This window comes from Bradyrhizobium sp. Ash2021 (assembly GCF_031202265.1).
GTDB lineage: Bacteria > Pseudomonadota > Alphaproteobacteria > Rhizobiales > Xanthobacteraceae > Bradyrhizobium.
This window is the reverse complement of the sequence record NZ_CP100604.1, coordinates 509,297-739,982: the sequence shown is the minus strand read 5'-3', so window position 1 is coordinate 739,982 and position 230,686 is coordinate 509,297. Positions and strand designations below refer to the sequence as shown.

The 230,686-nt window shown below is 61.6% G+C and carries 178 protein-coding genes, 1 tRNA gene and 9 pseudogenes (2 of these 188 cut by a window edge); 109 read left to right on the top strand and 79 right to left on the bottom strand.

The genetic code is table 11. The features are described from left to right. Both NL528_RS03475 and NL528_RS03470 read right to left on the bottom strand, forming a co-directional pair. A protein-coding gene (locus NL528_RS03475) for a tannase/feruloyl esterase family alpha/beta hydrolase (protein ID WP_309181326.1) crosses the window boundary here: on the bottom strand, positions 1 to 1,709 show its 5' portion. The gene continues 133 nt to the left of window position 1, outside the view; the window shows 1,709 of its 1,842 coding nt (coding positions 1-1,709); it begins with the start codon at positions 1,707 to 1,709; the stop codon falls past the left edge of the window. A gap of 189 nt (positions 1,710 to 1,898) precedes the next feature. Continuing rightward, positions 1,899 to 2,243, bottom strand: a complete 345-nt coding sequence (locus tag NL528_RS03470) for a hypothetical protein (protein WP_309181325.1) — start codon at positions 2,241 to 2,243, stop codon at positions 1,899 to 1,901. Between the two features lie 15 nt (positions 2,244 to 2,258). Between NL528_RS03470 and NL528_RS03465 the strand changes: the two genes are divergently transcribed. Then, positions 2,259 to 2,810 (top strand): MarR family transcriptional regulator, encoded by a 552-nt coding sequence (locus NL528_RS03465; protein WP_309185330.1) that lies wholly within the window; start codon positions 2,259 to 2,261, stop codon positions 2,808 to 2,810. A gap of 362 nt (positions 2,811 to 3,172) precedes the next feature. Here NL528_RS03465 and NL528_RS03460 read toward each other — a convergent pair whose 3' ends face one another. From NL528_RS03460 to NL528_RS03450, 3 genes are all read right to left on the bottom strand, one after another. Next, a complete protein-coding gene (locus NL528_RS03460; protein WP_309181324.1) occupies positions 3,173 to 3,889 on the bottom strand; it encodes a DUF1614 domain-containing protein in 717 nt (238 codons plus the stop codon). A gap of 677 nt (positions 3,890 to 4,566) precedes the next feature. Next, a complete protein-coding gene (locus NL528_RS03455; RefSeq protein ID WP_309181323.1) occupies positions 4,567 to 4,869 on the bottom strand; it encodes a hypothetical protein in 303 nt (100 codons plus the stop codon). A 794-nt stretch (positions 4,870 to 5,663) separates the two neighbouring features. Then, positions 5,664 to 6,626, bottom strand: coding sequence for a helix-turn-helix domain-containing protein (locus NL528_RS03450; RefSeq protein WP_309181322.1), 963 nt, complete (start codon positions 6,624 to 6,626; stop codon positions 5,664 to 5,666). A gap of 588 nt (positions 6,627 to 7,214) precedes the next feature. Here NL528_RS03450 and NL528_RS03445 point away from each other — a divergent pair. Then, complete coding sequence (locus tag NL528_RS03445; protein WP_309181321.1) at positions 7,215 to 8,066, top strand: DUF3050 domain-containing protein; 852 nt, start codon at positions 7,215 to 7,217, stop codon at positions 8,064 to 8,066. Between the two features lie 304 nt (positions 8,067 to 8,370). Here the strand turns inward: NL528_RS03445 and NL528_RS03440 are convergent, their stop codons facing one another. Beyond that, positions 8,371 to 9,111 carry a 3-oxoacyl-ACP reductase family protein gene (locus tag NL528_RS03440; protein WP_309181320.1) on the bottom strand — a complete coding sequence of 247 codons (741 nt, stop codon included), beginning with the start codon at positions 9,109 to 9,111 and terminating at the stop codon, positions 8,371 to 8,373. Positions 9,112 to 9,180: 69 nt separating this feature from the next. Continuing rightward, positions 9,181 to 9,765, bottom strand: a complete 585-nt coding sequence (locus NL528_RS03435) for a TetR/AcrR family transcriptional regulator (protein WP_309181319.1) — start codon at positions 9,763 to 9,765, stop codon at positions 9,181 to 9,183. A gap of 103 nt (positions 9,766 to 9,868) precedes the next feature. Here NL528_RS03435 and NL528_RS03430 point away from each other — a divergent pair, with 103 nt between their 5' ends. Together NL528_RS03430 and NL528_RS03425 are read left to right on the top strand one after the other, a co-directional pair. Then, a complete protein-coding gene (locus NL528_RS03430; protein ID WP_309181318.1) occupies positions 9,869 to 10,054 on the top strand; it encodes a hypothetical protein in 186 nt (61 codons plus the stop codon). 273 nt (positions 10,055 to 10,327) lie between these two features. Next, positions 10,328 to 12,025, top strand: a pseudogene (locus tag NL528_RS03425) (methanol/ethanol family PQQ-dependent dehydrogenase); the annotation flags it as partial. 36 nt (positions 12,026 to 12,061) lie between these two features. Here NL528_RS03425 and NL528_RS03420 read toward each other — a convergent pair. Next, positions 12,062 to 13,345, bottom strand: coding sequence for an IS256 family transposase (locus NL528_RS03420; protein WP_309176722.1), 1,284 nt, complete (start codon positions 13,343 to 13,345; stop codon positions 12,062 to 12,064). 534 nt (positions 13,346 to 13,879) lie between these two features. On the opposite strand from NL528_RS03420, the gene NL528_RS03415 reads away from it, so the two are divergent. The 4 genes from NL528_RS03415 (at position 13,880) to NL528_RS03400 (ending at position 18,871) form a co-directional block, all read left to right on the top strand. After that, positions 13,880 to 14,233, top strand: a complete 354-nt coding sequence (locus NL528_RS03415) for a hypothetical protein (protein WP_309181317.1) — start codon at positions 13,880 to 13,882, stop codon at positions 14,231 to 14,233. Positions 14,234 to 14,432: 199 nt separating this feature from the next. Beyond that, positions 14,433 to 15,074: a TerC family protein gene (locus NL528_RS03410; RefSeq protein ID WP_309181316.1), complete on the top strand. Its 642-nt coding sequence runs from the start codon at positions 14,433 to 14,435 to the stop codon at positions 15,072 to 15,074. Between the two features lie 957 nt (positions 15,075 to 16,031). Further along, complete coding sequence (locus NL528_RS03405; protein ID WP_309181315.1) at positions 16,032 to 17,582, top strand: long-chain fatty acid--CoA ligase; 1,551 nt, start codon at positions 16,032 to 16,034, stop codon at positions 17,580 to 17,582. Positions 17,583 to 17,650: 68 nt separating this feature from the next. Further along, a complete protein-coding gene (locus tag NL528_RS03400) occupies positions 17,651 to 18,871 on the top strand; it encodes an ABC transporter substrate-binding protein (protein WP_309181314.1) in 1,221 nt (406 codons plus the stop codon). 43 nt (positions 18,872 to 18,914) lie between these two features. Here the strand turns inward: NL528_RS03400 and NL528_RS03395 are convergent, their stop codons facing one another. From NL528_RS03395 to NL528_RS03385, 3 genes are all read right to left on the bottom strand, one after another. Further along, entirely contained in the window at positions 18,915 to 19,121 is a 207-nt protein-coding gene (locus NL528_RS03395; RefSeq protein ID WP_309181313.1) for a hypothetical protein, read from the bottom strand. Between the two features lie 136 nt (positions 19,122 to 19,257). Beyond that, complete coding sequence (locus NL528_RS03390; RefSeq protein WP_074271649.1) at positions 19,258 to 19,467, bottom strand: cold-shock protein; 210 nt, start codon at positions 19,465 to 19,467, stop codon at positions 19,258 to 19,260. Between the two features lie 188 nt (positions 19,468 to 19,655). After that, the gene (locus NL528_RS03385) at positions 19,656 to 20,420 is read right to left on the bottom strand and encodes a helix-turn-helix transcriptional regulator (RefSeq protein WP_309181312.1); all 765 of its coding nucleotides are present in this window, start codon (positions 20,418 to 20,420) and stop codon (positions 19,656 to 19,658) included. A 241-nt stretch (positions 20,421 to 20,661) separates the two neighbouring features. Between NL528_RS03385 and NL528_RS03380 the strand changes: the two genes are divergently transcribed. The 3 genes from NL528_RS03380 to NL528_RS03370 all read left to right on the top strand — a co-directional run bounded on the left by NL528_RS03380 (position 20,662) and on the right by NL528_RS03370 (position 26,257). Further along, positions 20,662 to 22,884 carry a marine proteobacterial sortase target protein gene (locus tag NL528_RS03380; protein WP_375144122.1) on the top strand — a complete coding sequence of 741 codons (2,223 nt, stop codon included), beginning with the start codon at positions 20,662 to 20,664 and terminating at the stop codon, positions 22,882 to 22,884. Between the two features lie 183 nt (positions 22,885 to 23,067). Continuing rightward, positions 23,068 to 23,631, top strand: coding sequence for a class GN sortase (locus NL528_RS03375; RefSeq protein WP_309181310.1), 564 nt, complete (start codon positions 23,068 to 23,070; stop codon positions 23,629 to 23,631). A gap of 403 nt (positions 23,632 to 24,034) precedes the next feature. Continuing rightward, a complete protein-coding gene (locus NL528_RS03370) occupies positions 24,035 to 26,257 on the top strand; it encodes an acetate--CoA ligase family protein (protein WP_309181309.1) in 2,223 nt (740 codons plus the stop codon). 105 nt (positions 26,258 to 26,362) lie between these two features. Here NL528_RS03370 and NL528_RS03365 read toward each other — a convergent pair whose 3' ends face one another. Continuing rightward, positions 26,363 to 27,121 carry a trypsin-like serine protease gene (locus NL528_RS03365; RefSeq protein WP_309181308.1) on the bottom strand — a complete coding sequence of 253 codons (759 nt, stop codon included), beginning with the start codon at positions 27,119 to 27,121 and terminating at the stop codon, positions 26,363 to 26,365. A gap of 112 nt (positions 27,122 to 27,233) precedes the next feature. On the opposite strand from NL528_RS03365, the gene NL528_RS03360 reads away from it, so the two are divergent. The 4 genes from NL528_RS03360 (at position 27,234) to NL528_RS03345 (ending at position 30,737) form a co-directional block, all read left to right on the top strand. Next, complete coding sequence (locus NL528_RS03360) at positions 27,234 to 27,866, top strand: HAD-IA family hydrolase (protein WP_309181307.1); 633 nt, start codon at positions 27,234 to 27,236, stop codon at positions 27,864 to 27,866. Between the two features lie 67 nt (positions 27,867 to 27,933). Beyond that, positions 27,934 to 28,236: a hypothetical protein gene (locus NL528_RS03355; RefSeq protein ID WP_309181306.1), complete on the top strand. Its 303-nt coding sequence runs from the start codon at positions 27,934 to 27,936 to the stop codon at positions 28,234 to 28,236. A gap of 173 nt (positions 28,237 to 28,409) precedes the next feature. Then, complete coding sequence (locus tag NL528_RS03350; RefSeq protein ID WP_309181305.1) at positions 28,410 to 29,357, top strand: MoxR family ATPase; 948 nt, start codon at positions 28,410 to 28,412, stop codon at positions 29,355 to 29,357. A 6-nt stretch (positions 29,358 to 29,363) separates the two neighbouring features. Further along, complete coding sequence (locus NL528_RS03345; RefSeq protein WP_309181304.1) at positions 29,364 to 30,737, top strand: VWA domain-containing protein; 1,374 nt, start codon at positions 29,364 to 29,366, stop codon at positions 30,735 to 30,737. 6 nt (positions 30,738 to 30,743) lie between these two features. On the opposite strand, the gene NL528_RS03340 is transcribed toward NL528_RS03345, so the two are convergent. The 4 genes from NL528_RS03340 to NL528_RS03325 all read right to left on the bottom strand — a co-directional run bounded on the left by NL528_RS03340 (position 30,744) and on the right by NL528_RS03325 (position 36,655). Further along, entirely contained in the window at positions 30,744 to 32,975 is a 2,232-nt protein-coding gene (locus tag NL528_RS03340) for a molybdopterin cofactor-binding domain-containing protein (protein ID WP_309181303.1), read from the bottom strand. Then, positions 32,972 to 33,466 (bottom strand): 2Fe-2S iron-sulfur cluster-binding protein, encoded by a 495-nt coding sequence (locus NL528_RS03335; protein WP_309181302.1) that lies wholly within the window; start codon positions 33,464 to 33,466, stop codon positions 32,972 to 32,974. The genes NL528_RS03340 and NL528_RS03335 overlap by 4 nt, the downstream gene beginning before the upstream one ends. After that, on the bottom strand, positions 33,463 to 34,827 hold the full coding sequence (locus NL528_RS03330) for a cytochrome c (RefSeq protein ID WP_309181301.1): 1,365 nt from the start codon (positions 34,825 to 34,827) through the stop codon (positions 33,463 to 33,465). Before NL528_RS03330 ends, NL528_RS03335 begins: the two co-directional genes overlap by 4 nt. Before the next feature lie 157 nt (positions 34,828 to 34,984). Next, entirely contained in the window at positions 34,985 to 36,655 is a 1,671-nt protein-coding gene (locus NL528_RS03325) for a carboxypeptidase regulatory-like domain-containing protein (RefSeq protein WP_309181300.1), read from the bottom strand. A gap of 245 nt (positions 36,656 to 36,900) precedes the next feature. Here NL528_RS03325 and recQ point away from each other — a divergent pair, with 245 nt between their 5' ends. Then, positions 36,901 to 38,778 (top strand): DNA helicase RecQ, encoded by a 1,878-nt coding sequence (recQ, locus tag NL528_RS03320; RefSeq protein WP_309181299.1) that lies wholly within the window; start codon positions 36,901 to 36,903, stop codon positions 38,776 to 38,778. 23 nt (positions 38,779 to 38,801) lie between these two features. On the opposite strand, the gene NL528_RS03315 is transcribed toward recQ, so the two are convergent. From NL528_RS03315 to NL528_RS03300, 4 genes are read right to left on the bottom strand one after another with little or no spacing between them, the layout of a single operon-like run. Then, positions 38,802 to 39,674 carry an aldose 1-epimerase family protein gene (locus NL528_RS03315; protein ID WP_309181298.1) on the bottom strand — a complete coding sequence of 291 codons (873 nt, stop codon included), beginning with the start codon at positions 39,672 to 39,674 and terminating at the stop codon, positions 38,802 to 38,804. 25 nt (positions 39,675 to 39,699) lie between these two features. Next, positions 39,700 to 40,710, bottom strand: a complete 1,011-nt coding sequence (locus NL528_RS03310; protein ID WP_309181297.1) for an amino acid ABC transporter substrate-binding protein — start codon at positions 40,708 to 40,710, stop codon at positions 39,700 to 39,702. A 13-nt stretch (positions 40,711 to 40,723) separates the two neighbouring features. Then, positions 40,724 to 42,073, bottom strand: a complete 1,350-nt coding sequence (locus NL528_RS03305; protein ID WP_309181296.1) for an aspartate aminotransferase family protein — start codon at positions 42,071 to 42,073, stop codon at positions 40,724 to 40,726. Position 42,074: 1 nt separating this feature from the next. Beyond that, positions 42,075 to 42,950: a MurR/RpiR family transcriptional regulator gene (locus NL528_RS03300; protein WP_309181295.1), complete on the bottom strand. Its 876-nt coding sequence runs from the start codon at positions 42,948 to 42,950 to the stop codon at positions 42,075 to 42,077. A 99-nt stretch (positions 42,951 to 43,049) separates the two neighbouring features. On the opposite strand from NL528_RS03300, the gene NL528_RS03295 reads away from it, so the two are divergent. Further along, on the top strand, positions 43,050 to 44,237 hold the full coding sequence (locus NL528_RS03295) for an amino acid ABC transporter permease (protein WP_309181294.1): 1,188 nt from the start codon (positions 43,050 to 43,052) through the stop codon (positions 44,235 to 44,237). Positions 44,238 to 44,240: 3 nt separating this feature from the next. Beyond that, positions 44,241 to 45,368 (top strand): amino acid ABC transporter permease, encoded by a 1,128-nt coding sequence (locus NL528_RS03290; protein WP_309181293.1) that lies wholly within the window; start codon positions 44,241 to 44,243, stop codon positions 45,366 to 45,368. Positions 45,369 to 45,419: 51 nt separating this feature from the next. Here the strand turns inward: NL528_RS03290 and NL528_RS03285 are convergent, their stop codons facing one another. The 3 genes from NL528_RS03285 to NL528_RS03275 all read right to left on the bottom strand — a co-directional run bounded on the left by NL528_RS03285 (position 45,420) and on the right by NL528_RS03275 (position 48,771). Next, on the bottom strand, positions 45,420 to 45,800 hold the full coding sequence (locus tag NL528_RS03285; RefSeq protein ID WP_309181292.1) for a hypothetical protein: 381 nt from the start codon (positions 45,798 to 45,800) through the stop codon (positions 45,420 to 45,422). A 73-nt stretch (positions 45,801 to 45,873) separates the two neighbouring features. Next, a complete protein-coding gene (locus tag NL528_RS03280; RefSeq protein ID WP_309181291.1) occupies positions 45,874 to 47,631 on the bottom strand; it encodes a DUF6880 family protein in 1,758 nt (585 codons plus the stop codon). A 126-nt stretch (positions 47,632 to 47,757) separates the two neighbouring features. Beyond that, positions 47,758 to 48,771 carry a 1-aminocyclopropane-1-carboxylate deaminase gene (locus NL528_RS03275; RefSeq protein ID WP_309181290.1) on the bottom strand — a complete coding sequence of 338 codons (1,014 nt, stop codon included), beginning with the start codon at positions 48,769 to 48,771 and terminating at the stop codon, positions 47,758 to 47,760. Positions 48,772 to 48,932: 161 nt separating this feature from the next. Between NL528_RS03275 and NL528_RS03270 the strand changes: the two genes are divergently transcribed. After that, complete coding sequence (locus NL528_RS03270) at positions 48,933 to 49,397, top strand: Lrp/AsnC family transcriptional regulator (protein ID WP_309181289.1); 465 nt, start codon at positions 48,933 to 48,935, stop codon at positions 49,395 to 49,397. 37 nt (positions 49,398 to 49,434) lie between these two features. Here NL528_RS03270 and NL528_RS03265 read toward each other — a convergent pair whose 3' ends face one another. Continuing rightward, a complete protein-coding gene (locus NL528_RS03265; RefSeq protein WP_309181288.1) occupies positions 49,435 to 50,700 on the bottom strand; it encodes a trypsin-like peptidase domain-containing protein in 1,266 nt (421 codons plus the stop codon). Between the two features lie 220 nt (positions 50,701 to 50,920). Next, positions 50,921 to 51,424, bottom strand: coding sequence for a hypothetical protein (locus NL528_RS03260; protein ID WP_309181287.1), 504 nt, complete (start codon positions 51,422 to 51,424; stop codon positions 50,921 to 50,923). Positions 51,425 to 51,742: 318 nt separating this feature from the next. Between NL528_RS03260 and NL528_RS03255 the strand changes: the two genes are divergently transcribed. The 6 genes from NL528_RS03255 to NL528_RS03230 all read left to right on the top strand — a co-directional run bounded on the left by NL528_RS03255 (position 51,743) and on the right by NL528_RS03230 (position 59,542). Then, positions 51,743 to 53,011 carry an NHLP bacteriocin system secretion protein gene (locus NL528_RS03255; RefSeq protein ID WP_309181286.1) on the top strand — a complete coding sequence of 423 codons (1,269 nt, stop codon included), beginning with the start codon at positions 51,743 to 51,745 and terminating at the stop codon, positions 53,009 to 53,011. Then, entirely contained in the window at positions 53,004 to 55,226 is a 2,223-nt protein-coding gene (locus NL528_RS03250; RefSeq protein ID WP_309181285.1) for an NHLP family bacteriocin export ABC transporter peptidase/permease/ATPase subunit, read from the top strand. Before NL528_RS03255 ends, NL528_RS03250 begins: the two co-directional genes overlap by 8 nt. Continuing rightward, positions 55,223 to 58,129 (top strand): NHLP bacteriocin export ABC transporter permease/ATPase subunit, encoded by a 2,907-nt coding sequence (locus NL528_RS03245; protein WP_309181284.1) that lies wholly within the window; start codon positions 55,223 to 55,225, stop codon positions 58,127 to 58,129. The genes NL528_RS03250 and NL528_RS03245 overlap by 4 nt, the downstream gene beginning before the upstream one ends. 15 nt (positions 58,130 to 58,144) lie before the next feature. Then, positions 58,145 to 58,690: a cyclic nucleotide-binding domain-containing protein gene (locus NL528_RS03240; protein ID WP_309181283.1), complete on the top strand. Its 546-nt coding sequence runs from the start codon at positions 58,145 to 58,147 to the stop codon at positions 58,688 to 58,690. A gap of 197 nt (positions 58,691 to 58,887) precedes the next feature. Continuing rightward, the gene (locus tag NL528_RS03235; protein ID WP_309181282.1) at positions 58,888 to 59,115 is read left to right on the top strand and encodes a hypothetical protein; all 228 of its coding nucleotides are present in this window, start codon (positions 58,888 to 58,890) and stop codon (positions 59,113 to 59,115) included. A 235-nt stretch (positions 59,116 to 59,350) separates the two neighbouring features. Beyond that, positions 59,351 to 59,542, top strand: coding sequence for a hypothetical protein (locus NL528_RS03230; protein ID WP_309181281.1), 192 nt, complete (start codon positions 59,351 to 59,353; stop codon positions 59,540 to 59,542). Positions 59,543 to 60,325: 783 nt separating this feature from the next. Here NL528_RS03230 and NL528_RS03225 read toward each other — a convergent pair. Then, positions 60,326 to 60,952: an NYN domain-containing protein gene (locus tag NL528_RS03225; RefSeq protein ID WP_309181280.1), complete on the bottom strand. Its 627-nt coding sequence runs from the start codon at positions 60,950 to 60,952 to the stop codon at positions 60,326 to 60,328. Positions 60,953 to 62,502: 1,550 nt separating this feature from the next. On the opposite strand from NL528_RS03225, the gene NL528_RS03220 reads away from it, so the two are divergent. Together NL528_RS03220 and NL528_RS03215 are read left to right on the top strand one after the other, a co-directional pair. Beyond that, entirely contained in the window at positions 62,503 to 63,024 is a 522-nt protein-coding gene (locus tag NL528_RS03220) for a septal ring lytic transglycosylase RlpA family protein (protein WP_309181279.1), read from the top strand. Positions 63,025 to 63,492: 468 nt separating this feature from the next. Then, the gene (locus tag NL528_RS03215; protein ID WP_309181278.1) at positions 63,493 to 64,686 is read left to right on the top strand and encodes an aspartate kinase; all 1,194 of its coding nucleotides are present in this window, start codon (positions 63,493 to 63,495) and stop codon (positions 64,684 to 64,686) included. Between the two features lie 115 nt (positions 64,687 to 64,801). On the opposite strand, the gene NL528_RS03210 is transcribed toward NL528_RS03215, so the two are convergent. Continuing rightward, positions 64,802 to 65,638 carry a glycosyltransferase family 2 protein gene (locus tag NL528_RS03210; RefSeq protein ID WP_309181277.1) on the bottom strand — a complete coding sequence of 279 codons (837 nt, stop codon included), beginning with the start codon at positions 65,636 to 65,638 and terminating at the stop codon, positions 64,802 to 64,804. A 249-nt stretch (positions 65,639 to 65,887) separates the two neighbouring features. Here NL528_RS03210 and NL528_RS03205 point away from each other — a divergent pair, with 249 nt between their 5' ends. Both NL528_RS03205 and NL528_RS03200 read left to right on the top strand, forming a co-directional pair. After that, a complete protein-coding gene (locus NL528_RS03205; RefSeq protein WP_309181276.1) occupies positions 65,888 to 66,082 on the top strand; it encodes a hypothetical protein in 195 nt (64 codons plus the stop codon). A gap of 224 nt (positions 66,083 to 66,306) precedes the next feature. Then, the gene (locus tag NL528_RS03200) at positions 66,307 to 66,483 is read left to right on the top strand and encodes a hypothetical protein (protein WP_309181275.1); all 177 of its coding nucleotides are present in this window, start codon (positions 66,307 to 66,309) and stop codon (positions 66,481 to 66,483) included. A gap of 870 nt (positions 66,484 to 67,353) precedes the next feature. Here the strand turns inward: NL528_RS03200 and NL528_RS03195 are convergent. From NL528_RS03195 to NL528_RS03185, 3 genes are all read right to left on the bottom strand, one after another. Then, positions 67,354 to 67,782 carry a hypothetical protein gene (locus tag NL528_RS03195; RefSeq protein ID WP_309181274.1) on the bottom strand — a complete coding sequence of 143 codons (429 nt, stop codon included), beginning with the start codon at positions 67,780 to 67,782 and terminating at the stop codon, positions 67,354 to 67,356. A 623-nt stretch (positions 67,783 to 68,405) separates the two neighbouring features. Further along, the gene (locus tag NL528_RS03190) at positions 68,406 to 81,095 is read right to left on the bottom strand and encodes a VCBS domain-containing protein (RefSeq protein ID WP_309181273.1); all 12,690 of its coding nucleotides are present in this window, start codon (positions 81,093 to 81,095) and stop codon (positions 68,406 to 68,408) included. A 687-nt stretch (positions 81,096 to 81,782) separates the two neighbouring features. Then, on the bottom strand, positions 81,783 to 82,235 hold the full coding sequence (locus NL528_RS03185) for a hypothetical protein (RefSeq protein ID WP_309181272.1): 453 nt from the start codon (positions 82,233 to 82,235) through the stop codon (positions 81,783 to 81,785). Positions 82,236 to 82,358: 123 nt separating this feature from the next. Between NL528_RS03185 and NL528_RS03180 the strand changes: the two genes are divergently transcribed. After that, entirely contained in the window at positions 82,359 to 82,898 is a 540-nt protein-coding gene (locus NL528_RS03180) for a helix-turn-helix transcriptional regulator (RefSeq protein ID WP_309181271.1), read from the top strand. A 114-nt stretch (positions 82,899 to 83,012) separates the two neighbouring features. Here NL528_RS03180 and NL528_RS03175 read toward each other — a convergent pair whose 3' ends face one another. The 3 genes from NL528_RS03175 to NL528_RS03165 all read right to left on the bottom strand — a co-directional run bounded on the left by NL528_RS03175 (position 83,013) and on the right by NL528_RS03165 (position 84,621). Next, positions 83,013 to 83,285: a hypothetical protein gene (locus NL528_RS03175; RefSeq protein WP_309181270.1), complete on the bottom strand. Its 273-nt coding sequence runs from the start codon at positions 83,283 to 83,285 to the stop codon at positions 83,013 to 83,015. Positions 83,286 to 83,370: 85 nt separating this feature from the next. After that, positions 83,371 to 84,297 carry an SDR family NAD(P)-dependent oxidoreductase gene (locus NL528_RS03170; protein ID WP_309181269.1) on the bottom strand — a complete coding sequence of 309 codons (927 nt, stop codon included), beginning with the start codon at positions 84,295 to 84,297 and terminating at the stop codon, positions 83,371 to 83,373. A gap of 81 nt (positions 84,298 to 84,378) precedes the next feature. Then, on the bottom strand, positions 84,379 to 84,621 hold the full coding sequence (locus tag NL528_RS03165; protein ID WP_309181268.1) for a DUF2798 domain-containing protein: 243 nt from the start codon (positions 84,619 to 84,621) through the stop codon (positions 84,379 to 84,381). Positions 84,622 to 84,693: 72 nt separating this feature from the next. On the opposite strand from NL528_RS03165, the gene NL528_RS03160 reads away from it, so the two are divergent. After that, positions 84,694 to 85,245, top strand: coding sequence for a helix-turn-helix domain-containing protein (locus NL528_RS03160; RefSeq protein WP_309181267.1), 552 nt, complete (start codon positions 84,694 to 84,696; stop codon positions 85,243 to 85,245). A 196-nt stretch (positions 85,246 to 85,441) separates the two neighbouring features. Here the strand turns inward: NL528_RS03160 and NL528_RS03155 are convergent, their stop codons facing one another. Continuing rightward, positions 85,442 to 86,029 (bottom strand): TetR/AcrR family transcriptional regulator, encoded by a 588-nt coding sequence (locus NL528_RS03155; protein ID WP_309181266.1) that lies wholly within the window; start codon positions 86,027 to 86,029, stop codon positions 85,442 to 85,444. A 79-nt stretch (positions 86,030 to 86,108) separates the two neighbouring features. Here NL528_RS03155 and NL528_RS03150 point away from each other — a divergent pair, with 79 nt between their 5' ends. The 10 genes and pseudogenes from NL528_RS03150 (at position 86,109) to NL528_RS03115 (ending at position 95,377) form a co-directional block, all read left to right on the top strand. Continuing rightward, the gene (locus NL528_RS03150) at positions 86,109 to 87,062 is read left to right on the top strand and encodes an NAD(P)H-binding protein (RefSeq protein ID WP_309181265.1); all 954 of its coding nucleotides are present in this window, start codon (positions 86,109 to 86,111) and stop codon (positions 87,060 to 87,062) included. Between the two features lie 108 nt (positions 87,063 to 87,170). Beyond that, positions 87,171 to 87,638, top strand: coding sequence for a hypothetical protein (locus NL528_RS03145; RefSeq protein WP_309181264.1), 468 nt, complete (start codon positions 87,171 to 87,173; stop codon positions 87,636 to 87,638). Between the two features lie 170 nt (positions 87,639 to 87,808). Continuing rightward, positions 87,809 to 87,973: pseudogene (locus NL528_RS46925) on the top strand (DUF1330 domain-containing protein); the annotation flags it as partial. A gap of 734 nt (positions 87,974 to 88,707) precedes the next feature. Beyond that, positions 88,708 to 89,895: an integrase arm-type DNA-binding domain-containing protein gene (locus NL528_RS03140; protein WP_309181263.1), complete on the top strand. Its 1,188-nt coding sequence runs from the start codon at positions 88,708 to 88,710 to the stop codon at positions 89,893 to 89,895. Further along, the gene (locus NL528_RS03135) at positions 89,892 to 90,674 is read left to right on the top strand and encodes a hypothetical protein (protein ID WP_309181262.1); all 783 of its coding nucleotides are present in this window, start codon (positions 89,892 to 89,894) and stop codon (positions 90,672 to 90,674) included. Before NL528_RS03140 ends, NL528_RS03135 begins: the two co-directional genes overlap by 4 nt. Before the next feature lie 123 nt (positions 90,675 to 90,797). Next, a complete protein-coding gene (locus NL528_RS46920) occupies positions 90,798 to 91,016 on the top strand; it encodes a helix-turn-helix domain-containing protein (protein WP_375143982.1) in 219 nt (72 codons plus the stop codon). Continuing rightward, positions 91,013 to 91,765 carry a DUF3102 domain-containing protein gene (locus tag NL528_RS03130; RefSeq protein WP_309181261.1) on the top strand — a complete coding sequence of 251 codons (753 nt, stop codon included), beginning with the start codon at positions 91,013 to 91,015 and terminating at the stop codon, positions 91,763 to 91,765. The genes NL528_RS46920 and NL528_RS03130 overlap by 4 nt, the downstream gene beginning before the upstream one ends. A 28-nt stretch (positions 91,766 to 91,793) precedes the next feature. Then, the gene (locus tag NL528_RS03125) at positions 91,794 to 94,214 is read left to right on the top strand and encodes an AAA family ATPase (RefSeq protein WP_309181260.1); all 2,421 of its coding nucleotides are present in this window, start codon (positions 91,794 to 91,796) and stop codon (positions 94,212 to 94,214) included. A gap of 279 nt (positions 94,215 to 94,493) precedes the next feature. Next, positions 94,494 to 94,841 carry a hypothetical protein gene (locus NL528_RS03120; protein ID WP_309181259.1) on the top strand — a complete coding sequence of 116 codons (348 nt, stop codon included), beginning with the start codon at positions 94,494 to 94,496 and terminating at the stop codon, positions 94,839 to 94,841. After that, positions 94,838 to 95,377, top strand: a complete 540-nt coding sequence (locus NL528_RS03115; RefSeq protein WP_309181258.1) for a hypothetical protein — start codon at positions 94,838 to 94,840, stop codon at positions 95,375 to 95,377. The genes NL528_RS03120 and NL528_RS03115 overlap by 4 nt, the downstream gene beginning before the upstream one ends. A gap of 587 nt (positions 95,378 to 95,964) precedes the next feature. Here the strand turns inward: NL528_RS03115 and NL528_RS03110 are convergent. From NL528_RS03110 to NL528_RS03080, 7 genes are all read right to left on the bottom strand, one after another. Next, complete coding sequence (locus tag NL528_RS03110; protein ID WP_309181257.1) at positions 95,965 to 96,945, bottom strand: ABC transporter substrate-binding protein; 981 nt, start codon at positions 96,943 to 96,945, stop codon at positions 95,965 to 95,967. Positions 96,946 to 97,268: 323 nt separating this feature from the next. Further along, a complete protein-coding gene (locus NL528_RS03105) occupies positions 97,269 to 97,445 on the bottom strand; it encodes a hypothetical protein (RefSeq protein WP_309185364.1) in 177 nt (58 codons plus the stop codon). A 247-nt stretch (positions 97,446 to 97,692) separates the two neighbouring features. After that, entirely contained in the window at positions 97,693 to 99,084 is a 1,392-nt protein-coding gene (locus tag NL528_RS03100; RefSeq protein WP_309181256.1) for a carbohydrate porin, read from the bottom strand. Between the two features lie 235 nt (positions 99,085 to 99,319). After that, positions 99,320 to 100,714: a multicopper oxidase domain-containing protein gene (locus tag NL528_RS03095; RefSeq protein ID WP_309181255.1), complete on the bottom strand. Its 1,395-nt coding sequence runs from the start codon at positions 100,712 to 100,714 to the stop codon at positions 99,320 to 99,322. Positions 100,715 to 101,021: 307 nt separating this feature from the next. Next, positions 101,022 to 101,267 (bottom strand): hypothetical protein, encoded by a 246-nt coding sequence (locus NL528_RS46915; RefSeq protein ID WP_375143981.1) that lies wholly within the window; start codon positions 101,265 to 101,267, stop codon positions 101,022 to 101,024. A gap of 480 nt (positions 101,268 to 101,747) precedes the next feature. Next, positions 101,748 to 103,112 (bottom strand): PQQ-dependent sugar dehydrogenase, encoded by a 1,365-nt coding sequence (locus NL528_RS03085; protein WP_375143980.1) that lies wholly within the window; start codon positions 103,110 to 103,112, stop codon positions 101,748 to 101,750. Positions 103,113 to 103,140: 28 nt separating this feature from the next. Then, positions 103,141 to 103,575: a DUF2231 domain-containing protein gene (locus NL528_RS03080; protein WP_309181254.1), complete on the bottom strand. Its 435-nt coding sequence runs from the start codon at positions 103,573 to 103,575 to the stop codon at positions 103,141 to 103,143. 409 nt (positions 103,576 to 103,984) lie between these two features. Here NL528_RS03080 and NL528_RS03075 point away from each other — a divergent pair, with 409 nt between their 5' ends. From NL528_RS03075 to NL528_RS03070, 3 genes and pseudogenes are all read left to right on the top strand, one after another. Next, the gene (locus NL528_RS03075; protein ID WP_309181253.1) at positions 103,985 to 105,448 is read left to right on the top strand and encodes a carbohydrate porin; all 1,464 of its coding nucleotides are present in this window, start codon (positions 103,985 to 103,987) and stop codon (positions 105,446 to 105,448) included. 166 nt (positions 105,449 to 105,614) lie between these two features. Beyond that, positions 105,615 to 105,791: pseudogene (locus tag NL528_RS46910) on the top strand (ISL3 family transposase); the annotation flags it as partial. Positions 105,792 to 105,915: 124 nt separating this feature from the next. Beyond that, a pseudogene (locus NL528_RS03070) lies at positions 105,916 to 106,139 on the top strand (IS3 family transposase); the annotation flags it as partial. 338 nt (positions 106,140 to 106,477) lie between these two features. Here the strand turns inward: NL528_RS03070 and NL528_RS03065 are convergent. Next, positions 106,478 to 107,563: an IS5 family transposase gene (locus tag NL528_RS03065; RefSeq protein ID WP_309181252.1), complete on the bottom strand. Its 1,086-nt coding sequence runs from the start codon at positions 107,561 to 107,563 to the stop codon at positions 106,478 to 106,480. Between the two features lie 757 nt (positions 107,564 to 108,320). Between NL528_RS03065 and NL528_RS03060 the strand changes: the two genes are divergently transcribed. Beyond that, a complete protein-coding gene (locus NL528_RS03060; RefSeq protein ID WP_309181251.1) occupies positions 108,321 to 109,355 on the top strand; it encodes a radical SAM protein in 1,035 nt (344 codons plus the stop codon). Between the two features lie 6 nt (positions 109,356 to 109,361). On the opposite strand, the gene NL528_RS03055 is transcribed toward NL528_RS03060, so the two are convergent. After that, positions 109,362 to 110,201 carry a PhnD/SsuA/transferrin family substrate-binding protein gene (locus NL528_RS03055; RefSeq protein WP_309181250.1) on the bottom strand — a complete coding sequence of 280 codons (840 nt, stop codon included), beginning with the start codon at positions 110,199 to 110,201 and terminating at the stop codon, positions 109,362 to 109,364. An 80-nt stretch (positions 110,202 to 110,281) separates the two neighbouring features. Beyond that, complete coding sequence (locus NL528_RS03050; RefSeq protein WP_309181249.1) at positions 110,282 to 111,427, bottom strand: acyl-CoA dehydrogenase family protein; 1,146 nt, start codon at positions 111,425 to 111,427, stop codon at positions 110,282 to 110,284. Between the two features lie 294 nt (positions 111,428 to 111,721). Here NL528_RS03050 and NL528_RS03045 point away from each other — a divergent pair, with 294 nt between their 5' ends. The 8 genes from NL528_RS03045 (at position 111,722) to NL528_RS03005 (ending at position 118,478) form a co-directional block, all read left to right on the top strand. Further along, the gene (locus NL528_RS03045; protein WP_309181248.1) at positions 111,722 to 112,501 is read left to right on the top strand and encodes a nucleoside phosphorylase; all 780 of its coding nucleotides are present in this window, start codon (positions 111,722 to 111,724) and stop codon (positions 112,499 to 112,501) included. 93 nt (positions 112,502 to 112,594) lie between these two features. Beyond that, entirely contained in the window at positions 112,595 to 113,299 is a 705-nt protein-coding gene (locus tag NL528_RS03040) for a TIGR04282 family arsenosugar biosynthesis glycosyltransferase (RefSeq protein WP_309181247.1), read from the top strand. 20 nt (positions 113,300 to 113,319) lie between these two features. After that, complete coding sequence (locus tag NL528_RS03035) at positions 113,320 to 114,426, top strand: hypothetical protein (protein ID WP_309181246.1); 1,107 nt, start codon at positions 113,320 to 113,322, stop codon at positions 114,424 to 114,426. A 202-nt stretch (positions 114,427 to 114,628) separates the two neighbouring features. Beyond that, positions 114,629 to 115,708 carry a radical SAM protein gene (locus NL528_RS03030; protein WP_309181245.1) on the top strand — a complete coding sequence of 360 codons (1,080 nt, stop codon included), beginning with the start codon at positions 114,629 to 114,631 and terminating at the stop codon, positions 115,706 to 115,708. Then, on the top strand, positions 115,705 to 116,541 hold the full coding sequence (locus NL528_RS03025; RefSeq protein WP_309181244.1) for a glycosyltransferase family 2 protein: 837 nt from the start codon (positions 115,705 to 115,707) through the stop codon (positions 116,539 to 116,541). The genes NL528_RS03030 and NL528_RS03025 overlap by 4 nt, the downstream gene beginning before the upstream one ends. Positions 116,542 to 116,696: 155 nt before the next feature. Then, the gene (locus tag NL528_RS03015; protein WP_309185362.1) at positions 116,697 to 117,065 is read left to right on the top strand and encodes a hypothetical protein; all 369 of its coding nucleotides are present in this window, start codon (positions 116,697 to 116,699) and stop codon (positions 117,063 to 117,065) included. 1 nt (position 117,066) lies between these two features. Next, complete coding sequence (locus NL528_RS03010) at positions 117,067 to 117,303, top strand: hypothetical protein (protein ID WP_309181243.1); 237 nt, start codon at positions 117,067 to 117,069, stop codon at positions 117,301 to 117,303. Positions 117,304 to 117,788: 485 nt separating this feature from the next. Further along, positions 117,789 to 118,478, top strand: a complete 690-nt coding sequence (locus tag NL528_RS03005; protein WP_309181242.1) for a hypothetical protein — start codon at positions 117,789 to 117,791, stop codon at positions 118,476 to 118,478. A gap of 206 nt (positions 118,479 to 118,684) precedes the next feature. On the opposite strand, the pseudogene NL528_RS03000 reads toward NL528_RS03005, so the two are convergent. After that, positions 118,685 to 118,945: pseudogene (locus NL528_RS03000) on the bottom strand (cyclohexanone monooxygenase); the annotation flags it as partial. Positions 118,946 to 118,972: 27 nt separating this feature from the next. Here NL528_RS03000 and NL528_RS02995 point away from each other — a divergent pair. From NL528_RS02995 to NL528_RS02980, 4 genes and pseudogenes are all read left to right on the top strand, one after another. Next, positions 118,973 to 119,107 (top strand): annotated as a pseudogene (locus NL528_RS02995) (1,4-butanediol diacrylate esterase); the annotation flags it as partial. A 646-nt stretch (positions 119,108 to 119,753) separates the two neighbouring features. Then, the gene (locus NL528_RS02990; protein WP_309181241.1) at positions 119,754 to 120,062 is read left to right on the top strand and encodes a hypothetical protein; all 309 of its coding nucleotides are present in this window, start codon (positions 119,754 to 119,756) and stop codon (positions 120,060 to 120,062) included. Between the two features lie 10 nt (positions 120,063 to 120,072). Continuing rightward, positions 120,073 to 123,399, top strand: coding sequence for an AAA family ATPase (locus NL528_RS02985; protein ID WP_309181240.1), 3,327 nt, complete (start codon positions 120,073 to 120,075; stop codon positions 123,397 to 123,399). A gap of 93 nt (positions 123,400 to 123,492) precedes the next feature. After that, the gene (locus tag NL528_RS02980; protein WP_309181239.1) at positions 123,493 to 123,777 is read left to right on the top strand and encodes a hypothetical protein; all 285 of its coding nucleotides are present in this window, start codon (positions 123,493 to 123,495) and stop codon (positions 123,775 to 123,777) included. 892 nt (positions 123,778 to 124,669) lie between these two features. Here the strand turns inward: NL528_RS02980 and NL528_RS02975 are convergent. Continuing rightward, positions 124,670 to 126,082 (bottom strand): enoyl-CoA hydratase/isomerase family protein, encoded by a 1,413-nt coding sequence (locus NL528_RS02975; RefSeq protein ID WP_309181238.1) that lies wholly within the window; start codon positions 126,080 to 126,082, stop codon positions 124,670 to 124,672. 394 nt (positions 126,083 to 126,476) lie between these two features. Between NL528_RS02975 and NL528_RS02970 the strand changes: the two genes are divergently transcribed. Together NL528_RS02970 and NL528_RS02965 are read left to right on the top strand one after the other, a co-directional pair. Further along, positions 126,477 to 127,457: an ABC transporter substrate-binding protein gene (locus tag NL528_RS02970; protein WP_309181237.1), complete on the top strand. Its 981-nt coding sequence runs from the start codon at positions 126,477 to 126,479 to the stop codon at positions 127,455 to 127,457. A 190-nt stretch (positions 127,458 to 127,647) separates the two neighbouring features. After that, a pseudogene (locus NL528_RS02965) lies at positions 127,648 to 127,929 on the top strand (transposase); the annotation flags it as partial. Here the strand turns inward: NL528_RS02965 and NL528_RS46905 are convergent. Further along, a complete protein-coding gene (locus NL528_RS46905) occupies positions 127,863 to 128,195 on the bottom strand; it encodes a DUF4118 domain-containing protein (protein ID WP_375143979.1) in 333 nt (110 codons plus the stop codon). The pseudogene NL528_RS02965 and the gene NL528_RS46905 overlap by 67 nt on opposite strands. 414 nt (positions 128,196 to 128,609) lie before the next feature. After that, on the bottom strand, positions 128,610 to 129,089 hold the full coding sequence (locus NL528_RS02960; protein WP_309181236.1) for a cupin domain-containing protein: 480 nt from the start codon (positions 129,087 to 129,089) through the stop codon (positions 128,610 to 128,612). Between the two features lie 228 nt (positions 129,090 to 129,317). Between NL528_RS02960 and NL528_RS02955 the strand changes: the two genes are divergently transcribed. Next, the gene (locus tag NL528_RS02955) at positions 129,318 to 129,608 is read left to right on the top strand and encodes a GYD domain-containing protein (protein WP_309181235.1); all 291 of its coding nucleotides are present in this window, start codon (positions 129,318 to 129,320) and stop codon (positions 129,606 to 129,608) included. 190 nt (positions 129,609 to 129,798) lie between these two features. Here the strand turns inward: NL528_RS02955 and NL528_RS02950 are convergent. After that, a pseudogene (locus tag NL528_RS02950) lies at positions 129,799 to 130,060 on the bottom strand (antibiotic biosynthesis monooxygenase family protein). On the opposite strand from NL528_RS02950, the gene NL528_RS02945 reads away from it, so the two are divergent. The 13 genes from NL528_RS02945 (at position 130,056) to NL528_RS02885 (ending at position 147,058) form a co-directional block, all read left to right on the top strand. Continuing rightward, positions 130,056 to 130,244, top strand: coding sequence for a hypothetical protein (locus tag NL528_RS02945; protein ID WP_309185360.1), 189 nt, complete (start codon positions 130,056 to 130,058; stop codon positions 130,242 to 130,244). The pseudogene NL528_RS02950 and the gene NL528_RS02945 overlap by 5 nt on opposite strands. Positions 130,245 to 130,345: 101 nt before the next feature. Continuing rightward, the gene (locus NL528_RS02940; protein WP_309181234.1) at positions 130,346 to 130,525 is read left to right on the top strand and encodes a hypothetical protein; all 180 of its coding nucleotides are present in this window, start codon (positions 130,346 to 130,348) and stop codon (positions 130,523 to 130,525) included. Positions 130,526 to 130,685: 160 nt separating this feature from the next. Then, on the top strand, positions 130,686 to 131,438 hold the full coding sequence (locus tag NL528_RS02935; protein WP_309181233.1) for a hypothetical protein: 753 nt from the start codon (positions 130,686 to 130,688) through the stop codon (positions 131,436 to 131,438). After that, entirely contained in the window at positions 131,428 to 131,970 is a 543-nt protein-coding gene (locus tag NL528_RS02930; protein WP_309181232.1) for a hypothetical protein, read from the top strand. Before NL528_RS02935 ends, NL528_RS02930 begins: the two co-directional genes overlap by 11 nt. A gap of 8 nt (positions 131,971 to 131,978) precedes the next feature. After that, a complete protein-coding gene (gene brxC, locus NL528_RS02925) occupies positions 131,979 to 135,419 on the top strand; it encodes a BREX system P-loop protein BrxC (protein WP_309181231.1) in 3,441 nt (1,146 codons plus the stop codon). Positions 135,420 to 135,422: 3 nt separating this feature from the next. Continuing rightward, a complete protein-coding gene (locus NL528_RS02920) occupies positions 135,423 to 136,052 on the top strand; it encodes a hypothetical protein (protein ID WP_309181230.1) in 630 nt (209 codons plus the stop codon). Next, the gene (locus tag NL528_RS02915; RefSeq protein WP_309181229.1) at positions 136,049 to 138,760 is read left to right on the top strand and encodes an N-6 DNA methylase; all 2,712 of its coding nucleotides are present in this window, start codon (positions 136,049 to 136,051) and stop codon (positions 138,758 to 138,760) included. Before NL528_RS02920 ends, NL528_RS02915 begins: the two co-directional genes overlap by 4 nt. Next, positions 138,757 to 139,872: a hypothetical protein gene (locus tag NL528_RS02910; protein WP_309181228.1), complete on the top strand. Its 1,116-nt coding sequence runs from the start codon at positions 138,757 to 138,759 to the stop codon at positions 139,870 to 139,872. The genes NL528_RS02915 and NL528_RS02910 overlap by 4 nt, the downstream gene beginning before the upstream one ends. Continuing rightward, entirely contained in the window at positions 139,869 to 142,151 is a 2,283-nt protein-coding gene (gene pglZ / locus NL528_RS02905) for a BREX-1 system phosphatase PglZ type B (RefSeq protein WP_309181227.1), read from the top strand. Before NL528_RS02910 ends, pglZ begins: the two co-directional genes overlap by 4 nt. 6 nt (positions 142,152 to 142,157) lie before the next feature. Next, entirely contained in the window at positions 142,158 to 144,206 is a 2,049-nt protein-coding gene (brxL, locus tag NL528_RS02900; RefSeq protein WP_309181226.1) for a BREX system Lon protease-like protein BrxL, read from the top strand. A 271-nt stretch (positions 144,207 to 144,477) separates the two neighbouring features. Next, positions 144,478 to 145,416: a patatin-like phospholipase family protein gene (locus tag NL528_RS02895; protein ID WP_309181225.1), complete on the top strand. Its 939-nt coding sequence runs from the start codon at positions 144,478 to 144,480 to the stop codon at positions 145,414 to 145,416. Between the two features lie 14 nt (positions 145,417 to 145,430). After that, a complete protein-coding gene (locus NL528_RS02890) occupies positions 145,431 to 146,318 on the top strand; it encodes a nucleotidyltransferase (protein WP_309181224.1) in 888 nt (295 codons plus the stop codon). Positions 146,319 to 146,851: 533 nt separating this feature from the next. Beyond that, the gene (locus NL528_RS02885) at positions 146,852 to 147,058 is read left to right on the top strand and encodes a hypothetical protein (RefSeq protein WP_309181223.1); all 207 of its coding nucleotides are present in this window, start codon (positions 146,852 to 146,854) and stop codon (positions 147,056 to 147,058) included. A 316-nt stretch (positions 147,059 to 147,374) separates the two neighbouring features. On the opposite strand, the gene NL528_RS02880 is transcribed toward NL528_RS02885, so the two are convergent. Together NL528_RS02880 and NL528_RS02875 are read right to left on the bottom strand one after the other, a co-directional pair. Then, the gene (locus NL528_RS02880) at positions 147,375 to 147,530 is read right to left on the bottom strand and encodes a hypothetical protein (RefSeq protein ID WP_309181222.1); all 156 of its coding nucleotides are present in this window, start codon (positions 147,528 to 147,530) and stop codon (positions 147,375 to 147,377) included. Between the two features lie 321 nt (positions 147,531 to 147,851). Beyond that, the gene (locus NL528_RS02875; protein WP_309181221.1) at positions 147,852 to 148,076 is read right to left on the bottom strand and encodes a hypothetical protein; all 225 of its coding nucleotides are present in this window, start codon (positions 148,074 to 148,076) and stop codon (positions 147,852 to 147,854) included. A gap of 273 nt (positions 148,077 to 148,349) precedes the next feature. On the opposite strand from NL528_RS02875, the gene NL528_RS02870 reads away from it, so the two are divergent. Beyond that, complete coding sequence (locus NL528_RS02870) at positions 148,350 to 149,231, top strand: zincin-like metallopeptidase domain-containing protein (protein WP_309181220.1); 882 nt, start codon at positions 148,350 to 148,352, stop codon at positions 149,229 to 149,231. A gap of 485 nt (positions 149,232 to 149,716) precedes the next feature. On the opposite strand, the gene NL528_RS02865 is transcribed toward NL528_RS02870, so the two are convergent. Next, positions 149,717 to 149,806, bottom strand: a tRNA-Ser gene (locus tag NL528_RS02865). A gap of 198 nt (positions 149,807 to 150,004) precedes the next feature. On the opposite strand from NL528_RS02865, the gene NL528_RS02860 reads away from it, so the two are divergent. After that, positions 150,005 to 150,349, top strand: a complete 345-nt coding sequence (locus NL528_RS02860; RefSeq protein ID WP_375143978.1) for a hypothetical protein — start codon at positions 150,005 to 150,007, stop codon at positions 150,347 to 150,349. Positions 150,350 to 150,622: 273 nt separating this feature from the next. On the opposite strand, the gene NL528_RS02855 is transcribed toward NL528_RS02860, so the two are convergent. The 3 genes from NL528_RS02855 to NL528_RS02845 form a co-directional block, all read right to left on the bottom strand. Beyond that, positions 150,623 to 152,083 (bottom strand): trehalose-6-phosphate synthase, encoded by a 1,461-nt coding sequence (locus NL528_RS02855; protein ID WP_309181219.1) that lies wholly within the window; start codon positions 152,081 to 152,083, stop codon positions 150,623 to 150,625. A 204-nt stretch (positions 152,084 to 152,287) separates the two neighbouring features. Continuing rightward, a complete protein-coding gene (otsB, locus tag NL528_RS02850; RefSeq protein ID WP_309181218.1) occupies positions 152,288 to 153,124 on the bottom strand; it encodes a trehalose-phosphatase in 837 nt (278 codons plus the stop codon). A gap of 6 nt (positions 153,125 to 153,130) precedes the next feature. Further along, positions 153,131 to 154,618, bottom strand: a complete 1,488-nt coding sequence (locus NL528_RS02845) for an MFS transporter (protein ID WP_309181217.1) — start codon at positions 154,616 to 154,618, stop codon at positions 153,131 to 153,133. 183 nt (positions 154,619 to 154,801) lie between these two features. Here NL528_RS02845 and NL528_RS02840 point away from each other — a divergent pair, with 183 nt between their 5' ends. Then, entirely contained in the window at positions 154,802 to 155,131 is a 330-nt protein-coding gene (locus NL528_RS02840) for a DUF3175 domain-containing protein (protein ID WP_309181216.1), read from the top strand. Positions 155,132 to 155,273: 142 nt separating this feature from the next. Here NL528_RS02840 and NL528_RS02835 read toward each other — a convergent pair whose 3' ends face one another. Continuing rightward, complete coding sequence (locus NL528_RS02835) at positions 155,274 to 157,307, bottom strand: HAMP domain-containing methyl-accepting chemotaxis protein (protein WP_309181215.1); 2,034 nt, start codon at positions 157,305 to 157,307, stop codon at positions 155,274 to 155,276. Between the two features lie 334 nt (positions 157,308 to 157,641). Between NL528_RS02835 and NL528_RS02830 the strand changes: the two genes are divergently transcribed. The 5 genes from NL528_RS02830 to NL528_RS02810 all read left to right on the top strand — a co-directional run bounded on the left by NL528_RS02830 (position 157,642) and on the right by NL528_RS02810 (position 164,071). Beyond that, the gene (locus tag NL528_RS02830) at positions 157,642 to 158,127 is read left to right on the top strand and encodes a 2Fe-2S iron-sulfur cluster-binding protein (protein WP_309181214.1); all 486 of its coding nucleotides are present in this window, start codon (positions 157,642 to 157,644) and stop codon (positions 158,125 to 158,127) included. An 87-nt stretch (positions 158,128 to 158,214) separates the two neighbouring features. Then, positions 158,215 to 160,554, top strand: a complete 2,340-nt coding sequence (locus NL528_RS02825; protein WP_309181213.1) for a xanthine dehydrogenase family protein molybdopterin-binding subunit — start codon at positions 158,215 to 158,217, stop codon at positions 160,552 to 160,554. Between the two features lie 14 nt (positions 160,555 to 160,568). Continuing rightward, positions 160,569 to 161,369: a xanthine dehydrogenase family protein subunit M gene (locus tag NL528_RS02820; RefSeq protein WP_309181212.1), complete on the top strand. Its 801-nt coding sequence runs from the start codon at positions 160,569 to 160,571 to the stop codon at positions 161,367 to 161,369. 247 nt (positions 161,370 to 161,616) lie between these two features. After that, on the top strand, positions 161,617 to 162,933 hold the full coding sequence (locus tag NL528_RS02815) for an LLM class flavin-dependent oxidoreductase (protein ID WP_309181211.1): 1,317 nt from the start codon (positions 161,617 to 161,619) through the stop codon (positions 162,931 to 162,933). 25 nt (positions 162,934 to 162,958) lie between these two features. Beyond that, complete coding sequence (locus tag NL528_RS02810; protein WP_309181210.1) at positions 162,959 to 164,071, top strand: CaiB/BaiF CoA-transferase family protein; 1,113 nt, start codon at positions 162,959 to 162,961, stop codon at positions 164,069 to 164,071. 122 nt (positions 164,072 to 164,193) lie between these two features. On the opposite strand, the gene hppD is transcribed toward NL528_RS02810, so the two are convergent. Next, positions 164,194 to 165,312, bottom strand: coding sequence for a 4-hydroxyphenylpyruvate dioxygenase (gene hppD, locus NL528_RS02805; protein WP_309181209.1), 1,119 nt, complete (start codon positions 165,310 to 165,312; stop codon positions 164,194 to 164,196). Positions 165,313 to 165,433: 121 nt separating this feature from the next. On the opposite strand from hppD, the gene NL528_RS02800 reads away from it, so the two are divergent. After that, entirely contained in the window at positions 165,434 to 165,910 is a 477-nt protein-coding gene (locus NL528_RS02800) for an Lrp/AsnC family transcriptional regulator (RefSeq protein ID WP_309181208.1), read from the top strand. A 94-nt stretch (positions 165,911 to 166,004) separates the two neighbouring features. Beyond that, the gene (locus NL528_RS02795; protein ID WP_309181207.1) at positions 166,005 to 166,316 is read left to right on the top strand and encodes a DUF1272 domain-containing protein; all 312 of its coding nucleotides are present in this window, start codon (positions 166,005 to 166,007) and stop codon (positions 166,314 to 166,316) included. 103 nt (positions 166,317 to 166,419) lie between these two features. On the opposite strand, the gene fahA is transcribed toward NL528_RS02795, so the two are convergent. The 5 genes from fahA to NL528_RS02770 form a co-directional block, all read right to left on the bottom strand. Beyond that, positions 166,420 to 167,691, bottom strand: coding sequence for a fumarylacetoacetase (gene fahA / locus NL528_RS02790; protein WP_309181206.1), 1,272 nt, complete (start codon positions 167,689 to 167,691; stop codon positions 166,420 to 166,422). Between the two features lie 151 nt (positions 167,692 to 167,842). Then, the gene (gene hmgA, locus NL528_RS02785; protein ID WP_309181205.1) at positions 167,843 to 169,189 is read right to left on the bottom strand and encodes a homogentisate 1,2-dioxygenase; all 1,347 of its coding nucleotides are present in this window, start codon (positions 169,187 to 169,189) and stop codon (positions 167,843 to 167,845) included. Between the two features lie 2 nt (positions 169,190 to 169,191). Continuing rightward, a complete protein-coding gene (locus tag NL528_RS02780; RefSeq protein ID WP_309181204.1) occupies positions 169,192 to 170,160 on the bottom strand; it encodes an MBL fold metallo-hydrolase in 969 nt (322 codons plus the stop codon). A 34-nt stretch (positions 170,161 to 170,194) separates the two neighbouring features. Continuing rightward, positions 170,195 to 170,422 carry a DUF2783 domain-containing protein gene (locus NL528_RS02775; protein ID WP_074271788.1) on the bottom strand — a complete coding sequence of 76 codons (228 nt, stop codon included), beginning with the start codon at positions 170,420 to 170,422 and terminating at the stop codon, positions 170,195 to 170,197. Between the two features lie 9 nt (positions 170,423 to 170,431). Further along, on the bottom strand, positions 170,432 to 172,045 hold the full coding sequence (locus NL528_RS02770) for an FAD-dependent oxidoreductase (protein ID WP_309181203.1): 1,614 nt from the start codon (positions 172,043 to 172,045) through the stop codon (positions 170,432 to 170,434). A gap of 135 nt (positions 172,046 to 172,180) precedes the next feature. Here NL528_RS02770 and NL528_RS02765 point away from each other — a divergent pair, with 135 nt between their 5' ends. Continuing rightward, positions 172,181 to 172,714: a MarR family transcriptional regulator gene (locus NL528_RS02765; RefSeq protein ID WP_309181202.1), complete on the top strand. Its 534-nt coding sequence runs from the start codon at positions 172,181 to 172,183 to the stop codon at positions 172,712 to 172,714. Positions 172,715 to 172,906: 192 nt separating this feature from the next. Here NL528_RS02765 and NL528_RS02760 read toward each other — a convergent pair whose 3' ends face one another. Together NL528_RS02760 and NL528_RS02755 are read right to left on the bottom strand one after the other, a co-directional pair. Beyond that, complete coding sequence (locus NL528_RS02760; RefSeq protein ID WP_309181201.1) at positions 172,907 to 173,788, bottom strand: NAD(P)-dependent oxidoreductase; 882 nt, start codon at positions 173,786 to 173,788, stop codon at positions 172,907 to 172,909. A 12-nt stretch (positions 173,789 to 173,800) separates the two neighbouring features. Continuing rightward, the gene (locus tag NL528_RS02755) at positions 173,801 to 174,607 is read right to left on the bottom strand and encodes an N-acyl homoserine lactonase family protein (RefSeq protein WP_074271791.1); all 807 of its coding nucleotides are present in this window, start codon (positions 174,605 to 174,607) and stop codon (positions 173,801 to 173,803) included. 377 nt (positions 174,608 to 174,984) lie between these two features. On the opposite strand from NL528_RS02755, the gene NL528_RS02750 reads away from it, so the two are divergent. From NL528_RS02750 to NL528_RS02735, 4 genes are all read left to right on the top strand, one after another. Then, positions 174,985 to 176,421, top strand: a complete 1,437-nt coding sequence (locus tag NL528_RS02750; RefSeq protein WP_309181200.1) for a caspase family protein — start codon at positions 174,985 to 174,987, stop codon at positions 176,419 to 176,421. Positions 176,422 to 176,570: 149 nt separating this feature from the next. Next, on the top strand, positions 176,571 to 177,242 hold the full coding sequence (locus tag NL528_RS02745) for an OmpA family protein (RefSeq protein ID WP_309181199.1): 672 nt from the start codon (positions 176,571 to 176,573) through the stop codon (positions 177,240 to 177,242). Positions 177,243 to 177,404: 162 nt separating this feature from the next. Then, positions 177,405 to 178,325 carry an efflux RND transporter periplasmic adaptor subunit gene (locus NL528_RS02740; RefSeq protein WP_309181198.1) on the top strand — a complete coding sequence of 307 codons (921 nt, stop codon included), beginning with the start codon at positions 177,405 to 177,407 and terminating at the stop codon, positions 178,323 to 178,325. Further along, a complete protein-coding gene (locus NL528_RS02735; protein ID WP_309181197.1) occupies positions 178,325 to 181,492 on the top strand; it encodes an efflux RND transporter permease subunit in 3,168 nt (1,055 codons plus the stop codon). The genes NL528_RS02740 and NL528_RS02735 overlap by 1 nt, the downstream gene beginning before the upstream one ends. A gap of 110 nt (positions 181,493 to 181,602) precedes the next feature. Here the strand turns inward: NL528_RS02735 and NL528_RS02730 are convergent, their stop codons facing one another. From NL528_RS02730 to NL528_RS02720, 3 genes are read right to left on the bottom strand one after another with little or no spacing between them, the layout of a single operon-like run. Continuing rightward, entirely contained in the window at positions 181,603 to 181,926 is a 324-nt protein-coding gene (locus NL528_RS02730) for a DUF5615 family PIN-like protein (RefSeq protein ID WP_309181196.1), read from the bottom strand. Next, positions 181,923 to 182,135 carry a DUF433 domain-containing protein gene (locus NL528_RS02725; protein ID WP_309181195.1) on the bottom strand — a complete coding sequence of 71 codons (213 nt, stop codon included), beginning with the start codon at positions 182,133 to 182,135 and terminating at the stop codon, positions 181,923 to 181,925. Before NL528_RS02725 ends, NL528_RS02730 begins: the two co-directional genes overlap by 4 nt. A 55-nt stretch (positions 182,136 to 182,190) precedes the next feature. Continuing rightward, the gene (locus NL528_RS02720; protein ID WP_074271797.1) at positions 182,191 to 182,865 is read right to left on the bottom strand and encodes a Crp/Fnr family transcriptional regulator; all 675 of its coding nucleotides are present in this window, start codon (positions 182,863 to 182,865) and stop codon (positions 182,191 to 182,193) included. Positions 182,866 to 183,088: 223 nt separating this feature from the next. Here NL528_RS02720 and NL528_RS02715 point away from each other — a divergent pair, with 223 nt between their 5' ends. Then, entirely contained in the window at positions 183,089 to 185,155 is a 2,067-nt protein-coding gene (locus NL528_RS02715) for an AsmA family protein (protein WP_309181194.1), read from the top strand. 176 nt (positions 185,156 to 185,331) lie between these two features. After that, positions 185,332 to 187,788 (top strand): adenylate/guanylate cyclase domain-containing protein, encoded by a 2,457-nt coding sequence (locus NL528_RS02710; RefSeq protein WP_309181193.1) that lies wholly within the window; start codon positions 185,332 to 185,334, stop codon positions 187,786 to 187,788. 14 nt (positions 187,789 to 187,802) lie between these two features. On the opposite strand, the gene NL528_RS02705 is transcribed toward NL528_RS02710, so the two are convergent. Next, positions 187,803 to 189,368: a winged helix-turn-helix domain-containing protein gene (locus tag NL528_RS02705; RefSeq protein WP_309181192.1), complete on the bottom strand. Its 1,566-nt coding sequence runs from the start codon at positions 189,366 to 189,368 to the stop codon at positions 187,803 to 187,805. A 252-nt stretch (positions 189,369 to 189,620) separates the two neighbouring features. Here NL528_RS02705 and NL528_RS02700 point away from each other — a divergent pair, with 252 nt between their 5' ends. Then, complete coding sequence (locus tag NL528_RS02700; RefSeq protein ID WP_309181191.1) at positions 189,621 to 190,475, top strand: class I SAM-dependent methyltransferase; 855 nt, start codon at positions 189,621 to 189,623, stop codon at positions 190,473 to 190,475. A gap of 84 nt (positions 190,476 to 190,559) precedes the next feature. Then, on the top strand, positions 190,560 to 191,393 hold the full coding sequence (locus tag NL528_RS02695) for an alpha/beta fold hydrolase (RefSeq protein WP_309181190.1): 834 nt from the start codon (positions 190,560 to 190,562) through the stop codon (positions 191,391 to 191,393). Between the two features lie 1,066 nt (positions 191,394 to 192,459). On the opposite strand, the gene NL528_RS02690 is transcribed toward NL528_RS02695, so the two are convergent. Both NL528_RS02690 and NL528_RS02685 read right to left on the bottom strand, forming a co-directional pair. Continuing rightward, positions 192,460 to 192,864 (bottom strand): PIN domain-containing protein, encoded by a 405-nt coding sequence (locus NL528_RS02690; RefSeq protein ID WP_309181189.1) that lies wholly within the window; start codon positions 192,862 to 192,864, stop codon positions 192,460 to 192,462. Then, complete coding sequence (locus NL528_RS02685; protein WP_309181188.1) at positions 192,861 to 193,094, bottom strand: AbrB/MazE/SpoVT family DNA-binding domain-containing protein; 234 nt, start codon at positions 193,092 to 193,094, stop codon at positions 192,861 to 192,863. Before NL528_RS02685 ends, NL528_RS02690 begins: the two co-directional genes overlap by 4 nt. 236 nt (positions 193,095 to 193,330) lie before the next feature. Between NL528_RS02685 and hsdR the strand changes: the two genes are divergently transcribed. The 6 genes and pseudogenes from hsdR to NL528_RS02655 all read left to right on the top strand — a co-directional run. Beyond that, the gene (gene hsdR / locus NL528_RS02680) at positions 193,331 to 196,714 is read left to right on the top strand and encodes a type I restriction-modification system endonuclease (protein ID WP_309181187.1); all 3,384 of its coding nucleotides are present in this window, start codon (positions 193,331 to 193,333) and stop codon (positions 196,712 to 196,714) included. 13 nt (positions 196,715 to 196,727) lie between these two features. After that, on the top strand, positions 196,728 to 198,209 hold the full coding sequence (locus NL528_RS02675) for an N-6 DNA methylase (RefSeq protein ID WP_309181186.1): 1,482 nt from the start codon (positions 196,728 to 196,730) through the stop codon (positions 198,207 to 198,209). 453 nt (positions 198,210 to 198,662) lie between these two features. Further along, positions 198,663 to 199,816, top strand: a protein-coding gene (locus tag NL528_RS02670; RefSeq protein WP_309177055.1) for an IS3 family transposase whose coding sequence is annotated in 2 segments (ribosomal slippage) — positions 198,663 to 198,921 and positions 198,921 to 199,816 — 1,155 coding nt in all. Because the reading frame shifts where the segments join, the coding sequence is not laid out codon by codon here. 20 nt (positions 199,817 to 199,836) lie between these two features. After that, positions 199,837 to 200,922 (top strand): restriction endonuclease subunit S, encoded by a 1,086-nt coding sequence (locus NL528_RS02665; protein WP_309181185.1) that lies wholly within the window; start codon positions 199,837 to 199,839, stop codon positions 200,920 to 200,922. A gap of 86 nt (positions 200,923 to 201,008) precedes the next feature. Beyond that, complete coding sequence (locus tag NL528_RS02660) at positions 201,009 to 201,914, top strand: HlyD family efflux transporter periplasmic adaptor subunit (protein ID WP_309181184.1); 906 nt, start codon at positions 201,009 to 201,011, stop codon at positions 201,912 to 201,914. 239 nt (positions 201,915 to 202,153) lie between these two features. Beyond that, positions 202,154 to 203,269: pseudogene (locus tag NL528_RS02655) on the top strand (integrase core domain-containing protein); the annotation flags it as partial. Between the two features lie 401 nt (positions 203,270 to 203,670). On the opposite strand, the gene NL528_RS02650 reads toward NL528_RS02655, so the two are convergent. After that, on the bottom strand, positions 203,671 to 204,510 hold the full coding sequence (locus NL528_RS02650) for a caspase family protein (protein ID WP_309181183.1): 840 nt from the start codon (positions 204,508 to 204,510) through the stop codon (positions 203,671 to 203,673). 410 nt (positions 204,511 to 204,920) lie between these two features. On the opposite strand from NL528_RS02650, the gene NL528_RS02645 reads away from it, so the two are divergent. The 7 genes from NL528_RS02645 (at position 204,921) to NL528_RS02615 (ending at position 214,329) form a co-directional block, all read left to right on the top strand. Then, positions 204,921 to 206,657 (top strand): hypothetical protein, encoded by a 1,737-nt coding sequence (locus tag NL528_RS02645; protein ID WP_309181182.1) that lies wholly within the window; start codon positions 204,921 to 204,923, stop codon positions 206,655 to 206,657. 159 nt (positions 206,658 to 206,816) lie between these two features. Further along, entirely contained in the window at positions 206,817 to 207,545 is a 729-nt protein-coding gene (locus NL528_RS02640) for a thermonuclease family protein (protein ID WP_309181181.1), read from the top strand. Between the two features lie 163 nt (positions 207,546 to 207,708). Further along, complete coding sequence (locus tag NL528_RS02635; protein WP_309181180.1) at positions 207,709 to 208,548, top strand: LssY C-terminal domain-containing protein; 840 nt, start codon at positions 207,709 to 207,711, stop codon at positions 208,546 to 208,548. 194 nt (positions 208,549 to 208,742) lie between these two features. Next, the gene (locus NL528_RS02630) at positions 208,743 to 209,927 is read left to right on the top strand and encodes an aminotransferase class V-fold PLP-dependent enzyme (protein ID WP_309181179.1); all 1,185 of its coding nucleotides are present in this window, start codon (positions 208,743 to 208,745) and stop codon (positions 209,925 to 209,927) included. A gap of 310 nt (positions 209,928 to 210,237) precedes the next feature. Further along, positions 210,238 to 211,299 carry an ABC transporter ATP-binding protein gene (locus NL528_RS02625; protein ID WP_309181178.1) on the top strand — a complete coding sequence of 354 codons (1,062 nt, stop codon included), beginning with the start codon at positions 210,238 to 210,240 and terminating at the stop codon, positions 211,297 to 211,299. Positions 211,300 to 211,321: 22 nt separating this feature from the next. Then, positions 211,322 to 212,389: a substrate-binding domain-containing protein gene (locus NL528_RS02620; protein ID WP_309181177.1), complete on the top strand. Its 1,068-nt coding sequence runs from the start codon at positions 211,322 to 211,324 to the stop codon at positions 212,387 to 212,389. 221 nt (positions 212,390 to 212,610) lie between these two features. Further along, positions 212,611 to 214,329: an iron ABC transporter permease gene (locus tag NL528_RS02615; protein ID WP_309181176.1), complete on the top strand. Its 1,719-nt coding sequence runs from the start codon at positions 212,611 to 212,613 to the stop codon at positions 214,327 to 214,329. A gap of 144 nt (positions 214,330 to 214,473) precedes the next feature. Here NL528_RS02615 and NL528_RS02610 read toward each other — a convergent pair whose 3' ends face one another. Next, the gene (locus NL528_RS02610; RefSeq protein WP_309181175.1) at positions 214,474 to 215,583 is read right to left on the bottom strand and encodes a hypothetical protein; all 1,110 of its coding nucleotides are present in this window, start codon (positions 215,581 to 215,583) and stop codon (positions 214,474 to 214,476) included. Further along, positions 215,583 to 217,019: an MBOAT family protein gene (locus NL528_RS02605; RefSeq protein WP_309181174.1), complete on the bottom strand. Its 1,437-nt coding sequence runs from the start codon at positions 217,017 to 217,019 to the stop codon at positions 215,583 to 215,585. The genes NL528_RS02610 and NL528_RS02605 overlap by 1 nt, the downstream gene beginning before the upstream one ends. Positions 217,020 to 217,366: 347 nt before the next feature. On the opposite strand from NL528_RS02605, the gene NL528_RS02600 reads away from it, so the two are divergent. After that, entirely contained in the window at positions 217,367 to 219,484 is a 2,118-nt protein-coding gene (locus NL528_RS02600; RefSeq protein WP_309181173.1) for a S9 family peptidase, read from the top strand. Between the two features lie 60 nt (positions 219,485 to 219,544). Here the strand turns inward: NL528_RS02600 and NL528_RS02595 are convergent, their stop codons facing one another. The 6 genes from NL528_RS02595 to NL528_RS02570 all read right to left on the bottom strand — a co-directional run bounded on the left by NL528_RS02595 (position 219,545) and on the right by NL528_RS02570 (position 226,251). Beyond that, complete coding sequence (locus tag NL528_RS02595) at positions 219,545 to 220,987, bottom strand: aldehyde dehydrogenase family protein (RefSeq protein ID WP_309181172.1); 1,443 nt, start codon at positions 220,985 to 220,987, stop codon at positions 219,545 to 219,547. A gap of 56 nt (positions 220,988 to 221,043) precedes the next feature. Then, on the bottom strand, positions 221,044 to 221,763 hold the full coding sequence (locus tag NL528_RS02590; protein WP_309181171.1) for a ribonuclease activity regulator RraA: 720 nt from the start codon (positions 221,761 to 221,763) through the stop codon (positions 221,044 to 221,046). A 103-nt stretch (positions 221,764 to 221,866) separates the two neighbouring features. Next, positions 221,867 to 223,606, bottom strand: a complete 1,740-nt coding sequence (araD, locus tag NL528_RS02585) for an L-arabinonate dehydratase (RefSeq protein WP_309181170.1) — start codon at positions 223,604 to 223,606, stop codon at positions 221,867 to 221,869. Next, complete coding sequence (locus NL528_RS02580; protein ID WP_309181169.1) at positions 223,603 to 224,463, bottom strand: ABC transporter permease; 861 nt, start codon at positions 224,461 to 224,463, stop codon at positions 223,603 to 223,605. Before NL528_RS02580 ends, araD begins: the two co-directional genes overlap by 4 nt. A gap of 10 nt (positions 224,464 to 224,473) precedes the next feature. Further along, entirely contained in the window at positions 224,474 to 225,238 is a 765-nt protein-coding gene (locus NL528_RS02575; RefSeq protein WP_309181168.1) for an ABC transporter ATP-binding protein, read from the bottom strand. A gap of 5 nt (positions 225,239 to 225,243) precedes the next feature. After that, entirely contained in the window at positions 225,244 to 226,251 is a 1,008-nt protein-coding gene (locus NL528_RS02570) for an ABC transporter substrate-binding protein (protein ID WP_375144121.1), read from the bottom strand. A gap of 114 nt (positions 226,252 to 226,365) precedes the next feature. Here NL528_RS02570 and NL528_RS02565 point away from each other — a divergent pair, with 114 nt between their 5' ends. The 3 genes from NL528_RS02565 to NL528_RS02555 form a co-directional block, all read left to right on the top strand. Beyond that, positions 226,366 to 227,085, top strand: coding sequence for a GntR family transcriptional regulator (locus NL528_RS02565; protein WP_309181166.1), 720 nt, complete (start codon positions 226,366 to 226,368; stop codon positions 227,083 to 227,085). Between the two features lie 252 nt (positions 227,086 to 227,337). Then, entirely contained in the window at positions 227,338 to 227,766 is a 429-nt protein-coding gene (locus NL528_RS02560) for a response regulator (RefSeq protein WP_309181165.1), read from the top strand. A gap of 69 nt (positions 227,767 to 227,835) precedes the next feature. Further along, positions 227,836 to 230,686, top strand: partial view of a PAS domain S-box protein gene (locus NL528_RS02555; RefSeq protein ID WP_309181164.1) — the 5' portion only. The gene runs 1,406 nt beyond the window's last position; only the first 2,851 of its 4,257 coding nucleotides appear in the window; it begins with the start codon at positions 227,836 to 227,838; the stop codon falls past the right edge of the window.

Sequence of the window (230,686 nt, the reverse complement as noted above, 5' to 3'; positions counted from 1 at the left end):
TAGGGACACAGCGGACGGGTTCCTCCGGTCGGAAAATTCCTTGCGACCTGCGGATCAAACAGTCCGCCAGGTGGGTACGGCGAGCTGGTGTTCCTGTTAGCCGCCACGATGCGCTTGGGCGCGACGCCATTTTCGACCCAGGCCGTGATGGCGTTGAGTTCGTTCTCGGCAAAGCTGTCGGTGGCTGCGCCGCCGCCGCAGTGAGCCATATTGGGCACCATGAAGAGCCTGGCGAAATCGCTGGCGTCGCCATTCATGCGCCGGTTCATTTTCCGATACCAGCGAGCGATGGCAGATCCCGAGAAGATGCCGTCATTCACAGAGGAGGAAATGATCAGCTTGCCGCCATGGCGCTTGAATGGGCTGAGATCGGTCGACACCGCGGCCATGAAGTCCATCGAGCTTTCGGGGTAGGCCTTGGTCTCGGTGAAGATGTTCGGCGCGTCGGTATCGAAATTGAAGTGGAACACATAGGCTTCCTGCCCGGCAGGTCCTCCGACCGGCGTCACAACAGGAGGCGTCTGGAAGATCATCGGCAATGCTCCCGCCCCCAGCGTGAGATTGATCGCCGTGTTCACACCCGGGACAGGTGCCGTGACGACATTCCAGGCGCCCCAGCCCGCACCGCCGGCGGTGGGTGGCGTCCAAATTCCGGCATCCCAAAACCAGTTTGAGTAGAGCCGTTCGCCATCCGAGTTGACCGGTCCGGCGTAGATCTTCTTCAGCGCGCCGACCTGGGCCGAGGTCAGGCAGGTGCCACCATGGGGCGTGCTGCCATGCGGTCCAATCCCGCAGGTGTAGTTTGCCAGCGCCGGGAACACCCTCTTGTTGGTGCAGGCATGGTAGTTGTCGATGATGCCGTCCACCAACCCGTCCAGCGCATCGCAAGCACTCAGGATAGCGGCGGAGGCGACCTGGAGGTCCTGGGGCGGAAAGGTATCGGGAATAAAGGGTTGCCCGTCGGCGTCCTTGCTGGTTGCCAGAGTACCGAGCACCTGCTCGTTCCAGGCCTCAGCCAGGCCTGCTTGCGGCAGGTTGAAGCCGGGGTTCTGTGAAATGACGCCGTCGAACAGAAATGGGAATTTCTGCGAGGCGACCATGGCATCGCGACCGCCGTTCGAGCAGCCCATGATGTAGGAGAAACCCGCCTCGAGGCCATAATACTGGGCGATGATCTGCTTCGAAATCGTCGCCGTCTTTTCAATGCCGTTGTAGCCGTAGTCGCTGCGGGCCTGCGCGTCGATTGCGAAATGTGCCGAGCCTCCGGCATTGGCGTCGTCGTCCTGATATGAACCGAGCAGGCTGTCCGGGCTGTCTTCGTGGCCGCCGTCATCGGCTGCTACGGCCCAGCCCTGGGCGAGTTCGACGCCCGCGGCGCCCATTGGATCACTGCGCAGGCTGCCGTCGGTGCCGCCGCCGCCCATCATCTCGAAACGCCCATGCCAGGTGTTGGGAAGGTTGAGTGCAAAGCCGATACCGTAGGTGAAATGATCGGGATCCTGCGTGCTGGTCCGCTTGTTGATGATGCCGATGACGTTGCAATAACCCGACTTTTGGGTCGCGCTCAGGATCTGGGCGTTCGGCAGCGTGAGTCCCGTAAGACCCGCGCAGGACGCGCGCGGGGCTACACCCGATGCCGGTAGCGCGCCGGCCACGCCGAGCGACGCCCAGCTTGCTGCAATTGTCGATGCCAAGAGTAGTCGCTTCATAGACACCTCCCTCACTTCGTTATGCTTGATCAGAACCGGTAACCACTCGATGCCGCAGTCGCCTTTCGCAAGACGGTCGGCGGGATCAATGAAAATGTCATCGCAGGTTGAGGGCCTCGACGCGCGGCCTTGCAACGTCGCGCGGAATTCGATTCCTGCATTGTGGTGGAGGGGCGCGCGCGATCGAGGTCATTTCGCGACAATGCCGCGAAATGTTGCACGGGGCAGCGCCCACTGATCGTGGAGGGCATGGACGTTCTCTCCCATCGAGCTGCTCTTTTGGGGCGGCAGCGCTTCGCGGTCATTGACCTGCTGGCTATCAACGTAGCGAATGCCATGTAGCCTTGTCAACATCGGCGCCTGATTATTGGACGGTTGGGGCGCGCCGCGAACGAAGTCTTGCAGTGCCCCGTGAGACGGAGGCTCGATCCCGGCAACCGTAAACCCCGACGCCGCATTCGCTTTTCGATCGGAGGGGGCTGCGATAGACTGAAACGAATCTCGGGCCTTCGGCTCGGTGAGGCAGACTTGCATGAAGGTCGTTTGACGATGGAGCCGGAAAACCCGCCCGCCCGGGCGCGGACTGCCAAGCGGCCGCGCCGGGTTGGCATCAAAGCGAAGCCTTCAAGACCGAAGCTTCGAACGCCGCAGCCGCGAAAGCCGTTGCGCGTGAAGCCGGTCGCCTTGGGTAGCTTGTCGCAGTCGCTCGGTTATCGAATCCGCCGGGCTCAATTGTGGGTCTTCAAGCAGGTCAGCCGAAAATTGGCCGCGCTTGACATCAGCCCTGCGCAATACTCCGTTCTATGCGTCATCGATGCCAATCCCGGGGTCAATCAGCTCGCCATCGCGCAGGTCCTGTCCATCGAACGCGCGGGTTTGGGGAGACTGGTGGACCACCTCGAGCAGCGCGGCCTGGTGGGGCGCACCGCCTCCGCGATCAACCGACGCTACTACGTGTTGCACCTGACGGACGCGGGCACGAATTTGCTTGCCCGACTCCAGTCGGGCGTCGCCGAAGCCGAAGCCGATCTGGCCAAGAAAGTCGGAGCACGCGCCTATCGGCAATTGCAGCAGGCGCTGTCGATCTTCTTGAATGATTAGTTGTGATCTGCTCTGAGGCGACAGCCGAGCCCAAAACGCCGCCAAGCGATCAGCTTTCCCGAAGGCGCGATTCTGAGCGACGCTGCCCCATTATTGCGGAGAAATAGCTGGAGCGGGCGAAGGGAATCGAACTTTCGTATGCACTTTCGGAAGTTACATACGATGCGGCTCAGCGATGCGGAAAGACAATCGCGATGGCTGCTCATGGCGCGAAGCGGCCGTTCATGGGTAGTCAGAGTTCGCAACCGTTGGAGCAGCGGCCGTCGCCAGTGCGCGCGGCGCGGCCAAGGCTCGCCAATACAGCGGGCATCGAGCAACGCGCCTGTGTCTGCGTTGAGCTGCCATTTTCACGCCCCGTTCGCCTACGACGCCGGCCGCAGCCGCGATGGCGAGGCAAGGCCTGCGAGCAGCACCGCCAAAATGCCGGTCAGGAATATGCCGTCAAACGTCCCTGCGCCACCGATGGAAGCGATCGGCGCGCCAAGGCTGCCGATCTTGTCGAGATTGAAAATATCGGCGCCGATCAGCGTTCCCATGGATCCGCCTATATAAGCCAGCGGCGCTGCATATTCGCGGGAGAGGACGAGGGCAAGGATCGCCGTGGCCACGACCGGCACAAAGACCGGCACGGCAATGCCAATACCGGCTACTGGCGTCGCCGTGGAATGAACAATGAAGGCGATTACGGCGACAGCGATCGCTGCCCTGGGCCAGAGTTGATAGCGAAGCACGAGATAGGCGGACATCAATGTCGGAATCACCGCACCGCCGACATTCACAGCCAAAATGGTGCTGGGCGAAACCACGAATGGCACCACATAGCGCATGCCGAAGAAGTCGACGATTTGCCCCGATCTGACCGGCGGACCGGGCAGCACGGTGATCGGAAGATTGAAGTAGCTTCCGATCAATGAGCCGAATAGGAGAAGGAGTGCGACCCCCGGACCTACCCCGAGCCGCATATAGGCATATCTAAGGATACGGAGTTGGATCAGGATGACCAGCGCCAATGCCAAAAAAACCAGGATCGAAAAAAATCCCGGAGTTAGCGGCAAATAGTGAACCTGGGGATCATCCATGAGATCGACGGCTTGGTTTGGTTCGGGCAGAGACGGCGCTAGGTGGCCGCTACAACATCACACCAAGCCAGCACGGGGGCAAGGTGGGTGACCGGGCAATGACGCTGTAGGGCCATTGCTTAGGTAGGATCGCCGCGCGCTCTGTCGCCTCACAATATTTTGCGTTGGGATTGATCGCGGGCAACACCCAGGGCCCAGGCACGTGCACTAACGCGCACCATTCTCGCGGCCGTCATTCAAACCGCGCCGGTTTTCGACCTCGTTTGCGCCGGTCGCGGCTCTATGTAGACCTGCTACCCACGCTCAAGTCGAAAACCATTTTGCTGCCGGACGCGGTTGGTAAATCAAACTCGCTTCGCTGGAGCGGCGTACGTCACGCGGTGGCAAGGAAACGATCGACCATAGCCCGGGCGCTCATGACGACGTGGCGAACGTGGTGGCCGGCGTCGCCGCTGCGCGGTCAATCGGCATACGGTCAAGGTGACGGAGCCGAGGCTTTAGCTGCACTGGCGATTTTCTCGATTGCACACCGCTTCATTGACCTTCGCCACTTGGGTGTAAGCGTCGACCGCGTGAGCTACAAAGATACCAGCGCTAAACAGGGCTAGAAATGCCGCGACTGCTTCAATCAATTTGAGGTTCCTTAAGGTCAGTGGCAACGCCCCAGCCCAGAAGCATCAACATCCCCGGCAGATCGAATTTATCATTTTGTCGATATTCGCGTCTTCAGGGTCGATAGCGGGCTTGATATCAAGCAGGGGGCGGCCCCCGCCATCCGAGGAAAGCGCTGTGCCCGACGAGTTGGTGCCGGGCGCGGCAGCGGTGGTGCCGAAGGCGCCGCCCATCATGGACATATGAGACGATCCCATGCCGTGTGCTCCTCCCATGCCGTGCGCTCCTCCCATGCCGCCGCGGGCAAACGCCGCGGTGGTTGAAAGGCCAACGCAAAGGGCGATGCCAAGAACGGAAAGCTTTTTCATGCCGAGACTCCTCGTTGGCGCCGGCCGGCGGGCGGCTCTGAAGGGATTTCGATTGCGCCGACCCTCGACACCGCCGCGGAAGTGATCATCCTCGCTTTGTCGCTATCCTGCGAATCGTTGCCTGGGCGCAAGTCGTTGAGGATACCAGCCGTACCCGCGACTGCGACGATTACAGCCACAATCACGGGTATTAAGTCATCGCGTCGGTTTTTTGTTTGAGCGTGGACGTTCATGTTCTGCGCTATTCGTTGCTCGATGTGCGTGAAGCTGATGTAGGTTCGCAATCCGCCGACACCATTAAATTGAATTTTAATCCGTGCGTTTTGAGGGGCACAGGAGCCCGGTATCGAAGGTATTCGACTTATCGTGAAGTCGTTTCAGCTTGGGGAGGTGGCCGCGCGTGCGCACATATCGGCGTGATTATCGGTGATACCTGAGCAAATACGATGCGAGCGGTTCTGGCCGTAGGCCTTTTGATCACTTTGTGTGCTTCTGCCAACGCCGCGCCGGTGCATCGCTTCCAACCGCGCGAGGGTCACTTACGCCCGGTCCAACGTGTTACCGCTCCTGCGCCGCGATTCGCGGTTCCCGGATGGACCGACGAAGAGACCCGACAGTGGCTGTACAACGGCAGCGCCGGCTCTGGCTTGGGCTGATAGTCGCCAATCCCGCCCGATATTGACTATTCGCCCGGGCGCCCACTACGGCGTCGCGAACGTGGTGGCCGGCGTCGCGATGGGGGCGAACTTAGATCGCAAGGGGGTTTGGAGCGTGATGAGCCAATGACGACGTTCCTACCCACAGGCATTCAATGCACCATCACGGTCGCAGCTTTCGCCTGCAAAGTGTGCGCCTGGCGCGTGACCAAAACGCTGACGAAATCTTCTCGCGAAATGGCTGTAATCGTGAAAACCCGATGCGTACGCAATCTCCCTGAGCGCCTGATTTGCGCCAAGGGCGGATTGGCGCTGTAGAAGATGCGCGGCGTAATCTAGACGGAATGAATAGATGAATTCACTGCACGTAGAGCCGCGCTCCGTAAACAGTTTCTGGAGATAACGCAATGAAATCCCCGTTCTTGTCGCCACCTCGGAAGGATCGAGATCGGGATCGACGAAGCCGTCCTTGATGACGCCACGCACGCGCATGAACAGCTTGTCCGAGTGACGCGCTGGCGCCGGATCACTCGGCGCAAAAAGGGCGCCCACAAGATCATGGACCGCGAGCCGCATGTAGCATTCAGTACGCGAGGGGGGTACTTCTTCTTCCCCGGCATTGCGGATCAAATCAAGGAGAAGGCGGCCGACAACCTTTCCGTTGCGCCGGTAGAGCCCACCCCGCGGCTCGAATCCGAGATGCGATACCAGGGCCTGGCGCGGCAAAAGAAGAGCCATGGTATTCCAGGACTCGCCCGCGTTGCCGGCAAAAAATGTGGTCGGCCGACCCACATCCACGAGTACAACATCGCCGACACCGAAGCGCACGGCATCTTCGTTGTGGGTCATTGCTGAGCGGCCCGCGAGTTGAAAGAGCACGACATAGTGGTCTGCGCCATCGACGCGAACATCCCGGTGCGTGCGCTCGACCACATAGGCATTGCAACCGACCTCAGCCGCAATGAGCCCGTAGGCACTAATGGGACGCACCCAGCCGGCAAACGCTTTGGGGTCGACCACCTGCGGGTCGAACCGCCCGCCCATCTTTCGGATCTGCTCTTTCCACGCCTCGAAATGCAAATGTGGTGGAGCAGGGATCATGGGAGCCTCCACTTCTCAAACAACACCCGGCTCGTGGCTGCCGATAGGAACGGTGGGCGCCACACGGAGTGCAGGTTGGCGACTGCGCTTCTCTCAAACGGGCAGCTGCCTGCTCCTCCGCTGAGGTGAGCAAAGTCTCGGAGGTTCATTGGCCAAAATGAGGACAGCCGAGATCACGTCTTATCAAATTATGTCGGGGCGAGCGAACCCTGTTTACCCTCCACCCCGCAGCTCCGATGAAAACTGCAAGCCGTGTTGCGGTTGATGCCGTGAAAGCAGATGGAACATAAGACAGCATGATCGAGACGATACCAACTCGTCTAAATCCTTCACTAGCGCGTGATGAATGCGGCGGTTTCTTTTTGGGAGGCCGCGGTGATCTGTGACGTTCAACCCTGCAACTCGTGTCGCCGCGGCAATTCTGCATCTCATTGATGAGTGATCGCCGGAATTTGTGCCTGCGACGCCCTTTGATGGGTATGGACGCGCACTAACACTTGCATCACCAATCAAACGGAATAGGTCGCCGAAGCCGGGCTCACACTTCCACCCGGAGCTAAGGTCAAACACACTGAAATAGAGGTTAACATGCAGAAACAGAACCGTTACTGCCTCTCCAATCTTCGCTCGCAGTTGCTGGATCATCCCGTTTACGCGGAAGTCGCTTCTGTCGAGGATCTGAGGCGGTTCATGCAAGATCATGTCTTCGCCGTCTGGGATTTCATGTCGCTCCTGAAGCGGTTGCAGCAAGACTTGACGTGTACAAACGTGCCGTGGTTCCCGGCAGGAAACGCAAAAGCTGCGCGCCTGATCAACGACATCGTTATCGGCGAGGAAACGGATGTCGATCCGGACGGCTCTTATGTCAGCCACCTCGATTTATACCTGCGCGCCATGGAGGACGTCGGCGCCAGCACACACCAATTCGACACGTTCCGTTCACTGGCAAGGGCCGGTACATCGATCGAAGCGGCTATGGTGCAGACCGAAGTGCCGCCACATGTGCAAGCTTTTGTCGCGCATACGATGATGCTGGCCCAATCAGGAACGACGGAAGAAGTGTTGGCAGCGTTCTTCTACGGCCGTGAGGACATCATCCCGGAGATGTTCAGCAGGCTGCGAAAGATCCTTCCTGGTGCAAGGAAGTCCAACGATCCCTTGCGGCATTTTGTCTACTATATCGAGCGGCACATTGAGCTCGATGGTGACAGTCACGGGCCAATGGGGCGGGAGCTGCTCGATGGATTGGTTGCGGATTCGCCGCAGAAGGACGAGCGGGCGCTGCACGCAGCGTGCAACAGCATCAAGGCTCGGATCGAGCTTTGGGATGGCACATTAAGCATACTTCGTGACATGCGCACGAAGAAGGCTACGCCCCTTATCCAAGCTGGCGGGCGGCAGATGGGCGAAGTCCGGGCGATCTCGGGACGAGCGCACTGACAAGGCAAGACACAGACCCGCCGCTTCTAGGCGGCGGGCCCGTGTCTTGCGGCGAAAGTAGCGGTCGCCCGGGCATTGTCCCGTTGTCTTCCGGCGTCCGTTGCGTCGCAGTTGCAATGATGCATCAAACTCGCGGCGACGACGCGCTCCAGTCCAACGCAGTGCGCGTTCGCATAATATTTATGGAACGACCGCTCTTGGCGCGAAGCGGCCGTCGACGCTCGATCGCGCGTGTAACTCAAGGTAGCTATTTCCCGATCGAATCAGAGCGTCGCGGAGATTGTCGGTACCTGGACAGGGTGCGTCATGCGACATAACCACCGTCTATCGTCTGGCTGGAGCCGGTAATGAATCCGGCCTCGGGGCTTGCGAGATAGGCCACCAGCCCCGCAATCTCTTCAGGCTTGCCCAGGCGTCCGAGGGGCACAAGTGGCTTCACCATCTCGGCGTGAGCAGCTGTCATCTCTGTTTCGGTGGGTCCGGGCTGGACATTATTGACGGTAATCCCGCGCGGCGCGAGGTCGATAGCGATGCCGCGCACCAGCGAGGCAACCGCGCCCTTCGTCATTGAGTAAACACTTGCTCCCGGGAATGCAGTTCGAATGGCTGTATTGCTGCCGATGGTGATAATCCGTCCGCCTTCCCTGAGGTGGGGGGACGATGCCTGGATCGCGACGAAGACGCCGCGCAGATTCGTCGCCACCATACGATCGAAGTCGGCAAGATCATACTTGTCCACCGTGCCGCGTATTAGGATCCCGGCATTGACGACCAGAATGTCCAGATGGCCGAAGCGTGCGATCGTCTGTGCCACCGCATCCACGACGGCTCTGGGATCGGCGCTGTCGGCTTTGATCGCGATCACCGGCTGGCCATGAGCTTCCGCCGCGCGGGCGGTTTTGGCCGCCTTCTCCGCCGAGTTGGCATAGGTCAGCGCGACCGACGCGCCGTTCGCTGCAAGTCGCCTCACGATCGCCGCGCCAATACCCCGGGAGCCCCCCAAAACAAGCGCGACTTTATCGATTAGCGTAGGTTCGTTATACATACATTCTCTCCGTTATTGACTAATAAGTCCAAAATTGTCCAGGCCGATGCTCGCAGCACTGCCGCGAAACTACTGATTTCTCAAACTTGCGATCGCAAAGGCGGCCGTGTCGCGCAGAGATTGAAGAGAAGCTCCTGCCTTTGCTGCGACCTGGAGTCCGAACATCGTTGTTTCCACGAAGCGCGCGGCACGCTCGATATCGACATTCGCTCCGATTTCGTTTGCCGCTTGTGCGTGCCGCAGACGCTCGATCAGAGCCCTGTGTTGCTCGCCGCCGCTCCTGGCGCGCAGTGTTACCAGGTCGGTGTCGGTGTTTCCGAATTCGCAGATAGAGCCAACACCCATGCAGCCCTTCTCGCGCACGGATTTATCGGAAGCAATGATGCCGATAACAAACGCTTCAATTCCGGCCAGTGGCGAAGCGGTCGATCGCAGCCGCCTGATGTTCTCGGCAACGCTCTCTCGCTGATATTTCTCAAGCGCTTCCAGATAAAGCCGGTGTTTGTCGCCGAACGTGTCGTACATGCTCTGCCGGCCGATATTCATCGCACGCAGCAGATCGTCCGTAGAAGTTGTGGCATAACCCTTTCGCCAGAAAACGGACATCGCCCGTTGCACGGCTGCATCGCGATCAAATTCTCTTGGCCTGGCCATGGCCGTGATTAGCTATTTTGGACCGATCTGTCAATAACGGCGCATCCGGCAATGGAAGCATTCTTAATGGCCGTTGTGGGCGCCAGAAGCGGACCTTCCTCAAATGCAGCTTTTGACAACCCGCAGCCGGCTCTCGACGATTGAAGCGCGTAGGGCGGAAGGCGTCATCCGCCGCTCGGCTGGCTCTGATCGGCGGATTACGCCCACCGGGCCGCGCCTCGGCGCGGACCCGTTGTGCTCCAATCCGTCCTACGTGCTGCTCTATCTCGCCGGTGAGCGAGAACAGTGATCCGTGGCCGCAACTGTCGAGCAAGCGGCTCCTTTGGCGCTCACGGCTCGGATCGGCCCTACCGACCAAGCAGAGGCCGATATCGACAGGACAGACACTCTCGAGCAGCAATTTGCGCGAAATCGTCGCGCGACAAACGTGCAACTGTCGAAGCACCAAAGGCAGCAGTAGAGTTGACCGAAATGATGTCAGCACCACCGGACGTCAGCGCGTTGCAGGAGCGGCGACGTCTGCACCAGTTGCTGCGCGACAAGTGCAACAGGGAGAACTCTGATGCGCCATTCCTTTCCAAAAATCTGCTTCAGCGCTGCCGCCGTGCTTGCCGCGGGTGCGGCCAATGCGAACGAGGAACTGATCAAGATGTCGCAAAACCCGAAAGACTGGGTGATGCCAACGGGTAACTACGCGAACCATCGCTATTCGCAGCTCAATCAGATCACCTCGGAGAATGCCGCCAAGTTGCAGGTGACCTGGACGTTTTCGACCGGCGTTCTGCGCGGACACGAAGGCGGCCCATTAGTGATCGGCAATGTCATGTATGTCCACGGCCCGTTTCCGAATCCCGTCTTTGCTCTTGATCTGAATAACGACGGCAAGATCCTTTGGAAATACGATCCCAAGCAGGATCCCAATGTGATCCCCGTCATGTGCTGCGATACAGTCAATCGTGGCTTGGCCTACGGCGACGGCAAGGTCTTCCTGCATCAAGCTGACACGACGCTGGTCGCTCTCGATGCCAAGACCGGCAAGGTGTCCTGGTCAGCCAAGAACGGCGATCCGTCGAAGGGCGAGACCGGAACTTCGGCTCCAATGGTGATCAAGGACAAGGTCTTCGTCGGCATCTCCGGTGGCGAGTTTGCGGTTCGCGGTTCGATGACGGCGTACGACATGAAAACCGGCAAGCAGGCATGGCGCGCATATTCGGTCGGTCCGGACAATGAAATGCTGATTGATCCGCAGAAGACGACGGAACTCGGCAAGCCGGTCGGCGGTGACTCGAGCCTCAAGACCTGGCAAGGCGACCAGTGGAAGATTGGCGGGTCTACGACTTGGGGATGGTACTCCTACGATCCCGAACTCAACCTGGTCTATTACGGCTCCGCCAATCCCGGAACCTGGAATCCGAGCCAACGGCCGGGCGACAACAAATGGTCGATGACCATCTTCGCGCGTGATGTCGATACCGGAATCGCCAGATGGGTGTACCAGATGACGCCACACGACGAATGGGACTACGACGGCGTCAATGAAATGATCCTGGTCGACCAGACCATCGGCGGGACGCCGCGGAAGCTCCTCGTTCACTTCGATCGAAATGGCTTCGCTTACACACTTGATCGAACCAACGGCGAGCTCATCGTCGCTGAAAAGTACGATCCCGCGGTCAACTGGGCCACCAAGGTCGAGATGGATAAAGCCTCGCAGACCTATGGTCGTCCCATCGTCGACCCGAAGTACTCTACCCGGCGAGAGGACGCCAACGTGAAGGGGATCTGCCCGGCTGCGCTTGGAACCAAGGATCAACAGCCTGCCGCATTCTCACCTGGTACTGGCCTGTTCTACGTGCCGACCAACCACGTCTGCATGGATTACGAGCCGTTCAAGGTGAACTATACGGCTGGGCAGCCTTATGTTGGGGCAACCTTGTCGATGTACCCGCCTCCTGGCGAGAGCCACATGGGCAACTTCATTGCCTGGGACGCCCGCACCGGCAAGATCGTCTGGTCGACGAAAGAGCAATTCTCGGTTTGGTCGGGTGCGTTAGCAACCGCCGGCAATGTTGTGTTCTACGGAACGCTCGAGGGTTACCTGAAGGCTGCCGATGCCAAGACCGGCAAGGAACTCTTCAAGTTCAAAACACCTTCCGGCATCATCGGAAACATGACGACTTACGAGCATAACGGGAAGCAGTACATTGCCGTTCTGTCCGGAGTGGGCGGTTGGGCCGGCATTGGCCTGGCTGCCGGCTTGAGAGCTATCGCCAATTTTTGGTGACGGCCTGATCAGTCAGGCGGCGGCGGTTGCGGGCTGAGGGGCGGCCAGCTTGGCGGTGACCTCGATCCCGTCGGTGAATTTCACACCGAGAATGATCTTTGGCAAGTGTGCATGTCCGTCGAGCCGTCGCCAGGATCGTTGCGCCCCTTCGACCAGCTTGAATACCATGGCGAGAGCGGTCTTGTTTGAGAGGCAGCCTTTCGATCGGATCGTGCGGTGGCGGACGGTCGCGAAAGTGCTTTCAATCGGGTTGGTGGTGCGCAGGTGCTTCCAATGCTCGGCCGGGAAGTCGTAGAAGGCGAGCAGCAGGTCGCGATCCTTCGTCAGACAATCGACGGCCTTCTGGTATTTCGGCGTGTAGCTTTCGATGAAGGCGTCGAAGGCGACTTCGGCATTGGCCTTGGTCTCGGCCATCCAGATTTCCTGCAGCGCCCGCTTGGCCTTTGGTTGCACACTCTTGGGTAATTTGCCCAGCACGTTCGCCGTCTTGTGCACCCAACAGCGCTGCTCGCGTGCTTTCGGCCAGACCTCGCCGGCCGCTTTCCAGAAGCCGAGCGCGCCGTCGGCGATCATCAGCTCGGGCCGGGCATCGAGCCCGCATCGCTTCAGATCCAGCAGCAGATCGCGCCAATCCTGCGCACTTTCCCGAGCGCCATCGGTGAACCCGACGAGCTCTTTCTTGCCCTCGGGCGTCGCGCCGATCAGCACCAGGATGCACTGCTTTTCATCTTCCAGCCGCGCCTCGAGGTGGATGCCGTCCGCCCAGACGTACACGTAGCGCTTGCCCGACAAATCACGCTTGCGCCACTGGGCATGATCATCCTGCCAGCCGTCCTTCAGGCGGCCGATGGCGCTGGCCGAGAGGCCGGGCGCATCCTTGCCGAGCAAGGCCGCCAGAGCGTCCGAGAAATCGCCGGTCGAGATGCCCTTCAGGTAGAGGATCGGTAGCAGCGTCTCGATCGACTTCGAGCGGCGCATATAGGGCGGCAAGATCGATGGCGAGAAGCGGATGCGGCGGGGATCGCCGGCTGCGGCCTCGCGATCGCGCACGCGGGGCTGGCGCACCGGGACCGCGCCGATGCCCGTCATCACCTCGCGCTCGGGCAGATGACCGTGGCGCACCACGCGTTGGTGGCCATCCTCGGTCTTCAAATCGGCATGCTTGGAAAGAAACCCGGCGACCTCGGCCTCCACCGCCTGGGCGAGAAGGGCACGCGCCCCATCGCGCAAAATGTCGGTGAGTTGGTCGCTGAAAGTTCCTGGCTGAATCAGTTTTACGACGGTATCCTTAGACACGGCATATCGCTCCTTTGGTGGAGAAGTGGAGGCGTTGAACACCCCCACGATATGCCGCCTTCCCGATTCACGCCGTCACCAACTTTGGGCCATAGCTCCCGGCTTGACGGAGCCCACCGCTGGATTGGGCGCCGTCGGAGGCTATGTCGGCTTGCACGATTACACAGCGCTGGGTGGCCAGCTCACTGTGTTCTCGCTGCCCGACAGCTAACGCAACTCGAAGGAGACTCTTGGCGTGTTGCTGGACGTGACACGTTGTAGCGACGTACGCCGGCCGCGCGATATAGCTGCCGGCCACGCCAGCAGTCCGACAGGCGGGCCAAATGGAATGATCGCGCCACGGCCGACCAACAGACCGGTCGTGAGCGGCAAAGGATGCCCTGGCCGCGTATCTGTGGGATCAAGCGCCGGACCCCAGAAACCGAACCCCGGTCACAAATTTTGCGGGCTGTAGGGGCGGCGATCGAATATTGATGTGGAAGAGGCATCTTAGTAACGCTGCTGCCGCTGTGACCTTTGGCCAAGGGAAACAAAATGGTTGCTCCTTATGCAAACTGGATAACGCGAAAGGCTCCTTGGCTGGAACCCTTCGGCATACTGGCGCTGTTGAGCGTGCTGATTGCGGTCCCCGCATTCTTGATGATCCGCGTGCTGGAGCCCGGACTTGTCCTGCCTGCGCTCAGCATTCTGCTTTTCGCGGAAGCAGCGATCGCCGCCATCGTAGCCCGCTCAATCCACGTTCACAGAAATTCGGATAATCTAACGGTATGGAATATTGCCGGCGCATTCGCCATGATGGGTTGCGCAGCGGCGATTTTTAGCGAACCGGATCAAGTGGCGCTTTTTTTCGAACAACCGGTCGAGCAACATCCGGATGCGCCGCCATAGGAGACAGTCACCAGGCCGGGCCCCTCTGGCAGCCAGCAGGCTGCGATGTCGGACTGGAGTTAAGTTGGAGTGCCCCCGTTTTGATATTGCGGCACGGGATTTCCGGCACGTATCGGTGAACCCTGTTACGCACCTACGCATTGCAAAAACCTCGCGTCGAATGAGGGGCCATTCTCCCGGCAAGAAGGGGGCGTGACCGGTGTTTGAATTTCTCGGCACAGATGCCCTGACCGCACTTTTAGAGGTCGTTCTGATCGACCTTGTGCTCGCTGGCGACAACGCCATTGTCATCGGCCTCGCTGCCGCGGGCCTGCCTGAGGCGCAACGAGGCAAGGCGATTCTGATCGGCATCGTCGCCGCGACGATGCTGCGCACTCTGTTTGCCGGGTTGGCGACGCAAATTCTGCAGATCGTCGGCCTCCTGTTCGCGGGCGGGATTCTGTTGTTGTGGGTATGCTGGAAAATGTGGCGAGAGCTGCGCGCCTCCTCTGCAGAGCCGATCAAAGCGACGGAGGCTGCCGGAGCAGTTGCAGGAACAAATCCCGAAGGCAGGCCCCGGAAAACGCTCGTCCAAGCGACCTCGCAGATCATCGTGGCTGACGTTTCCATGTCGCTCGACAACGTCTTGGCCGTCGCAGGGGCGGCACGCGAACATCCAGTGGTTCTGATTTTCGGCCTGATACTTTCGGTTGCAATGATGGGTGCGGCCGCTTCGTTCATTGCGCGCCTTCTGCAAGATCATCGCTGGATTGCTTACGCCGGACTAATCGTCATTCTCTACGTCGCCGTCGACATGACCTATCGCGGAACCCTGGATATCATGAAGGTTGCGTCAATATGACATGACGCACTGCCGCGTCGTTTCTTCCCGATGCGATCCATCAGAGCGTCAATTGCCGTAAGGATAAGTCGGCAGCCATAGCGTCATGCCGGGCCAGAGATACATGAATATCATGCAGACGTTGACGACCAGCATGTAGCTCGTAGGGCGGATTGGAGCCCAACGGGTCCGCGCAAGGCGCGGCCCGATGACAGGCTCCGGCGTAATCCGCCGCTCGGTTGGCTCTGATCGGCGGACCGCCCAGACCTGGCGCAGCCTCCGGCATGACGGAGGGTTTGAGCATGATGTACGAATACTGCCCGACGGGCAAATCAGCGAATTGTTGTCAAGCCCGACTTGCGAAAATATTCCTCTTGTCCCGTCGGGCAAATCAGTGATTTGACTCCGCCCGTCTCACCCGACAAGAGGGGCGGCTCGCGATCGTCACGAAACGCGCGGTGGGATGCGGTGGACGCGGATGCGCCTTTGACGAACGGTGCCGACGCGGACGGCGAAGTCGTGTGGTCCTGACGCCCCGACGCTGGCGTCAAGTTCTTGAGAAGCAAACGCTTCGCAGGGGCGACGGTGGCAAGAAAGCCCGTTCACCGGGGAGAGCGCGAAGTAAACCGTAAAACCATTGCGCAGGGAAGGCCGGATGTTCTCCGCTGAACCTGTATGCTCGTGTGCGTGTTCTTGTGCACAGTGCACGCGAGACCGCGGGTGCAGCGCGCACCCGGCTTTCCCTGCGCCCTCTGTTTGGAGAGGGCGGGAAGTTTAAAGGAAAACCTCGCGCAAATCATGCGGCGAGATCGCGAATTTGTGTTTGTAAGCAACAGTGCCGCTAGTTCGTGGCCTGGATCACCGGGCAGCCACTCAACGCAAGACAGTATCCCGCTACGGCCGCTCCACTACGCGAAATGGCATAATATCAAGCCAGGATCAGGCGGCGCCAAGACCGCAAAACCTTCGGAGGAGACTTTGCCGGTTCGCCATTACGACTGGATCGCCCATTTCGGCCGCCGGACGCCGGACAAGATCGCGGCCGTCGATCTCGCCAGCCAGCGCCGTCTCAGTTACGCGCAATTCGATGCGCGGATTTCGCGCCTCGCCACCCATTTGCGCGACGGGCTGAAAGTCGTGCGCGGCGACCGGGTCGCGGTGCTGGCGCTGAACACGACCGATACGCTGGAAGTGCAGTTCGCCTGCGGCCGGATCGGCGCCGTGTTCCTGCCGCTCAACACCCGCCTCACCGTACCCGAGTTGCAGTTCATCGTCGGCGATGCGTCGCCGAAGGTGATGATCCACGACGGCGATCTGGCCGAGATCGCGCTGACGGTCGCAAAACTCTGCAATGTTTCCTCGGTGCTGCTGCTCGGGCCCGGCGGTTCCTATGAAGCGGCGATCGCATCAGCACAGCCGCTCGATAAGGCCTGCGACGTCACGCTCGATGACATCTCCACCATCATGTACACCTCGGGCACCACGGGCCAGCCGAAGGGCGCGATCATCACCCACGGCATGACGTTCTGGAATTGCGTCAATCTCGGCGGCCCCGCCTACATCTCGCCGTCGTCCGTGCTGCTGACCGTGCTGCCGCTGTTCCACACCGGCGGGCTGAACTGCTACACCAATCCGGTGCTGCATGCCGGCGGCACGGTGCTGATCATGCGCGCGTTCGATCCGGGCGCGGCGTTGCAACTGATCAGCGATCCCGCGCAGGGCATCAACGTGTTCTTCGGCGTGCCCGCGATCTACCAGTTCATGGCGCAGCACCCCGCTTTTGCGACCTCCGATTTCAGCCGGCTGGTGATCGGCGGCGTCGGCGGCGCCCCGATGCCGGTGCCGCTGCTGAAGACCTGGGGACAACGCGGCGTCGCGCTGCAGCAGGGCTACGGCATGACCGAGACCTCGCCGGCGGTGCTGACGCTCGACCGCGAGGATGCCGTGCGCAAGGCCGGCTCCTCCGGCAAGCCGGTGCTGCATACGGAAGTGCGGATCGTTCGCCCCGACGGGTCAGACGCAGCTGTCGGCGAGCTCGGCGAACTCTGGGTCAAGGGGCCGAACGTCACGCCGGGCTATTGGAACAGGCCGGACGCCAACGCGTCCTCCTTCACCGACGGCTGGCTGCACACCGGCGATGCCACGCGGATCGACGAGGAAGGGTTTTACACCATCGTCGACCGCTGGAAGGACATGTACATCTCCGGCGGCGAGAACGTCTATCCGGCCGAGGTCGAGAGCGTGCTGCATCAGCTTCCGGCCATCGCCGAAGCCGCCGTCATCGGCATCCCCAACGAGCAATGGGGCGAAGTCGGCATGGCGATCGTGGCGGTCAAGCCCGGCCATACGCTTGCTCCTGAGGAAATTCATGCGCATTGTGCCGCCAATCTGGCGCGGTTCAAATGCCCGCGCCTGATTGAATTCGTCGACACGCTGCCGCGCAACGCGACCGGGAAGATTCACAAACCGACTTTACGAAAGACGTTCAGCACGCCGAAAGCCACCGATAGCAACGCCGCTGCCTCGTAACCGCCTGCCGGGACCGGCTACGATTTTTCCAACTGTCCCCAACCAAAAGAACCCGAGGATACGCCTTCATGAACAACAAAAAACTGTCGCTGCTTGCCGCCGCCGCAGCCCTCTCCCTGCTCTCCACCCAGTCCCTGGCGCAGAAGAAATACGACACCGGCGCCTCCGACACCGAAATCAAGATCGGCAATGTCGAGGCCTATTCGGGACCTGCTTCCGCCTACGGCGTCATCGGCAAGACCGAGGAAGCCTATTTCAAGATGGTCAACGATGCCGGCGGCATCAACGGCCGCAAGATCAACTGGATCTCCTATGACGACGGCTACAGCCCGCCGAAGACGGTCGAGCAGATCCGCAAGCTGATCGAGAGCGACGAGGTATTTCTGGTGTTCAACGCGCTGGGCACGCCGACCCAGACCGCGGTTCAGAAATATCATAATGCCAAGAAGGTGCCGCAGCTGTTCCTCGCCACCGGCGCCAGCAAGTGGAACGATCCGAAGGATTTTCCCTGGACCATGGGCTTCCAGCCGAGCTACCGCGTCGAAGCCCGGATCTTTGCGAAATACATCCTGAAGAACAAGCCCGACGCAAAGGTCGCGGTGTTCTATGCCAATGACGATTTCGGCAAGGATTACGTCGCCGGCCTGAAGGAAGTGTTCGGCGACAAGGCCTCCTCGATCCTGATCGCGGAAGAGAGCTACGAGACCACCGAGCCCTCGATCGATTCCCACATCGTCAAGCTGAAGGGCACCGGCGCCGACGTGTTCGTCAATATCTCGACGCCGAAATTCGCAGCCCAAGCGATCAAGAAGATCGCGGAGCTGGAATGGAAGCCGATGCACGTCATGACCGACGTTTCGATTTCGATCGGCGCGGTGATGAAGCCGGCCGGTCTCGACGCGTCCGAAGGCGTGCTGTCGGCCGGCTACCTCAAGGACGCCTCCGATCCGCAGTGGAAGGACGATGAAGGCATGAAGAAGTTCATGGCGTTCGTCGACAAGTACATGCCGGGCGCCAACATCTCCGACGCCAATCTGGTCTATGGCTACGCCGCGGCGCAGACCATGGCGCAGGTGCTGAAGCAGTCCGGCGATAATCTGACCCGGGAAAACGTCATGAAGCAGGCCGCCAGCCTGAAGGACTTTGCGCCGGATACCCTGATCCCCGGCATCAAGGTCAACACGTCTGCGAATGACTTCGCTCCGATCGAACAGCTCAAGATGATGCGGTTCAAGAACGGCCAGTGGGAACTGTTCGGCGACATCATCAGCGCCGAAACGGGCGGTTAAAAAGAATGGCGCCGATGTCGAACGTTAGATATCGGCGCCCGTTCTACGCCGGCAGCAGTGAAGCAATCGCCAGTTCACCGCTGATCGCGCGGTCGATCGAATCGATCAACCCCTGCGTCTCGACGAATTTGTTGCGCGCGCGCTCCGCCTTGTCGCGGTCGAACGGCGCAGCAAGCACCTTGGCATGCGCATCGCGCTCTTCCACCATTCGATCCCGCGCCTTTTTCAGGGTGTCCAGCCGTTCAGTCATTTCCGGCCTCCTTTGGGCTGATGATTTCAGATGCATCACAAACAAAAAGCCCGCTGGTTCATCACCAGCGGGCCCTGATATTCAAAAGCCGATCAGAGGATTCCAGTACATCCGTGGAAATCCCAAATCGACGATTTTAGCTTACGCGAAGGTTCTCGGCGCTGGTCTTGCCGCGCATAGAGTCGGTCTTCGCTTCGAACGAGAGCTTCTGGCCCTCATTGAGCGAGCTCAGACCAGCGCGTTCGACGGCGCTGATGTGAACGAAAACGTCATTTCCGCCGTCGTCGGGCTGAATGAAGCCGAAGCCTTTGGTCGCGTTAAACCACTTAACTGTTCCGGTAGCCATGTAACTATCTCCAAGATGCGCAGATGCGCTTTGCCCGCACGACCTCCGCGCGGGTTCGATCCGATTTTTAACGATGTCTTGGGGAAAGGAGCCGGTTTCGGCGCGGTCAACAAGGCAGAGCGGTAATTCGAATGGGGCTCATATAGACCCTTTCACAGGAAATACAAGCCCTGCAGCAGAGATCGCTTCTAGCCAGGCAAAAACATGGCAAACGGCTCGTCGATGGTACGGCGCAAATGCTGGCGATAAGCCGCGTAATTGGCGTCGTTTGGTGAAATGCGGCCGAGGGTAGGACCAGGAACCAGCTTGATCGGCAGATACGCAATCGGGGCCGCGATCGGTGTCAACAGCGAGCCGCGGCCCGCCAACAGCGTCGTGATGATGCCGTACATCTCGCCTGAAATGGTCGGACGCGCCACGGTGATCAGACGATGCTGACCGTGGCGGTTGGTGACGAGATAAATGTGGCCCGACTGGTTGGGCACCGCCACTTCACCGTATTGGGTGTAGGCCGCATCCTGCCGCTCGCTCTCGTGGAACACGAGCGACGACGCGGCGGCATCCCAGGCAATCTCGGTGCGGTAGGCGAAGATCGCTTCCTTGTCGCCGAACGACGGCCGTATCGTCACATAGGTCCCTTCGATCCAGGCGACCGCGCGGCGCGAATAGGCCCCCAACCCATCCGGCGCGACGTCGCCGTTGGCAGGCGGTGCAGCTACCGGAAGGTCCGGCGTCTTGCGCAAGGATACGCCGAGCGCCTGCTCGAGCCGCACCGTGGTCGCAAGCGTGAACGGGCGGCGGCCGCCGAGCACTTTTTCGAGCGTCGAAAGGCTGAGCTTGGCCTGTTCGGCCAGCGATTGCCGGGAGATGCGGCGGCGCGCGATTTCCTCGCGTATGGTCTCGGCCACCTGCCGGCTTTGCTCGGCGGAAAGCTGCGTGTCCGGCGTCGGCATCGTCACCCCTGCTTTGTCCCGGCCATTCTAGCAGACGCACAATGGCGCACAAAGCCGCACAAACCCGTCCCGGCCACGGCGCGCCTCGCCGGGGGGCGGCTGAACAATGCCGATCATTCTGCTCGCGCAAAAACACGCGTTCCCCAACACTTCCCGGCAGCGAAACATTCGCTCGGGAGTGACGAAAATGACGATTTGCGCTGAAATCCAGACCGGCAGGCGCGCGGGCCTGTCGCGCAAGATGCGAATATTGCTGTTCTTCGTGGTGGAAGGCGTCGCCGCACTCGCAGTCGGGTTTGCGGCATTATTTTTGAGTTTTGAGCCGGTGTGGTCGGCGGAAAATCCGCAGGCCGCCGTGCTCCGGCCGGCCGAGGCGCGGTCCGGCTCGCTGCTCATGAAAACCGACGACGGCTATGCCGAAGCAACGCGGCTCGGCATCGATGTCGACCTCACCGTCTCCGGCCCAACCATCCGCGCTCGCGTCACCCAGATTTTCCGGAACCCGACGCAAAACTGGGTCGAGGCCACTTACGTCTACCCGCTGCCGCCGGGCGGCGCGGTGGATACGCTGAAGATGGTGGTCGGCGATCGCGTCGTGGTCGGCGACATCAAGGAGCGGCGGCAGGCCCGCGTCATCTATGAGCAGGCGGCGCGGAACGGACAGAAGGCGGCGCTGACCGAACAGGAACGGCCGAACATCTTTACCAATTCGGTCGCCAATATCGGCCCGGGCGAGACCGTGCTGGTGCAGATCGAATATCAGGAGCCGGTTCAGCAATCCGGCAACGAGTTTTCGTTGCGGGTGCCGATGGTGGTCGGCCCGCGCTACAATCCCGCACCCGTGGTGCAGAGCGTCGACTTCCGGCCCGACGGCGGCGGCTGGGGCGCGACCAAATCCGATTCCGTCCCTGATCGCGACCGCATCTCGCCGCCGGTGCTCGACCCTGCACAGAACGCACCGGTCAACCCGACCAGCATCACGGTGCGCCTCCAGGCCGGCTTCCCCCTTGGCGAAGTGAAGAGTCACCATCACGCGATCAAGACCGAAAGCCCCGACGGCAATACGCGTATCATCAGGCTCGCCGAAGGCCCGGTGCCGGCGGATCGCGATTTCGAGCTGACCTGGAAACCGGCGGCCGAAAAGGCGCCGTCGGTCGGACTGTTCCGCGAGCATGTCGGCAATGCCGACTATCTGCTGGCCTTCGTGACGCCGCCCTCGGTCGAACAGACCGAGAAAAAGCCGCTGCCGCGCGAGGTGATCTTCGTCATCGACAATTCCGGCTCGATGGGCGGCACCTCGATCGCGCAGGCCAAGGCGAGTCTGATCTACGCGCTCGGGCGCCTGCAGCCCAGCGACCGCTTCAACGTGATCCGTTTCGATCACACCATGGACGTGCTGTTCTCGGCGTCAGTGCCGGCCGACGCCGGACATCTCGGCAGGGCGACCGCGTTCGTCAACGCGCTGGAAGCCAATGGCGGCACCGAAATGGTGCCGGCGATGCGCGCGGCGCTGACCGATGATTCCGGCGACGGCGCCAACAATGTCCGCCAGGTCGTGTTCCTGACCGACGGCGCGATCGGCAACGAGCAGCAATTGTTCGAAACCATAACGGCGATGCGCGGCCGCTCGCGCGTGTTCATGGTCGGCATCGGCTCGGCGCCGAACACCTATCTGATGACGCGCGCCGCCGAACTCGGGCGCGGCGCCTTCACCCATATCGGCTCGGTCGAACAGGTCGAGGAGCGGATGCGCTCCCTGTTTGCCAAGCTGGAGAATCCCGCGGTGACCGGTCTCACCGCAAAATTCTCAGGTGCCTCAGCCGACATCACGCCGGCTGCGATCCCCGACCTCTATCGCGACGAGCCGCTGGTTCTGGCCGCCAAACTCGACAAGCTCGCGGGCTCGGTCGAGATCAAGGGCCGCATCGGCGATCGTCCCTGGGTGGTGACCCTTCCGCTTGCGAATGCGGCCGAAGGCAAGGGCCTGTCAAAGCTGTGGGCGCGCCGCAAGATCAGCGATGCCGAGGTGGCGCGTACCACGCGGCAAGCTGCACCTGAAGACGCCGACAAGACCATCCTGGCGCTGGAGCTGGAGCATCAACTCGTCACCCGGCTGACCAGCCTGGTCGCGGTCGACAAGACGCCGAGCCGTCCCGAGGGCGAACCGCTCAAGGTCGGCGAGTTGCCGATCAACCTGCCCGCGGGTTGGGATTTCGCAAAAGTGTTCGGCGAGCGCCCGCAATTGCCGGTCGTGCCCAGGGAGAGGCGTGCCGATGCCGGCGACGGCAAAGTTCAGGTCGCGGCCTCGAAGCGTCCGCTGCCCGTGGCCGCGCCGATGCCGGACACTATCAAGCTGCCGAAGACCGCGACCGACTCGGAGCTGAAGATGATCGCGGGTTCCATCCTGCTCGCACTCAGCCTGATCCTGTTGGTGTTCAACCGGCGTCAGATGTTCGTGCGCTGACGCCGCCAGATGGAGGAGGCGCCCCAACCTCCTCCTTGAGAGCGCGCGCGGCCTACCCGTCCCCCAGGGCCGCGCGCGCGACTTTTTCAAGTACCGTCGTTGCGAGCGAAGCGCAGCAATCCATCTCGCCGCGACAAGAAGGAATGGATTGCTTCGCTTCGCTCGCAATGACGGAAATGACAAATGCCCCGCTTCGTCGCTCCCCTCCTGCTCGCGCTCGGCGGCCTCATTCTGTTCGGCCAGGGCGCCTACATCCACGCCAAGGCGCGGCTGGCGCAAATCCTGCTCGAGCGAGCCTTCAGCGAAACCATCGCCACCGGCCATCCGACAAAACCATGGTCATGGGCGGACACATGGCCGGTCGCGCGCATCGAGGTGAAGCGGATCCATGCCAGCACCATCGTGCTGGCCGGAAGCAGCGGCCAGGCGCTGGCCTTCGGTCCCGGCCATCTCGAACGGACGCCCGATGCCGGCGAGCGCGGTGTCGCCGTCTACTCCGCGCACCGCGATACGCATTTCTCTTTCCTCAGAGATGTCGCGATCGGCGACGAGATCGATATTGTCAGAAGCGATGGCCGCAAATTCCGTTATCGGGCCGATGCCACCTCCGTGGTGCGCTTCGATGCCTCGGGGATCGATCCCCTGACGGGTGGATATGAACTGGTGCTATCGACTTGCTGGCCCTTCGATGCGCTGACGCCGGGGCCGGATCGCTATCTCCTTCATGCCACCATGATCGAGCCATAATCGGCCCAGAACAGCGCCACTGGAATGCGCCGAAATGCACGTCACACTCTTGCCACGCGGTGGAAGACCAATAGCTGAACAGATGATTGGAAGCGCGAGAACCATTCCAGGCTGAACCAAAATCATGGATTCGATGGAATATTCCTCACCGGAATCCTCGCGGTCCTGCTCGCCGGTATCGCCTCTCCTTCGCGTCCGCGACCCGCCTGGTAGCAGCGGACCTCGCGGCGGCCCGTCCCGTTCCGCGCGCCGGGATATCGTGCGCAAAAACAATGGTCTGCATCCACCTCACGCGAGTTGCCACCCTGCTCAAGTCTCAATAAAAAGAAATGAAAAATCATGGCCGGTGGCGGCTGCGCTCGATCGTCACGGCCAAAGGAAACAACGGGTAAGGGTAAACTCCATGGAAGCTCCGGCAAGCACCGCGTCTCACTCGGCCGAAAAATGGTCGCCATCGTCCGACGCCAGCGACATCGTCAAGCGCATCCATGCGATGCTGCACCCGCGCAACATCGTGCTGGTCGGTGCAACCGACAAGCCCGGCAACTATGCCGAGCGCATCTGGAACAACCTGATCAAATACCAATACGCGGGCGGCCTCTATCCCGTTAACGCCAAGCGCGAAACAATCTGGGGCGTGCCCTGCTACAAGGATTTCGCCAGCCTGCCGGACAAGCCCGATCACGTGCTGGTGCTGGTGCCGGCGCGTTTCGCCGTGCAGGTGATCCGCGATGCTGCCGCTGCGGGGGCCCGCTCCGCCACCATCGTCACCTCGGGTTTCAGCGAATTGCAGGATGAGGAAAGCCAGCGGCTGGCGGTCGAATTGCAGCGGGCGGTGCGCGAGACCGGCCTTGCCGTGACTGGCCCGAACTGCCTCGGCAATTTGAGCGCGGGCGAAAAGCTGTTCACCAATATCGACGACCGCATCGTCACCATGGAAGCCGGGCCGGTAGCGATCGCCGGACAATCCGGCGCGATCGTGATGGCGATCCGCCAGGCGCTGGAGGATCGCGGCGTCGGCGTCGGCTATATGGTCACGACTGGCAACGAGACCGGGCTGGAGACGCCGGACCTGATGGCTTATTTCGCGGCCGATCCCTCGGTCCGCGTCATCGTGGTCTATCTCGAAGGCGTGCGGAACACGAAGGTGTTTCGCGAGGCCTGCAAGGCCGCACGGGCGGCGGGCAAACCCGTCATCGCACTGAAACTCGGCGCCTCCGAGGGCGGCCGCGCCGCCGCGATGGCGCATACCGGCGCGCTCGCCGGCTCGATCGAAACTTTTGACGCGATCTCGACGCGCGAAGGCGTGGTCCGCGTGCGCGGACTGGATGAGCTGATCGAGACCACCGAATGTTTCGTTCACGCCGATCCGCCGAAGAGCAACCGGCTCGCCGCGGTATCGCTGTCGGGCGGCAAGCGCGGCCTTCTGATCGACGCCTTCCATTCGGCCGGCCTGAACTTTGCGCCGCTGAGCGCCAGCGCTACCGAAAAGCTGGCAAAGATGCTCGGCCCCGGCAGCATCGTCGGCAATCCGCTCGACGCCGGCTTTGCCGCCGTCGTCGATCCCTCCGTCTACATGCAGTCGATCAAGGTCATGATCGACGATCCCGACACCGACATCGTCATCATCGACGCGGAACTGCCGAAGGCGCCGCATGAACTGCGCGAACGCAATTTGCGCATCGTCAACGACATGGCCGGCGCGGCCTCCAAGCCCGTGGTATACATCAGCACGATGTCGATCGGCTTTACCGAATTCACCAAGGGCTTGCGCAAGTCGTTGCCGAACATCGCGGTCATGCAGGGGCTCGATCGCGCGGTGGGCGCGATCAAGTCGCTGATCGACTATGCTTCGCTGCGCAAGGTAGTACCGGAGATCGCGTCGAGTTCGAAGGCTCCCGCGCGGGCCATGCTGGAGAAGATGCTCAAGAGCGCCAATGGCGCGGCGGCGCTCGACGAGGTCGCCTCGAAAAAGCTGCTCAAGGCTTATGGCATTCCGGTTTCAAAGGAAGAGATCGCGCAGACCGCCGCGGAAGCGGTGAAGATCGCCAAGAAAATCGGCTTTCCCGTGGTGGCAAAAGTGGTCAGCGCCGAGATCCTGCACAAGTCGGACATCGGCGGCGTGGTGCTGAACATCAACAGCGCCGCTGACGTGAAGAAGGCGTTCAACGACATCACCGCGCGGGTGAAAAAACTCAAGAACAAGCCGAAACTCGAAGGCATCTTGATCGCGCAGCAGGTCAAGGCCGATCTCGAACTGGTGGTCGGCGCCTCGCTCGATGCCGAAATGGGCCCCGTGGTGCTGTTCGGCACCGGCGGCGTCGATATCGAGCTGATGAAGGATGTTGCACTGGCAGGCGCACCGCTCGACGCCGACGAGGCGAAACAACTGATCCAGAAGACCAAGGCCGGCGTGAAGATCAAGGGATATCGCGGCAAGCCGGCGCTGCACGAGGCGTCCGCCGTCAAGGCGCTGGTCGGCCTGTCCAATCTGATGGCCGACGCGGGAAACCGGATTGCGTCGATCGACGTCAATCCGTTCCTGATCAACAGCAAGCTCGGCGTAGCCGTGGATGGGTTGATCGTGCTCAACAATGCCGCGGCGAACAAGGCGGCGGGGCATTAGCCTCATCTCGTCATGCGCGGGCTTGACCCGCGCATCCATCCAAAAAGAGTCTTTCGAAGAAGATGGATTGCCGGGTCACGCCTGGTCACGCCCGGCAATGACGGTCTAAAGCCCCGCGCCCCACTGCCGCGCGGTCTGCAAAATCCAGTCACGGTACAGCGTCAGCGGCGTGACCCCCGTCATGCCGCCGCAGCCGGCTGAACCGTTCGGCCCGGTCGACCAGCTGATGACTCCGATGATGGCAGGGCCGGCCTGCTTGTCCTCGAACACCGGTCCGCCGGAATCGCCGGTGCAGGCGCCCATCCCGTCGCGCAGGCCCTGCCCCACCGGATCGACCAGGCGAATCTGCAGCGTTCCCGGCTTGCCGATCGCGACAAGCCCCGCCACGCGGATGGTGCCGCCGCTCTTGCCGTCGCCACGAACGGTCACACCGATGCCGGCGATCGTAAAGCGGCCACCGATCACGATGGGAATGTTGGGCATGCCGAGCGCCGACGGGGTCTTCCCTTTGGCGGGTTCAGCCAGTTGCAGCAGCGCGACGTCGGCAGTGGCGCGGTGAGCCAGCATCGCCTGGATGTTGAAGGCGGGGTGAACCGCGACGGTCCTGACGTCCTGCAATTGCGGCGGCCTGTCCGCGGCATATTCGACGATCTTGTAATCGGCGCCGGGCTGCACGCAATGCGCCGCTGTCAGCACCAGTTTCGGCGCAATGAGCGCGCCGGTGCAGAAATTACCGCGTGAGCCGACGATGGTGACGACGGAACGGCCGACGCCCTCGGCCGACGGCGCGCCGCCGCCGACGATGGCGTGGGCAGGCGCTGCGGCCAGCAGCAGGCTCGCCATCACTGGAATCGAGAATTTCATCGCGCAGAGATAGCCGTTGCGGCAGGCCGCGCCAAGCCGCGGTTCAGACTGGTCCCGATCAGCATTCCGTGTTAGCCGCTCCCGGGCGCGTACAGGCCATGGGTGGGTAAGCATGATCGAGGCGGTGATCTGGGATTTCGGCGGCGTGTTGACGACCTCGCCATTCGAGGCGTTTGCGCAGTTCGAGACCGAGCGCGGACTGCCCGCCGACATCATCCGCCGCACCAATGCCGCCAATCATCTGGAAAATGCCTGGGCCAAGTTCGAGCGCGCCGAGGTCGATATCGAGGCGTTCGACGCCTTGTTCGCAACCGAATCGCGGGCGCTGGGCGCGGAGGTTCGCGGCAAGGATGTGTTGCCGCTGCTGTCGGGCGATCTGCGGCCCGAAATGGTCGAAGCGCTCAAGCGCGTGAAGGCCAAATTCAAGACCGGCTGCATCACCAACAATCTTCCCGCCAACGCCATCGGCAGCCGGAGCGGCCGATCGCTCTATGTCGCCGAAGTCATGGTGCTGTTCGATCATGTGATCGAATCCGCAAAGATCGGCCTGCGCAAGCCCGACCCGCGCATCTATCGGATGATGGTCGAGACGCTGAAGGTGAACCCGAAGCGTTGCGTCTATCTCGACGACCTCGGCGTCAATCTGAAGCCGGCGCGCGATATGGGCATGACCACGATCAAGGTGCTCAACGCCGCGCAGGCCATCGGCGAGCTCGAAGCCGCGACCGGGCTGGTGCTGACCTAAGTTTGGTTCCATGCAGGTATTCACGGCCCATTCAGACAGCAAAGCCTAGATCCAACAGGAGGCCTTCATGAAACTTCCCGTCATCGCCATTGTTTCCGCCGGCTCGATCGTATTTTCGGTCGCGGCATTTGCGCAGTCAGCTCCAACACCGGCTGCTCCGGCACAAACCAATTCCGCAGCCGCGGTGCCGGTACCCAGCGGGAAACGAATGGCATGCCAAACCGCGTCCCAGGCGCTGAAAGGGCAGGACCGTCAGGACCAGATACAGCTCTGCATGGCGCAGGCACGTCTCAAGTGCCTCAAACAGGCAATCGACCAGAAGATCGTGGGCCCGCAGCGCAAGGATTTCATGCAGACCTGCGCGAACTAACGGGTCGATTTTCCAACAGCCGCTTCCCCGGGCCCGGCAAGCGCACCGGGCCGGTATTGCGCTCTGCGGAAAATGCCGGAACCCTGTCGCTCCGACAGCTGAAACTTGGCTTGTTCTTTGCCGGGAACGCAGGCAGAACATGGCTGAATTCTGCAACATCCGGAGTTGAACTCGTGGCTGAACATCGGCCTTCGGCCTCGATCGAGGCAGTGGAAAGCGGCCTCGCGGCGCAAGGCTACATTGCGAGCCGGCAGATCGCGACCGCGGTCTATCTCGCGCAGCAGATCGAGAAGCCGATCCTGGTCGAAGGCCCCGCGGGCGTCGGCAAGACCGAGCTTGCAAAAGCGATCGCGGCCTGGCGCGGGCTGAAGATGATCCGCCTGCAATGCTATGAGGGGCTGGACGAGGCCAAGGCGCTCTACGAGTGGAAATACGCCAAGCAGCTTTTGTACACCCAGATCCTTAAAGACAAGCTCGGCGAAGTGCTCGGTGGCGCCGCGACGCTGCATGCCGCATTGGATCAACTGCACGATTTCGGCGACGTGTTCTTCTCCAAGGAATTCGTCGAACCGCGGCCGCTGCTGCAGGCGCTGGAACAGACCGCCGGCTGCGTGCTCCTGATCGACGAAATCGACAAGTCGGATGCCGAGTTCGAATCGCTGCTGCTGGAGATCCTCAGCGATTTCCAGGTCACCATTCCCGAACTTGGAACGATTGTCGCAGTCGCCGCACCGACCGTGATCCTGACCTCGAACAGCGAGCGCGATCTGGGCGACGCGCTGAAGCGGCGCTGCCTCCACCTCCACATCGGTTTCCCCGAGCAGAAGCTCGAGGAGCGCATCGTCGAAAGCCGCGTTCCCGGCATTTCCCAGACGCTGCGCAAGCAGATGGTCGGGTTCATCCACGAGATCCGCACGCTGGACCTGAAGAAGCTACCGTCGGTGAGCGAGACCATCGACTGGGCGCGCGTGCTGGTGCTGCTGCAGGCGACCGAACTTGGCCACGAGATGGTCAAGGACACGCTGAACGTACTGTTGAAATACGAGGCGGACATCGAGGCCGCACAGCCTCAGGTCAGCACGTTCATTGCCAAGGCCTCGCGCCAGGGCGTCTTCGGATAGCAGAAGATGAGAGAGAACCTGCATCACTTCTTTCGTGCGGCGCGGGGGGCGGGCGTACGGCTCTCGCCGGCCGAAAGCATCGATGCGATGCGGGCGGTGGCGAAGGTCGGCTTTTCCGATCGCACGATCCTGCGCGATACCTTTCTGCTGACGCTCGCCAAGAGCCAGGACGAGAAGAAAGCGCTGGGCGATTGCTTCGACCTGTTCTTCAATCAGCCGGAGCCGTCGCAGGCCGCGCCCGACGACGGCGATGCAGACGATTCGGAATCCGGCGCCGAAACAACCGAATCCGGTTCGGACAGCGACGCCGGCAGCGATGCGGCACAGGATCTCGGCCCGCTCGCGCAGATGCTGCTGTCGCAGGATCGCAACGAGATTGCCGCCGCGATCGCGAACGCATCGAGCGCGGCCTCCCTGTCCGACATCCGCTACTTCACCCAGCGCGGGATATTTTCGGGCCGCATTCTCGATGCGATGGGCATCCAGCGGCTTCGCGACGACCTCGATGATCTGACCGCGACAAACCCGGCCCTGGCGGAACGGCTGGCCGCGGCCCTCGACGGGTTGCGCGACACCGTTCGCGAGGCCGTCTCGCAGGCGCTGATGCTGTACGGACGCGAGGAAGCCGAGAATTTGCGCAACGAGATCCTGCGCAACGCGCCGCTTTCCCGGATCGAGCCGCGGCAAGTCGAGCAGATGCGGCATCTGATTCGCCAGATCGCACGCCGCCTGCGCGAGCGCTACAGCAAGCCGCGCAAGCGCCAGCGCCGCGGCCATCTCGATGTGCGCCGGACCTTGCGCCGTAACGCCGCGTGGGGCAGCGTTCCTTTCCTCACCGCCTGGAAACGCAAGCATCGCGACAAACCGAAGATCGTTGCCCTCTGCGACGTCTCGGGTTCGGTGGCGCGGGTTTCCGATTTCTTCCTGCTGCTGATCCACAGCCTGCATGAGGTCGTTTCCGACGTTCGCTCGTTCGCTTTTTCCGGGCACCTGATCGAGGTCAGCGACATCCTGGAGGCCAAATCGCCGGAAGAGGCGATGGCCGAGATCATGGCCAAAGTCGGGTTCGGCTCATCCGACTACGGCGGCTCGCTCGCCGACTTCGAAAAGCAATGGATGAGCGCGGTGACGCCGCAGACCACCGTGATCGTGCTCGGCGACGCCCGCAGCAACAATCTCGATCCGCGCGCGGATATTCTGCGCCGCATCGGCGAACGGTCGAAGCGGCTGGTATGGCTCAACCCCGAAGGCCGTATGGCCTGGGGTTGGGGCGATTCCGAAATGCCGCGCTATTCGACCTTCTGTACCGTCGTGCGCCAATGCGCCACTGCGCAGCAGCTCGAGCGCGCGGTGTCGGACATCGTCGCGACCTATCAGTAGAGCGTCTCACGCATCGATCGCATCCTTGATGCGTTTTCGCGTCAGCGGCAGGTCGCGCAGCCTTTTTCCGGTGACATTGGTGATGGCGTTGGCGATCGATGCCGCCGCCGGCCCCTGCCCGGTCTCGCCACTGCCGAGGAAGGGCTGGCCGGGCCGGTTGATGATGTGGACCTCGATACTGTCCGGCACGGCATTGAAACGCAGGATTGGATAGGTCTGCCAGTCGATGCTGGTGATCCGCGTCGCGTCGAAGGTCACGCTTTCATACAGCGTCCAGCTCATCGACTGCACGATCGCGCCTTCGATCTGGTTGATCAGGCCGTCCGGATTGATCACCTGGCCGCTATCGACGGCGGCCACCGCCCGCACCAGCCGTGGACGGCCGGTTTCGCGGTTGACTTCGACCTCGGAGGCGATGGCGCAATAGGCCGCATGGTTCTTGTAGCGCGCAAAGGCAAAGCCGTAGCCGCGATCGAGCGGCGGCGTCTGACCGGCCTTCCATCCAAAACTCTGCGCGGCCTTCTCGATCACGTCACGGCCACGCTGGTCGTCGAGATGTTTTAGCCTGAACTCGACCGGGTCGGCGCCGGCGAGCGCGGCGAGTTCGTCCATAAAGCTCTCGATCGAAAATACGTTGTGATAAGCGCCGAGCGCGCGCATCGCCGAAATCCGCAACGGCATCTCGGGAATGAAGTGATGCACGACGCGCGCATTCGGAAAAGTGTAGAACGGGATAGCGTTGCGGTCGCCGCCGCCGTCCGGCAATGGGAGCGGTTTCGGCTCCGGCACCGCAAAGGGCTGCGACATATGCTGCGCGGCGAGCATCGATCCGGCGCCGCCGGGCCGCATCGAATGGGTGTTGCTGAACACTTCGAAATTCCAGTCGGCGATCTTGCCGTTGCCGTCGAGCGAGGCCTTCAATTTCGTCACCATCGCCGGGCCATAGGGTTCCCAGCCATGCTCCTGCTCGCGCATCCACTGCACACGGACGGGACGGCCCGGCAACGCACGCGCGATCAGCGCCGCATCCGCCGCGGCGTCGTCGGCGCCGTTGTGGCCGTAACAGCCGGAGCCCTCGACGTGGATCAGGCGGACGCTGGCCGGCGGCATGCGCAGCATTTCCGCAATGCCCTGGCGATCGGGGAAAACGCCCTGGGTATGCGTCCACACCGTCATCGCACCATCCGCGAATTGCGCGACCGCGCAGGACGGCCCGATCGACCCATGTGACTGATAGGGCCGCGTGTAGGTGGCCTCGATCGTCTTCTGGCCGGTGACGGCGGGATTGCTGTGCTCGAAGATGGTGGAATCCTGCGACCGCGGGCTGGTCAGGACCTTGAGCAGATCGTCCTGCTTCGGCAGGCTTGCCGTCTCCTTCCATTTCGCCGCGGCCGAGAGCGCGTTCATCGCCTTGATCGACTGGAATTCCTTTTCGGCAACGACGGCGAGGAAATTGCCGTCGCGCACGACTTTGACGACGCCGGGCAGTTTTTCGACCGCCGCCGTATCGCACTCCGTCAGTTGCGCGCCATAGCTCGGCGGCCGCACGACACGGGCATGCAGCATGCCCGGCAGCCGCATGTCCTGCACATAGGCCGCGCCACCAGTGACCTTTGCCGGGATATCGACGCGCGGTATGGATTGGCCCATCACCTTGAACGTCGCAGAATCCTTCAGCTTCGATTTCGGCTGCGCCTGCACATGCAGCATGTCGGCGGCGACCAGTTCGCCATAGGTGAGACGCTTGCCATTCGCCGAGATCACCGCGCCGTTCTCGGTCCGCAGCCCTTCGGCCGGTTGGCCCAGCCGCCTGGCGGCCTCCACAACCAGAAGCTCGCGCACCTGCGCGGCGGCATTCTGGATCGCTGTGCCGCTGTCCTTCATGGAGTTGCTGCCGGCAGTGTAGCCTTCGTTGGCGGTGAGTTTTGTATCGGCAGTCACGACCTTCAGCGATTCGAACGAGACATCGAGTTCTTCGGCGGCGATCTGTTGAATTGCCGTCTTGACGCCCTGGCCAAGTTCGGCCTTGCCGGTGAATACCGTGATGCTGCCGTCGGCGTCGATCCGGATCCAGGAATCCAGATACGGCGTCGCTGCAAGACTGCGGGGAGGCTTTGGCGCCGGCGCAGCGCCCGGCGCCTGATCCTGCGCAAAGGCGCTCGTGAGCGAGAAGCTGACGATCAGCGCGCCGCCGCCCGCGAGCACGCGGCGGCGATCGAGAATCACGGGGGCGTTCATGGCGCGCTCCTCCCGGTTGAAGCAGCATCTGCCGTGTCCATCAGCCGGGCGGCGCGATGCACCGCGCGCAGGATGCGCATATGGGTGCCGCACCGGCACAGATGCGGCTCCAGTTCGGCGCGGATCTGCTCATCGGTCGGCTTGGAATTCCGCTGCAACAGCGCCTGCGCCCGCATCATCATGCCGGCGATGCAGTAGCCGCATTGCGCTGCCTGCTCCTCCATGAAAGCGCGCTGGATCGGCGCCGGCGCGCCAATGGTCCCGAGGCCCTCGAGCGTCGTCACCTGCTTGCCTTCCAACAGAATCAGCGGCGTCACGCAGGAGAGCACGGCCTTGCCGTCCACGATCACCGTGCATGCGCCGCACTGGCCAAGCCCGCAACCAAATTTGGCGGCATTGAGCTTGATGTCGTCGCGCAGCACATAGAGCAGCGGCGTATCCGGATCCGCATCGACCTGATGATCGTGCCCGTTGACCTTCAATGTCATCATGGCTTGTCTCGCTGCGTGGGATCGGCGGGCGCGTTGCGCGGACCTGCCGAGGTCTGGAGAAGGACGGTTTCGGTGCGGCGCGCGTCGGCAATGGTCTTTTCAACACCGGTCCATGCCGGCTGGTTGCTGAACCGCGCCCGCAGATAGTTCAGCAAGCCCGCCATCTGCGTATCGTTCATGCTGGCGGCAAAGCCCGGCATGATCGGACTACGTTCGCCCTCCACGGCGCGAACGCCCGACAGCAGGATATTGACGAGATTGCGCGGATCGGGAGCGGAGATCGCGGTCGAGAGCCCCAGATTGACCCCGCCATAGGGCAGCGGCCTTCCTGTCTCATGGCACGCGGCGCAGGCCGCGGCATAGATCGACGCCCCGGCGGGGCTGGCTTGCGAAGCCTGCGCGGGAGGTGATTTGGCTTGTGCCAGCGCGGCCTCGCCCTGGCGCTTGCGATCCGGCGTCGGCGCGCCGGAAACCTCGGCCATATAGACCGCGATGGCGCGGACATCGCTGTCCGCGACCTGCGACAGGTTGGCGACGACCTCCGCCATCGGGCCGCGCGCCGTGCCGTGATCGGGATGCCAGCCGTTGCGCAAATAGGCATAGAGGGCATCGGCGTCCCACGGCACCGGCGAACGGGATTTGTCGTTGATCGCATAGGCGTGCCAATTGTCGACGTCGCCGCCTGCAAATTGCGCGCTCACGCGTTCTGCGCCCAGCGCATTGCGCGGCGTGTGGCAGGCGCCGCAATGCGCCAATCCCGCGACGAGGTACGCGCCGCGATTCCATTCGGCGCTCTTTGTGCTATCCGGCTGAAAAGTGTCGCGGCGCAGAAACAGCAATTTCCAACCGGCAATGACCGGCCGCTGGTCGAGCGGGAAGGAAAGCTGGTTCGCGCGCGCCGGCGCATGCACCGGTTGCCGCGTCATCAGGAAGGCGTAGATCGCCCGGTCATCCTCGTCGGAAACATTGGTGAAATGATCATAGGGGAATGTCGGGTAGAGATGCTGGCCCTCGCGATTGACGCCGGAACGCATGGCGCGGCGGAAAGCTGTTTCCGACCATCGCCCGATCCCGGTCTGGGCATCCGGTGTGATGTTGGAAGAGAAGATGGTGCCGAACGGCGTCGGCACCGGCAGCCCGCCGACGAAATTCCTGGCCCCGCGGACCGTGTGGCAATCGCTGCAATTGCCGATCGCGGCCAGGTCGCGGCCCCGCTTCACAAGCGCGGCGTCAAATGCCTGCGGCGCCGGAGGATCGATCGCCGCAATTGCCGGCCGCCAGGCAATCGCAAACGCCGCCACCGCGCCGGCGACCAGCGCGATCACGATGACGCTAGCGATGATCCGCGACGGCCCCGTCATGCGCTTCCGCTGGTCTTCGTTGTCGTTGGATGATGCTTTAACACAAACCTTCTGCCGTCGTTCGCCCGCAAGACGCAGATCACCCCATATTGAGGTTCCATTTTATTGCACGCGCGAAGAACGGCGGCCGAGAGCCGGGCTCGAATCTGAGACTCCCTCATTCCAGCGGCTCGACCTTGACGATCGATGCGCCGTGGTTGCTGCCGGCCCAGAACGTGACCGGTGTGGTGGAATTGTCGACATACACCCGCCTGATATTGGTGCTGCGCGGCAACAGATAGTTGATCGCTTCGCCGGTCCTGGTGTTGAGCCGCGTGACCTGGTCGCTCAGCATCGAGCCGGTCCAGAGCTCTTCGTTCTTGTCGGTGATGACGTCATAGGGCGACGACCAGCGCGGCGCGACCGGCCACTCTCTGAATTGTCCAGTCTTGGTGTCGAGCATGCCGATGCGGTCGCCGCGATATTCGCCGAACCACAGCCGGTCCTGCGCATCCATCGTGCCACGGCGCGGCGCCGAATTCGGCGTCGGGATCTCGTACAGCTTGACCTCACCGGTTTTGGCGTCGATCCGCCCGATATGGCGCTGGCGGAAGTCGGTGAAGAACACGTTGTTTTTGGAATCCGGAATCACGTCGTAGATATTGTGCGGGCCCGGCACGCCCTTGAACGGTTCCCAGGTCTCGAATTCTCCGGTCGCGATGTCGAGCCGGTGAACGCCGGCAAAGCCGTTGTTCTGGGTCCAGACCTTACCATCGACGCCGGAGCTTTGCGGGCTGACCATGTTGATTTGGGCGGCGTCGATATTTTCATCGCCCTGCAGCGGCCAGAATTTGAACGCCTCGGTTTTGCGATCGAACTTCACGATGGTCGCCTGGTACATATTGCCGAGCCACAGATTGCCGTCGCGGTCGCTGCGCAGGCCAAGCAGGCCGGTCGGGAAGCCCGGCTTGTGCTCTGGAATCGGAAACTCCGTAACCTTGCCGGTCTTGGGATCGAGCCTGCCCAGATTCTGCTCGCCAAAGCTGGAATACCAAACCATGCCGCTGCCATCGACGATCACGTCATGCGGCGAGATGGTCTCGCGGGGCAGATCGTATTCGGTGTAGATGACGCGGGTGGCGGCCCCTCGCGGGCGCGGCAGCGTCTTTAGTTCGAAATTCCATTGCGGATTCGAACTGAGATTGATGCTGGCGAGAAATTCGGCCGCGCCCCGGTAGACCTGCACACGCTGATCGCCGCGCTCCTCCATCAACCGCTCGGCGCGCCGCAATTGCGGGTGCTGCGGAATGCTCTGGTTCACATAGCCCTGCATGCGCGGCAGGATCATCGTCATGAAGTCATCGGCGCTGTATTTCGAGCGCAACGGGCGCTCCAGCGTGTGGCAGCCGACGCAATTGAGCAATTGCCCCTTCTGCGCATCGGTGCCCGGCATGCTCGCGAGCCATTCGGCGTTGGTCAGCTGCGAAGCGATATCGGCGGTCTTGTGCAGGGTGAGATCGGAAGTCGCGGTCTTGTCGGCGGCGACCTCGACCGGAGCCACGTTGCCGAGTTCGTAGCCGGCGGCGCGAATGCGCAGCGAATACTGGCCGGGCTCGAGCCTCGCCGCAGGGAAACTGTAGCGGCCGTCCTTGTCGCTGACGACCGTGACGGTGATGGTCGATCCGTTTCTTTTGGCGCTGACCAGAACGCCTTCCAGCGCGTCCTGCCCGGCCGTGACCTTGCCTGATAACGCCGGCGAACCGGTCTGCGCCGGCAATTTGCCCGTTCCCGCCAGCCACGAGAAAATCACCAGAAAACTGACGCCCGTAATCAGCGAACGACGTGGCATAGCCGCCTCCCCAAGGATTATTCTTGTTTTTCGAACGGTGGAGCGATTGTAGGAGCCTGATACCGCGCAGGCTAGGGGGATGGAGGCCGCGGCTGGAGCACATTTGCGGGAGCCCCGGCCGTGAATAGGTGGCGCCCGAATCAGAAACAGACCTGTTATGTCTGGCCTGCCGTGATATCCCTTGATCCGGGATACCGGCATCGAGGGCTGGCCCTCCAAGCGCTTAATTGGACAACCAAATTCGCATGTCTGCTCCCGCCAATGCCTCCGCCTCCAGACGTCCGTCCGAAGGTGCTCCCGACGCGCTGTCCGTGCTGAATTCGGTGTTCGGCCTGCCCGCCTTTCGCGGCGCACAGGAAGAGATTGTCCGGCATGTCACCGACGGCGGCAACTGCCTGGTGCTGATGCCGACCGGCGGCGGCAAGTCGCTGTGCTACCAACTGCCGGCGCTGTTGCGCGAGGGCTGTGGCATCGTGGTCTCACCGCTGATCGCCTTGATGCGCGACCAGGTCGCGGGCCTGCTCGAGGCCGGCGTCAACGCGGCGGTGCTGAATTCCACCTTGTCTTTCGCGGAGGCCTCCGAGGTCGAGCGGCGGCTGCTCGCGGGCGACCTCGACCTGCTCTATGTCGCGCCGGAGCGGCTGTTGACGCCGCGCTGCCTTAGCCTGCTCGGCCAGGCCAAAATTTCACTGTTTGCGATCGACGAGGCGCATTGCGTGTCGCAATGGGGCCACGACTTCCGCCCGGAATATATCGGCCTGTCGGTCATCGCCGAACGCTTCCCCCGCGTGCCGCGCATCGCGCTGACGGCGACCGCCGACGATCTGACGCGCCAGGAGATCGCTGACCGGCTCGGGCTCGCGGACGCGCCGCGCTTTGTCGCGAGTTTTGACCGTCCGAACATCCGCTATGAAATCGTCGACAAGCAAAACGCGCAAACACAGCTCAAGAGTTTCATCAGCGAGCGCCACGCCGGTGATGCCGGCATCGTCTACTGCCTCTCCCGCGCCAAGGTCGAGGATACCGCGGCCGCACTGACCAAGGCAGGCGTGCCGGCACTGCCCTATCATGCCGGCCTCGATGCCGGTCAGCGCGCCCGCAACCAGGATCGCTTCATCAACGAGGACGGCGTCGTGATCGTCGCCACCATTGCGTTCGGCATGGGCATCGACAAGCCCGACGTACGCTTTGTCGCGCATCTCGACTTGCCCAAAAGTATCGAGGCCTATTACCAGGAAACCGGGCGCGCCGGGCGCGACGGCAAAGCATCCAGCGCCTGGATGGCGTATGGCCTGTCCGACATCGTGCAGCAGCGCCGCATGATCGACGAATCCACCGGCTCGGACGCGTTCAAGCGCGTGTCGATCGGCAAGCTCGACGCGCTGGTCGGCCTGGCCGAAACCGCCGGCTGCCGGCGCAGCCGCCTGCTCGGCTATTTCGGCGAAGCCGTCAGCGGCACCAATTGCGGCAATTGCGACAACTGCCTGTCGCCGCCGGTGGTGCGCGACGGCAAGGTGGTTGCGCAAAAGCTGTTGTCCTGCGCCTATCGCACCGGGCAGCGTTTCGGCGCCATGCATCTGATTGACGTTCTGGTCGGCCGCATCACCGAACGCGTCACGCAGTTCGGGCATGACAAATTGTCCGTGTTCGGCATCGGCCGCGAACTCAATGAAAAACAATGGCGCGCCGTGATGCGCCAGCTGGTGGCCATGGGCCATCTGCGCGCCGACAGCGAAGCGTTTGGCGCATTGAAGCTGACAGATTCAGCCCGCGGCGTCCTGAAGGGCGAGACCGAGGTGATGCTGCGCGAGCAGCCCGCAGGCTCACGCAACCGCGCCATCCGGGACAAATCAAGACGCGGCGATCTGGCGCCCGCCTCCGTCGGCCAGGGCAAGTCCGCCGATCCTGCTTTGCACGCCGCGCTCAAGGCATGGCGTTCCGAGATCGCACGCAAGCGCGGCGTGCCGGCCTATGTCGTGCTGCACGACTCCACGATCGACGGCATTGCGGCTTCCCACCCGACGACGCTGACCGAACTTCGCGGCATTGCCGGCATCGGCGACAAGAAGCTCGAGCATTACGGGGACGAACTGATCGCGCTGGTGAAGGCTAGTCGCGATTAACTTGAGCGAGGGCGGACTGCGTCTCAGCCGACACGAACCCGATATCTCAGAATTCGTTTTTCGCCCGGTGCGAGGTGCAAAAGCCCGGGCTTGTCGGCAAATTCGCCGTCGAAATCCGACGGACTGGCGGTGCCGTGCCACGGTTCGATGCAGACGAACGGCGCGCCATCGGGCTTTGACCAGACCCCGAGTTCAGGGAAGCCTTCCCAAGACATTTCGATCGATGGCCCGCGGTCGGCGGCATAGCGCAGGGAAGCGCTGGCAACGCTGTCCAGAATGACCGCATCGTCGTCGAACAGCCGTTCGGACAGAGCGAGCGTCCTGCCGTGCACCGGCGTTGGCTCCGGCGCTGATCGCAGCAGACCGTCCTTCAACCGCCGCACCGGCGCCGGCTCCTCGTTGGAGAAAGTGAGGGCGTAGGCCTGCTTGTCCAATCCGGACAGCAGCGGCCAATTGAACGCCGGGTGCGCGCCGATCGACGCCGGCAAGATCTCCTCGCCGGTGTTGGTGATTTCGAGCGTCACGTCCAGATCGGCGTGTTGCAGCGCATAGGTGACCACAAGCCGGAACGCGAAGGGATAGCGCTCGCGCGTGACGGCGCTATCAGTCAGCACCAGCGTGCAGCGATCGGGCTCACGTTCGATCCATTCAAACCGATGATCGCGCGCAAAGCCGTGCTGCGTCATCCGATAGGTCTTGCCCCGATGGCGCAATTCGTCGTTCTTGAGTTTACCGACGATCGGAAACAGCAACGGCGCGTGACGCCGCCATTGCGGCCCGGCTTGCCAAAGCAGCTCGCACCCCTGCCCATTTTTCAGCGAGCATAATTCGGCGCCATGCGCCAGGACGGCTGCGGTGGCCCCGTCGCTGCGCAGCGTGTGGCTATCGTTGCTCATGCTGCGTCTCGCTGCGGTACACCTGCTACTTGAACGGAATCGCGTACATCAGGCCGCCTTTGGTCCAGGTCGCGTTGAGGCCGCGATCGAGCTTGAGCGGGCTCGCCTTGCCGACATTGCGCTCAAAGATCTCGGAATAATTGCCGACCGCCTTGATGGCCTGCAGCATCCATTTGTTGTCGAGGCCAAGCCGCGAGCCGAGATCGCCTGATGTGCCGAGCAGGCGCTGGACTGCCGGCGTCGTGGATTTTGCCATGTCGTCGGCATTGGCGGCGGTGACGCCGAGCTCCTCAGCCTCGATCAGGCCGTAGTGCAGCCAGGTGATGATATCGCTCCACACTTCGTCGCCATTGCGCGTGAACGGTCCGAGCGGCTCCTTGCTGATGGTTTGCGGCAGAACGGTGTAGTCGGCCGGATTCGGCGCCGCCGTCGTAACCGAGCCGGCCAGCGCGGAGGCGTCCTGGGTCATGGCATCGCAGCGCCCGCCGAAGAAGGTCTGCAACATCGTGTCGGTGCGATCGAACACCAGCGGCTTCCACTCGATCCCGTTGGCGCGCCCGTAGTCGCCGAGCGTCACTTCATGGGTGGTGCCCTGCGCAACGCAGACCGTGGCGCCATTGAGGCCCTTCAAATCCTTCACGCCCGAGTCGCTTTTGACGACAAAGCCCTGCCCGTCATAGAAGTTGATCGGCCCCTGCCGCAGGCCGAGCGTCACGCCGCGCAGATAGGTCTCGGTCGAATTGCGATAGAGCACGTCGATCTCGCCCGATTGCAGGGCCGTGAAACGGTTCTGCGCCGTGAGCGCGACGTAGCGCACCTTGTTGGCGTCGCCGAGCACGCCTGCCGCCATCGCACGACAATAGTCGACGTCGAGTCCCTTGTAATTGCCCTGGGAATCCGGCGCGGAAAATCCGGCAAAGCCTGCGCTGACGCCGCACACCAGCGTGCCGCGCTGCTTGACGGTATCGAGCGTTCCGGCGGTTGCGGCCGAAAACGACGCGGCGAGCAAGCCTGTAGCAACGAGTACTCTCTTCATTCTGCGCCTCCTGTTAATGACCAATACTTTTCAATGCACTATCCACGGCAGAACCGAGCCGGTCGACGATCACATCGATATCGTCCGATGTGGCGATATAGGGCGGCGCCAGCATCACGTGATCGCCGCGGCGGCCATCGGCGGTGCCGCCGCCCGGGTAACAGCCAAGGCCATTCTCGAACGCCGCCGCCTTGATCTTCTGGTTCAGCTTGAGGCCGGGATCGAAGGATTCGCGGCTGCTGCGATCGGCAACCAATTCGATCGCCCAAAACAGGCCGCGCCCGCGGATATCGCCGACATGCCGGTGATTGCCGAAGCGCTCGGTCAGGCGTCGTTCGAGATGACCGCCGAGCGTCCTTACGTTGTCGAGCAATTTCTCTTCCGCAATGATTCGCTGCACTTCCAGCGCCGCCGCGCAGGCGAGCGGATGCGCGAGATAAGTATGTCCATGCTGGAAAGCGCCCGAACCCTGGCGAATGGTATCGATGATGCCTGTGCTCGCGAGCATCGCGCCGATCGGCTGGTAGCCGCCGCCTAGTCCCTTGGCGATGGCCTGGATATCCGGGGCGATGCCCTCCTGCTCCCAGGCGTGCAGCGTCCCGGTACGCCCCATGCCGCACATGACTTCGTCGAGGATCAGCAGCGCGCCGTGGCGATTGCAGATATCGCGCACGCTGCGGAAATAGCCTTCCGGCGCCGTCACGCATCCGGCGGTGGCGCCCACCACCGGCTCGGCGATGAACGCCGCCACGGTGCCGGGGCCAAGGCGCTGGAATTCCGCTTCCAGTTCTGCGGCCAGCCGCGCCGCGAAATCCGCCTCGGATTCAGCGTCGCGCTGTTCATGATAGGCGAATGCCGGCGTCACATGACTGAACGCCTGCGACAGCAGCGGCGCATAAGGTTCGCGGCGCCAGGCGTTGCCGCCCGCCGCCAACGCGCCCAGCGTATTGCCGTGATAGCTCTGGCGGCGGGCGATGAAGTTCTGCCGCTGCGGCTGACCGATCTCGATGAAATACTGCCGCGCCAGCTTGATGCTGGCCTCGACCGCTTCCGATCCACCACTGACGAAGTACGCGTAGCCAAGTCCGCCGGGCTCGTGGCCGACAAGCTGTTCGGCCAGCGCTTCGGCGGGTTCCGACGAGAAGAAGCCGGTGTGGGCGTAGGCGAGTTTTGACGCTTGCCGCGATAGCGCCTCGAGCACGCGCGGATGCTGGTGCCCGAGACAGGAAACGGCCGCACCGCCGGAAGCGTCGAGGATCCGGCGGCCGTCCTCCGCAATGAGCCATACGCCATCGCCGCCGACGGCCTTAGGGGGTGTTTCGCGCAAACTCCGGTGCAGCACACGGCTGGTTCGAATACTCATGTCAGTCTCTCTCGGCAACATATTGTGAGCTGGCAGCGAGGCGGGCTTCGGTTTCCTCCAGCCGCCGCTTGGCCGCCGGACCGCCCAGGGTGAAGGTCGCCGCCGCCAACGACTGCGCGATCGCAATCGCGCCGGTCAGGCTCGGGAAGAATCCCGGCGATGAAGCGGCCTCGAACAGCAGCAGGTGCTCGGCCCCCTCCGCCATTGGCGCGGCAACCCTGTCCGCAATCGCGATCAGGGTAGCGCCGGAATGATGCGCCGCGCGCGCCGACACTACGCTCGCCGTGGAATATGGCGCGAAGCCGATGACGACGACCGCGTCGCCGCGCCGGAACGCGCCGAGATCGAGATCCTCGGGGCCGGAGCCGCCAACCAATTGCACCGCGTCGGGCCGGAACAGCCGGAGTTGGTAGTTGAGCAGTTCGGCCACGCTGCGGCAGCTTCGAAAGCCCGCGATCCAGATTCGTCGCGCCGCGTGCACCGCCTTTGCGGCGCCGGCCACTGCGGCGGGCGAGATACGGGTAAGGCCCGCCGCTTCAGCCTCAAACTTGTCGGAGACCAGCGAAATTTCGGGGTTGGGCCCCTGGCGCCGGCCCCTGGCCCGGCCTGAGAACGGCGACGCTTCCGTGGGTCGGCGCGCCTCGGTCAGGGCCGAGCGCAGTTCGTCCCAGCCCGAATAGCCCAGGGCCTTCGCCAGTCGCGTGAACGCCGCCGGATCGGCGCCGGCGACGGTCGCGAGATCACGCATCGAGCGCGTGGTGGCGTCATAGTCGTTGGCGGCAACGAACCGGCCGACTTCCCGCAGCCGCAGCGGCAGGGAGGGCAGCGCGCTGCAGAGTTCGTTCAGGGGTGAGGGTTTTGCCGGATGCCCGCTCATGAAACATTTGTTTCATATATTGCGATGGATTGCAACGTATGGAATACTAGCGCCAGCCAGCGCGTAGCCGATCATCGCCGCCATGAGGAATCTTGTGCCGTGACGACATCGAACCCCGCTCCGCCGCCGCCCCGGCGGATAGGAATCTCGCTGAAGGACCGGCAGTTCGCCGGACTGTTCTGGCAGATCGTGGTGGTGGGGATCACGGTGGCGATCGTCGCATGGCTCTGGTCGAACACGGTTCATAATCTGTCGGTGCGCCGCATCTCGACCGGCTTCGCCTTTCTCGGCCGCGAGGCGGGGATGCCGATCGCCGACACCTGGATTCCGTACAGTCCGAAGGACCCTTATTTGCGCGCCTTCATCGTCGGGCTCGCCAATACGCTCCGCGTCGCCGTGATCGGCATTGTGCTGGCGACCGTGCTCGGGACCATTATCGGCGTCGCGCGCCTGTCATCGAACTGGCTGTTGTCGCGGCTTGCCGCCGTCTATGTGGAGGTGCTTCGCGATATTCCCCTGCTGTTGCAGCTATTGTTCTGGTACGTGCTGATGCAGGGACTTCCGGCGGCGCGCGCGGCCTGGAAGCCGATCGAGGGTGTCTTCCTTTCCAATCGAGGCATGATACTTCCGTCTGTCCCGATCGAGGCGGGTCAGCTCTGGGTGATCGGCGCGGCCGTGATCGGGCTGATCGCGTTCCATGTGGTGCGCAAACAGCTGACGGCCCGGCAGCTGCTGGATGGCCAGCCGCGGCGGATCTGGCCGTATGCGCTGGCGCTGGTGATCGGGCTGCCGATGCTCACCTCGCTGGCGCTCGGCGTGTCCTGGACCATCACCAAGCCGGAACTGCGCGGCTTCAATTTCGTCGGCGGGCTGACGCTGGCGCCGGAATATTTTGCGCTGCTGATCGCGCTTGTGACCTACACATCGGCGTTCATCGCCGAGATCGTGCGCAGCGGCATCCAATCCGTTCACAGGGGCCAGTGGGATGCCGCGATGGCGCTCGGGCTGCGCCGTGGTTTCGTGCTGCAACACATCGTCATGCCGCAGGCACTGCGCGTCATCATTCCGCCGATGACCAGCCAGTATCTGAACCTGACAAAAAATTCCTCGCTGGCAGTTGCGGTCGGCTACCAGGACATCGTGTCGATTGCCAACACGACGCTGAACCAGACCGGCCAGGCCATCGAGGCGATCGCAATCATCATGCTGGTGTTCCTGACCATCAGCCTCGGCATCAGTCTGTTCATGAACTGGTACAATGCGCGGATCGCGCTGGTGGAGCGCTGAGCCATGACCTCGGTGACGGACGCTCCGGGAACTCCGCTCCCATTCAGCCGGTCACGATCAGGCCGGACCATCGTCGGCCGCGCCATCGGATGGCTGCGCGTCAATCTGTTTGCGTCGATTTCCTCGACGATCGTGACGCTGCTGTTGCTGTTCGGGCTGGCGAAGGCCGCCGCCGGACTCGTGCAGTGGGCATTTTGGAACGCGGTGTGGAGCGTTCCCGGCAGCGACACGAGTGCCTGCCGGGCGGTTCACGGACTCGGCGCCTGCTGGGCCGTCATCCCCGAAAAACTTCGTTTCATACTGTTCGGCACCTATCCGTTCGATCAGCAATGGCGGCCGGCGCTGGCGATGCTCGCCTTCATGGCCCTGTTCTGTGTGTCGAGCCGGCGTAAATGGTGGCGCAAGGAACTGGTGCTGGTGTGGGCCGCGGCGCTTACCCTGATTGGCCTCTTGATGTGGGGCGGCATTTTTGGAATGCCCTTTGTTTCCCAGGACCGCTGGGGTGGGCTGCCGGTGACACTCATTCTCGCGACCTTCGGTCTCGCCCTCGGATTCCCGCTCGGGATTGTCGTCGCCCTTGGCCGACGTTCAAAGCTCCCCGCGATCCGATCGTTATCGGTGCTCTATGTCGAGTTGATCCGTGGCGTCCCGCTGATCAGCCTGCTGTTCATGGCGAGCGTGATGTTTCCGCTGTTCATGCCTGACGGCGTCAACGTCGATAAGCTGCTGCGGGCGCAGGTCGCGTTCGTGCTGTTCGCGGGCGCCTATCTCGCAGAGGTCATTCGCGGCGGCCTGCAGGCCGTTCCCCGCGGGCAGCACGACGCCGCCGATGCGCTCGGCCTGTCGTACTGGAAGAAGAACGGCCTGATCATTCTGCCGCAGGCGATCCGCCACGTGATCCCGCCGCTGGTGAACACCTTCATCGCGTTCTTCAAGGATACCAGTCTGGTCCTGATCATCGGTATCTTTGACCTCTTGACGACCGCCAAGACCGCGATCATCGATCCGGCCTGGCAATCGTTCAGTGTCGAAGTCTACCTCTTCGTCGCGCTGATCTATTTCGCCTTCTGCTTTGCGATGTCCCGCTACAGCGCCCGTCTTGAGGCGCGGGACGGGCCGAAAGCGCGATGAGCCGTTCGATCATGAAGATTCGCAGCGTATCGGAAAATCGCGCCAACGAAGTTAGCCACCCGCAAACGGGCGGGCACGACCAGCCCAGAACGGGCATTCAGGACAAACCTCGCCTTCCGGATAGTCGATGCCTTCCTCATGCGGACACCCCATCATCTCCTCGACCATCGCTACAGAGTGCACCTCATGGCTGCGAAGAAAGATGGCAATTTCCTCGAATATCGTCGCGTCATTTCGCACGTCGCCGCTCTCGGCAAACCATCTCCGCAATTCGATCGGTTCGCTATCCGGCGCGACGATGACTGAGACAGCCACCTTGCTGGCACGCTGGGCGTCCGGTCCATAGAAGGCGATGGTGCCGACCGGATAGCCGCGAAAACCCAATTTGCTCTTTTTGTCCAGCCACTTGCGTGGCTTCCAGCCCAGCTTCATCGAGAATCCTCACCATCCATACCGGCCAACGGCCGGGTCTTTGCCGTCGGCGAACAATACACCTACCGTCCCGTCAGGAATGACCTGCCGTCAACAGCTTCATGAAATTGCGCTTTGCCTTGTGACGGCTCGTCAAATCATCGAGATAGGCGGCATGCTGCGCAGTCTCGCCAAGACTTTCCCGAACCTGCCGCATCCGTCTGAGTAGGCGGCAGGCATCTTCATAATTACCTTGGCCGCCAAGACGGACCATTCGTTCGACGCGAGCGGCGTAGACCTTCAATGCCTCCGCGGGGTGGCTGCGTTCGCTCGCTTCGGCAAGCTCCTTGAGAAGAGATTCGCTGCAGCCGTGTCCGTTGACGGCAATCCATGCGTCCGACAGCAGCCCTTCCGCCATTGTCAACCGAATGAGAAGTTCGGCCGGCGCCGACCATTGCGCAACCGCCCGCCCCTGTGGTTTTCCGAGCTGGGACCGCAGCCAGCCGAAGGCCCTGTCGCGAGCCGTATCGGCCTGCATCCGATCGGCGCCCGCCGCGGATTTGAGACGCTCGTAGAGCGCGACACTCGGACGCTCCTCGAACATGCGCCAAAGCAATTTGTCGGCCTTCTCCTTGCGCCCGATCCGACTGTAAAGATCGGAGGCAAAGAAGGTCAGGCGCTCATCGGGGTTGTCCTCGAACTTCCACAGCCCTTCTTCGGCCCATTTCAGCGCCTCCGCCTCGCGCCCGTGATCAAGGCATATCTGTGCAATTCCGAGATAGTCATACGCGGTCGACAGGTCCTTCGACCGGATGGCGATGACGCCATCGACATCACCCTCCCGTTCGGCAAAGCTTTCAAGAATGGCTCCGAGCGCATATCGCGTACCGAATTGATCGTCCTGTCCGGTCGTTCGCGACGGCTTTATTTTCTGCCAAGCTTCGCTCGCAAGCCTGCGATATTCAGCGAGCCCGGCGTCTCCCAGGATATCCTCGTAGGTCTCGCTCGCGCCGTGGAAAAACTCCCATTCCGAATCGACCTCACGCGCGAACAGCGCCCGTGCAAGTATGACCGGATCAGGTTTTTCCCGGCGGCACGCCGCGAGATGAATTTCGCAGGCCTTGGCGTATACGCCTCCGCCGCCACCGTCGGAGTCGTCTATGCTCCCGAACGCTTCATCCATCCGCGCAAAAAAATGATCGAGCAGCCGCAAAACCAATGCCGCCCGGCCGTTCTCAATCAAGCCCGCGATCCGGTCGAGCACGCTCTCGATTCCCTTCACCCATTCCCGCATCTCACCATATTCGATATAGCCGCCGGTGCGGGTGGCCTCGGTAATTGCTTTCCTGAATTGTGCAAACAGGGTCTTGTCGTCGGCCGTGGCCGCGGCAGCAGAAAACTCCAGTTCCTGCAGCAACGAGGGATCGCGTTCGGCAAAGCCGACGACCATCTCGACAAGCCGCTCGACGCCCTTGGTGCGGAGATGCTCACGGATTTTGGCGAAGCGGCTGGGAGCCGGCTCCAGAGCCTCGGGCCCGAGGCTATTTGCGGCAAGGGCGGTTGCCACCAGGTGCTTGCAAAAACCCCAATCCGCAAATGCGCGGCAAGAGCACTCCCCGGAGAAGTTCTTCCCCGTCCCGACCAGTTCGCAGCGGTAGACCTCGGAGCCGATGACTCGGGCCAGCACGCGGGCCATATCAAACGTAATAATCTCGACGTTTCCGTCTTCATGATAGGTAACACCGCGCGCGAAGACCTTCTCGCCGGCAACATCGCGCAATGCGTCGATGCCGAACCGGTGCCGGCCGGCGGTTGTCTCGATCCCGTTCGCGGTGCGCTTCGGCTTTCTCATCAACGGCGTGGACTTTGAGAATTCCTGACCTGTCATTCAGAGAGGATGAATGTACCCATTCTGTTCGAGGAAGGGTCGAACGTCCAGCAACGAAACCGGCTGACCCGCCGTCGCTGCTTCGGCGCCTTAGCCATTGCGGAACGTGTAGGCATAGCCGTTGATCGCCGGCGCGCCGCCGAGATGGGCGTACAGGACCTTTGATCCCCTGGGGAAATAGCCCTTGTTGACGAGGTCGATCATGCCCTGCATGGATTTCCCCTCGTAGACGGGATCGGTGATCATGCCTTCGAGGCGCCCGCACAGCCGGATCGCTGCTTTCGTCTCCTCGGACGGAACGCCGTAGGCCGGATAGGCATAGTCCTCGATCAGGACCACGTCGTCCTCGACGATCTCTTTCCCCAACTCGACCAGGCCTGCGGTGCTGCGGGCGATCTCGAGCACCTGCGCCTTGGTCTGTGCCGGGGTGAAGGAGGCGTCGATGCCGATCACCTTGCGTTCGCGGCCGTCCTTGGCGAAGCCAACCAGCATGCCGGCATGGGTTGAACCGGTGACGGTGCAGACCACGATGTAATCGAAGGCGAAGCCGAGTTCTTTTTCCTGTACCCTCACCTCTTCGGCGAAGCCGACATAGCCGAGCCCGCCATATTTATGCACGGAAGCGCCGGCCGGGATCGCATAGGGCTTGCCGCCCTTGGCCTTGACGTCGGCGATCGCCTCCTCCCAGCTCTGGCGAATGCCGATGTCGAAACCTTCATCCACCATCTGGACGTCGGCACCCATGACGCGGCTGAGCAGGATATTGCCGACGCGGTCATAGACGGCGTCTTCATGCGGCACCCAGCTTTCCTGCACCAGACGGCACTTCATGCCGATCTTTGCCGCGACCGCCGCGACCATGCGGGTGTGATTGGATTGCACGCCGCCGATCGAGACCAGCGTATCGGCGTTGGACGCGATCGCGTCGGGAATGATGTATTCGAGCTTGCGCAGCTTGTTGCCGCCGAAGGCCAGCCCCGAATTGCAGTCTTCGCGCTTGGCGTAGAGGTCGACCTTGCCGCCGAGATGCTGCGTCAGCCGCTCCAGCTTCTCGATATGGGTCGGTCCGAATGTGAGCGGATAGCGCTCGAACTTTTCCAGCATGCCGTCATCCCCGTTGATGTCTGATCTCGGGGAAACGCCTAGCACCGGACCCGGGAAAGGTGCTCTCTAATTTGATCCGTATTTTTTGCCGTTTCATTGCCATTATAGCCCGAGATGTTAGTTTTCATCCATTCATATCCATAATAGTGGAAGAATCTTCCATGAGCAGCCGGCTCGACCGCGTCGACCTTAAGATGTTGCGATTGCTGCAGAATAGCGGCCGGCTGAGCAACGCCGAACTGGCCGAAATGGTCGGGGTCAGTCCCGCCACCTGCCATCGCCGGACCCAACGCCTGTTCGACGAAGGGTTTGTTGGCCCGGTCCGCGCGATGGTGGCGCCACGCAAGGTCGGCAAGGGCACGCTGGTCATGGTCGGCGTCGTGCTCGACCGCTCCACGCCCGAGAGTTTTGCCTCGTTCGAGCAAGCGGTCGCGAAACTGAAATGCGTACTCGACTGTCATCTGGTGGCCGGCGATTTCGATTACTTCCTGAAGATCCGCGCCGGAGACGTCGACGATTTCAAGCGCATCCATGGCGAGCAGCTGATTGCGCTGCCCGGCGTGCGCCAGACGCGGACGTTCTTCGTCATGAAGGAAGTGGTCGACAACGCGCCGCTGGAGTTTTGAGCGGGCCCGCAACTGCAGGACCGCTGCGCCCTAATTCTTAGCACTCTCGGCCAGCATTTTTGCCTTGCAGGAAATCAGGAAGGTAAACGCCCGCGCGTTGCGAGCGATCTCTGTCGTCATCAGCTCCGTTTTGGAATCGGAGGTTTGGTACGACACCACGCTGTTGTCCAGAAAATCCCGCAGCGCGCCGGTCTTGATAGCGAAATTGATGTTCTCGGGAATGTTGCCGGTCGCCCTGACGAACTTCAACGCATTCAATTTCGCCGCAACCACGCCGACAACCTCGCCGCTGGCCGACAACCTCGCCGCTGGAGGACAGCAGCGGCCCGCCGCTGTTGCCGGGTTGAACGGCCGCGCTGATCTGCAAAAAGCGCGTGTTGTTCATGACGCCGCTGAGCGAACTTACGATTCCAGTCGTTACCGTGAAGTCGGACGTGAGCAGTCCGTGAAAGGGATAGCCGATCGCCACGACGCTGGCGCCGGACTGGATCGCCTTGTCCTTGATGACGGCCACATCCCTGAACGAACCGGGGGCCTGAAGCAGGGCAAGGTCATTGGTTTCATCGCTTGAAACGAGGCGCAGCGTAACGGGTGCTTCCCCGGTCAGATTGCCCGAGATATCCCCAACGCATCCCTCGACGACGTGCTGATTGGTAACGACATGCCCGTTGGGGCTGACCAGAAAGCCGGTCCCCGATTGAGTGCCGGTCTTTTCGGGCTTGGTCGCACCGGGCGGTGCAGCCGCGGCCGCCGCCACCGGCTTTGGAAGGCTCACGGAAAAATCCCCAGCCGCGGCGACGCCAAATTGCTTCGTCTTGGCCACGCAATTCGCCAACGTCGGCAACAACTGCGCGGTCTGGTCGAGCTTGAACTCGAAAAGCTGGCCTTGCGTATAGGCCGTCATGCCCCTCGCTCTTCGGAATTGGGCGATCAGCGAGGAGTTATCCGGCATCGGCACGCGGACCAATTTATCGGCGACCGGGACACCGTGAACGTTAAATGGTGTCTGACCATCGAAGGTCAGGGTAATCGGGAAGGCTTGCCCGGTCTTGAGCGCCCAGTTTTCATGGGCGAATCCCAGGCTCCACCCGCCCTTGTCGTCGATCATGACCACAAAATAGATGCCACTGAGATATTGCGTGCCTGCCGAGCAATGCGAGAACGCACCGGTCTGATCGTTGGTGTACGCCCCGCCCTTCCAGTTTCCGACATTGATGGACCCGTAGGGCCCGCGAGCTTCGGCACTCGAACCGGCTAAAATCGCACCCAGCAAAATTACGATTGCAGTAACGTAGTATTTCATCACCATGCCCCCTGGATCGGAGCGAGCATATTGAGGCTTGCAACCGGAGTCCAAGGGTTCGTCATGGATAAAACGGACGACGGCAACCGTCTCCCTACTCCTGACGGGGCTTCGGTAGACACCCTTGCCCTGTGGTCTCCGGGACGCCTACCGCCACGGATGGCGGAGGAGAGGAACTGGCGTCGAAAGCTTGAGTGCCGCGGCCGGCGATTATTCTTGCTTACAGGCGAACCTGAATCGAATTGAGAATATTGGTCGTGGTGTCGATGAATTGCAGCGCCTGCTGGGTTTTGCCGAACGACAAGGGAGAACGCGCGCACTGGTCCGACAGCTGAGCCAGCCGTTTTCGTTCGCTGGCCAAAATGGTGTTGGATTTTTCGACCGCAAATTTGACGATGTCCCGCATCGGGTTGTTGTCGCCAAAATCAGTCATCTCCTTCTCGATCGTGATCAAATATTCGTAGCTCGAAAGCTCCTCGGAGATCTGTAGAAGCTCCCGGATGGTTGACTTGATGCAATCGGCGTCGCCGCTGGAAATGTCCGGTCGCTTGGAGGTTTGAACGAGATCAGCCATCAAATTCTGAAACAGCGGCTTGATGTCCTCGACTTTCCTGAAGTCGTTCTCGCTGAGGACGCCGCCATTGGACGCATTCGGTGCGAACAAAGTAATCGCCAACGCGAGGCCTAACGACGTCATCCATCCACGCGCGCGGCTGGCAAACATGAGCGCTGAATTCCTGACGCCGGTCGCGACCATTTCAGATCAACCTCGGAAAGATGCCGGATCGAGCATAGGCCCGACCGTGTCGTTTCGCTAGGGCAGACGGGGAAGCCGCGCCTTTTCGGCGGGCACGGACCTCAATCCCGAAGCGCCCCCTCCCCGATCGGCCTCGATCAACCCTCCGGTTTGGTTGTCCGGCATTCGCTTTGGTGTAATATCCAGCGGCGAGCAGGGGGAAGCTGTGTACATTCGGCTTAATCCACCGTTTGACGCACCCGATATGCCGATCCGCGGATCGAGCGTAAACCGGAGGACGGCAGTGTGACGGAGCGGTCGCAACTGGCATTCCGTGCGGTGGCGCTGCAGCGAGCCGCGTCGCCCGAACAGCTTGACCACCTGGTCGGCATTACCAAACCGTTCGACTGGATTCTGACGTTCGTGGTTTGCCTGGCTCTGGCGGCCGCGCTGACATGGGGCGTCATCGGGCGAATTCCTACCCGCGCGGCCGGTGAAGGAATTTTGATCAGCGGTGGCGGTCGCGTCGTCGATGCCGTCTCCGCTGCCGCCGGACGGCTTTCGTCGGTCAACGTTGCGGTGGGCGATCACGTCCTGCAGGGTCAGGCGGTCGCCCAGATCGCACAAACCGATATCCAGCAGCGCCACACCAGCGCTATCGAGGTCTTTCGCGAACGCGAGCGTGAGCATGCCGACCTGACCTCGAAGGTTACCAGCGAACTCGCGTCAAAGGGCCAGAACTTTGCGAAACTCGAGGCCGCCTTCAATCAGGTCGTGAAGGCGACTGACCAGCGCATCGAATATCTGACGGCCGATCTCAAGAATCTCGAGGACTTGCTGGCCAAGGGATACACGACCCGACGCAACGTCGAGGATCGCCGGCGCGATCTGACCGATGCGCAGCAGCGAAAGGAAGATACAAGGAACGAAATTCTGAAGTTGCGATCGCAAAAGACGGATCTGGAGACGCAACGCGCGCGCGAAATCCAGCAATCGGAATTCACCCTCAATGACGCGCGTCGGCAGATGGACGGTATTGCTGGAATGCTGAACCAGAACACTCAGGTCATCAGCCCGATCGAAGGACGTGTCCTCGAGGTCAAGGTCTCCGCGGGCTCGGTGCTCGCGGTCGGCACACCGGTCATCGCGATCGAAAGCGAGGGTACCGAGCTCGAGGCGCTGGTCTACATTCCGGCGGAGCGCGGCAAGAATGTGAAACCGGGAATGCAGGTCAGCATCGAGCCGAGCACGGTGAAACGGGAGGAGTTCGGAACCATGGTCGGCACCATCGTGACGGTTTCCGATTTTCCCATCACGCCCCAGGGCATGGCTGCGGTGCTCCACAACGACAGTCTCGTCAGCCGCTTTTCGCACGATGGCGCGCCCTATGCAGCGACGGTCAGCCTGGAACAGGACCCTGCAACCGTCAGCGGCTATCGCTGGGCGGTTGGAAAGGGGCCACCCATTCGTCTCACCAGCGGAACGCTGACGCGCGCGGAAGTCACCACGCGAAATCAACGCCCGCTCGACCTGGTGCTACCTCTCATCAAGCGGCTGACGGGAATTGATGGATAACGCCCCTTTGCCCCAGCCAACGCCGGACGAGGTGCGTCCGCTTCCACGGCACGCCCGCAAACTGTTCTGGCGCAAAGCGGTGAAGCGGACGCCGACAATCCTGCAAATGGAGGCTGTCGAATGCGGGGCTGCGGCCCTGGCCATGGTGCTTGCGTACCATGGCGCCTGGATCCCGCTGGAGCAGCTCCGCGTCGCCTGCGGCGTCTCGCGCGACGGCAGCAAGGCAAGCAACATCGTCAGGGCGGCGCGCCGTTTCGGCCTCGCCGCCAAGGGTTTTCGCAAGGAGCCCTCGACACTGCATGAATTGCCGATGCCCTGCATCATTCACTGGAACTTCAATCATTTCGTGGTGCTGGAGGGCATCGTTGGCGATCGCGTCTATATCAACGATCCGGCGATCGGACGGCGGCGGATCGACATGGCGGAACTGGATCTTGCGTTCACCGGTGTCGTGCTCGCCATGGAGCGAACCGAGGCATTCAAGCCGTTGGGCCGCAAACCGCAGGGCTTGCGTTTGCTGCTGCGCGAATTGCGCGGCTCGAAGACGGCCGTCGGCCTGCTGGTGATCGTCAGCTTCGCGCTCATTGTGCCCAGCATTGTCGCTGCGGGATTTTCGAAAATCTTCGTCGACGACATCCTGATCCGGCACAGCACCAGCTGGCTCGTCCCGCTGCTGATCGGCATGGCCGTGACCGCGGTGTTGCGCGCAATCCTGACAGTGCTGCGCCAGTCACTGCTGTTGAGGCTGCAAACCAAGCTTGCGGTGGTCATGATCAGCCGCTTTCTCTGGCACATCATGGCGCTACCGGTCGAGTTCTTCACCCAGCGCCATGCCGGGGATATTGCAAGCCGCGTGGCCGCCAACGAGCAGATTGCCCGCCTGCTCTCGAGCGGCATAGCCGCCAACGCGCTCAACTTGACATCGATCGTGTTCTTCGCCGCCGCGATGGCGATTTACGACGCCCCGCTCGCTGCGATCGGCGTCAGCATGTCACTTCTGAACGTGCTGGCATTGCGATTCATTGGCGCGCGCCGGCAGGATCTCAGCCGCAGCCTCGCGCTCGAACAGGGCAAGCTTGTTGCCGCGACGGTGAGCACCGTGCGTACCATCGAAACCCTCAAGGCGAGCGGACTGGAGGACGAGGCATTCGGTCAATGGGCCGGGGTTCAGGCAAAAGCCTTGAACGCCGAGCAGGAACTCGGGGTGTCCTCCATCTTTCTTGACATGCTGCCGACGCTGTTCTCCGGACTGACGGTTGCGGCGATACTTGGCATCGGCGGCCTGCGGGTGATCGAGGGCTCCCTCACGCTTGGAAGCCTGGTGGCCTTCCAGTCGCTGATGGCAAGCTTTTCGGCGCCCGTCACGGACCTGGTCAATTATGCGGGTAGCTTCCAGACCATCAAGGGTGCGTTCGAGCGCCTCGAGGATGTATATAATTATCCGCTCGACAGTTCCGGCAAGAACATCGTCGCGGCGGATCGCTTCGCTCCGAAGCTGACAGGCAGGATCGAAATCAGCAACATTCAGTTCGGCTACTCAGTTCTGGAGCCACCGCTGCTGACCGACCTCTCCATCAGCATCCAGCCGGGCTCGAGGGTGGCGCTCGTCGGCGCCTCCGGCAGCGGAAAATCCACCCTCGGCAAGCTGATTTGCGGACTTTACAAGCCGTGGTCCGGCGAAATCCGCATCGACGGATGGACCTTGCCGGAAATCCCTCCGCAGGTGTTCGCAAACTCGATCGCCTACGTCGATCAGGACATCTTCCTGTTCGAGGGAACCGCGCGTGACAACCTGACCCTGTGGGACCCGACCGTAACAGAAGAGGATCTGTCGCAGGCGTTGAAGGATGCAGTCATCCACGAGGACATTGCGACGCGGGCGGGAAACTACGACTGCTATATCAACGAAGGCGGCACGAATTTCAGCGGCGGTCAGCGCCAACGTATCGAGATCGCGCGGGCGCTGGTTTCCAACCCGTCGGCGATCGTGCTCGACGAGGCAACCGGCGCGCTCGATCCGATCACCGAAAAAGTCATCGACGATAATCTGCGACGCCGGGGCTGCACGTGCATCATCATCGCGCATCGTCTGAGCACGATCCGCGACTGTGACGAGATCATCGTGCTGCAGCAGGGCAAAATTGCCGAGCGAGGAACTCATGAGCAGCTGATCGTGCTTCAGGGAGTGTACGCGAAACTCGTGGCTCAGGAATGACCGAACCTGTCGTCCAGCGGGCACAAGTAACGGCCGGTCAAGCGGCGGCCGGCTATCTGCCGACCCGCATCGTACTCGATGGCCGGCACCCGAAACTTCTCGACCATCGGGGGCACGTGCTGCAGGTCGTGACAGGGTATGCCGATGTCTTCGCCGTCAACTTGGTCGAAGGCGGCACCGACGGGGCTCGACACCATCTGTTTCGGGTCGAGAGCGACGAGGTCATTCTCGACCTTCCGGAAGCCGTCGATAGCTCCGGCACGCGCATCCAGGTGATCGCAGTCGGCGGTCCCGGCACCGAAGCATTAGTCGTGCCGCGCGCGGAGTTTTCATCCGTCGATTCGATTACCGCCTGGGTCACGCGGCTCGCCAGGATGATCTCCGGTCCAAACCCGAGCTGGGAAATGCTCGAGGTAGCGAGCGATGGCGCCGCCGAGATTCCGCCCGGTGAGCGGCGGCGTGGTCCGGTGCGCAGCATCGTGTGGGTCGCCCTGGAGGCCGGTGCGGTGAAGCTGATGGGGCTCGATCCGGCTTTTTCCGCCGGCGGCCCGCCCTTGCCGCTGACATCGGGGATGTGGATCGAGGCCGGCCCGTCCGCATGCATCGCTGTCGGCAGCGTCGCCACGCCGGATGCGGATGTGCTGTGGCGCGCCGTCGATCAATTCCATCTTGGCGTCGTTGCCAGTATTCGGGATCGACAGGCGCGCGACGTTGGCCGGGAGACGCAACGCCTCGTTCTTCGCAGCGATCTCACGACAGCGCAGACGTTCGAAACCTTCGAACGCCTCTCCGCGGTCGTCGTGCAGCGCTCCAACCGCGCAAAGATTGAAGCCGACCCGTCGGATCCCTTGCTCGCCGCCTGCCGGATGGTCGCGGAAGCGATTCGAGCGCCGTTTATCGTTCCTGCCCGAGCCGCCTCGGCTCGGCAGGAATTTGCCGACGTTGTCGAGATCGCCCGAACCGCACGACTGCGCGTTCGCCAGACGCTGTTGCGGGGCAAATGGTGGCAGCAGGACGTGGGCCCGTTGGTGGGTTGGCACGGTGAGGAGCGCAATCCGGTCGCGCTGATCCGCGGCCCGAGACATCGTTACACCATGATCGAGCCGGGAACCGGGACGCACCGCCCGGTCGACCGTTCGCTTGCAATGGAGCTGGCCCCGGACGCCGTGACGTTCTATCCCGCGTTGCCGTCGCGCCCGGTTCGATTTCGGGATCTGCTCACATTCTCGATTCGCCATTCCAGCGGCAATGTCGGTCGCATCGCACTCGCCGTCGTTGCGATAGGCCTGCTGTCATTGGTCGCCCCGCTCATTACTAATCTTCTCATCAGTTCGGTCATACCCCGCACCGAGCTCGACCAGCTCGCGTTTTGCGCCCTCGCGCTCGCCGTGACGGCCGTCGCCATGGCCAGTGTCCAGGCGATGGAAGGACTCGCGATGCTCAGGCTCGAAGGCCTGATCGATTGGAAGCTGCAGGCGGCGGTGATCGACCGTCTGCTCAGGCTGCCCGCGTCCCTGTTTCGCGAGTACACCGTTGGCGACTTTGTCGATCGCTCGATGGGAATCGATGCTGCACGTCGGATATTCACCGGACGCGCACTGCGCGGGATGATGGCCGGTTTGTTCTGCTGGTTCAGCATAGGTCTGATGTTTTACTACGATCTCAGGCTGGGGCTGGTCGCGTTTGTGCTGACGATGGTCAGGGCGATCCTGATCATCGCCACCAGCGCGATACGTCTCTATCACGAGAACGACCACTTCAACCTGCAGGGCAAGATCGGCGGCTTCGTGCTGCAGCTCATCTCCGGAATCAGCAAGCTCCGCGTCGCAGCCGCAACCTTTCGCGCGCTCGCGGTGTGGTCGAGACAGTTCGCGATCCAGAAACAGTATTTCATGGCCTCCCAGCGGACCGCCAACGCCCTCGGTGTTTTCGAGACTTCGTTTCCAACTATCGCCACGCTCATCATTTTCGCAGCGGCGTCGTTTACAAACAGCAAGCTGCTAATCGATATCGGCGGCTTCTTCGCATTCTTCACTGCCTTCGGCCAATCGATGGCATCGGTCGGTGCGTGGGCGTCGGGCGTGAGTGAATCGCTGATCGCAATCCCTCATCTCACCCGCCTTCGACCGCTGATCTCGGCGGTGGTCGAGGTTTCCGAGGATCGCAAGCCTCCGGGTGAACTGTCCGGAGCGGTTGAGCTCTCCCGCTTGACCTTCCGCTACCTGCCGAGCGGCCCGCCCGTCCTCGACAACGTCACTCTGCGGATCGCGCAAGGCGAATATGTCGCGATTGTGGGCCCGTCAGGTAGCGGAAAATCCTCGCTGTTCCGATTATTGCTGGGCTTCGAACGGCCGGAGTCCGGCGCCGTGTTCCTCGATGGAAAGGCGCTCGATACGCTCGACATCAGCGCGGTACGGCGGCAGCTTGGCGTGGTATTGCAGAATGGAAAACTGGCGACAGGTAGCCTCTACGACAATATTTGCGGCGGCGTCCAACTGCCGCTCGAGCACGCGTGGGAGGCCGCGCGGCTTGCCGGTCTCGATGCCGACATCGAGCGCATGCCGATGGGCATGCATACCGTGATCGCAGAGGGCGTGAACACGCTGTCCGGCGGACAGCGACAGCGAATCATGATTGCCCGCGCGATCGCCCGCCGGCCCCGTATTCTGCTGTTTGACGAGGCGACGAGTTCACTGGACAACCAGTCGCAGGCGATTGTAAGCGCATCGCTCGGTAACCTCAACGTAACACGGATCGTCATCGCGCATCGGCTGAGCACCGTGCGCGAGGCCGATCGCATTATCGTGCTCGTCGATGGCAAGGTCGTGCAAACCGGGAGCTATGCGGAGCTCAGCAAGACGCCCGGAATGTTCGCCGCCTTCGCGCAGCGGCAGTTGCTTTAGCCGAAGAGGACAATCATGCGAAAAGTCCTGTACATCTTTGGAATACTCAGCGATGCCGACGTCGCGTGGATGGCGCAGACGGGAGTTCGGCGGCGTCTAGGCGATGGCGACGTCATCATCCGGGAGGGCGAGAGCACCGATTTCCTGATCTTTATGCTCGAAGGGGAATTGCTGGTGACAACCCGGCGGCTGGGACAAATCGCGCGGCTGGGTGTCGGCGAGGTCGTCGGCGAAATATCGCTGGTGGATTCGGCGCCGCCGTCGGCCACGATCACGGCCAGCGGAAACGGCCTGGCACTCTTCCTCGACAAGACAAAGCTGATGCATAAGCTCGACAATGATGCCGGCTTTGGCAGCCGGTTCTACCGGGCCCTCGCGGTGTTTCTTGCCGACCGACTTCGAGAGGCGCGCGGAAGCTCGGCTGGAAATTCCGCCATCTCGGACGAGATGGGTATCTCGGAAGACGAACTCGACGTCGGTATCCTTGATCGTGTATCGGCTGCCGGAGAGCGATTCAGCCGAATGTTGAGGACCTTGAGCAACAACAGGATTTCCAGCTAGGAACTCTGTCCTCACCTCTGGATCGCGGGTTTGCGCCGTCATCCCAACCAGGCCGACCGCGACTTGGCGCGCCTTTCTGGTCCGTGCCGGTGGTTTTTTCTGTGTGATTCCGCGCACGGTCGTATTTCGAAACGACGGCTAGCTTGCGGTCATGACGGGCGATGGCCGCTCGTCCTCAGATCAAACGGAGAAGTGCCATGACCAACTTCAGCAATGAACTGAACCTCAATGACCTCGAAGCTGTCAGCGGCGGAATGCGCAACCTCGCCAACGATCCGGGCTACCATGGGCCGACCATCAGCAAGGGCGGCACCGTCGGCGGCGGCGATACGATCGACGGAATCCCGTGGGGCGGCGCGCCTGGAGACGGTTCATGGGGTGTCGTGAATGGCAACCTTCCCGGCGCGGGAAATTGGGGCAACTGAGTTCGGAATATCAAGTGCCTGCACGGAACGCGCCGGTTCACGCCGGCGCGTTTCGCAATGCGCGAAGGTGAAAACGCGTCCGCCGGCTTGGCGATGTCAATCCTCGTCTTTCGCGCGAGACCGATCGACTCAACCACACTGAGGCCCGTGTGATCTTGCGCACTTTCTAGGAATTGCTGAAAGTGATATCAATGCTGCTGCAAAGAGGAGAACACACCAAAGAGAAGCACCCACCATGGACAACAGAAAAGTCGAATTGGCAAAAACAGAAAAGCCCGCCGAAGGCGCACTCAATGATACCAACATCGAACTGAGCGAAGAAGAATTGTCCCGAGTGTCTGGCGGCAAGCCGGGATCAGGTAGCAGCGGCAAATTGCTCGAGGCGTGCGCGACGGGACAGCATTTTAAGGAAGCCAAGATCATCTAAGCCCACCTGTTGAAACGCGATAGCTTTACAGCCCGCTGACGTCTCGGCAGGTCGACGAAATCCTGGCCGACTTTCCCCAAGGGGTCTTTTTTGCGCATATCTGGCCACACGCAAAAAGCCGCCAAGGTCTCCCTCGACGGCTCGTGCCGTTGCGTTTGCGTAGAGGTACTGTGTCGAGCGGTGCTCGAACGCAGCCCGTGCTCGCTCTTATTTGGACGCACGCGACCTTCAATGAGGCGGTGGGTGCGTTGCCAGTGTGTCGAGCCAACGATCCCCGATCCTTGTGACATGTGACTGGCGGCGATGCTCTTCAAGCCAGCACGGCTGTCCCATTCGATGAATTGGCAAAGCGGGTTTTCAATTGAGCGCCCCGCGATCATCATCAGCGATCAAGATCAGCAGCCGATCTGCCACGGCCTGGACGCGACCCTTGAATACCTTGTCTGACCTGGCATCGCCGCGCTCGACGGCCATTGCCAGGTCGCCGACAAGCCGCTCGATCTGACGCGGGGGACTGACAAGGAAGATCGGGCGGCAGGCTAAAACGCCCGTCATGCTCTTCGGGCCTGAATTATATTTCGGCTAGGCGGTCCCGGCGAATGATGGTTAGAATGTCGCTCCGGGGCTGAGAGTTCTGGGTTGTTTCGGAAACTATTTTGAGCCCGGTCGGGCCGCTGGCCATACTGTCGGCGGCCCTTTTCATGGCCGCACATCGACGGGCAAAGCTGCTTCATTTTAAAATCGGCCGAAAACAATACCGCGCGGCGACAGCGTCGGCCTCTGTCATTCGTTGAAATCGTCGTCATCCCTCGGCGCCGTCGTGGTCGCACGATGCAGGAATTGCAGCGTGTGATGGCGCGGTTCGCGCGGGGCCGGGCGCTCGGACGGATCGCGGGCGATCTTCGACTGTAATTCCGCGAGGTCGGTGAAGACATCGGCCTGGCGCCGCAGTTCGTCGGCAATCATCGGCGGCTGGCTGGAAATGGTCGAGACCACGGTGACGTGGACGCCGCGGCGCTGCATCGCCTCTACCAGCGAGCGGAAGTTGCCGTCGCCGGAGAACAGCACCATCTGGTCGATGTGTTCGGCGAGTTCCATGGCGTCGACCGCAAGCTCGATGTCCATGTTACCCTTCACCTTGCGCCGGCCGCTGGCGTCGAAGAATTCCTTGGTCGCCTTGGTGACGACGGTGTAGCGGTTGTAGTCCAGCCAGTCGATCAAGGGGCGGATCGACGAGAATTCCTGATCTTCGATGATTGCTGTGTAGTAGAACGCGCGCAACAGCGTTCCGCAACTTTGGAATTCCTTGAGCAGACGCTTGTAATCGATGTCGAAACCGAGCGCCTTAGATGTCGCGTAGAGATTGGCGCCATCGATGAACAACGCAATCTTGTTGGAGGAAGATGGCATACTGACCTTTTACAAGTAGATACGCGGACAAGCCCTGCTAATCTGCTTGGATATTGGGAGAGACAAGAAAGTCGCGATTGAGGCGGTCTCTCAAGTGATGCTCGACAATCAAATCGCAAGTGAAGATTAAAGCATCGCAAATACGAACGAGTGAAGGCAAAAGCGCTCAGGCCCATTCTTCCGGGGTAACTCCAATTTGACCCCAGACCCGGTTTCAAGATTCGAATCGGTCTACATCTAGATATTTTAAGTTTCAATTAGTCGTTGTATAAAGAAAAAGAGATGCTTGTATCTCGACGTCCATCAATACAGTTTCATCTGGTATATTTTGGCGCGCTTGCCGGTGCGATCCTGCCACCGCCGGATGGTGACGATTGCCACCAGCGCCGACCTTTCGATCGATACGGGGCGGACATCAGCAGTAGGAAGAGTGCCCTGTCAGCTTTGTATTTGGCAGCGGCTCGGCTGCTTTCCGAACCCAGCATGACGACATCCCCTTCGGTTGTGCACACGCGCCAGTTCCATGTTCGGCCGCGCCGCTTCAACACCACTTCAAAGGCTGGAAATTGGTCAGACATCGCGATCGTGACTTCCGAAGCACTTACAAGGGCGTCTCGGTCGGGTCGTTTGGGACCCGAGTGATGCGGATGAAAGCAACATGTACTCTATAAAAGTTGCATGACGGCGATCTTGATGTAGCGCAAGCGGCCCTGCTCCCGTCCTGCCTTCCGGCCCTGTGGCTTGTCCCGGCCCAAAGCCGTCCCAGTCGCCGAGAGCTGGCCGTCCGGAGCTGTTGGCCGGGCAAGGGGTCTTGTGACACGGGCCGGATCGGGGTTTGTCCGGGGGACTATACCAAATAACTAAATAATATCAATCATTTGTTGCAGGGAGAGGAACTGGGATCGAACCTGCTCCGTGTAGCACAGATTGGTCTATGGAGTCCGGACCCCACAGCCGGCAGTGCCGGGCGGCGGCCTAGAGGGATCCAATTTCCCAATGCCTGACTGCCTGCCCAAATCGCAGGCAGTCTAAAGCCCGCACGAAGCCGTTCACAACTCACGCTTCGCGAGCCACTGAACGAAACGGTGATGCCCGACATGATTGGCGGAACAACGAAACACCACACCCCGAACCGGGTATAAAGCCGGGCCGCGGCCGCGCAGCCGCCAGCATAGGCGGACCGTAGCCGGCAACCTCGACGGCCGTCTTGGCGGTGGGCAGCTTGTCCTCTGGGAACGATTTGGTCAGAACTGTCGACGTCGGTGTCACCTCAGGGTTCCTGAAGTCAGTCCGCGCTGCGATTCAAATGCCGGATACAGTCGCTAGCCGGGCCACTCTTGAACGGCGTTGCGATGCACAGGGTTCCACCCTGTCCAATTTCCGGCACGATTGCCGATCAACAAAGCTACGATTGCTTGTGGGCTCGAGGGATCATCGACCTTTCTCGACGCCTTTTTTTGCGCTGGTCCGTCCGTAGGACGTCCGGATTAGACTTAGCGGCAGCTTGAAGCCGTCGCGGCCGCCTCTTTCGCAACACCCGAGGATCCAGCATGAAACGGATTGTCGCGACCGCCATCGTCGTTCTCTCGCTCTCCTCCGTGGCCGAGGCGCACCGTCTCTCCGGGACTGCCACCTACTACGGCGGGAGCGACCGCCTGTGCGGACGTCGCACGGCTTCCGGGGCGGCATTTAACTGCGGCGCATTGACGGCCGCACACCCGACGCTGCCTTTCGGCACGGTACTGACGGTCCAGAGCGGCGGCCGGTCGATCCAGGTCACGGTGACTGATCGCGGTCCCTTCACCGGCGCGTTCCTGGATCTATCGCCGGCGGCCGCGAGCGCGCTCGGCTGCCGCTGCACCCATCGCGACGTGACCGCGACGGTCGTGCAAATGGGATCCGGCGAGACCGCCGTCGCCAGTCGAGGCCGTCAACGCTCCGTCGCTGCGGCAGCCATGCCGCTGTTCTTCCAGCCGACGGAGGACGTCATGCGTCCGTTGGCAATGTTCGGATCCTCAATGGCCATGGCTCCTGCCCCACGCCACCACCTTCGCCACAGTGGTCGCCACTAGGACCGATCCTTCTACCCGAACGAACGAGCATCCAACCGCTCACAGGTCCGCAACACAGTGCTGGGCTTTCCGTCCGACGGGCATGTCCTTACAGGGAGGGGCACGTGCGCCGGCGGGTTTATTGCAGGACTCAGCATCACTGCGATATGGCCGCTCGCGTGGCGCGCGCAGAGGCAAATTGCGGCCCGTCAAGTCGGACGCCGACGGCTCGATTCTTGAACTCGCAATAGCAGTCGACTGAGTAGGCGCATGAAGCTCTCTGGCTTTCGTTCTTGGCACTTTTGCCAGATGGCAGCCGGCACCGAGTACGTCCGATTATTGGGGTAGGCCGGAAGTGAAGGCCGACTGTCAGAGTGGCGCTTTTGGACCCAAAGCGGACTGTCTTCCTGATACGGGCGCGCAGCCGCGCGTGTCGCGGTTTGTTCGTGCTGGCGCGCAGGGCTCGCTCGGGGTATTTCTGTAAGTAGAATGCGCAACAATCCCATCATCGTGCAAAAATACGGCGGCACCTGTCTTGAAACGCCGGCAAAAATCCGCGCGGTCGCGAGCAGTCTCGCCGACCTGCACAAGCGTGGTCATCGGGTCGTAGCGATCGTTTCAGCGATGGGTAAGACCACCGACGAACTCGTTAAAATGGCTTATCAAGTAAGCTCGCATCCCAATCGCCGCGAACTCGATATGTTGCTAACCACCGGTGAGCGCATCAGTATGTCTCTAATGAGCATGGCGCTGTCCGATTTCGGCGTGCCGGCGATTAGTTTTACCGGCAGTCAAGCCGGAGTGATGACCGACGAATCCCACTCTTCCGCACGCATTTTGGATGTGCGGCCCATTCGCGTGCGCGAAGAACTCGACCGCGGACGCATCGTGGTTTTGGCCGGCTTTCAGGGCGTGAACCCGGCGACCAAAGAAATCACCACGCTGGGCCGAGGTGGCAGCGATACCACTGCGGTCGCCATGGCGGCGGCGCTAAAAGCCGAGTGCTGTGAGATCATCAAAGAGGTCGACGGAGTTTGCTCGGCCGATCCGCGCATCGTGGCCGATTCAAAACCCTTGCGTCAGCTGGATTTTACATCGCTATCCGAAATGTGTTTTTGGGGCGCCAAGGTCTTGCATTTTCGCAGCGTTGAGCTGGCACAAAGCCAAAACGTTCCTTTGGTTCTGAAAAAATTGGGCGGCGCTGGACACAGCACGCAAGTGATAAGAGAGGTGATGGGGATGGAAAGCGGAAAAGTTTTGGCCGTTAACTCAATGGCTCGCATTGAGCATGTGGAGATCGATTCGGCGGATCTCAATCAGGGCTTTGAGAAATTCGCGCAGCATCTTAAACAAAGCGGCCTATCCTGGCCGCAGCTCCTCGCCTCGGCTTTTACCGGCGGAAAAACGCGCATTATGATGACTTCCGATTCGGAGTCGCTCGACGCTTTGCTGCGCACGCTGGAAAGCAGCAAAGACTTGCGTCAACAGCGTGAGGCTTTAAGTTCGGTGAGCCTCACTTGCTTCGGCGGCGTTTCTTCGGACTTGCCGTTCAAGGCGATTCAGATTCTGCAACGCCAGGGGATTATCGCCGACAAATATGTTTTGTCGCCGCATTCGATGAATTTATTTGTTCCTGTCGAGAGCCGCGAGGCCGCGGTCAGGGCTTTGCATTCGCTGATCTAGTTGACCGTTTTGCCCAAAAATATTCCGGCACTCTGCGTGAGAAACTCGGCGTGAGCCTGTCAGCCAAGCGGCCACATTGGCACCGGGCGGAAGGCGCGCTCGATTTTCGGACAAGTCACATCTTGACCGCATTCGCGAAGAGCGTGTCACCCCACTCGTACAAGGGCCGCATGAAGTCAGATTGGGTGTGGATTGCCCGACCTTTGCGATCGCGCCATTTTCGCCCGTAGGTATCGAACGGAAAGTGTCGCATGTAGTATTCGCAAGTCTCTTCCCAATGTTCGACCGACAACGACTTACCATAGTGTTGGCAATACAGACCGGTCGCCACGCGTTCTACGCCGGCCGGCTCTCGCCCATGGTACTTTGCGAAGATGACCTCAGGCCGATTTCGCCACAACATCAGAATGTCTCGCCGTTCCGGGCCGAAGAAACGACGAAAGCCCAATAGTTCGCAATCGGCTTGATAGGGTGCATGATCGCCAGGAGTCATATAGGCGTCGAACAGTTGAACCCGCACGCCGTCGTAATCGCCAGAACGAGTTCCTTCCAGGTATCCGCGTAGATCTCCGGTAACGCGCTCGTCCGCATCGAAGCAAAACATCCAGTCGAACTGCAAGTGTTCGCGCGCCGTCTGCAGCAAAAGTCCGCGATGTCGACCCTCGGCAATCCGTCGCGCCTCGATGTCCGCTTCCCACGACCGATTTGTCACAATCAGAGCGACTTTTGGGTGCCCGCCAAGAATCTCCAGCGTTCGATCCGTACTCGCGTCATCATAGGCGACTATCGCATCTACGTGCTTGCCGACGTAGTCCAGTGTATCTCGGAGAATAAGTGCTTCATTGCGAATGCGGGTGATTCCGATCAAAAAGTGCCTATGACCCAAGAGGCTTCTGTTGCAAGCAATGATTTGTTCACCGTCGCGGAGCTGCCAACTACTCGTGCCCAGCATGATTACCACCTGGCTGCGATAAAGAATTGGCACCAATGATGGTGGGCGGGCGCAGTAACCGCAAGGGTCAAGAATCGTGGGGCTAATGTTGCCGGTAGTACGCCGCTAACGAGAGATTGCGGAAAACTAACCCCGCGGCGCGTTGGGCGAGGCGTCCGAACGGTCGAATTGTATTTGCCTAACCCCAGGAAATCTGGGCGATATTGCCCCAAACAATGCGATAGCTTTGCTCAATATTGGAGAGACATCATGTCAGCCGATGCACTAGAACTTTTGATCACGAACGCAATTCACACCGCCTTCATCAAATATCCCGAGGGCGACGGCGGCCCAAACCTCGACTATGAGTGGATTGCGCCGGACCAAAGCACCCACATCGCCAAGGCCATCCTTCTGGATCTGGCGGCTAACGGATATCAGATCGTGAAGAAGGGCGGCACCTAAGTCGCTCGAAATCTATTGCGCTGACTACAGCGGTCCTGGTTCGGAACACCGTGCTCGCGAATTCGTAAACCATCAGCCTGGGTCAGCTTTGATTTACCAGCCCCCTTAAGCTTTCACGGCCGGGCCCATGACATGGTGGCTTCCAGATCGGGGACGAACCTCGACAGGGAACGCGTCAGGGTCAGGCCGCCAAGCGGCCTGACCCGCCATCTCCGGGGAATGCAATGGGTGCGAAGACAAGACCACAAACGGCGAAACGCAAAAAATCAAAGACCAGCCCGGCGCCGGCCCGCGCAGCATCAATGGCATCGGTGGCAACGCAAAACCTGATCAATATGGTCGCGGTCAGTACAACCTCGGGCGCGGTACTGCTCGCCCTTCTGGCCGGCAGGCATTTTTAAGCCCGGCGTGTCGCCGCCGTTTAGAGAAGTCACGATTTGCGCCGATACTGTTGAAAAAGTCAAAAATCGAGCGGCTCCGAAATTCTCGCGAACGCCAATTTCCAAGTAACTCTGCCGCTGCACGGCTCTATAGCCTTCGAACGCGACTTAACAGCGTAATAATCTGTTTGCGACTGCGGTGCGTCAGCGGCCCTTACGCAATTCCAGCAGTAACCACGTTGCAAGATCGTTCAAGGAACCGCGCCGCGGTTACGAACTATCAGGAATTACGGCATTTGCTCGTCACGTCAGTATTGCGGCGAGAGATGGTTATGCCTATCGGACGGTACATAGCCTGGGTTGGCGCATCGCTTCTTGCGTTACTGTTTGCAGCAGATTGGTTCCTGCCCAAATCTTTGCCCGAAACAGCGGGTGACCCAATCAACAGGCCGGTCATTCGGATAGCTTCGGTTCAGCAGCCCCCCGAACGTGTTGTCATTGACACCAGCCAGCCCACCATCGTCCCGCCACCAGCGCTGGTCGGGCTCGCAATGACAGGCGAACCATCCCCACCGCAGTCGTACGCGTCAGCGCTTCCGCCTCCGCCAGTAGTCGACGTTGATAAAAAAAGGCGGAAGGTCATTAAACGGCAGGGTCCTCAGGTTGCGGCTAACCAACCGCCATTGGCGAGCACGCCTGCGGTCGCGAGCCGCAGCTCAGCGACGACCATTCCGCCGACCAGATTATCCTTCGCGGATATCATTTCCGGGCAGCTGGTGAGAAACCTATTCAACCTGCATTGAAGCCTCGCCTTGTCGACCAGTTGTCGGTGGGCAGGACAATCGCACGACTATCGCAGTTGTGATTAAAGGGGGCGCCGACCAAAGCCAACTACGTGTCGCATCCTGCCGAGAGGTTCAATGCCCTTAACAACCCCGCAAAGCCCTCCGGGCGCCGACAGGCCCTGAGATCGACGGTTGCTTTCCCATGGTCGACATTCTTACTCTTCTTCGGCTCTTGAACCTTGATGCGTCGGCCGAGAGACACGGCTGCGGACTTCTTGGCGTTGGGATCGTGCCAATGCCGGCTCACAATCTTGGGCGTCGCTGTTGGGCTAGGACGTTGTGGTACAGGCTCGTCAGGCGCCTTCGCAACCAGCATGGCTGGCTCCACGGCGACGGCGTCACCAACGTATGCAATTTCCAACTTGTCTGCCTTGGTCAACGTATCCTGTGAAAAGGTTTTGCCGACGGTCGCTTGCTCCGGTGAAGCTCCCACGGTCGGCGGAGGCGTCGAAGTTCCGGCGCCAATAGCGACCATTGCACCTACGCCACTCGAACAAAGAACCGCAAGCCACAGTGTCCTGATCACGGCCAACCCCGCATGATCCGAGTATGCGAATTGACTCTGAGCTTAGGACTGAATCAGGCACTTAAGGGGCAGCCGCGCAGGAATTTCATCGCATAGTAGAAAAGTTTCGCACCAGAGTTAACGAGCGGACGGGTGGACGAACATACTTCTTTGGTTACACCATGCATCGGGCGCCGTAGTGAGAGGACATGCCAAACTATGCCCGGCACATTAGTCCTTTCGACGCGAGCTGACGAATGGCGGCAACACGTCAGACGGGATTTCCCGAACCTCGCTATCAGCCGAGCACCGGACACTGAAAATCGCGCGTTAGGCGCTATGGAACATCGCCGCAAGCTCTGACAAGGCCTCAACTCTATGCTCGATCATTCACCGGCTCGGACGGTCTGAGCGCGCACAAATGTCCGCTTTGCGCCCGCCAGAACCCGACGTCGGTCGAGTGGACCGAGACTGTTCGAATCAACTGAGGTTTTCCGATCAGCCTTTCGTCGCTGCACAGAGGATGGACGGATGCACTATCCTCCAGGGGCTCGATCATCACGCGCGTGACGAAAGATTTGTCGCGGACCTGCTTAAATCACCAGGAAGTTCGAGTCGTGCAGTGTTCCAGTGTAGTTGGTCAGGTGTATTTCGATATCGTTTGCACCCATCACGCCGTCGCCGTTGACGTCGATCTGAAGCGTCGCGTTTCCTCCCACCACCGCATCCAACCGCGCCGAGGAGTGCGGCGATCCCACCGATCCGTCGAACGCGGCCGTGTCCACGAAGTGTATCGGTCCGGTGAAGCCGTTCGATCCCGACATGCCCGTGAAAGTGAAGGTGTCGCTGTCGGCGTTGAAGTTGAGGATGGTGTCGCCGTTCCCGGTCTGGGACTGGGCGGCGGCAGTGAAGTTGAAATTGACCGGAGTGGAACCGGCGACCACGGTATCCGCCCCAAGACCTCCGGTTATCGTCGTGCTCCCCGACGTGTTTCCGATGGTGATGAAGTCGTTGCCGTCGCTGCCGTTCACCGTCTCGGCGTTGACCACGGTGACGCCGTTGGCCTGCGCACCGAAGTTGATGACGTCGTTTCCTGCGCCCATGTCGAAGACCGTGGCGAAGGACTGCTGAGTCACGGTCAGTGCGTCGTCCGACGAACTTCCGTTCAGATGGTTGATGTTGAAGAGGTTGTCGAGCGAGTTGGTCCCCGCCGCTAGATTCAGCGTGTTACTGCCGTCTGCGAGGTCGACGGAAACCCCGGAGACGTCGGAGAGCAGCGTCAGGGTGTCATCCGACGGCGCGGTGCCGCCGGTGAAGTCGCTGCTGCTGATGCTCTCGACGTTCGTGACTGAGACCGAGTTGACGCCGTCAGCGAGGCTGAGATGGTCGTTGCCGGTCCCGAGGTCGATCGCGACGTTGCTGACGTCGTTGTTGAGCGTCAGATTGTTGTCCGCGGCGCTGCCGTTGATGTGCTCGATATTGAGCGCGGTCAGCGACACGCCCTGGGCGCCGAAGTTCAGCGTATTGTCGCCCGGTCCGAGGTCGATGACAGGGTTGTTGTCCGGGGTGAAGGCGCCGTCGGTCAGGGTCAGGACGTCGTCGGAGGCGGTTCCGTTGATGTGCTGGACGTTGAAGATGTCCCCGAACGTGTTGGTTCCGGCGGCGAGATTGAGCGTGTTGTCGCCCTGTTGCAGGTTGACGTTGACGCCCGAGACGTCGTTGAGGAGGGTCAGCGTGTCGTTGGACGGCGCCCCGTTGAAGTCGTTGGCCTGAATGTTTTCGACGTTGGTGACGGCGATCGAATTGACCCCACCCGCCAGGGTGAGGTTGTCGTTGCCGACGCCGAGGTCGACGGTCAAGCCGCTTACATCGTTGGTCAGCGTGTAGAAGTCATCCGCCCCACTGCCGACCAGGTGCTCGACGTTGTGGAGCGCTACGGTAAGGAACTGCGATCCGAAACTGAGCGTGTCGTTTCCGGCACCCAAGTCGATCGAGAGGTCGTTGGCGCTGGTGAAAAGTCCGTTGCCGATCGTGAGCGTGTCGTCGGATGCGGTGCCGTTGATGGTGTCGACGTTGAACACGTTGGTGAACGAGTTGACCCCGCCGGTCAGGTTCAGGGTGTTGATGCCATTGCCGAGGTTGACCGACAGGCCGTTGACGTCATTCAGAAGCGTCAGCGTATCGTTGGAGACGCTACCGGCGGCGAAATCGCTACCGCTGAGGATCTCGACGCCGGTCACGCTCACCGAATTCGAGCCGTTAGCGAGGCTGATGCTGTCGTTGCCGCCGCCCATGTCGATGGTGAGGCCGTTGACGTTGCTGACCAGGCTGACGGAGTCGTTGCCGCCGGTGCCAACCAGGTGCTCGACGTTGGCGAGATTCAGATTGTACCCTCCGGTCACGCCGAGGATGACGGTATCGTTGCTGCCCGCGCCGAGGTCGATCTGGTGTCCCGACAGGCTCGGGCTGATCTTGATGAAATCGTCGGCAGATCCCGTCAACGTCGTGAAGGAACTCGTCGTCGGACCGAAGAAGAGCCTGTTGTCGGAAAGGTCGACCGGACTTCCGGAACTCCCGGAAGCGATCAGGACATTGGTGTCGCTGAACTGCAGCACCTCGACATTCGTGAGCGTGTCGGTTCCGTCGCGGCCTGCAACGGAGTCCGCAACCGTGGTCTGGCCGGCCACGGTCGAGATCGCGTAATTCGCGCGCGCCCCGGAATAGATCGCGATGTCGCCGGCGCCGCCGCCGTCGATGGTGTCGTTGCCGCCGCCACCGACAAAGGTGTTGCTGTTGCCGTCTCCGGTCAGCGCATCCCCGAAGGCCGAGCCGGTGATGCTGTTGACGCCCCCGATGATGGTGTCGGTTCCGATGGCGGCCGCGTCTCCGGCGGCGGTGCCGTGCGCCGTCCCGAGCGACAGGTCGACCGTGACTGCAGCCGCCGCATTGGCGTAGATGACGCGCGTGTTACCGTTGCCGGTGATGGTGTCGTTTCCGCCGAGGCCCTCGAACTGGTTAAAGAGGCCGTTGTTACCAACGTTGAGGGCGCCGGCCGAGCCGTATCCGGTCGCGTCGTAGGTGTCGGCGTTGACGGTGCCCTGGATGCCCTCGATCGAGCGCAGCGTATCGGTACCGATCGAAGAATCTCCTGTCACGATGCCTGCGGCAAGATGGACCGTGATGCTGCCCGTCGAAAGATAGATGTTGTTGTAGCTGGCAACATCAAAGCCGCCGCGTCCGTCGATGTAATCGTCGCCGCCGTTGCCGGTGAAGGTGTTGTTGTTCGCGTCTCCGAGCATGGTGTCGGCGAACATCGACCCCTGGACCGCGTTGACGCCGGTGAAGGTGTCGTTACCGACCGATGCATCACCGCTGTCAGTGCCGGCAGCGATGTCGACCGTGACCCCCGCGGTCGCGTTGTTGAAGCTGATACGGGTATTGCCGTTGCCGATGATGGTGTCGTTGCCGCCGCCGCCGGTGAATTCGTTGAACGTACCGAGCGATCCGGCGTTGGTGCTGGTGCCGCTGAAGCCGACGGCGTTGTAGGTGTCGGCGAAGGCCGTTCCGCGCACGGCTTCGACGGAAATCAGCGTATCGTTGCCCGCAACGGAACTGCCGGTGACCGTTCCGGCAGCGAGATTGACGGTGATGCCCGTCGTCTCGGTCAGGTCGTTGATATAATCGGCACGGTCAAAGCCACCGCCGCCGTTGATGATGTCGTTGCCGCCGCGGCCTTCGAACACCTCGACCGTGCCGAACGGGTTGTTGCTGCCGATCAGGGTGTCGGCGAAGCTCGAGCCGAGAACGTTCGAGATCGTGGTGGTGAAGGTGTCGTGTCCGACGGACGCGTCGCCATCAGCGGTCCTGGTGGTGAGATTGACGGTGACGCCTGCGGTCGCATCGAGATAGGAGACGCGGGTGAGCGCGGCGCCCTGGCTGTTGATGAGGCCGGTGATGACGTCGTCGCCGCCCATGCCCTCAAATTCGTTGAAGCCGACCGGGGTGCCGGGAACACCCGTGCTGCCGGTGAATCCGGTGGCATCGAAGGTATCGGCGAAGTTGGTGCCGATGAGGCCCTCGATGCCCGTCAGGGTGTCGGTACCAACGCCCGCGCCGGTGACCGTGCCGGAGGCGAGATTGAAGGCGATGCCGACGGTCGCATCCGTGTAGATGGCGCGGTCGAACCCGAGCCCGCCATTGATGGTGTCGTTGCCCGCAAAACCCTGGAACCGGTCGTTACCGGGCGTCCCGTTGAGGACGTTGTCGCCGCTGTCGCCGGCGAAGGTGTTGCCCGGGATGCCGGTCACGGTGAGCGCCAGCACCTTGTCGAAGGTCAGACCTCCGGCGTCGGTGTCGCGTACGGTGACATTCTGGGTTGCTACCGTGACGCCGGCGAGGCTGCCGGCCACGACCAAATTGCCGCCGGAGACCGCGAACAGGCCGCCGTCGTTGTCCAGGAGGGTGAACGTCGCGGTGTCGCCGGCATCGGGATCCACTCCCGACAAGGCGCCGACGACGGTTCCGATGGCGCTCGTCGCCGCGATCGTCGAACCCGAGATCGAAATGGCGGTCGGGGCCTCGTTGACGTTGGTGGTAGCGATCGTAAAGGTCGTGTCGTGGGTGAGCCCGCCCGAATCGGTCGCCCGCACCGTCACCTGGTGCGAAGCCGCCTGCTCGAAGTCGAGCGGACCGGTGGTGACGAGATTGCCGCCGGAGATCGTGAACAGCCCGCCGGCATCATTCGTCAGCGTGAAGGTCGCGGTGTCGCCCGCGTCCGGATCGACCGCTGACAGCGCGCCGACCACGGTGTTTGCGGGGCTGTTTTCGGCGATCGATGCATTGGACAACAGGACCGCCGTCGGCGCCTCATTGACGTTGGTGGTGGCGATGGTCAACGTCTTGTCGAAGGTGAGGCCGCCGCTGTCGGTGACGCGTACCGTGATCTGGTGCGAAGTCGCCTGCTCGTAGTCGAGCGGACCAGCCACGACGACCTGGTTGCCGATCAGGCTGAACAGACCTCCGGCGTCGTTGGTCAGCGAGAAGGTCGCGGTGTCTCCGGCGTCCGGATCAACCGCGGCAAGGTTGCCGATGACGATGCCGTTCGGGGTGTTCTCCGGGACCGATGCGTTGGACAGGGTGATGTCGGTCGGCGCCTCGTTGACGTTGGTGACACCGATCTGGATGTTCTTGCTGAAGGTGGCGCCGGCCGAATCCGTCACCTGCACGGTGACCTGATGGGAAGCCGCCTGCTCGAAATCGAGCGGTGCGGTCGTGACGATATTACCCCCCGAGATTGCGAACAGGCCTCCGGCGTCGTTGGTCAGTACGTAGCTTGCGGTATCGCCAGCGTCAGGGTCGGTGTCCGATAAAGTCCCGACGACGGTGTTCGCTGGGCTATTTTCCGCAACCGTCGCGTTCGACAGCCCGATGTCGGTCGGCGCGTGGTTGGCGGTGACGACCGAAAAATTGGCGTCGCTGAGGGTGCCGACGAGGTTGTTCAGGACGACGGTGATGTCGCCCGCGCCGATCACGCCGTCACCGTTGACGTCGATCTGGAGTTGCTCCTGCCCGCCGGAATTGACGAGAATGGCTTCGGCATGCGGCGTTGCCGGCGACCCATCGAGTACACCGGAGGCCATGAAGTGCACGGAGCCGGCAAGGCCGGCGACGCCGTCGAGCAGGAACTGGTCGTGCGCGGCGTCGAAGTTGGTGACTGTGTCTTCCCCCGTGGCCGCGGAAGATTCTGACGCATCCGTGTAACCGATGATGTCGCTCGCGGCGCTGGCGGTGATGAAATCCGCGCCCCCGCCGCCGGTGACGGTGGTGGTTCCGGTGGTGTTGGCGATGGTGATGAAGTCGGTCGCGGCGCTGCCGTTGACGTGTTCGACGTTGGCGACCGTGACGCCTCCCGTAAATCCGGTAAGATTTAAGGTGTCGTTGCCGGCGCCGAGGTCGATGGTGTCGCCACCGGCGTCGTTGAGCATGGTCAGCACGTCGTCGGAAGCACTGCCGTTGATGTGCTCGACGTTGTAGGCGGTGATGGAATTGGTGCCTGCCGCGAGATTCAGCGTGTTGTCGCCCTGCTGCAGGTTGACCGTCACGCCGGTGACGTCGTCGAGCAGCGTCAGCGTGTCGTCCGACGATGGGGTTCCTCCAACGTAATCGTTGGTACCGATGCTCTGGACGTTGGTCAGGCTCAGCGTGTTGGCGCCGGCCGCTATCTGCAGGTTATTGTTTCCTGCGCCAAGGTCGACGGTCAAACCGTTCTGGTCGTTTGTCAGCGAGTAGAAGTCGTCGCCGGCGCTTCCAACCAGGTGCTCGACATTGTGGAGCGCGGCGCTGAGGAACTGCCCGCCGAACTGGAGTGTATCGTCGCCGCCGCCGAGGTCGATCGAGAGGTCGTTGGTGGTCGTGAAAAGCCCGCCGCCGATGCTGAGGGTGTCGTCGGAAGTGGTGCCGTTGATGGTGTCGACGTTGAAGACATTGCCGAGCGAATTGACACCAGCTGCGAGGTTCAGCGTGTTGATACCTTGCTGCATGTTGACGTTGACGCCCGAGACGTCGTTGAGGAGGGTCAGCGTGTCGTCGGAGGGCGCTCCGTTGAAGTCGTTGGTCTGGATACTTTCTACGTTTGACACGCTGACCGAGTTGGTGCCGTTGGCAAGGGTGAGGTTGTCGTTGCCGGCACCGAGGTCGACGCTCAGTCCGGTGACGTCGTTGGTCAGCGTGTAGAAATCGTCGCCACCGCTGCCGACCAGGTGCTCGACGTTATGGAGCGCGGCATTGAGAAACGTCGAGCCGATCTGTAGCGTGTCGTTGCCGGCGCCAAGGTCGATCGAGAGGTCGTTGGTGTTGGTGAAAAGGCCGTTGCCGACCGAGAGGGTATCGTCGGATGCGGTGCCGTTGATGGTGTCGACGTTGAATACGTTGGAGAACGAGTTGACGCCGGCCGCGAGGTTCAGGGTGTTGATGCCGTTGCCGAGGTTGACTGACAGACCGCTCACGTCATTCAGAAGCGTCAACATGTCGTTGGAGACGCTTCCGGCGGCGAAGTCGCTGCTGTTGAGGTTCTCGACATTCGTCACGCTTACCGAGTTCGAGCCGTTAGCGAGGTTGACGGTGTCGTTGCCCCCGCCCATGTCGATCGACATGCCGTTGACGTTGGAGAGCAAGCCCACGAAGTCGTTGCCGGCCGTGCCGACGAGGTGTTCGACGTTTGCGAGGTTGAGATTGTAGCCGCCGGTGACGCCGAGCATGACGGTATCGTTGGCGCCGCCGCCGAGGTCGACCAGATGGTTCGAAAGCGACTGGTTGATCTTGATGAAATCGTCCGCCGATCCGGTCAGCGAGGTGAACGGGTTGGAGGCGGCATTGAAGAAGAGCCGGTTGTCGGAAAGGTCGACCGGATTCGCCGAGCTTCCGGAGGCGATCAGGACGTTGGCGTTGGTGAACTGCAGCACCTCGACGTTGGTGAGGGTGTCGGTGCCGTCGCGTCCCGCCACGGTGTCCGTGACCGTCGTCTGGCCGGCGCCGTTGGTCGAAATCGTGTACTGGCCCCTTGTTCCCGAGAAGATTGCTATGTCGCCGCCGGCGCCGCCGTCGATGGTGTCGTTGCCGCCGCCGCCGACGAACATGTTGCTGTTTCCGTCGCCGATCAGCGTGTCGCCGAAAGCCGAGCCGGTGATGCTGAAAACACCTCCAGTGAAGGTGTCGGTGCCGACACCCGCTGCGTCTCCTGCTGCGGTTCCGTGGGCGGTTCCGAGCGACAAGTCGACCGTGACCGCGGCCGCGGCGTTGGCGTAGATGACGCGGGTATTGCCGTTACCGGTGATGGTGTCGTTGCCGCCCATGCCCTCGAACTGGTTGAAGGTACCGTTGTTGCCGACGTTGAGGGCGCCCGCCACGCCGTATCCGGTCGCCACATAGGTATCGTCGAAGATCGTACCCTGGACGCCTTCGATCGATCGCAGCGTATCGGTGCCTGTCGAGGCGTCCCCAATCACGGTGCCCGAGGCCATGTCGACGCTGATCGCGCCGGTGGTGTAAGTGAGGTTGCTGTACTGGGCGACGTCAAAACCGCCCCGGCCGTCAATGTAGTCGTTCCCGGCAAGGCCCATGAAGGTTTCATTGCCGTTGCTTCCCAGCAGGGTGTCGTCGAACATCGAGCCCATCACGGCGTTGACGCCCGAGAAGGTATCGGTGCCGACGTTGGCGACGTCGCCTGCTGCCGTGCCGTGCGCGGTGCCGGCGGCGATGTCGACGGTCACGGCGGCCAATGACTGCGAATACTGGATTCGCGTGTTGCCGTTGCCGATGATGGTGTCGTTGCCGCCTTCGCCGTCGAAGTTGTTGAAGGTGCCCAACGAGCCGGCGTTGGCGCTGGCCCCGCTAAAGCCGGTCGCGTCATAGGTGTCGGCGAAGTTGGTGCCGCGGACAGCCTCGACCGAAAGCAGCGTATCGGTGCCGATCGTCGCATCGCCGGTAACGGTGCCCGCCGCCAGATGGACCGTGATTCCCGACGTCGTAGCCGGGTCGTTGTTGTAGACCGCGAAGTCGTAGCCGCCGCGTCCGTTGATCAGGTCGTTGCCGCCGCGGCCGTCGTACTGCTCGAACGTACCATTTGGATTGTTGCTGCCCAGCAGGACGTCGTCATAGGCCGACCCGACGATGGAGTTGACGTTGGTGAAGGTGTCGTTGCCGACGTTGGCGACGTCGCCGGCGGCGGTGCCATGCCCCGTGCCGGCCGCGATATCGACCGTGACTCCGGCGGACGCGCTGACATAGGAGATGCGGGTGAGGATTTCACCGGACGCATTGACCGTGCCGATGATGGTGTCGTCGCCGCCGCCGCCCTCGAATTCGTTGAACCCGGCCGGCCTGCCGGGCAGACCCGTCGATCCGGTAAATCCCGCGGCGTTGTAGCTGTCGGCAAAGGCGCTGCCGGTCACCGCTTCGATCGACACCAGGGTGTCGTTGCCGACATTGGCAACGTCGTTTGCCGCGGTGCCGTGCACCGTGCCTGCCGTCAGGTCGATGGTGACTCCGGCAGCCGCGTCCGCATAGCTTGCGCGGTCGTAGCCCGCGCCGCCGTCGAGACGGTCGTCTCCGGCGCCACCGATCAGGGTGTCGTTGCCGTTGTTGCCGTAGAGAAGGTCGTTGCCGGCGCCGCCATTGATCGTGTCGTTACCGTCCAGGCCATCGATAGCATCGTTACCGGCACCTCCCGTCAGGACATCGGCGCCAAGCGTTCCGAGCAGAGCAAGACCGGTGACTCCGACCACAGCAGCGGAAACCTGCGCGCCGAGATCGGTGACATAAGTGTCATGTAGTGCCGTCAGCTGAGCCATGTCGGTGAAGTTGGTGTTAGCCAATTGGGTCGTCGCGGCGCCCTGGGCCACGACGGCCGCCTGCGCCAGCGCGGTCAAATCGGCGCCCGCCGACTGGATGCTGGCGTTCGCCGCGGATACCACGTCGGTCACCGCCGAGGCGGCAACGGCGCTGACGTGCGAGTTCGAAACGATGTTCTGGACGGTGGAATGCGCGCTGAGGTCAACCGTGGTGGAATTGGTGACGCTGGTCGTCACGGTGTTGGCGATCGCGGCGAAAACCGCGCCGGAAGAGCCGCCGACGGCCGATACCTGAGCCACCGTGCTCTGCACCTGGATGCCCGCCGAAAGAATTGCCGATCCGATCGCCGATTCGGCGGCATTGCCCGAAATGGCGGCCAAAACCGGGTCGAAGGTCGTAAGGACCGTGCCCGGATCCAGGCCGAAGGCCGCAGCAACCTGACTTGCGGCGTCGGTGGCGGAAATAGGATGGTCCACCGTGCCCGTCGCCACAATCGCGGCAATCAGTGTCGTCAACGGCGTTACGACGGTCGACCCTTCCGGCGCCGACAGTACGCCGGTGAAGCACAGATTGGTTGAAATATCGGTGCCGCCGAACATGACAAGCGGCCCGCTCCCGCCGCTGAGGGTGAAACTGCCGTCAGCATTGGTGGTCGTGTGGGCTTCGCCGGGATCGAGAATGCCATTGTGGTTGGCGTCGGCGAAGACCGTGGCGCCGGCGATGTATCCGTCTTCGGCCAGGCCGCTCATTTCGCTCGGATTTGCGGACACCGTGACGGCAATATGCGCGCTGGTCGATGCGGTGTGCGTGCCGTCGCCCGAGGACGCGACCACGTGGAGATTGAAGTTTCCTGCCTGGGCAAGCCCACCGACGGGGACGAGCGCCAATGTGCCGAGTTCTGCGGGCGCGACGGTCCAGGTCGACCCGTCATCGGATATCGTCCCATGGGTCAACGTGTAGCCCGATGGCACGCCACTGATCGAGACAGCCAGGGTGTTGCTGGTATCGATCAGACCGACCGCGATGGACAAAGATATATTGGCATTGTCCAAGCCGGACGCCGTGGATCCGACCGTCAGCGTGGGAGCATCTTGCGCGCCGTGAATTGCGAAGCTCACCTGCTGGGTGGTGCCATCGAGCGCCGTCACCGTGAAGGTATCGGTCTTGGTATCGCTGGCGCCGAGATACTGGGTGGCGCTGTCGGGGACCGTATAGATGTAGGCACCGTTCGCCGACAGCGTCAGCGAGCCGAGATTTCCGATCGCTCCGGTCACGCCGGTTTGGAACGAGGCCTGGCCTTGATCGGCATCGGAAATCGAGATCGTGCCCGACGCCGTCAGATTGCCGTTCGAGACATTGGAATCTTCGGTGACATCGTGAACGGTCGGCGTTCCGATCACCGCGGCGTCGTTGACGCCCTGGATCGTGAAAGAGATGACCTTGGTGGTGCCGTCGAGCGCCGTGACGGTGAAGGTGTCTACCTTGGTGTCGGCGGCACCTAGGAACTGGGTGGCGGAATTGGCGACCGAATAGGTGTAGGTGCCGTCGGCGGCGAGCGTCAGGGCGCCGAGATTGCTGGCGTCGGCAACGCTGCCCGGATGGAACGAACTCTGGTTCTGATCGACGTCGGAAATCGTCAGCTTGCCGGTCGCCGTGAGCGTAGCCCCGCCGGAATCTTCCGTAACGGTGTGGGCGACGGGATCACCGATCACGGCTGCGTCGTTGGCGCCCTGGATCGTAAAGGAGACGACTTTGGAGGTGCCGTCGACCGATTTAATGGTGAAGGTATCCACCCTGGTGTCGCCGAGGCCAAGGTACTGTACCGCACTGTCGGCGACCGAATAGGTGTAGCTGCCGTTGCTCTGCAGAACCAGGGTGCCGAGGTTATCGGCACCCGGCGTCGTCGTGGTCTGGAAGGCGGCTTGGCCGGCGTCCGGATCCGTGACCGAAATCGTTCCCGATGCGGTCAGCGTCGCGCCGCCGACGTCTTCGGTAACGACGGCGTTGGTCGGATCGCCGATCACGGCCGGGTTGTTCGCACCGCTGCCGCCGTGGATGGTGAAGGAGACCGCCTTGGTCGTGCCGTCGAGCGCGGTGACCGTGAAGGTGTCGACCTTGACGTCGGCCGCGCCGAGCGATTGGGTGGCGCTGTTGGCCACCGAATAGGTGTAGGCGCCATTGGCTGCGATGGTCAGATTCCCAAGGTTGCCGACGGCCGAGATTACGGATGTCTGGAACGAGGACTGGTTCTGGTCAACGTCCGAGATCGAGATCGTACCGACCGCTGTCAGCGTCACCGGCGAGGCGTTCTTGGTCACGTCATGGATCGTGGGATCGCCGATGACCGCGGCGTCGTTGGCGCCGTGGATGGTGAAGGAAACCTGCTTCTGCGTTCCGTCGAAGGCGGTGACGGTGAAGGTTTCGATCTTGGTGTCGGTGGCGCCGAGATACTGCACCAGGTTGTCGGCGACGGTGTAGGAATAGGCGCCGTTCGAGGCGATGGTCAGGTGGCCGAGGGTGCCTGGAGCGGCCATCACCGAGGTCTGGAACGACGACTGGTTCTGGTCCGCGTCCGCGATCGAGATCGTGCCGGCCGCGGTCAGGTTTCCGGTCGACGAGACGTTGACGTCCTCGGTGACCTCGTGGACGGTGGGCGTGCCAATGACGGCGGCATCGTTGGTCCCGTGAATGGTAAATGTGACTTGTTTGGTGGTGCCATCGAGCGCGGTCAGCGTGAAGGTGTCGACCCTGGTGTCGCCCGCGCCGAGATACTGCACCGCACTGTCGGCGACGGTGTAGATGTAGGCGCCGTTGCTGCCGATGGCGAGCACACCAAGGTTGCCGTTTCCGGCCAGCAGCGCCGGCTGGAACGCGGCCTGGCCCTGGTCGGCGTCGGTGATCGACACCGTGCCGATCGCATACAGAAGCGGATTGGTGGCGTCCTCGGTGACGTCGTGGACCGTCGGGGTGCCGATCACCGCGGCATCATTGACACCGTGGATGGTGAAGGTGACCTGCTTGGTGGTGCCGTCGAGAGACGTCACCGTGAAGGTATCGACCTTGGTCTGTCCGGCCCCGAGATACTGCACCGCGCTGTCGGCGACCGAATAGGTGTAGGTGCCGTTGGCCGCTATGACGAGATTTCCGAGATTGCCGGAAGCCGAAATTACCGACGTCTTGAACGCCGCCTGACCCAGGTCCGCATCGGAAATCGAAATGGACCCCACCGCCGTCAACGTCGGACTGGTGGCATCTTCGGTGACGTCGTGGACGGTCGGCGTTCCGATCACGGCCGCATCGTTGGTGCCGTGGATGTTGAAGGATATCTGCTTGGTGGTGCCGTCGAGCGCTGTGACCGTGAAGGTGTCGGTCTTGACCTGGCCGGCTCCGAGGAATTGTACGGCGCTGTCGGCGACCGAATAGGTGTAGCTGCCATTGCTATGCAGCACCAGAGTGCCGAGGTCGCCGGCGGCGGGTGTGACGGTGGTCTTGAACGCGGCCTGGTTCTGGTCGACGTCGGAGATCGAGATCGATCCGGTCGCTTTCAGCGTCGGGTTGGTGGCGTCCTCGGTGACGTCAACCACCGTCGGTGTTCCGATCACGGCAGCGTCGTTGACGCCGATGATGGTGAATGACACCTGCTTGGTGGTGCCGTCGAGCGATGTAATCGTGAATGTGTCGACCTTGGTGTCGCCGGCACCGAGATATTGCACCTTGCTGTCGGCGACGGAGTAGACGTAAGCGCCGTTGGCGGCGATGGTGAGGGAGCCGAGATCGCCGGAAGCGGCTTTGACCGTCGTCTTAAAAGCCGCCTGGCCTGCATTCGCGTCTGAAATCGAAATCGATCCAGCCGCAACCAGCGTCTGCAAGTTGTTAGTGTCCTCGGTTATGGTCGAAACCGTGGGCGTACCTATAATAGCGGCTGAATTAGACATACTGGTCCCCTCTCCCAAAATTTATTGGTCCGTCGATCGCGGTTAGTTCGGTTTTGCTGATGATCGGCGCTGAAATTTTTGCGCCAGATGGATCGAGTTAATAACGGATGGTGATTTCGAAATTTTCGATAATCTTCATGAGCAAACCAATCGCGTCAAGGCCAAAACAAACAACTGTTGGAATTCCGCTCACCGAAACTTATTAACGCGCATCGCATTGCGCCATTCGAACGAGTAAATAGAGCTCCTTGGTTGATCCATTCAAAAAACTGAAGATTTGCTCCTGAATCGTTGGTTGCAGAAATTTTGAATGTGGGAGGATACGGCCGCTGTGAACGGCGAGCCTATTCCGGCATGATCACCAAAACCTAGGTTTGGGCCAACTACGTTTACGCCACCTCCGTCATGGACGCCTGGGCCTATATCGGTGAAGATAGTGGTTGCATCTGCTGAACTTGCCAAGCCAATGAAACCGGCAAGCGCAACCGCAGAAGCACGGCTAATCGAGACAAAGCGATATTTATTCCAATTTACGAAAGGCATTTTCCAACCCTCAAATATATGAAATTTCGGCTCGGATGATACCTGCGGCCATTGCGAAGTCTTCACCCGTTTGGGTTAAGGAGGGGGCCGCAATTTCGAGATGGTTTATTGCCAACCAGTCGACTCAAGGGTATTTCTGGGAGGCTACGGATTCACGCTCGTTGTACGGGAGATCCCTTGCCCGCTTGGAATTTTGAGCCCGCCGAGCGGGAATTCGTCGAGGCAGGGCTTGACCCCATGCGCTGGGTGAAGGCGCTCGATTCCGTTGCTTTCGCCACCGGGAGCCGCGGCGCGCTCATGATGCCCATCACGGGCGGAGTACTTCGGAACGTCCCGTTTACCGAAACGATTTCCGGAGCGATGGACGAGTATTTTCGGGACGGATGGCATCTGCGGGATGAGCGAATGCGCGCCATTCCGATCATTACGAAGCGCGGGGTCGCGGATGACTTCGACGGCCATAGCGCAGATGCGATAGCCAAACATCCATTCTACCAGGAATTCCTCGCGCCACATCGCCTGCGCTGGTACGCCGGCGTCAAGGTCGCTTGCGGCGATGATCTGTGGGCTGTGGCAATCCAGCGAACGATCGATCAAGGACCGTTTTCGGCAGAGGAGAAGGACGAGTTGGCGCGATTATCAAGCCGGCTTTCGACCGGCGCCGCAATTGCTCGCGCACTGGGCGCTTCCGCCGCCGCCGGTGCCTTGGAAGCTTTTGAGATGAGCGGCACTGCGGTGGTTCTGGTCAACCGCCATGGCAACGTCTTCAAGGCCAATCGGTCGGCTGAACTCCTCCTGGTCGATGATGTCCAGATTGTAAGGGGCAAGCTGGTTGCAAAAGACACGCGGGCGACGACGGCCTTGAACCGTGCCATTCAGGGGCTGTTGTGGCGTTCGGCAGGCGGGCTTTCCGCTCCGATCATGTTGCCTCGTGCGTCACGCCGACCGCTGCTTGCGTACCCGGCGAGACTTTCGAATTCGACTGCCAATGCGCTGGCCGATTGCCAGGCCATGGTGATCCTGATCGATCCCGATACCAGACCTCGAACGCCTGAAATGACCCTGCGGTCGGCATTTCGCCTGACCGAGGCGGAAGCCCGGCTTGCGACTCAACTGGCTTTCGGCGAGTCCCTGGAAAAAGTCGCCGATCAATTGGGGATCGCAAAGGAAACCGCGCGGAGCCAGCTCAAGAGCATTTTTGCCAAGACCGGCGCGCATCGGCAGGCAGAACTGGTCGCGGTGCTGGCAAAGCTGCTGTGAGGCCGTATGCCGGAAACGGGGGATTCGGTTTTCCTCGGAATGTCCGCAACGGGTCTTGGCCGTGTAAAAACACTTTCCCCGGGAGCGCGGTGAGAAGCCGGGACCCGTTCGGTCTCAGGCCGCGATCGCTATCTTTTGCACCTCACCATCGACGCGCGCTCTTAAAGTCACGGTGTTGTAGGCCTGGACAGTGCCTAATCCTACGCGCGAAATCGCGAATTCCTGATCCTTCACCACACCGGTCGTCACAGGCACGGGGCGGGCGGCGGGATTATTCGCGGCTGGCTTCATGACGCTCGTCGGCATGCCCTCGAGCCACAGATAGCTGCCGGATACCGCCAGCACGGCCGCAGATAGGCCCGCAATCCATAATTTGGGAGCGTTCATCTCGGTGATCCTGTCATGGAAGCGGCTGACCTGGTCGATAGAGGATATTTTTCGTCTGTCCGGTGGCGCTTTTCTAGGAACGGCATTACTCAGGCGTGCCCCGCTGCTCGAACTCGGCGGCATGGAGCTTCACGAAATCGCGCATGTTCGTCGGCGCTTTGCCGGTGAGCTTGTAGAAGGTGTCCGTCAAGCGGTCGTAACGCCCCTGCCTGTTCAACTCGGTCATGGCCGAGAGATGGTTGACGACGTGTTCGGGAAACCGCATCCGCCGAAGGCCTTCGCTCCACGCCGCGAGCGGGACATCGCGATATCGGATGGGCCTGCCGAGCGCCTCTGAGAAAGCGCGCGCATAGTGGTCCAGATCGGCCGATTCGGGTCCCGTCAGATCGTAGATTTGTCCGATATGCGGTGCCGGGTCGTCGAGGATTGCTGCAACCGCAAGGGCCACATCGACTGCCGATATGGGCGACGTCTTGCCGTCGCCCATCGGGAGCGCCAACTCGTCGGAAGCCCGCACGCCGCCGGCGAGCGTAAGAAAAAAGCCCTCGAGGAAGACGGTGGGCCGCATCGTTACGACCGGCAGCCCCGACCAGGACAGAGCCTGCTCCGCCAGCCAGTGCAGCTTGTGCTGCGGACTGTCGGTGGTCTCGCTGATACTCATCTGCGAGACCGTCATCTGCGACATGTTCACGAAAGCCTCGACGCCGTGGTCGCGCGCCACCGCGGCGGTGTTGATCGTGGCTTCCAGGTAAGCCGCCGACACAGACATTCCGAAATAGATGCGCTTGCAACCTTCGACGGCGCGGTGCATCGAGGCGAGGTCAGTCAGATCGCCCTGTACGACGTCTGCGCCGAGCTGCCGTAGGGCTTCGGCGCGCTTGTCCTCACGCCGAACCAAGGCGCGCACCTTGTGTCCCCTTGCGAGCAGGAATTCGGTGAGGTTGCGGCCGATGCCGCCCACAGCGCCGGCTGCACCGGTCACTAGAATGGGGTTGTCATGCTTTTGTTTCATCGTCATATCGCTGACCTCGGGTTATTTCAAAAGACAAGTTGCGGTTTCGGCCTGCGCCGGTGTTTCTTGCCGTGCGGCGAGCTAACCTTGGCGCGGCTGCAACCCGGCCTGCCGCATGACGAAGCGCTGGATCCGCGGGATGACGATCACCAACATCGGCACGACCAGGACGTAGCTCGTTGCCGCGGCCCTCAGCCAGCGCACCGCGAAATCGGCCTGGAAGCCATAGTTCATCGCGAGACCAACGAACGACATGCTGGTCGAGGTAATCAGGCCAGTGATCATTGAGATAACAGGTCCGATCAGTTTCGGCGGAAGGGCCATTTGCTTGCTCCTGGAAACGGGATATTATTTAGACGACGTATAACTTATACAACGTAAAAGCAAAGGGGCTCGATGCCGCGAACCGCCGATCCCGAACTGCCTCACAGGATCTTGAAGGCCGCCGACGCTCTGTGGCAGTCGGGCGGCGAGGAGGCCGTCACGATCCGCGGCGTGGCGGCGGAAGCGGGCACGACGACGCCGACGGTCTATAGTTACTACGCGGATCGGGAGGCGTTGCTGGCGGCCCTGCGCACTCTCGCCTTTCAGCGTTTCTCGGCTTACCTCGCAAAATCGCGAGATTTCCGGGACGCTTGTGCGCGACATCTCGAGTTCGGCACCTGCCACCCCAGAGATTACGAATTGCTGTACGGGCGCGGCTGGATGGAGCGAGTCACAAAGGATGCGCAGGGGAGCGAAATCGAACGATACACCGCTCATATCGTGCGCGCTGGAGTGGATGAAGGCAGGGCCGCGCAGGTCGCCTACCCGGTCATGATGATGCTGCACGGAGTGGTGATGCATCGGCTGTTGAACAAGAAGCCGAGTCCGCTTGGACGCGCGATCGCCGCAGCCTGTCTCGAGGCCTGCATGACGCTGCTCGAAAGCGCGCGGCAGGGGAAATAGCCTCCGAAGTGGACTATGCACCCTTGGAACAAAGGCCTCGGCTCCAATCCGATCGTGGGATGTCGCCCTTGTCCTTTTCGGAAATCACGTTTCGCCGAATGCCCGCGTCGCGCCGAAAGGTCCCCTCCCCGCCCGTTCGCTTTTGACCCCGTCCGAGATTTGCAAGCAGACCGGAGGTGAATCCGTGATCTTCAGGTCAGGAGTCGCTGAGAGGAGTGCCAGGCCAAACCGACATTGCGGCGTCGATCATACGATCGAGCATGCTCGGATCAGCACCCGCTTGCGGGAAGTTCAGTACGGCCTGCAGCACACCCAGATAATACCACGCCATCGCATCGATATCGGTTTCTTCGGCCAACTCGCCCGCCGCCACGCCTTCACGCAGAAGGCCTGCCAAAATTTCACGCTGACGTGCCGCTGCTGCCAGCGTGGCGGCCTGTCCTTCTTTGGATAGCGCCGAGATCTCGGCACAACTTCGCCCGATCAGGCAGCCAGCGGGCCGGGATCTGTCCGGCAAGAACGCACGCAGCAACGCCTTTAATCGCCCGCGCGCGGTATCAGCCTTGGCCGAATTCATGCGCCGCAAGACACGCTGCGTATAAGCTTCAAGGGCTTCCTGGAACAAGCCGTCTTTGTCGTGGAATCGCCGGTAGAGGCTGGAACGCGACAAACCCGTAGCCTCCGTCAGATCGCTGACAGCAGCGGCCGCATAACCACTGCGCCAGAAAACCTCGATTGCCGCAGCGATCACGGCAACTTCATCGAATTGCGGCTTGCCGCTCATAAACACCTCCTTGACATCTTGGAACGATCATTCCACATATGTTGGACTGATCGTTCCAAGATACAAGGGTAGCTTTGACATGTCCAGGAAAATCCAATCGACACCGCGCAAGCCGCGCCTCGCCATAGCGGGTGCAACGGGGCGCGTCGGCTCGGCGCTGACCGGCCTCCTTGCTCCCGATCCGGTCGATATCGTCGTGCTGACCCGGCGGCCTGACGCGGCTCAACTGCCCGCAAGTATCAGCATCGCCGCGATCGATTTCGATCAGCCGCATTCGCTTCAGGAGGCACTTCGTGGTGCCGATCGGCTGTTCGTTTCGCATGGCACGTCGCCACAGCAAGTGGCCAACGAGATCGCGTTGATCGACGCCGCCGTCGCTGCCGGCGTCCGCCATATTGTCAAACTCTCCGCCTTGGGGCCGGCATCTCGCCTCAATCCCTTTGCCTGGCATATGCAGATCGAGGCACATTTGGCTCAGCAGCCGGTGGCGTCGACCGTCTTGCGGCCCTCGGCATACGTCGACATCCTCAAACGTTCGGCAGGCCAAATCGCCGCCGGCTCCTGGGCGGGCGCGGCTGGCGAGGGGCGCGTGAACTTTATCGATACGCGCGACATTGCCGACGTAGCGCGCGTGGCGTTGCTCGAGGAATTCAGCCCGGAGTCGCAGCGCGCCTATCATCTGACTGGGCCACGGGCTTGGACCATGCTGCAGGTTGCTGAGCAACTGTCGAGCCTGCTTGGCCACCCGGTCATCTACAACCATCGATCGACCGAGGAACAGCGAGCCGCGCTGTTAGCTGACGGCCTCCCGCCACTAGTCGCCGATTTGTTGGTCGGGTTGGACCAGATGTTCCGCGAATCCGCTCTTGGAGAGACCACGTCGACTGTCGAGGCATTGACCGGCAAGTCTCCAAGAACGCTGCCGCAATGGCTTGCCGAAAATATCGAGATCTTTCGGAACTCAACCCCGCAGCGGGCGGGGGCTGCGCTGGTAGCGCGCAAGGCTCCCGAACCTCTTGTCCCCAACCCTTAGCACGAGCCGAGCGCTTTCTTTGGTTCTTCAAGTCGCCGCGAGGGGCATCAGAAAGCTGTCAACAAGGAGCAACACATGTCTACAATTCACCTCCATCAGAGAAGCACATTGACGCCCGAGCAATACGTCCAAGGGCTCACCGATTTCGGACCAGGACGTTCGAAACTTTTTGGCAATAGCGCCGACGAGTACCTCAAGGTGCATCGCAGGAGTCACACGGGAGCCGACGTCACGGAGGGCTCTGGCGGGATTTGGGAACGCCTGCACTACGATTGGTCTGATCTCAACCGCGTCGTCCTAACGACGACCGACTCCAATGTCTGGGGCGGGGCGTCGAGCCACACCTACACCTTCACACGTCAGCCAAATGGCACGACCGATATTGACGTAGTCGTCATTCGGGAGGGCAAGAACTTGAAGGGACGAATGCTGGGTTTCGTGCTCGGAACAATCGGAAGGCGCGTGCTGGAGAGGGCCTTCGAAAACTCGGTCAAGGCTATCGAAGCGCGGAACGCCGCGGGGCAACATACGCAGAGCGCGGTCACTTATGCGGCGAGTATGCGCGTCGCACGTTGAGCGTTTGCTTGGCAACTAGTTGAGTATTAGGAGGAGTCTCAGTTGAAAGCCTACCTGATAGTAACGTTGACGGTTCACGATGAAGCGATGTTTACAGAGTATCGAAAGCAAGTAGGGTAGGGGACACGGCCAAACCGTTTGGAGGTCAGTTTCTCGCTGCTGGTGGTAAGGCGACAGTGCTCGAAGGTCAGTGGGAGCATCCCGGCACCGTGATCGTTGAATTCCCGTCACGAGAATCCGCAGAATGCTGGTATGAATCGCCCGCCTACCAAAAGATAATTGGTCTTAGACTCAATAGCACGAGCGGCAGCCTGGTTATTCTGGACGGAATTTGACAAAATACCTGCGTGCGACTGATGGCGCCGCAATCCCGCTTGACCGCTCGCCTTGACACGTCGATCGCCGTTGGAGGCCGGCTTCTGGCCCATCTGCGATTTACAACTCGCGCCGGACATCCGCTTTGCGCGCCAAAAGCTGTCGATCGTCAGATCTGGCCGCAGCCAAGCGCAATACGCGGGGATTGCGCAGACCGTTAAGACCGGGAGTACCAAATCGTCGGAGATCGTAAGCCAGCGTAGGAAATTGTGGGAAAGCGTAGCGGGGGAGCGACTCGAGCCCCCGACCCGAATATTCCGGCTCTGCAGCCAGCTGACGCCGCGCGTGTCAATGACCTAGCCGGTCCGCCAACAAACTAAGCACAAACCACCGTGGCGTCTCCTCAGAGAGTCCGTTTTGCTCGCCCTGATATCCTATTTTACGACGCGCATCGGATCGACCTGTATCAATTGATCTGCGCGCTGTATCTCATGGCGTGAAGATAAAAAACAAAGAAGATGGCACGCATTTGAGGGCTAATCCTAAGTCAAAAATATTATTAGAATCAATGGGAGCTGGCGGAGAGAGTGTCCGACTAACTATTGCTTCTGGACGTTCGCCGACAGTCGCCGCTGATTAGAATAGCCGAGTGAATATAGGACTTTCTTTCACTACCGCTCGCCATCGTCCGTTTCAATTCGTCCCGAGCCGTGCTATTTTTGGGGACCGGTTTGGGGACTAACGGAGCGAGGCAATGGCTGGCAATCTCACGGCGCGCAAGGTTCAAACTGCAAAGCCGGGCAAATACAGCGACGGCGGCAACCTCTATTTGATTGTCTCGCCCACCAGCTCCCGCAAATGGGTCCTGCGCTTCACATGGCGCGGCAAAGCCAAGGAGATGGGCCTTGGCAGCGCGACGGCCGTGGACCTTGCAGATGCGCGCGATCGGGCCGCCGCCGCCCGTCGGAAAGTGGCTAAAGGCATCAATCCCATTGATGACCGCAAGCGGGACGGTGGCATTCCGACTTTCGGGGCAATCGCGGATAGCGTTCGCGAATCTTTATCTGCTGGTTTCCGAAACGAGAAGCATAAAGCCCAATGGAAAACGACGCTGGAGACTTATGCCGCGCCCTTGCGCGCCAAGCCAGTGGACAGCATCGCGACCGATGATGTGCTGGCGGTCCTCAAGCCGATCTGGACAGAAAAGGCCGAAACGGCTTCTCGGCTTCGCGGGCGGATTGAAAAGGTTCTGGACGCTGCGAAGGCCAAGGGCTTCCGGGCCGGCGAGAACCCGGCTCGGTGGCGGGGCCATCTCGACCATCTACTACCAAAGCCTTCCAAGCTGGCGCGCGGTCATCACGCCGCAATGCCATATGAGGATGTTGCAGCCTTCGTTGGCCAATTGCGGGAGCGGGAAGCCACTGCTGCACTCGCCCTGGAGTTTTGCATTCTGACGGCGGCACGATCCGGCGAGGTATTGGGTGCGCGGTGGCCGGAAATCGATCTGGACAAGAAAATCTGGACGGTGCCTGCCAATCGGATGAAAGCCGGTCGCGAGCATCGTGTGCCTTTGTCCCCCCGCGCCGTTTCGATCCTCAAGCAATTGGCCAAGGTCAAAACGGGGGATTTTGTGTTTCCCGGGCAGAATCGCAGCAAGCCGCTATCAAACATGGCGATGGAAATGATATTGCGGCGGATGAAGATTGAGAACGCCACCGTCCACGGCTTCCGCTCCAGCTTCCGCGATTGGGCGGGAAACGTATCTAGCTTCCCACGTGAGGTCACCGAGACGGCGCTGGCTCACGTCATCGGGGACAAGGCGGAGCAGGCTTACCGTCGAAGTGACGCCCTAGAGAAGCGTCGGAAGCTAATGGATGCTTGGGCTGACTATTGCTCGCCTTCAAAAACCGATAGGATCATTCTGTTCCGACGGAAGCAATGAAAACAATTGAAGAATGTTCCATCCATGCATGGCGGTCGATGCCTGCGCTTCCCACCAGCGTCGGCTTCGCAGCAAGCGTTAAGCTACGGTTGACTGGTCGCATGTCGAAGAAGAAAGCGCCTTCGACAAAGGCATTGCCAGTTCCGGATGCAGTACTTCGACGGCTGGCTAAGATGGCTCACGTGCCGGCAGAACAGTACCAGTTCTTTTTCGATAGTGTCTGTATGGACGTGCAGACTGCGCACGATCGGAATGGATTGGCTAACGGGGGACTGGCAAATAAGAGAGGCGCAACGCTGCTGCGTGCTGCTCTGGACGTCCATTACGCACTCGACGAGCTGACTCCTAAGGAACGTCAGCTAATAGAGAGCGTTTTGAACGGTGAGGGGCAGTTCATCTTTGGCAGCATATCCAGCGGAGGGCTGGCCGGCTTGCGAGAAACAGCATACCAATTTGCTTCCCTGTTCAGCCTCGTAGCGTGCAAGCCTCAGCCACGACTTCTCCATCAGAAGTCACAGCCACGCAAGCGGGGCAAGAAACCCGGTGGAGTGAAGGACATAATATTTCAAGATTTCGCTTTTGATCTGTACAATTCCACAACGACTGTCGGCGGGAAGTTGACACTCGAGAAGAACGGTCGATTTGGCACCTTTGTCGACGCCATCCGTCTGTTGGTGCCCCATTTACCCCCCGATTTTGTGCCGAAACCTTTGCCCGTCTTTACTCTTCAACGGCTGAAAACGCGGCGCGATAAAATCAACGCCGACCTCGACAACTAATGACGATCGTCGTGGTGGATCAGAATTAGCCGGATATTTGGTCCGAATAATTGCGCAACTCTCGATCCGTACATTCCCTCGCGTGTTCTCCGGGATGATCCCGGCCAGCCACGGAGGTCGACGATGAACCATTCCCCACTTGCCTACAGTGTTCCCGAAGCATGCTTGATCGCATGCGCGGGGCGTACAGCAATCTATGAAGCTATTCGGTCTGGCGCTCTGCGCGCAGTCAAACGTGGACGGCGCACGCTAGTACTCGACGACGATCTGCGGCGGTGGGTGCAGTCGCTTCCGTCGATCACGGCGCAGCCTGCCAGACGAGAGCGAGGAGCCGTGTCATGACGCTGCCCAATCGCACGCTAGCCGACGTCACTGACGAATTACGCGTCGCCATTAAACGCGAGACCGGCAACATCCTCACTATCGGAGCTTTGCTCGCCGAGGCCAAGACGCATGTGAAACACGGTGTATGGTTGTCGTGGTTGAAGGTCGAGTTCTCCATGTCGGATCGGAGCGCCCAGAAGTACATCAAGGCCGCCGACTTCGCAGCCAAAAACGAACTCGGTTCGGATTTGAACCTCAGCCCTTCGGCGCTCTACCTTCTCTCAGAGGATAGCTACTGGGGCGAAGGGCGCTGCCGGCGCGAGGCTACGGAAGCAGTCATCAAAGCCGCGAAGGAAAAACGTCTCGGAAGTGATGAAGCTAAAGAGATCATCGAGAAGGCAATGGAGGAGTTGGTTGCGAACGAAGCTGAACCCCAGATAAGCGCCGCCAGCAGCGTACCAGAGCTCGCAAAGCCGCGTAGCAGGGTCAACCCGCGGGATGATACGGAATTCAATTTCACCAGGCTCGTGCTGGAACTCGATCGCATAACTAACAAGAAGCCGCCCGACCGCTTCGCCAAAACTTATGTGCAGGCGAGCATTCTTGACCAATTGGGGAAGCTCCTGACTGAGATTGCGGACCTGAAGAAGTCCCGTGCGTCCTGGCCAATCCCGCCTGCAAGCGACGGCACAATTCCGTCCGAACAACGTGCCGAAGGAACAAAGCCGAAGCAGACGGACCGCAAAGAAGCGGATGTGGAAGGTTGAAGCGATTACGGAGGGGGGGCCGGCAACAATGAGCGAGCTCACACTAACCACGCCCGCGCTCGATAAGGACATGGCGAGAGAATTCCTGGCCTGTCTGGATCCTTGCGCAACTAGATTTACGTTCCAGTTTTTCGGCGACGGCGATGACGGCTACGCCGAGATTTTCCACGGCACCCTTGATGAGGTGTGGCCGAGGGTCGAGACGCTCAACACGCCAGAGCGGCGGGCCGGCATCTTCGTAACAATCAACGAGACTGATTTTCGAGGTCGAAGTACCAAGAATATCATTCGGGTACGAGCTCTGTATGTCGACGCAGATAGCGATGAGCAGGTTGAGCGTTGCGGCCAGATTTTTGCAGCGTGCGACATCACCCCAAGCATGGTCGTGAAGACCGGCAGAGGTGCTCACTATTATTTTCTTACCGAAGTCCCTCGCGACCAGTTTCGTGAATGGCAGGAAATGCTGCTCGACAAGTTGGGAACCGATCGGGCGATCAAGGACCTTCCGCGCGTGATGCGGCTTCCTGGCACGCTACACCTTAAAAATCCAATTGAGCCGCGGCTGGTACAGCTCGAAAAGCTAGGCACGTCCGCCCACCGTTGGAAGCTGTCTGAATTGGCCAGCAAATTGGAGCTGTCCCCGGTCATGACGTCGGCGTCGTCGCCGGCCGCGGTGCCGACACCAAGCGGACGCTGGTGCAATGCCGCAAACTTCACCGACGCAGCTCGTCAGCGTCTCCAAAAGCTGTTCGGACATTTGACAGTGACGAGCCTGTCGGACGGTCTCTACACCGACGTCGAAGAAATCCGCTCTGCCGTGGCGGCAATTCCTGCTGCGGCGATTGCCGATGAGCAAGGTTGGCTCGAGGTGGCCCGTGCACTGGCTCACGAGGCTGCCATCCACAAGACGCAGGCCGAGCAGCTTTGGCAGATTTTAGACACAGCCTCCAGCCAAGCGCCAGGGTACGACTTATCGGACAACCGAAAGCGTTGGGACCGATACGTAAGCGAGGCATTCAATGATGACAATCCAATCACTATAGCCACTGTGTACTACCTTGCCCACAAGCACGGATGGCAGGGCTGGTCCGCCGCCGAGATCGCACCTTCCATCGCAGCAGTGCCAAATTCGCCGCGGGCGGTTCCCGTAGCCAGTCTTCCTCTCGTTCCACCGAAGCGGCAATGGCTGCACGGAAATGATCTAATGCGCAGCGCAGTCTCCATGTTGGTTGCGCCTGGAGGCAAGGCAAAGAGCACTTGGCTGCTAACGTGTGGTTTGGCATGCGCATCGGGCCGCCCTCTGCTAGGCGCTCACGTCTTTGGTGGCCCTCTGAGCGTCTTGTACATAAGCGCTGAGGACCCGACCAACGAGATCGCACTCCGCCTCCGGGCCGCCATGCAGCACCATGGCCTTAGTGACGCTGACGTAGCTTCATACCAGGTCATCGGGGGAGAGAAATGGGGCCTACCACTTCTGCGCTCGGTAGGGCCGGCGCCGATCCTTGATGACCCGGGCTGGAGCGCTTTGAACGCCGAGCTAGATCACTTCAAGCCGGACGTCCTTATCATTGACCCGTTGATCAACTTCATGGGCGGCGTCGACGCGAACGACAACTCTGCCGCGGCCCTGTTAATGGGGCAGCTGGCCGCTCTAGCGGCCAGACGACGCATGGCGATCATGGTTGCCCATCACGCGGCGAAGGGGCGCGATCCAAAATCAGCGGAGAGCGCCATGGGCGCTGCGTCCTTCGTAAATTTGTGTCGAATTGCCCTCGGTATTGAGCCGTTGGCGGAAAAGGACGCTGGTCGGCTTGGACTGCCGCCCTGGGAAGCCAAATCGGTGTTTCGAGTTATAGGCACAAAGCAAAATTTCAGCCCACCGAACACAGACGACAGGTGGTATCGAACTACAAGTGTTGAAATTCAAAACCAGCAGCCGCCGACGTACCCGAACGGCGACAAGGTGGCTGTGGTGGAAACATTCACCCCTGGCACCTCCGGCCCAGCCTACCCCGACGGACTAATTAAATCGGCGCTGGAAGCCATCGACCGTGCAAGCCCACCGCTCAGCAACGCGAGCCAAGCCAAGACCCGCAAGGCCGCGCCGGTGATTGCCAGGGCGATCGCCCCGCACCGCAGCGGCATGGCCTCCGAACAAGACGGGAAGGCTATCCTAGACCACCTGATCGACGCGGGATTGCTTGAGGTTAAGCCAGTCAAAATCCACCGGCCCGGAAAGGGGCCCTACGAACCCAATGGGCTCGTTCTTACCGCCCTTGGCCGAATATTCGTCCAGCAAGCTGCTGAAGCCCCACAGTCCCCGCAAACTACCGCAGTTGTATCTGCGGGCACTGCGGTTTGTCCGGTGCGGGACCAGCCCTGCGGGTCCCCCGCACCGCTAGGGGGGTGTGGGGGGAGTGCGGGGGGTGGCACAACTGCGGACACATAATCCGTCTGACGATCGTCGTGTCGCCCGTTGAGCAAGGTCCCACCGCGCCACGACGCCGCCGGCCTCCCCTTAGACGTCAGCCGCCCCATCCCCGCGCTCAGCCCCACATTGTAACCTTCACACCGTTGTGGTGGCGCCACCCGGGTGTCGTTCAGGTGCGCGGTCGGATCACCATATCGTTAGCCACTCATTTACGGTTCGGCGTCAAATCTTTGGCGATAAATTCGTGTGGCGGGACCAACCGTCGAAAAGGTCGAAGATCACCGCAGGGGGCGGCTTATGAGTTTCATGGCGAGACTAGAACGTGCCAAGTATGAATTGGCCAAGCGTGATGCTGACCCTTTTCGAGACAAGGTGGAGGCGGCCATGCGCGGCAAGTTTGCGATCAGCACCGCGGCCGTGCTCGATTTGATCGGCGAGCCGAAGACGACCGGTACAGCGCGCCGCCTCGCCACCGTCATGCGCGACCTACATTTCATTCCGATCAAGAGCCGCCGCTTGATGCCGGGCGGCCGAGCCGGAAATACTATCACCCGCGGCTGGGCTCGTCCCATTCGCGAAAACAGATCGTCCCCCACGATCAAGCCGACCGGCGCGGCCGGTCACAGAGAAGGGATGATCCCATGAAAAACTATCTTCTTTTTAGGAATTACGACCACTACGCTATCGTCAACGACGATGCAGATTTCATCGTTGGCCGCGTTCGTCCGCTCAACGGGCGTGAAGGCCCCTTTAGCGTGGAAGCCGACCTTGCACCTGATGAGTGCGATAGCGAAATCGCCGTCGTTCAATCACTTGTCGATGCCATCCCCGTACTTGCCGCATACTATGAGCGAAACCCGCCAAGATGGCAGCGCCAAGGTGCGGCGCGGTTCGTGAAGCTTACGCAGTTCGCGCTCCTACGGGTTGAGCGAGATAAACGGGGCAACTGGTTGGCGTATCGCGATGACTACCCGATGCTGCATGATGGCGAGCCCGCATTTTTCGCCACGAGCGAAGAGGCGCAGCGTGCCGCCGATACTCATCTGCTCGACTACTATCCAAACTTCAAACCGATCGAAGATGGCCTATCGTGGCTTCCTGATCCTGAAATTGACTGGCGGTCATGCCCCCATCGGGTTGAGGCCAGAGCCCATTTTGAGCAATTGGCAAGGTCCAAATAGAGAAAGTTCGCCGATGAGCAAGATATCTATAAGCCCCCGCTGGCTTGAGGACTTTGTAACCACCGAACCGGATCAGGCACGACTTGAAATTGAGGCAGCGCTTCGAAGGCTGGTCAGGCAGGGTTTGATATATGATACCGGAAAAAGGAGATGGTCTGAGCGCTCTCAGCAGTATCAGATCGTTTGGGCCGCAGTCCGGCACAAGACGCTTAACTGAGCAATTCGCCGGGCGGTCAGCGTGCCGACGGCGAAGGAAAATTTCAGGTAACAAGACGACTGCACGCTCACGACCCAGTCGCTGCCACCACGTTTCCTTCCCAGCCGGGCGTCGAACGGGTGAACTGATTGAGCAACAGTGCAAAGGTGAAACGCTAGAACCCTCCCGCGCTTGATGTTAGGGCAGCGTCAGGCACTGGCTAGCTTGGCAACGGCAACGTGGTAGCACCTTGTCCGTTGGGAGGGCATCCCTGATTCAGGATGCGGGCTATCATCCGAGTTGGTCACGACGTCCCCTGTTCTCCGCAGAGCAGACATTCGTTTAACGATTGGCAGGTCCGAGAAGTGCCAGTAGGCGACATGTAGAAGAATCATTCGATTGCTTCATCGGCCGTCGCCAAGAGAATTGGCGGCACCGTTATTCCAAGGGCCTTGGCCGCTTTGAGATTGATTATCAACTCTAGTTTGGTCGGAAACTCGACGGGTAAATCGCCGGGCTTTGATCCCTTTAGGATTCTTACGACATAACCGGCTGCGCTGTGAAAGCACTCAGCCAGATTAACTCCGTAGCTGATGAGTCCACCGGCATCGATATGGTCTCGGAAAGCATAGACCGCCGGCAACCGCGTCGCGGCCGCAAGGGCGGAAATTCGCTCCCGCTCGTTGAAGAACATCGGGTCGGTCTGCACAACGACAGCCTGAACACCGCTGTTCGCTAACGCCTGAAAGGCGCCATTGAGATCATCCGGTACACGAACCTCCATGGTGTCCAGTTCAACACCTAGATTCCGATTGGTACGCTCCAGTTCTTCCCGGTCAATGACAACCGGGCCTGCGACGTTCACAAGAAATCCAATCCTGCGGGCACCTGGAATCAGCTGCAATGCGAGTTCCAGCTGCTTGCCGACCAGACCCTCGGTACGGAATAAGACCCCGGTCACGTTGCCTCCCGGATGTGACATGCTGGCAATCAGACCGAGATGAACGGGGTCTGCCAGAAGTGGGCAGACTATGGGAACGGTTTTGGTCAGTGCCGACACGGCTACGACGGCCGGTGTGGCGGTGGCCAGAATTACGTCCGGTCGTAAATCAACCACTTCCCGTGCGAGCGACGCGGCTCGATCCAGTCGACCCTCAGCCGAACGCAGCGCAAGCTCAAAATCTCGATCTTGAACGAAATCGAGCTCTCGAAGTCCCTGCACAAACGCACCCATCAACCTCACATTGCGCTCCGGAGCGACTAGGCTCATAAAAGCGATGACGGGCGGCTTATTCAAAGCTTGTGCGCGCGTGATGAGCGGCCATACTGCCGCCGTGCCGCCGAGAAGTGCGATGAATTCCCGTCGCCTCATGGGTCGCCCTCAGGTCGAGGGTCACAGCCTACCGCATTGTAGCGTGACGGTCGCGTTCTGCATCGCGGCAATTTTCGGTCGCCGATGTCGCAGATGGGTCACGAGCGTCGCCCCTCTGCAACATACGGCCGCCCGTCGGCGTCCGCTGTGCCCCGTTAGCGACCGAAGTCCTACGGCGGCGCAACATTTCGTGAAGGGCCAAAGGCGGAAGTGATCCCGACTCGCAGCGTCGCGAAACGGCGATTGTGCGACACATCGAGGATGGCTCTGTTGAGCCATATTCCCTACTCTGTGCTCCAGACGATTCGCGCCGCAGAAGGTACTCATGCTCGATCATCCAGAGAAAACTGCTCGGCTTTAAAGCTCATCTCTGCCAAATCGAGCGCATCAACAAATACATCGATCACGCGAACAGGGTTGCTCTCGTCAACGAAATCATCGAGGCATTCGGGCAATAGCGTCCACTGCCCACGATCCGCCTGCTCAACGAAGCGCCTCATCAGCTTCCCCCGCAGAATCACGAGAGAATCATAGAAAAGCAGCCAAGTTCTTACACAGCCAGGGTCATAACCGGACTAGGCACCGCAGCAAACAGCATCTTGCGCAGTAGGGACGCGAGCTACCTCGCGCCCCCAGATCCGTACGCCATTCCAGCACTGGCGATTCTGGCGTGGCCGGATGTCGACCGCGACAAGCAGCATCGATACCGCGGCCAACTGCCGTGAGGATCAGGCCGCAAAGAAAGCCCTAGAAATTCAGCGCTGAGCGAAGGACAATGACCCACGCGTTCGGTCGGAGCTTGCCATCGGGGTTAAGGACGCCGCCACCCGGCCGGATGATGTATTGGAGTTCGGGTTGCAGCGTCCACCATGGTTTCGGTTGCGTTTGATACATCATCTCGATCATCGTTTCGCTGCTGCGCACCGGAAAAAAGAAGTTACCGAATAGTCCGGTATCGGCATCCAGCCCGCGCGCGTTGTCGCCGATGCGCGCGTGGGCAAAGGCAACGCCGACCTTGTCGTCGGGACGCCCCGGCACCAGACCTTTGTAAAGCAGGCCGCCGTCGGCGTAGAAGTTGATCAGGTTGCGGTCGTTGGGAACGCCGCCCGCGCGAAGGAATGCGGAAAGGCCTTGGTCGTCGGTGCCGGGAACGCGATAGAGCGTCTGATCCATCACGCCGTAGACGCCGCCGTCCCCGGTGTGCTTGAGCGGAATGCCGGTGGACTGCGGATTTGCGAGCGAGAGGCCGGTATTGTCGAAGCGCTGATCGAAAAACCGCGAGCTGGTGGCGTACCACGCCCCGATGCGGTAGGTGCCGGGAAGTCCTTTGGCGTCCTTGCCCTGATTGGCCAAGTAGCTCGCCTCTGCGATGACAAAGGCGCCGCCGCGAAAGCTGAAGACCGTCCCGGTCGGAAGCGGACCCGGTAGATTGGAGCCGTCGCCGCCGCTGGGATCGCCGCTGAACACCGCGGCCTGGAACTGCAGATCGTCGCGCGGCTTCACACGCACGCGAATGCCGGGGGCGGGCAACGGATAGGCGGGCCCCGAGGCCGGCAGGTTGCCGGCGAGAAAGGTCGGCCAGCTGATGCCGTTGTTGAGGAAATTGGATGCAGTCTCGCTCTGCAAGAACTGGCTGTCTGCCAACATCAGGCCGGCGCGGACGGACCAGTGGTCGTCGGGCGCGTTGTGCTCGTACCAGAGCGCATAGAGCCGTGCGACCGGCCCCGCCTCGAGATTCGACACGGCCAGGATGTTGCCGAGATAGGTCGAACTGAAGAACGGACCATGGGTGACGAGGCCGTGGATATGGATTTTATCTCCCTCCCACCCCAAAAGCTTTTGCAAGTCGAGGTCGACATGCGGCTGGAAGATCCCGATCCCGACTGCGCCGGTCTTGATACCGCCGCTCACATTGGCCAGGAAATCGTTGGTGTAGCTAAGGGTGAAGGTAACGCCGAGGCGCTCTAGATAAGACCGTACGCCGCCCCAATCACCAGTCGCGTATGACCCGCCCGGCGTGGCCGGATTGTCCGACCGTTGCGCTTGCGCCCAGGCTTTCGTCCCTAGTTCGTTGAATGCGCCAAACAAACAAACCACGCCCGCCGCCAACGCCCATCGACGCCGGCCGATCCTCGGCATGAGAGGATTCCAGGAATTCATGCCCCGGCTCCAAGAGTTGACCCGGTTTCAAGAACTCATCTGATGCGAACGTGATCTGTCATTCAGACAATTGTGCGGCCGTAGTTGATCTGACCGGATACGACAACATCGCACGCTGGCCCGATAATAGATCAATGCCGTACGCCATGCCGCGGACAGGTCACGGCTATTGCCAGAAATTGTCGTCAATGAGCGTGACTACGGAAACGGATCGTCAAGTGGCAATGCCCTGATACCTGAACTCCGTCATCATGCCGGTGGCCTGGTGATAGAGATTGTGACAGTGGAACGGCCATCGCCCGGGATTGTCGGCGTCGAAAGCGATCCGGACACGGCCCATTGGCATGACCAGAACAGTGTCGCGGACGGCTCCCTGGATCGGCCGGCTGTCGATCGCGATCACCTGGAAAGCATGGCCATGCAGATGCATCGGATGCGCCATCATCGTGCGATTGACCAGATCGATCTCAATACGCTGCCCCTTGTCCAGCATGAGCGGTTTGACCTGAGGCCAGTACTCTCCGTTCATGGACCATGCATAAGGTTTCATTGCGCCGCCGAGAGCAATCGTATGGATGGCATCCGCGGGGCGTGACGGCAGCGGTTGCACCGCCGCAAGGCGGGCCTCCAGCGAATGATCGACCGGCGGCGCGGTTTGCGCGCTCTCCGCGATCCGCGGTATGCGCGCCCCGGTCGTGGCGAGGATGATGCCGGTCTGCCGACCGTCGCCTTCCAGCCGCGCAAGTATCGGAAACGCGCCGACTTCTGGAAGATCAATCAGGATATCGAGGCGTTGAGCCATCGCGATGGGGAAGCGGCTGCCCGCAACCGGATGTACGGGCTGGCCGTCAGTCGCCACCACGTGGCCGACGAGTTCGCCGAGATCTACCCAGAACTGGCTCGAGGACGCGCCGTTGATGACGCGGAGCCGGATCCGGCCGCCACGCTCGACGCGCACGACCTCCGGATCGGCGAGCGTTCGGTCGTTTGCCAGGATGGCGTCATATTGAACGTCATTCAGATCCATATGCATGCCGCCCGGCCCCGACATGTTCATTGCCGGCATCTCCATTCCTGACATGCCCGCGTCGGGCACGTCGGCAGCCATGCTGCTCAAGCTTGCATGCACCGCATTGGTGCCGACTGTGCGACCTGGAGCCTGCTCCATCTTTTGCAGCATGGCCTGTACCGCGGCTACGTTCGTGCCGGTGAGGCCGGCGAGCACTTCCTCCGGCGTTCGGAAGGTGAAGTCGTGCAGCATGAGAACGACTTCCTGCCGGTCTTCGCGAAGTTCCGCGGCGTCATGAACGATGAGCGGCGCGGTCATCAGGCTCTGCTCCTGCATGTCCTGATGCGAATGCATCCAATACGTGCCCGGAATCGGAGCATAGTCGTAGGCTTGAACCGCGCTGTTCGCGATCGGCGGGCTCTCCGGCCACGGAAAGCCGTCCTGCGTCCAGGGCGGAAGCTGCCCATGCCAATGCACAATGGTGCGCGCGCCAGTCTCATTCACGAGGTCAACGCGGAACCGTTCACCGGGGTCGAGGCGTAGCCCGGGACGGCCGTCCGGACCGATGAGCCCGAAGACCTTGGCCGGTCGACCATTCACTTCAATAATCCGTGTTCCGGCGACGAGCCGCTTCCCAGGAGAGGCTGCAGCGCGCCCCGCGCCCGGGAGAATGGGCAGGGTCGCGGCGGCGAGTGCCGCCTTCAGAAAGCGACGCCGAGAAAAGGGATCGACCCGCAAACGCGAGTTTTGGCCCGCGACGGCATCTGAATGATTGGGAACAGGGGCGTGCTGCACACGCATGTCATCAACTCCATCTCGCTACGATACCCCCATGGGGTATCTAGGGTGCGTAGGAGACGACAACAACGCTTCGTGCCATCACCACCGCTTGAAGGAGTGGTCGACCTCATGGAGGCGCTGCGCAAGCAGCGTCGGCGTGCTGTGCAGGATCGATGGTGGGAACGCCACCATGATGGCGCTCGTAGAATAGACCGTTCGGCGTGAGGATGCCGTCGAGATCCTGCAACGGCGTGCGTCCGGACGCCGATAGATACTGGGGCAACGTCTTCGAGATGTTCTTGATGACGTCTTTTTCGAACGGGGAAGGCGCGCCATATGGCTGGCTTCCCATGAGATCGCCGGGCGTCTTCATCCATTCCGGTACGTTGGGAGGGAGGTTGCCCGTATTTTTGGTCGCGGCGGGCGCTCTTCATGTCCAGCGAGGCCACCAGCAATGACGGCCCCGCCCAACAAGGCACCACCTTCCGTTAGAAATCGTCGGCGGGACGCAGAGGTAACATTCTTGCCGATGTCGGTTGGCGTGGTCATTGTTATCCTCTGCGCGAATCGGTGTGCCTGGAACAAATCGTTGATGCTCGGCCTGTCCCAGAGGCAAGGCATCCTGACGGTAACTACAGAACGCGGCGGTGCTTGTCGCGGATTGCTGCGCCTTATCCGCTCTTGCCGGTTCAACAGGTCAGACAGGAATCGCCTCGGTCCAAGCCGCCTCAAGATCATATGATCGCCGATCGGTGGGTTCACGGCCGGCCAGTCCGGGTTCGGCGGGCTCTGCCATTCTGAGTGCGCCGCCCAATTGTAGTTTGGTAGCCAGCCGGGACCATTAAATTCCATTTCAGTGGGGGCCCGACGCAGAATGGGGATTACTTGATGACACCCGCCACACGGTGTCTCCGACGTCATCGGCGATCAGCAGTCCGCCGGTCCGATCGACTGCCAGACCAACCGGCCTTCCGCGCGCGTGATTGTTTGCATCGAGGAAGCCGGTAACGACGTCCTGCGCCGGGCCGCTGGGTATTCCGCCGCTGAACGGCACGAACACTACCTTGTAGCCGTTGAGAGGCGTTCGATCCCAGCTTCCGTGTTCGCTGACAAACGCACCGCTGCGATAGTTTGCCGGAAGCCCGGAGCCTGTGTACATGGCTACACCCAAGGGCGCGACGTGGGAGCTCAGCGCGTAGTCCGGTACAATCGCCTTTGCCACCAGATCGGGGCGTTGAGGCTGGACCCGCGGGTCGAGGTGCTGGCCGTAATAGCTATAGGGCCAGCCATAGAAACCGCCGTCCTGCACAGAAGTCAGATAGTCCGGAACCAGATCGGGGCCGATCTCATCGCGTTCGTTGACGATGGCCCAGAGTTTGCGGGTCTCAGGCTCCCACGCGAGGCCCGTGGGATTGCGCGTGCCGCTGGCGAGTATGCGATGGGCGCCCGATGCCCGGTCGACCTCCCAGATCGCGGCTCGTTCATACTCAGCTCCAATTCCGTTTTCGGTGATGTTGCTGTTGGATCCGACACCGACATAGAGCTTGGAGCCATCCGGGCGGGCCAACAAAGCCTTGGTCCAGTGATGATCGATCGGGCCGCCAGGAAGGTCGGTCAGCTTGGTGCCAGGGGCAGTGATGCTGGTTTGCCCTTCCTGATAGGGATAACGGATGATGGCATCGGTGTTGGCAACATAAAGATCATTGCCAACCAAAGCGACGCCAAAGGGCGAGTTAAGATGATCCAGCAAGACGGTTCGTAGCTCCGGGACGCCATCGCCATTGGTATCGCGCAACAGCGTTATACGGTTTGCGCCTTTTGCCCTCGCGCCGGCGAGCCACTCTACCCAGGCGGTGACGAGGTCCTTGGGGCGGAAGATCGGCGCTGTTGGACCATTGCCCTCGACCACCAGCACATCTCCGTTCGGAAGGACGAAGAGGGATCGGGGATGCTCAAAGCCGGTGGCTAATGCATGGATTTGCAATCCCTGCGGCACCGTCGGCGCTTCATCGTTTCCCCACGCAACTGCTCTGGCAATCCGGATCGGCGGCAGCAAATATTGCTGCAGCGCGGGGAGCATGGGATGGGCGCCGATCTCGCTTTTCGGGTCACCGCCGTTGTCGTCGCAGCCCGCGAGTCCCAAACCGGCGACGGCGACACAGACGGCGACACCACGCCGTAGTTTCGCCGAACGGACAATCTTGAGGACGCGCATCATGTGTCTGCTCCAACGCGATGAGGGTCCGTCAAGCTCCAGCCGAGGCCGTCGCCAACAGAATGACTACGGCGACCCCGGAAAGCATCAGGCCGGTCGGTACGACTGCGGTATACCCGTCGCGGCTGTGGATGAAGACATTGATCAGTGAGAGCGAGACACCAACTGCGTAGCCGAGCGCGTGGAGCCGCGCCGGCCTTTGCGTACCACGTGCAAGGTCGATCACGGCAGCAATCACCGCAAAGCCGGCCACGATCAGACCAGCCACTATCAGCCAGACGGAAAACCTCTGCCACATCACCTCGGCAGTCCGCCAATAGAGCAGATCGGTCACAAAAGCGGCCGTGAAATACGCGACGGAAAACGGAAGCAAGATTCGATGAATCGCTTGTCTGTCGGCTTTGGCCGTTGACTGCGTGCTGGCATCGCGCGCGAAGGACGTCTCATTTATCGTGTCGTGCTGCATATCTCGATCCTCAGAGCCATTACCGTTTTTTCACATAGTAAAGCGCTGCGGGCTCGCCATTAAATTAGAGTTTAGTGTCTTGGGGAGTCGGATCGCTGACGGATCTTGATGGCACTAAGCGTCTTGGCGATGCGCCACGGCCAGATCGCACTGTTGTTGTGGTCAAAATAATAATGGTCGCGCGCCGCTAACGGCGAAAAGCTCGGCCGGCGTCGGTTGAACGGAACCGGTTTCGTCGATTTGCGCGGCTTTGAATGACGCCGTTTCACCGCTCCAGCGCCAGGGCAATCTCCACAGCGACCACCCTCGCAAGGTCCGCAATTGGCGGGCTTTGCACTTCGGTGTAAGCTCGCTGAACTCTCCAATTCGCGCGAACCCCTTCCAGTTTGAGTATTCGTTGGAGTTTCATATGAAAATATTCCGACAGAATTGGTCTCGCACACCCGGTATTGCCGCGGCATCGTCGATCGTTATTGGCATTTTGTTATTGGGCGAAACGATGGCGTATGCGCAAGTAACGCGGTCAGCCGACAATGACGTCATTGCCGACGACAATCGTAGCTTTGCCAATCCGTCCCAATCCCCCACTCAAACGGATCCAGTTTTCAAGCCGAGCCCATCGGGAACGACCAGGACTGCAGGTAAGCCGCGGGAAAATGTTACCTATCAAGACAAGATGACCGGCGACTGGGGTGGGCTACGTACGCAACTCCACGATCGGGGCGTAGACGTTGAGCTGAAGTACGTTTCGGAGAGCGCAGCGAACCCGATCGGCGGACAAAATAAGGGGGCCGCGTATACGCAACAGGTCTCCCTGGGAGCCAAGCTGGATCTCGATAAGCTGGCCGGGTTGCAGGGAGCGCAGGCGGTCATAACCCTGAACGACCGCGTCGGGACAGATTTGAAGCCTATTATCGGTAGCCTGCAATCGCCCCAGGAGGTTTTCGGAGCGGGGCAGAATGCGCGCATCTCCGAAATGTACTATACTCAGCAACTGTGGTCCGACCTCATCGAGCTCAAGGTGGGATTTTCTCCAGTTGGTGACGACTACAACACCAGTGAGCTCTACTGCTACTTTCAATCTGGCGTGCATTGCGGTCACACACCCGCTCTGAGCACAAACATTGTAGCGTTCAATTACCCGACCGGGGCTTGGGGCGGCCGCGTCAAGATTCAAGGCTTTTCAGAGTCCTACGTTCAAACCGGCATTTACCAGGTTAATCCTAATGCGGGCAGTCCGGGGTCCGGCTTCGACCTGGGCTTTCATGGCACCGGAGTCCTTGTGCCCATCGAATTCGGCTGGCTGCCGGCAAGCGGCCTCGGCGGCTTGCCGGGAAAGTACAAAATTGGCGCCTACTACGATTCATCCAGCTACGCCGACGTTCTCCGCGACATCAATGGCAATAATGCGGGCATCACGGGACTGCCCATGTTGACCGACCTCGGACGTTGGGGCGGATGGCTGCAAGGCGAGCAAATGGTCTACCGGGAACCCGGCTCGCACAATCGCGGTGTCACGGTTTTCGGCGTCATCGCATTTGGCGACCAGAGAACGTCCCAGTACACATGGACAGGAGCAGTTGGTCTGGTGCAAAAGGGCGTCGCCAGTCGCGACGATGACTATATCTCCGTGGCTGTCGCCCGTGTGCACCTGAACGGCAATTCCGTCTTGTATCAGCAGGGCCTGAACGTCGTGAAACCGGGAAGTGTCAACGTGGCAACCGAGGAGACGATCTATGAGATCAACTATGGTGCGCAAGTAACGCCGTGGTTTCTGCTGCGTCCTAATCTGCAATATATCCAGCGGCCGGGAGGAACCGGAGTCATTCCCAACACTTTCGTCGTCGGGTTGACGGCGACCGTCGACTTCTGAAATCCGTTGACGGGCAAGCGCGCCTCGGCAGAGGCTCGGCAAATAGAGCGGACACTCGATGAGGTTTCGCAGACCTGAGTGTGAATGCTGTCGAAAAATGGCTCTGACTCACTTTTGATACAGTTTGTGGGATGTGTGGCGCTTTGATTGGGGGAGAATCAGTGCCATGCAGCAGGCACTCCACCGCTCCAGTCTGGTGCCGCGTGGGTTTGTTGTAGAGAGTGCGTACTACGAGGGTGATAAAGCCATTATTGCGGTCCGGGCATCCGGAATCGTTGGTCTGTGCCCATCGTGCGGAACGGTTTCCCGGCGTGTCCATAGCCGGTATCGGCGACGCGTGACCGATCTGCCGCTTTCGGGGCGGATCGTACAGCTCCTTGTGATTGCCCGCCGATTCCGCGGCGACGCCGTCCTGTGCGGGCGTCAAATCTTTACTGAGCGCTTCGCCGAAGGGTGCTGGCTCCATCATCGCTGCCTCGATGTATTACGGCTGGTCCAAGGAGTTCCTGGAGGCCGGCAAGCGCCGGCTGGCGGGCGATACGGCGCGCGACGCAACCTCCGGCGAAGTAAAGGACCTTCGCCGTGAGACCTCCGCCTTGAAGGAGGTCGTGGCCGATCTCACCCTGGAGAACCCCCTGCTTAAAAAAAACATGAACGGGGATGGGGAGGACGAGGCATGAGATATCCGTCAATACGGCGCCGGAGCGCTCGTTGTCGTGGCGCGATTTGACAGCGCCGTCAATCGCTCGTCTGCAACCAACAGCTGGCCAGTCAAGAATTCGCGCTCGGCCCGGTTCAGCTCCAGCGCAAAGATCAGCTGATACTGGCGCTCCTAGCTATCCACGGAAACGAGGAGCCGCAGCGCGAGCTTCAAACCGCGACGTCGGTCGGCCCTAGCAGGTTGCTGAAGAACTTGGAAAGTTGAGTTTCTTTGTCTCAATGGGACGGTCGATCCGGGTTTCATGTGTTGTGTTGGCTGGCTTGATGCAGTTTTGTTGACCTGCACGCGGGCGCTGCTCGTTGGCGCCGCTAGGCGGCCATCAGCTTGGGGATGCGGATCAGGTTATAGGCGATCAGATTGAGCAGGAAGTTGGCGGCGACGCGACCGATGCCGCGATGTTTGGTCTTGCGCATGGTACCGTGCTGCTTGCCCCAGCCGAAGATGCACTCGATCATCGCCCGGCGCGATTGCGACATGCCGTACCCTGGATGCCGCGTGGTTCGTTCGTCGATGGCGCTGTTGCGGGTCTTGCCGGTTTTGGTGACGGCCTGGTTCTGCGTCACATGCGGTGTCACGTTGATGGCCCGAAGATTGGCCACATGATCGGTGGTATCGTACGCCTTGTCCTCACCGACCGTGATGCGGTGGCCGGCAGCTTTGCTTTTGGCCTTTAGCATGATCTCCGATGCTCGGCGCTCGGCGGTACCATTGGCGTGTGTAACCATGCCGGCTACCGCCAGCCCATGCCGGTTCTCCATGGTGGCATGGCCCATATAGCAAAGCTTCGCCTCCCGCCCGGCCGCCTTGCGGTAAAGCCGGCTGTTGGGGTCACTGGTGCTCGCGTGGGTGTCGTTCTTGCGCTTCTGGCCATGGAAGTTCGCGCCGTCATCATCGTCGCCGCTGCCGTCCTTGGGACGAAAGCTCTTCTGTGAAGCCCAGGCTTCGATCAGCGTTCCATCCACCGAGAAATGCTCGTCCGACAGCAGCGGCCTGACCTGCGGATGGTTCAGAAGTCTGGTCATGAACTTCTTAAACACCTCGCCGTTCTGCAGCCGGTCGCGGTTCTTGGTAAAGGTGGTCGGGTCCCAGACCGGGTCGTCGGGCGAAAGCCCCACAAACCAGCGGTACAAAAGATTATAGTTCAGTTGCTCCATCAACTGGCGTTCCGACCGAATGCCGTAGAACACCTGCAGCAACAATGCGCTCAGCAATTGCTCGGGAGGAATCGAGGGACGCCCATCGCTGGCGTAAAGTCTCCCAAGGCTGCGGTTTAACTCACTCAAGACATCCCGGACCAGCACCCGGATCTTCCGCAAAGGATGGTTGGGAGGCACCCGGGCCTCCGGCGAAATGTACGAAAACATCCCGCCCTGATCCGCAAACCTGCCACGCATGCTCGTCCCCAGCGATTCGAGATGATAAAGTGAATCACCAAGTTCCCACCGTGGCGAGGGGGTTCTTCAGCAAACTGCTAGGCAAAGTACGTCCTCCAGTCCATCATTAAGTGCTTTCAGTTCTTCCGTTGTTTGGTGTTGAGTGAGTAACCGCGAACCGCCGCGAGTAAAGTTCATCCACTAGCCGCCACAGCGCTTCTAGTAGACAAGCACAGGGACGTCTCGCCGCCTCGAGAGCGATTGCGGTACTCGGTTTCCGATAAGGCCGCGTCCGTAAATACAAAAAGATCCTAACGGGTTTTTCACCGTTGGGAATTCTGGCTAACCGAGTGTCGATCGATTTATTAAATGAATTTACCTCGGATGCGGAAGTCGAGGCATTTTTAGAACTTCAAATCGAGTCGTTCTTAGTCTGCGTAGAATGTCACGGTAGGATTGAGAACCTGGGAATCCCAGTCAGTTCTGCCGCGAACCGATAACCGGAATAATGTCGGCATGATTCATCAGCTCTGATGCAATTTGGAACCAATCGGTCCGCGAAGGGGGCGGCCGAGAAAAGCTTGGCTGGTTTCATTGGTGGGCTCGGCAGGAACCGAACTGCAACCAAGCCGTTATGGGCGACAGGAAAGAATACGATCGTTGATTTTCATGCATTTTCGTTGGAGATTGGTCGTGTTCACAGCGTTCCGGTGAGATCGTTTCTGGCGCAAAACCGGTACGGTAGAGACCGAACGTTGAGAGTACCATGGATTAATACATGAGGACGAATGCGAACGTTGAACTCGACGCTGGCACCAAGACATTTGCCTCGGGCCTCCTGCCGGATTTGATAGCTGCGCTGCGTCGCGGCCGTAAGGGCGATCTCGTCGCCGTGACCAGCCGCGATCCAGGCATCGGCCCCGAACTCGAGGCATGGTGTCGCTTCACCCGCAACAGCCTGGTCGACACAGCCATTGAACAAGGTCGCACCCGATGGGTGCTCCGATACGGAGAGGCTCCCGAGAATGTCGGAGGAGACCGGCCTGTCGGCTCTCGACTATGGCTTTACACCAATTTCGACTGCAACCTGAGCTGTGACTATTGCTGCGTGCGCTCATCGCCCAAGGCGCCGCGGCGGGCGCTTGGTATCGAGCGGGTGCGACGGATCGCAGTCGAGGCGGCTGAGCTCGGCGTCAGCGAAATTTTTGTGACCGGCGGCGAGCCGTTCGTGCTGCCGGATATCGGCGAGATCCTTGCCGCGTGCGCTGCGGCGGCGTCGACCACGGTGCTCACCAACGGCATGCTGTTTGCCGGAGCTCGGCTCGCAACGCTACGGGCCTTGCCGCGCGAGCGCGTAACCCTGCAGATCAGCCTCGATAGCCCGACGCCGGAACGTCACGAGAGCCATCGTGGAAAGGGGACATGGGCACGCACCTGGGAGGGAATCGAGCGAGCCCGCGCCGAAGGATTCCGCGTGCGGTTGGCGGCGACCGTGTCGACTGACGCGGAGGCCGAGGAATTCCGCAGTTTCGTTGACGCCCATCATGTGAGCGAGGAAAATCGCGTAATCAGACGAATTGCGCTGCGGGGCTCCGCTAGGCAGGGCATTGCATTGGCAAGGGCGGACCTGGTTCCCGAGGTGACGATTACGGCAGAAGGTGTCTTTTGGCATCCGGTCGGAGCCGAGGATAACGACCTGTTGGTCAGCCGCGACATCTTTCCACTCGCCGAGTCCTTCGCAGCCGTGCGCCGCGCCTTCGATCGCGAATCTGAGCATCAGCGCCGGTTGGCAATGATCTTCAATTGCGCCTGACTGCGCTCAGGGTCGCTTTAGAAAGCCCTGCTGCGCCGACGCTTCCCGCAACTCAGCATACGCCTCAAGCTGCGGCGCTATCCATTGGCGCAGGCCTTCCGCCTCGAGCACCGGACGATGCGTCGGGTTGTCGTAGCTCATCCCGAAAAGGGCTTTGGCGAACTGCTGCTCCAACGCGGGGTCCAGATCGGGCCGGGCCGTGAACATGCAGTGATTATAGGGCCGCGAGGTCCAGATCTCGGTTAGCGCTCCTTCCGGTACCAGACGCTCGGTGTGCACGGCATTCCAGAACGGGCTGCCGATTGCGCCGGCGTCGGCGCGGCCGTCGAGGACTGCGCGAACGACATCGGACTCGCTTGTCCCCGTGTCGCCGTGCTTGCCGAGGTCGGAGTTGAAGCGCAGCGATCGGTAATCCTTCCCCTCGACCAGTCCCTCCCGCTGCAGAAAATAAACCGGAAGGATTGCCGCATGGCCGCTGTCGCGGCTGCCGAGGGCCAAGGTGCGGCCTTTAAGATCGGCAAGCCTGACAACCGGTCCACCCGTGACGGCGACGATCTTGGTCATCCAGCCCACGTCGGTATCGCGCATCGCGATAGGTCGGCAGCGCTTGTCGCTCCAGGCATCGGACTGGATATAGGCGAGGTTTGTATTCCACCCGATATCAATGTGCGGCAGCGGCTCACCGGGCAAGGCCAGGAGAGCGGCGACCTGGGCCTCGTAGCTCTGAAACAACACGACTTCGACAGGCAGATGCGCTTCCTCGTGAAAATACCGTCGCATGCCCTCCCAGATGCCGACCACCTTCGGATCATATGCGACGGCACCTACCCAGATCGTCCGGCTCATGGTTGCTTCTCGCTTTCTCTGACCATTTGACCGCCATCAAACGCGAACGAACGATCCCTGGCGGCGCAGCGCTCTCGCGCTCAGAACAGCGGTATTCCCAGGACGGCTTTGCCGATGAACTCGCGCAGAACATCGCCCGTCGGCGCCATGACAGCGCCGGCATGAGCATCGCGGAACAATCGCTCGATGGCCAAATGCCTGGAAAATGCAGCGCCTCCGCACACCCGCATCGCCGCTGAGGTGACGGCGATCGCAGTGTCACCTGCCGCCGCCTTGGCCTCGAGCACACGCAGCATGGTGGTCTCTCGGGGGCGTTCGAGGTGATCGACGAGATCGTCGACACGCGCCGCGAGCCCGTCAGTGTCGATCTGCATCGTCGCAAGCTGCGCGCGGAGTGTCGGCAGGCTCTCTCCAAGGGTCTGGCCCAAATGCTCGAAGCGCGCGCTCTTGAGATGAGCCGCAGTTCCCGCCACTGCGGCCCGGCAAAGACCCAGCGCGACCGCGGAGGTCCCGAGGTTGAACAGTGGAAGCACGATCTCCAGCATCGCCTTGAAGCCGGCGCCGTCGTCGGTCAGTTGCAGACCAGGCTCGACTTCGCAATCCTCGAGGATCATCGGCGCGGACGCGTTGGCGCGCATCCCAAGACCATCCCAGGGGCCGGCAACTGACAGTCCGGGCGTACTGCTGGCCAACAGGTAAAGGGTGGAATCGGTTGGACCCGTCGCATCAGGAGCGAGGGCCGAGACAACATAGCTTTGCGCGTGACCGGCGCTCGTAACCCAGGATTTTTGGGCTGTGAGGCGGACGTTGGCTCCATTGCGCTTCGCTCGCGATACGGGCGCCCAGAAGTGGCTGCGCGATCCAGCTTCGCTGAATGCCAGCGTGGTGAGATGCCGGCCTGCCGAAATGTCCTTCAGCGTCTGCGCCACCGGGACGCCCGAACGGGCCGCCGCGATCGTCGCGGTGCCGCACATGTGCATCAAATAGACCATCGAGGCGGACGCGTCCGTTTCTGCGAGCGTCGTGACGACCGCAGCGAGGGTCCGCGGTCCCAGGGCAGAGCCGCCCACTTCGGCGGGCAGCATAATCCCCAGCAATCCGGCCGAACCGAGCGCCGCGATTGCCTCGGACGAAAATCGAGCATCCTTGTCGTTTTGCCTTGCCGCCGGCGCGAGGATCCGATCTGCGATTTCCCTGGCATTCGAAACTGCGGTCTCGTGATTCATGACAGCCCTCGAGATCCTTACGCCACAACGTCACTGCCCACGTTGAAAATATCGGACCCGCCTTCCTCAAGACAGATGCTAGGCGATCCGTTCCGTCGGATCAACACGATCAACTTCGCACATGGCCAACCCGAGCCATACCTGCAGTGGCTGCGGGCATTGGGCTTGTGATCAATTCCCAGTCATTGAGCCGTCGAAAGGCACTTGTTACATCATTCGGGTCGTTTTTTCATGATGCCGGAGGCGCTGTTGTCTCCGGCTCCAACCTGCGGAGCGGCAGCCAATTGACGGCGCTTGCCCACTGACGTGGAGAACGCTACCAATGACCGGCTACGGCGTAACGAGGTCTGTCTGGTGATGGCGGTCAATGACGGCGGAGTGCCGCCCATCCTTGCGCAAAAGCATTACACGCAGCCGTCCGCATTTACGCCGGAAAATCTGCTGCGCGAAGCCCGCAGACAAAAGCGGATTGCGGACTCCCGCGTCCCGGACATCTGCATCCTCGACCCTGACGGCGACATGGTGCGCAGTCTCATTGCCGGCAGCGAGGCCCGGCTGGAATCGGGGTGGGCCTGCTACCATACGCAGCTCTACACTTTCAGCCGCAACGGGATTGATTTCGGAATTGTCGGCTGCGCCGTCGGCGCCTCTTACGCGGTGCTGATCGCCGAGGAAATGTTCGCATCGGGCTGCAAACTGTTGATCAGCGTCACGTCCTCCGGACAGATCGTGCCGATACGCCCGCCGCCCTATTTCGTCATCATCGAACGCGCGCTGCGCGACGAAGGCACCAGCTATCATTACATGGCCGCGTCGGACTATTCGCATGCCGATCCCGGATTGATCTCGGCGCTCAATGGCGTATTCGAGAGATTTCCCGTGCCCGTTCTCACGGGCGCAACCTGGACAACAGACGCGCCGTTCCGTGAAACCCAGCCAGCGATCGACGCTATGCGCGAAAGGAACCTGGTGGCAGTCCGAAATGGAAGCCGCCGCGCTTTACGCGTTTGCGCAAGTCCGACAAAAGCCCGTCCTGTGTTTTGCCCATGTGACAAATCAAATGGGGCGCATTGATGGGGATTTTGAAAAGGGTGAAGCGGACGGCAGCCATGACGCGCTCCAGTTGATTGCGATCGCCGCCGATCGCCTGCGGTCCCGGTTCCTGCCGTGAGCGCGGCGATCGGGATCATACGCAAGGCGCCGCAGCCCGGCCGCTCAAAGACGCGGCTCGCGACCGCCATTGGCGAGGTGGCCGCATCGGAGCTCTCCGCTTGCTTTCTGCGCGATGTTGCGGCGGCAATCGAGGCGGTACCGGAGGCGCTCGGCAGGCGCGGCTACGGCGTCTACGCTCCTGCGGGAGCCGAACACATCATGCATCAGTTGCTTCCCGCGGGGTTCGGACTGTTGCTGCAAACCGGTGATGATCTGGGGTACGTGCTGCTTGGCGCGATGCGCGCGTTCCTGCATGCCGGACATGACGGTGTCCTGCTGGTCAATGGCGACAGCCCGACCTTGCCAACCCGCTTCCTGGTACAGGCCGTCGAAGCCCTGCGCGAGCCGGGGGACAGGATGGTGGTCGGGCCGGCAAGCGACGGCGGCTATTACCTCATCGGCCTGAAACGTCCACATCAGCATCTGTTCACGCAGATCGCATGGGGAACGGAAACCGTGGCTCGGGCTACATGCGAGCGCGCCGCCGAAATCGGGCTTGCCACGACACTGCTTCCCGAATGGTATGATGTCGACGACATGCAAACGTTGCGATGGTTGCAGGACGAACTGGCCGGCGATTCGACCCGCTTTCGTGCTGGTGGATTTGCTCCGGCAAGCCGGACCTTTCTCAACGCAGCCGCGCCGCAGATAAGCCCTTAAGGCCGCTAATGCCAGGGTCCATGACCAGTCAACCCGGTCGACCGATGCGCTACGCCATCGAGGTGCTCCCATTTTATCTGTTGGCGAGCGTCGGTGCTGTCCTGGTTGGTCTGACCCTGGTGACCCCTTTTGCTTTCGAGACTTATGGTGACAATGCCTTCATCGCTCTGACCGTAGCCGCAGGCCTGCTGACGATTATGGCAACGCACCTGGCCGAGCGCGTGCGAACCGGGCGTGCGCTATGGCTTATCTTCGGAATTGCGATCGTGCTGAGAGCCTATGTGCTCCTGTTCGATCCGCTTCTGTCCAGTGATATCTATCGCTATGTCTGGGATGGCAAGGTTCAAGCCGCCGGCATCAATCCATACCGTTATTTTCCGGCCAATCAGGCGCTGGCATTTCTGCGCGACGAGGCGATCTTTCCTCACATCGACCGGGTCGATTCTGCCGTCACCATCTATCCTCCGGTGGCGCAGTCTTTCTTCCTCATTGTCACGCGGTTCGGTGAAAGCGTGACCATGATGCGGTTCGCAATGCTGGGGTGCGAGGCTCTCACTGTTGTACTGATCATGCTCTTCCTGCGGCGGATAAACCGCCCGATTACGCGCGTGATCGCCTATCTCTGGCATCCGCTTCCGTTGTGGGAAATCGCCAACAGCGGTCACGTCGACGCGCTGATGGTTGCGCTGATGCTGCTGGGCCTGTGGATTGCCCTGACCGGCCACGCTCTCCGCGGATCCGTTCTGATCGCATTTTCGCTGCTGGTAAAACCTTACGTGGCGCCGGTGCTGGCTGCGATCTGGCGCCCATGGGACCTCAAGATGCCGCTGGTCGTGATCGCCGTCGTGGTGCTTTGTTATCTCCCTTATCTATCGATCGGTTGGGGCGTTCTCGGATACCTGGCGAAAGGCTATCTGACGGAAGAGGGGATCAGTGCCGGCTATGATCTCTGGCCGTTGTCGCTCTGGCGGCTTGTGTTTGGCACGCATCAAGGTGATGTTGCTGCTTATTTCGTACTGGCTGCGCTGGTCCTCCTGTTCAAGGGATTCTTGCCGACATCAACATGCTGTTACTCCTCACGCTTTTGTTGTTGTCGCCGAATTACCCCTGGTATTTTCTCGTCGTGACGCCGTTCGTTGCCCTGTGTGGCACCGCGCCGACCTGGGTCGTTTCGATCGGTGCGCTCTTGCTGTCCGAACAACTCGATTGGGACCTCTACATTCCGAGAATCGTGACCAAGTCAATTCTGTTCGGAGGTCTCTTGCTGGCTTGGGCCTTGGTGAGCTGGAGAAGCCGCAATTCGCAGACCGCAGACGCGGAGTTGGTGCAATGAGTATTTCAGGCGAAGCGCCAGGCACTCGCGCGGCCTTCGATCCGCGCCGCTATCACGAGCAGGTCTCGGGCGAGCGCACGGAGGTCGCCCGGCGTCCGCCGGTCTGCCTTTATCTGGAGGTGACCAACCGCTGCAATCTGCTGTGCACCACCTGTCCTCGCACCTACGAGGAGCTCGAGCCGCCGGCAGACATGAGCTGGGATCTGTTCGCGTCGATTGTCGACCAGGTTCCTGATCTCGCACGGGCGGTTCTGCACGGCGTCGGCGAGCCCATGCTAGTCGCGAACCTGCCCCGGATGGTCAGATATCTGAAGGACCGCGGCGTTTACGTCCTGTTCAACACCAATGGAACGGTGCTAGGTGAGCGCAACGGCCGCGCGCTGATCGACGCCGGGCTTGATGAGCTGCGTGTGTCGCTCGACGCGTCAAACCGCGAGAGCTTCAAGGCGATCCGCGGCAAGGATTATTTCAGTCGCATCATCCGCAACGTGCGTGCGTTTCGCGAGCTGCAGGAGCGGGAGGGACTCACCACTCCCAAGGTTTCCGTTTGGCTCACAGGCCTGAAAGAGACTGTAGAGGAGCTTCCGACATTTGTGAAAATTGCCGCCGAGATCGGTGTCAAGGAGGTCTATCTGCAACGGCTCGTTTTTTTCGACGAAGCAGCCATTGGCAAAGCACAGCCGGATCAGGCGTTGTTCGAACGGCTGACGGAGGGCGAAGCGATCTATCTGAAACAGGCCGAGAATCTGGCGCGCTCCCTCGGTGTCACCTTCAGCGCGTCGGGCGCGGCGACCGAGCCGGGGTTAAGTCTGAAGGGCAGTGGCGACGGTTCGCCGTGGTCGCTCTGTCGGCGGCCCTGGTCGTTGATGTACTTTACGGCCAATGGCCGCGCCTTGCCCTGCTGTATCGCGCCGTTTTCGCAGCATGGCTACGACAACTACACGCTGGGCCATGCAGGGCGGCAGTCCTTGCATGACATCTGGAACGGGACCGCGTACCGGGACTTTCGTGCGGCGCTCCTGTCGGACAAGCCGCCCAGGAGCTGCGCCAATTGTGGCCTGCGCTGGAGCCTATGAACGCGGTGAATGACGAGACCGGCTCGAGGCGGCCTGCATGGCTCCGTACGCCCGTTATTTCCGCGATCATTCCCTGCCCCGACGAGGAAACGGCGATAGGGCAGGTCGTAACTGCGGTGCTGGCGCAGAATGTGGGCGAGGTCGTCGTTGTTGACGGCGGTTCGCGAGACCGTACGGCCGAGTTCGCAGAAGCCGCCGGGGCCCGCGTGATTGTCGAGCCGCGGCGTGGCTACGGTCGCGCCATCCAGGCGGGCATCGCCGCCCTGCGCGATGACGCCGACATTCTCCTCTTCCTCGACGGCGACGGCAGCGATCCTGCGGAATTCATCCCTGATCTGGTGTCGCCGATCGTTGCTGGGCGGGCCATCTTCGTTCTCGGCTCGCGCGTTCGCGGTCGGCGCGAGCCCGGTAGCCCGGCGCCGCAGCAGATTCTCGCGGCCCATGTCGGCCGGCTGCTCCTGCGCCTCGTCTATGGCGCGAGCTTTACCGACCTGTCGCCGTTTCGCGCCATCCGACGGGACGTCCTCATACGTCTCGGCATGAAGGAGGAGACCTATGGCTGGAACCTGGAAATGCTGATGCGGGTAGCGGCCGCCCGCTTGCCGGCACTGGAGATCGCTGTCGGGCAGCGGAGCCGGATCGGCGGCGTATCGAAGGTCTCTGGCAATCCCGTCGCCGGCTTCAAGGCGGCCTGGTCCATGTCGATGACGTTTGTCAGGGATCAGCGAGTGCCGGCACGATCCCCACACGCAACGATGTCCCGGGGAGATTTTCGGCCCGCTTCCTCCGGCGGAGAGAACACGGCGAGGTACCCGCCATCGCCCGCGAGCTGATACGTGGCGATCTCACGATAGCCCACGGCGGTCAGTTCGCAACGCAAGAGCTTTATTGGCGTGCCGTGCTCCGGCGTCGGACGCTCGAGGTCGACGATTCCGACCCGCGCACCCCGCTTCAAGGCGGGCGCAAGATTGTAGAGAAAGGCATAGGGTTGGGCGACCTCGTGATACATGTGCACGAGGATGGCGGCATCCAGCGAGGAGGCGGGCAGGCTGTCGCCGCGTTGAAAGCAGCTGCGCCGTTCGAAGTCGAATTGATGCCGGCGCTGATCCACTATCTCCAGGAGCAGAATGTGACTGCGGTGAGCGGCATTCGCCAAACCGTGTGGGACGTATCATATGCCGGTGACGAGGGCGGTATCGTGTGTCATCTGTCGCGCTCCGATGAAACCGGACAAGCGCTTGTCGTCTCATTGACCCACGTTCGGGTGGCTCGCGCGATGCCACTTGTGCCTGCTGTTCTCGGGTATCAGAAGCATCGGGTTAAGAAACTAAAGAAGCAGGGCCAGAGGCAGAACTGAAATGGCGCACGCGATTATGCGGGGAAAGAATGGTCGCCGATACGAAGTGGATTTGGGCGACTCGCCTATACGCGTCGAAATTCATGCCAGCGAGGAAACCGTCGAGATTTTTGTGGAGGCAGATTTTGAAACGCACGCTGAAGAACGGCGACGTTTTGCGCTGATCAACATCCCACGCCACCTCTTCAGCGAGGCCACCGGCCAAGCGGCACGCCGAAGAGCACGGGAGGATCGTTGACCCGGCCTCGGCCCCCGCTTCCCTATTCGAACGGTTGCTGCATGCTCCCTACCGCGCAGCGGTTTAGTGGAATATATGTTTTGCGACCCCAATATTTTGCGACATGACAGCGGAGGTTCATCGGAAGGGGCGACTTCCGGAGTGGGTCATTCGCGTCTATTCGACCCTGTCGTTGTCGCTTCCGCTTTCCCCGAATTAGCAGACGTTCGCAAAGCCGGTCAGCACTTCGCAAAAGGGCCAAAATGCGACATCACGCCAAGGTAAAGCGGACATGCTGTGAACCCGTCGCGACTTCCGATGACCCGATTAGGACATTAGCCGTTGCGCGCGCGGAGCAGTGTGCAAAAGGCTCGTTGGTCAAATGGGGCTCGTCAGATGGCCGTCCTATCCGAGTGCGATACTTGCCCTTACGAGAATGTGATTCGTGACGGTCGAACGCCAGGGAATGTCCGTTTCCAGCAGAGAGCCGGATGTGGCATTACTAGATGACGAAGAGTTCCGACGGATCGGCAGCAAGAACGATGGGTCAGCAGGAGAGACACTCTCTGAACCTTATGAGCTTTGCCATACCTGTTGCCGCTGTGTGGATGGGCTCGGCCTTTTGCGCGGCGCTCGGTCTGGCCGCTCTGGTGCTTGCGGCGTTGGGAACAGGGGAGCGGGGCACCGACGTAGCACTACAGGTGACCGCGCGGTTCTCGTTCCTGTTGTTTTGGCCAGCTTATGCTGCCGGTGCGATGACTGCATTGTTCGGACCAGCTTTCGAGCCCTTCAAACGGCGTGCGCGTGAATTTGGTCTCGCGTTTGCTTCAGCACACCTTGTTCACCTCGCGCTTGTCGCCTGGCTCACTCACATAGGACACGCCCCACCTCGCGGGGTTTTTGTCTTTTTTGGAGTCGCCGTCCTCTGGACCTACCTTCTGGCACTGTTCTCGATCCGTCGCCTTCAACAAGCGCTTGGGTCCAAGGGCTGGTGGTTCTTACGCGTGGTCGGGCTCAATTACATAGCCTACGCTTTTGCGGCGGACTTTTTGGGATATCCGCAATTTGGCAATTTCAAGTACTTGGTAGGATACTTACCTTTCGTCGTTCTTTCCGTCGTCGGGCCATTGTTATGCCTTGCCGCATTCGTGCAACGCAGCGCGTTGCAGAAAAGTACTTCAAGACGAACCGGCTAACGGCCGCGCGGCACTCAGACCATTCGAGAGGCTTTCGCACGCTGACGAAGTGAGTTTCCAAGCTAACTTGCGCATAGAAAATCCGGACTATGCCCCCTTTAGTCCGAGTTTAGCACCAAACGGACGGCACGATGGCCGAGGTGAGTCCGTTATGCGCTCCCAAAGCAGGCGTCGATCGACTGGCTGCTGTGATCCGCTGCTACGCGAAGCTTGCTTCTTCGCATGTGGGCGATGCATTCGGAGATCCACTCGACGTGCTGCTCGATCGACACCGGTACGTTCGACAGCACCGAGGGGCTCTGCGGGCCGGTGATCGTGAACAGGTTCGGGTAGCCGGCGATAGCCAGGCCGAGGTAGGTCTGCGGGCCGTCCTCCCACTCCTGCGCTAGCGCCCTACCGCCGCGCCCCTTGATGCCGAGTTTCTTCAGCGAGCCGGTCAGCGCGTCGAAGCCGGTGGCGATAACGATAACCGGTCATGATGCGGTTGCGATTACGGGTTCGGCGCCGACGGCAAGCCGAAGCTGCGGGCGCCCAAGCGCGACATCACGACCCGCATGCTGATGCTGCACACGGCCGGCCTCGGCTACGACTTCTTCAACGCCAACTACTTGCGCCTGGCGCAGGAGAGGCTGCTGGCAGTCCGCGTGGAACGATATCAACCGTTGTAACGTATTGAAGTCGGACTCCAGTTCGATTGTCCCAACGCCGGTTGCGCAAACGAAAGTCCCACCGCGACCGTAGCAGCAAGAGCGATTGGCGTTTTGATCATGATCTGGCTCCAGGTCAGCATCGAATTTCGACCCCGAGCGTCCGAAAGATTAGACCGATTTCTTGGGGTCGGCTATGCATTTCCTTCGCATCGAAAGCGCCGAGATTTTTGTCGAGGCATGTCAGCGATGCTGACACTTGATCCATCCTCTGGAACGTATCGTGGCTCTTATACAGGGCGCATTCTCGTCGGCTAAGATCGTTGGTTGCTCATCGCCGCAACCACCAATGATCGGGTTAGGCGACGATATCCGCTTGTGTGCAGGTTTTCGGATGCCGGGGCGGTCCGACGACGTCTGCTGTTGAGGGTAGAACGGACATGCCGTTCAAGCGAGCCAACTTCCGACTTCGACCCTGAGCGGACACGAGCGGGCGGTTCATTTGCGATGCGCCGCATGGTTTGCGTTCAATCTATGCTATACCACTCTCCTTCTTTTCCTTGGGGGAAACCTGATGAGGCGGCGGAAGTTTATTGCCCTTCTCGGTAGCGCCCTAGTGACGTAGCCAGTGGCAGCGCGCGCCCAGACGGTTATTCGCGTACGACGTATCGGAGTTTTGAGCAATTCGGCTGAAGAGGACGCTGAAGCCGCGAAGCGGTTGGCCGCGCTCAAGCTAAGGCTACAAGAGTTGGGTTGGATCGAGGGCAAAAACCTCCAGATCGAAGTTCGGTTTGGTCATAACGATGGCGAGCGCATTCGTCGCACAGCGACAGAATTGATAGAGGTCGCGCCCGACCGGACCGTGCGGCTCGGGAGAATCGAAATTCCAAAGCAGAACTTCCTGACCCCCCAATCAAATACGAGTGCGAGCAGATGACGTTCAACCCGTGGAACTGCTTGGAGCAGCACAGACCGCTCGGCAGCATCAATCGGATGCGGCTTGCAGTGTATCTTGCTTCGCTGCAGGTACGGCAGAAGCTCAACATGGTGGCATCGTGAGCGGGCGAGCGAAACCGGGCCAGTCGGGCGCACCTCAGCGGACAGGGTCGCTGCCGAATGCCGAGATCGCGGTTCTGCACGCCGAACGCCGACAGCTTACCGTGGTGTTTGTCGACATCGTCGGATCGACGCCTCTGAGTGAGCAGATCGATCCCGAGGAATTCTTCGCAGTTATCAGAACCTATCGCGATATCTGCAACGAGCAGATTTCCCAGTACGGTGGCCACATCGCCAGAATGATCGGCGACGGACTGCTGGCATATTTCGGCGTGCCGCAAGCGCACGAAAACGATCCCGAACGCGCGGTGCGCGCCTCGCTCGCGATCGCCGCCGCTGTCAGAGAACAGAAGTTCCCGACTTCGGATGGCAGCTTCGTCCGTCTCGGTGTGCGGATCGGGGTGAATACCGGAGTGGTCGTCGTCGGCAGTGTACCCGGCGAGCCCGCTGACCGGCGAGAAGTGTTCGGCAGTTCGGCAAACATCGCGGCCCGCCTTCAGGAGATCGCCGGTGAGAATGGCGTCGTAGTCGGCTCGGGCACTTACGAGCTGATTCGCGGAACGTTCAGCTGTGAGCCGCTCGGCAGACGACAGCTGAAGGGCGTGGAAGAGCCGGTCGAGGCTTGGCGCGTGGACGCCGTTGCGGGGAGCGAAAGCAGGTTCGACAGGGCGCGGGCGTCGCCTTTGCCGCCAATGATCGGCCGAACCGCCGAAAGTGCGATGCTTGCCGAGATGTGGGAACGGAGCGCAGCGGGGTCAGGGCTTGTCGGCGTCATATACGGCGAACCCGGCATAGGCAAGTCCCGCCTCATCCGCGAGTTGCGTAGCTCTCTTAATACATCTGCGGTTGATATTCTGTCGTATCAGTGCTCGCCGTTTCACGTAAACACGCCGCTTGCTCCGGAAATCGAACGGCTGAGGCGCGCAGCGCGCATTCAGGAAGCCGACGACGCCGAGCTCTCGATAGCGAAATTGCGCTCGCTGTTGGCGCGAGCTCTCCCCGATGTCGAGCACGCTCTTCGCTACTACGGAGCCCTGCTGTCGATACCGGCCTTCGGCGAATACGAGCCTGCCGACCTTGGTTCGCCCTCCGAGCGCGAGCGTGTTTTTCAGGTGATCATCGACGTCCTCATAGCGGCCTCGCGCAGGAAGCCTATCTTGGTGATCGTCGAGGACGTCCAGTGGATCGATCCGACGAGCATCGAGCTGCTCCTGCGCGTGATAGCTCACTGCCATTGCGAGCGGATCCTGATCCTGATCACGCACCGCGATGACTACGATGCGAGGTGGTTATCGGGCTCCGCAATTCAACGGATTGCTTTGCAAAAACTGGCAGCGCGCGAATGCGAGCAGGTGGTAGCAGCCGTCGCCGGCACCGGTTTCGTGCCGCGCGGGGTTATCAGCCAGATCGTGGAAAGAACCGACGGCGTGCCACTCTTCATCGAGGAGTTCACGCGATCCGTCATCGATTCCGGGGCGGTCGAGCGCGCCGCTGATGGCCTGGTGCTGAGCGGGAAATTGCCGGAACCTCTGGTGCCGGCAAGTATTCACGATTCACTGATGGAGCGCCTTGACCGTCTCGGTACCGCCAAGCGCGTGGCCCAGATCGCCTCCGTCTTCGGACGACAGTTCAATTATCAGGGTATCTCCAACATGCTTCCGGGCAGAAGCGAATCGCTGGAACACGCACTGCAGGCTCTGGAGAGCGCCGGGATCGTGTATCGCATCAAGGAACCCCACGACACCGTCTTCGTATTCAAGCACGTGACGATTCAGGAAGCAGCCTACTCCTCGCTCCTGAAGGAGGAAAGGCGCGAACTCCATGCGCGCGTAGCGTCGTGGCTGCTTCAGGAGACGGCGATCGGGGAGAGCAGCCAGCCGGCCGTTCTGGGCTATCACTACGCGCGGGCCGGAAACATTCCGGAAGCAATCGAGGCCTGGCTGCAGGCAGGGAAATCTGCGCTGCGCCGATCAGCCACCAAGGAGGCCGTGGCCCATCTTCGCGAGGGCATTTCGCTGATATCAAAGCTGCCCGCTTCACAGCGGCGGTACGAGGCTGAAATCGCGCTGCAATCCAACCTTGCGATGGCATACACGGCGAACGCAGGGTGGTCCGATCCGAATGTCTATGAACCCTACAGTCGAGCCCTCAAACTTTGCGCAAATTACGGGACTATTCGCGAGAAGGCCACGGTCCTGTGGGGTATTACCTTAGCTGAACTGGTCAATTGCGAGCTCACCAAGGCCCTCGAACACGCGGGGGATTTCCTCAAGCTGGCAGAGGAGTCGCGCGATGACGAGGCTGCCCTTATGGCGCATACCGCAGCCCTGATCGCCAATTTCTTTATCGGCCATCTGGAAAAAGCACACGAATTGGCGGGTCTGATCAGCGCGCGCTACAATCCGCGAGTACACGGCAAGCTCGTCCAGATCTATCAACACGATCCACTGATCGTGGCGCTCGTCTATTCGGGTCATATCGAATGGCTGTTGGGGCGGCCAACCCGAGGCAGAGAGTGCTGTGATGCTGCGCGGCAGCTTGCGAAAGAGATCGGACACCCTTTCATGCTGGCGTTCGTGTCCATTCTTGGCGTCAGCGATCACTGGTATGAAGGCGATCTTGCGGCCAATCTTGCCAGCGTCGAGCGCGGCATGAAGATCGCCGACGACTACGGGTATCCGATGTACCGGGTCATCGGTCCGTTGTGGGCGACCTCCGCGCTGGCGGCGCGAGGCCCTGCGCCGGACGTGCTCGAACAACTGTGCCGCCTGCTCGGCAAACTGCCGGCCGAGAATCGATGCATTCAGATGCCTCTCTACCGAATTCTGCTCGCCGCGGAATTCGGGCGGATCGGGCAGATCGGTAGGGCGCGGACGTTCGCTGCTTCGGCCGAATCTGTGATGGAGCAAACCGGCGAACGCTGGCTCGCGCCGGAGATTTTTCGGATCCATGGGTCGCTGCTTTGCCGCGAACCGGGCCGGGACGAAGACGCCGCCATGGGCTTGTTCAGGCGATCGCTGGCATCGGCAACGAAGCTGAGGGCAGTCGGCTGGGAATTGCGGACCACGATTAGCCTCGCGCGCCTGCTCATGAGCAGCGGCGGACGTGGGCGCGCCGAGGCACGAGACCTGCTCGTATCGACGAGGGCGAAATTTCCGTCCGCCGAAACGTCCGCGGACCTGCGAGAGGCTGATGAACTACTGCAGCAGTTGACCTAGTTTGACAACGCGGCTCGGCCCGGCTGCCACGCGATTGCGACGAAAACGCAAACGAAAGAAGCGGCGCAGGCAGTCGGGATCGAGCTGCTTTCATTGCCGATCAAAACAGCGAACGATATCTCACCGGCGCTGGCATTTGCACACGACCAACACGCGTCGGCTATCATTGTCGCCGCCGATCCACTGACGGGCGCGAACAATCGCGAGATTGTCGAAAGATGCATATCGCTGAAGTTGCCTGCAATTCATACTTTCCAGTTTGAGGCAAAAAGCGGGGCGTTGATATCCTATGGAATTGATATTGAAGAGAACTATCTCCGGATTGCGGAGTATGCTGACCGCCTTAGCGTCGTGGCGGATGTCCGTTTCCGGGGGTGAAACGGAAGTGACTTGAGCCAGCCGCGACTTCCGCGTTTGTGCAGGTTTTCGGATGCCGGCTTGACGAGGCTATCGACGCGCTCCGACGACCGGCGTCCGAAAAGCGCCAAGGCACGAAATCGCGGGAAGTGGGGCACCGGCGGTGCCGCGGGCGCTATGGAGATTTAACCGCGGTACGTGATTTGAGTGCCGGGTAATTTTTCGAAGGGTGTACTGGCCTCGAAGGGATGCACAACTTTGGCGTTATGGCACGAGTGTTGCACAAGTGGGGAAAGCTCCTTTTGCCTCTTATGTGATTTCAAAGAGTTAGGCGTTGTAAAAAGGTCACGTTCGACAACTTCTGCGCGATCAGCCTTGCGACAGCCATGGAGCATCATAGGGCGAACCAATTTTTGAAGACTGCAACAAACCTCAATTTTGTCCAACCGAAACTGTTTCAACCTACTCGTCAAGATGATCACTGCTTCTCCGATTGCACGGTGTTCGTCATTCAAATTCTTGACGATGCAGATGTGGTCTTCCGCATCTCGGACGCGGAATTTGCGGACGTTCTACGTTTCTACCCGCGGCCACCATGCTCGCAGGCAAGCCGCACCGCCTCAACGGGCGAACTATCGCGCAGCGATTTAGTGCAGTGGCCCTTCGCGTCGTGTTGCACCGCCACACAATCTCGGTCGCTTACAAGGCAAAGCGGAAATCGACAGGCCGCCATCAATCGCAGAGGGCGACGCTCGTGACCCGTAGCCGACCTCGCGCTGCGGACAGACTTCCGTTGCTCCATTGCCAGGCCCTTCTCTTGGCCCAAAATGGATTGCCGGTTCAGAGACTTCATTGCATTGCTGTCGCCGGGCTCAACTCGTCGAGTGAACCATAGTGCGATTGGCGCGCAAGGCTACAGTTTGCGATGTTTGGCGTTCCAGTGCTTCTCAAGATTTACGATAAGCTGGTCGCTAAGATGACAGAACGTCTGCTCGAATGCGTAAGTCGTCAGGTATCTGCGAAAAGCTTCCAGAGGCTCGGTTTGTTGGCGGATTGCCTTGCGGTTGGCTCCAGGACTGACCATTCCCGATCCGATCGCACTTTCCACGCGGCGCGAGACCGCAAGATCCATTTCGTCGGAAGGCACCACTTCATTGGCAATTAGACGGCCCTCCGGCGTGTCGGCGCGAAACGTACGATCGAATAGAAGCGCCTCGCGCGCCAATCGTTCGCCGAGAAGTCGCGGCAACCGCATGTTTGAGGTGCCAGGCAGGAAGCCCTCTTTGCGCGCGGGCAGGCTGAAGTAAGAGCCGGTTTCGGCGATCACGTAATCGGCAACAAGCAAAAGTTGGCAACCTCCGCCGATGGCGAATTTATCGACGACAGCGATCCATAGCTTCTCCAGCGTACGCTCTGGTTCCTCGATCGGCGCATCCAGGCAGTCGGACTCATCCTCGACCAACACACCTCGGTACAGCTTGCTGTGCAGTCCCATATTGCGAAACAAGAACGACAGATAACTCTGTTTTCCCTGGTAGATGCGCGTCAGATTGATCCCCGAGCAAAACACGCGCTGACCTTGGTACTTGGGATGATCTACCACGCTCCCACGCAGGACACCGATCTTAACTTCCGGATGCAGCAACGCCAGATCCGTAGCGATCTCCAGCGGACCGACCACCGTGTCGTCTTCGGAGTTGAGATATCGTTCGTTATGAATGGTTACATGGCCTGCGCGGCCTCTTATCTCGATGCGCGCAGTACCCAGATCGGCGTAACCTCTCTCAACGAACTGCGGTAGCAACTCAAGTGATTCAGTTCGGGGCCGCAACATCGAGCGTATCAAGTGATGCCCTGTCTGTGGATTGGCCATGACCTGGCTAACGTACAGGCCCTGGTGAATCTCAAGACCGTCCTTATCGGCCTGCATGCGATCGCTCTCGGCGACGAGTTCGGCCTGAGCAGGCAGAATGTCAGGCCAGCGCGCTGCGGCCTCCCAAAGAAGCGCATCGACGCGAATGGACCGCGCGCCTTCGCGCGTGAGCTCGCGGTACATCGGCACGGCATGGCGGCGGAAAAATCGCCACGTGGCATCGGCCGTCAGATGAACAATCGCCTCACCGGCCGCTTTCTGCGCCGGTGTCCGCTGCGAGCGCAGCGGCATTCGCGCCAGCAGCGCGCGGCCGTTGCGGATCGCCGTGCGTAAGTCGGCGGCGGTGAGCGTCGCGACAGCGTCGTCGCGAGAGAGCAGGAAAGCCTCGGACTCGGCGCGCGGCAGCGCGGCGGCGAGCACGGGAGAACGCTGTTCGCGGGGGATTGAAAGCATTGGACGCCCTCTGAAAGCATTGGACACCCTCGGAATGAGGCAGGAGTGTAGGGCGAAGGACGCCTGGCGGAAACGAGATATTGTCGCAAAGCCGCCAAAAACTATCGACATCTGGCAAAGGACGGTGCGCGTCCAACAAGTGCAATAATCACTTCCGGTATTGGCCCATCGCGACATATTGCACCGCCACACGACCTCGGTCGTGAACGGGGCATAGCGGAAGTTGACGGGCAGCCATCTATTGCAGAGGGCGACGCTCGTGACCCCAACCCGGACATCATCGACCGGCGTTGTCAACTCACCTCGAAGCCGCTCGCGTCCAATCACAATCCCCATGCCGCTCAAATGTGGTAGAATTTGCTTGCAACTGGCCTGGTATTGCCTGGGAGGCTGCATGCAGAGGCGCGAGTTCATCACGCTCTTTGGCGGCACGACCATAACTCAAGTGGTTTTGCCGCAATTGGCGCGCGCCCAGACGTCGACGAGGCGCCCACTCCTTGCCGTTCTAGGCGCAGTAACGCGAGAAGAATTCCCCGCTTCCTTTATGGAAGGCCTGCGAGAGCTCGGCTATGTCGAAGGTGACAATATCAATGTTGCCTATCGGTTTGCCGATGGCCCTCATGACCGGCTTCCGGTGCTCGCAGAGGAACTGATCCAACTTTCGCCTAAAGTAATCGTGGCTGCGGTCACTCCTGCTGCTGTCGCAGTGAGAAGATTGACCCAAACGATCCCGATTGTGTGCCCATTGCTCGCGAACCCCATTGAACTCGGCTTGATTGCGAGCATGTCCCGACCAGGTGGTAACGTCACTGGCTTAATGTCCCGCATCGATGATCTTGTGGGAAAGCAGCTAGAACTTGCCGCGCAGTTGGTCCCGGCCTTGGTGAGGGTTGGGCTGATCCTAAACGCTGTTGGCGACTTCACCATGGATCGACAAAGACTCGAGATTGGAGCCAAACGGCTGGGCATCAAGTTGGTTTCCGCCGAGGTGCGAGAACCGAATGATCTCGACACGGCATTTCAGCTATTGTCGAACGAGCATGTGCAGGCGGTCGTCGTACTTGCAGGCGCCATGCTCTTCCAAGAGAGGAAACGGGTCGCCGCGCTCGCAGCAACCGCGTGGCTGCCGGCTGTTTACGGCTTCCGTGACCATGTCGATGCTGGGGGTCTAATTAGTTACGGCGTCAACTACGCTGAGAACTTTCGTGCTGCGGCTAATTATGTCGTCAAGATCCTAAAAGGTGCCAAGCCGGCCGACCTTCCGGTCGAGTTTCCCAGCAAACTTGAGTTGGTCATCAACCTCAAGACCGCCAAAGCGCTTGGACTCGAAATCCCACCCACACTTCTAGCCCGTGCCGACGCGGTGATCGAATAACGCGCTGATTGTTGCGCTGCATGAGTCCGGTTCTGTGCAGGTTTTCGGATGCCGCCGTGGTCGCTCTATGTCCGTTGTTGGGGGCAGAGCGGAAAACATATGCTCCCGTTGAGCTTTTCAGCTTTTGACCCAGGCTGTGTGAAAACCTGGTCGATGCTATGATTCTCTTGCTGAATCGGCGGGGGAAGAGATGCGGGGTTTCGTTCAAGGGGTGGATCGCCAGCAGACGACGTTGTTGCCGGAATGCCTCGATGATTGGGTCGACGAGGGCAATTCCATTCGCGCGGTCGATGTGTTCGTGGATGCGTTGGAACTGCGCGACCTCGGGTTCGATGGCGTTGATCCTGCAGCGACCGGCCGGCCGGCGTACCATCCTTCGCCGATGCTCAAGCTTTACATTTACGGCTATCTCAACCGGGTGCAATCGAGCCGGCGGCTGGAGCGCGAGGCTGGCCGTGTGGCCAGCGCGATGATGTCTTGGCGATAATCCACAGTAAAACTGAAAAACGGAACGGTAAAAAAATAGTCGAGGCAGCCAACGGCGATGACGGAAAGGATAACCAAGGAAGGCAAGCTACTCACAAGCGACAACAGAACGATTACAATCAAATAGCTGAACGCGGCTGAGACGAGAGGAACGTCCAACCAAAGGCACAGCGCGGTCAGCACTGCTACCGCGATCAGGCCAAGCAAGAGGTACCCTGCCTCATTCAAGAGTCTTTTGTCTTGACCGCGCATCCTTCCATCCACTTGGGCTACGAAAGAGGCGTAGGGGCGTGCTCGCCACGGAGGGCATGGGCTTCACTGGAAAGCTAGCTGGTCCCATCGGTACCGCAGCCGCATAACCATCCTGCACAGGATGGGCATGTCAATAGCATACCGGCTCTGATGTCCGGTCTCGGCGGTCTGCCCCGGGAGCGTCTGCTTATGGCTCCGAGCCGAAGAAGCTCAGAATTACCCGGATGTCCGCTGTCCCTGGTAGACCTGACTTGCCTTGCGGGCGCCCCGACCGCCGCTCGTGACCCATCTGCGACATTGGAGGGCCCTCCAATAAGGGCAACCCAATGGATACCGCGCACGAGATCGTCGCTACGACTCCTACCGGCAATCGTCGAAGCGGGTGCAGCCGATCACTTGAGATAGCGCGAGGCGCTACTGTCCGAATTCCGTCGCATATCTGCCGGCAATCTCGTTAATTTGCTCCCGAGTCAGTTGCTTTGGCGGTGCGCCGAGGGGATTGCAAGTATCGCGGAAGAAGCCGTCCAGGCCGGGTGGCGCCATGATCCAGAGCAGGAGCAATTCGCGATCAGGATTTGCGAACCCGTGCCAAGCGTTCTTAGGAATGAATATCGTTCCGCCCTTCTTAAACGAGTGTCGTACATCGTTCAGTGTGAAAATTCCGCTGCCTTCCAGAACGTAAAAGGCTTCGTCCATCCGAATATGTCGGTGGATCGGAATGCCTGCACCGACCGGCACCTGCTGGGTCCCCAAGGCGAGATTGTCTGAACGATTGGCCGAGCCGACTTTGATGACGATATTGCCGCCGTCGCGCCAATGAACGAGATGTTCGCCTTCAGTGGCGCCGAGCACATATCCCTGTGGCGCCGCGGCCTTGGCTTCCGTGTTGCTCATGAGGATGATCTCCTCGCAAGGGTTCATCGAGCCTACGTCGAAAACGCGGAGGTGTCGACTTCGGCTGTTCATTCAGAGTTGCCGTACTCGGCAGCGGATGAATAATTTCAGCTTGTTGATTTAAGTCAAATACAGGCGTTCCGCATTGTGTTGTTGACTTACCTATTGCTGCCCACAACGGGACGCCGAACATCGCTCACACTTGATAATAACCAGGGAGGCTCACCCATGCCCACCTATATCTCCTTAATCAACTTCACTCAGAAGGGCGCCGAAGCGATCAAGGACGGGCCCAATCGCCTCGATGCGGCAAAGCAACGCTTCCGCGCTGCTGGTGCCGAATTGAAAGCCTTTTACCTCGTAACGGGCCAATATGATGCTGTGTCAATTATCGAAGCACCGAATGACGAAGTGGTCGCAAAACTCGCCATGGGGACGGCAGCCCTTGGATTTGTACGGACGCAGACTTGTCGGGCATTCACCGAGGACGACTATAAGAAGATGGCTGCATCTTTGTAAGCGAGCCTCATCTCTCAAATACAAAGCCCGGGCCTCGCGCCTGGGTTTTGTTTAACGACGCTTGTCTGCTTTTGGCACTTAACAGACATGGCCACCGCGCCGGCGAATGTCTGCTCTTGGGAGAGTAGCGGGCATCGCTGCAGAATAAACTGAACTATGTTGCAAGCACTCACCCCCTTCAACGTGGGCGTCACGCCACCGCGGCTTTGCCTCCCAGTGTCTGAATAGTCTCGAACCCCTCGAACTGCGGATGCCCAAGGTAGAGCGGTTTGTTGTCGCCCGCCTTGTGATGTGCGGCTCGGAATGCCCTCTGATTTGGTCCACGCTTCAAAGGTGGCACGGTTTTTCCACACCGCGTGTGACGCATACAAGGTGTGATCCTCTGCTTCAGGACCCCTGAGAAGGCGGAACTCTACGAAGCCCGGCACACCTTGTCGAGATGATCGCGTGATCCGCCTCGAAGCCGAGGTCGCGTCTCTCCGGGAGACGGGGGCCCAGGCGGTAACCCAGATCGATGAGATGCGCGAGGTCCTGATGATGGCCAAGGGCGCGCGCTGGCTGACCGTCGCTATCGTCGGCCTGGTCGGTTTGCTGATTGGAATTTCAAGTCAGCTGTTGGCGATCCTCAGCCACTGAAATGAGCCCCCATCGCGATGAGAAGCAGGCCCCCGCGACTAGGGTGGTTTCGCAGCCATGGAACTGCTAGAAAGCAGCCATCATGGAGGCGATTCGAAACAATGCCAAAGATCTCTCAACGCCCGGCGCTGACCGTGGCTCTCTGGCTGCGCGATCGCCTCGCCGTGGAGGAGGTTGCTGTGGATCATGACGGCGCCCTGGAACTGGCAACAGGACCCAACGCCAGATATCTTTGGCTCGCCCGGCGGCTCACCGCAGAACTCGTCACTCTGGATACATAACTTGCTAAAGCCGAAGCGGCTTTGCTGCCAAAATGACAGCGACGAACGCGTAGTGCGAGCTTGTCCCGCAAACCGAAACGGCGCCGCACCCTCGGCCGTCAAGCCACTCGACGTTCTACCCCTGAGTGGTTGGTTGCTGCCGAGCGTTGACTGCGAGGGATTGACCCGTCTTGGTCTCAAAGCAGCTGGTGGCGGCCCACACCAGTCCAAAACCATGATGTACGCTGATCTGGCATCGCTGTTTGCCAGCGGCCAGACCGCCAATCCTGCTGAGGCGATCGTCACAGAGAATCTTCTGGGCAGGCCATCGATCCGTGCTCGGGAAGCAGCATTGTATCGGTTGCACCAGCTATACGGTGTCGGTGGCAAAGACCCGATCTGGCGCGTTCTGCAAGGTCTGTGGAACCTAGAGCACGCCGAACGCCCTTTGCTTGCCCTGCTAACCGCCCTGGCACGCGACCCAATGCTGCGCGCTGGGGCGGCGGCTGTACTGGACGCGTCACCGGGCGAGCGGGTGCGTTGGCCAGCTATCGCGGCGACTTTCGAAGCTGCCTATCCGGGTCGCATCGGCGAGAAGATGGCCAAGTCGCTTGCCCAGAACGCTGCATCGTCATGGACCCAGGCGGGTTTCCTGAAAGGTGCCGTGCGCAAGGAGCGAGTGCGGTTAAATCCCACGCCCACTGTTGCCGCCTTTGCCGCGCTTCTTGCAAGTCTGTGCGGCTTCGGCGGGCAGCGCCTTCTCGAAAGTCGGTGGATGTCAGTTTTGGATCGCCCGATCGAAGAGCGTCTTGCGCTGCTGCGCCAAGCTGAGGGGCTTGGACTGGTCCGTGTGCGAAGTGCAGGTGACGTGCTTGAGGTCGATATCCGTCGCCCAATGGCGGAAATGCTTGGAGTGCCAGAACTTGTCGGTTGAAGACTTGCTCGCGGCTTTCCGCACCCGACTTGCAGTCCCATGGCGTCCCGACGAAGCGGCGGCCGGCCGCGTGTGGATGCTTTGGTACGACAAGGCGCTCGAACGGCGCGTTCGCGGACGCCTCGCCGAATTCCGTCTTGCGGCAGAGCAGTCCGGTAAGGGTTGGCACGAATTCGATCTGGCGCCGGCATTTGGAACATGGGTCGCCGGCCAGCCGTGGTTTGAGCGTGCGGCGAAACGCCCAGCGACTTTGGGCACCGTCCTACCGGACTTCGAGATGCAGCTCATCGATCAGCTTCGCGAGCGGCTAAGCGGATGCGGGTCGAATGATATACTTGCGCTGACCGGGGCGGCTTCCTTGTTCGGCTTCATGCGCGCCTCGACGCTCATCGGCAAGGTGGCCGACGCTATCCCCGGCCGTATGCTTGTGACATTTCCCGGCACCCACCATGGCGGCATCTATCGATTGCTCGATGCCCGCGACGGTTGGAGCTACCTCGCCGTACCCATCCCCTCTTCCCCAAGCGCGTGAGACAACGAATGCTCCTCAACAAAGATGTTCTAGCGCGTGATCCGGCCGATTACCGGCTGGCGGATGGCGGTGTGGCCAAGGTTTCGTTTCCGCCCGACAATGACCAAAAGGCGATTCTGCGCGAACAGCTCCAGACCTTCGTCTGCGAGGGGGCATACGCCGAAGCGCTGCGCCGCATCATCGACACCTTCAACGGTGTCGCGGGCAAACGGGGCGACGTGCCAGCGGTTTGGATCAGCGGCTTCTACGGCAGCGGCAAATCGCTGCTCGCAAGCATGCTTGGCGCTCTGTGGTGCGACTTGCATTTCGACGATGGCGCATCGGCCGAAGGCTTGGTTTCCGATATGCCCGATGACGTCAAGGCGGCGCTCAAGGAATTGCGCACCAATGCGAAACGGTTAGGCGGCCTCGTTGTCGGTGGCAGCACTCTCGGAATGGGGTCTCCGCATCCCGTCAAGGCCGTGCTCGAAGTGATACTTCGGGCTGTTGGCTTCCCCGGAGGCGCCGATCTGCGGCCGTGCCTCGTCGCACTGTGGCTTGCCGAGCAAGGCATCCTTGATCAGGTCCGCGCGCAGCTCGGTTCCGATTTCGAGTCTGCGTTGCGCGCGTTCCTCCTCGAAGATCGACTCGCCGCGGCAGCTCTCTCAGCCAAGTCCAGCCTGGCGCCCGACGTGGACACTCTGATGGATCGTCTGGGCAGCCAATATCAGAACGAGCCAGAGCCGACGGTCGAATTGCTGGTCGAAGTCGCGCTCAAGGCTTTGAGCGAAGGCCGCAAAGAGATCCCGCTGACATTGATCATCCTTGATGAAGTCCAGCAGTTCATCCGCGAAGACCCCAACATCTCCCTAGCCATCCAGACCATCGCCGAGCAGCTCACGTCGAAATTCAAAGGCCGTCTCCTGCTCGTCTGCACTGGCCAATCGGCCCTCAGCGACACCGCCTATCTCGAAAAGCTGCTGGGTCGCTTTTCCATCCCGGTGCCGCTGACCTCCGCGCATATCGACGCTGTAATCCGTAAGACCGTGCTTCTGAAAAAGGATACGACCAAGGCCAAGGCAGACCTCGAAGCGATGTTGAACGCCCGGTCCGGCGAAATCGACAAGCACCTGCAAGGCTCGAGCCTGGCCCGCAGTGAATCCGACCGCGCCCAGGCGAAGGCAGATTGGCCGATCCTCGCGCCGCGACGGCGCGTGTGGGAACGTGTGCTGGCGGAACTTGATAAATCTGGCCTGAGCGGAAATCTGCGCGGCCAGTTGCGGCTGACCTTGGAGGCCGTGCAGCGCTACGCCGATCGCCCCTTGGGCACCGCCGTCGCCACGGATTTTCTATTCGATACGTTCCGGGCTGAAGCGCTGTCGCGCAATCTCATTTCGCGCGACGTGCATGACCGCATCGACACGCTGCGCAGCCAGAGCGGCGAAGGGCTAATGAAGGCCCGCATCCTCACCGTCGTCTATCTGCTCTCGCGCATCGCCGCGGACGTACAGGTCCACGGCGTTCGTCCGACACCGGAAATCATCGCCGACTTACTGATTGAGGATCTGAGCGCGGGCGCAGCGGTCCGAGCCAAGGTGCCGACGCTGCTCGCCGAACTCCAGACCGAAGCCCTCGTCATGGAGGTCAGTGGCGAGTGGCGCCTGCAAACCAAGGAAAGCGCCGAGTGGCTAGTGGCCTATGGCAATGCCGAAGCACGCGAGACCAGCGACGCCAACGCCATTGCCCGGCAGCGCGCCGCATTTCTGCAACTCGCCATCGATGAGGCGCTGGCCGCCGCCCCGCAAGTCCAGCACGGCGCTTCCAAGACAAACCGCCGTATCGAGCGCCTGACCGGCAATGATAAAGCCAGCGGCGACGGGTTGACGCTGCGCATCTGGAACGGCTGGGATGACAGTCTGCCGACGATCATCAATGAGATCAACGGCGCCGACGTGGCCAAGGACGCCACGCTGCATCTGCTCATCCCAGATCACCGCTCACCGGAACTACGCGCCGCCATCATCGCCTATAAGGCGGCCAACGCCGTGATCCAGCGGCAAGGCGTGCCGACAACCGATGGCGGCAAGGACGCCAAGGCGGCGATGGAATCCAAGCGTGACAGCGCCGAAGCCAACGCCAAGCTGATCCTGAAGGAAGCCGTGGACGCCGCGCGAGTTCTCGTCGCTGGCGGCAACGAGGTTGGCGCCGGTCTCAAGCGCGCCGACGCGGTGCGCGAGGCCGGTCTGCAAATGCTCGATCGCCTGTTCCCCGATTTCGGCCCTGGTGACAGTGCGGCCTGGGAGAAGGCCGTCGGCGATGCCAAGAAGCGGATCCCCGATGCTTTGAAAGCCGTTGGCCATGCCGGCGATGCGCAGGACCATCCGGTTTGCAAGGCGCTGCTAAAGGCCATGTCGCCGGCGCAGAAGGGATCGGAGTTGCGCAACCGGTTCGGAGGCCCCCCCTATGGCTGGCCGCGTGACGCAGTGGATGCTGCCCTGGTCGCGCTGTGCAATGTCGGCCAGGTTCGCGCGGTGGGTACGGACGGCAAACCCACCACCCCGGCCGACTTGACGGCGACGCAACTCGGCATCTGTACCTTCACGCCCGAACACCGCGTGATTTCGATGAAAGAGCGGCTGACCGTACGCGGCCTCGCCACTGCGCTCGGCATCACCGTGCCATCGGGACTGGAGAACGAGTATCTGATCACGATCCGCGACAAGCTCGAACAGATCGCGGCGGACGCGGGTGGCGACGCTCCGGTCCCTGCCGCCCCCGAGGTGCCCGATATCAGCCTGCTCCGCGGCATGATCGGCAACGACCTGCTGGCCGAACTCGCGTCCCGTACCGACGGCCTCAAGAAGCTGATTCCGATCTGGCAGGCGCGGAGGGCCGAGAAGGATCGGCGGATGGCCGCCTTCCGGCTGGCGGAGCGTTTGGTGGCACTGGGCGCCACTGGCCAAGAAACGACGCTCTCGGCCATCAAGACCGGGCGGACGCTGCTGGATGAGCCGAACCCAGTCGTGCCGCTGGTGTCGGCCGCGGCCGATGATCTGCGCGCCAAGGCCAACGCGGGCTTCCAAGCCTGGCAAGCGGCCTGGCAGGCGGGCCAGGTCCGGCTGAAAGCCGATGAGGCCTGGGTCAAGCTCAGTCCGGAGAAGAAACACGAATTCCTCGCCAGCCACGGCTTGCTGGAGAGGGCGCCGCCCGATCTTGCGACGCCGGATGAGATTGTCGAAAGCCTCTCCGCCTGCGGCGTTGGCCAATGGCGGGATATTACCCTGGCTTTGCCAGCCCGCGTCGAGGCCGCCTTGCAGGATGCCGCGATCGAAATCGAGCCGAAGACGCAATCCGTTGCCATCCCGCGGCGCACCCTGCGCAGCGAGGCGGATTTGGATGCATGGCTTGGCGAGGTGCGCGCCGCCATCGCACCGAGCCTCGCGCATGGTCCCGTTTTGCCGAAGGCCTGACCGATGACCACCCTCAGCAGACAACTGCGCGGCCAACTCAAGACAGCGATTGAACAGGCGCGGGAGGTCGCCGACGCGGCAGCGTGGGAGGTGATCGCGCGCGTCCGTGTTGCGGATGCCGATGTGCCCGCCGACTGGCCGGACGAGCGAAAGTCGCTGCGCAGGCGGCTACGCGCGCACGCGCGTTCGCTCGGTGACACGCGGGATGCCGCCGGGGCGATGACCACCGCCCGGCTGCAAGACGCGGCTTCCTATGAACTCTGGCACCGCATGCTGTTCGGCCGCTTCCTGGCCGAACGGGGGCTGCTGATCCATCCCGATCTTGGTGCGGCCCTCACCATCACCGAGTTGCGCGAGCTGGCGCAGGAAGAAGGCATCGCCGACGAATGGGCGCTGGCCGAGAGATTCGCGGCGCCCGGTCTGCCCGGCGTGTTCAAGCCGGATGATCCTGTTCTAGAGCTGCCGGTCGCGCCGGAGTTTTCGAACCGTCTGCGGGCAGTTTTGACCGGCCGGAGGACGTCTTCACAGCCGATGACAGCCTCGGCTGGACTTACCAGTTCTGGCGCGCGCTGGAGAAAGACGCCATCGACCGGTCGGGGAGGAAGATTGGCGCGGCGGAGCTGCCGGCTGTGACGCAGTTGTTCACCGAGTCCTACATGGTGAGGTTTCTGCTTCACAACACGCTGGGGGCATGGTGGGCCGGGAAAGTGCTGGCGCTCGATCCGAGCCTCGCCCACGACGCAGCGAATGAGGATGCGCTTCGCGCGGCTTGCGCCCTGCCGGGGATTGCTTGGGAGTACTTAAGGTTTGTCCGCGATGACGAGGGTACCGGGCCTTGGCGGCCTGCTGCAGGGACTTTCCCCGGATGGCCAAGACGTGCTGTCGAGATCACTTATTGCGATCCGTGCTGCGGCTCCGGTCATTTCCTCGTGGAAGCCTTCACCATCCTCGCCGCGCTTCGGCAGCGGGAGGAATCGCTTTCCGCTAGCGGTGCCGCCGTCGCCGTGCTGAGGGACAATTTGCACGGGTTGGAGTTGGATGGGCGCTGCGTGCAGATCGCAGCGTTCAATGTGGCGCTGGCGGCATGGAAGCTGGCGGGTGCGCCAATTCCGTTGCCGTCGCCGCATATCGCCTGGGTTGGCGCGCCGCCACCTATGTCGCGCACTGAGATGGCCGCCCTTGCCGACGGCGATTCGACTCTGCGGGGTGCTTTGGAAACGCTCTATGACCAGTTCGCACAGGGTCCCTTGCTCGGTAGCCTGTTGCAAGTTGGCGCTCGCGATTTGTTGGATGCCGATCTCCGCGAGCGTGGTGACGCGGCGTCGGCGAAATTGCGCGGTGCAGAGCCGGAGCGTTTGGAAGGTGCAATTGCGGCTCGGGGACTCCTTGATGCAGCTTCGCTAATTGGACGACGTTATTTTCTATTGGCAACCAATGTTCCGTTTCTGGGACGCGGCAAGCAGTCGCAAGGGTTAGCAGATTTCATTGATAAGTATATGCCAGAAGGCAAGGCCGATTTAGCGACCGCTATGCTCCAGCGAATGCGGCGCATGGCGATGCCTGATGGCGCAGTAGCTTCGGTAACACCCCAGAATTGGTTTTATCTGGGCGGTTACGAGAGACTGCGGCGGGACATTATTCTCAATGCGTCGTTTGCTGTCGTGGTAGATCTCGGTCCGGCAGCGTTCCAGGACATGAATTGGTGGGCAGCGCGGACAGCGCTTGTGGTTATCCACAATGTGAAGCCGGATGGAGGCGATAGTTGCTTGGCCATAGACGCAGATACCGGACGCGACCTCGAACGCAAACCGAGTATTCTTCGGGACGGAAATATACGGAAATTTCGACAAGCAGCCCAATTGCGAAACCCCGATGCGAGAATCGTTCTGGCGGAGCGCTCAGACTTAGCTCTTCTGAAGACCTACGCCGATAGTCGGTGGGGCCTTCGAACTTCCGATTCGCCTCGGTTTATAATTCAGTTTTGGGAGACTCCGGCAAAGCAACCTGGGTGGGATTTTTTGCAGTCATCTCCAACAGAGGAAAGTGAATTTACTGGAAAGCAACAAGCAGTATTTTGGCAATCGGGCGCCGGGGCTATTTATGATCTTTCCGAGGTGGGCGCGGCTAGTATTCAGGGAATGGATGCCTGGAAACGAAGGGGTATTGCGATCTCTCTGATGCGGACTCTCCCATGCGGTCTCTACGACGGGGAGATATTCGACAATAATTCCGCTGTCATATGGCCGCTAGATGAGAAGAATTACGAAGCAATCTGGTCATTTGTTAGTTCTGATCAATTTCGGACAGAAGTGCGAAAAATCCACCAACGGGTCAATCTAACCAATCAAACACTTCTCAAGGTGCCGTTCGATCTCGCTTACTGGAAAACGGTCGCCGACGAACGATATCCGGAGGGACTTCCTGAACCTTATTCCGACGATCCGACGCAATGGTTATTCCACGGTCATCCAGCTTTCGCTGCCAGAGGAACCGAACTCCATGTCGCGCTGGCGCGCCTTGCTGGATATCGCTGGCCAGCAGAGGACGACACAACGATGCATGTTTCCGATCTCGCGAAGGAGCGGATCGCGCTGGCTACCGCTCTGCCCGGCACTGATGCAGACGGGTTGCTGCCGCTTCATCCCCACAGCTCCGACCATCCCCTAGCCGATAGATTGCGCCATCTGCTGACAGCGGCCTTCGGTGCCGCTCTATCGCCCGTTCGCGAGCAGGCTCTCGTGCGCGCTGCCGACACCAAACTCGACAAGAAGGAAGCGCAGGACGCGACACTCGAAACTTGGCTGCGCGACCGCGCATTCCGACAGCACTGCGTCCTATTTCAGCACCGCCCGTTCCTCTGGCAGATCTGGGACGGGATGAAAGACGGTTTCTCGGCTTTTCTGCACTATCACCGCCTCGACAGCGCCGCACTCGGCACGCTGACCTACACCCTTCTCGGCGACTGGATTAGAACCGCGAAGGCTGAAGGCCAGACTGCACTCCAGGAACGCGCCGAACAGCTCCAGCAGAAGCTGGCCAGAATCATCGAGGGTGAGAACCCCTACGACATCTTCGTCCGCTGGAAACCGCTCGCCCGCCAACCGGTCGGCTGGGACCCGGATCTCAACGACGGCGTGCGCCTCAACATCCGCCCATTCATGACCGCCGGCATCCTCCGTGAGCAACCAAAGGGCATTCACTGGCGCAAGGACCGGGGCAGCGATCTGGCCTCCGCCCCCTGGTACAAACTCGGGCTCGACTATGGTGGCAAACCTAGCGATCGTATCAACGATCATCACACGACCCTGGCCGAAAAGCGGGCGGCACGAGGACCCCCATGAGCGCCAGCCAGCCCGAACTGTTCCCGGAGCAATCTTCGCCAACCGCGCTGCGCGTCGAAGACTTCATCCGCACCCTTCTCGCGGGTCCGGCTCGCCCGTCGGCCAGCGAATTACTGCGCGTGATAGAGAGCGCCCTCTCGCCTAATGCCCGACCGCATTTCGAGCCCACGCTCAACCGGCTTGGCAACGACAAGTCGCTGCGCCGCGCGGATACCGCGTATCTGCAATCTATGCTGGCCGACGGCAGCGCAGCCGCTGCCTTGCGCGGAGAGGGCAAAGCCGACGACGAGACGGTCTCCTCCATTGATGCCTTGCTTCGACAGACCGCCCTCTACCGCTCATCGGCGGAATTCAAGGATATGGTGGCCTTCATGGGCCGCTTTCGCGATTACGCGCCTTACAACGTGATGCTGGTGCGGCTGCAAAACCCCAGTTGTGGGTTCTTTGCAACCCAGACTGATTGGTGGAAGCGCCATAAGCGTCATCTCATCGATGACGCGAAGCCAATGCTGATCCTCGCTCCGATGCATCCGGTGATGCTGGTCTACGCGCTCGATCAGACCGCCGGAACGGAAGTGCCCAAGCAGCTACTGGAGTTCGCGCGCTTCGAGGGGGAGTGGAACCCGAAATGGCTGGCAAACCTCGTTGAGAACGCGGCTCGGCGCCGGATCGGCGTGGCCCTCAAGGAACTCTCATCCACCCATGCCGGCCGCGCGACGAATGATCCCGGGATCGATGGCTGGAAAATGCGCATCACACTGCATGACAAGCTGGACGAACCGAGCCAGTTTGGCGTCCTCGTGCACGAGATGGCGCACGTATTGCTCGGTCACCTCGGCACCGATTACGATCACTGGTGGCCCGGGCGGTTCAACGTGGACAACGCCTCCGCCGAGATCGAAGCAGAAAGCGTGGCGCATATCGTGGCGGCTCGGTTCGGCCTGTATGGATCGAGTGCCGCTTATCTTTCGGGATATCTCGCCGACACGGGAATTCCACAGGGCGTCTCGATCGATCTAATCGCCAAGGTCGCAGGCGAAATCGAACGTATGGCAAAGGGCCTGCTGCCAGCGCCAAAGCCCCGGCCTCCCAAGCCCGAGAAGAAGAAATGACGACGCCGCTCGACTCACTAGCTGATGCGCTTATGGCGTGCCGCGCCTTCGCGTCTGGGGCCGAGGCGGCGCCGGAAGCGATCCTTTGGTGTGATCTGAATGGCGAGTTCGCCTCCGTGATGCCGGCGCTGCGCGCCAGGCTGCCACATCTGCTGACTTTCGGGACCTATGATGCCGTCGCGCGCACCGGACCCGCGCTATGGCTGCGCGCCGCCGCCGCGCGCCAGGTGACAAGCGTGGACTGGCCGAAGAGCGAGCCGCCGGTGATCTACCTGCCGCGCTACGGCAGGGAGGTGCTACGCGGGGCTGAGGAGTGCCCGACGGACCTGCAACCGCTCGTCTGGTTCGCCGTGACCGGGGTGTTCTTTGGTCAGCCTAAGCAGGCGCGGGACTGGACCCTGCGCGGCTTCCTGTCGGCGCAATTCAGCCCGGTCGGCCTAACGATTCCCGAGGATAAAGCCACCCGCGAGGCGCTGTCCCGCGCGGCTGCCCGCCTGTTCGTTGAACCGTCGAACGTGCTGAAGGGTCGCGTACTGGATGCCGCAGCGCTGGATGGGTTGCTGGTGCCCGATCCCAACCTGGACATGCTGCGCTGGCTGGATGAAACTCTGACACCGGAAAGCGATCCGGCTCGTTTCGATGCCTTCGCCTCCCTTGCCGCCAAGAAGCTGGGCCTCGATCCACGCAAGAAACCGCGGCAGGACGCCGCCGCCAGGTTGGCCAAGCGCGAGAAAGGCTGGTCCGACGTGTGGGATCGGTTCGAGCAAGGCAACGGCGGCTACGAAGGCGTGGTGAAGTTGCTTGCCATGGAACAGCCGCAAGACTTGATCGCTCTGCCCGAAACCTACCCGGCCGAAAATGCCCGCCGTGAGATGGCGCTGCGCAAGAGCCTCAGCGACCTCGCCACCAAGCCGCAGGCTGAGGCGGTCAAGGCGGTGCTGGCCCTGGAAACCGACCATGGGTGGCGGCGTGAAACCGTTTGGGCGAGGCGTGGCGAGGCCAAGCTCGCAGAGGCGTTGCGGCACTTGGCTATGATCGCTAGGGCTTCCGCGCTTCCAGACAACGAGCCCGCCGTCATGGCGGAGACCTATGCCGCCGATGGCTGGAAGATCGACGCCGCCGCCGTGGCGGCACTCGAGATAGCGCGGACAGGGGAATACCGCGATGCGGTCACCACCGCTTTGAGGGCGGTTTATCTGCCTTGGCTTGATGCCGGTGCTGCGGCGCTGCAAGCGCTCGCCGCGGAGGGCAAGATCCCATTCGCCTACCCTGCGACGCCGCCGAAGCCGCCTGAAAATGCCGCGCTGATCTTCGTCGACGGGATGCGCATGGACGTGGCGCAGCGGCTGAGCGGCGTTCTGCAGGCGCAGGGGGCAGAGGTCACGTTCGGCTGGCGCTGGTCGGGATTTCCGACGGTCACCGCCACCTGCAAACCGCTCGCCAGTCCGGCCGCCGGCGCGTTCGTCGGCGGTGTGGTCGAAGCACTTACGCCGGCGTCCGAGGGCAAGCCGGTTACGAAGCCCATCCTGACCAAAGCCATAACGGCCGCCGGGTGGGCCTTGACGGAGACGCTACTGGGCGCCGCCCCCTGCTGGCTTGAGGTGGGACGCTTCGATGAAGAAGGGCATTCGCTGGGCGCGCGCTTGGCCGAGCGTATTGCTGACGGCGTCGCCGAAATTGCCGAAGTCGTCTTGCGCCTGGCCCGGCAAGGTCGTCGGGTACGGATTGTCACCGATCATGGCTGGCTGCTGATGCCGGGCGGGTTGCCCTTTGCGGAGTTGCATTCCGGGATGACGGCCCCGAGTGCGCGCGGCAACCGGATCGCCACCCTGAAAGATGGGGCATCCACGAACTACGCGCTGCTGCCATGGAGTTGGAACAAAAACGTGCTGCTGGCAACACCACCCGGTGCACGCGCCTTCTACAACGGCACTGAATACGCGCATGGCGGAGTCAGTCCCCAGGAATGCGTGCTGCCCGTGATCGACGTAACAGCCGATGCCGTCGCACCCGCATTGTCGATCAGTGCGACGTGGCAGCGGCTGCGCCTGCGGGTCGAGGTCAGGGGCGGTGCTGCGATGATGCTCGACGTTCGGTTGGCCTCCGACCCCTATGGTCCGAGCCTGCTGCCGAAGGGCGCGCGCACGTTGGACGATGTGGGGCAAGTGAATATTTTGCTTTCCGACGAACATGTCGGCAAAGAGGTTTGCCTTGTCGTTCATCCCGCCGGAGCTCCATCCGACTTGAGGGCGAAGCTGACCACCAAGATCGAAGGCTGAGCGGGGATGCTGGAACTCGACGATCTCGACAAGAAGGTAACCACGGCATTCGAAGGACATCTCGTCCGCAAAGATCTCGTGCGCCGGTTCCGGGGCCAGTTCCCGGTGCCGACCTACGTCGTGGAATTCATGCTTGGCCGCTACTGCGCCAGCACCGATCCCACCGAGATCGAGGAAGGCGTGGAGATGGTGCAGCAGCAGCTCACCGCCCGCACCGTCCGCGCAGGTGAGGAAGAGCTGTTCAAGGCCAAGGCGCGCGATAACAGCTCGGTAAAGATGATTGACATCGTCACTGCCCGGCTCGACGCCAAGAGCGACAGCTACCTGGCCAGCTTGCCGAGCATGCGCCTGACCGATGTGCGCATCGGTGACAAGCTGGTGCGCGACCATGATCGCATGTTGACCGGCGGCTTCTACGCCGAAGTCGAAGTCGGCTACGACGCCGCGATCGCACAGGAAAAAGGAGGGCGGCCGTTCGAAATCCTAACCCTGCGGGAAATTCAACTTTCTACACGCGACATTCTTGACCGCATCGCGACTGGCCGGGCGACCCTGAGTACCGCTGAGTGGAAGGAGCTTTTGTTGCGCAGTGTCGGGTTAGAGCCATCGACGCTCAGTGCACGCGCTCGTGATGTGTCGTTGCTACGCATGGTTCCGTTCGTCGAGAGCAATTACAACCTCGTCGAGCTAGGCCCTCGGGGCACCGGCAAGAGCCATCTCTTCCAGCAAGTTTCGCCCTATGCCCATCTGGTTTCCGGCGGAAAAGCGACTGTTGCGCGGATGTTTGTCAACATGGCCAACGGACAACGCGGGCTCGTTTGCCAGTATGACGTAGTTTGCTTCGATGAAGTTTCCGGCATTTCCTTCGACAGCAAAGACGGCGTCAATATCATGAAGGGTTACATGGAGAGTGGTGAGTTCTCGCGTGGCCGCGAGAGCATTCGTGCTGAGGGCAGCATTGTACTCGTCGGCAATTTTGAAGTGGACGTGCAGCACCAACAGCGTATCGGCCATCTATTCGGACCGTTGCCACAGGAAATGCGCAACGATACAGCCTTCATGGACCGCATTCATGGCTATCTGCCAGGTTGGGATATCCCGAAAGTCAGCCTCGCCGTCTTCACTGACCATTTTGGGTTGGTGAGTGACGTGCTTTCAGAGTGCTTCTCACGCCTGCGCTCGCAATCTCGCGCGGGAGTGATGCAGGGGCGGGTGCATCTCGGTGGCGCGCTATCGGGGCGCGATACCAACGCCGTCAATAAGACTGTCTCTGGCCTTATCAAGCTGCTGTATCCGAGTCCCGATCTGCCGGTCTCCGATGAAGACCTCGAATGGGCGATTCGGCTGGCGCTCGAAGTGCGGCGACGGGTGAAAGAACAGCAAAAAAGAATCGGCTCCGCCGAGTTCCGCAATACCCAGTTCAGCTATGCAATGGGGCTCGACGGCGTTGAGAAGTTCGTCGCCACGCCTGAACTGCAAAGCGAGGACAGCGTCGGTTCTGACCCGTTGCCGCCAGGCCAGGTTTGGGCGATCAGCCCAGGCGGCCAGGATGAGGCCGTTGGCCTGTTCCGCATCGAAGTGAACGAAGGGCCTGGCGGCACGGTGCGCATTCTGAATCAGTCGCCACCCGCGCCGTTCAAGGAGAGCGTCAATATGGCGGCCCAGAACTTATATGCGCGTAGCCGCGAGCTCGCTGGCGACCGCAATCCGCGCGAGCACGAATTCACCGTCCAACTGCGCAGCTTTGATGCCGCCAAATTAGGTGCGCAGACTGGCGTGCCGGTCTTGCTGGCGCTGGCATCGGCGTTGCTGGGCACGGCAATGAAGGGTGGGTTGGCAGTCGTGGGCGGTATCAACCTCGGAGGCTCCATCGAACCCATCTACAACCCGATAGACGTTGTTGAGCATGCGCTTTCGAAGGGGGCTACGACCCTGCTCATGCCGGTTTCATGCAGGAGAGGGCTGGTGGACTTGTCTGACGACGTGGCAACGAAGGTGCAGGTGCTCTTCTACGCCGACGCGGCCGACGCTCTGCGGAAGGCACTCCACGAATGAGCATTCTGATCGCGGTTCTGCCCAGGGCAGGCTACTGCTCTGAGCGGCCTGAGACATAGGTGACATTTCGTACCGGAGATATGGGTTCCCGGGCAAGACTACCCGGATGAGGCATGTGCCCTGATGAGATAGCCGCCCCAAGCTTCTCTTGGGGCGGTCCACTCACCCGAGTAGCCCGATTATCCCCGGAAAATTTCCTATCAAGGGTTGCATCTTGTCTGCCGGGAACTCACGCTGAGGTTGTCATCCTCCGAATCCACTGGGGTCGCATATGGCGGAATTTTCTGCCGATAAGCCTTGCCGCATTCTCAGTCTCGATGGCGGCGGCGCAAAGGGTTTTTACACTCTCGGCGTTCTGCGCGAGATCGAGGGTTTAATCAATTGCCGGATCCACGAGCGATTTGACCTGATCTTCGGGACGAGCACGGGCGCGATCATCGCGGCTCTACTTGCCCTCGGAAAAACGGTCAAAGAGATCAGCGACCTTTACGAAAAGCATGTGCCGACAATTATGCAGAAAAAGTCGGCAGCCGGGAAGTCGCAAGCATTAGCTGCGCTTGGAAAGGAGATTTTTGGTGATGTCAAATTCGACAAAATGAAGACGGGTGTGGGCATCGTTACCACCAAGTGGGTGATTGAACGGCCCATGATCTTCAAAACGAGTATCGAACAAGCCCATGGGCGCCTGGGTACATTCTTTCCTGGGTTCGGCGTGACGGTCTCCGACGCTGTCCAGGCTTCTTGCTCGGCCTACCCGTTCTTCAACCGCAAGACGGTAAAGACGGAACAGGGCGACATCGTGGAGCTCATAGACGGCGGATACTGCGCAAATAATCCGACGCTGTACGCCATCGCCGATGCAATCATGGCGCTCAAATTGCCGCCTGAGCATATCCGCGTCGTGAGCGTTGGAGTCGGCGTGTATCCCGCTCCGAAGGCTTCATGGTTCAGCAAAACCAAATGGGCGCAGAAGCTGATCAGCGTGCAGCTCCTTCAGAAGACGTTGGAAATCAACACCCAGTCAATGGACCAATTGCGGCACATCTTGTTCAAGCACGTCCCCACGGTGCGCGTGAACGATACGTTCGAGCAGCCGGAAATGGCAACGGACCTGTTTGAACACAACTTGACGAAGCTGAACATACTTCGTCAGCGCGGATCAGAATCGTATGCCAAACACGAATTGGAACTACAGAAGCTTCTTGCATAGGAATGACATGACCAATGCCGATTTCAGAAAGCCAGCTCGAGACTTGGGCCAAGCAAGGTCCTACATCGCAGTTCACTTCGACGTATGATACGCTCAAGGGCGCGCTCAACGACACCAACTCGCCCTATTACCTAAAGAGCTTCGGTATTTTTCTGCAGGGTTCATATAAGAACGACACCAACGTCTACGGTGACAGCGATGTTGACGTTGTGATCCGGCTGGATTCCATTTTCTATACCGATCTCGATTTCCTCACGGAAGAAGAAAAAGCGCGGTACAGCTCTCAACGAGTCGGGGGGTCGTATTCGCTCGACGAGTTCAAGGCATCCGTTCTCGCCTGGCTGAAGAAGAAATTTAGTACCGATGTACAAGAGGGGAAGAAGGCCATATTCATTAAAGGAAGCGGGTCACGTCGTGACGCGGATGTCCTCGTTTGTGCGAGGCTGCGCCGGTACTACACGTACCCGGAACACGGAACCCCGCGAGTTGTGGAGGGTATCTGCTTCTGGCCGCCTAGCGGCTCCCGGATAGAGAACTATCCCGAGAAGCACAGCGAGAACTGTACCCGCAAGCACCAGGATACGAAGAGCTGGTTTAAGCCGACTGCCCGCATCTTCAAGAACCTGCGAAATACCATGATCGAAAAGAAGATCATCCGCGACGATCTGGCACCGTCGTACTTCGTTGAGGGCATGCTCTACAACGTACCGGATCATCGGTACGGCGGCACTGAACAGCTGAATTTCAAAGATGTCTTGGAGTGGCTGCTGGCTGCGGACCGCAGCAAATTCTTGTGCGCGAACGAGCAGTTCTATCTGCTTGGCAACTCGAACGTGACGTGGCCAGCCGATAACTGCACGGCCTTCCTGAACGCAGTGAAGAAATACTGGGATGCGGCCTGAAAACGGACTCGGGTTCCGTGGCCTGGGGCCTATTCCCGGCATGCGTTGGAGTTCCAGTACCAAGGTCACCCCCGCGGCGGGGTTCATAGAGCCTGCTGCCAACAGTCACCAAGCGTGCGCCCACCGGCCCGGATTGGATTTTCGAGATCAAGCACGATGGCTACCGACTAAACGGTCCGGAAGCACCAATATTCAGTGCGGATAACACCCAGCACAACCTCAATCGTCAAACGTTTCTAGGCGAACAACATCGTACATCATAATCGATGTCACCTTGTTACCCTTTTTCGGGCACGGGCGCGGACGACTGTGATCGCGAACTAAGCAAAAAACATCGGCGCGCTCTATTGTTTGAGAGTTTCACCTTGTCACCTTGTTCGCGGCAGTGCGAGACAGGCCGGCCGGCTCCCTTCACTCCTCATATTGCCGAAAATCAACGGTTCGCAAACCATCCGCCCTCTCTGCTAAGCTTGCTAACGATTTCGCAAATCGCCCCGTGCACAGTCCCACTGACAACAGCAACGGGGGGTCCTATGAGTAGGATGGCAGTCTTAGAAAACGTGCGTCGATATCGCACTATTGCTTCGCTATGCCGGCAGACTGCGGCGTTCCGTCCTGCTCAAAAATGGACGCTCTTGGAGCAGGCATTTGAGTGGGAGCGTCTCGCGATGACGGAGCTCGACACATACTTCTCCGTTCGCGGCACCACGTCGCGATGGGATGTAGCTGCCGCTGCTTGAAAGCTGCCAAAGGTAACAAGGTCAAACCCTTCGTGCCGGACGGCGCTCCGTAGTTCGTACCTCGACCGCTTGGGATGCCTTCGTCGGCCGTGAAATCCCTGGATTACCAGTTAGGCACTTTCATGCCTGAACCCTAGCTCTTCCTGATCCGCCCTTTCCCATCGCATTCCTTGCAAGGTGGTGGGTATATCCTGCGGTTGGGTTGGGGCGGTTGTTTCACAGCCTGATGTCCCGTGCCGTTGAAAGCCGGACACTTTTCCTCAACAGGAGCAGCATTCTTCATCGCTCTCTCCCCTTGCGCGGCGGGCCGACCGATTCAGTCGTCTTTCGACTTAGCAGCCTCTCTCGCCAATCGTTCGACCTTCAATCGCTCCAGGTTTTTGCGCAGCGCCATCTGTTCCTTTTCGTATTCGGTAAGGGGCCTATCCGATGGACGGAACGTGTTGCTTGCTTCTTTTTCGCGTTTACTCATGACCTGACCTCCGAGACCGGCACATTACGCCGTTTCTTCGATGGACCGCCGGTGCGGGCAAATTACCGATCCGACATCGCGTCGCAACGCGAGATGCGAATTAACCTTGATGGTCGCGCTGCCCGTTAATTTAGGAACTTCAACTTCTCTGACATGCGGCGCCCCCGATCGTCAAAGGTGGCAAGGTACAACCTTTTTTGCGCCAACAACATCAAGCGCCATGAGCGATTTCACTTCGCCGCAACGGCCCGCGGTGTCGCCATCGGTTATTAAAACGGCTATCCAACACCCGCGCGACTAGCGATGCCAAACTGCGGCGGCTCAGCCCTTCAAATCATATTCAGCTTTCAACCGCGCAGCGATCCGCTCCACCATTTCGCGACGCTCCGCATCGTCGACGTTTCCTTCTTGTAGAACTTGGACCTTCCAACTGTCGCCGTCAGGCTGAACCGAAAAGGACATATCGGTCGGATCATCGCAAATGTCCTCCATTTCCACCTTGATCGAGGCTTCGAGTTCGGCACCAGTCTTGCTTGGTTTTTTCATTGAGTCCTCTCCGCCTACTGCGGTCCACAGACATACAACGCGCCCAACGCGTTTCTGCTCAGTTGCTAAGTTAATACTTTCTTAAGATTTACTTTTTGGGGGTTCTATCTGCGCCGCGCACGTCTTCGCGCGCGCGAGGGGGGCCGCCTGTCCATGCTCCCCAGGGGGTGAAATTACCCCCGTCAGCCTCTGCAAACCCAGAATCCTCGTTCGGCGCGGCGATGGCGTGCGCCCGCAACACGGCCGCACTAACCGCAATAGCGAGGTAGTGTCATGAAGCGAGACGTCTACGAGGATGTATCGAGGCGCATTGTTGCAGAACTGGAAGCCGGCGCCGCACCGTGGATCAAGCCATGGTCGGCAAGTCCTGGCGCAAACACCCCGTGCAACGCTGCGACGAATCGGCCCTATTCGGGGTGCAACGTCGTCCTGCTGTGGATGGGGCGGGCCGCCGGCTATCAGACGCCGCGTTTTCTGACGTTCAAGCAGGCGTTGGACTTGGGCGGCAACGTCCGCAAGGGCGAGCACGGCACCAAGGTGTATCTCGTGAAGCAGCTACAGGTCCGCGACAAGGGCGCGGACGATGAGACCGCAACACGCCTTGTGCCGATGCTGCGGGAATACACCGTGTTCAACGTCGACCAGTGCGAGAACCTACCCGCGCGGGTCGTGACGCTTGGTGATGTGAAGCCGCGCAACGCGGATGAACGCGACGCCACGATTGATGAGTTCCTGGTCGGCAGCGGCGCCACCATCCGGGAAGGGTTTGGCGAAGCCTACTACCGGCCCGGCGATGATTCCGTCAGCCTGCCTCGATTTGCAGCCTTCAAGAACGCTGCGCATTTCTATTCGACTGCTTTTCATGAGCTTGGTCACTGGACTGGTCACAAGTCGCGGTTGGCACGTGATCTGCGCCACCGCTTCGGCGAGAGGGCGTATGCCGCTGAGGAACTGGTCGCCGAACTCTGCTCAGCCTTTCTGTGTGCCGAGTTTTCGATCGACGGCGATCTGCGCCATGCGGGCTACATCCAAAACTGGATTGGCCTCCTGAAGGCCGATAGCCGGGCGTTCTTCACGGCATGCAGCAAGGCACAAGCCGCCGCCGACTACCTCCGCGGCTTGGCGCTATCTGACCGGCAAAGCGACGCCGCTTAGGGCGTCGTCAACACGACCAAGCCGGGCCCTGCGCGCTGCGCGACGCGGCTAAGGCATCCCGAGCGGAGTGGCTGCAACGACTGGCGTACGCCTGCCCTGTCGTCCACTTCGCGAGCAACCTTCCAACCGTCAAAGGAGGAGGCTTCTGTGTCACAGCCCATTGCTCCTGATACCAAGCGGCGCGCGGCGCACGAACCGATCTACGACATCCACCCGCGAACCGGTGCCACCATCGAAGTATTCTACGCCGACCGGACGCTGGAAACTTTCGGCAGAAGCGGCGCTGGCTGGTTTTGGTGGCCTCGCCAGCGCGGCTTTTCACCAGATGGCTCGCCCCCCACTGGCCCATTTGCTACCAGCTACGCAGCGTATCGCCACGCCTTCGAGGAACCCAACGATCATAGCCGGCTTGGGGACCGATATGGGGACCGCATATCATATTAAGTGGAATACTTCAATTAAAAGAGTAATTTAGTGTCGTACAATGGCGGAGAGAGTGGGATTCGAACCCACGGTACGGTTTCCCGCACACACGCTTTCCAAGCGTGCGCCTTAAGCCACTCGGCCATCTCTCCGGAGGCCCTCTCTTGAAGGGGCAGGCCGCATTTTGCAAGGGAGCGCGGGCGCGGGGATTGAAATTTCCCTAATTATTTGAATATGCTACGTAATTTAGAATGGCTGGCGGCCGCGGCCGGGGCGCCTCGTAAATCCATGAACCCGAATCCGGCTGATGCCGACGACCATTAAGGGCAAATCAATTGGCGGAGGGCGGCATGATCATAACCCGGACGATCGTTTTCGCGATTTGCGTGGTTGCGGCCACCGCCGGCGCGGCCGGCCCGGCGATGGCGCAGGCCTGCACCAGGCAGGGCGTCGATGTGACCTGCGACGATGGCCGGCGCGGCGTCTTCACGGGAGATGCGATCATCTGGGCCGACGGGACCCGCTCGAACCTGGCCTCGCCGCATCCGAGCGTCATCATCGGCAACAAGTCGTCAGTGGTCGTCGGACAGGGCGTGTTCGTCGGCCAGGGCAAGGGCGTCGTGCCGATGGAAAACCCAAGCGACCCGCGCAAGGCGCGTTGCCCGGTGCTCGATGGCGTGTCGTATTGTTATTAGGGCGCGAAATCAGATCGAACCGACGCAAACTATCCCCGTCACCCCGGCCGTGCCATCCTTCGAGGCTCGCGGAGCCTGTGATCGGGCGCGCATTCGCGCGGCCCGATGATAAACTCCGCAAGCGTCTCGAAGGATGCGCACAACACACAGACTCGCGGCCATCCTTCGAGACGCGGCGACGACGCCGCTCCTCAGGATGAGGTCCGAGATCGCTTCACAGCCTCTGGGGATGACGAGCTGAAACCTGCTGATTCAACTCAAAACCGTTATGCTTCAGTAATATCGCGGGTTGCTATTGATCGAACGAAGCGGCCGTAGCGCCGGTTGCTCCGCCATGATCGGCCCGATCACGCTTCTGTCGGATTGGGTGTCCTGCAGCGCGTCGACGAAATCGGCAAACCAGTCCTGGATGGTATGGCTGCGTAGTTTCGTCATCATCGCTTCCCAGCGCATCCGCCGTTCGGTCAGCGGCATCGAGAGTGCGATCGCGATGGTGCGCGCCATGCCATCGATATCGTGGGGATTTACCAGCAGCGCGGTGTCGAGTTCGTTGGCAGCGCCGGCGAATTTCGACAGCACCAACACGCCGGGATCGGCGGCGTTTTGGGCGGCGACATATTCCTTCGCGACGAGATTCATGCCGTCCTGCAATGGCGTCACCACGCCGACCTGCGCCGTGCGATAGAGACCCGCGAGCACGGCCTGGCCGTAGCCCTTGTTGAGATAGCGGATCGGCGTCCAGTCGACCTCGCCATGGTTGCCGTTGACGTCGCTGACGAGTTTTGCCACCTCGCTCTGCAGATTGCCGTAAGCCTCGATCGCGCCGCGAGACGGGGTGGCGATCTGCAGCAGAGACACCGTGCGCTTGAGCTGTGGCTGCAAGGTCCACATCCGGTCGAATGCCCTGATGCGATTGACCAGGCCCTTGGAGTAGTCCAGCCGGTCAACGCCGATCGCAAGCTTCTCGCCATTCAGGCTGCGCCGCAACCGCGATACGTCCGGATGGGTCGACGCCTTGGCCGCCAGCTGGGCGAACTTCTCCGGATCGATGCCGATGGGGAATACCGCGGCGCGCGTCTTGCCATGACGCGAGGTGACGACACCGTCGTGCACGGCGAGATCAAGATCGCACTGAACGTAAGCCAGGAAATTCTCGCAGTCTTCCTCGGTCTGGAAGCCGATCAGATCATACGCCAGCATCGCTTCGATCAGGTCGCGATGATGCGGCACGCCGCCGATCACGGCGCGCGCAGGCCAGGGCGTATGCAGGAAGAAGCCAACCGGTTGGGTGATGCCGAGATCGCGGAGCTCCGCGCCAAGCGCGAGAAAATGATAATCCTGAACCCAGAACGCGGTGTCAGGCTTCTGGAATCGCAACAGCGCGCGCGCCATGAAGGCGTTCACCTCGCGATACGACAGATAGTCGTCGTGGCAGGCGTGGATCAGATCGGCGCGGGAGTGCAGCGCCGGCCACAGCGCCGAATTCGCAAAGCCTTCGTAATAGCCGCCGTAATGTGCGGCCGGCAGATCCAGCATCGCCAGCGCACCGGCGCCCAAGGCTTCAATCTCGGCGAATGGTTCCTTCTGGTTCCCGTCGCGGACCCGTCCGCTGGAACCGACCCAGATCGCACCGGATTCCTCGACAACCGGCAGCAAAGCGGCCGCAAGCCCCCCCGTCATGGGCTCGTTGGCCTTGGCGCGCGAAACGCGGTTTGAAACGACGACGAGGTTCACAGGGTCCCCTCCTGTTGAGGCGCGCGTGTTAACAACCATTCATCAATATGGTTCCGCGTCACCCTTTCAACGAATTGAAACCAAAATCGGACCGGATGGAGGGGAACTCACCGGAACTCACGAAAAAGAAAATTTTGCGCGAGACATCGCGCGATACGCAAAGAAACCGCATTCGATTCAACGCGCGGGAAAATCCGGCGCCGATCATGGCAGCGGTACGTCCCTTTCATCATCGAGCAGATGCGCGAGAAATTCCCGCACATCGCTCGGTGCATCGAAATGCCCGGCTACGCCGTGCGCGCGGCGGCCGACGGAAAAGGCGAGACCATCGAGATCAGGCATGATCGCGAACACCGATTCGTCGGTGACATCGTCGCCGATGAAAAACGGACGTCTGCCCTTGAACGGTTCGCGCGTCATCAATTCCCGCACGCCGCTCGCCTTGGTGAACCCGGAATGCTTGATCTCGAAGACGCATTTTCCGGGCAGCACTTCGATTGGCGCGTTCGGCAGATCGGCCCGGATCAGGGATATCGCTTCATAGATCGCCTTTTCCGCATGCGGCGCCAGGCGATAGTGCAGCGCGAGCGAATAGCCCTTGTCTTCCAGCAATATTCCAGGGCTCAGCTTGGCAATCGCCGCGAGGCGCCGTTTCAATTCCTTGTCCATCGGCGGCGCGTGGGCGCCGACCGCTTCGCTATCGGGATCGAGGCGCATCTCCGCGCCATGGCCGCCGACGGCCGGATACTGATCCGGCGCAAAGATCAGGTCGATATCATTCAGCGAACGGCCGCTGACGAGCGCGAGCGCACCGCCCGTTCGCTGCAGCAGCCGGTTGAGGGTTTTCGACAGGCCCGGCGGCACCCAGACTTCACGCGGGGTCGGCGCCAGATCGAGCAGCGTGCCATCGATGTCGAGCAACACGGCGGTCTCGCTCAAATGCGGCACCAGCGAGCGCGGCACCGGAACGGTTTCCGGTGCCGCTTCGTCTTCGGGCGACAGTTCATCTTCAAATGGCATTTCGGCAAGATCCTGGTTCATCTCATCTTACTCCACGAATGCGAGCGGCCGTGCGACTGATTCGAGCGACTTCCGCTCGGCCGCGATGGCGTATCGCCACGCGACGACGGCCGCCATGACCATCAGGGCCGACCCAAAGAGGTAGCCGGCGAACACCGAGTTGCGCGATCCGGTATCGATCAGCACGCCGAACAGCGCCGGACCGGCGACGCCGCCAATTCCCGTCCCGACCGCGTAGAACAGCGCAATCGCGAGCGCGCGCACTTCCAGCGGAAATGTTTCGCTGACGGTGAGATAGGCGGCGCTCGCGGCCGGCGATGCGAAGAAGAAAATCACCATCCATGCGATGGTCTGGGTCTGCGCGCTCAAGGCGCCGATCGAGAACAGATAGCCCGACAACGCGAGCAGCGCGCCAGACACGCCATAGGTGAACACAATCATCGTACGGCGGCCCAGCGTATCGAACAGCCGGCCCAGCAGCAGCGGGCCCAGGAAGTTTCCGGCTGCGAACGGCAGAATGTACCAGCCGACATGGCTTGCCTGAATGCCGAAGAAATCGGTCAGCACCAGCGCAAAGGTGAAGAAGATCGCATTGTAGAAGAACGCCTGCGCGATCATCAACACCAGTCCAACCAGCGAACGCCGGCGGTAAGCGAAAAACAGCGTGTGCGCCACTTCGCGCAGCGGCGTATGATGGCGCATCCGCAATTTGATCTTCGGCAGCGCCTGATTTTGCAGATGTCCCGCTACCGATTGCTCGATATCGGCAACGATCCTGTGCGCCTCATCCGGATGCCCGTGGATCATCAGCCAGCGCGGGCTTTCCGGTATCCACATCCGCATCACGAACACGACAAGGCCGAGAGCCGCACCGGTGAAATAGGCCAGCCGCCAGCCGAGATCGGGGCCGAGCAGCGCGGGATCGAGCAGGACGATGGCGCTGGTTGCGCCCATCGCCGCCCCGATCCAGAAACTGCCGTTGATGACGAGATCGGTCCAGCCGCGATAGCGCGCCGGCACCAGTTCCTGGATCGTCGAATTGATCGCGGTATATTCACCACCGATGCCGGCGCCGGTCAGAAACCGAAACAGCGCATAGCTTGCTACATTCCAGGACAGCGCCGTCGCGGCGGTTGCCGTGAGATAGAGCGCGAGCGTGATGAAGAATAACTTCTTGCGTCCAATACGGTCGGTAAGCCAGCCGAAGCCAAGCGCGCCGAGCACGGCCCCGGCCAGATAAGCGCTGTTGGAAAGTCCGACATCGAAATTCGAAAAGCGAAGCGTGGGACTTTCCTTCAGCGCTCCGGACAGCGCACCCGCGAGCGTCACCTCCAGCCCATCCAGAATCCAGGTGATCCCGAGCGCCAGCACCACGCGGGTATGGAAGCCGCTCCAGTGCAAATTATCGAGCCGCGCCGGAATGCTGGTTTCGATGATGAGGTCGTTGTCCTGCCGCACGGAGGCGAGAGCACCCTGACGTAGTGCAGAACTGCGCCGTATCAGCTGCAAATCCATCGGACCAAATCAATGAGAAACACCTCGGGACACGCCGCCCCAAGGTTCCCATTCCCAAACTTGCGGCAAACGGAATGCCCGCCACATCAGACAACGCGTGGGCGAGGCAGGGGTTCCCGCATTGCGGGACAGGAACCGAACCGGAGCACTGTCGTTTTGGGCTCACAACGAAAGGAGTTGACGATGGCTGAGCGCCGGAACAAGGCCAAAACGAGCCGCAAAACGACAAGCGTCGGGACGTTATCGAAGCGCTGGTCGCAGCGCGTGACGCAGGAAAGCGACGCGCTCGACCTGAAACAGGGTGTCTTCAAGCTGACGAGCGCGAAGAAGATCGCGGCATCACTGAAGCGTTCGGCGGAGCAGAGTTCGCGCCGCAAGGCCGGCGCCTATCGCTCGGCGCTGTCGATGCTGACCTTCTATATCAACCGCGCTGGCAAGACGCTGCCGAAGACGCAACGTGCGCGGCTCGAACGCGCGAAGGTCGCGTTGAAACATCAGTTTGGCAGGGAGTGACGATTAAAATCTCCGTCGTCCCGGCCTTGAGCCGGAACCCATACTCCGCGACCGTGGTAGAGGGCACGCGGTTAATAATTGCATCGGTGGTTATGGGTCCCGGCTCCTGATACGCAATTGCGCATATGGGCCGGGACGACAACTACGCCGCCCTGATGTTCGCCATGAAGCGGTCGAGCTCTTCGCGAAGGCGCGTGCTTTCGCTGGACAGCGTGCGCGCCGAGTTCAGCACTTCTTCCGACGCCGAGCCGGTTTCGGTCGCGCCGCGATTGACCTGCATGACGCTGGCGGCGGCTTCCTGGGTTCCCTGGGCCACGTTCTGGACGCTGCGCGCGATCTCCTGCGTCGCCGAGCTCTGCTGCTCGACCGCGCTGGCGATGTTCGAGGCGATGTCCGAAATCTTGCCGATGGTGCCGCCGATCTCCTTGATCGCCGCAACCGATTCCTGCGTCGCGCCTTGCATGCCCGAGATATGGTTGGAAATCTCGTCGGTCGCCTTGGCGGTCTGGCTCGCCAGCGATTTCACCTCGGACGCCACGACGGCGAATCCCCGGCCGGCATCGCCGGCGCGGGCGGCTTCAATGGTGGCGTTCAGCGCCAGCAGATTGGTCTGCTCGGCGATCGCCGTGATCAGCTTGACCACGTCGCCGATCTGTTGCGCTGCGCGCGACAATTTGCCGATCCGGCTATCGGTCTGCTCGGCCTGACGCACGGCGGCCGCTGCGATCTGGCTGGATTCTTTCACGCGCCGTCCGATCTCGTCGACGGAGGCGGAAAGCTCTTCCGTCGCCGACGCCACTGATTGCATGTTGCTGGAGGCTTCTTCCGAGGCGCCCGCAACCTGGCTCGACAGGCTCTGGGTCGTCTCCGCCGTCCGCGTCAGCGTTCCCGCCGCCGCCTCGAGTTGCACCGCGGAGGCCGAGACGTTGGAGACGATGGCGCCGACCGCCGACTCGAACTCGTCGGCAAAACGAATCAGCTCAGTGCGGCGCGCGGCGCTCGCCGCCTTGTTCTGCGCCTCCTGCGTGGCGGCATCGTGCTCCGCCCTCGCGATCGCCTGCACCTTGAATTCTTCCACCGCACCCGCCATTTCGCCAAGTTCATCCCTGCGCCCGAGCCCCGGCAGCACGACGTCGAAATTACCGCCGGCGAGTTCACGCATCGCCCTGCACATCGCGGCAATCGGCCGCGAGATTCCCGTACCCAGCAGGAATGCCCAGACGACACCGAGCAGGAAGCCGCCGGCGGCCAGCATCAGGATCAGCTGCTCGGTCTCGCCGATGGCTGCATGCGACTCGGCTTCAAGCCGCTTCTGATCGGCAAACAGATCCGATTTCATCGCCCCCGAGCCGTGGTCGATGGCGGCCGCGGACTCGGTCATTTCGATGGTTAGTTCGTCGATCTCTTTGGAATTCTCGATCAGCTTGGTAAGCGCTTGCTGGTATTCCTCCAGCAGAGCGGAAGCTTCCTTCAACCCCTGCACGATCTTTTCTTCCTTGGACGAGATCGGGTGCATCGAGTTCTCGACGAACTTGAGCCGCGCCATTGCGCCGGCGGCGACCGCCTTGTCGGAATTGATCACGAAGGTATTGGCAAGCGCCGTCGCCGCCTGAAGCTGGTCGGACACTTTCTTGGCGCCGAACTGAATCGCCTGAAGCTCTGAATCGTCGGCATTGCTGGGGAGATCGTCGAGTTTGTAACGCAGCGAGGTGGCGCTGCGGGCGAGGCGGTTTTGCGCGATCATCGCGCTCTCTTCCTTCACCTTGAGGATATCGGCAAAGATCTTGGTGAAGGCGCGGAATTCCCGCTCCAGTTTGGTGATCTGGTCGAGCCGCGCCGGGTTGGTCGTGCCCTTCATCGACTGGATGATGGCGTCCCTGAGGCTGGCTTCGGCCGCCAGCGCCGCCTTGCCGTCCTCTTCCTTGGCGGTGACGACATAATACCGCGCCAGCGAACGGTACGAGATCAGCTCGCGGTCGATGTTGCGGGCCAGGTCGGCTTCCGCGACGCTCTGGCGGTAGGACCCCACGCCCGCGGACACCCGCTCGAAGCCCATATAGGCAAAACCCATGCTGGCGGCCGAAATCGCCAGCGTGACGGCAAAGCCGAGCATGATCTTGGTGCGGAAACGAAGGGTTGGGAATTTGATCGATCGCGACCCGCTACGTCCTGACAATCCCACCGCAACCCCCGTCTTCGTTCTGAAAACCCAACGGATTCCGGAAGCTTGGCCCCCAGATCCGACGCGTAAAACTAAGGCAGAATGAATAAGGGTGCGTAAATATACCGTGGGTTTCGGGGGTTGTGGGCGCCCAAAATGCGCAGGGGGAGCTGCACACGAAGTCGACTTCACCCTCCCCCTCCCGCGGAGGGGCAGGACGGACGCGCCGGCGACCTCGCGGGTGCCAATCACGTCATCACAATGACACGGGCGGCCAAAATCCTAGTTGCAAGTTCCCTCGCCCCTGTTTCTAATTGGAATAATTACAAAACATCGGGAGGTATCACGCGTGTCTACAATCAAACTGACGGTGAACGGCAAGGCCGTCTCGGCCGATGTTGAGGACCGGACCCTCTTGGTCCATCTCTTGCGCGAAAATCTGAACCTGACCGGCACCCATGTCGGCTGCGACACCAGCCAGTGCGGCGCCTGTGTGGTCCATATCGACGGCAAAGCGGTCAAATCCTGCACCGTGCTGGCGGGACAGGCCGCAGGCTCCAATGTCACCACCATCGAGGGCATCGCCAAGGGCGACCAACTGCATCCGATGCAGGCCGCTTTCCGCGACAATCATGGCCTGCAATGCGGCTACTGCACCCCCGGCATGATCATGTCGGCGATCGATATCGTGCACCGCTACGGCGGCAAGCTCGACGAGGCGATCGTCCGGCACGAGCTGGAAGGCAATATCTGCCGCTGCACCGGCTACCATAACATCGTCAAATCGGTGCTCGATGCGGCCGGCCGCATGAACATCTCGCAGGCGGCGGAATAGCCGCCGCAGGCAACCAATACCGAATTCAAGACCGCCGCGTTTCGATGGAAATGGCGGAAACAATAACTCCGGTTGGGAGGACAGGACATGGGCGTTGAAGGCATTGGCGCAAGCGTTGTGCGCAAGGAAGACCGACGTTTCACGACAGGCAAGGGCCGCTACGTCGACGACATCAAATTGATGGGCATGACCCATGCCCAATTCATCCGCAGCCCGCACGCTCATGCCAAGGTCAAGAGCATCGATACGTCGGCGGCGATGAAGATGCCCGGCGTGGTTGCCGTGCTCACCGGCCAGCAGATCGTCGACGACAAGGTCGGCAATCTGATTTGCGGCTGGGCCATTACCTCCAAGGACGGCACCCCGATGAAGATGGGCGCGTGGCCGGCGATGGCGCCGGAGACGGTGCGCTTTGTCGGACAGGCGGTCGCGGTGGTGATCGCCGAGACCAAGAACCAGGCCAAGGACGCCGCCGAAGCCGTCGTCGTCGACTACGAGGAACTGCCGGCCGCCGCCAACATTAGCGCGGCGATCAAGCCCGGCGCGCCGCAGCTTCACCCCGAGGCCCCCGGCAACGTGATCTACGACTGGACCATCGGCGACGAGGCCGCAACCGACGCGGCGTTCAAATCGGCCGCCAACGTGGTCTCGCTCGACATCACCAACAACCGGCTGGTGCCGAATGCGATGGAGCCGCGCGCGGCGATCGGCGACTACAACGAGGCCGAAGAGCATTTCACGCTGTACACGACGTCGCAGAATCCGCACGTCGCGCGTCTGGTGCTGTCGGCCTTCTACAATATCGCACCCGAGCACAAGCTGCGGGTGGTGGCGCCCGATGTCGGCGGCGGCTTCGGCTCGAAGATCTTCATCTATCCCGAGGAAATGGTGGCGCTATGGGCCTCCAAGAAGGTGGGGCGCCCGGTGAAATGGACCGGCGATCGTTCCGAGGCCTTCCTGACCGACGCCCATGGCCGCGATCACCTGACCAAGGCTGAGCTCGCGCTCGACGCCGGCAACAAGATCACGGGGTTGCGGGTCAAGACCTACGCCAATCTCGGCGCCTATATGTCGCTGTTCTCCTCCTCGGTGCCGACCTATCTCTATGCGACGCTGCTGTCGGGTCAGTACAACATCCCCAACATCTTCGCCGAGGTGATCAGCGTTTACACCAACACCACCCCGGTCGACGCCTATCGCGGCGCGGGCCGGCCCGAAGCCAGTTTCGTGGTGGAGCGGCTGCTGGAGACCGCGGCGCGGCAATTGAAGGTCGATCCGGCGGAATTGCGCCGCAAGAATTTTATCACCACCTTCCCGCATCAGACGCCGGTGATCATGGCCTATGACATCGGCGATTTCGGCGCCTCACTCGATGTTGCGATGAAGGCGATCGATTACGCCGGCTTCCCGGCCCGCAAGGCGAAAGCCAAGTCCGAAGGCAAGCTGCGCGGCCTCGGCCTGTCCTGCTACATCGAGGCCTGCGGCATCGCACCTTCGAAAGCGGTCGGCAGCCTCGGCGCCGGCGTCGGCTTGTGGGAATCCGCGGAAGTCCGCGTCAATCCGGTCGGCACCATCGAGATCCTGACCGGGTCGCACAGCCACGGCCAGGGGCATGAAACGACCTTCTGCCAATTGGTCGCGGAGCGCCTCGGTGTTCCCATCAGCCAGGTCCAGATCGTTCATGGCGACACCGACAAGGTGCAGTTCGGCATGGGCACCTATGGATCCCGTTCGGCCGCCGTCGGTTTGACGGCGATCCTGAAGGCGATGGAGAAGGTCGAGGCCAAGGCCAAGAAAATCGCCGCGCATCAGCTCGAGGCGTCCGAGAACGACATCGTCATCGAGGGCGGCATGTTCAAGGTCGCCGGCACCGACAAGTCGATCGCGCTGCCGATGGTGGCGCTCGCCGCCTATACCGCGCACAATCTGCCCGACGGCATGGAGCCGGGCCTGAAGGAAGGCGCGTTCTACGACCCGACCAACTTCACCTTCCCGGCCGGCGCCTATATCTGCGAACTCGAAGTCGATTCCGCGACCGGCAAGACCTCCTTCGTCAATTTCGTCGCGGCGGATGATTTCGGGCGGCTGATCAACCCGATGATCGTCGAAGGCCAGGTCCATGGCGGTCTCGCCCAGGGCATCGGCCAGGCACTGCTCGAAGGGGCGGTTTACGACGATAGCGGCCAGCTCGTGACGGCGTCGTTCATGGATTACACCATGCCGCGCGCCGACGACCTGCCGTCGTTCAAACTGAACCACACCACGACGCTGTGCCCGGGCAATCCGCTCGGCGTCAAAGGCTGCGGCGAGGCCGGCGCGATCGGCGCATCGGCGGCCGTGATCAACGCGATCACGGACGCGATCGGCAACAACAAACTGGAAATGCCGGCGACGCCCGATCGCGTCTGGCATGCCATTCACGGCTGAGAGGGAGCAAAACCATGTACGAGACCACTTATCATCGCCCCTCCTCGGTTGAAGAAGCGGCCGCGCTGTTCGCCAAGGGCTCGGAAGCAAAATATCTCGCCGGCGGCCACACCCTGATCCCCGTGATGAAGCAGCGGTTGGCGGCGCCATCCGACGTGATCGATCTCGGCAAGATCAAGGACCTGATCGGCGTCGACGTGTCATCCGATGCCGTGACGATCAAGGCCGCGACCACGCACAACGACGTGGCCCAGAGCGGCCCGGCGCAAAAGGCGATTCCCGCGCTCGCCTATCTCGCCACGTTGATCGGCGATCCCGCGGTGCGCCATCGCGGCACCATCGGCGGCTCGATCGCCAACAACGATCCGGCCGCGGACTATCCCGCCGCCGTGCTCGCGCTCGGCGCCACCGTCAAGACCAACAAGCGTTCGATCTCGGCGGAGGATTTCTTCAAGGGCCTGTTCTCGACCGCATTGGCCGACGGAGAAATCATTACCGCCGTGTCGTTCCCGATTCCGGCCAAGGCGGGATATTCAAAATTCCCGCATCCGGCGTCGCGCTTTGCACTGACCGGCGTGTTCGTGGTCAAGACCAAGGCGGGCGATGTCCGTGTCGCCGCCACCGGCGCCTCCCAGAATGGCGTGATGCGGGTGCCTGCGATTGAGGCGGCGCTGAAGGCCAATTGGTCGGCGGCCGCCCTCGACGGCGTCAATATTTCCGCTGACGGGCTGATGAGCGATATCCACGGCTCATCGGACTATCGCGCCAATCTGATCAAGGTGATGGCGCAGCGCGCGGTGACCGCCGCGGGCTGATAGCGTCTAAACACAAAACCTATGCAAGCGGCGCCTGCGAGCCCGGTTCTGACGAACCGGGCTCGCGTCTTTGTTTTGACGCGTTTTCCTCACGCGAACCGGCGCCCACTTCGCTCAAGAACGCCATAGCGATGCGCGCCGCTCTGCATTTGGTCGGATTCTCGGCAAAAGCCGCTTGCCACATCAGCCATAAGGCGAGACAATTTAGCTAATCAGCTAATTAAAAATACCTCTCCCGGGAGCGCCCATGAAGTTCGGCATTTTCTACGAGCACCAATTGCCGCGGCCGTGGAACGACGGCGCCGAGCACAAGCTGTTCCAGGAGGCGCTCGACCAGGTCGAGTTGGCCGACAAGCTCGGCATCGATTACGCCTGGGAGGTCGAGCACCATTTCCTCGAGGAATATTCGCATTCCTCCGCGCCCGAGATTTTCCTCGCCGCCTGCTCGCAACGAACCAAGCGGATTCGCTTGGGCCATGGCATCTGCCTGATGCCGCCGAAATATAATCACCCCGCGCGCGTCGCCGAGCGTATCGCCACCCTCGATCTCGTTTCCAACGGCCGCGTCGAATTCGGCACCGGGGAGAGCGCGTCGCTGATGGAGCTCGGCGGCTTCAATGTCGGCTTCGATCCGGTCGAGAAGCGGCGGATGTGGACGGAAGCCGTCGAGCAATGCACCAACATGATGGTGATGGACCCCTATCCCGGCTTCAAGGGCGAATTCTTTGAAATGCCCTGCCGCAATGTGGTGCCCAAGCCCGTGCAGACGCCGCATCCGCCGCTGTGGGTCGCCTGCTCCAACCGCGAAACCATCAAGCTGGCGGCGCGGCACGGCATCGGCGCGCTGACTTTTGCCTTTGTCGATCCGCGCGAGGCGCGGCAATGGGTCGATGATTACTACCGAATCTTCAAAGAGGAGTGCGTGCCGATCGGGCATGCGGTCAATCCCAATGTCGCGATGGTGACTGGCTTCTCGCTGCATGCCGACGAGATGGAATCGCGCCGCCGCGGCGAAGATGGACTGCGCTTCTTCCGCTATGGCCTCGCCCATCACTATATCTTTGGCGAGCACAGGCCGGGCCGTACCGACATCTGGGCTAATTTCGAGAAGGCGCGCCATGCATTGCCGCCGGCTGGCGCCGATCACGGTATCGGCACGCCGGACCAGTTGCGCACGCATCTGCGGCATTTCGAGGAGTCGGGCGTCGACCAAACCGTGTTCATCCAGCAGGGCGGCCGTAACCAGCACGAGCATATCTGCGAGGCGCTCGAACTGTTCGCCAAAAACGTGATGCCGGAATTCCGGGCGCGCGAGATCGAGCGCGAACAGCAGAAGCAGGCTGAGCTCGCGCCCTACATTGAAAAGGCGATGGCGCGCAAAAAGGCCATGACGCCGATGCGCGACGAGGAAATCCCGGTCTACGTCGCACTCGGCCGCAAGGTCGCGGAGGAAGGCACCGGCACCGAGCGCCAGAAGCAGAACGCCAAATTATGGGCCGACGCGGCCAAGGTGACGCTCAGCGATCCCGCCCGCCACGGCAGCAAGACGCCGGTCAGCTCCTAGATTTCACCATAAATGGAAAAACAACGTGCTCGATAAACCAGCCCCCCAGTCCGCAGTTCGCACCTCCGGCCCGCTCGCCGGCTTCCGCATTGTCGAATTCGCCGGCATTGGTCCCGGGCCGTTCGCCTGCATGATGCTGGCCGATATGGGCGCGGAGGTGGTGACGCTCGACCGCGTCGGCGCCAAGAAGAACCTGAAATCGGTCGCCGGCCGCGGCCGCAAAGTCGTCGAGATTGATCTGAAGGACAAGGCCGCGATCGCGCAGGTGCTCGGCCTGCTCGCCAACGCTGACGCGCTGATCGAGGGCTTTCGCCCGGGCGTGATGGAGCGATTGGGCCTCGGGCCCGACGTGGTTCTGGCGCGCAATCCGCGCCTCGTGTTCGGCCGCATGACCGGCTGGGGCCAGGAAGGCCCGCTGGCGCAGGCCGCCGGCCACGACATCAACTACATCTCGGTCACCGGCGCACTTGCCGCGATCGGCACCAGGGAGAAACCGGTGCCGCCACTCAACCTGGTCGGCGATTTCGGCGGAGGCGCGCTTTATCTCGTGGTCGGCGTGCTCGCAGCACTTTTGGAGGCGTCGAAATCCGGCAAGGGCCAGGTGGTCGATGCCGCGATGTGCGATGGCGCGGCGTCGCTGATGTCGATGTTCTTCGACATGACGGCGATCGGCCGCTGGGTCGAAGGCCGCGAGCAGAACTTCCTCGACGGCGGCGCGCATTTCTACGGCATCTATGAATGCTCCTGCGGCAATTTCATCTCGATCGGCTCGATCGAGCCGCAGTTCTACGCGCTCCTGCGCCAGCATGCCGGCCTTACCGACGCCGATTTCGACGCCCAGATGGACCGCAAGGCCTGGCCGGCGCTGAAGGATAAGCTGACCAAGGTCTTCAAGAGCCAGACCCGCGAGGACTGGTGCAAGATCATGGAAGGCACCGACATCTGCTTCGCGCCGATCCTGACCATGGCGGAGGCGCCCAAGCATCCGCACAACGCCGCGCGAAAAATTTTCGTCGAGCGCCACGGCGTGACGCAGCCGGCACCGGCACCGCGCTTTTCGCGGACACCATCGGCGATACGGGATGCGGAGACGGCGGATATCGGCGAATTGACGAAAGAGTGGAAGGCGGGGAGGTAACAAACTCTCCGTCATTCCGGGGCGTGCGAAGCACGAGCCCGGAATCCATAACCACGATCCGTGAGTACGGATTCCGGGCCTGCGCCAAAAGGCGCATCCCGGAATGACGAAAGTAATTGAGACTACGCCGCGTTTTCCACCTTCAGCACACCTCTGCGAATCTGATCCTCCTCGATCGATTCGAACAGCGCCTTGAAATTGCCTTCGCCAAAGCCATCGTCGCCCTTGCGCTGGATGAATTCGAAGAAGATCGGCCCGATCGCATTCGCCGAAAATATCTGCAACAGGACCTTGGTGTGGCCGCCATCGACGACGCCTTCGCCGTCGATCAAAATGCCATCGCGCTTCAGGCGCGCGACATCCTCGCCGTGTTCGGGCAAGCGCGCATCGATCTTTTCAAAATAGGTTTCGGGTGGCGGCGGCATGAACGGCAGGCCGGCGTCGCGCAAATCTTCGACCGTCGCGTAAATATCCCGCGCGCCGCAGGCGATGTGCTGGATGCCCTCGCCACGATAGATGTGGAGATATTCCTCGATCTGGCCGGAATCGCCGGCGTCCTCGTTGATCGGGATCCGGATCTTGCCGTCGGGGCTGGTCAACGCCCGCGAGAACAGACCAGAAGCACGCCCCTCGATATCGAAGAAACGGATCTGGCGGAAATTGAACAGTTTTTCGTAGAACCCGGTCCAGACATCCATGCGGCCACGATGGACGTTGTGGGTGAGATGATCGAGATAGAACAGGCCCGCGCCAACCGGCCGCGGATTCTGCGCGCCGAGCCATTCGAATTCGGCGTCATAGGCCGAACCCTTGGCGCCGTAACGATCGACGAAATAGAGCAGGCTGCCGCCAATGCCCTTGATGGCGGGAACGTCGAGCGTCTTCTGCGCCGATGAAATGTCTGCCGGTTCCGCGCCGAGCGACAGTGCGCGTTCATAGGCCTGCCTGGCATCTACCACGCGAAACGCCATCGACGGCGCGCACGGGCCATGCGCGGCGACAAAGCCAAAACCGTGGGTGCCGGGCTCCTCGTTGACGAGATAATTGATGTCGCCCTGACGATAGACCGTGATCTTCTTGGCCTTGTGACGGGCGACCGGCACATAACCCATCAGCTTGAACAGCGCGTGCAGCTCTTCCGGCCGGGGATGCGCGTATTCGACGAATTCGAACCCGTCGGTGCCCATCGGATTGTCGGCGCTGATGGTGGCGGCCGGCGCGTCGTGCGGAAATGGACCCATGGCGGAATCTCCCTGATTTGGTGCACGGAGTTTCGGCCACACCGGGCGCAAAGTGCATGCAAAAGGACCCGTGTTGGAAGATAATCATACACGTTCTGTGCATCAAATGGACAATTCGCGCATGATCCCGGTAGACGCCTTCGACCTCAAAATGCTGGCCGCGCTGCAGGACGACGGCCGGCTGACCAACCAGCAACTGGCCGATCTCGTCGGCCTGTCGGCGTCGCAATGCTCGCGGCGGCGGATGCGGCTGGAGGAAGCCAAGGTGATTTCCGGTTATCACGCCGACCTCGCCAGCGAGGCGCTCGGCTTCAACCTGATCGCCTTCATTCACATCACGCTGGCGACCCATTCGCCCGACAACGCCAAGAAATTCCGCGCGCTGGTCAATCGCGTCGACGACATTCAGGAGGCCTATTCGCTGACCGGTGACGCCGATTATTTACTGAAGGCCGTGCTGCGCGACCTCAAGAGCCTGTCCGATATCGTCAACAACGTGCTGATGCCGCACCAGAGCGTCGCGCATGTGCGCTCGTCGATCGTACTGGACCGGCTGAAGGAGAGCGCAAAGCTGCCGCTGAAGGAATTGCAGCGGTAACGGACTGGCGCGTCCGAAATTGAGGGATATTCGTCATTCGAATCAAGCGTTCGATTTGCGATGATCGTTGCCAGGCAGAAATCGCGAGACGACCATGGCGCTGCAACTTCGACCGAACTGCGAATATTGCGACAAGGACCTGCCGCCGAATTCGACGGAGGCGCGGATTTGTTCGTACGAATGCACGTTCTGCGCGGACTGCGTCGAAAACAAGCTTCATAACGTGTGCCCGAACTGCGGCGGCGGTTTTGTGCCGCGGCCGATCAGGCCTTCAAAGGAGTGGCGACCCGGGGTCTGCGCCACCAAGCAGTTGCCGTCAGACAAGCGCGTGCATGTGAAATACAGCCTCGAGGACATCGCCGCGCATTCGGCGAGACTGCGGGATATTCCGCCGGAGAAGCGGTGATCCCTCCCCGCCGTCATTGCGAGCGAAGCGAAGCAATCCATCTAACGGCATGAAAAAAGAATGGATTGCTTCGTCGCTACGCTCCTCGCAATGACGGAGAGAATCATTCCGCCGCCAAAATCGTCCCCTCGACCTCGCCGAAGCCGACGCGATAGCCGTCGCCCTGGCACCAGCCGCGCATCACCAGTGAATCGCCGTCTTCGAGAAAAGTGCGCTTGACGCCGCCGGGCAGTTCGAGCGGCTCGGTGCCGTTCCAGCTGATTTCCAGCAGGCTGCCGCGCTGGTTCTTTTCCGGGCCGGAGATGGTGCCGCTGCCTAAGAGATCGCCGACATTCATGGCGCAGCCGGACGAGGCGTGGTGCACGAGCTGCTGCACCGACGACCAGTACATGTATTTGAAATTGGTGCTTGAGATATTGGCGGCCACTTTCATCGGCGCCGCGCGCAGGGCCACATCGAGCCGCATGTCGTAGTTGTTCGGCTGCGCCTGCCGCAGATAGGGCAGCGGCACCGGATCCTGCGCCGGACCTCGCATACGGAACGGCTCCAGCGCCTCGCGGGTCACGATCCACGGGCTGATCGAGGTCGCAAAGGCTTTGGCCTGGAACGGTCCCAGCGGGACATATTCCCACTGCTGGATGTCGCGCGCGCTCCAGTCGTTCAGGATCACGAAGCCGAAGATCATCTGTTCGGCCTGCTTCTCGGTCAGCATCTCGCCGATCGGCGACGGCTGCCCGACCACCACGCCTATCTCGAGCTCGAAATCGAGCCGCTTGCACGGCCCAAAGCTCGGGACATCGGCGGTCGGCGGCTTCAACTGCCCGCGCGGACGGCGCACGCTGGTGCCGCTGACCACAACGGTCGAGGCGCGGCCGTTGTAGCCGATAGGCATGTGCAGCCAGTTCGGCTGCAGCGCATTGTCCTTGCCGCGGAACATGACGCCGACATTGGTGGCGTGCTCCTTCGACGAATAGAAATCGGTGTAGCCGGCGACCGCGATCGGCAGATGCAGTTTCACATCCGCCATCGGCACCAGCGCGCGCCGGCGAAGCTCATCATTGTCGCGCAGTTCCGGATTGTCGTGGAGCAAGAGTTCGCTGATCCGCGCACGGGTGCGCGACCATACCTTCGGCCCCAGCGCCATGAAGGGATTGAGTGATGGCGCCGAGAACACGCCAAGCGGGCCGACATCCAGCCTGGAGTCCTGCTCCAGCTCCCAGAGATCGAGCACGTAATCGCCGATCGCAACGCCGACGCTGGGGGCAAGACCGTCTTTTGCCGAGAACACGCCGTAAGGGAGGTTCTGGATCGAGAAGTCCGAGGTGGGATCGACTGTTATGAAGGAGCGGAGGGTGGGATCGTTGGGGTGGGGCACAATTCTATTCCTGCTGAATTCTCGACGAAGTTTATCCCTCGTCATTCCGGGATGCGCCCCTTGGCGCAGGCCCGGAATCCATACTCACGATCGTGGTTATGGATTCCGGGCTCGCGCTTCGCGCGCCCCGGAATGACGGAGAGAACGATGCCTACGGCTTATTCGGATCGAAGCGCTTTTCCAGCCCGTTCCAGCAATCGGCGTAATCGTCCTGCAGGGTCGACGACTTCGCCGCATGCGCGGTGACGCGCTGCGGGTATCGCGTCTCGAACATGAACGCCATGGTGCCGGTCAGCTTGACCGGCTTCAGCTCCGAATTACTGGCGTGATTGAAGGCGTCGCGATCCGGGCCGTGCGGCAGCATCATGTTGTGCAGGCTGATGCCGCCGGGGGTAAAGCCCTGCGGCTTGGCGTCGTAGACGCCGTAGATCAGCCCCATGAACTCCGACATGATGTTCATGTGATACCAGGGCGGACGGAAGGTGTTTTCCGCCACCATCCAGCGCTCCGGAAAGATCACAAAATCGATATTCGCGGTGCCCGGCGTTTCCGAGGGCGCGGTCAGCACGGTGAAGATCGAGGGATCGGGATGGTCGAAGCCGACGGCGCCGACCGGCGAGAAGGTGCGCAAATCGTATTTGTAGGGCGCGTAATTGCCGTGCCACGCCACCACATCGATCGGCGAATGCGGGAGCGTCGTCTTGAACAGCGCGCCGCCCCATTTCACGAACAGTTCGGTCGGCGTGTCCTTGTCTTCATAGGCCGCGACGGGCGTGAGGAAGTCGCGGGAATTGGCCAGGCAATTGGCGCCGATCGGCCCGCGTTCCGGCAGCGTGAAGGCGCCGCCGTAATTCTCGCAAGCGTAGCCGCGCGCGGGACCCGAAGGAACCTCGACGCGGAACTTGACGCCGCGAGGGATCACCGCAATCTCGCCGGGCTCGATATCAATCCGGCCGAACTCGGTGACGAAGCGCAAATTGCCCTGCTGGGCTACGAACATCATCTCACCATCGGCATTGTAGAAATGCTGATCGACCATCGATTTCGTGATCAGATAGACGTGCGCGGCCATGCCGGCCTGGGTGTTGGCGTCGCCTGCGGTGGTCATGGTCTGCACGCCCTGCAGGAACGTCTGATCCTCTTTCGGGATCGGCGCCGGATCCCAGCGGAGCTGCGCGATCGGTAAATCGTATTCAAGGCATGGCGCGGTGCGCCAAAGCCCGGCGTCGACCTTCGCAAAGCGCCCGGAATGCCTCACCGACGGCCGGATGCGATACAGCCACGAGCGCTCATTGGCGCCACGCGGCGCCGTGAATGGCGAGCCCGAGAGCTGCTCGGCATAGAGCCCGTAGGCGCAGCGCTGTGGTGAATTGCGCCCCCTCGGCAGCGCGCCCGGCAGCGCCTCGGTTTCAAAGCTGTTGCCGAAGCCGGACATGTAGCCCGGCGTGACGCTGACGGCGTTGCGATTGATCGCGTCAGGCGAGGTGTTGATATTCATGGTCATCCTCCTCCTTGCAGGGCGGCCCACATTTCCTGGTCGCGCTGGTCGGTCCAGATTACGGGATCGTCGATTCCCGAGGCCTCGTCGAACGCGCGCGAGACGTTGAACGGCAGACAATGTTCGTAGATCGCGAAGCTGGAAAATTTCGGGTCCATCACCTCGCGCGTCGCCGCCATCGATTCCTTGAGGTTGCGGCCCCTGGCGACCGATGTTTCGGCCGCGCCATAGAGCGAGGTGACGAAATCGCGCGTCATCGCGATCGCGTCGCGGCCGGTCGAAAGACCTTTCAGCGCGTCGCCACGGCCCGGCGCGATCGCCTTGGGATTGAAGGCGCGAATTTCGTTCAGCGTCGCCGGCCATTCGCGCAAATGCGCGTCGCCGCAATAGCACGCCGAATGATATTCGATCAGATCGCCGGAGAACATCACCTCGGCGTCCGGCACCCAGGCGACGATATCGCCTGACGTGTGACCGGCGCCGAGTTGCATCAGCCGCACCTCGCGTTTCCCCAGATAGATCGACATCTCGCCTTCGAAGGTCAGCGTCGGCCAGGTCAGGCCAGGAATGCTCTGGGCGTCCTGGAACAGGCGCGGGAAGCGGCCGTATTCGGAATCCCAGTCCTGCTGGCCGCGCTCTGCGACCAGCCGATAGGTCTCTTGAGAGGCGATCACCGCCTGCGCCTTGTAGGCGGAAGCCCCGAGCACGCGCACAGCGTGATAATGCGACAGCACCACATATTTGATCGGCTTGTCGGTGACGGTGCGGACCCGCTCGATCACCTTATGGGCCATCGCGGGCGTCGCCTGCGCGTCGAACACCAGGCAGCCGTCGTCGCCGACGATCACAGCGGAATTGGGATCGCCTTCGGCGGTAAACGCATAGAGATCGGTGCCGATCTCGGAGAAGGTGATCTTCTTCTCCGCCATGTCGGTCGTCGACGCGAAACCCTTGGCAGTACCTTTGGCCATCAAATCCATTCCTGACTTCGTTAAAGACCGTGATCTATTGTTGTTGCTGTTGTTGCTGCTGACTGTCATCCAGCATCCGCCGCTTGGCGAGCACAATCGCCTCATTCAGCACGTCGAGATCGCCGATGTGGTTGGCGAGCACCAGCACCAGCGCCGCATCGAGATCGGCGCTTTGCGCGTCGCTCAATCCGCGATGCGCCTCGACGATGGCGCGAAAGGCGTCGTCCGGCTTGGCGAAATTCGAACTGGTGGACAGCGCCATGGCAAAACCTCAATTCAACCCGGAAGCACGCGCCAGTGCGGCATCGAGTACAGGTCGCGTCGGATGCCGGAAGCGCGCCGCGACATAGCCGTCGGGCCGCAGCAGATAGGCCGTACCGGGCTCGGCATCGTACCGCGCACCGGCAAGACCGGAGGAATCGACAAAGCCATCGTCGCCGCCGATGCGGATCACGCCCAGGCTCTCCGGCGGATCCGCGGCCGCACCATTGCCGAATTCCAGCAGCGTGAACCGCGTTCCCTGCTTGATGAAGGCTTCGGTCAGGAACGTCGAATCGCCGGATCGTTCGGCGATCGGTGCGTCCAGCATCGACGCGCCGGGCCGCGGGCCGCCGCGCCAAATGTCATGGTCGGCGGTCGACAGCGGCGAGTCATAGATCGAAGGCACCGACAGCCGCCCGCCATTGACCATGCGCTTGCCGAATTCGGTTTCCTTTGCCAGCGACAGCACGGCCTTGCGCAGCCGCGCCTCCTGATGGGAGGCGGGCGCCATGAAATCGGTCGAGCGAGTCGACTCCCGGATGTTTTCATCCGCCGCGGCGCTGCGCTCGGCGTGATAGCTCTGCAGCAGCGCCTCCGGCGACCGTCTGCGCAAGACGCGATCGAGTTTCCAGGCGATGTTCTCGGCGTCCTCGAGGCCCGAATTGGCGCCGCGCGCGCCGAACGGCGAAACCTGATGGGCGGCATCGCCGGCAAAAATCACCCGGCCATGGATGAACTTGTCCATCCGCCGGCACTGGAATTTGTACAGCGAGATCCATTCGAAATCGAACTTGTCATGGCCCAGCATGCGCGCGATCCGCGGCCGCACGTTCTCCGGCTGTTTTTCGGACGCGGGATCCGCAAACCGGCTGAGCTGCAGGTCGATGCGCCAGATGTCGTCGGGCTGCTTGTGCAGGAGCGCCGAGCGGCCGGCATGGAACGGCGGGTCGAACCAGAACCAGCGTTCGGTCGGAAATTCCGCCGTCATCTTGACGTCGGCGATCAAAAACTGGTCCTCGAACACCTGGCCGGTGAATTCCGCACCCACCATCTTTCGCAGCGACGAGCGGGCGCCGTCGCAGGCGACGACGAACCTGGCGTGCAGCTTGTAAGGCCCATCCGGCGTCTCGACCTTCAAAACCGCATGGTCATTGCGCTGCTCGAGCCCGACCACCTTGTTGCGCCAGCGCAGGTCGATGGCAGCAAGCTCCCCGACGCGATCGACCAGATAGGCCTCGGCATAGAATTGCTGCAGGTTGATGAAGGCCGGCCGCTTGTGGCCCTGCTCCGGCAACAGATTGAACTGGTAAAGCTGCGACGCGCCGTGAAAGATCTTGCCGACGCTCCACACCACGCCCTTGTCGACCATGCGCTGGCCAATGCCGAGCCGGTCCCAGAACTCCAGCGAGCGTTTGGAAAAGCAGATCGCTCGCGAGCCCTCGCCGATCCGGTCGGCGTCGTCGAGCAGCACCACGCTTTGGCCACGCTGCGCCAGGTCGATCGCCAGCGACAGCCCGACCGGTCCGGCGCCGACCACGACGACGGGATATTCCGCAGCATTGCCGCCCGCCCGATCCTGATCGGGGTGGCGGCGATAACCGAACTGGGTCTTGGTCTGCGCCATGGTCACCTTGCGACTAGCCAAGGGCGTGCGAACTTGCTAAATTAGTCGCATCTGCAACTATCTTAAACCCGCTGCGAGCCCCGGCGTCAACTCAAATTGGAGCGATTTTTGGCAAAGACGTCTTCAGGCGAGAGCATGCCCCGGACCCGATCCGGGGTCGATGCGGACTCCCGCGAGGAAACCGCCGCCAGAAAGCGACGGCTCGACCTTTTCCATTTCGTGCCGTTTCGCCTGAACCGGCTGGCGGCCGAAGTCAGTTCCGCGCTGTCCGGCGAGTATCAGGCGCGGTACGGGCTCGACATCCCGGAATGGCGGGTGCTGGCGACGCTCGGTTTCCGCAATGACGCCTGCAGTGCACAATACATCGCCCAGTGCACCCGGACCCATAAATCGACCATCAGCCGCGCGGTTACGGCGCTGATGGAGCGGCAACTGGTCGAGCGCGTCGAGAATGCGGACGACCGCCGCGAATTCCGCCTGCGCATGACCCGCAAGGGCAAGGCGCTGTACGAGGAGTTGATCCCGCGCCTGCTGCGCAAGGAGCAGGAGATTCTGTCGTGCCTGTCCGCGCAGGAGCGAAAGGATTTTGCAGCACTGCTCGGCAAGATCGAACAGAGCTTTGACCTCATCCAGACCAGCCAGGAGGCGGACGCGAAAGAGGCGTATTGAGCCACGCTCTCCCTCCACGTCATTGCGAGGAGCCAACGGGTCCGGCCTTTGGCCGGCCCGATGATAAACTCCGCGACGAAGCAATCCATTCTTTCTTCCTTTCTTCGCGCGGCGAGATGGATTGTTTCGCGGAGCCTGTCATCGGGCGGCGCTCTGCGCCGACCCGTTGGCTCGCAATGACGGATGTAGCGACTACGCCCGATCAATGTGCCTCGCGATCACCGGGAAATAATTATCCCCCGACCCCGCATCGATCGCTTCCTGCAACACCTCGCCCATCAGTTCCGCGCCGCGGATCCTCAATCCGGCGTCAGCGGCCAGTTCCAGCGCGTAGGACAGATCCTTCAGCGCATATTCAGTCGAGAACGCGCGCTCGGGGAAATTGCCCGGCACGATCGCCTTCATGCCGTGATTGCGCAGCGCAAAGCTGTCGGCCGAGCCCTTCGATAACGTATCGAGCAACAGTTTCGGATCGACGCCATTGTGCCTGGCGACTGCAACCGCCTCTGCTAGCGCGTTGACGGTCTCGAACAGCACCATGTTGTTGAGGATTTTGGTCACCTGCCCCGCACCGACCTCGCCGCAATGGGTGACATCGGTGGCGAAACAGCGGATCAGCGGTTCGATCGCGGCATAGAGCGCGGGTGCCGCACCGACCATGACGCTGAGCGTGCCATCCTGCGCCGCCTGCCGCGTGCGCGCGATCGGCGCATCCGCCCACGCCGCACCCTTGGCCAGCAACTGCGTTGCGAAATCGCGGGTCTGGCTGACCGACGACGTGCCGAGATCGACCACGACCTGGCCGCGCCTGATGTTCTTCAGAATGCCGTCGCCCTCGAACACCGCGCGCACATGCTTGGCGCTCGGCAGGCAGAGAAACAACAGATCGCTCTGTTTGATGACTTCGGCAGCCGAACCCGCAATTTCAGCGCCTTCCGCGCGCATGCGCGCCAAAGGCTCCGGCGCGAGATCGAACACAACCACGCGCTTGCCGCTCTTCTTCACCAGATTTCGGCAGATCGGCTCGCCCATCACGCCGAGGCCGATAAAGCCGACGGTCTTGTACTCTGACATGCCTATCTGAACCTACTTCACGAAAGAACGCGACGGCGCGAGATGCAGCGCGAACGCATCGACCTTGTCGCTGGCGCGCGGATAGATCTCGCTCACGATCGGGTCATGGCCGGGGATGAACCGGTCGGGATGACCGGCGAGACGCTCGACAATTTCCCAGCCCTGCACCATGTCGCCGACGTTATAGACGATCGGAAACGGGCTGCGGCGCTGCAGATTGGCATAGTAATGCGCAGCATCGGAGGCCAGCACCACCGGCCCGCGCGCGGTCTCGACCCGCACCACCTGCAGGCCGTCGGAATGGCCGCCGACCCGATGCACGGTCACGCCGGGCGCGATCTCGCCATCGCCGGAATGGAAGGTGACGCGCTCGCCATAGACATGACGGACCATGGTCGTGACATGCTCGACCGAAAACGGATGCCGGATCGTGCTGTTGCACATGCAGCGTCCGGTCGCGTAGCTCATCTCGCGATCCTGCAGGTGAAACCGGGCTCCGGGAAAGCGGTCGAGATTACCGGCGTGGTCGTAATGCAAATGGGTGACGACCACGTCCTTGATGCTCTCGGCCTTGACGCCAAAATTGGCCAGCGCGTCGACCGGGTTGAGCGTGAGCTTGCGGGAGCGCGCCTTCGCCTCATCGGCATTGAAGCCGGTATCGACCAGGATCTCGCGGCCATGCCCGCGGATCAGCCAGACGAAATAATCGAGGTCCTGCGCGGTGGTCTCGTGCGGATCCGGCACCAGGAAGTTCAAATGAGGGGTGCGCGGCGACATCGTCGCATAGCGCAAGGCATAGATTTCGTAAGCATTTCCCATCGGTGTCACTTTTCTTGTGGGTCGCGGTTGGCCGACGCCTGCACCAAGCCATCGTCATCCGGAAAGGTCAAACCCGCGGAACGCGCGTGACCGCGGCATGACGGCATGGCGCATTCTATGTGAGACGGGTCACATTGCGGGTCCTCCGTCATCGGCCGCGAGAGCGGGTGGCGACGGTCACGGCAAGCCCGATTTATTCCCTCGCCTCCGCCTCGCCTCGTCGCGGTTAATTGTCGCAATTAACGACGGCCTTGCAAGCGGTTGACGGCCTGCAGGCGCGGTTTGATAATGCGGTTTGCGTAGCGTAAAGTCGCCGAGGCGCAAGCTGGGATCGGCGCTGTTTTGGCTGGACCGCCGTGATCTGGATTGCCGCGATTATGAAAATTCGTCTTGCATTGTTTGCTGCGTTGATATTTTCAGCGGCATCGATTGTCCCGTCGCTTGCGGCCGGCGACCGCTTTGCGCTGGTCATCGGCAACGCGAAATATCCGGATGCCGAGGCGCCGCTGAAGGAGCCGATCAACGACGCGCGCGACGTCGCCGACGAGCTCAAGCGCGACGGCTTCAACGTCGATATCGGCGAAAACCTGACCGGCGACGCGATGCGCCGCGCCTTCGACAAGCTCTACGGCAAGATCAAGCCCGGCTCGGTCGTGCTGATTTTCTTCTCTGGATTCGGCGTCCAGTCGAGCCGCCAGAGCTACATGATCCCGGTCGATGCGCAGATCTGGACCGAGCCGGATGTTCGCCGTGACGGTTTTAGCCTCGAAACCGTGCTAGGCGAGATCAACAGCCGCGGCGCCGGCGTCAAGATCGCCCTGATCGATGCCTCCAGGCGCAATCCGTTCGAGCGCCGGTTCCGCAGCTTTTCGGCCGGCCTTGCGCCGGTGATCGCCCCGAACGGCACGCTGGTGATGTATTCCGCCGCGCTCTCGTCCGTCATCTCCGACAATGGCACTGATCGCAGCCTGTTCGTGCGGGAACTGCTGAAGGAAATTCGCACCCCCGACCTGATGGCGGAGGAAACGCTCAACCGTACCCGCGTCGGCGTCACCCGCGCCTCGCGTCAGGAGCAGGTGCCGTGGATTTCATCGTCGCTGGCGGAGGATTTCTCGTTCATCCCCGGCGGCGCGGGCCCGCGGCCCGCGGCTCCCCCGCCCGCTCCGGCCCCGGCGCCGCAGGTGGCCGCTCCGGCGCCTGCGCCGGAACCGCCGCCTTTGCCGCCGCCGCCAAAGCAGATTGAAGTCGTGATTCCGCCGCCGGCCCCGCCGGCGGTTCCGGCCAAGCCCGCGGAGACCCCGACCGTGCTGGCGCTGGCCGACGATCCGACCATCAAGAGCCTGACCGCCAAGCTCATCGACAATCCCGACGATGCGGCGGCGCTGTACCGGCGCGGACAGGTCTATGCCAGCAAGGGCGCCTACGACCTGGCGATCAAGGACTTCAACAATTCGCTGCGGGTGAACCCCAAGGACGTCGAAGCCTTTAACAACCGTTGCTGGGCCCGCACGGTGATCGGCGACCTGCAGGCCGCGCTGAAGGATTGCAACGAAGCCCTGCGGCTGCGCCCGAATTTCGTCGATGCCCTCGACAGCCGGGGGCTGGTCAACCTGAAGAGCGGGCAGACCAAGAACGCGATTGCCGATTTCGACGCCGCCCTCAAGATCAACCCGCGTTTGACCTCCTCGCTGTACGGGCGGGGGCTGGCCAAGAAGCGCAACGGCTCGATTTCGGAAGGCGATCTGGATATCAACAACGCCAAGGCCATGGACCCGAATATCGCGAAGGAATTCGCCGATTACGGGGTACAGTGACGATATTTCGAGGTGAAGGCCGGCGCCCCTCGAACCCCGGCGGGGCGTCATAGACTAAAAGTTAAAGTAGTTAGCCCGGGACCGATGGTCCGGCAGTTTATTTGCATCACGTTTGGAACCGCGCGGAACGCACGCAGGAGGGACTGGCAATGTCAAAGATCTCTGCAACCAAAGGTCTTACCGCGATCCTTTCGATCATGACCATCGGCACCGCGCTTTCCGTCGGCACAGGAACCGCCCGCGCCGGCGACGACAACGTCACCGAGGATCAGATCGTCCGCGCACTCGCGCCGGCTGAAAAGAAGCCCCTGACCCGCGGCCTGTCGGTCGGCCCGCAGACCCAGACCGATCCGGCCGCAGCCGCCGCCGAAACCAAGTTCGTGCAGACCATCCGTGGCCGCAACACGCGTTCGCTGTCGATCACCGAGCGCGAAGAGATCGCGACCATCGTCAAGGACAAGCCCAAGATCGATCTGGAAATCAACTTCGACTACAATTCGGCCGATATCAGCGCCAAGTCGCTGCCCTCTGTGCAGGCGCTGGGGCGCGCATTGACCAATGTCGATTTGAAGGGCTCGACCTTCGTGGTCGCAGGCCACACCGACGCGGCCGGCGGCGAAGCCTATAACCAGGACCTGTCCGAGCGCCGTGCCGATTCGATCAAGCGCTACCTAGTCGACAAATACGGCATCAACGGCAGCGATCTGGTCACCGTCGGATACGGCAAGACCAAGCTCAAGGACCCGAGCCAGCCGATGGCGGAAGTGAACCGCCGGGTCCAGGTCGTGAACATGGAAAATAAGGCGACCGCGTCCAAGTAAAGCGCGATCAAGCAAACGGCGTGGCGCTGACCAAGATTTTCCGGCTACAATGCGTCCCGCAGCACCCTTGCGGGACGTATTCGTTTTGGGGTTCATTCAGAACTTCCCGGCCGGCCCAATGCGCCCCGCCTCATTTGACTTCAAGTCTGGATTGATCCGGCGATGAACCTCTCCGAATACCTCAAACCTGCGCTCGGAGTAGCATTCTTTGTCGTCCTGGGCGCCGGATATTACTGGTTCGAGCACCGCTCCCACCCTGAGGAAAAGGAAACTCCGGGCCAGGCGCTGGTCATCGTGACCAAATCCACCAATGCCTGCTTTTCCGACATGGTGCGGGTCACCGGATTTATCGTGCCGCGCCGCGAGGCCCAGGTCGGCGTCGACCAGGAGGGTTCCAAGGTCACCGATCTCTTCGTCCACGAAGGCGACATGGTCACCGATAATCAGGAACTGGCGCGCCTGACCCCACCGCCGCTGCAACAGGGCGGCGGCGCAAGACCAACGTCGATCTCGCTGCGCGCGCCCGGCCCCGGACTTGTCACGGAAGTGCGAACCGCGGTTGGCGCGCCGGCCTCGCCCCAGGCCGGGCCGATGTTCCGGATTTCGATCAACAACGAAATCGAGCTGGACGCCGAGGTGCCGAGCATCCATCTACTGAAACTCAATCCGGGCGCGACGGTGCGGATCAGCCGCGACGACGCGCCCGATCTGGTCGGCAAGGTCCGGCAGATCTCGCCGCAGATCGACCGCACCACCCAGCTCGGTCATGTCCGGATATCGCTGACCAACAATCCCTCACTCAAGGTCGGCATGTTCGCCCGCGCAAATATCGACGCCAAGCGCAGTTGCGGCGTGGCCGTGCCGCGCACCGCGATCGATCGCCTGACCCTGCAGGTCGTCAAGGGCAACGTTGTCGAAACCCGAAAGGTCCGGGTCGGACTGACGTCGGACACCTCGACGGAAATTCTTGAAGGCCTCGACGTCGGCGAAACCGTCGTGGCCGACGCTGGCTCCTCCCTGCATGACGGCGACCAGATCAAGACCATGTTCGCCGACGAACTCGATCGCACGCGGACACGCTAATGGCTTTGAATATCTCGGCATGGTCGATCCGGAACCCGCTGCCCTCGATCGTCTTTTCGATCATCCTTCTGGTGCTGGGCTGGGTCAGCTTCACCAAGCTCGCGGTGACGCGGCTGCCCTCGGCCGACATTCCCGTGATTTCGGTCGCGGTCTCCCAATTCGGCGCCGCACCATCGGAATTGGAATCGCAGGTCACCAAGACCATCGAAGACGGCATCTCCGGCGTCGAGGGTGTGCGGCATATTTCCTCATCGATCACCGACGGCCTGTCGGTAACGACGATCCAGTTTGCGCTTGAGACCAACACCGACCGCGCCCTGAACGACGTCAAGGACGCCGTCACGCGGGTTCGAGCCAACCTGCCGCAGAACGTCACCGAGCCGCTGATCCAGCGCGTCGACGTGATCGGCCTGCCGATCGTGACCTACGCCGCGATCTCGCCCGGCAAGACGCCGGAGCAACTGTCCTATTTCGTCGACGACGTCGTCAAACGCGCGCTGCAGGGCGTCCGCGGCGTTGCCCAGGTCGAGCGCATCGGCGGTGTCGAGCGCGAGATTTTGGTGTCGCTCGATCCCGATCGCCTGCAGGCCGCGGGGCTGACCGCGGTCAATGTCAGCCAGATCCTGCGCGGCACCAATGTCGATCTCGCCGGCGGCCGCGCCGAAATCGGCAAGAACGATCAGGCCATCCGCACGCTGGCCGGCGCCAAGACGCTCAACGAACTCGCGGGCACCATGATCCCGCTGTTCGGCGGCGGCGAGGTCCGGCTCGACGATCTCGGCACCGTCACCGACACCATTGCCGACCGCCGCACCTTCGCCCGCTTCAACGGCGAGCCCGTGGTAGCGCTCGGCATCAAGCGCTCCAAGGGCGCCAGCGACGTTGTGGTCGCGGCCGCGGTCCAGAAGCGGATCGATGCGCTGAAGGTCGCCTATCCCGATGTCGACCTGAAACTGATCGACACCTCCGTTGAATTCACCAAGGGCAATTACGAAGCGGCGATCTCGACCCTGTTCGAAGGGGCGATTCTCGCTGTGATCGTCGTGCTGTTGTTCCTGCGCGACATCCGCGCCACCATTATCGCGGCGATCTCGCTGCCGCTGTCGATCTTCCCCGCGTTCTGGGCGATGGACCTGCTCGGCTTCTCGCTCAACCTCGTTAGCTTCCTCGCCATCACGCTGTCGACCGGCATCCTGGTAGACGACGCCATCGTCGAGATCGAGAACATCGTCCGCCATATGCGCATGGGCAAGACGCCCTATCGCGCGGCGCTGGAGGCCGCCGACGAAATAGGCCTTGCCGTGATCGCGATCTCGCTCACCATCATCGCGATCTTCGCGCCGGCCAGCTTCATGTCCGGCATCGCCGGGCAGTTCTTCAAGCAGTTCGGCATCACGGTTTCGGTGCAAGTGTTCTTCTCGCTGCTCGCCGCGCGCTTCGTCACGCCGGTGCTGGCCGCCTACTTCCTCAAAGACACTCACCACGAAGACCCGCCGCCCGGCCGCGTACTGGCGACCTATACCAAACTCGTGACCTGGTCGGTGCGGCACTATTTGATCACGGTGCTGATCGGTTTTGGCATCTTCGCGGCCTCGATCTGGAGCATTACGCTGCTGCCGCAGGGTTTCCTGCCGGCGCAGGATACCGCGCGCTCGCTATTGGCGATGGAGCTGCCGCCAGGCTCGCAACTCGCCTACACCGAGAAGGTGACCGAGGAGATCGTCGCGCGCCTGCGCAAGCGCCCGGAGGTGCGAAGCGTGTTCGTCGACGGCGGCCGCGTGCCGCCGGGAACGCTGGAGGTGCGGCGCGCCGCGCTGATCATCAATTACACGCCGAAGACTGAACGCGACAGCGCACACACGCAACGCCTGCTCGAACTCGACATCAGCAAGGAACTCGAGAACGTTCCCGACATCCGCTTCTGGTTCCTCGACGAAAACGGGCTTCGCGCGATCTCGCTGGTCGTCACCGGTACCGACAGCAACATCGTCAACAATGTCGCCAGCGAACTGGCGACCCAGATGAAGCGGATTCCGATCATCGCCAACGTGATCTCGGAAACCGCGCTGGACAGGCCCGAGCTTCGCATTCGGCCGCGCGCCGAACTGGCGGCGCGGTTAGGGGTCTCCACCGAAAGCCTGTCGCAGACCATCCGCGTCGCCACCATCGGTGACGTCGGTCCGGCGCTCGCAAAATTCGACGCCGGCGACCGCCAGGTGCCGATCCGGGTCCAGCTCGAGGACAATGCCCGCAGCGACCTGCAGATGCTCGAACAATTGCGCGTGCCGCTGGGCCAGCGCGGCGAACGCGGCGGCGTGCCGCTGTCCGTTGTCGCCGACATCCAGCTCGACCAGGGCCCGACCAGCATCAACCGCTACGACCGCGAACGGCAGGCCACCGTCGCGGCCGACCTCGTCGGCACCGCGGCACTCGGCGACGCCACCAAGAAGATCTACGAGCTGCCTGTCATGAAAAGCCTGCCGAAGGGCGTCAAGGTCAGCCCGTCCGGCGACGCCGAAAGCCTGAACGAATTGTCGGAAGGCTTTGCCACCGCCATCACCGCCGGCCTGATGATGGTCTACGCGGTGCTGGTGCTGCTGTTCGGCACCTTCCTGCAGCCGATCACCATCCTGTTTTCGCTGCCGCTCTCGATCGGCGGCGCCATTGCCGCATTGCTGCTGACCGGCAAGCAGCTCACCACGCCGGTATGGATCGGCATCCTGATGCTGATGGGCATCGTCACCAAGAACGCCATCATGCTGGTGGAGTTCGCGGTCGAGGCGATCCGCGACGGCAAGCGGCGCGATGAAGCGATCATCGACGCCGGCATGAAGCGCGCCCGCCCGATCGTCATGACGACCATTGCCATGGCGGCCGGCATGATGCCGTCAGCACTGGCGTTCGGCGCCGGCGGCGAATTCCGTTCGCCGATGGCGCTCGCCGTGATCGGCGGCCTGCTGTTCTCGACGGTGCTGTCGCTGGTGTTCGTGCCGGCGATGTTCATGATGATGGACGATATCGGCGCGTTCATCTGGCGCTTCGGCAAGATGCTGCTGGTTTCACACGGCGAGACCGAGCACGCGCCGTCCGATCATCACGCCGAGCCGCCGGCCAAGGAGCCGCCCGCGCCGCCGCCACCGGCCATGGTGTCGCCTGCGGCGGAGTAGGAGCGAGACGCGTGCGATGCGGCGGGCGCGGAACTGTTGACCCAGCGCTACGCAGGCGACATCGACGAGGCCCTGCGCTATGCGGCTTTTCTCGCTGAGGACGAGACCGCCTAGTCAGCGTCAATGAACTCGACGACTCCGGGCCGTGCGGACTCGATGGCCGCCGCGAGCTTTGGCGCCAGCGGCTTGAGATCGGCAAGGCGGTTCGTTTTCGCATGAAGCACGATGACGGCGATCGGATAAGAAACCAGATTCTGCTGAAAGGACAGGTTTCGATCCACGGTGACGAATACTTCAAACTGTTCGCCCGCTAGCGCCAACAGTTCTCCATTCTTGATCGTCGTCCAGCCCATTTGACGAGCGGTCTTGACGTCGTGGCCGATGATATCACGCGCCAGGCGCCAGTCGACGCATTCGTCGAGCAGGACCTTCACGAAGCCGCTTCGACCATTCGCGTCTTGGCTTCCTCCAGGAACGCGATGACATGCTCTCGCGTAACGGATGGGAACCCAGCGAGAAAATCATCGATCGATTCACCGGCCTCGAGATAGTCAAGCAACGTCTGTACGGGAACTCTTGTCCCGTGGAACACAGCGGAGCCGCCCATAATATCAGGGCTAATCGAGACGATCGGCTGTTTCATGTTTACAGATTACACCTTCACCCGGCACACGCGCAAATACCAGGGCGCCTCCCCCCTACTCGTTCCTTGCCACCGCCGTCAGCTTGGTCAGGTTCTGCAGTAAAATCCGGCCGCGCTGCAGGTCGAGGATGCCGTCCTTGCGCCAGAGCTGGAGCTGACGGTTGACGCTTTCGCGCGCGGCGCCGACGAAGACGCCGAGTTGCTCCTGCGAGATGTGGACCTCGGAGCCGAAATCGGCCGCCAGCGCACAGAGCCGGCGCGCCAGCCGCACCGGCAGCGGCTGCAGCATGGATTCCTCCATCCGCTCGCTCTGCCAGCGGATGCGCTGGCACAGCAGCATGATGATCTTGATCGCCACCTTCGGCTCGCGTTCGAGATGCGACAGAAAATCCTGCCGCCGCAGCACGAACAGTTCGGTCGGCTCGCCCGCGGCGGCATCCGCGGTGCGGCTCTGGCCGTCCAGGACCGCGACCTCGCCGAACAGGTCGCCCGGGCCCATGAAGTTCAGCGTCAGCCGGCTGCCGTCCGAGGCGCCGGTCTCGATGCGGATCTGGCCGCGGCGAACCCCGTACAAGGCGTCGCCGGGGTCCCCCTTCTGGAACAGCATTTCACCGACCCCAAGCTGCTGGGTGTGGCAAAGGCTGGAAATCCGCTGCAGTTCGTCGGTCCCCAAGTCCGCGAACATCGGGTTCATTTTCAGGATGACCGCAAATTCGGCCTGTTTACTCATTGTATTGCCTTCCAGATCGACCCCGCCCCCCCCCCCGAGGACGGCGGTAGCAAGATTCAGCGCTCTGGAAGTGTGTCATAAGTCACATAACTTTGCAGTACCCTCGGATTATTTTTAGCCGCTTTGAGCGATATCCCCTTTCCGGGATAAGCTCGCGCAACCGCCCGCGCCCGCTTATGGCGCCGCCGAATTCGATGCCGCTTGCCCGGTCTGGAATGTCGAAATGAGAGCTTTGAAAATCGCCGGGGCCGCCATCGGCGCCGTGATCGTCGTCCTGGCGCTGCTGCTGGTGATCGGCGTCCCCTCCAGCTTCCTGACCTCGCAGATCCAGGAGCGGGTCGAACGCCAGACCGGATACAGGCTCGCCATCAACGGCGGAGCCAAAATAGGTCTCTGGCCGTCGCTCAACATCACCTTGAGCGACATCGCGCTGCAGGACCCGAACGATCGCGACATCAACAACCGTCTCACCGCCAGCAGCATCCAGGCGGATGTGACGCTGGCCAGCGTGTGGTCGGGCCGCCCCGAGATCACCGAACTCGTGATCGTTCGCCCGGTCCTGAACGTGCCGCTGCAGCGCGAGCGGCTGAGGGACGCCAAGCCAGCTTCCAAACCTGCAGCGTCCGGCCCAGCCGGCGCTTTTTCAATCGAGCATGTCAGCGTCACCGGCGGCACCGTGGTGTTTTCCAATCTGCACGACCGCGTCGAAGATCGAGTCGAGACCATCAACGCCGACATCGCCGTCGCCGGCGACCGCAAGGTTCGGATTTCCGGCAATGCGCGCGCCGCCGAGCACGCGCTCAAATTCGACATCAAGGCCGCGCCGCCGGCCCCGCCGATCGAGCGGCAAAATATCCCGACCGAACTCACGTTTGAAGTGCCGGGCCTGTTGCAGGCGCCGTTGACGGCCAAGGCGGAGGTGCGGCTCAACGGCTCGGTCGTCATGATCAACGGCCTGACCGGCGCGCTGGGCGACGGCGCGTTCAACGGATGGGCCTCGGTGGATCTGGCGAGCAAGCCGCTGGTGAAGCTCGATCTCGACTTCCAGCGGCTGGATGTCGCGATGTCGCATGGCGCCGCAGGCGCCGCGGCGCAGCCCTGGAGCAATGCATCGATCGACCTGAACGGCCTGAATTATGTCGATGCGCAGGCGCGGATTTCCGCGGCCGAGCTCAATCTCGGCGACGGTCATTTCGCGCCGGCCGCAATCGACGCCACGCTCGCAAGCGGCGTACTGAAATCCCAGATTTCCAATCTCGGAGCCTATGACGGCAATGCCAATGGCGACGTCACCATCGACGTCTCGACCGGCAATCCGGCCTTCGCGCTGCGGGCCGACCTCACCGGGGTGCGCGCCTTGCCGCTGCTGCGCAGCCTCGCCGATTTCGACAAGCTCGACGGCAAGATGCAGGCAAAGATCAGCGTGCGTTCCACAGGCACAAGCCAGCGCACCATCATGTCGAACCTGTCGGGAACGGCATTCGTGGTGTTCCAGGACGGCGCCATTCGCGGGCTCAACGTTGCCCAGATGATCCGCTCGCTGACATCGAGCACGCTGTCGGGGTGGCAGGAGAACAAAGAGCAGGCCACCGATCTCACGCAGCTTTCCGCCTCGTTCAAGATCGACAAGGGCCAGGCCCAAACCACCGACCTCAATCTGGTCGGCCCGCTGGTCAAGCTGACCGGCGTCGGCACCATCGACCTCGGCACCAAGCAGATCGGATTTCGGGTCGAGCCGAAGCTCGTGATGACGACCGAAGGCCAGGGCCGCGCCGGCGACCCGGTCGGACTCGGCATTCCCGTTATGATCGACGGTCCTTGGGCCGAGCCGCGCATTTATCCGGACATTCAGGGTATCTTGGACAATCCCGACGCCGCCTACGCCAAGCTGAAGGAGATGGGCAAGGGCCTGTTCGGCGCCAATGGCGGCGGGCTCGGCGGGCTGAGCGGGCTCGGTGGACTGATCGGCGGCGGACAAGGCCAGGGAACAGCCGGCGGGCAAAGCAGCGGTGGCAAGCCGGCCGATCCGCTCGGCGGCCAGCTCGGCGAGACCATCGGCAATCTGCTGCAGCAGGGATTGAACGGCGGTTTGGGCCAGGGCGGCGTGAATCAAGGCGGGACCGGTCAAGGCGCACGGACCGGTGGCGTGGGCCAGGGCCGCAATATTGCCCCAGCCTCTCCCGCCCAGGCAGCCCCGCCCGCCCCGTCGGCGCCAGTGCCGAACGATGCCTCGCCGCAGCCGGACAACCAGCCCATGAACGAGGTTCTGCGGCAGCTTTTCAACCGCTGACCTGCCCAAAATCGGGGCTAACCATGGTGGCGTACCCCCGGCCTGCCGCCACCAAATTGTGCTAAGCAGATGATGGTTGAGACGGCCGCCATCGAACGCGGCCGCTGCGCCGTGGAGCCTGCTCCGCGGCGATGACAGCGGATGCGCGCACCCGGAGGTGGCGCACGAGGGTCTGGATGAACGGGGTCAAGGACAAAATCTGGTTCCTGCGCGAAGGCCTGTTCGCCAAATACGTCATCGCGCTGGTCGGCCTCGTCGTGTTCGTGCTGGCCGTCAACGGCGCGCTGGAAACCTGGATCAGCTATCGCGGCATCAAGAGCTCGCTGACGGATGCGATGTCGGAAAAGGCCGAGGCGACGGAACGGCGGATCGAGCAGTCGATGGCCGACCTCGAGCGGCAGATCGGTTGGGTGACGCGCGCCTCCTCCACCAAGATCGAAGATCGCCGCGCCGACTATGCGCAGCTCTTGAGCCAGGTGCCGTGGGTCAGCCAGCTCTCCCAGATCAGCGGCAACGGCCGCGAAACGCTGCGGCTGTCGCGCCAGGGCGGCGTCTCGTACGGCAGCAATCTGGATTTTTCCCGCGACGCCACCTTCACCGAAACCCGCGCCCGCGGCACCAGTTTTGCGCCGGCCTATTTCCGGGACGAGCAGCCGTTCATGTCGATCGCGGTGTCGCATTCCGGCTTCAATGCCGGCATCACCGTCGCCGAAATCGACCTCCGCTTCCTGTCGGACTTTTTGGGCGATGCGCAGGTCGGCAAGGCCGCCTTCGCCTATATCGTCGATGCCAAGGGCCAGGTGCTTGCAAGCTCGACCAAGGGCCCCGAAATCGGCAAGGATCTCTCGGGCCTGCCGCAGGTTGCAGCCCTGCTGGCGCCTGATGGCGTGCCGCTGGCCTCGGGCACCGATGCCGATGGCCAGTCGGTGCTCACCACCTCGAGCGCGGTGCCGAAACTCGGCTGGAACGTGTTCTTCGAGCAGCCCACGGCGCAGGCGCTGTCGCCGATCCGCGATCAACTGGTGCGGATCGCGCTGTTGATCGGCCTCGGCCTCGTGGTCGCGATCATCGCAGGTTCCGTGCTGGCGCGGCGGATGCTGGTGCCGATTACGGCGCTGCGCGCCGGCGCGCGGCGGCTCGGCGCCGGTGAATTCGACCACCGCATCGACGTGCATACTTCCGACGAACTGGAAGAGCTCGCCACCCAGTTCAACAGCATGGCCGGGCAGCTTGCCGAAACCTATTCCGACCTCGAATGGAAGGTGAAGGAGCGGACCCGGGATCTGGCGCAGTCGATCAACGAACTCAAGGTACTCGAGGAAGTCGGCCGCGCGGTTTCCTCCTCGCTCGATCTCAACGCCGTGCTGCCGACGGTCGCCGCCCGCGCGCTCGAAATCACCCACGCCGACGCGGTGCTGATCTACGGCTATGACGCCGCCAACCATCAATTCAACCTGACCGAAGCGATCGGCATCGACAAATCGGCCGAAGGCGGGCACCTCGCCATCGACGAGGACGGCAGCCCGCTCGGCGAGGCCGCCGCGCGCGCCGAGCCGATCGCGATCCCCAATCTCGACGCCAGCGCAGATCATCCGCTGCGCGAAGCGGCGGTGGCGGCCGGTTTCCATTCGGTGCTGGTGGTGCCGCTGGTCGACCAAAAGGGCGTGCTGGGATCGCTGGTGGTGCTGCGCAAAAATGCCGGCGAATTTTCCGAAAACCTGATCGGGCTGATGAAGACTTTTGCCCACCAATCGGTGCTGGCGATGCGGAATGCGCGGCTGTTCTCCGAAGTCGACCACAAAAGCCGGGAACTGGAAACCGCGAACTCGACCGTGCGCCAGCAGGCCGACAAGCTGCAGGAGCAGACCGACCAGCTCAAGGACTGGAACAAATCGCTGGAGCAGCGGGTCGAGACGCAATTGGGCGAAATCGAACGCATCCGCCGGCTCGAGCGTTTCCTGGCGCCGCAGGTGGCGCATCTGATCGCCTCCTCCGACAGCCATGAAGGGCTGCTCGACAGCCACCGCCGCGAGGTGACGGTGGTGTTCTGCGACCTGCGCGGCTTCACCGCGTTCACCGAGCAGACCGAGCCGGAAGAGGCAATGAACGTGCTGCGCGAATATCACGCCGCCCTCGGCGAACTGATCTTCAAATATGAGGGCACGCTCGACAAATATGCCGGCGACGGCGTGATGATCCTGTTCAACGCGCCGATCCAGTTCGAGGACCACACCAAACGGGCGGTGAAGATGGCGGTGGAGATGCGCGACAGCATTGGCCCGCTGACCGAGCGCTGGCGCAACCGCGGCCACAATCTCGGCTTCGGCATCGGCATCGCGCTCGGCTATGCCACGCTCGGCCAGATCGGTTTCGAGCATCGGCTCGAATACGCCGCGATCGGCAGCGTCACCAACCTGGCCTCACGGCTGTGCGACGAAGCCAAGGCCAACCAGATCGTGGTGAGCCGCCGCGTCCTCGGCATGGTCGAGGCGTTTGTCGAGGCCCGGCCGATCGACGATCTCAACCTGAAAGGTTTCAATCATCCGGTGCTGGCGGCGGAGATTCTGCGCTGGCGCGAGGTTGCGGACAATGTCGTCGCGGTCCCCGCCCGGGAACGCCGCCGAATACAGTGAGCGCGGCGCTATCGTCAGCTCAAGCCCGCGCGCCGGAATCCGCTTAAGTAATGCTGGCGCTCGGTGTCGCATTGGAACGGCATTTCGCTGGCGATCCAGGCCAGCGAAATATTGGGCTGGGCGCGGCGCAGCTCCTGCAGCGCTGCTTTCGCGACATCATCCCGGCCCGCCAGCGCTGCCGCCGCGGTCAACACCCGGTGCGCGCCGACAAAATCGCTGCGCTGCCGCAGCGCCTCGCGCGACAGCCGGATGGCTTCCTCGTAATGACGGCCGACGAACTGCGAATAGGCCGCGACGCCGCAATAGATCGCGGCAAAGGGATCGCGCGGTGAGAACCGCAACGCCTGCCGCGCGGCGCGGTCGCCCTCCTCCCAGCGCCCGCAATAGGCAAGGGCCACGCCGTAATAGCCGCGGGCGGGCGAAAAATTGGGATTGAGCCGCAGCGCCAGCTCGAACTCTGCGAGGGAATCCTCGAACCGGCGGTTGAACAGATAGACGCTGCCCAGCGCATAGTGCGCCCAGGCATCCTCGGAGTCGGCGCGAATCGCCGCCAATGCGGCGCGCTCCGCAATCGGGATCGCCTTCGGCATCGCCGCCCAGCCCATATGCGCGCTGAAGATGTGGCTCGCCGCGAGCAGTCCGAGCGCCTGGCCGTAGCCGGGATCGACGTTGATGGCTTTTTCCAGCAGCGCCTGCGCCACCAGATTGTCCTGCCGCGTCACCCGCCAGTAATGCGACAGCGCGCGCATCACCAGGTCCCAGGCGTCCATATTGTCCGGCGCCTTGCGGCGGGCACGAAAATTCTCGGCGGCGTAGAGTTGCGGCTCGATCGCGGCGACCACGGCCTGGGTGATCTCGTCCTGCACCGCGAACACATCGGCGAGATTGCGGTCGTAGCGCTCCGCCCAGATCTGACTGCCGGTGACGACGTCGTTGAGCTGCGCCGTGATCCGCACCTGGTCGCCGTCCTTGCGGACGCTGCCCTCGACCACATAGCCGACCCCGAGCTCTTCGCCGATCTGTTTCAGATGGACCGACTTGCCCTTGTAGATGAACGAGGAATTGCGCGCGACCACGTAGAACCAGCGCAGTTTCGACAGCGCGGTGATCAGGTCCTCGCTGATGCCTTCGGAAAAATAGGCCTGCTCGGGATCGTCGCTCAGATTGGCGAACGGCAGCACCGCGATCGCCCTGCGATCGAGCGGCGGCGCCGGTTCGGCCGGCTGCTCCGGCGGCTGAGGCGAATTGTCGCGCGGCTTGAGCGCGCCCGGCTGCGGGCGCACCTCGCCGACAAAGCGAAAGCCCTTTCGCGCGATGGTGCGGATCACGCCCTGATCCTTGCCGGTATCGCGGACCGCCTTGCGCGCCGCGTTGATCCGGGACGTCAGCGTCGATTCGGACACGATCCGGCCGTTCCAGATCGTCGCAATCAGATCGTCCTTGCTGACGACGCGATCGCGATGTTCGACCAGATAGATCAGCAAATCGAACACCTGCGGCTCGACGGCCACGTGCTCGCCATCCCGGCGCAGCTCGCGGAGATCGACATCAAGCACATGGTTGGCGAAGACAAATTGCACTTGGTTATCCCGGTTAGACGTTCACCTCGCCCCGCTTGCGGGGAGAGGGAGAAGAATGCAAGCGGCGCGAGACAAGGGTAGAGCGCCGATCCGGCCTAATAGGGTGTCATCCACTTCACATCTCATCGGAAAATCAGGCCGCTCTCAAGGTAATATCGGCCTGCCGTCAGAGTCTTTAGGTCCGCGCAGGGGCATGTTCGGTTCATCGCAGCTGCCTTGTGCGGGCTGCATGATCTCGGAAGGAGACCCCCGATGGCCGCCACGACCGCAACCGCAATGAATCCAACCCCTTCTGCCACCCCCGCCCCCGACCTTGCCGCGCTCAAGACGAAGCAGCAGGCGGCCTGGACGTCGGGCAATTATGCCATCATCGGCACCACGCTGCAGATCGTCGGCGAGGAACTCTGCGAGGCGCTCGACCTCAAATCCGGCTCGAAGGTGCTGGACGTCGCCGCCGGCAACGGCATGGCGAGTCTGGCCGCGGCGCGGCGCTGGTGCGAGGTCACTTCGACCGATTACGTGCCGGCGCTGCTCGAGCGCGGCCGCGCCCGCGCCACAGCCGAAGGCATGGAGATCGAATTCCGCGAGGCGGACGCCGAGAACCTGCCGTTCGCCGACAACAGTTTCGACAGCGTGATCTCCACCTTCGGCGTGATGTTCACGCCGAACCAGGACAAGGCCGCCGCCGAGCTGCTGCGGGTCTGCAAGCCCAACGGCAGCATCGGGCTCGCCAACTGGACGCCCGACGGCTTCATCGGCCAGGTGTTCAAGACGCTCGGCAAATATCTGCCGCCGCCCGCGGGCGCCAAATCGCCGGCGCTGTGGGGCACGCGTGGGCGGCTCGGCGAAATGTTCGACGCCGGCGCCAGCTCGGTGAAGGCGCAACCGCGCCTGTTCAATTTCCGCTACCGCTCGCCGGATCATTTCCTCGACGTCTTCAAGACCTATTACGGCCCGGTGCTGAAGGCGTTCGCCGCCCTCGATGCCGGCAAGCAGGAAGAGCTGCGCAACGATTTGCATGCGCTGCTCGTGCGCATGAACCGCGCCACCAACGGCAGCCTCGTCGTGCCCAGCGAATATCTCGAAGTCGTCATCACCAAGCGCTGAGACGCGCGTCGATCGCGACAGCGTCACCGATCCGGGCTGCGGCATTCGCCTGCGGCCCGGATCGCCACCATCAGGAATGATCCGATGACGACAGTGATTCAAATGCCTCATGCCGAGCGCGCCACCAGTTCCGTGATCGCGCTGCATTGCTCGCTCGGGTCGGGGCGGCAGTGGAGCAAGCTCGCCATCGAACTCGGCGGCCGCTACCAGATCATCACCCCCGATATTTCGGGCTACGGCGACAGTCGCGGCCCGGCCACGCTGCCGAGCACGCTGGCGCAGGAGGTCGAACTGCTGGCCGCGCGCCTCGACGAGGCCAGGGGCCCGATCCACCTGATCGGCCACTCCTATGGCGGCGCGGTCGCGTTCAAGATCGCGACCTGTTCGCCCTATGCGCGCCGCGTGCGCAGCCTGACCTTGATCGAGCCGGTGCTGCCGACGCTGCTGCGCGACGTGGCCGCGGACCGGCGGCTGCACGACCGCTTCGAGCACCTCATGCAGGAGGTGTGCGAGGACATGTTCAATGGCCTCGCGATGGAGGCGATCGACAAGTTCACCGCGTTCTGGAACGGCTCCGGCCCGCCGGCGCAACTGTCCGACGACGCCCGCCTGCACCTGATCGCGCACGCCGACAAGCTGCCGTTCGAATTCACCAGCCTGTTCGCCGAAGCCGACATAGCGGCCGCGGCCGCCACCCTGCGGGTGCCGACGCTCCTGGTGTCGGGCGGCCTGTCGCCCTACCTCACCCAGCGCGTTGTCGGCCGGCTCATGACCATCATCGGCGGCGCGGAGATCCGGCATCTGACGGGCGCCGGCCACATGCTGCCCATCACGCATGCGGCGACCATCAATCCGGAGATCGTCGCGCATATCGCGCAGGCCGAGCAAGGCGCGGGGATGTCGCTGGCGGCGGGGTGAGGTGAAAGCCGTAACTTTCAGCCGTCATTGCCGACCGTCATTGCGAGGAGCGTAGCGACGAAGCAATCCATTCTTTCTTTGCGTGGCGAGATGGATTGCTTCGCTTCGCTCGCAATGACGACGATAGACACACCTTCACATCCCCGGTGCGCAATTGCGCATCTGAGAATCTCGAGATTCCGGGTCTGGTGCTAACGCACCATCCCGGAATGACGGAGTCTGAAATGCTTGGTCCGTCATTGCGAGGAGCGTAGCGACGAAGCAATCCATTCTTTCTGCGTGGCGAAATGGATTGCTTCGCTTCGCTCGCAATGACGGCTGAAGCCACGACGGCTGCAAACACACCTTCGCATTCCCGCGGCGCGATTCGCCCGGGGGATGCATCAACTTTCGCGCCCTGAATCATCAGAGGGCGCAGGGAATGCCGGATGCGCGCTGCACCCGCGGTCTCGTGTGCAAGGTTGTGCGAAAAAACGCACACGAGCATACAGGTTCAGCGGAGGCAATCCGGCATTCCCTGCGCGATGGCTTTACGGCTTATATCGAGCTCTCCCCGGCGACGAATTCCTTTTGCCACCGTCATCGGCGAATTGGCGGTCTTGTCGAACCCGGTCGGGCCAACAAAAACCTCCGCCGACTTGACACCAGCAACGGGTGCCAGAACCACACGATTTTGCCGTACGCGGCCGCCTCGCGCCAAAGGCCTCGACGGGCTTGGTACCCATCCGCCGAAGTTTTGGCGAAGGCGGGATCAGCGCCGTTCGTCAGCGCGCGGCCTGATCGCTCACGAACCCCTGACGGAGCCGCCCTGCGATTGCCTTGCGCGCCCAACGCTGCCGCGTCCACCGCATCCCATGCCCAACGTTCGTGACGATCATGATACGCCCCTCTGGGGGGCCGGGATGGGGCGAGCTGGTAGCGCTGATTTGCCCGACGGGACAAGCGGAATATTTTTTCCGACAGGTCTGGACAGCCCAAATCACGTTGAAGTTGCAGCGGAAAATAGGCTGTGCGCGCACGCCGTTTCAGTGCGAAAACGGTCGAGCTGCGACGAGGGTTTGAGCGCTTACGGTGCGCTTTCGAGAAACGGATTGACGATGGCGAGGCCTCCGATTGTACGGCCATGCTGCATGTCTTCGCTGTAGAGGATATCGCAGCCAGCCTCGATCGCCGAGACGAGGATCAGCGCGTCGTAGAACGACAGAAGGTGATCTTCGGCGAGCGCTCGCGCGGCTGTGTGCAGGTCGAGCGTGAGCGCCAGCGGCGGATCGACCATCGTGAGCACATCCGAGACGGCTTCGGCAATTTCGCGCCAATCTCTCCGCTGCTTGCGTCGCGAAACGGCGGTGAACTCGTTGAGCACCTGTACGCTGAGCTTGCCGCCGCCTGCGAACAGCGCGCGTGCCCGATCGGCTTTTCCGCCCGTTTGCTGGGCATAGACCAGAATGTTGGTGTCGAAGAAGGCGCTCACCGTTCGTTGGCCTCGTCGCGATCGAATTTGTAGTCGGGAGGAAGCGTCCAGTTGCGCGCAGCCATTCGGTCGAGCGCCCGACGACGCTGATCTTCCCTGGTTTCGACCTCGATGGCGCCGTCCTTTGCGGCAACCACGTTCAGTTCATCCCCCTCCTTCAGCCCGAGCTCTTCGACCAGCGCCTTCGGCAAGCGAACCGCAAGGCTGTTACCCCATTTTGAGACCTGCATCTTTGCCTCCGTGATATCCGGATTATCGATGTGTATTATAAGATGGATATCACGAGTTTTCAAGGCAAATCACGCTTCCGGGCTGTCCATCCAGCAGCGTCGGTAGCCTCGCGCCGAACGCTGCCACGTTCACTGCAATGCGTTTGATTCCGCTTCCAATGGAAGCTCAGGTTCCACACAGATTCACCAATGCAACCAACGCTTGAGCTTAGTGGGGAAGCCTATAATTTGGCCCCATGGGGGTCTCCAGTAATTTCGGTTTTCTCGCGTCGCAGGACGAGCGGTTTGCGCGCCTTGGCGCGCTGGCCGAGCGCTATTTCTTCAATGATGCGCCCTCAACGCTGATCAAACTGCGTCAGCTTAGCGAGTTCATCGCGAAAGACGTGGCGGCCCGTCACGGGCTCTTGCCTTCGAACGCTGTGAACTTCGACGATGTGCTGCGCACCCTGAGACAAAAGTCGATTCTCCCGCGCGAAATCGCCGATCTTTTCTTTCACTTGAAGCGCGTGGGCAATGCCGCCGCCCATGAAGACCTTGGGACAACCGCCGAGGCGCTTTCTGCGCTTAAGATCGCGCGCGCAGCCGCGATCTGGTTCCACCAAAGCTATGGTGGTGCGCCTAACTTCAAGCCCGGTCCGTTCGTGCCACCGACGGCACCTGCCGACACCACAAAGGCGCTGAAGGCGGAACTTGAGGAGTTGCGCGGGCAGGTACGCGCGAGTTCGGACAGTGAAGCCAAAGCGCTGCTGGCCTATCAGGAAGCCGAAGCCGCTCGCCTAGAGGCCATAACTGCGGCCGAAGCCCACCAGCAGGACCGTGAGTTCTGGGAGAAGTATGCCGCCGAGACCGAAGCCGGCCTCCGGAAAACCGAGGCGGCTCTCAGAGCAGCACAAACCAACGCTGAAGCCACACCGCCGGTGCAGCTTGATCTGCTGACCCAGCTTGCCAACCGGCAGGCCGAAGAGGTCGAGCTGGACGAAGCGACGACCCGCATCCTGATTGACGATCAACTTCGCGCAGCCGGTTGGACCGTCGATAGCAATAACCTCCGACATTCGGCAGGCACGCGGCCTCAACCCGGACAGTCGATTGCGATTTCCGAGTGGCCAACCGACAGCGGCCCTGTGGACTATGCCCTCTTTATCGAGGGACGCTGCGTGGGCGTGATCGAAGCCAAGCGTGGTGTAAAGGACGTCCCGGGCCGGCTTGGGCAGGCAAAACGCTATGCACGGGATATCAAACTGACGCCGGACGAAACCAGCTTTGGCGGCCCGTGGATTCAGGGCCTGGACCAGTTCCGTGCGCCCTTCCTCTTCGTCACCAACGGCCGTCCTTATGTAAAGCAACTGGCGACCAAGTCCGGCATCTGGTTTTGGGACGCGCGGCCTGCGGGCGGCGCGCCGCGCGCGCTTTCCGAGTGGTTTTCGCCGCGCGACCTTCTAGAACGGCTCGATCAGGTTACTGACGATCTGCGCGAGATCGCGGACCGTGAATTGGGCGTCACGGGCTTACGGCCCTATCAGGACGAGGCAATCGCTGCGGTCGAGACCGCGATTGCGGCCGGTCAGCAGCATATCCTTCTCGCCATGGCGACAGGCACCGGCAAGACGCGCCTCGCCATCGCACTCATGTATGAGTTGCTCCGCCGCAAACGTTTTCGTCGAATTCTATTCCTTGTCGACCGAAACGCCCTTGGCCGTCAGACACTCGATGCCATGAGCACCACGGATACCAGCGGCTTCCTGAAATTCGATCAGGTATTTCCGATAGCCGACCTTGCACGCAAATTTCCCGAGGCGACCGACAGAGTCCAGGTCGCAACAGTTCAAGCCATGATCCGGCGCATCTTCGACGACCCCGATGTCACGCGTCCGACGCCCGGTACCTATGATCTTATCATCGTCGACGAGGCACACCGCGGATACACGCTGGACGCCGAACTGCGGGAAGACGACCTTGGCTTCCGCAACCTCGAAGACTACCTTTCGGCTTATCGGCGCGTGCTCGACTATTTCGACGCCACGCGGATAGCGCTAACCGCGACTCCCGCACTGCATACCCGGGAAATCTTTGGACCTGCAGTCTTTCGCTATGGCTACAGGCAGGCCGTTATTGACGGCTATCTAATCGATCATCGCCCCCCACGCCGCATCACGACCGCACTGAGCCAAACCGGCATCAGCTTCGAACAGGGCGAAGAGGTCAATATTCTCGATCCGCGCACGGGTCAGATAGACCTCTTCAATCTCGACGATCAGGTCGACTTCGAAGTCGCTGAGTTCAACAAGAAGGTCTACACCCGCTCGTTCAATCGCGCCGTAGCTGACGCTATCGCTCGGGATTGCCCACCATCGGAGCGTGGCAAGACCTTGCTGTTCGCCGCGCGCGACGATCATGCAGACATACTTGTGGAAGAGCTTCGCGCCGCGCTGACCGAGGAGTATGGGCCGCAGCCGCATGATTTGGTGGAGAAGATCACCGGCTCCGTTGACAAACCGCTCGATCGGATCAAAGCCTTCAAGAATGATCCCCGCCCGAAATATGTTGTTACAGTTGATCTGCTCACTACCGGGATCGACGTGCCCGCGATCACCAATCTTGTCTTCGTCCGCCGCGTCAACAGCCGCATTCTCTACGACCAGATGATTGGCCGCGCCACGCGGCGCTGCGATGAAATCGGAAAGGAATACTTCCGCATCTTCGACGCGGTCGACATCTACGCCAATCTTCAGGAAGTCACCGATATGCGGCCCGTGGTCGTCAACCCGGCACTATCCTTTACCACCCTTGCGGGCGACCTTGAACGCGCCTCAACTGACGAAGATCGCGCCTTCGTGCGCGACCAGATTATCGTCAAGCTACGACAAAGCATCAAGCACATCGGTGCCGCGCGGCGCGAGACGCTGGAGATCGTGCTCGGGCCCCTTACCGATCTTGCTGACAAGCTGAAATCTGCGCCGGCGATAGACACCCTCGCTCTGTTCAAACAACATCCATTGCTGGCGTCGATTCTCGATGCCGCTAACCCGGCCCGCAAGGGCGACGGCATGTACATTTCCGAACATGAGGATGAGCTGGTAAGCGTCGAGGATGATTATGGCGGCAAGGCTAGCCCAAGCGATTACATCGAGAGTTTCGAGGCCTTCGTTCGCGCCAACATGAACGCCGCGCCCGCGCTGGTTGCAGCGACACAAAAGCCGCGCGAACTCACCCGCAAGGAGCTGAAGGCGCTCGCGGTATTGCTGGATGAAAACGGTTTCTCGGAAGCCAACCTTCGCCAGGCTTACGGCCGGGCGCGCAACGCCGATATCGCCGCCCACATCATCGGCTTCGTGCGGCAGGCCGCGATCGGCGACCCGCTGGTTCCATACGAGACGAGGGTCGAAAACGGCGTCCAACGAATTATCGCCGGCCGTAACTGGACAGCCAAGCAGAGACAGTGGCTCATCCGCATTGGGCGCGTGCTCAAAGCCCAGCCTGTGGGTGATCCTGAAATCCTCTCCGATCCCTTGTTTGCACAGGCGGGGGGCTTCGAAACAGTGGACCGCGAGTTCGATCACGGGCTAGGTGATGTGCTGAAAGACCTCAACACCGCGATTTGGGACAACCAGGTCGCATGAAGCGAGTTACGAAATGAATCCCTCCGCTGACCTCGTAAACCGCCTTTGGCGGTTATGTGCGCTATTGCGAAAGGATGGCGTTACCTACCAGCAGTATGTCACCGAGCTCACTTACCTGCTGTTCCTGAAAATGGCTTCAGAACAGAAGGACGAAAGCCGCATCCCGGAGCAATATCGCTGGGTCGCGCTCAAATCTGCTAGCGAGACCGAGGTGCTGCAACGCTATCGTCAGGCGCTGATCGATCTAGGCGACGGCACCAAGATCGCCGACCGTTCGGTGGTCGCTATCTTCCAGAACGCAGCCACCATCGTCCGCGAGCCCGCCAATCTGCGCAAGCTGATAGACGCAATCGACGGCCTGCACTGGTTCAGCGAGGAACGCGACGCCTTTGGCGATACCTATGAGGGTCTCTTGCAGAAGATGGCCGAGGAGACCAAGCGCGGCGCGGGCCAGTATTTTACTCCGCGCGTGCTGATTGAGGTGATGGTCCAGCTGATGCAGCCGAAAGCCGGCGAAGTCATTCAGGACCCGGCCGCAGGTACTGGCGGCTTCCTGATTGCGGCGGACCACGCTATGCGTGCGGCAACGGATGACTATTTCGAACTGTCACCGAAGCAGCAAACATTCCAATTGCAGTCGGCATTGCGCGGTCTGGAAAACGTGCAGGATACATTCCGGTTGCTCTTGATGAACCTGCACTTGCACAAGATCGACCCAGATCATCTAAATCTTGCCGATACGCTGTCACCTAGCGGTATGCAGCCCAAGTACAAAGAGGCCGATCTGATCCTAACCAATCCACCGTTCGGGCCGGCGGGCGGCCCGCCAACTCGTGACGACCTGACCATCACCGACCGCGTTTCCTCCTATCAACTGCCCTTTGTCGAGCATTGTATTCGCGCGCTCAAGCTGGGTGGTCGTGCGGCGGTGGTGGTGCCGGACAATGTGCTGTTTGATGATGGCCGCGGGAAACTACTACGCCAGCGGCTGATGAGCTGGTGCGATCTGCACACCGTCTTGCGGCTGCCGACCGGAATTTTCTACGCTCAGGGTGTGAAGACCAATGTAATATTCTTTACTCGCGCTGATGAAGAGGCTCCCACCGAGGATGCCACCAAGGCCGTATGGATATATGACATGCGCTCCGGTGCACCGGCCTATGGCAAGACCAATCCGCTGAAAGAGGCAGACTTCGACGAGTTCGTGCGAGCCTTCGGGAATGATCCACTCGGCTGGGCGGACCGGAAAGACGAAGGCGAAGCCGGCCGTTTCCGCCGCTTCACCCGCGAGGAAATTGCCGCGCGCAGCGACAATCTCGATATTAGCTGGCTTAAGGATACCAGCGGCGACCCAGAAGATGGACTTGAAACACCGGAAGACATCGCTGCAGCGATCGAATTGCATCTTTCAGCGGCGCTGGTAGAAGTCCGCGCGCTGGTGGAAGAACTCGGGGTTGACGTAATCGCACCCGCAATCGAGGAGGCGGCAGAGTGAGCCTACCGAGAGGGTGGATACAGACGAAGTTAGGCGAGATCGTCGACCCAATCGAAACTGACGATCCAACGAAGCGTCCCGCTGAAGAGTTTCGTTACGTTGACATAGGTTCGATAGACAATCGCCGCCTGCAGATAGTCGACCCAAAGATAATTCTGGGACGCGATGCGCCTTCTCGAGCGCGCCGTCGGATACGTGTGGGCGACGTACTCTTCTCGACGGTTCGTCCCTATCTTAAGAACATAGCGACCGTGCCTGCGGAGCTGCATGGGGGACTTACATCGACCGGCATCTGCGTCCTTCGACCCTCAAAGGAAATTGAATCCGGCTTCATCTTCAGACGAGTTATTTCGCAAGATTTCATTGATGCCATGACGTTGGCATCCGACGGTATGAGCTGCACCCGGTTCCGAGGACACCGAGTTAGGTGTTTTATGGAGCAGGAGGTGTGTCATGGAGAGACGGCAGTTTACGCGAGAGTTCAAGCTTGAGGCTGTACGCCTGATCAAGGAGCGCGGCGTGTCGTATGCGCAGGCGTCAGCAGACCTTGGCGTTCATCCAACGCAGTTGCGCAATTGGGTGAAGCAGCTGGCGGACGATCCGCAGCATGCATTCCCCGGCCAGGGCCAGATGAAGCCGGAGCAGTTGGAGATCGCGCAGCTCAAGCGCGAGGTCGCCAAGCTGAGAGCCGAACGGGACATCCTAAAAAAAGCCGCGGCCTACTTCGCGAAGGAATCAACATGAAGTTCGCCTTCATCGCGAAGCACCGGGGGATCTGGCCGGCGGAATGGTTGTGCGGGGCGCTCGGTGTCTCGCGGGGTGGGTTCTATGCCTGGCTGACACGGCCGCGCAGCCAACGCAGCCGGAGCGATGAGGAGTTGGGCGCGAAGGTTCGCGCCAGTTTCCTCGCCAGCGATCGAACCTATGGCGCGAGGCGAGTGTGGCACGACATGTTGGCGGAAGGCGGGTTGTGTGGACTGCATCGGATCGAGCGTTTGATGCGGCTACAGGCTCTCAAAGCCCGTCCACGACGGCGGCGACTGCCGCCCGATCTGGGTGAGCGGCAGGTCGCCGCCGTCGCTCCCAACGTGCTCGACCGCAGCTTCGATGCGTCCGCTCCCAACCGCAAATGGATCGCTGACTTCACGTACGTGTGGACAGCGGAGGGTTGGCTCTATGTTGCCGCTGTCGTCGATCTCTTCTCCCGCCGTGTGGTTGGTTGGTCGATGAACGCAGCGATGACGGCCCAGCTCGTCACTGACGCCCTGGTGATGGCGATCTGGCGACGGGGCAAACCGGACGCGCTCTTGCATCATTCCGATCGCGGCAGCCAATACACCAGCGAACAGTTCCAGCGGCTGATGGCCGATCACGGCGTCGTCTGCTCGATGAGCCGGTCAGGCAACGTCTGGGATAACGCGGCGATGGAGAGCTTCTTCTCGTCATTGAAGACCGAGCGGACTACGCGCAGAGTGTACCGAACGAGGGATGACGCCAAGGCTGACGTCTTCGATTATATTGAGCGCTTCTACAATCCGAAACGCCGGCACTCGACGATCGGATATTTGAGCCCTATGGAGTTCGAGCAGCAGGCTGGATTAGCTTAAGCAGGTGTCAACAGAACCGGGTGCAGCTCAGTACGATGTATCCGGCGATTGGCGATCGTGACGTTTTAGCGGCTTCAATTGCGTTGCCACCTGCCGCCGAGCAAAGCCGCATTGTTGCGAAGCTGGATGTGCTGACCGCTCGTCTCGCCCGCGCGCGGGCGGAGCTAGATCGCAGCCCACGGCTTACTGACCGTTTTCAACTCTTAACTCTTCGCGCAGGTGTAATGGGTCAGCTTACCGAGGATTGGCGGGCTAAGGCGACGAACGTCCTGCCTGTAGAGGCCTTGCTCCGTGCGGTCCCGGTGCCACAACAAGGACGCGGCGGTCGAGAAGCAACTGACAAGACGATTCCTGGCGCTGCAGGTCTAGCCGTTAACGACCCCGGAACTGGCCTTCCAAATGGCTGGAAATGGGTTCCGCTCTTGCGCGTGGCCAAGCAGGAGACCGGCCATACGCCTAGTCGATCGCAACTATCGTATTGGGACGGAGGGGTGCCTTGGATCGGCATTCGTGACGCGGGCGCTCATCACGGCAGATACATCGAGGAAACCGTCCAAACGATCTCCGAAGCCGGACTTGCCAACTCGTCAGCACGTCTCCTTCCGTCAGGCACGGTCTGCCTCTCTCGCACAGCTTCCGTCGGTTACGTCACGATCATGGGTCGAAGTATGTCTACCAGCCAGGACTTCGCGACGTGGACGTGCACTGATGCGTTGCTGCCCGAGTATTTGATGTATGCGCTCATGGCAGAAGGAGAGGACATCCGTAGGTTCGGGATGGGTTCAACGCATACGACCATCTATTTTCCTGAAATTCGGGCCCTTCATATCGCCCTTCCACCACGGGAAGAGCAGAGAGAAATTATCGTTCGGATCAAGCGAGCGCTTGCTCGCGCAAGTCGTCTCGAAGGCGAGGCCGCGCGCGGGTGCGCGCTGCTCGATCGGCTGGAGTCCGCCATCCTCACCAAGGCCTTCAAGGGCGAATTGGTGCCGCAGGACCCGGACGACGAGCCGGCAAGCGTTCTACTGGACCGCATTAGGGCTCAACGAGCCTCCGCACCTAGATCTAAGCAAACGCCGAGAAGCAAACGCCGCATTCCAGCTTGATCGATTAGTCTCGCATTTCCCTTCCCGCTTTCCTCCCCCGCCACCCCTCTGCTATCGATAATCCCGAAACCGGGAACGCACCGCCAATGCCCACCCTCCCCGCGCACCCTTCGCCAACCCTCGCCGCCCTCCTCCTCGCGGGCCTGCTCACCCTCGCCGCGCGCCCCTCCCTCGCCGCCGACGACGCCGAGGCCGCGCCCAAGGGTGCGACGGTCACGGTGCTGAAGGCTACAAAGTCCTGTTTCGCCAATATCGTCGAGGTGACCGGCACCATCATTCCGCGCGAGGAGACCCAGGTGCGGCCCGAGCGCATGGGGCTGAAGGTCGCCGAGGTGCTGGCGGATGCCGGCGACACCGTCAGCGCCGGCCAGGTGCTGGCGCGGCTGACGCTGCCCGAAGGCGGCTCGGTCGCGGTGCAGGCGCCGGTCGCCGGCACCATCGCAGCCACGACGGCGGCGATCGGCGCCATGGCGTCAGGCAAGGGCGAGCCGCTGTTCTCGATCATCGCGCGCAGCGAGTTCGATCTGGTCGGCCTGGTGCCGACGCGCGATATCGCCAAGCTCCAGGGCAACCAGACCGCGCGGATCAAGATCATCGGCGCCGGCGATGTCGACGGCAAGGTGCGGCGGATATCGACCACGGTCGAGCCCAACAGCCAGCTCGGCCAGGTGTTCATCGGCATCACCACCAACCGGCGGCTGTTGGTGAATTCGTCCGGCCGGGCGCAGATCAAGACCGGGCAGAGCTGCGGCGTCGCGGTGCCGCTCACCGCGATCCTCTATTCCACCGCCGGCACCGTGGTGCAGGTGGTGCGGCACAACCGCATCGAGACGCGGCGGGTGGAAACCGGATTGATGTCGGCCGGACAGGTCGAGATCACCGGCGGCGCCACCGGCGGCATCCAGGAAGGCGACATCGTGGTGGCCCGCGCGGGGGCGCTGCTGCGCGAGGGCGATCCGGTGCGGCCGGTGACGAGTGCGGAGGGGAAGTAGGGGCAGGAATTCGGAACGCGCGGCGGGTTGCACCTCTCCCGGAGGGAGAGGTCGAATTGCGCAGCAATTCGGGTGAGGGGTTCAGGTCTATCGAGGGACCGTAACCCCTCACCCGGCGCTACGCGCCGACCTCTCCCACAAGGGGAGAGGTGAAGAGGGTCCAAACCGGCTACATAGGTAACACAATAGACCGGCGACATGGGTAACAGGTCAAGTGATCGGCAGGGAGGGCCTTGCCGATGGTTTGGATGGAGACCTGTGCGGTGGACGAGCGGATGCGCTTTGTGATTGCGGCGGAGGAGCACGAGGAGTCGTTTGCGGCGGTATGCCGGCGGTTCGGCGTGAGCCGAAGGGTCGGATACAAGTGGCTTGAGCGTTATCAGGAAGCCGGTGTTGAGGGTCTGTGGGACCGCCCACGTGCGCCGCTGCATCATCCCCAGGCGATTGGCGAGGAGATCGCCGAACGCTGCCTTGCGGTGCGGCGGGCGCATCCGAGTTGGGGACCCCGGAAGGTTCTGGCTTTTCTGGAACGTCGGGCGCCGGCGCTCGAATGGCCTGCGGCGAGCACGATCGGAGCCTTGTTCGACCGCCAGGGATTGACGGTAAAGCGGAAGCTGCGCCGCCGCAGCCCGCCCTCGAGCGCACCGTTTGCGGAATGCACGGCAGCCAACGAGGTGTGGTGCATCGACTTCAAGGGCTGGTTCATGACGGGGGACGGCAAATGCTGCGAACCGCTGACGCTGACCGATGCCCATAGCCGGTATCTGCTGCGCTGCCAGGCGATGACGCGTACCGATACCGCGCACGTCTGGCCGGTCGTGGAGGCCGCCTTCCGCGAGTTCGGCCTGCCGCATCGGCTGCGTTCCGACAACGGTCCGCCCTTTGCGTCGCGCGGTGCCGGCGGGCTTTCGCAACTGTCGGTCAAGGTGATCAAGGCGGGCGTGCTGCCGGAGCGGATTGCGCCCGGCAAACCGCAGCAGAATGGCCGCCACGAGCGGATGCATCTGACGCTGTTGCAGGACACCGCCAGTCCACCGGCGCACAGCCTGCGCGAGCAGCTCAAGCGCTTGCGGAACTTCCAGCGCATCTACAACGAACAGCGTCCGCACGAGTCGCTCGACGATGACACGCCGGCCGATCACTATACCTCCTCGCCGCGCCGCTTCGACGGCGTCTTGCGCGAGCCGGAATACGGTGACTGCGAAGTGCGGCGGGTGCGTCATAACGGCGAGATCAAATGGCAGGGCCAAACGATCTACATCAGCGGGGCCTTGATCGGCGAGCCGGTCGGCCTCTGCGAACACGATGCCGCTGGATGGACGGTCTGCTACGGCCCGATCGTGCTCGGCACGATCGCCCACCGCGACGACCGCCTGCGAAAACCCAAACAGGCCTGTGGACTTGTGGACGATGCAAGAGCATCGCCCACAGGGTCCACAGCCACAAAAACAGCAGACCTGAACGAAACGAGAATTGTGTTACCTATGTCGTCGGGCTGAACTGTTACCTATGTCGTCGGTTGCAGAAAGAGAGCGGGCGGATGCGAGGTAAGCAGGCACGATTTATCCGCGTCGTCCCGGGCTTGATGGATCGCGGCTTGTATCAGCGTCGTCCCGGCCTTGAGCCGGGACCCATAGCTGCCGATATCGATTGTTGAGAAAGGCTGGAGCACCAGCCCGGCGTAACCACGAAGGCCTGTGGATATGGGTCCCGGGTCAAGCCCGGGACGACGGGTTGATGGAGTTGGGCTTTGGCCTCACCCGCCGATGCGGATGTCTTCCAGCAGCGAGGACGACACCGACGGGACCTGCTCGCCTTCACTGGCGCGGGAGATCGCGACGCGGGTTTTGTTGAAGGCGCTTTCGGCGCCGGCCTGGGCGGTCAAATTATTCAGGAGTTCGGCGACCAGCACGCTGTACTGGCCCCTGGAATCGTCGGCCACCTTGCCCGGCGTCGCTGCGCTCAGCACAATCGTGTTTTCCGGCGGGCTGATCGGGGCCAGCCCGTGGGAGAACGAACGGAAGCGGCGCTCATAGGGGTTGCGGCGCGAGGCGTCGAGCACGACCAGTTTTGCCTTGGCGCCCTGCTCCATGATCGCGTCCAGCACCGACTCGACGCTGACGCCGTCGCGGCGGACATCGGCTTCCTTCCAGATCGCGGCATCGACCGGGATCATAAAACTCTCGCGGCCGACCTGGACGCCGTAGCCGCCGAAGAACAGCATCACCACCGTGTCCGGCCCGATCTTGCTCTTGAGGCGGCCGATGGCGCGGGCCATGTCGTCCTTGGTGGCGTCTTCGACCACGTCGACGTCGAAACCATTGCCGCGCAATGCCGCGCTCAGGCCATGGGCGTCATTGATCGGCTGGGCCAGGGGTGCTGCCGCGTCGGGATAATGGCCGTTGCCGATCACCAGCGCGAGGCGGGAGGTCTTCCTGGCGGAATCGCTGTTCTGTTCGGTCGCGATCGCCTTGGCGGCGTCGAGCGAGCGCTTGTTCAGCGCGGCATGGGCGCCGATCGCCAGCGACACCATGCCGACCAGCGCGGTCGCAATGGCGACCGAGCGGCGGGAAATGCGGAGCTGCCTGACATTCATCGCGTTTCATTCCCAATCGTTATCCAGAGGCACTTCTCAAGACGCGCGCCAAGTTAGTCGCGCCAGTACCGTCCGGGGTTTTAGGGGTTGCGAAGTGTGTGCCGTCGAATTGTGAGCAATTTGCGGCATCGCAACAAGGAAACCCTTAACCTCATTCAGCCCCGGAGGGCAACACCGATCTGTATTAATGAGGTAAGCTACTGATATTGCTTGATAAAAATTGACGCCCGCGAACCCCTGACGGGGCCACTACACGCCAGAAACGGGGGCTTTTCCGTGACTTCGATCACATTTGTATTTCCCTGCTGTTCGTATAATTTTTGAAGCGCTTGCAGGTTCCGAAAAGCCGACACCAGTGGGGGTGCGGCTTGGCGGGGGCGTGCGGAACGGCGAGTGCGGAATTTGACTTCATGGGCTTTCACACCATCGCCGGCGCCGCCTTTCGCGCGCTGACCGCCCGAAAGGACGGTCCCTCGCTGTACGACGTCTGCGATCCCCTGCTGCTGGACTACGGCGACGCCCATCTCGGCAAGTTCTACAAAACCGCGCTGGGCAATCCGGCGCTGCGGTCGCTGCTGCGCCGCACCGGCCTGCCGCAATTGCGCGACGAGGGGAGGCTGCAGCGGCTGCGCGAGGCGCTGCTTTCTGCCCGCGACGACGACGCGCCGGACTGGGCCGCGATCGGTCAGCCTGTGGCGGAACTCATGGACAGTATCGAGGTCCGGCACCCGCAGCCAAAGCCGGCACCCGCACCCGGACGCGTACCCGATATGGCCGAGATCGAGCGCACGATCCGGACCTGCGGCGCGCATCTGTTGCGGTCGTTTTCGAACAACGGCTTCATCCCGACCTATGCCGCGTTCAACCTGATCGGCGATCCCGACATGGGCGGGCGCGAGATGGTGATGGCGCTGACCGGGCTGAATTCGCGCGGCTACAAGAACTCGACCTTGCTGTTCAACCTGGCGCGGATTTTCATCGCGCATTCGCCGGCCCGCGCCCTGATCAATCCGCCCTGGCGAGGGATTGCCGAGCCGATGTGGCAGCCGATGCAGATCCGCCATCGCTCGGCCTATTACGACGCGTTCTTCACCGAGGCGCTGCTCGGCTTTGTCGAAACCGGGCTGGCGTCAGTGGATCAGGCCGGCGCCGCGCGCCGCGCGATCGCGGAGATGGTGGATTTCTGCCTCAAGGTCAGCGCGGAAGCAGTGCCCTCGCATGACGGCTCGACCGTCAACGTCATCACCGCGCTGGCGCCGCTGCCGCATCCGCGGTTCTCAAAATTCTTCTCCCAGATCAAGCAGGATTTAGGCTTTGGCATTTACGTGCCGGATTGCGACACCACCGCATGCGCGTTCTCGGCCGCCACGCAAGCCGGCTCCGACGATCCGATCCTCGAACAGCCGCTGCTGGATTTCTACAGCGGCCTGCAGGTGCGCGAGGGCGCCAATGAGCCGCGCGTCACCGTGCCGCTGAACGACAATGTCGATTACGAGGGCGGCGTCGTCACCTGGATCGACAACCTCAGCGGCGACCGGCCCTATGGCAACGATCTCGATCCGACGCTCAATCTCGACATCCTCGAAGTCAGTTTCCGCAATCTCAAGCGCTGGAAAGTGATCGAGACCCCGCAGCGGCTGGCAACGGTTCACGGCATCATCGGCTTCCAGAAACGGCTGGTCGAAAGCGGCGCGTTCACAAATCCGCGCTCGCATATCTATTATCTGCCGGAATTGTATTCGGCCTATTTCGGCCGCTGCTATGCCGCCTTCATCGCGTTGCCGCCGGCCGCGCGGCAGGCGATCGATCCCGGCGGCACCTTCGAGTTCATCCGCATCCGGGTGCTGGCCTATGTGCAGACCGAGCTCATCACCCACGAAATGAACGCGTTCGACGCGGCGCTGGCGCTGATGGCGCTGGCGCATCTCGGCGCCGAGCTCGCGAGCTTTGCCGCGCCGCTCGCCTGCATCGTCGCGCAAACAGGCGAAGGCGGCCGGCATGGCCCCTACAAGGCCTATGAATGGAACAAGATGAAGACGCCGACTCGGATCCTGGTCGGCGGCCCCGAGGTGACCTCGGCCTTCGTGCTGATGGGGCTGGCGTTGGCAAGGGGTGTGATGATGCGGGCTGGTGGGAAGGGAGGCTGAACTATCAGCCGTCATTGCGAGGAGCCAACGGGTCGCAATGACGGCAAACATTTGGACCAATGACGGGAAGTTGACAGCCGTGCGGCGGTCTGGCTCTGGCAAGACCGCCTCATTGTCCGCACAATTCGCCCAGCACTTTATCCGTTGCCGGGATTGCCGATGAAACTGAAGACGCTGCTCACAGCCATTCTGCTCATGCTGCCGCCCGCTTTGGCCGGCGCGGCCGATATCACCGGCGTGCCGAAGATCCGCGAGGGCGACCAGATCCAGATCGGCAACAGCCGCATCCGCCTCGGCGGCGTCGACGCGCCGTCGACCGACCAGCTTTGCCTCAACACCCATGGCGAACGCTGGACCTGCGGGGTTGCGGCGCGCGACGAGCTGATCAAGCATGCCGGCGGCAAAAGCTGGACCTGCCATACCCGCACCACCGATCGGCGCGGCCGCATCGTCGCGCACTGCGAAGTTGACGGCGAGGACATCCAGAAATGGCTGGTGGCGAGCGGCTGGGCGCTGGCCTATGCGCGGTTTTCGCACGATTACGACGCCGAGGAAAAGGCCGCGCGCGAGGCCAAGGCCGGGATGTGGCAGGGCGCGTTCATCGCGCCGTGGGACTGGCGCGCCCGCAACAAGAAGACGACGATTTTGGGCGCCGCCAAGCCGCCGGAAAATGCCTCGACGATCCTGCTGGCATCGGCGTCCGGATCGGTCGCGCCGTCGCCCGATTGCACCATCAAGGGCAACGTGAATCGTTCAGGGGAATGCATCTACCATCAGCCGACCAGCCGCTGGTACGCCAAGATCGAGATGAAAATTTCCAAGGGCACGCGCTGGTTCTGCTCGGTCGACGAAGCCGAAGCCGCCGGCTGCCGCGAGACGCGGCGATAGAGCTGTCTGTGGCCTCATGGTTCGAGACGCGCGAAGACGCGCTCCTCACCATGAGGGTTTAATATCTGGTCCTGTGGGTAGAGGACCTCATCCTGAGGAGCGGCGTAAGCCGCGTCTCGAAGGATGAAGCCCCGCCTACAAAAAAACGCGCTAGACTTCGCCCATGAGCGACCTCTACGACGATCTGCTGGCCCCGCTACCTCCGGAGCGTTCGCGACTGGAGCGCTTTCTGCTGGTCGCGCTCGGCGTCGTGCTGGCGTACACCCTGCTCGCCTATCTGGTGCTGCCATTGTTCTGGACGCACTACGAACACCAGAAAGGCCTTGAAAATCTGCCGATGGTGACGCGGACCGGGCAGGGCATTCCCGGCGACCCGATCAATGTCGGCCTGGTCGGCGATCAGCATGACGTGGTCTGCGCCATGCACGAAGCGGGCTGGTATCCGGCCGATCCGATCACGCTGAAATCGTCGATCGAGATCGTCGGCAGCGTGCTGCTCGATCGCCCCTACAAGGACGCGCCGGTCAGCAATCTCTATTATCTCGGCCGGCGGGAAGACCTCGCGTTCGAAAAGCCGATCGGCGCCAGTGCCGATCGCCGCAATCACGTGCGCTACTGGAAGGTGCTGGACCAGGGCGCGGAGAAGCGCCCGGTATGGCTGGGCGCGGCGACCGAGGATCGCGGCGTCGGCGTCAGCAAATATACCGTCGCGGTGACGCATCATATCAGCCCCGACCTCGATGCCGAACGCGCCGTGCTCACCGCCGACCTGGAAAACGCAGGAATGGTGGACGCGAAATATCAGGTGACCGGCATCGGCCCAACCCTGACCGGGCGCAACGGCGGTGGCGACCTCTATTATACCGACGGCGAGATCTGGGTGCTGCGGCTGGTCGAGGCCTGCCGCAAGCGCGACGGCCCCGCGGTGACGATCCCGAGCCCCGCGGCCACCGAGATCAAGGATCAGATCTGGCATGCGGTCGCCGAAGCGATGGGGAAATAGGGTGCTCTATCCCCGTCATTGCGAGGAGCGCAAGCGACGAAGCAATCCATAGGCCGTCATTTTGGCACAGATGGATTGCTTCGCTGCGCTCGCAATGACGGTCTCGATCCAATATGATGATGCTCTCACTTGAACCCTCGCAATTATCTCCAACCACCTAGCTTCCGCCTTCCACCGACTAAGGAATAATGAAAATGACCGTTCGCGCGGGCCGGGAATTTCTGGCCATCCCCGGACCCACCACCATGCCCGACGAAGTGCTGCAGGCGATGCATCGTCCGGCGCTGGACATCTATTCCAGGGAGATGGTGGAGCTGACCGAAACCCTGCTCGCCGAGCTCAGCAAACTGTTCGCCACCAAGGGACAATCCTACATCTACATCGCCAACGGCCATGGCGCGTGGGAAGCCACGCTGAGCAACGTGCTGTCGCGCGGCGACAAGGTGCTGGTGCTGGAAAGCGGCCGCTTTGCGATCGGCTGGGGCAGCGCCGCCACCGCGATGGGCGCCGATGTCGAGGTGCTGAAAGGCGACTGGCGCCGTGCGATCCGTCCGGCGGAAGTCGAGGCGCGCTTGCGGCAGGACAAGGATCACAAGATCAAAGCGATCCTCGCGGTGCAGGTCGATACGGCCTCAGGCGTCTTTAACGACATCGAAGCGATCGGCAAGGTCATCAAGGAATGCGGCCATCCCGCGCTGTTCATGGTCGACACCGTGGCGTCGCTGGGCTGCATGCCGTTCGAAATGGATAAATGGGGCATCGACGTCGCGATGTCCGGCTCGCAAAAGGGCCTGATGACGCCGCCGGGCTTAGGATTCGTCGCTGCCAGCGACCGCGCCCGCGAGGTGCACAAGACGGCCAACATGCGCACACCCTATTGGGACTGGACCGAACGCGAGGGTCCCGAGCATTACCGCAAATATGCCGGCACAGCGCCGGTGCATCTGCTGTTCGCGCTGCGCCAGGCCGTCAACATGCTGCTTGCGGAAGGGCTCGAAAACGCTTTCCTGCGTCATCGCCTGCTCGCCGAAGCGGTGCGGCGCGCGGTCGCGGTCTGGGCCGAAGGCCAGGTACTCGGCTTCAATGTTGCGGAAGCGCATGAGCGCTCGAACACGGTCACGACGGTCGTGATGAACGGCAACGACCCGGTGTCGCTGCATCGTTATTGCAAGGAAAAATGCGGCGTGGTGCTCGGCGTCGGGATCGGCGACCTGCAGGGCCAGGCGTTCCGGATCGCCCATATGGGCCACGTCAACGCCCCGATGATCCTGGGCACGCTCAGCGTCATCGAAGTCGCCCTCAAGGCGCTCGACATCCCCCACGGCAAGGGCGGAGCCGAGGCCGCGATCGAGTGGCTCGGTGAAAGTGTGGGTGCGTGAGATTTCCCTGCCTGGTCTTTGGTAGTTCGTAGGATGGGTAGAGCCAACGGGTCCGGCCTTCGGCCGGCCCGATGGCGAAACCCATCAAATTGCACCATGATTATGATGGGTTTCGCTTTCGCTCTACCCATCCTACGGGTTCTCTCACAATGTGAGAGAATTGCAGGCCGACGCTCAGACTTTAGGCGTGCAAGCCTTTTCGGCGCGTCACTTTTAGTGCTTATATTGATCCGACGATAAATAAGGCAGCCTGCAACGGCGCGCGCGTATTCTTAATAAATTGAATGCGCGAATATAGGGAGTGACAGGATTGGCGTCCGTTGATTTGCGCGGCCTGACCAAGCGCTTTGGATCGCTTGCGGTGGTCGATAACGTCTCGCTGCGGATCGATCATGGGCAACTGGTCTGCCTGCTCGGGCCATCCGGCTGCGGCAAGACCACGACACTGCGGCTGATAGCGGGCTTTCTGGAACCCTCCGACGGCGAGATCAAGGTCGGCGACCGCCTGGTCTCGTCGAAAGCGCGCACGCTGCCGCCCGAGCAGCGCAGCATGTCGATGATCTTCCAGAGCTACGCGCTGTGGCCGCATATGACGGTCGCGGAAAACATCGTCTACGGCCTGCGCCTGCGGAAGATGGGCCGCGAGACGATTGCGAAGAAGCTCGCGGCCATTCTGGGCACGACCAAGCTTGAAGCGCTGGCGCAGCGCTATCCCGGCGAACTGTCCGGCGGGCAGCAACAGCGCGTGGCGCTGGCGCGCGCGCTGATCGTCGAGCCGGAGACGCTGTTGCTCGACGAGCCGCTGTCCAATCTCGACGCCAATTTGCGCGAAGAGATGCGGTTCGAAATCCGCCGGCTGCATGACGAATATCGCTACACCACGGTTTACGTCACCCACGACCAGTCGGAGGCGATGACCACGGCCGACCTGATCGCGGTGATGAATTCGGGCCGGATCGACCAGCTCGGCACGCCCGAAGACATCTACGCCCGGCCCGAGTCCGAATTCGTCGCGCGCTTCATCGGCGCCAGCAACGTGATCAAGGGCACCGCCTTGGACGAAAACCACGTTTCGTTTGCGGGCGCGACCCTGCAGGTGGTCGGCGCAAAACTCAACGCCGGCCAGAGTGCGCCGGTGGCAATCCGCCAGCATGACGTCCAGCTCTCGACCCAGACGCCGCCGTCGCCGCAGAACGTGGTCAAGGCCACCGTGACGCGCCAGGTCTATCTCGGCGCCGCGCGCGACTACATGGTCGAAACCGCCGACGGCACCGCCTTGCGCATCACCACACCGACCGAGACCGCGGTCGCCAAAGGCAGCGAGGTCTGGCTGACCTTGCCGCCCGACCGCTGTCGGGCGCTGAGCCGATAACAAGAAACGAACCGAGGACGGGATGAAAAGAAAAAAGCTTTCCAGACGCGACATCCTGAAGGGTTCGGGCGCGCTTGCGCTTGGCACCATCTTTGCGGCGCCGGTTCGGGCCGAGCCGCCCCCGCCGGTTGCGATCACGCCGCAACTGATCGAGGCCGCTAAGAAAGAAGCCAAGGTGATCCTGTATTCGTCGATGGACCTTCCGGTCGGCGAAAAGCTCGGCAAGGCGTTCGAGGCGGCCTATCCCGGCATCTCCGTGCAGATCGAGCGCTCCGGCTCCGAGCGGCTGTTCCAGCGCGTTGCCCAGGAATTCGATAGCAACATCCACGCCGCCGATATCATCAACTCGTCCGACGCATCGCATTTTATCTCCTGGAAGAAGAACGGCTGGCTGATGCCGTTCGTCCCCGAAGAGGTCGCGCAGCATTTCCTCCCCCAGTTTCGCGATCCCGACGGCATGTCCGCGACGTCGCGAATCTATTTGTCGTCGATCGCCTACAACACCAACATGGTGAAGCCCGACGACGCGCCCAGGAGCTTTGCGGATTTGCTCGACCCGAAATGGGCCGGCAAGATGGTAAAAGGTCATCCCGCCTACAGCGGCACCATCATGACCGCGACCTTCCAGATCGTGCGCGAACTGGGATGGGAATACCTGGAGAAGCTGTCGAAGCAACGCGTGATGCAGGTGCAGTCGTCGACCGACCCGCCGAAAAAGCTCGCGCTCGGCGAGCGCGCGGTGATGGCCGACGGCAACGAATATGGCGTGGTGCTGTTCAAGGAAGCAGGCCAGCCCGTCGAGCCGGTCTATCCGACCGAAGGTGCGCCGACGATATCGGGGCCGACCGGCATCTTTGCGACCGCGCCGCATCCCAATGCCGCACGACTGTTCCAGGCCTGGCTGCACACCCGCGAAACCCAGCAATTCTTTACCGACTACACGGCGCAGTATTCGGCGCATGCACAAGTGCAGTCGAAGCCCGGACGCCGCAAGCTTTCCGACATCAAGCTGATGAAGGAGGACGCGGCCGGTGTGGAAGCGATGACGGAAGAAATCAAGACGCGCTATGCGAAGCTGTTTCGGGTGTAGCGCATGAACGCGATGGTGCGCGATCTTCTCTCACCTCTCCCCGCGTGCGGGGAGAGGTCGGATCGCATCGGAGATGCGATCCGGGTGAGGGGGAGCCTCCGCATACTCATCACTCACCGTATGCGCGGAGAGAGCCCCTCACCCCAACCCTCTCCCCGCAAGGGCGGGGCGAGGGAGCTTGAGAGCGCGCCGCGCAGCGACGACGACCAAGGAATTTTCGCATGACCCTTACCACCAGCATCGCCCCCAAACCGCGCATCGACTGGACCAGGCCGGTGCTGTGGCTGTTTGCGGCCGTGCTGATCGCGCTGATCGTGCTGCCGCTGTCGTGGCTGGCGGTCTATGCCTTCACCGACCGCGCGCGGCATCCAACGCTGCAGAACTTCGTCACCCTGTTCACAAACCCGGATTTCCTCGATCCGCTGTTGACCACGGCGATCATCGCCACCACGTCCGCCTTCATCTGCTGCATCGTCGCCGCCCCGATCGGATGGCTGGTATCGCGCACCGACATGCCCGGGCGTCAATTCATCCGCGCGCTGGTGACCGCCTCGTTCGTGACGCCGCCGTTTCTCGGCGCGGTCGCCTGGGAACTGCTGGCGGCGCCCAATAGCGGGCTGCTGAACCAGCTTTATCGTTTCATGACCGGCGCCGAATCGGATGCGCATCTGTTCGACATCTATTCGATGACCGGAATCATCTTCGTGATTTCCTGCTACACCTTTCCGTTCGTGTTCGTGCTGGTCGCCAACGCGCTCGACAACATGCCGGGCGAACTCGAGGATGCTTCCGCCATTCTCGGCGGCAAGGCCTGGACCACGGCGCGCCGCGTCACGATTCCCCTGGCGCTGCCCGCGCTGGTCGCGGGCGCGCTGATCGCGTTCCTGCAGGCCATGACGCTGTTCGGATCGCCCGCGATCCTGGCGCTGCCCGCCGGTTTCCACACCATGACCACGAAAATCTGGAGCCTGTTCCAGTATCCGCCAAAGCTGGAGCTCGCCGCCGCCGCCGCCGTGCCGCTGTTGCTGCTGACGATATTGCTGCTGCAGGGCCAGAAATTCCTGCTGGGACGCCGCGGCTATTCGGTGGTCGGCGGCAAATATGGCGCGCCGCGCAAGGTCGAGTTGAAGGGCTGGCGCTGGGCGGCGCTGGCGCTGTGCCTCATCGTGCTGCTCAACCCCGTGTTCCTGCCCTATCTCGCGCTGCTCAATGCGGCGTTTTCGCCGAACGCCACCACGCTGGTGACGCCCTCCACACTGACGCTGCATAACATCGTGTTCGTGTTCACCGAATTGTCGTCGACCCAGCTCGCGCTCAAGAACACGGTGATCCTGGGCGCCTCGACCGCAACCGTCGGCACCATCCTCGCGCTCGTCATCGCCTATGTCACGACCCGCCGCGTCATCGGAGGCTATCGCGTGCTCGGCTTTCTCGCGACCGCGCCGGTGGCGGTGCCCGGCATCGTGCTCGGCGTCGGGCTGTTCCTAAGCTACACGCGGCCGCCCTTCGTGCTGTACGGCACGCTGTGGATCCTGCTGATCGCGTTTCTCACCATCAATCTGCCGTCGGCCTATCAGCAATTGCAGGCGGCGTTCGCGACCATCCACCCCGAACTCGAAGACGCCAGCCGCATTCTCGGTGCGACCCGGCTGCAGTCGCTGCTGCAGATCACGGCGCCCCTGCTGCGCACCGGCGTGATCGCGACCTGGTGCTTTATTTTCATCGGCGTGATGCGCGAACTGTCGGCTGCGATCGTGCTGTTCACCTCGCAGACCAAGGTGCTCAGCGTGCTGATCTACGATCTCAACGAAAGCGGCGATCTCGCCGCGATCTCGGTGCTGGGCATTGCGATGCTGGTCATCACCTTCGCCGTGGTACTCGCGGTGAACCGGATCCCGATGTTCGGCGGCAACGCCTCCGCGCGGTTGCGGAATTCATAGGAAGAATCCGCCTCTCGTCATTGCGAGGAGCCAACGGGTCGCGCGAATGCGCGCCCGATGACAGGCTCCGCGACGAAGCAATCCATTCTTTCTTGACGCCGCGAGATGGATTGCTTCGCTTCGCTCGCAATGACGGCTCTACTGCTACGGCTTTTCCACCCTGTAAGCCTCAACCTGCTCTTTCAGCCGCTGCAGCGACGCCAGCGGCGCTGTGCGGTCGACAACATATTGCCCTCTCGCAAGCAGCGACAGCACCTTCAGATCGATCGCCGGCGAATGGTGGATCACGTCGCCATAATTGCCGAGATCATGGGTGATCTCCTTCACCTCGCGAAGATCGTGCAAGCGGACGTTGGAACACCGCGCCAGCCGCTGGCTGGCATAGGCGGTGAAATCGTAGACGATCTTCAGCGTTGCCGGTGACGCATCCCGCATCGCCACGAATTGCAGGATCGAATAGGGCGGGAAGTAGATGTCGAATTTCACATCCGGATGGCTTTCGATCAGGCCGATCGCATCGCGCTCGAAATTCGCTACCATGGCGTGGTACACATAGCCTTCGGCGAGATAATTGCTGCGCACGGGGTCGCTGATGCGCTGGAACGAGGCCTCCGAATTTTTCGCGTTGTAGAACCCGGCGACGTCGTAATCGGACCGCAGCGCGTTGATGTCATCGACTTCGGAGATTGGAAACTTGAACATCACCCCGTTGGTCAGCCGCGTCACGACCGGCCGCAGCGGCGGCAGCGACCGCGCCAGGATCCACGCCGACTCCCGCGCCATGGCCCCGCTGAACAGATAGCCCGCGATACCCTTTGCGTTTCGCCGGTAGAGATCGGCGGGAAAATAGGATTCTGAATCGACATCCGGCGCATCGCGGAAAATCCAGTCGTCCATCTGCCAGATCACCCTCTTGGGATGACGTTCAAGTGCAGCGGCGAGCACAAAGCTCTGCTCCTTCGAGGTCGATCCGCTCATCACCAGCTTGAGCGAGCGGACGCCCAGCGCCTTGTCGATATCGCTTTGCCGGAAGTGCAGCGCCAGCGAAGTCCCCATCAACACCGTGTCGAAATCCTGGCTTCGGATCAGGCCGGCATTCTGCATGCGGCTGTCGGGCGAATACATCGCCGGAAACAGCCGCGCCGGCCGGAGCAATTGCAGGGGATCGACGACGAAATTCAGCGCCGCCGCCATCAGGACGAACGCGGCGCTGGCGCCGAGAAACCGCACCAGATTCTTCAGCGCTACACTCATCAGAACCTGAAATAGATGAATTCGCTGTGCTGCTGGATTCCGAGAATCCCGAACGCAAGCACCGCGGCGGTGGCATAGAGGAACAGCGGACGCAGCCGCAATCCGCGCAGCTTCTCAGCCACGGTCCGGTTGGCGTGGTCGTAGCCCATGATCTCCTGCGTGTTGGACGCGAACCAGGCCACCATGGCGTAGATCGCAACGAACAACGCATAGGCCATCTCGCCCTTGCCGAACGCGATATGGGTGGGATCGGCCATTTTCGACAACACGTAGAGCGCGGTGTCGATGCTGTCGGCGCGGAAGAACACCCAGGCGACGACGACGGACAGGAATGTCAGAATGAGCGCTGCGATATCGGCCAGACGGACGAAGCGCGGCGCTACATCGGGACCATAATTGTTCCAGGCGTGATTGATGCAGAGATAGGCGCCGTGCAGCGCACCCCACGCTACAAAGGTCCAGGCGGCGCCGTGCCAGAGGCCGCCGAGCAGCATGGTGATCATCAGATTGACGTAGCGCAGGATGCGGCCGTGCCGGTTGCCGCCGAGCGGTATGTAGAGATAGTCGCGCAGGAACTGCGACAGCGTCATGTGCCAGCGCCGCCAGAAATCGATGATGTTTCGCGCCTTGTAGGGCGAGTTGAAATTCAGCGGCAGAAAGATGCCGAACATCAGCGATATCCCGATCGCCATGTCGGAATAGCCGGAGAAATCGAAATAGAGCTGGAAGGTGTAGGCCAGCGCGCCGATCCAGGCCTGATCGAAGGTCGGCGCGTTCGGGCCGAACGCGAGGCTGACCAGCGGCTGGATGCCATCGGCGAGACAGGTCTTCTTGAACAGGCCGATCGCGAAGATGATCAGGCCGCACAGGATCAGATGCGCATCCGGGCGCTTGGTCTCGGCGCGCTCGAATTGCGGGATCATATCCTTGTGATGGAGAATCGGTCCCGCGATCAAATGCGGGAAATAAGTGACGAACAGCGCGTAATGCGGCAGCGCATAGCGCGCGACGTTACCCCGGTAGGCGTCGACCAGAAACGCGATCTGCGTAAAGGTGTAGAAGGAAATGCCGACCGGCAGCAGGATGTGGAGGGTGATCCCGGTCGAGAACAGCGCGTTGAAATTGGCGGCAAGAAAGCCGGCATATTTGAAGATGCCGAGCACGACCAAATCGCCGGCGACCCCGGCCGTGAGCACCACGAAGCGCAGCGGCGGCCGCAACTTCCGTGCGATCAGCAAATATCCGATGCCGTAATTGAACGCTACCGAGCCGACCAGCAGCGCCACGAATTGCCAATTGCTGAACGAGTAGAACGCCAGCGACGCCAGCGCCAGCCAGATCACGGGGGCGAGATTGCCACGCCTGCCCAGCGCGAAATAGCCAAGCAGGACGACCGGCAGGAACAGGAAGATAAAAGGATAGGAATTGAAGAGCATCAGGCCTTTCTCTGGCGTTCCCAAAAGCCTAACCATACAACGCGGCGGCCAACAACCCTGCGGTTTGGCGAGGTGGCACATCTGGCAATCCGCGCATTCGAACCGATATAAGCGACAGCCGACTCTTCTCCCTCGCCCCGCTTGCGGGGAGAGGGCATAGGCGGCCTCGGCCGCCGTTGTTAACGAAGGACGCCGATGCGAAGCATCGGCTATGGTGAGGGGGACTCTCCGCGAGCGCGACTCGTGGAGAGTCCCCCTCACCCGGCGCTTCGCGCCGACCTCTCCCCGCAAGCGGGGCGAGGTATCACGCGCACCTTTCGATTCACGCGCATCAGAACGAGGATTGAGTGACCCAAGCAGCAGCCAAAACGCCTTCAGAGCCCGTGCCGGTGGCCCCGCGCCGCCCGCATTCCTTCACCACCCACGGGATCACGGTGACGGACGATTATGCCTGGTTGAAGGACGCCAGATGGCAGGAGGTGCTGCGCGACCCCTCGATCCTGGACGCGGATATAAGAAAATATCTGGAAGCCGAAAACGACTACACCGAAAGCCTGCTCGGCCGCACCGCATCGCTGCAGAAGAAGCTGGTCAAGGAGATGCGCGGGCGGATCAAGGAGGACGATTCCAGCGTCCCCTCACCCGACGGCCCTTACGCCTATTTGCGCAAGTTCCGCGAGGGCGGGCAGCACGAACTGTTCGGCCGCTGCCCACGCGATGGCGGCGAGGCGACAATCGTGCTCGATGGCGACGCGCTTGCGGTCAGCCACGACTACTTCAAGTTCGGCGGCGCGCGCCATTCGCCGGATCACAGGCTGCATGCCTGGAGCGCCGACACCAAGGGCTCGGAATATTTTTCCATTCGCGTGCGCGACTGGGAGACCGGCACCGACCTCGACGACCTCGTCGAGGAGACCGACGGCGGCGTGGTCTGGAGCACGGACGCAAAGAGCTTCTTCTACGTCAGGCTCGACGACAATCATCGTCCGATGCAGGTCTGGCGTCATCGCCTGGGCACCAAACAGGCCGACGACGTCCTGGTTTACGAGGAGCATGATTCCGGCTGGTTCACCCATCTGCATGAGAGTTCCAGCGGCCGGTTCTGCGTGATCGCGGGCGGCGACCATGAAACCTCAGAGCAGCGGTTGATCGACCTCGCCAATCCCGAGGCGCCGCCGCGCGTGGTCGCGGTGCGCCAGGAAGGCGTGCAATATGCGGTCAACGACCGCGGCGACCAATTGTTCATCCTGACCAACGCCGATGGCGCGATCGACTTCAAGGTCGCCACCGCGCCGCTGGCGTCGCCGGATCGCGCCAACTGGCGCGATTTGATCCCCTATCGCGAAGGCATCTATCTGCTCGATGTCGAGCTTTACGCCGACCATATGGTGCGGCTGGAGCGCGCCAATGCGCTGCCCGCCATCATCATCCGCGACCTCAATTCCGGCGAAGAGCATGCCATCGCCTTCGACGAGGCGGCCTATTCGCTCGACACCATGGGCGGCTATGAATTCGAGACCACGAATTTGCGGTTTTCGTACTCGTCGATGACGACGCCGTCGGAAGTCTATGACTACGACATGGCGAAGCGCACGCGGGTATTGCGCAAGCGGCAGGAGATTCCCTCGGGCCACGACCCGGCCGATTACGTCACCACGCGGATCATGGCGACCGCGCATGACGGCGCGAAAGTGCCGGTCTCGATCCTGCACCGCAAGGACCTCGTGCGCGACGGCCGCGCGCCGCTGCTGCTCTATGGCTACGGCTCCTATGGCATGGCGATGCCGGCGTCGTTCGCGGCCAACCGGCTGTCGCTGGTCGATCGCGGCTTTGTCTATGCGATCGCGCATATCAGAGGCGGAGCGGACAAGGGCTGGGGCTGGTATCTCGACGGCAAGCGCGAGAAGAAGACGAACTCGTTCGATGATTTTGCCGCGGCTGCGCGCGGTCTGATCGAGGCGAAGTATACTTCCGCAAAACGCATCGTCGGCCATGGCGGCAGCGCCGGCGGCATGCTGATGGGCGCGGTCGCCAACCGCGCCGGCGAATTATTCGCCGGCATCGTCGCCGAAGTACCGTTCGTCGACGTGCTCAACACCATGCTCGACGACACCCTGCCGCTGACGCCGCCGGAATGGCCGGAATGGGGCAACCCGATCGAGAGCGAAGCGGACTTTCGCACCATCCTGTCCTATTCGCCCTACGAAAATGTCGCGGCGAAGGACTACCCGGCGATTCTGGCGATGGGCGGGCTCACCGATCCCCGCGTCACCTACTGGGAGCCGGCCAAATGGATCGCACGGTTGCGCGCGACCATGACCGGCGGCGGCCCGGTGCTGCTCCGCACCAACATGGGCGCCGGCCATGGCGGCGCGTCGGGCCGTTTCAATCGCCTCGACGAAGTCGCGATCGCCTATGCGTTCGCACTGTGGGCGGTGGGGCTGGCGGACAAAAGCGAGGTGTGAGCCTCGCTCCGCTCTTGCGGAGCCAGTTCACGAAGAGAGATGGCGCGACGCTCCAGCAGGCTACGGCATCGTGTAGGCGGTCTTGACCGTCGTATAGAATTCCGCCGCGTATTTGCCCTGTTCGCGCGGTCCGAAGCTGGAGCCCTTCCGGCCGCCGAACGGCACGTGATAGTCGACACCGGCGATCGGCAGATTGACCATCACCATGCCGGCCTCCGCGTTGCGCTTGAAGTCGCTGGCATATTTCAGGCTGGTGGTGCAGATGCCAGCGGACAGGCCGAACTCGGTGTCGTTGGCAACGGCCAATGCTTCGGCATAATCGTTGACGCGAATGACGGACGCGACCGGCCCGAAAATTTCCTCGCGCGCGATCCGCATATTGTTGGTCACCTCGGTGAACAGCGCCGGCTGCAGGTAGAAGCCGGGCGCGTCGCGCTTGAGGCGCTCGCCGCCGAAAGCGAGCTTGGCGCCCTCTTCCTTGCCGATCGCGAGGTATTTGAGGTCCTGATCGAGCTGGCTTTGATCGACCACCGGGCCGATGTCGGTGCCGGCTTTCACGGCGTCATCGATCTTCAGCCCGCTGATGCGCTCGGCGAGAGCGGCGACGAATTTGTCGTGAATGCCCTTGGTGACGATCAGCCGCGAGGCGGCGGTGCAGCGCTGGCCGGTGGAGAAGAACGCGCTGTTGGCGGCGCACTCCACCGCGACCTTCAAATCCGCATCGTCGAGTACGACCAGCGGATTCTTGCCGCCCATCTCGAGCTGGAATTTCTTCATCGGCCGCGACGCGACGCAGGAAGCGGCAACCTTGTGGCCGGTTGCGACCGACCCCGTAAAGCTGATCGCCGCGACATCGGGATGCTCGAGCAGCGCAGCGCCGACCTCGGAGCCGCGGCCGATCACGAGATTGAGCACGCCCTTCGGCAGGCCTGAGCGATGCAGGATATCGACCAGCGCCCAGGTCGAGCCCGGCACCAGATCGGCGGGCTTGATCACGACGGTGTTGCCATAGGCCAGCGCCGGCGCGATCTTCCAGGCGGGAATGGCAATCGGGAAATTCCACGGCGTGATCAAACCGACGACGCCGAGCCCCTCGCGGGTGATCTCGATGTCGACGCCAGGGCGCACCGAGGCCAGCTTCTCGCCGGCCATGCGCAGGCATTCGCCGGCGAAGAACGCAAAAATCTGTCCGGCGCGCGCGACCTCGCCGATGCCCTCGGGCAGGGTCTTGCCTTCCTCGCGCGACAGCAGGCGGCCGAGTTCATCCTTGCGCGCCAGGATCTCGTCCGAGGCCTTTTTCAGGATGTCGTAGCGGAGCTGCGGCGTCGCGCGCGACCATGCCGGGAATGCCGCCTTGGCGGCGGCGACCGCCGCATCGGCCTGCGCGCGGGTGCCGCGTATGGCCTGGCCTACAACGTCATTGGTATCCGACGGATTGACGTTGGGCGACCGCGCGCCGTCGGAAATCCATTCACCGTCGATCAGATTGTTGAACATCAGCATGGCGTGCTCCTTTTATCGTTAGATCGGTCGTGTACTTCTCGCCGTTTCCGGGGACCTTATCGCTTGTTTGCCTTCCGCCAAGCTGCGAAATCGACCAGCGTCTGCGGATCGGTCGCGGGATAGAGCCCGAGAATGGAGCGGCCGCTCTGCACCTGCTCGGTGACGAAATCCTCGAACGCGGTCATCTCGACGGTCTCGTCGGCAATCTCGTCGGCAAGGTGGGCGGGGATCACGATCACGCCGTCGCTGTCGCCAAGGATCACATCGCCGGGAAACACCGGCGCGTCGCCGCAGCCGATCGGCACGTTGATCTCGATCGCCTGATGCAGCGTCAGGTTGGTCGGCGCGCTGGGCCGGTGGTGATAGGCGGGGAAGCCAAGCCTGGCGATCTCGGCGGAATCGCGAAAGCCGCCGTCGGTGATGACACCGGCACAGCCACGCTTCATCAATCGCGTCACCAGGATGGCGCCGGCGGAGGCTGCACGGGCGTCTTTCCGGCTATCCATGACCAGCACCGCGCCAACCGGGCAATCCTCGATCGCCTTGCGCTGCGGATGGACGCGGTCGCGGAACACCTCTAACTTGTTGAGGTCTTCGCGCGCCGGCATGTAGCGCAGCGTAAAGGCCTCACCGACCAGGGTCGGCTGGTCGGGGCCGAGCGGATGTACATCCTGGATCATCTGGATTCGAAAGCCGCGCTTGAACAGCGCGGTCGCCACCGTCGCGGTGGAAACGGTCTTCAGTTTGTTACGGGTCGCTTCGCTGAGTTTTGACATTTGCTTCATCCCGGTTTGTTTGTCATTCCGGGGCGCGCGAAGCGCGAACCCGGAATCTCGAGATTCCGGGTCTGGTCCTTCGGACCATCCCGGAATGACGGGGTCAATAAATCGACGGCTCGCCGACCGGCGCACCAAAGCCGGTTTCAAGAAAATCGAAGTCGCAGCCTTCGTTGGCCTGTTTGATGTGCCTGGTGAACATCCAGCCATAGCCGCGCTCGAAGCGGCGCTCCGGCTGCTTCCATTCGGCGCGGCGTTTTGCCAGTTCGGCCTCCGGCACATCGAGATTGATGGTGCGCGCAGCGACATCGAGCGTGATGCGGTCGCCGTTGCGCACCAGCGCCAGCGGTCCGCCGATATAGGATTCCGGCGACACATGCAGGATGCAGGCGCCGTAGCTGGTGCCGCTCATCCGCGCGTCCGACAGCCGAACCATGTCGCGCACGCCCTGCTTCACCAGTTTGGTCGGGATCGGCAGCATGCCCCATTCCGGCATGCCCGGGCCGCCCTGCGGGCCGGCGTTGCGCAGGATCAGCACATGGTCGGCGGTAACGTCGAGATCGGGATCGTCGATCGCCTTCTTCATCGCGGGATAATCGTCGAACACCAAAGCCGGCCCGGTATGCTTGAGGAAACGCCGCTCGCAGGCACTGGGTTTGATCACGCAGCCATCCGGCGCGAGATTGCCCCGGAGCACGGCGAGCGCACCCTCGGCATAGATCGGATTGTCGACCGTGCGGATCACGTCATCATTGTAGACTTCGGCGCGCGCGATGTTCTCGCCGAGCGTCTTGCCGGTCACGGTCATCGCATCGAGATGCAGATGCGGCTTGATCCGGCTCATCAGCGCCGGCAATCCGCCGGCATAGAAGAAATCCTCCATCAGATAGGTATCGCCACTGGGCCGCACATTGGCGATCACCGGCACCTTGCGGCTGGCAATCTCGAAATCGTCGAGCCCGATGTCCTGGCCGGCGCGGCGCGCCTGCGCGATCAGATGGATGATCGCATTGGTCGAACAGCCCATTGCCATCGCCACCGTGATCGCGTTCTCGAACGCCTTGCGGCTCTGGATCTTTTGCGGGGTCAGATCCTCCCACACCATCTCGACGATGCGCCGGCCGCATTCCGAGCTCATGCGGATGTGACCCGCATCGGCGGCCGGAATCGAGGACGCACCAGGCAGCGTCATGCCGATCGATTCGGCGATCGCGGTCATGGTCGAGGCGGTGCCCATGGTCATGCAGGTGCCGTAGCTGCGGGCGATGCCGGCCTCGACATCGACCCAGTCCTTGTCGGAGATTTTGCCGGCGCGCCGCTCGTCCCAGTATTTCCAGGCGTCCGAGCCGGAGCCCAGCGTCTTGCCCTTCCAGTTGCCGCGCAGCATCGGCCCCGCCGGAAGATAGATCGTCGGCAGGTTCATGCTGGTGGCGCCGAGCAAGAGGCCCGGCGTGGTCTTGTCGCAGCCGCCCATCAGCACCACGCCATCGACGGGATGGCCGCGCAGCAATTCCTCGGCGTCCATCGCCAGCAGATTGCGGTAGAGCATGGTGGTCGGCTTCTGCAGCGATTCCGACAGCGACAGCGCCGGCAATTCGACCGGAAAGCCGCCGGCCATCAGGATGCCGCGCTTGACGTCGTCGACCCGGGTCTTGAAGTGCATGTGACAGGGCTGCACATCCGACCAGGTATTGAGGATCGCGATCACGGGGCGGCCCTTCCACTCCTCCGGCGCGTAGCCCATCTGCATCGCGCGCGAGCGGTGGCCGAAGGCGCGGAGATCGTCGGGCGCAAACCAGCGCGCGCTGCGGAGTTGCTCGGGGGTCTTGTTCTTGCCGGTCATGACTGGGTGCCCCATTTCTGGACGGTGTTGCGTTCGATGGTGCGGAAGATCAGGTTTTCAACGATCAGGCCGATCACGATCACCGTCAACAGGCCGGCGAACACGGCAGGAATGTCCAGCAGGTTGCGATTCTCGAAGATGAACCAGCCGAGCCCGCCCTGCCCCGACGACACGCCGAACACCAGTTCGGCCGCGATCAGTGTGCGCCAAGCGAACGCCCAGCCGATCTTCAGGCCGGTGAGGATGGAGCCGAACGCGGCCGGGATCAGGATCCGCGCGACATAGGGCAGCCCGCGCAGGCCGTAATTGCGGCCGACCATGCGCAGCGTATTCGATACGCTCTTGAAGCCGGAATGGGTGTTGAGCGCGACCGGCCACAGCACCGAATGGATCAGCACGAAGACGAGGCTGCCATTGCCGAGGCCGAACCAGATCAGGGCCAGCGGCAGCAGCGCGATCGCCGGCAGCGGGTTGAACATCGCCGTGACGGTTTCCAGGAAATCAGTCCCGATCCGGGTGGAGATCGCCAGAATGGTGAAGATGGCGGCGAGCACGATCCCGGCGCCATACCCCATGAACAGCACTTTCAGCGACGCCCATGCCCGCAACGGAATGGTGCCGTCGCGCACCTTTTCGAACATCGTGATGATGGTGTCATGGAAGGTCGGGAACAGCAGCGGATTGTCGAGGAACGCGCCGTAGGCTTCCCATACCACCGCGAGAAAAATGATGATCGCGGCCTTGCGGACGAAGCCGTCGTTCCACACCAGCTCCAGCACAGTCAGCTTGCGCTCGACCTCCGCCGGAACCGCCGTTGCCGCGGCGTCGTCGCGCAGCAGAATTCTCGCTTCGCCCATCGCGCGCTCCCTAATGTGCGGTCGCCGTATCTGCGAACAGCAGATCGTGGATCTGCTTTTCCAGCCGGGCGGCGCTGCCGTCCTCGCCCGAGATCTGATCGACATCGACGACCTCGGCCTTGACCCGGCCGGGATGCGGCGACAACAGCAGAATCCGGTTCCCGATCTTGATCGCTTCCGCGATCGAATGGGTGACGAACAGCACGGTGAACTTGGTTTCGGCCCAGAGCTGCAGCAATTCGTCCTGGCAAGTCCGCCGCGTCAGCGCGTCCAGCGCCGCGAACGGCTCGTCCATCAAGAGAATATCGGGTTCCATCGCCATGCCGCGCGCGATCGCGACGCGCTGCTTCATGCCGCCGGACAGCGTATGCGGATAGCTGTCGACGACGCGGGTGAGGCTGACTTTCTCAATATAGGCGCGGGCGCGGGCTTCGGCTTCCTTGCGCGGCAGCCGCCGCGTCATCAGCAGCGGAAACATCACGTTTTCCAGCACCGACTTCCACGGCAGCAACTGGTCGAACTCCTGAAAGATCATCATCCGGTCGGCGCCGGGCTCTGATATCTCACGCCCCGAGATCCGCATCTTGCCTTCGCTCGGCGTCATGTAGCCGCCGACCGCCTTCAGCAAAGTCGACTTGCCGCAGCCGGAGGGACCGAGCAGCACGAAGCGATCGGATCGATCGACCGAGAACGAGACCCGCTCGGTCGCGGTAACGACCGCGCTGGAAGTCTTGTAGCGCAGCGTTACGTCACTGACATCGAGGAGCGCGGCCATCGGCGTCAGTTACCCTTGAGGTCGTGCGCGACCGGCAGATAATAATCGGTCCACGCCTTGGGCTGGGTTTTCAGCGTCCCGGTCTTGAACAGATGGGTCGCGAATTTCATCGTGCCCTGCGGCTCGAGATTCCACTCCATCATGCCGGGTTCCTTGAGCCATGCCAACAGATCCTCGACGCTGGTCTTGTCGCCGGTAACTTCCTTGTAGATCTCGACCGCCGTCCTGGTGTCGTTGCGGATCAGGTCCTGCGCCTCCTTGGTGGCGTCGCGCACCGCCTGAATGATCTTAGGATTGGCGTCTGCGAATTTTGTTGTGGTGAAGAACTGCGCCTGGCTGAGCGGCCCGCCCATCACGTCGGGTGAATTGAGCACCACATGGGCGCCGGGCACGTTCGTCATCTCGAGGAACGTGAACGGCGGGATCGAGAAGTGATTGTGGACCTCGTGCTTCGAATTCGACAGCGCCGCATAGGCGTCGGGATGGCCGAGTTGCACGGTGTTGGCGTCCAGCTTCGACCATTGGTCGGCGCCGAAGGCTTCGGCGGCCGCGATCTGCAATACGATCGCCTGGGTCGAAATCTTCACGGTCGGCACCGCGATCTTGTCGCCTGGGCCGAAATCCCTGATCGACTTGATGTTGGCGTCACGGCTGATCAGCGTCATCGGCTGCGCCGAGCAGGCGACGATGCCCTTGACGCCGCCGCGGGTGCGGTCCCACAGCAGCAGCAGATTGCCGGTCCCGGTGTTGAGGATATCGACGCCGCCGGCCAGCAGCGCATCGGTCTGCGCCCCGCCGCCGGAGAAGGTGATCCATTTGGTGGTGATGCCGGGCACGCCGAGCGCCGCCGCGTGCTTCTCGATCAGCTTCTGCTTCTCGATGATGTGGGTCGGCATGTAGAAAATGCCGGGCTGCCGCGACAGCGAAATCTCGGTCTTCTGCTGCGCCGATGCCGGCAAACCCGACAGCGCGACACCGAGTGCGGCGATGGCGCCTGCGCAACTGCGCCACATCATCCTGTTCATTGAGCTTCCTCCGGCGGTGGAACCTGTTGACTTGAGGTTTCGGAAATGCACTAATGCATTAGTGCATTTGATGCAAGTCTCTTTCGATCCGACGGCTGTTTGATGGACTCACCGCGCGTCGCCTCCCGCCGCACCGCCCAGCGCTCGCTCGGGCGGCTCGACCGCGACCGCCAGGCCGCGCCGCAAGTATTCGAGCGCCTGCGCGGGATGATCATTTCACTCGAATTGCCGCCGGGATCGCCACTGTCCCGCGCCGCGCTGGCGGAGCAGTTCGGAGTCAGCTCGACGCCGATCCGCGACGCGCTGATGCGGCTCGAGGAAGAGGGCCTGGTCGACGTCTTCCCGCAATACGCCACCGTGGTCAGCCGGGTCGATGTGCGGCTGGCCCAGCAGGCGCATTTCCTGAGGCAGGCCGTTGAGCTGGAAATCGTGCGCGCGCTCGCCATCAGCCATGATGCCGCAGTTGCCGCCCACCTCAACCGGACCATTGCGCTGCAGCAGCAATTCGCCAAGGCCGGCGACTTCGAAAAGTTCATGGCCGCCGACAACGAGTTTCATGCCCAGCTCTATGCGGCCTCCGACAAGCAGGACATCTGGGTGCTGGTGAAGAGCCGCAGCGGGCATATTGACCGGCTGCGCCGGCTCCATCTGCCGTCGCCCGGCAAGGCGCAGGATATCGTCCGGCATCACAAGCTGATTGCGAAAGCGATCGGCGCCGGCGAACCCGACGAGGCGCAGAAGTATCTGCGGACCCATCTGTCGGGCACGCTCAGCGAGCTCGCGCAGATTCGCGCGCGCCATCCGGAATATCTCAGCGATTGACCGAGCTCAGTCGCGCCGCTTGCGAAGGCGGGCCGGCGCACCTGTTGCAAGAATTTGCGCCGGATAAGATTTGCCGTTTTATCACCCACGATCCCGTCTGCTCACAACCATGCATATGACGCGAATTTGACCTAGCGCTTAACTGTTCCGACGGAACACCTGTGGCAGGAACAGGTTGCACCTGAAGGTAGATTCGCAGAACCTGCCTTGGCGTGGTTCCTTGGCGTGATTCCAGGCTGGGAGAAGGCTGAGTTGGCGAAGATCCTGATTGTGGACGACGACAGCGCCGTGCAACTGACCATCCGCCTGCTGCTCGAACGCGCCGGGCACAGCGTTGTCACTGCCAGCGATGGCCGCAACGGGTTGGCGCAATTCGAATCCGGCGATTTCGACCTGCTGTTTCTCGACATCTTCATGCCGGGAATGGACGGGTTCGAGACGATGCGGCTGGTGCATCAGCACAAGCCGCTCACTCCGATCGTTGTGATCTCCGGCCGGCCGATGCCCTCGGATTCAGGCCCGGATTTCCTGACCATGGCAATGAAGCTCGGGGCTGTCTCGCAGTTGCAAAAGCCTTTCAAGCCGGCGGAGCTGCTGGCGGCCGTGGCGGGGTGCCTTGAAGCAGCAAAGCGTCTGTCGGCCTCATCCCGGCCCGCCAGTGGTGTTGCCTCCAGCCCCTAATGCGAAATAGCATTGTTGCGTTTCGTCCGGCTCATTGCCTGGGACGAACGGGGGGCCGCCACAGCCAAAATGACGCTCACAACCAGGCTTGCCATCGCGATGATTGCGTTGGTCGCGATCGCGGTATCCGCGGTCGGATGGCTGAGCTATCGCAACCTGGAACAGGCGCTGCTGCCACGCGTGCTGGATCGGATCGAGACGCATTCGCGTTTCATCGCCGCCGAACTGGATTCCCGCGTTCGCAGCGGCCCCGGCGACATCACCACCTTTCAAGGCCTGGCGGCGGTCGCCGGCTTGATGCGCGCGCGTCTCAATGGCGGGATCGATCCCGTCGATCAAACCACCGAGGCGGTTTGGCGCGAACGGCTGGCGGGCCGGCTGGCCGCCCAGATGGCGCTCAAGCCGGCCTATTCGCTGCGCTTTATCGGGGTAGCGGACGGTCACAGGGAAATCGTTCGCGTCGACCACTCCGGACCGAACGGCGCGGTGCGCATCGTCCCGGAAGCAGAACTGAAGCGGGTCGGCGATGCGCCCTATTTCCGGGACACAATCAAGTTGGCCGCGGATGAAATATACGTCTCGCCGGTCAGCTTCAGCGAAGAGAACGGTGTCATCGAAACGCCGCACGCGGCGGTATTGCGGATCGCCAAGCCGGTTCTGGCAGTCGACGGCAAGCCGTTCGGGATCGTCATCGTCAATGTCGACATGCGTCCGGCGCTCGACCGCGTCCGGTCATCGGTGCGGCCGGGCGAAAAAGTGTATGTCGTCGACGGCAGGGGCGACTATTTGGTTCACCCCGATCGCTCGCACGAATTCGGCTCGCAACTGGGCGCTCCGACCGACTGGCGGCGCGACATGCCGTATTTGGCTGCATCGCTGGGCGCGGTGCAAGGTTTCGCGCGCATCATACCCGATCAGGCCGCGCCGCCGAGCGCCGTGGCGTTCGCGCCAGCCGTGCTGTCCGGCAGCGAGTGGGTCGCGGTCATCGAAGCGGTGCCGAACGCCGCCTTCATGGCGCCGGCGGCGGCGATCCAGAATAGTTCGATACTTGTCGGGTTGATCGCGGTGCTCTGCGCCGCGGCGCTGGCGCTATTGATCGCGCGGTCGCTGACCCGGCCGATCGTCGAGTTGACCCGGGCTGTCGAAGCGGCCCCCCGGGATGGCATGGCCGCCATTCCGGTCGCCGCGGGCGGCGAGACCGGCGTACTCGCGCGCGCGTTCGCACATGTGATGGAGGAAGCGAACGCCAAGACCGTCGCGCTCGAACGCGAAGTCGAGGAGCATCGCCGTACGGTCGCGGCACGCGACCACCATGCGGAGCGCGAGCGCCTTTTCAGCGCCGCGGTCGAATCATCCAGCGACGCCATCATTACGATGTCGCTCGACGGCACGATAATCGGCTGGAACCCGGCCGCGGAACGCCTGTTCGGCTACACGGCGGCAGAGGCGGCGGGCAAGAACATCAGCCTCATCATCCCCGCCGATCGGCTATCGGAGGTGCAGGACACCGTGCGCCGGATCGGCTGGGGCGAAAGCATCGAGCACAACGAGACCGTGCGTTTGCGAAAGGACGGCAGTCTGGTCGAGGTCTCGCTCAGCATATCCCCGATCAAGGCCGCCTCGGGGGCGACCATCGGCATATCGAAGGTCGCCCGCGACATTACCGACAGCAACAAGACCAGACTGGCGCTCCGGCAACAGGCCGAGGAGCGCCGCCGGATCTTCGAGACCTCCCAGGATCTGATCCTGGTGATGGACGCCAGCGGCATTCTGGTTCAGGTGAGCCCCAGTTCCCAATCCATCCTGGGATACTTGCCGCAGGAAATGGTCGGTCGCAACGCGCTCGAATTCACCTATGTCGAGGATATCGCGAGGTCCAACGAGGAAGTCCGCGCGGAACGGCGCGGGCAACGAACGCGCAACTTCAGCTCGCGTTGCGTCCACAAGGACGGCAGAGTCGTAACGCTGTCATGGATGGGGGTGTGGTCCGAGCCGGTCAGGCGATTTTTCTATATCGGCCGCGACATGACCGAAAGCCAGCAGGCGCAGGAAACCTTGCGCGAGAGCGAACAACTGGCGCGCGGCATCATCAACAGCGCGATCGACGCCTTCGTCCAGGTCGATCAGCGCGGCATCATCCGGGACTGGAATCCGCAAGCCGAGATCATGCTCGGATGGCCGCGCGAGGACGTGCTTGGGAAGAATGTATTCGAATTGATGGGCCGGCAAGATGGGCCCGGCCCAGTGAGGGTAGCTCTGGAACGCTTTCTGCTTTCCGGGCGGGAGCAGGTCCAGCAGCCGCGCCGTGAAGTCCAGATCAAACGGCGCGACGGAACGGTATTTACCGCGGAATTGAGCATCACCGCGCTGAGGACCCGCGATGGTTTTGTGTTCAACGGGTTCATCCGCGACATTACCGAACGAAACCGCACCCAGCAGACGCTGCGACAGCAAGCCGAAGAACTGCGGCGCATTTTCGAAACGTCGCAGGACCTGATCATGGTGATGGATTCAAGGGGATCCCTGGTTCAGATCAGCCCGAGCTGTGAAACCATATTGGGCTATCCGCCAAATGAAATGATCGGCCGTACCGGGATCGACTTCATCCATCCCGCCCATCTGGAGAATTCGCGCGAGGAGATGCGCGCCCTGCGGCGCGGGGAGCGTCCGAAGATTGCGGACACACGGTGCCTCCACAAGGACGGACGGAGCGTGTGGCTGTCCTGGCTCGGGGTCTGGTCCGAACCGGTGGAACGGTTCTTCTTTGTCGGCCGCGACATGACCGAAAGCCGGCTGGCGCAGGAGACGCTGCGCGAAAGCGAGCAGCTGGCGCGCGGCATCATCGATACCGCGCTCGACGCCTTCGTCCAGTTGGACGAGCAGGGCGCGATCATGGACTGGAACTCCCAGGCGGAAAGGA

Coding starts and splice junctions, on each gene's coding strand:
- NL528_RS02675 (WP_309181186.1), top strand. CDS start 196,728: ATGAATCCCTCCGCTGACCTCGTAAACCGCCTTTGGCGGTTATGTGCG.
- NL528_RS02895 (WP_309181225.1), top strand. CDS start 144,478: ATGGCGGAATTTTCTGCCGATAAGCCTTGCCGCATTCTCAGTCTCGAT.
- recQ (WP_309181299.1), top strand. CDS start 36,901: ATGTCTGCTCCCGCCAATGCCTCCGCCTCCAGACGTCCGTCCGAAGGT.
- NL528_RS02645 (WP_309181182.1), top strand. CDS start 204,921: ATGGGCTTTCACACCATCGCCGGCGCCGCCTTTCGCGCGCTGACCGCC.
- araD (WP_309181170.1), bottom strand. CDS start 223,606: ATGACCGGCAAGAACAAGACCCCCGAGCAACTCCGCAGCGCGCGCTGG.
- NL528_RS03010 (WP_309181243.1), top strand. CDS start 117,067: ATGGCGCACGCGATTATGCGGGGAAAGAATGGTCGCCGATACGAAGTG.
- NL528_RS03345 (WP_309181304.1), top strand. CDS start 29,364: ATGAGAGAGAACCTGCATCACTTCTTTCGTGCGGCGCGGGGGGCGGGC.
- NL528_RS03030 (WP_309181245.1), top strand. CDS start 114,629: ATGAGTATTTCAGGCGAAGCGCCAGGCACTCGCGCGGCCTTCGATCCG.
- NL528_RS03075 (WP_309181253.1), top strand. CDS start 103,985: ATGAAAATATTCCGACAGAATTGGTCTCGCACACCCGGTATTGCCGCG.
- NL528_RS03375 (WP_309181310.1), top strand. CDS start 23,068: ATGCCCCGCTTCGTCGCTCCCCTCCTGCTCGCGCTCGGCGGCCTCATT.
- NL528_RS02605 (WP_309181174.1), bottom strand. CDS start 217,019: ATGCTCTTCAATTCCTATCCTTTTATCTTCCTGTTCCTGCCGGTCGTC.
- NL528_RS03440 (WP_309181320.1), bottom strand. CDS start 9,111: ATGTATAACGAACCTACGCTAATCGATAAAGTCGCGCTTGTTTTGGGG.
- NL528_RS03065 (WP_309181252.1), bottom strand. CDS start 107,563: ATGCGTGGCAGGTTTGCGGATCAGGGCGGGATGTTTTCGTACATTTCG.
- NL528_RS02620 (WP_309181177.1), top strand. CDS start 211,322: ATGAAAAGAAAAAAGCTTTCCAGACGCGACATCCTGAAGGGTTCGGGC.
- NL528_RS46915 (WP_375143981.1), bottom strand. CDS start 101,267: ATGAAGACGCCCGGCGATCTCATGGGAAGCCAGCCATATGGCGCGCCT.
- NL528_RS03335 (WP_309181302.1), bottom strand. CDS start 33,466: ATGATGACATTGAAGGTCAACGGGCACGATCATCAGGTCGATGCGGAT.
- NL528_RS02720 (WP_074271797.1), bottom strand. CDS start 182,865: ATGAGTAAACAGGCCGAATTTGCGGTCATCCTGAAAATGAACCCGATG.
- NL528_RS03190 (WP_309181273.1), bottom strand. CDS start 81,095: ATGTCTAATTCAGCCGCTATTATAGGTACGCCCACGGTTTCGACCATA.
- NL528_RS02715 (WP_309181194.1), top strand. CDS start 183,089: ATGAGAGCTTTGAAAATCGCCGGGGCCGCCATCGGCGCCGTGATCGTC.
- NL528_RS02780 (WP_309181204.1), bottom strand. CDS start 170,160: ATGGCCAAAGGTACTGCCAAGGGTTTCGCGTCGACGACCGACATGGCG.
- NL528_RS03155 (WP_309181266.1), bottom strand. CDS start 86,029: ATGAGCGGCAAGCCGCAATTCGATGAAGTTGCCGTGATCGCTGCGGCA.
- otsB (WP_309181218.1), bottom strand. CDS start 153,124: ATGAACCAGGATCTTGCCGAAATGCCATTTGAAGATGAACTGTCGCCC.
- NL528_RS03365 (WP_309181308.1), bottom strand. CDS start 27,121: ATGAAATTCTCGATTCCAGTGATGGCGAGCCTGCTGCTGGCCGCAGCG.
- NL528_RS02800 (WP_309181208.1), top strand. CDS start 165,434: ATGATCCCGGTAGACGCCTTCGACCTCAAAATGCTGGCCGCGCTGCAG.
- NL528_RS03225 (WP_309181280.1), bottom strand. CDS start 60,952: ATGCCATCTTCCTCCAACAAGATTGCGTTGTTCATCGATGGCGCCAAT.
- NL528_RS02845 (WP_309181217.1), bottom strand. CDS start 154,618: ATGGATTTGCAGCTGATACGGCGCAGTTCTGCACTACGTCAGGGTGCT.
- NL528_RS03135 (WP_309181262.1), top strand. CDS start 89,892: ATGAAAACAATTGAAGAATGTTCCATCCATGCATGGCGGTCGATGCCT.
- NL528_RS03055 (WP_309181250.1), bottom strand. CDS start 110,201: ATGAGCCGGACGATCTGGGTAGGTGCCGTCGCATATGATCCGAAGGTG.
- NL528_RS02825 (WP_309181213.1), top strand. CDS start 158,215: ATGGGCGTTGAAGGCATTGGCGCAAGCGTTGTGCGCAAGGAAGACCGA.
- NL528_RS02575 (WP_309181168.1), bottom strand. CDS start 225,238: ATGGCCGCGCTCCTCGATGTCAGTGACGTAACGCTGCGCTACAAGACT.
- NL528_RS03340 (WP_309181303.1), bottom strand. CDS start 32,975: ATGAACGCCCCCGTGATTCTCGATCGCCGCCGCGTGCTCGCGGGCGGC.
- NL528_RS02750 (WP_309181200.1), top strand. CDS start 174,985: ATGAAAATTCGTCTTGCATTGTTTGCTGCGTTGATATTTTCAGCGGCA.
- NL528_RS03060 (WP_309181251.1), top strand. CDS start 108,321: ATGAGGACGAATGCGAACGTTGAACTCGACGCTGGCACCAAGACATTT.
- NL528_RS02700 (WP_309181191.1), top strand. CDS start 189,621: ATGGCCGCCACGACCGCAACCGCAATGAATCCAACCCCTTCTGCCACC.
- NL528_RS03210 (WP_309181277.1), bottom strand. CDS start 65,638: ATGCTGGGCACGAGTAGTTGGCAGCTCCGCGACGGTGAACAAATCATT.
- NL528_RS03245 (WP_309181284.1), top strand. CDS start 55,223: ATGACCGAACCTGTCGTCCAGCGGGCACAAGTAACGGCCGGTCAAGCG.
- pglZ (WP_309181227.1), top strand. CDS start 139,869: ATGACGACGCCGCTCGACTCACTAGCTGATGCGCTTATGGCGTGCCGC.
- NL528_RS03305 (WP_309181296.1), bottom strand. CDS start 42,073: ATGAGTATTCGAACCAGCCGTGTGCTGCACCGGAGTTTGCGCGAAACA.
- NL528_RS03330 (WP_309181301.1), bottom strand. CDS start 34,827: ATGACGGGGCCGTCGCGGATCATCGCTAGCGTCATCGTGATCGCGCTG.
- NL528_RS02630 (WP_309181179.1), top strand. CDS start 208,743: ATGACCGTTCGCGCGGGCCGGGAATTTCTGGCCATCCCCGGACCCACC.
- NL528_RS02755 (WP_074271791.1), bottom strand. CDS start 174,607: ATGGGAAATGCTTACGAAATCTATGCCTTGCGCTATGCGACGATGTCG.
- NL528_RS02590 (WP_309181171.1), bottom strand. CDS start 221,763: ATGTCAAAACTCAGCGAAGCGACCCGTAACAAACTGAAGACCGTTTCC.
- NL528_RS02640 (WP_309181181.1), top strand. CDS start 206,817: ATGAAACTGAAGACGCTGCTCACAGCCATTCTGCTCATGCTGCCGCCC.
- NL528_RS02890 (WP_309181224.1), top strand. CDS start 145,431: ATGCCGATTTCAGAAAGCCAGCTCGAGACTTGGGCCAAGCAAGGTCCT.
- NL528_RS02635 (WP_309181180.1), top strand. CDS start 207,709: ATGAGCGACCTCTACGACGATCTGCTGGCCCCGCTACCTCCGGAGCGT.
- NL528_RS03085 (WP_375143980.1), bottom strand. CDS start 103,112: ATGATGCGCGTCCTCAAGATTGTCCGTTCGGCGAAACTACGGCGTGGT.
- NL528_RS02735 (WP_309181197.1), top strand. CDS start 178,325: ATGGCTTTGAATATCTCGGCATGGTCGATCCGGAACCCGCTGCCCTCG.
- NL528_RS03220 (WP_309181279.1), top strand. CDS start 62,503: ATGAAACGGATTGTCGCGACCGCCATCGTCGTTCTCTCGCTCTCCTCC.
- NL528_RS03310 (WP_309181297.1), bottom strand. CDS start 40,710: ATGAAGAGAGTACTCGTTGCTACAGGCTTGCTCGCCGCGTCGTTTTCG.
- NL528_RS03315 (WP_309181298.1), bottom strand. CDS start 39,674: ATGAGCAACGATAGCCACACGCTGCGCAGCGACGGGGCCACCGCAGCC.
- NL528_RS02870 (WP_309181220.1), top strand. CDS start 148,350: ATGAAGCGAGACGTCTACGAGGATGTATCGAGGCGCATTGTTGCAGAA.
- NL528_RS03110 (WP_309181257.1), bottom strand. CDS start 96,945: ATGAGGCGACGGGAATTCATCGCACTTCTCGGCGGCACGGCGGCAGTA.
- NL528_RS03125 (WP_309181260.1), top strand. CDS start 91,794: ATGAGCGAGCTCACACTAACCACGCCCGCGCTCGATAAGGACATGGCG.
- NL528_RS03285 (WP_309181292.1), bottom strand. CDS start 45,800: ATGAAGCTGGGCTGGAAGCCACGCAAGTGGCTGGACAAAAAGAGCAAA.
- NL528_RS03325 (WP_309181300.1), bottom strand. CDS start 36,655: ATGCCACGTCGTTCGCTGATTACGGGCGTCAGTTTTCTGGTGATTTTC.
- NL528_RS02955 (WP_309181235.1), top strand. CDS start 129,318: ATGCCCACCTATATCTCCTTAATCAACTTCACTCAGAAGGGCGCCGAA.
- NL528_RS03430 (WP_309181318.1), top strand. CDS start 9,869: ATGCAGCTTTTGACAACCCGCAGCCGGCTCTCGACGATTGAAGCGCGT.
- NL528_RS03170 (WP_309181269.1), bottom strand. CDS start 84,297: ATGAAACAAAAGCATGACAACCCCATTCTAGTGACCGGTGCAGCCGGC.
- NL528_RS03380 (WP_375144122.1), top strand. CDS start 20,662: ATGCGAATATTGCTGTTCTTCGTGGTGGAAGGCGTCGCCGCACTCGCA.
- NL528_RS03445 (WP_309181321.1), top strand. CDS start 7,215: ATGCAGAAACAGAACCGTTACTGCCTCTCCAATCTTCGCTCGCAGTTG.
- NL528_RS03035 (WP_309181246.1), top strand. CDS start 113,320: ATGACCAGTCAACCCGGTCGACCGATGCGCTACGCCATCGAGGTGCTC.
- NL528_RS03260 (WP_309181287.1), bottom strand. CDS start 51,424: ATGTTTGCCAGCCGCGCGCGTGGATGGATGACGTCGTTAGGCCTCGCG.
- NL528_RS03175 (WP_309181270.1), bottom strand. CDS start 83,285: ATGAACGCTCCCAAATTATGGATTGCGGGCCTATCTGCGGCCGTGCTG.
- NL528_RS02885 (WP_309181223.1), top strand. CDS start 146,852: ATGAGTAGGATGGCAGTCTTAGAAAACGTGCGTCGATATCGCACTATT.
- NL528_RS02795 (WP_309181207.1), top strand. CDS start 166,005: ATGGCGCTGCAACTTCGACCGAACTGCGAATATTGCGACAAGGACCTG.
- NL528_RS03115 (WP_309181258.1), top strand. CDS start 94,838: ATGAAAAACTATCTTCTTTTTAGGAATTACGACCACTACGCTATCGTC.
- NL528_RS03180 (WP_309181271.1), top strand. CDS start 82,359: ATGAGCGGCACTGCGGTGGTTCTGGTCAACCGCCATGGCAACGTCTTC.
- NL528_RS03290 (WP_309181293.1), top strand. CDS start 44,241: ATGACCTCGGTGACGGACGCTCCGGGAACTCCGCTCCCATTCAGCCGG.
- NL528_RS02580 (WP_309181169.1), bottom strand. CDS start 224,463: ATGGGCGAAGCGAGAATTCTGCTGCGCGACGACGCCGCGGCAACGGCG.
- NL528_RS03280 (WP_309181291.1), bottom strand. CDS start 47,631: ATGAGAAAGCCGAAGCGCACCGCGAACGGGATCGAGACAACCGCCGGC.
- NL528_RS03355 (WP_309181306.1), top strand. CDS start 27,934: ATGAAACTTCCCGTCATCGCCATTGTTTCCGCCGGCTCGATCGTATTT.
- NL528_RS02880 (WP_309181222.1), bottom strand. CDS start 147,530: ATGAGTAAACGCGAAAAAGAAGCAAGCAACACGTTCCGTCCATCGGAT.
- NL528_RS02775 (WP_074271788.1), bottom strand. CDS start 170,422: ATGGCGCTGTCCACCAGTTCGAATTTCGCCAAGCCGGACGACGCCTTT.
- NL528_RS03100 (WP_309181256.1), bottom strand. CDS start 99,084: ATGCCGAGGATCGGCCGGCGTCGATGGGCGTTGGCGGCGGGCGTGGTT.
- NL528_RS02570 (WP_375144121.1), bottom strand. CDS start 226,251: ATGTGGCGCAGTTGCGCAGGCGCCATCGCCGCACTCGGTGTCGCGCTG.
- NL528_RS03235 (WP_309181282.1), top strand. CDS start 58,888: ATGACCAACTTCAGCAATGAACTGAACCTCAATGACCTCGAAGCTGTC.
- NL528_RS02940 (WP_309181234.1), top strand. CDS start 130,346: ATGCCAAAGATCTCTCAACGCCCGGCGCTGACCGTGGCTCTCTGGCTG.
- NL528_RS03465 (WP_309185330.1), top strand. CDS start 2,259: ATGGAGCCGGAAAACCCGCCCGCCCGGGCGCGGACTGCCAAGCGGCCG.
- NL528_RS46920 (WP_375143982.1), top strand. CDS start 90,798: ATGAACCATTCCCCACTTGCCTACAGTGTTCCCGAAGCATGCTTGATC.
- NL528_RS03470 (WP_309181325.1), bottom strand. CDS start 2,243: ATGCAAGTCTGCCTCACCGAGCCGAAGGCCCGAGATTCGTTTCAGTCT.
- NL528_RS02565 (WP_309181166.1), top strand. CDS start 226,366: ATGGACTCACCGCGCGTCGCCTCCCGCCGCACCGCCCAGCGCTCGCTC.
- NL528_RS03150 (WP_309181265.1), top strand. CDS start 86,109: ATGTCCAGGAAAATCCAATCGACACCGCGCAAGCCGCGCCTCGCCATA.
- NL528_RS03195 (WP_309181274.1), bottom strand. CDS start 67,782: ATGGTCGCTATTGGCGCCGGAACTTCGACGCCTCCGCCGACCGTGGGA.
- NL528_RS02975 (WP_309181238.1), bottom strand. CDS start 126,082: ATGCTTTCAATCCCCCGCGAACAGCGTTCTCCCGTGCTCGCCGCCGCG.
- NL528_RS02875 (WP_309181221.1), bottom strand. CDS start 148,076: ATGAAAAAACCAAGCAAGACTGGTGCCGAACTCGAAGCCTCGATCAAG.
- NL528_RS02740 (WP_309181198.1), top strand. CDS start 177,405: ATGAACCTCTCCGAATACCTCAAACCTGCGCTCGGAGTAGCATTCTTT.
- NL528_RS02685 (WP_309181188.1), bottom strand. CDS start 193,094: ATGCAGGTCTCAAAATGGGGTAACAGCCTTGCGGTTCGCTTGCCGAAG.
- NL528_RS03270 (WP_309181289.1), top strand. CDS start 48,933: ATGAGCAGCCGGCTCGACCGCGTCGACCTTAAGATGTTGCGATTGCTG.
- NL528_RS02745 (WP_309181199.1), top strand. CDS start 176,571: ATGTCAAAGATCTCTGCAACCAAAGGTCTTACCGCGATCCTTTCGATC.
- NL528_RS02860 (WP_375143978.1), top strand. CDS start 150,005: ATGATCATAACCCGGACGATCGTTTTCGCGATTTGCGTGGTTGCGGCC.
- hmgA (WP_309181205.1), bottom strand. CDS start 169,189: ATGAATATCAACACCTCGCCTGACGCGATCAATCGCAACGCCGTCAGC.
- NL528_RS02820 (WP_309181212.1), top strand. CDS start 160,569: ATGTACGAGACCACTTATCATCGCCCCTCCTCGGTTGAAGAAGCGGCC.
- NL528_RS03450 (WP_309181322.1), bottom strand. CDS start 6,626: ATGATCCCTGCTCCACCACATTTGCATTTCGAGGCGTGGAAAGAGCAG.
- NL528_RS03415 (WP_309181317.1), top strand. CDS start 13,880: ATGGTTGCTCCTTATGCAAACTGGATAACGCGAAAGGCTCCTTGGCTG.
- NL528_RS03455 (WP_309181323.1), bottom strand. CDS start 4,869: ATGAAAAAGCTTTCCGTTCTTGGCATCGCCCTTTGCGTTGGCCTTTCA.
- NL528_RS02920 (WP_309181230.1), top strand. CDS start 135,423: ATGACCACCCTCAGCAGACAACTGCGCGGCCAACTCAAGACAGCGATT.
- NL528_RS03025 (WP_309181244.1), top strand. CDS start 115,705: ATGAACGCGGTGAATGACGAGACCGGCTCGAGGCGGCCTGCATGGCTC.
- NL528_RS03395 (WP_309181313.1), bottom strand. CDS start 19,121: ATGACTGAACGGCTGGACACCCTGAAAAAGGCGCGGGATCGAATGGTG.
- NL528_RS03215 (WP_309181278.1), top strand. CDS start 63,493: ATGCGCAACAATCCCATCATCGTGCAAAAATACGGCGGCACCTGTCTT.
- NL528_RS02910 (WP_309181228.1), top strand. CDS start 138,757: ATGAGCGCCAGCCAGCCCGAACTGTTCCCGGAGCAATCTTCGCCAACC.
- NL528_RS02815 (WP_309181211.1), top strand. CDS start 161,617: ATGAAGTTCGGCATTTTCTACGAGCACCAATTGCCGCGGCCGTGGAAC.
- NL528_RS03165 (WP_309181268.1), bottom strand. CDS start 84,621: ATGGCCCTTCCGCCGAAACTGATCGGACCTGTTATCTCAATGATCACT.
- NL528_RS03120 (WP_309181259.1), top strand. CDS start 94,494: ATGAGTTTCATGGCGAGACTAGAACGTGCCAAGTATGAATTGGCCAAG.
- NL528_RS03005 (WP_309181242.1), top strand. CDS start 117,789: ATGACGAAGAGTTCCGACGGATCGGCAGCAAGAACGATGGGTCAGCAG.
- NL528_RS03050 (WP_309181249.1), bottom strand. CDS start 111,427: ATGAATCACGAGACCGCAGTTTCGAATGCCAGGGAAATCGCAGATCGG.
- NL528_RS03240 (WP_309181283.1), top strand. CDS start 58,145: ATGCGAAAAGTCCTGTACATCTTTGGAATACTCAGCGATGCCGACGTC.
- NL528_RS46905 (WP_375143979.1), bottom strand. CDS start 128,195: ATGCGCGGTCAAGACAAAAGACTCTTGAATGAGGCAGGGTACCTCTTG.
- NL528_RS03105 (WP_309185364.1), bottom strand. CDS start 97,445: ATGAGGCGCTTCGTTGAGCAGGCGGATCGTGGGCAGTGGACGCTATTG.
- NL528_RS02710 (WP_309181193.1), top strand. CDS start 185,332: ATGAACGGGGTCAAGGACAAAATCTGGTTCCTGCGCGAAGGCCTGTTC.
- NL528_RS03360 (WP_309181307.1), top strand. CDS start 27,234: ATGATCGAGGCGGTGATCTGGGATTTCGGCGGCGTGTTGACGACCTCG.
- NL528_RS03230 (WP_309181281.1), top strand. CDS start 59,351: ATGGACAACAGAAAAGTCGAATTGGCAAAAACAGAAAAGCCCGCCGAA.
- NL528_RS02725 (WP_309181195.1), bottom strand. CDS start 182,135: ATGAAACAGCCGATCGTCTCGATTAGCCCTGATATTATGGGCGGCTCC.
- NL528_RS03370 (WP_309181309.1), top strand. CDS start 24,035: ATGGAAGCTCCGGCAAGCACCGCGTCTCACTCGGCCGAAAAATGGTCG.
- NL528_RS03140 (WP_309181263.1), top strand. CDS start 88,708: ATGGCTGGCAATCTCACGGCGCGCAAGGTTCAAACTGCAAAGCCGGGC.
- NL528_RS02695 (WP_309181190.1), top strand. CDS start 190,560: ATGACGACAGTGATTCAAATGCCTCATGCCGAGCGCGCCACCAGTTCC.
- NL528_RS03265 (WP_309181288.1), bottom strand. CDS start 50,700: ATGAAATACTACGTTACTGCAATCGTAATTTTGCTGGGTGCGATTTTA.
- NL528_RS03080 (WP_309181254.1), bottom strand. CDS start 103,575: ATGCAGCACGACACGATAAATGAGACGTCCTTCGCGCGCGATGCCAGC.
- brxL (WP_309181226.1), top strand. CDS start 142,158: ATGCTGGAACTCGACGATCTCGACAAGAAGGTAACCACGGCATTCGAA.
- NL528_RS02660 (WP_309181184.1), top strand. CDS start 201,009: ATGCCCACCCTCCCCGCGCACCCTTCGCCAACCCTCGCCGCCCTCCTC.
- NL528_RS02760 (WP_309181201.1), bottom strand. CDS start 173,788: ATGTCAGAGTACAAGACCGTCGGCTTTATCGGCCTCGGCGTGATGGGC.
- NL528_RS03205 (WP_309181276.1), top strand. CDS start 65,888: ATGTCAGCCGATGCACTAGAACTTTTGATCACGAACGCAATTCACACC.
- brxC (WP_309181231.1), top strand. CDS start 131,979: ATGCTCCTCAACAAAGATGTTCTAGCGCGTGATCCGGCCGATTACCGG.
- NL528_RS03390 (WP_074271649.1), bottom strand. CDS start 19,467: ATGGCTACCGGAACAGTTAAGTGGTTTAACGCGACCAAAGGCTTCGGC.
- NL528_RS03460 (WP_309181324.1), bottom strand. CDS start 3,889: ATGGATGATCCCCAGGTTCACTATTTGCCGCTAACTCCGGGATTTTTT.
- NL528_RS03400 (WP_309181314.1), top strand. CDS start 17,651: ATGAACAACAAAAAACTGTCGCTGCTTGCCGCCGCCGCAGCCCTCTCC.
- NL528_RS03250 (WP_309181285.1), top strand. CDS start 53,004: ATGGATAACGCCCCTTTGCCCCAGCCAACGCCGGACGAGGTGCGTCCG.
- NL528_RS03435 (WP_309181319.1), bottom strand. CDS start 9,765: ATGGCCAGGCCAAGAGAATTTGATCGCGATGCAGCCGTGCAACGGGCG.
- NL528_RS02615 (WP_309181176.1), top strand. CDS start 212,611: ATGACCCTTACCACCAGCATCGCCCCCAAACCGCGCATCGACTGGACC.
- NL528_RS02960 (WP_309181236.1), bottom strand. CDS start 129,089: ATGAGCAACACGGAAGCCAAGGCCGCGGCGCCACAGGGATATGTGCTC.
- hppD (WP_309181209.1), bottom strand. CDS start 165,312: ATGGGTCCATTTCCGCACGACGCGCCGGCCGCCACCATCAGCGCCGAC.
- hsdR (WP_309181187.1), top strand. CDS start 193,331: ATGGGGGTCTCCAGTAATTTCGGTTTTCTCGCGTCGCAGGACGAGCGG.
- NL528_RS02970 (WP_309181237.1), top strand. CDS start 126,477: ATGCAGAGGCGCGAGTTCATCACGCTCTTTGGCGGCACGACCATAACT.
- NL528_RS02650 (WP_309181183.1), bottom strand. CDS start 204,510: ATGAATGTCAGGCAGCTCCGCATTTCCCGCCGCTCGGTCGCCATTGCG.
- NL528_RS02840 (WP_309181216.1), top strand. CDS start 154,802: ATGGCTGAGCGCCGGAACAAGGCCAAAACGAGCCGCAAAACGACAAGC.
- NL528_RS03130 (WP_309181261.1), top strand. CDS start 91,013: ATGACGCTGCCCAATCGCACGCTAGCCGACGTCACTGACGAATTACGC.
- NL528_RS02595 (WP_309181172.1), bottom strand. CDS start 220,987: ATGCTGATGTTCAACAATCTGATCGACGGTGAATGGATTTCCGACGGC.
- NL528_RS03160 (WP_309181267.1), top strand. CDS start 84,694: ATGCCGCGAACCGCCGATCCCGAACTGCCTCACAGGATCTTGAAGGCC.
- NL528_RS03300 (WP_309181295.1), bottom strand. CDS start 42,950: ATGAGCGGGCATCCGGCAAAACCCTCACCCCTGAACGAACTCTGCAGC.
- NL528_RS02610 (WP_309181175.1), bottom strand. CDS start 215,583: ATGAGTGTAGCGCTGAAGAATCTGGTGCGGTTTCTCGGCGCCAGCGCC.
- NL528_RS02770 (WP_309181203.1), bottom strand. CDS start 172,045: ATGGCGCAGACCAAGACCCAGTTCGGTTATCGCCGCCACCCCGATCAG.
- NL528_RS03275 (WP_309181290.1), bottom strand. CDS start 48,771: ATGCTGGAAAAGTTCGAGCGCTATCCGCTCACATTCGGACCGACCCAT.
- NL528_RS02765 (WP_309181202.1), top strand. CDS start 172,181: ATGCCCCGGACCCGATCCGGGGTCGATGCGGACTCCCGCGAGGAAACC.
- NL528_RS03385 (WP_309181312.1), bottom strand. CDS start 20,420: ATGCCGACGCCGGACACGCAGCTTTCCGCCGAGCAAAGCCGGCAGGTG.
- NL528_RS03200 (WP_309181275.1), top strand. CDS start 66,307: ATGGGTGCGAAGACAAGACCACAAACGGCGAAACGCAAAAAATCAAAG.